Raw genomic sequence first — 230,686 nt, 5'->3', positions numbered from 1 at the left:
GAGCGCCACCAGGGACAGTACCGCCGGGAACATCTGAAAAATCAGCATGCCTTTCAACAGGCTGGCGCGGCCTTTAAAGCGCATACGGGCAAAGGCATAGGCGCAGGTGGTGGACAGCGCCACAATGCCCAGTGCGCTGATCGCGGCAATTTTCACGGAGTTCCAGAGCCACAACAGCACCGGAAAGGGCGGCGGCGTAACGGAACCGTCGGCGTGCTGGACGCTGAACCCCAGCGCCAGCCGCCAGTGCTCCCAGGAGATCTGATCGGGGATCAGGCTGCCGGTGGCAAAGTTACCGACGCGCAGCGAGATGGCCACGACCATCAGCAGCGGAAAGACGATTGCCGCGATAAACGTCAGCAGCAGCAGATGCGTCAGAAGCAGACGCAACCGTTGCGATTTGGGTTGCACCATAGCCATAACGTCTCCTTAATCAAATTTCATTCGCACAGCTTTCAGATTCAGCACCGCCAGAGCGCCAACCAACAGGAAAATCAGCGTCGCAATCGCGGCCGCCAGACCAAAATCCTGCCCGCCGCCGCCTTCAAACGCGATGCGCCATGTGTAGTTCACCAGCAGGTCGGTGTAACCGGCCGGTGTGGTCGTGCCGAGTCGGTCAGGTGCGCCATTGGTCAGCAACTGAACCAGTACAAAGTTATTAAAGTTAAAGGCAAAACTGGCAATCATCAGCGGCGTTAACGGCTTCAGCAGCAGCGGCACCGTAATTAAAAAGAAATTTTGCAGCGGGCCCGCACCGTCCATCGCAGAGGCTTCATACAAATCCTCTGGGATCGCTTTCAGCAGTCCCATGCACAGGATCATCATGTAGGGGTAACCCAGCCAGGTATTCACAATGATCAACATCGTGCGGGCCAGCGTGGGATCGCTAAACCATGCCGGTTTGATCCCAAACAGCGTACTGAGCAGCACATTGATTTCGCCGAAGCTCTGATTAAACAGCCCTTTGAAAATCAGGATGGAGATAAACGCGGGCACGGCATATGGCAGAATCAGCAGGACGCGATAAATCGCTTTGCCTTTCAGCGCCTCCCATTGCACCAGACAGGCCAGCACCATGCCGACAGCGACCGTCAACACCACCGTCAGTAAGGAAAAGATCATCGTCCAGCCGAAAATCGCCAGGAAGGGCTTTTGAATCCCCTCATCGGTAAACACCCGCACAAAGTTTTTCCAGCCCGCGCTTACGGTGAAGCCGGGACTTAACTGTTCATTTCCCCATTGCCCCTGCGCAGTGATCGCCTGGTAGAACCCCGTTTCCGGGTTTGCCCGATAGCGAAGGCCGCTTTGCTGATTTTTCAGCGTGTCACGATCCACCACCTGATACAGCGGACGTGTGCCGGAAAACTGACGCAGCGAACTCATCACCAGTTCACGACCATCCGGCATTTCAGCGCGGATCTTCCCCAGGGCCTGGCGATGCGTCGTAATGACACGGAGCGACGCGCGCGTTCCTTCTGGAATCGGCCCACTGACCATCTTCAGGTTTCCGACCGCCGCAAAGGAAAAGGGCGAGGAAACCCAAGACTGATTATCTGCGCTGTTCGTCAGGACCAGCTGCCAGCGATCGTTTATCGCAAACAGCGAAAAATTCAGACCTGCGCCGTCCTGATAGTGTCGGCTGAGTAAGACCTGCTCCGCCCGTTCCTGACTCAGCTGATGGGTGCTGCTGTAGTTGGTGAAAGCAATGCCCACCGTGCAGGCCAGGGGAAACAACACAAACAGTGTCATTCCGGCCAGGCCCGGATAAACATAGCGCCAGGCGTAAGCCCGGCGCTGGCTGTAAATCCCGATCCCCAGTCCGCTGATCACCAGCGTGAGCAGGGCGAACAGGTATTCCCCCTGTGCGTACATCAGCACTAACAGGTAGCCGACCAGCAGGCAGCACATGCCCACCACCAGACCTTTCAACAACGCACGATGCCGTCCCGCTTGCGGTTTTTCTGACATGACCCGATTTCCTCAACGGCAAGAGGCGGACCCGTTTTACCGGCCCGCTTTATAAGGTTTATTTATTCAGACGTGACTGCGCATCCTTCAGCGCGGCATCGACGGTTTGCCGACCGCTGAGGGCGTTAAGCGTGGCGGTGCGCATGGAGTACCAGAAGGCCGCCATCTGCGGAATATTGGGCATAATCTCGCCGTTTTGCGCATTGTTCATGGTAGCGGCGATACGGGTGTCTTTTTCCAGTTTTTGCTGGAAAGACTTCAGCGCCACCGCGCCCAGGGGTTTGTCTTTGTTGACGGTTTCCAGACCCGCATCCGTCAGCAGGTAGTTTTCCAGAAATTCTTTTGCCAGCTCTTTATTGGGGCTGGCCGCATTGATGCCGGCGCTCAGCACGCCAACGAAAGGTTTAGACGGTTTACCGTTTAACGTCGGCAATGCCGCAACGCCGTAGTGAATACCGCTTTTATCAATATTGCTCCAGGCCCAGGGGCCGTTAATCGTCATGGCCGTCTGGCCTTTATTAAAGGCGGCTTCAGCAATGGAATAGTCGGTATCCGCATTCAGGACCTTTGCCTTGACCTGATCGACCAGAAACTGCAAACCGGCTTTCGCCCCGGCACTGTCGACGCCCGTGTTGTTGACATCGTAATGGCCCGCGTTTCCTTGATAGGCATAAGCGCCACCGGCGGCCAGCAGAGGCCAGGTGAAATAGGGTTCCTGCAGATTAAACATGATGGCGCTTTTGCCTTTTGCGCGCAGTTGCTTATCCAGCGCGGCCATCTCTTCCCATGTTTTCGGCGGCGTTGGCAACAGATCTTTGTTATAAATCAGCGACAGTGATTCCACCGAGACCGGATAGCCGATCAATTTGCCATTGTAGCGAACCGCATCCCAGGTGAAGGGGAAGATCGTTTGCTGAAAGGTCGCGTCCGGCGTGACTTCGGCTAATAAACCCGACTGGGCATAGCCGCCAAAGCGATCGTGCGCCCAGAAAATAATATCCGGGCCATCACCTGTTGCGGCAACCTGGGGGAATTTTTCTTCCATCTTATCCGGATGTTCGACGGTGACGTGGATACCGGTTTCCTGCTCAAACTTTTTCCCCACCTCGGCCAGGCCGTTATAGCCTTTGTCACCGTTGATCCAGATGACCAGTTTGCCTTCTTCAATTTTTGCCATGGCTGAGGCCGAGAACAGCACAGCCGCAAGGGCTGACAGAGCCAAAATCTTTGCGCCGGTTTTCATCTTTAACACTCCATCCTGTTAGCGGAAACACATCTGTTGCCTGCGCCACATTGTGGGTGTTCTGTCGGGCTTCTCATCCTCCTGCGGTCTACGCCTGCGCCAGCCGGGCCGTGATCGCCGTAGCAAAATAAGCGCGTTATCACGGTACAGCTCACACAATGGCCCCCACCAGACTGCGTTATCCATCACAAAAAACGGCGCGATGGCACGCAGTCCGTCAAGGTCGCCATGTTCTCCTCCTCCCGGCTCCTCCCCCAGCAAAAGCGCGTTTGCGGAGGATGTGACGGGGTAAGGCTCTGCGCATAGTAAACGCCAGAATTTTCCGCTGCCGTGCAGGCCGCATTCGTGAGTGAGAGGAAAGCACTATGGCAAGCGTCGTATTACGCAATGTCACCAAAGCCTGGGGCGACACGGTGGTGTCGAAGAACATTAACCTGGAGATGGCTGAAGGGGAGTTCGTGGTCTTTGTCGGGCCGTCGGGGTGCGGCAAATCCACACTGTTACGCATGATCGCCGGGCTGGAAACCATCACCAGTGGAGAATTGTTGATCGGCGATCGGCGAATGAATGATGTCCCACCCGCTGAACGCGGGATCGGGATGGTGTTTCAGTCCTATGCGCTTTATCCCCATCTCTCTGTCGCTGAAAACATGTCTTTCGGCCTGAAGCTTGCGGGCGTGAAGAAAACGGACATTGAACAGCGCGTGACGCAGGTCGCCGAAGTGCTGCAACTGGCACATCTGCTTGACCGCCGCCCCAAAGCGCTCTCCGGCGGGCAACGTCAACGTGTGGCCATTGGCCGCACTCTGGTGGCAGAGCCGCGCGTCTTTTTGCTGGATGAACCGCTCTCTAATCTGGATGCCGCGCTGCGGGTGCAGATGCGCATCGAGATCGCCCGTCTGCATAAGCGCCTCGGACGCACGATGATTTATGTCACCCACGATCAAATCGAAGCGATGACGCTGGCCGACAAGATCGTCGTGCTGGACGCCGGACGCGTCGCACAGGTTGGCCGACCGTTGGAGCTGTATCACTATCCGGCCAACCGCTTTGTCGCAGGGTTTATCGGCTCGCCCAAAATGAACTTTCTGCCCGTCAAGGTCACGGCGACCGCCATTGAGCAGGTGCAGGTGCGCCTGCCCAACAACCAGCTGGTATGGCTGCCGGTCGACAGCACCGGTGTGCAGGTCGGCAGCAACATGTCTCTGGGCATCCGTCCCGAACACCTTCTCTCCAGCGAGATCGCCGACGTTACGCTGGAAGGTGAAGTCCAGGTTGTCGAGCAACTGGGACATGAAACGCAGATCCACATCCAAATCCCCGCCATCCGTCAAAACCTGGTGTACCGCCAGGAGGACGTGGTGTTGGTAAAAGAGGGCACCACGATGGGTATTGGCTTGCCGCCCGAGCGTTGTCACCTGTTCCGCGAGGACGGAAGCGCGTGCCGCAGGCTGCATCAGGAACCCGGTGTTGAGCCCGCCAAATACAAAAAGCAATAACCTCAGGAGATCGAAAATGTTAACTCTGCGCAAGCTTTCCCTCGCCGTGGCCGTGGCGACAGGCACGCTGTCTGCGCCGCTTATGGCGGTGGATTTTTCCGGTTATGCGCGCTCCGGCATCGGCTGGACCGGTAGCGGCGGCGAGCAGCAATGCTTTCAGGCAACCGGTGCACAAAGTAAATACCGCCTCGGCAACGAATGCGAAACCTACGCGGAACTGAAGCTGGGTCAGGAAGTGTGGAAAGAGGGCGATAAGAGCTTCTATTTTGACACCAACGTGGCGTACTCGGTTTCTCAGCAAAATGACTGGGAATCCACCTCACCGGCGTTTCGTGAGGCCAATGTCAAAGGCAAGAACCTGATTGATGCGCTGCCGGGTTCTACGATCTGGGCCGGTAAGCGTTTTTATCAACGCCACGATGTACACATGATCGACTTCTACTACTGGGATATTTCGGGACCGGGGGCGGGCCTGGAAGATGTCGATCTGGGATTTGGAAAGCTTTCTTTTGCGGCAACCCGTTCCTCAGAAGCAGGCGGTTCGTATACCTTCTCCAGCGATCGAATCCGCAATTACGCCACCAGCACAGCTGACGATGTCTTTGACGTGCGGCTGGCCGGACTGGAAACCAACCCCAATGGCGTGCTTGAGCTGGGCGTGGACTATGGTCGTGCCAATGCCCGTGACGGTTATCGCCTGGACGAGGGCGCCTCAAAAGATGGCTGGCTGTTCACCGCAGAACATACCCAGAGCATGCTGAAGGGCTACAACAAGTTTGTGCTCCAGTACGCCACGGACGCGCTGACGTCACAGGGCAAAGGGTTAGCGCAGGGCAGCAATATCAATAACAACGGCCGGCTGTACCGGATCCTGGATCACGGCGCGATCTCGCTGGCAGAGCGCTGGGACATGATGTACGTCGCGATGTACCAGAACACCGACCTCGATAACAACCGGGGCAACGAGTGGTACACCGTGGGCGTGCGGCCAATGTACAAATGGACACCGATCATGAGCACCCTGCTGGAAGTCGGCTATGACAACGTGAAGTCTCAGGAGGTCGGCGAGCGCAATGGCCAGTACAAAATCACGCTTGCCCAGCAATGGCAGGCAGGTGACAGCATCTGGTCGCGCCCGGCGCTGCGTCTGTTTGCGACCTATGCCAAATGGGACGAGAAGTGGGGCTACAGCAAAGATGCGGCGGGCGATCTCACTACGCTGGCCGCACGTGACAGCAGTGGCAACGGCCTGTTCACCAACAGTCGTGGCAACAATGACGAGTGGACCTTTGGCGCCCAGATGGAAATCTGGTGGTAAGGCGATCCCCGGTTAACGTTCTCTAACCGCATTCTTTTTTTCTGGTAGCGGCTGCTATTGCCTGGCGGTGCCGCTGCCGGTTCTGCGAGGTTCACAATGAAAATGCATAAAGTCGGATTAGCGCTGAGCCTGAGCGCAATGCTGCTGGCAGGGCACAGCGCCACTGTCCGCGCCGAAATCAATCTGATGCCGCAGGATGTCTCTGCCGCACCACACTTTTCACAAACGAGTCTGCAAAGCCTGACCTGGCAGCCGCTGGATACTTCACGCGCTCAGGTGACAGTGCTTGATGGCAGCCATTCACGCTGGAATGTCCCGGGGATGACGGGCCCGGTCGCGGCTTACAGCCTGCCTGCGACGCTGGGAGAGCTGACCATTACCCTGAGCAGCGAGGTGCAGAATAACCAGGTATTTGCCCCCAATGTGCTTGTCCTGGATGAACATCTCCGTCCGGCCGCCTGGTTTCCGAGCCGCTGGTTTACCTATCAGCAACCCGGCGTAATGGCCGCTGACCGGCTTGAAGGCGTAATGAAACTGACGCCCGTGCCGGGGCAGCAGAAAATCTATCTGTTAGTGTTCACCACAGAAAAGGATCTGACACAAACCACTACGCTGTTGGATCCGGCAAAAGCCTATGCCAGGGGAACCGGCCACGCGGTGCCGGATATTCCCGATCCCGTTGCCCGCCATAGCCTCTCGGGCAGGCTAAAAATCAACGTCAGCACCAGTTCCGCCTCCTCGATACTGGTCGGGCCGCTGTTTGGCGCTTCCCGTTCAACGCCCGTGACGGTCGGACAAACACAACCTGCCGTGCAGGCCGCGCAACCCACTGCTGCGCCTGACACAAAATCGCAGCCCCTTGTCACCGATACCGAAAGCTATTTTAACCAGAGCATCAGGCAGGCAGTGGCCCAGGGCAATATTGATAAAGCGCTTAAACTGCTCGACGAAGCAGAGCGGCTCGGTTCACCTTCCGCACGAAAAACATTTATCAGCAGTGTTAAAGGCAAGGAGTAATCACTCCGCAGTGCTGATTTGCTCCACCTGGTGCGCTGAGGCGCACCTTTTTTTGTCAGTCAGAGAAGTAAATACGAATGTCGGCCGGAAAATTGAACGACTATTCGAAATGATGACATGTTAAGCCATGCTGAAATACTCTCGATGGGTTGTCTTTTTCTGAGGCGGGCCTGCAACTTTCACAATAACTTTGAAGACCTTGAGGATTATTTATCGTTTCACGCGCGGGTGTGGTTCCAAAGTGATTAGGCGTCTGAAAGTAAATATGCTGCCGTCCGTGTGTCACAGAGCATTTCGGGCAACTTTTATATTCAACGTTGTTTTTGACTTTGGGAAGCCCCCTGTTTAAAGCAATACCGCAACACGCACAGCAACCGATCATCGCACCCTCTCAATATATTAATAAATCTGATTAATATCTTTGCCAGTGTGCAAGTTTCGGTCCAAAGGTAAATTGAACCCGGCCACAGAAATGACATATACGAAGCGTAGCCAACACCCAAATTCATTTAGCAGTCCATATCGGCATTGTATTTTGGTTGATATGGACCGCATTATTTTCTTATCCGCGCTTCTGCGTCATGGTCGCCAGCAGCCCGTTAATCCGCGCATCGGCAAACATCGCCTCCAGCGGCAGGCTGAGCTTACGTCGCCAGTTCGGATAGGTCTCCACCGTGCCGGGTACATTGACCGGAGAAGCCATATCCAGCCAGTCTTCGGGCTGCAAGCCCAGCAGGGCGCTGTTGCAGTCAGCCAGATAGCAATGAAGCGCGGTATTCAACACCAGACTCATGCGCGGGCTGTTGGCCTGCACCAGTGCGCCGTTCTTCAGATAACCCTGGCGCTGCAGGCTCTGCAACAGCGCCGCGCGGGCTGTCCTGCGCTGGCGATGGAGCCCGGCCAGCACCGCGTTGTCAGGATAGAGTCCCAACTGGCTGCCGAGCGTCAGATCGTCGTGTTGCCACCAGCCGCGCAGCGTTGGCATATCATGGGTGGTGGCTACCGCCATGGCCTGCGCAGGCCATGCGGCAGGCGGACGAAAGGCGCGTTCAGCGGTTCGTTCAAAGTAGAGCACTTTGTAGGAGTAAACGCCGGCATCACGCAGTTTCGCCACGATGGTATCCGGTACTGTACCCAGATCTTCTCCGATCACCATGCAGCGGTGACGCTGGCTTTCCAGCGCCAGAATGGCCAGCAAATCGTCGACAGGATAGGTCACATAGGCACCTTCCGCTGCCGTTTCACCCGCCGGAATCCACCACAGACGCAGTAACGCCATCACATGGTCAATACGCAGTGCGCCACAGTCACGCATATTCGCACGCAGCAGGGTTATCCAGGGTTCGTATGCCCGGTCATACAATTCCCCGGGATGCAGCGGCGGTAATCCCCAGTTCTGGCCCAGCGGTCCCAGAATATCCGGCGGCGCGCCCACGCTGGCCGCCAGGCAATACAAGGCGCGCTGGCTCCAGGTTTCAGCCCCATTCGCGGCCACGCCGACGGCGAGATCGCGATAAAGCCCCAGCGTCATCTGTAGCCGCTGGCTGTCCTGCCAGCACGCCGCAAATTGTCGGGCGGCAAGCCATTGTAACCACTGATAAAAACGGATCTCATCGCCGTGTTCGATGCGAAAGGCGTGCACGGCGGCGCTGTCCGGCTGTTGATACGCAGCGGGCCAGGTATCCCAGCCGTGACAGGTTGGATCCTGACCCACAAACCAGGCCTGTAAGGCATCGAAAATGCCCTGATGCAGCAGGCTTTCACCGCCCTGAAGGATAAACACCTCGAATGCGACGGCCTCACTGTCCTCTTTATCACACTGCAAAAACTGCGCCCACGCAAACCGCAGTGCGGTGAGCTTGAGCGACGCGACAGCGGGATAATCCACCCACTGTGCCGCGCGGGCGCGCTGGAGAACGTCCTGTGTTTCTGCCGTGAGCCACCAGGCCTGTGCGGCGGCGCTCAGCGTAAAATCAGCCACATCGGGCACGCTGATATACAACACATTCAGCCAGCGCCGGGAAGAGGGACTGTAAGGACTGGCCTGATCGGGCAGCGCGGGGAACAGCGCATGTAACGGATTCAGGCCGATAAAGGCGCCGCCTCGCTGACCGGTCTCGTTCACCAGTTGCCGCAGATCGGCAAAGTCGCCCATGCCCCAGTTGCCCGCTGAGCGCAACGAATAGAGCTGCACACAGGTTCCCCAGCGCCTGCGCCCCTTAAGCAACGCCTCCGGCGCATAGCAACGTGACGGTGTCACAATTATCTGGCAGATAACCCGTTGCGTGCCTTGCGTCAGGCGCAATTGATGGTAGCCGTCAGGCAGTTCCGGTAAGCACAACGGTTTATCCGGCTCACATTGCCCCGACCAGTGCTGCCCGTATTCGCTCGTTAACTGCCAGCGCGTGGGACCGGTCAGCACAGGCGTTAACACTATCGGTTTACCCTGCGCGATAACCCATGCGGGGGGCAATGGTGTGGATGGGGCCGACTCGCGCGCCATCGCCGTCAGCAAACGCTGACGCGTGAGGGCAGAAACCGTCTGCACCGTTCCATGCGCATCCACATATTCCGTTGCTATGCGGCCCGTCTCCTGAGGGGGGTGAAAAGGCGTCATTGTAATTATCCTTTACGCTGCCAGATGCGCTGCTGGTAATGGCGAATCGCACGGTCCGCGCTGAACATTCCGCAGCGGGCGGTATTCAGGATGGCTGCGCGCGTCCACGCCTGCTTATCGGCCCATAAGGCTTCGGCACGTTGCTGAGCATTCAGATAGTGACGGAAGTCAGCCAGCACCCGCCAGGGATCGCCGTTCTCAGGACCGAGACTGTTTAACAGCAGGTCAAACGCGTGCGTATCGCCCGCGCTAAAGGTGCCGTTTTCCAGCGCCTGTAAGGCCTGATCGAGTTGGACGTCGTTGGTGCGCCACTGAACAGGATCGTAATGCCCGGCCTTCAGCGCCTGCACCTGCTCCACGGTGTAGCCAAAGATAAAGATATTGTCTTCACCGACCTGTTCGGCAATTTCGACGTTGGCACCATCGAGCGTACCTATCGTAAGCGCACCGTTCAGGGCCAGCTTCATATTGCCGGTGCCGGACGCTTCTTTGCCCGCCGTTGATATCTGCTCTGACAGGTCCGCGGCAGGGATCAGCCGTTCAGCAACAGAAACGTTATAGTCCGGAATAAACACCACTTTCAGGCGATCGGCCACGCGCGGGTCGTGATTTATGACCTCAGCAACCTGATTAATGGCGTAAATGATGTTTTTGGCCAGCGCATAACCGGGTGCCGCTTTGGCCCCGAAGATCACCACGCGCGGACACAGGTTCGCCTGTGGATCGCGATACAGCATCTGCCAGAGGGCGATGATATGCAGCAGCGTCAGATGCTGCCGTTTGTATTCATGCAGTCGCTTGATTTGCACATCGAACATCGCCGCGGGATTAACGACAATGTCGGTCCGCTCAGCAATCCACGCGGCCAAATCCTGCTTGTTTTGCTGCTTGATCTGCTGATAGTCGGCACAAAAACCGGCATCATCCACCCAGTTTTCCAGAGAGGCGAGCGCGTCCAGATCGTTTATCCACGGCCGCTTCAGCGTGTGGCTTATCAGGCGAGCAAGGCGGGGATTGCACTGGTTGATCCAGCGGCGTGGCGTAATGCCGTTAGTGACGTTATGAAACTTATCAGGCCATAGTGCGACGTATTCCGGGAACAGCTCTTCTTTGACGAGTCGGGAGTGCAGCGCGGCGACGCCATTTACGGCAAAGCAACTCATTACACACAGGTTAGCCATGCGGAGTTGCTTATGATGTACGATAGCCAGTCGGGCCCAGACCGCGTCATCGCCCGGCCAGCGTGCATCCACTTCTGCCTTTAGCTGGGTATTGAGGCGGTGGATGATCAGCATATGGCGCGGCAGCAGGGCGCGGACGATGCCGGTATCCCAGCACTCCAGCGCTTCAGGCAACAAAGTATGGTTGGTATAGGCAAATGTGCGCTGGGTGAGGGTCCAGACGCTGTCCCAGCTGAATTGGTGCTCATCGATCAGCAGCCGCATCAGTTCGGGGATCGCCAGCGTGGGATGCGTGTCGTTTAGCTGAATCACTTCGTAATCGGCCAGGCTGTCGAGCGAACGGCCCGCCTGCAGGTGGCGGCGAAGGATATCAGTCAGCGAACAGGCGCACTGAAAATACTGCTGCATCAGGCGGAGTTTTTTGCCGGCCTGATGATGGTCGTTAGGGTAAAGGACTTTCGTCAGCTTCGCCGCATCCATGCCCTGTTTTTCAGCCCGCATAAACGCCCCGTTGTTGAAGGTTTGCAGGTCAAATGGCTGCGCATGCGTGGCCTGCCACAGCCACAGCCGCAGCGGCTGCGTCACCCCGTTTTCAAAGCCGACCACCGGCAGATCCCAGGCTTCGCCCTTGAGGTAAAACGCGGGCTGCCAGCGGATTGTGCCGTTTTCGTTGCTGACTCTGCCGCCTAAGCCCACCTGGACATCCCGCCGGGCATTGTACGTAAACCAGGGATAACGCTCGCGCTGCCAGTCGTCGGGTTGTTCATCCTGCGCGCCGTCGACAAAACGCTGACGAAACAGACCGTACTGGTAATTGAGGCCATAGCCGGTAGCGGGCTGACCGACAGTGGCCATCGCGTCCAGAAAGCAGGCTGCCAGACGCCCTAAGCCGCCATTACCCAGCGCCGGATCGCGCTCGTTTTCCAGTACGTCACTGAGTGACACATCCCATTGCGATAAGGCGGCAGTGACGGCGTTATACCAGCCCAGGTTGAGGAGGTTATTGCCGGTCAGTCGTCCGGTCAGAAACTCCATCGACAGATAATTGACATGGCGTTGATCGCCGGAAGCGGGCCGGGCAGGGAGCGCGCGCAGCATTTCAGCCAGCGCACCACTCAGTGCGTGCCACCACTGATGCGGCGTCATCTCGTGTGCCTCTTGCAGGCCAAACTGTTGCCACTGGCGCGCCAGCGCAGCGTTAAAAAGCGATTGATCAAAGGGATGCTGTGTCATAGCCGAAAATCCTGTTTTAAGGAGAAAAGGGAATAACCCACAGTGTGCTTTTGCGTTTCGGCGCGCGCCTCCTCCCGGCAGAATTTCGCGCAGGCGGAGCCGCAGGGTGGAGAGCCTGAGGGAAGTCCGAAAGTTTTACTTAAGTGTGATTAGATTCGCTTTTGTGAAGATTCACTTAAGCGTCTGCTTGCTTTATCCGAAGGGATAGCTGAACGTGTGAAGAATAATTACGAAGCGTAAAAAAATGATGCGCCGAAGCAAATGGAGAAGCGTGCGTCTATGTTAATTCCCTCAAAACTCAGCCGTCCTGTCCGGCATGAAACCACGGTGAAACGCGAGCGACTGATACGAAAATTATCCGCCGCCGGTAACTATCGCCTGGTGCTGGTGACGAGCCCCGCTGGCTACGGTAAAACCACCTTGATCTCCCACTGGGCAGCCGATAAAGCCGAGCTGGGCTGGTATTCCCTGGATGAAAGCGACAACCAGACGGAGCGCTTTGCGGATTATCTGGTGGCGGCCCTGCAGCAGGCCACGCAGGGATGCTGCCGCCGTAGTGAAGTGCTGGCGCAGAAGCGGCAGTACGTCAACCTTAACGCACTCTTTACCCAACTCTTTAACGATTTGCAGGAATGGCATAAGCCGCTGTGGCTGATCATTGATGATTACCATCACATCACCAATCCGGCGATTCATGATGCCATGCGCTTCTTTCTACGCCATCAACCTGAAAACGTCACGCTGGTCGTACTCTCGCGTAATCTGCCGCAGTTAGGCATTGCCAATCTGCGCGTGCGCGAACAGCTGCTGGAAATCAGCAGCCAGCAACTGGCCTTTACCCATCAGGAAGCGCAGGCGTTTTTTGCTGCCCGGCTGCCCGCACCGCTGGCGTCCGACGAAACCGGGCGCCTGTGCGATGACGTCGCAGGCTGGGCAACGGCTCTGCAGCTGATCGCCCTGTCGGCCCGGCAGGGCGCAGGCGCGGCGCAGCATTCGGCCCGACGTCTGTCGGGTATTAATGCCAGTCACTTAAACGACTATCTGGTCGAGGAAGTGCTGGATAACGTGACGTTGCCCACCCGCCATTTCCTGTTAAAAAGCGCGCTGCTACGTTCGCTAAATGCGGCGCTGATCGCCGAAGTCACCGGTGAGGAGAACGGCCAACGCTGGCTGGAGGAGATCGAGCGCCAGGGGCTGTTTCTGCAACGCATGGATGATTCCGGTCAGTGGTTCAGCTATCACCCGTTATTTGGCAGCTTCCTGCAACAGCGCTGCCAGTGGGAGCTGGCTGCAGAGCTTCCCGCCCTGCATCGTGCGGCGGCAACCAGCTGGATGGCGCAGGGCTTTCCGGGTGAAGCCATTCATCATGCGCGCGCCTCAGGCGATGCTGAGATGCTGCGGGACGTGCTCATTGAGCACGCCTGGTCTCTGTTTAACCAGAGCGAGCTGCCGTTACTGGAATCGTCGTTGAAAGCACTGCCCTGGAGTATGCTGCTGGCGCATCCCAACCTGGTGTTATTGCAGGCCTGGCTGATGCAGAGCCAGCACCGCTTCACAGAGGTGAACAGCCTGTTGGCCCGGTTTGAGCAGGAGAGCCGTTGCGAAATCGATGCGGTCCTGCGCGGCGAGTTTAACGCACTGCTGGCGCAGGTGGCGATCAATGACGGTAATGCGGATGAGGCCGAGCGTCTGGCGATGCTGGCGCTGGACGCGCTGCCTGAAAGCCGCCACTACAGCCGGATTGTCGCGACCTCGGTGCACGGCGAAATTCTGCATTGTAAAGGCGAACTCAGTAACTCGCTGGCGCTGATGCGCCAGACGGAGCATATGGCTCGCCGGGAAGATGCCTGGCACTATGTGCTGTGGAGCCTGATTCAGCAAAGCGAGATTCTGTTTGCCCAGGGCTTTCTGCAAACCGCGTATGAAACCCAGGAGCGGGCCTTCGCGCTGGTAAAGGCACAGCATTTGTCTCACTTCCCGTTGCATGAGTTTCTGCTGCGCATCCGCGCCCAACTGTTATGGGCCTGGGGACGGCTGGATGAGGCGGAGCAGGCCGCGCGCGACGGCATGAAAGTATTACAGGGTTTTCAGCCGCAGCAGCAGATCCAGTGCCTGGGCTTACTGGTGCAGAGCGCCATCGCCCGTGGCAACCTTGATAACGCGCGCACCTTATTAAATCGCCTGGAGAACCTGCTGAACAACGGCCGCTGGCATCATGACTGGCTGGCCAATGCAGATAAAGTGCGGGTACTGTACTGGCAGATGACCGGCGATTTGCAAAGCGCGCGTGACTGGCTGCGTCAGACGCCAAAACCGGTCAGTGCCAGTAACCATTTTTTACAGGGCCAGTGGCGTAACGTGGCGCGGGCGCAGATTCTGCTGGGGCAGTACACTGAGGCCGAGGTGATTCTGGACGAGCTGAATGACAACGCCCGGGCGTTGCAGCTAATGAGCGATCTCAACCGCAATTTGCTGTTGCTGAATCAGATCTACTGGGAAACGGATCAGCGCGCAAAGGCACAGCAGGCTTTACTCAGTGCGCTCAATCTGGCACGCAGCACCGGCTTTATCAGCCATTTCGTTGTGCAGGGTGAAACTATGGCGCAGCAGCTCCGTCAGCTGTTACAGCTGAATACACTTGATGAGCTGGATCACCATCGGGCGCGGCGCATCCTGAACGAGATCAACAAATATCACCGCCACAAGTTTGCGCATTTTGATGAAGGCTTTGTCAGCCGGTTGCTGAACCATCCGGACGTACCGGAGCTGATCCGCACCAGCCCACTGACGCAACGTGAATGGCAGGTACTGGGATTAATCTATTCCGGCTACAGCAACGAGCAGATCGCGGCCGAGCTGGATGTGGCCGCCACCACCATCAAAACCCATATCCGCAACCTGTATCAAAAACTGGGCATCACCCATCGGGCGGAAGCGATGACGCAGGCGCAGTCGATGCTGAAAATGATGGGGTACGTGTAAGAAAAGCAACAGGCAGCCGGGTGCTGCCTGGACGTTTTACGCTTTTTTGTTTCGCGTGTCAGGCATCAGTAAGGTCACAAAGCCAAGCAGCGGTAAAAAGCCACAGGCGTTGTATACCGTGGTAATACCGTACCAGTCCGCAAATTTCCCCAGTGCGGCCGCGGCGATACCGCCAATCCCAAACATCGTGCCAAACATGATCCCGGCCACCATGCCCGTGCGACCCGGCAGCACCTCCTGGGCATAGACGACCAGCGCGGCAAACGCCGATGAAAACACCAGGCCAATGCAAACGGTTAACACCGCGGTCCAGAACAGGTTGGCGTGCGGCATCAGGAGCGAGAAGGGAATGACGCCCAGGAAAGAGATCCAGACCACCGCCTTACGTCCGATACGATCGCCCACCGGGCCGCCAACCAGCGTCCCAATCGCCACCGCGGCCAGAAAGGTAAACAGGTAAATCTGGGCTTCCGGCACCGGTAACTGGAAGCGCTCGACCAGATAAAAAATGTAGTAGTTGCTGATCGAGGCGATATAGGTGAATTTAGCCAGTAACAGCACGCCCACAACGGACAGCGCCAGCTTCACATCGCGCGACGACAGGGCGCGCAGTGACCGCTGGTTGTGCTTTTTCATGTGGGCATGACCGTGCTTCACCGTCCAGCGGCTGATACCTGACAGAATGATGACCGCAAACAGCGCGATCAGCATCAGCCAGCCCACCGCCAGCTGTCCGTGCGGGATGATCAGCATCGCGGCGACCAGCGGCGCAAAAGCGGTACCGACATAGCCGCCGACCTGGAAGGTGGACTGTGCCGTCCCAAATTGCCCGCCCGAAGCCATCCGTGCCACACGCGACGCTTCCGGATGAAACGTGGCTGAACCTACGCCGATAAGCGCCGATGCCATCAACACCACTGAGAAATGCGGCGCGATGGCCAGCAGCCCGATGCCGATGAGTGTCGCAACCATACCAGACGGCAGTAGCCAGGGCTTGGGATGTTTGTCGGTATAAAGACCAATCCACGGCTGCAGCAGCGAGGCGGTCATCTGATAAATCAGCGTGATCAAGCCAATCTGGGCGTAGCTGAGCGCGAAGTTGGTTTTCAGCAGCGGATAAATGGACGGCAGCATGGCCTGGATAAAGTCATTACAGCAGTGGGAAAAGGCCACTGCGCCCAGTATCGACATCACAATTTTCTGACTGTCATCAACGTTGGCGGCCAGTCCGGGCTGACTGGTTTTCACTTCACTTGAGTATTGAGACATGCGCATTTCCGTGTGGGAGGACTTTACGTTTATTGACGTATATTACGCCACGCAGCGAATGCGGTGCTGACAAAAGTGCTATTTTGGGCTGAATAGTAAAATATTTGTTAATGATTTGCGTCAGAGGGCTTTGATCAGACACACAGAAGCGGGCTTATCGACATAAGCGCCGTAAGGTGCGGTTTCCTGAAAATGGCAACGATGATAAAACGCCACTGCGCGGGTATTCACCCGGCGCGTTGAGCACCGCAGCGCGCGATAGCCGCGCGCGCGGGCAATCTGCTCAAGCGCAGCCAACACGGCCGCGCCCGTACCGGGGATATCGCGGGTGGAAAACATGCGCTTCAGTTCGGCTGTCTCAGGAGAGACATGCACCAGCGCCCCACAGCCAATTGCCTTGCCCTGGCTGTCACGGGCCAGCACCCAGGTCGCCGCCTCAGGCGCGCTGAAGTGCTGTGTCCCCGCATCGCCAGTAAGGGCAGACAGTTCCGCTGACAGCCGGGCCGTTAAGACCTGTAACGCCGGGGTTGCCGCCTCGACAACCGCCACGGTTATCACGGCTGTTGCCCCCAGCGGCTGCGCAGGTAATTCACTGCTGGCTGCGTTTGTGGCTGATTCAGGTAATCTTCCCGGAACAAAATCGTGCCGCTGACCTGCGGCAGGGAGGCGTTAAGGTCAAGCTGCCGTTTCAGTTCCGGCACGCCGCCCTGAATCGTCCATTCCGGCTCGTTTTTGGCGGGCACCCCGACTTTGTATAAGGCGATACCGATGTACAGACGCGTTTTAGTCGGCTTAACAACGTTAGCCCACCAGTTCGCCAGCACATCGTAACGGGCGGCGCTGCGTGAGAAGGGCCAGTAAATCTGGGGCGCAATATAATCCAGTAAGCCGTCCTGTACCCAGCGGCGTGTATCCGCATAGGACTCATCGTAGGCCGCCGCGCCGCGCGTATCCGAGCCGGCAGCATCGTGCGAACGGTTACGCCAGACGCCCGCCGGGCTGACGCCAAACTCCACCTGCGGCTTGAGCTGCTTGATCGTGTGAGAAACCTGCTCGATCAACAACTGTGTATTATGCCTGCGCCAGTCTGCCTTCGAGGCAAAGCCCTGGCCGTATCGAATAAACGTCTGACTGTCGTTCAGGGGCGAGCCGGGCGACTCGGCGTAGAAGTAATCATCAAACTGCACGCCATCGATATCGTAGTGTTTTACAACTTCAGCCACGATGCTGGTTATCCAGTCACGCACATCCGGAATGCCGGGATCAAGCACGTAACGATCCCCCGACGTGCGAATCCAGTCACGATGCAGAACAAAGACGCTGGCAGGCTGCTGTGACAGGGTGCGGTTCAGCTCGGCGACCGTTGAGGGTTTGGTATTCACGGAAACGCGGTAGGGATTAAACCAGGCATGCACGCGCATACCGCGCTTATGGGCTTCATCCAGCATAAACTGCAGCGGATCAAAGCCTGGGTTCTGACCTGTTTCGCCTGTCATCATGTCTGACCAGGGCAGGATCTTCGATGCCCACAGTGCGGTGCCATCCGGTTTGACCTGAAAGAACACCGTATTGATTCCCAGGCTTTTCAGCTTGTCGAGTTTATCGGTCAGCGCACGCTTTTGCTGACTGACGCGCAGCGCCTCATCGCGGATATTCACCGAGGCGATCGGTGGCCAGTCGAGACGGGAAACCGTCGTCAGCCAGACGCCGCGTACAGGCACATTCTCCCGCACCGGTTGGCTGGTTACCGGCGGTTTACTGACGGTCGGAAAGGGCGTGACCAGCGATTTTGGCGGTTCCGACGAACAGCTGGCTAATAACAAAGCCGAGGCGGCGAACAGGCCGGCTCGGCGTCCCGTACGGGCGCGATAAACGTCGCGAAAAGTGGCGATGATAAACTCCGTGTCGCGTAGTCCTTAACTGGAACAGTATTCTGATCCTATTTGGCGTAAAGTCAATCAACCCGGCCTGTCTATACTTATCACCTGATGACAGGAGGCAGACGATGCACACTTTTAAAGGAAATAAACAGGCGCTTCCGGTGCGCTACTGCAGGCAGTGCCATAAACCCATGACCTGGCGTAAAAAGTGGGCAAAATGCTGGGATCAGGTACTATACTGCTCTGAACGTTGCAGGCGACAGCGTCGAAATACCGCTGGCGGAGCATAACATTTTCGCGCGCCGCCTGGCTTTGCCGCCTCGGTGAAACATTTAGCAAAAGTTAACCTGAATTTTACACGACTGTTCTCACGCGCCGTTGCGATTACTGTACCAGGCTTAATAAAAACAAAAACAGTCAGTCTGGAGCAGCAATGAAAGAGCAAAACAGGACGGAAGGTGTGAAACCCTATGATGGCGCAGCGGGCGGCTGGGGTGCCCTGAAAGCGGTAGCAGGGGCGATTCGTGGTCAGATGGCCGTGAAACAGGACGTGATTGCCTTATTTAAAGTTAACCAGCCTGAAGGCTTTGACTGTCCCGGCTGTGCCTGGCCCGATCCCAAACACACGTCCTCCTTTGAGTTCTGTGAAAACGGCGCGAAAGCGGTGTCATGGGAAGCCACCAGTAAACGCACGACACCTGAGTTTTTCGCGGCCCATCCGGTCAGCGAATTGTGGCAGCGCAGCGCTTACGAGCTTGAAGGCGAAGGCAGGCTGACGCATCCAATGAAATACGATCCGGTAACGGATACCTATCAGCCCATCGAGTGGCAAACCGCCTTCAATGAAATTGGTGAGCGGCTGCGCAGTTATCACAATCCCGACAGCGTGGAATTTTATACCTCGGGACGTGCTTCCAACGAGGCCGCCTTTCTGTGGCAGCTGTTTGCCCGCGAATTTGGCACCAATAACTTCCCCGACTGTTCCAATATGTGCCACGAGCCAACCAGCGTCGGCTTACCTGAATCGATTGGCATCGGCAAAGGCACGGTAGAGCTGGATGATTTTGACCATTGCGATCTGGTGATCTGTATCGGTCATAACCCCGGTACAAACCATCCGCGCATGCTGGCCACGTTGCAGGAGGTGTCGAAACGCGGTGCGAAAATCGTCGCGATCAATCCGTTGCGCGAACGGGGACTTGAGCGTTTTACCGCCCCGCAAAATCCGGTACAGATGGTGACGCTGAGCTCAACGGAACTGGCGTCAACCTATTACAAAATCCGGGTTGGCGGTGATGCGGCCATGCTTAAAGGCGTGATGAAGTGCCTGATGGCGATGGATGAAGAGGCCAAAACCCGCGGCAATCCTGGCGTGTTTGACGCCGCGTTTATCGCTGAACATACGCAGGGCCTGGATGCCTTAAAAGCCGACCTTGAGGCGACGGACTGGTCGCATATTCTTAACGTTTCGGGTATGTCACGCGAACAGATTGAGCATATCGCCCAGCTTTACGCTAATGCTGAACGCACAATCATTTGCTATGGCATGGGAATTACTCAGCATCAGTACGGCACGCAGAACGTGCAACAAATTGCGAATCTGCTGCTGTTACGCGGCAATATGGGCAAGAAGGGCGCGGGCATTTGTCCGTTACGCGGTCACTCGAATGTGCAGGGCGATCGTACCGTTGGCATCACCGAAGTTCCCTCCGAAAGCCTGCTGAAGCGTATCGAAGCGGTCTTTGGTTTCACGCCACCGACAAAACACGGACACAGTGCCGTTAAGGCCGTTCAGGCCATTCGCGATGGTGAGATAAACGCGCTGCTGTGCCTGGGCGGTAATCTGGCCGAAGCCATGTCGGATCCACAGCAAACCTTTGCTGCGATGCGCAAGCTGGATATGGTGGTGCACATGGCCACCAAACTGAACCGCTCGCATTTGTTGCTGGCAAAACACAGCTATCTGTTCCCGGTGCTTGGCCGCACCGAGATTGACCAGCAACAGTCTGGCGCACAGAGCGTGACGGTTGAAGATTCCATGTCGATGGTGCACGCCTCACGCGGCACGCTCGATCCGGCGTCGCCTCATCTGAAATCCGAACCCGCGCTCATCGCGGGCCTGGCCAAAGCCACGTTGCCGGACACGGTCGTGGACTGGGACACGTTGACAGGCGACTACAGCCTGATTCGTGACGCCATCGAAGCGGTGATTCCGGGTTTTGACAACTTCAACGAACGTATTCAGCAGCCGGGCGGGTTCCGTTTACCGAATGGCGCGTCTGAACGTGTCTGGCATACGCCATCGGGCAAAGCACAATTCCTGGTGATGGAGGGCATCAATGAAGATCCGCGCTCGTTGAAATGTCATGATCTCGTTCTGACGACACTGCGCAGTCACGATCAGTACAACACCACGCTCTACGGGCTGGATGACCGCTATCGCGGCGTTTCAGGCCGCCGCGACATTCTGTTTATCAGTGAAAACGAGGCGGAGAAAAAGGGCGTTCGCATGGGCGATCAGGTTAACATCATTGCGCTGGACCCGGACGGCAATCCTACTCATCGCCGTCTCGATAATCTGACTATCGCAGTGCATGATATGGCCGAAGGTTCGGTTGCGGCCTATTACCCTGAAGCTAACGTGTTGATTCCCTTAGACAGTTACGACACAAAAAGCGGTATTCCCTCCTATAAAAGCACACCGGTGAGGATGGAGCTGGCCCGCGCCGACGTGCCGGTTGAGGCGTCCGCAACGCGCCGTTAAACGTCCGTCCAGCTAAACCAATCCTGAACGAAGCGCCATCTGAGTGGAAATCCGCCCTCAGATGGCTATACAATCGCCGCGAATTTTACGCAAGAGGCAACCTACATTGGACACAAGTCCCGAACGATTACACCAGGCTTCTGCAGTAAGATAGTTTTGGCTGTCTTAACTGCACGTTAAGATGGCGGCTGTATCAACATCCTTCCCTGACGTGATGCGCTTTGCATCAACGCCCGCTGTGATCCATTTTATTCATCTTTGTTTTTCCGTACTGCGCCTGCTGCGCGGCGGAGAGAGGTTTATCATGGACTGGAAAATCTTTTTACTGCGCGTATCGGCCGCGCTGATTCTGGGTGCGCTCATCGGTAGCGAACGTCAGCTGCGTCAACGCATGACCGGTTTACGTACTAACGCGCTGGTCAGCACCGGCGCCTGTCTGTTCGTTCTGATGACGCAGTGTGTTCCCGGCATTGCCACCGACGCAACTCGCGTTGCCGCCTATGTGGTTTCCGGTATCGGCTTCCTGGGTGGCGGTGTGATTATGCGCGACGGATTAAACGTTCGCGGCCTGAATACCGCCGCCACCTTGTGGTGTACCGCGGCCGTCGGCGTCCTGTGCAGCATGGGGTTGTTACTCGAAGCCGCGATAGGTTGCATGGTGATTCTCTGTGCCAACATTCTGTTGCGTGAACTGGCGCTGGGCATTAATCGCCAGTCCATCGTGTCGGCCGACGAGGCAGTACAACATTACAAAGTGCAGATCGTCTGTCTTGCGCAGGATGAAGTTCAGGTGCGCAGTTTGATGCTGCATAGCCTGGGCAACAGCGGCCTGCGCCTGCAATCGCTCCACAGTGAAGATTTGGATCCGCCACATCGCATGGAAGTGAATGCCGAAGTGATGGGCCAACCCAGCATGACCGGACAGCTGGAAAGTCTTGTAAGCCGCATCAGTCTGGAGAAAGGGGTCAGTTCGGTGCGCTGGCAGGTATGCGGTCTGGATTCGAGCGAAAACGGATAGCACAAAAAACAGGCGCCGCTACGTGAATTCTGATAAAAGAGCAGGGGATTTATGCGTCAGATTTCGCGTAGCGTTGTTATTTTATTCGCGAAAATCCGTTTCCAGGTGCGCTTTTTTACGCTATATAAAGAGAGCCTGCCGTTTGAGTGTAAGGTTAAGTAAAGCAGAGCGTAGATATTTCTATAAGCGATTGAATGGGTTATAAAAGCCCTTAGCGTTGCTCACCTTGTTATCTTTACTGTGCGGATTATTCGATGAAGCGTAAAACCTCATTCTTTTTTCTTTCCGGCCTTATGCTCCTGCTTTCTGGTTGCAGTCATCATCATTCAGATGAACCCGAGGACACCGCCGCCGCTGACGCATCGCAAAACCCGGATTTGATTCCTATCGTCGCGGCGTTGCATGACCAAATGCACACCTGGCATGATACGCCGTACCAATGGGGCGGCACACAGCTGTCTGGCGTGGATTGCTCGGGCTACGTCTGGCGAACCTTGCACGATCGTTTCAATCTGCCAATGGACCGCGTCACCACAGCCGATCTGCTGCATATGGGCGTTCGTGTCACACCGGAACATCTGCAACCAGGCGATCTGGTGTTTTTCCGCATTGGTGGCGGCATGCACGTAGGCTTCTACGATACGGATAATCAGTTTATTCACGCGTCGGCCAGCAAGGGCGTGATTCGCTCATCACTGAACAACCCATACTGGAAATCGGTTTATTACCAGGCGCGTCGTCTGACGCGAGAATACGGGGCGCAGGTAACACTGAACAGAGCCAGCTAAACGTGAATTATGCCAGGCAACGCTACGTGAAATCTGCCAATCCAGCACAGGGATAAGCGCCAGTTTTTTACGTAGCGTTGTTGTGATTTGTGGGTACAGAAGCGGACAAAAAGAAGCGGTGAGGCAGGAAAGGCGTAAACGGGCTGACTGAGTGCGTAACCGGACATCCTATTTAACATAATATACATTATGCGTACTTTTATACATCAGGCTCCGATATGGGGTGTTCTGCGTCTTTTCCGGTTTTGCACCATTTTCTCTGCTTTTTCGCTTTGTCTTCGCTTCGCCTGTTTATGTGCTCTCATATCTCGTCTTCAGGCCACATCAAAATCTGATGCCGTGCGCGTTACCAGTGATAACCGAGTCACCACTGCAACTCATGTCTATCACCCGAAACGCGCATCAGCCGTTCTTGATGACAACTCACCTGATGTTGAGAAAACATCTTACAGGCAGTGAATACCGAAAAGCGGCGACGTGATGTTTTGCCTGGTTCCATCGCTGAGGCTGATCAGCCACGAACTGACGTCTGCAACCTGAACTGACGCGGCTACGTAAAAATTAGCGTACTGAGGTACCGAAATCCCCACAACATTCACCCATATCGATTAATACGAAACGCTGTCTGATATCGGTACCCACAGATCTATGATGCCTGATGAAGGATATTAAAAGCCAACCCAGGGCCCGGCCCCGAATTTAGCAGTTTGCAAGGTGCTCACGTTGACTATTAACTTCCCCATTGGCCTTCCAGGCAATGAATATTTAAGGATGTTTGAAAATTTGCGTCACATAAAACTGCGCGGATAATTGCGAGACGGGTTGCGGCAAAAGCGGATCAAAAAACAGACCATCGTGGTAAGCAATCCAGTGACGTGTCCCGGTTTTAACGTTATTCCAGCGACCATGAAAGATACCACAATCCGTCGGTACGCTGGCCCCGTTGTGTCTTTTATACGATACGTTCTCTAATCCCTTATAACCCAGAAATCTTTTCATTTGCGCGAGATTGACACGTTTCTTCTTGTCGCAGAAGCCATTTTCCATAGCAATTGACAACATCTCATCATAACTTTTTTGATGTAATCGGGCCATAACCGCGATACCACATCCTTCGTCGTCTGATGGCTGTTTAATATGCAAATACGTCATTTTAGGTTCTCCTTAACGCAATAGCTGATGTGAATTAACTAATATCGGCTTCTAAAGACGTTTCTTGAAAAAAATAACGATGCCGCGGTGTAATCACAACGCGCGTTATCAAAATATGGCGTGCCTCGAAAAAAGACCGCCCTTTTCTTTTTTATTCTGCGTTTAATGAGCCTGGAGAGTGATGGTCGGTCTCAATTAACGTTACCTGACAAAGCAAGTGCCTGTTTAAGGCCGATGCACGCTGTTCTCAAATATCGCCAGGTTTTCCTTCGCTTCCGCGTACTGATAAGACGTCAGTTCAATCTGATTTCCGTCAGGATCGGAAAAATAAACGGACATCGACACCTGATGATCGCTGACTGTATAAGGTATGGATTGCGCGACCAGGATGCGTAATAACTGACAGAAACACGTGGCATCCAGGCTAAATGCCACGGTGTTACCCGGCGGCTGATGGGTTCTTAAAAACAGCGATATTACGGCAGCATTATTTTTCAGCACCAGTGGACCGCCCTGCGTAAACCAAAACAGCAACGATTCATCGCGTGAAAAACCCAGCACCCGTTTATACCAGTGTTCTGCTTTCTTCAGGTCATGCACATAAATATGGACGTGGTCGATCTTGAGTAAGTTCACTTTCACCTCTTTGGTCAGGCGTAAAGAGAACCAGCATTAAACAGATTATGCCGTGATGCAAAAGCACGCGCACATAATAGCCTGCTATTTAACATAAATCAGAATTGCAAAAAAAACGAGGCGAATTAATCAGAGCCGGTCAGAATGCATTCAGGTATATTGCAGAGGCAATAGGCTCATAATATTGGCGGGATAAACCGTTTCGGTTGTTTCACTGAGTGCTTTGACGGTCCACCAGCGCGAACTGGCAATGACTGATTTCTCATTTTCACTCCAGCCCAGTGTGTTAATTTCGTTCCCTGCGGCAGTAACAATAAAGAACCGCTCATGTGCCTGCACGATCTCGCCCGAAGGCAGCGTCATGGCAAAGCATCGCTCACCGACAGACGGACCCACATCGGCACGGTGAATGCCAGTTTCTTCATACAGTTCCCTGACCGCCGCCTGCTCAAAAGATTCGCCCTGCTCTACGCCGCCGCCGGGCGTTGCCCAGTATGCGCTGCCCGCCAGCGCATCCTGCGAATGCACAAAACGAAACAGCAACACCTCATGGGAAGCATTCAGGATCAGTAACCGGGCCGAGCGGCGCGTGCGCATATTCTCTTCCTTTTATTGGGGGCGTGCTCACGGATAAAGATTTTTCAACGGGGCCGCAAAAAATCCTGCCAGCGGCGCGTCAGATAGTTATGTTCATCCATCACGGCGTTCCAGACGGCAATGTGGCTCATCCGTTGCTCGTAACTTCCGCCATCGCGCACTTCCCCCTGGGGAATCAGCGGTGCGCCCCAGGCATCCAGCAGCACTTCGCGTGCGGGTTGACCACCGTACCAGAAATCCCATTCCGCTGCCGACAGATGCGTCCGGCTGCGTTCCGCGTTAGAAATGTAATAACCCTGCCGCGCCATGACCGCACCGGGCCAGCCAGACTGCCACCAGTTAAGGTAGTCGTAGGCCGCCTCTTTGATTTTGCCGGTCGCACAGCGTGAAAGCGACATGCCGCCGTACCACGCACGGTAGCCTTCACGTGGTCGCGCCATTTTATAGCCGCGCTGATGGAAATGATGACGAAAATAGATGGGTGCCCAGAGACTTTGTACTTCAACCTGCTGATTGGCAATCAGGTCGCATGCCTCATCCTGCGATGCCCAGAAGGCCGCAAAATGGCCGTTACGGTGAAGGCGCGCCAGCTGTTGTGTTAACAGGTCGATCTCATCAAGCGTCAGATTACCTATATTCGCAAAGCGTGCCAGCCCGGCCCCCTGCATGGCCAGCGCCGCATCAATACCGCCCATGGCCGCATCTTCCTGTAGCGCCACCTGCCCCGTCAGCGAAGGATGTACCAGCCAGCCCCAGCTCTCTTCCTGCTGTTGCAGCACCGCAGGCAGCCGGTCTGCATGATAGGCAAAACTGTCCACGTTATGGGTAAGCGGCAACATGCTGATATGGTCACTCGCGTGGCTGCCTAAATGCATATCGCGCTGAACATACAGTCGCTCCGAAGGTACACTGCCATCGGCTAACGGCAGATCGGGACCTAGCCTGCCGGTTTTGGCCAGCGGCGTAATCTCGTCCCAGTATTTCAGTCGCTTGATTTCCAGCGGCTGGATTGCCCGGGCAGGCCAGACAAAATCGATATTGTGAAACCACTGATCGTAAAGGTCATAACTTTCCGGATGCATGACCGCAATGCGCTGGGCATCTTCCACGCTGTGCAGCAGATACTCGATGCGAATGCCCAGATCGCTTTCCGCACGGACACGCAACATTTCAAGCAGCGTGACCGAGGTGCCCAGTACGCGCAATGTCAGTTGATCGTTAACTTTCGCCGCAGCGTTCATTGTTTTACTTATCCTTTACCGCCTGCTGAAAACGGCTGAATCCCTGTTTCAGTCGCTCGGGATCCAGTCCGCGCAGAATAAACACCAGTTTTGAGGTATCGACATCGCCGGGCCAGTCATTCAGGTGAACGGGCGGATGTAACGTATGCTGTACGCCATGAATCACCACGGGTGAGCTGCTGCCGCTGAAACGTAAGATGCCTTTCATTCTCAATACAGACTGACCATGGCTATGTAACAGCATTGACAACCAGATAGCAAACGCGGGCCAGTTCAGGGCGTTCTCTAAGGTGATCACGCAGGTTTGCGTAAGCGGATGCGGATTCTCGTCATGGGATGCAAGACGATAACCGGACGCACCGGCTGCGCCAAGCCAGCGAAACCGCTGTTGCCCACTGCCTTTTGCCAGGCGCAGGCCAAATAAGGGGTCCGGATCGGCCAGCGCCTGCACGGTGTCACTCAGTTCCGCCATAGGGTTCAGCCCGGCAATCCAGGCCTGAAGCGCCACACGTTCGGTCTGTCCGATACGGTCGCATTTGCTGAGCAACAGCTTATCCGCCGCGCTGACCTGGGCTATCCATTCCGGTTGATGCATCGACTGCTGCCGGGCATGCTCGGCATCGACCAGCGTCACCAGCGTGCCCTGACTGAAGTGATGTTTAAGCTGGGGATCATGCAGCAATGTTGACAGGATGGGCGCAGGATCGGCAAGGCCGGTGGTTTCCAGAATGACCTGGCTGAACGGCGGCAGCATGCCGCGCACGCGCCGTTCATAGAGATCCAGTAACGCCGTTTTCAGTTCGCCGCGAATCTGGCAACAGACGCAGCCGCTGGGCAGCAGCACCGTATCGGGCGCGACTTCATTCAGCAGATGATGGTCGATGCCCACCTCACCAAATTCATTAACCAGCAATGCAACGTCGTTCAGATCTTGCTGCGCCAGCCAGCCTTTCAGCAGCGTGGTTTTGCCGCTTCCCAGGAAACCGCTCAGGATATGCAGCGGCAGTTTTTGATCGTGCAGCATAGCCGCTCCTCTTGTATGCCTTACAGCGCCGCCAGCCAGGCTTCATCCAGTGGATCAAGCGGGCGTTTGGTGATCTTCTCGACCTCTTTCCACAACAGGTCCAGTGAATTCACCATCACCTGCTGACCGGTTGGGCTGGAGAGCACCCAACTGGCATGAAACTCAGTCAGCGTGAGCCGCCAGGGTTTAAGCGTTCGGTTGAGCAGCGCCAGCTGCTTTAACCGCAACTGGCGCTGGGGCAGATCGTTTTGTAGCGCATCGCTCCATTGCGGACCGCTGTCCAGTAAACCACAAACGCCACACATATCTGCTTCTCCTCAGGGCATGACATCGCCGGAATTAGGGCCAAGCGTCTGGCCAACAAACAGGTTACCGCCGGGCTCACTTGCCAGCAGTAACGCTACCGGCGCGACCTCTTCCGCCCGGCCAAAACGTCCCAGCGGCAGTTCGGCTGCCTTGGCCGTTTTCCATGCCTGATTGATGCCATCGATAAGCGGCGTTTCAATCGGACCGGGCGCGATGGCGTTCACCAGCACATTATCTGCGGACACCTCCAGCCCCAGCGAGCGGGTAAAGCCTAATACGCCGGCTTTGGCCGCCGCATAATGGCTGAGTTCGGCACCACCTTTGATACCGAGCTGCGACGCGATGTTGATCACCCTGCCCCAGCGCTGCGCCAGCATGGACGGCAACGCCCGTTGCGTCGCCAGGAAGACACTACGTAAATCCACAGCCATCATCTCTTCCCACATGGGTAGCGTGATATCGGTACAGCGCGCCTGGGTCAGCATTCCGGCGTTATTCACCAGAATATCGATTCCGTCGAACTGCGCCAGGCAGGCATCCACGCCCGCCGTGGCACCTTCCACCTCGCCGACATCGGCCACAATGCCAAAACACGGCACGCCAGACTGGCGACACTGATCAACCACAGTCTTGAGCTTTGTACTGTCGCGGTCAGTGAGTATCAGATGGGCACCTTCGCGGGCGAACAGCATTGCGATGGCCGCCCCGATGCCGCTGGCCGCGCCGCTGATTACACAACGTTTCATCCTGAGTTGCATGGGTTCTCCTTAATCCGGCCAGCGAACGGTGAGTCCACCGTCGACAATCAGACTCTGTCCGGTGAGGTAACTGCTCTCGTCACTGGTGAGAAACGCGATGACTTTCGCCACTTCCTCGGCGCGTCCGACGCGGCCCAGCGGAATCGCCTTCGCCGCCTTCGCCAGCCCTTCCGGGCCAAGCGAATTATCCTTATCCAGCGACTGCGGCGTTTCAATCAGCCCGGGGATGATGGCATTACATCGCACCCCGCGCGGCGCGAGTTCGACGGCCAGCGAGCGGCAAATGCCGGGCACCGCCGCCTTCGCGGCGGCATAGTGCGCATGCGCCTGCCAGCCATATACACCGCCCGCAATCGACGACACCGCAACCAGGCTGGCCCCCGACTGAAGGTGGGCGGCAGCGGCACGGAACAGGCGCATCACGCCGGTCAGATCGACATTGAGCATCTCATCCCAGCGTGCGTCGCTCATCTCCTCAATCTCTGCCCGACGCAGAATGCCCGCATTGGCGACGACCGCGTCAAGCCGTCCAAAGTGCTGTACGCCTTGCGCAATAAACGCGTCCACCGAGTCGGTGGATCCGACGTTAAGCGGCAGCCAGAGCGCGTCACCGCCCGCCGCTTCAATCTGCGCGGCCGCGACGGCCGGATCGTGGGGATCCTGCGGATAATAGCCCGCTATCACCCGCACGCCTCTCTGGGCATACAGCGTTGCCAGCGCCAGTCCAATCCCACTTGCGGCTCCGCTGATCGCGGCAACCGGGGCTGTGTTTGCATTCTGCATAGGGTTTCCTTAGGCCTGAGGTTGAGTGGAGGCGGCGGCGATGTGCGTATTCAGTTGCGTGACCGGCCGGGCGAACAGAATAATGATGCCCGAGACAAAGCACGGAACCGCACCAAACCACAGTGCCGCCTCCTGCCAGTGTCCACCCTGACTCAGCACTGAGGTAGTGCCGACACCGGCCACAATTGCGCCCACCGGCCCCATCGCCATAATTAATGCGCCCGCAGTAGCACGAATGGCGGTCGGGAAACTTTCACTGATAAAGAACAGCGCGGCCGCATACGGACCAATCAGGAAAAACAGACCGACGCTGTACAGGGCCACGATGATGGCAAAGTTGTCCGGGCAGAACAGCATCGCGGCAAAGGCGATACCGCCCAGCATCCAGCCGGCCGCGATGGTGTTGCGACGACCGATGCGGTCACCGAGCCAGCCGTGTGCCAGATAGCCGCAATAGCCCACCAGGTTAGACAGAATCAGGATCAATAAAGAGTTATTGAACGAGACCGCGTGGGTTTTGGTAATTACCGTGGTGCCCAGCACGCTGAAGATCTGAATGGCGAACCAGTTCAGCAAAATGGCAACACCCAGTACCAAGGTTGAGCGCAACGCCGTGCCGTGAAATGCCGAGGCAAAACCTGACTTCGGCTGATCTTCATACGGAACCTGATAGTCGGCCGCGACCTGGCGTGCATCTTTCTCTTTACCCTGCTCCCGCAGCGTTTTGATTTTCTTCTGTACTTCAAACTGAGGCGTTTCTTTCAGCTTCAGCGCCAGCAGCGCGATCACCAGCGACGGAAAGGCTGCGAAGATAAAGCTGCCCTGCCAGCCGATAATCGGCAGCAGAATCGCGGTCAGCGCCGAGGCCACCAGCGCACCGACCGGCCATCCGCCCTGCACCAGGCTGTAGACAAATCCCTTCCGTTTGTTGAGTTTGGGATCGTCCAGCGCAGTATAGAGTTCTGATAAATAGGTGGCGTTAACCGTTTGCTCTGCATAACCCAGACCGGCAACGGAGCGAATGGCGGTCAATGCGCCCTTACCCCATAATCCCCCTATTGCGGTCAGCAGCGAACACAGGGCCGCGCCTCCCACGGTAATAACGATGCCCATGCGCCGTCCCAGGCGATCCACCAGCGGGCCAATGGCCAGAGCGATCACTGCCCCACCAAACGCGACCCAGGTAGCAATTTCAGACTGTTCGACTTCGCTCCAGCCAAAATGACCGCCGATCTCCGGCAGCAAGGTGCCGAAAAGGATGAAGTCATAGACGGCGAAGATCCAGGCGAAGAAGGCGATCCATGTAGCGAATTTGACATCCCTGGTGGTTAACTGCTGGGGCTGCCAGCCGTTAACGGATTTTTTTTTGTAGATGCTCATGTCGTGATCACTCTGCAAGAGAAAAAGGCTTAACGCGGTTGGCGCGCTAAGAAGTCGTCGGCAATTTCGTCGAAAGTGACGAAACGCACGCCCTGGTGACTCTGGATGTACTTAATCAGGCGCTCCAGCATCAGCAGCACCTGCGGACGGCCTGATACGTCGGGATGAATCGTCATGGTAAAGACGGCATAGTCGTTTTCGCGATATACCCAGTCGAACTGATCGCGCCAGATCTCCTCCAGATGGCGCGGATTGACAAAACCGTGGCTGTTCGGTGACTTCTTGATAAACATCATGGGTGGCAGATCATCCAGATACCAGTTAGCGGGGATCTCTACCAGGTCGGTCTCTTCGCCGCGCATTAGCGGCTTCATCCAGGTGTCCGGATGCTGGCTGTAGTCAATTTTGGTCCAGCTGTCGCCTACGCGAACGTAGTAAGGATGAAAGTCGTTGTGCATCAGGCTGTGATCGTATTTGATGCCTTTTTTCAGCAGCAGCTCATTAGTCACATTGCTGAATTCCCACCAGGGCGCGACGTAACCGGTTGGACGTTTACCCGCAAGCTGCGTCACCAGTTCAATACTGCGATCCAGCACCGCCTCTTCCTGCGCGGGCGTCATGGCAATCGGGTTTTCATGGCTGTAGCCATGCACGCCAATCTCGTGGCCGGCGTCAACCACCGCTTTCATCTGCGCCGGGAAGGTTTCGATTGAGTGGCCGGGAATAAACCAGGTGGTGCGCAGATTATGTTCAGCAAACATTTTCAGCAAACGCGGTGCGCCCACTTCTCCGGCGAACAGCCCGCGTGAGATATCGTCAGGGGAATCTTCCCCGCCGTAAGAGCCGAGCCAGCCGGCAACAGCATCCACATCCACACCAAATGCACATAAGATTTCTTTCGCCATCTTTTCTTCCTCTGGAGCGTTAAGCGCAGACCGAATCGTCTGCGGTAAAAAGACCTGCCAGTCGGCTGGCAGCGTGAAGAAGCCGGCGATCTTCGCCAGCCGGTAGAGAGAAAAGCAGACTGGTATGCAACCCACGGTCATCGGTACCGCTCGGCAGGGCGATGCCCGGCATATCCAGCAGACTGCCCGGCATGGTCAGGCGCAGCGTGGCCACGTTGGTCTGGGCGAACAGCGCGCTGTCCTGCATCAGCGGACCGAGTTCCGGTGCGGTATGGGCCACCGTGGGGGTGATCAGTATTGCGCCCGCCAGCTCCGCCGCCAGGGCCTGTTGCCACTGCTGACGTTGGGTCAGAAAGGTATCGAGCACGGCCGGGTCCTGCTCGCTGGCGGCAAGCAGACGTTCGCGCACTCTGGCATCCATGCGTTCTGCGTCAGGTGAGGCTAATAAGAGGCGATGCAGCAACCAGGCTTCGCGCCCACCCGGCCAGCCTTTTTCAGCGATCCAGTCAAGCGCCTGCGTAAACGCGGTAAGCGGCTGGCGGTCAATGGCAAAGCCGGCCGCGTCGAGGCGATCCAGCATTCTCAGGCCGTTATCGCGAACGGCGGGCTGGCATGTCATGAGGAGCGCGTCGTCAACCCGGAAACGGGGTTCAGGAAAGGCGGTGGTATCCGGACCGCACAGGATGTCATCAAGAGCGATAGCATCCCGGACGCTGCGGCATAACGGGCCGAGTGTATCCAGCGAGCGGGCCAGCGGAAAAACGGCGTCCATGGCATAACGGCCACGGCTGGCGCGGTAGCCCGTAATGCCGCTGAATGCGGCCGGAATACGAATGGATCCGCCGGTATCGGTGCCAAACGCGATACAGGCCAGGCCTTCCGCGATTGCCCTGCCAGCCCCGCTGGACGATCCGCCCGGCGCGTGCAGGCTGCCCGCTGATGACCGGATAACCGGTGTACCAAACGCGGGATTCAGGCCGAGTCCGGAAAACGCAAATTCGCTGAGATTGGTTTTGCCGATCGTGACCATGCCCGCCGCCGCGCACCGGGCAACGACGGGTGCATCCTGTCGGGCGGGCGAAACGTGTTGCCGGGTGGCCGAACCGGCGGTGGTCTGGCAGTCCTGAAGGTCGAACAGGTCTTTCCAGGCCACCGGAATTCCATCCAGTGGACTCAACGGCTGGCCTTGCCGCCAACGCTGCATTGAGGCTTCGGCCTCTTCACGGGCGCGCGCCGGGGTGAGCGAAATAAACACCGAAGGTACATTTTCTGCGGCGGTCAGGCAGGCCTCAGTAAACGCCAGGGGGGAAAGGCGGTGCTGTGCATAAAGCGCACTGATTCCCAGCGCATCGATCTGACCCTGAATGTATAACTGACGGACGGTTTCTGGCTGCACACGCTTACCTTTAAATGTATATTGCAATTTAATGTACATTTGAAGATAGCAATAACGATGCCAGGAAAAGGACTGTTAAGTTACATATTTGTGATCTTATCGATCATTAAATAATTTAAATCAGCAATAACAAAAGCTTAAATCGGGAGCGGTGACGGACATTTGTGCAGGCTGAGTAAAATCCTGTCTTTGTATTAAATGTACTAATTTATTTATGATCCATTTTAGAGCGCTGTGCACTAACGCAGTGCTGTGCGTGGGCAGCCGTCGTTATTTCCTCAGATGTGATAATCTGGCGGGCAGGATGGGAGCGGAAAAAGACAATGCGAAACATAATGAATGGAGCAGACATGGATGACGCCGGTTCTGCGCGTTATGAAATCATCCGCCAGGTGCTGCTTAACGTGCTGCAGCAAAACGCTGTTCCTAAAGGCCTGGTGTTGCTGGAAGGTCCGTTAGCACAGCTGTTCGGCACCAGCCGCGTGCCGGTCAGGCGGGCGTTAAGTATGCTGCATGAAGAAGGCTGGATTGCCCGCTTTGAAGGCCGGGGCTTTATCGTGGCCCGCGACGATGAGGACGTCGAACCCGTGCGCATTGCCCTGACGCGCGAACTGTTGGGGCTGGCGCATCATGAGGAACTGGTCGACACCCGCAGTACGGGTGAAAAAGTGCTGGAGCACCTCCAGGGTGTGCTGTCGACCGCGATGATCTTTGGTTGCTATCAGGTTGATGAGCAGGACGCGGCACACTATTACACCACCAGCCGGGGCGTGATTCGTGAGAGCTTAATGCGCCTGCGTGATAAAGGCCTGGTGGAAAAAGAACCCTATTCCCAGTGGCTTACCGGTCCGTTAACGGCGCGCGAGCTGGGCGACCATTTTGAAATCCGGGCCAATCTTGAACCCGCAGCGCTGCGTAAAGCAGGCGAACGGCTGGACGTAGACTGGCTGAAATCGCGGCTGGATAACGCGAAAAAATCGCAGGGTAAGCAGTTAACGGCCATTGAACTGGAAACCCTGGAAGAAGATCTGCACATTCGCTGCCTGGAGCCTGCCGGTAACAAGCTGATGATGCAGATACTGCGACAACACCAGTCGCCCTTTATCGTCACGCGCATTTTCTATGACCTGCTGCGTATCCCTGTCGACAGTGCCATGCTGGATGAACACTGCCTGGTCTATGAATTTTTGCTGAATCGGAACTGGGAACTGGCGGCCGCCTGCATGAAGGATCATCTGGAGCGCGCGCAGGTTCGCACGTTGCAGCGGCTGAAAGTGTTATCTGTGCTGCCTGTTCCGTCCTTTCCGGATTTTATGGCACGGCGCTAGCCGCTTATAAAGGTGACACTTTCACGTAAAAAGCGACGTATTCTCCTTCTGTCACACTAGCCCGTCACCGGTTCCCTCTTCAGCGCTGAACGCGTCATGTCGGACATGCTGACTCAGCCTCTTTACCGACGCGCGTAAAACGCTTGAAAAACAGTCACCGGTGCGCTGACCGCCAGCGGCTGAAGCGGAAAACCGGTCGCCAGGCGGGAAGGATGAAACTCGCCCTGAATATGCTGATACAAGTGCGACGCACGTTCTGCTCTGAGGCTACCGTCCCAGCGCAAAAACTGTCCCCAGAGCGGCATATTACGGTAGCGGTCCGTGACCGGCATGGCCGAACGCAGGTACGCGGGCGGAAACAGCCGACGATAGCGGTGATGATGGTAGAGCCACGACAGCCCACGAAGGGTTTTTACCGCGGGCGTGAGAGTCACTATCTGCGCCATTAAACCGCACAATTCGCGCTGACGCGCGGCGACCTCGCTGTCACACAGGGGCGAAACCGTTCCGTCAGTGGGCTCAAAATGAATACGTGCGGACCGATCCGTTTCCAGACTGAATGAGAAACAGCCCGAACGACCCACCACATCGGGCGGGGCAACAGGCGGCCGGGATTGCCAGACAGCCAGCGTATACTCAGCATCTTTATCGGGGTTGTGCCGCAGGCCGCGAATATAGTCTGACCAGACGGGAAGCTTACGATCGAACCGCCGCCCGCACCCCAGACGAATAAAAATGTTCGTGTAATCCATAATCGCGTTGGCCAGCAGCATGCCTGTGCCTGACGCCACCCAGGTCGCGAAAGAGAGTTGTATCCTGAAGAATTCTGCGGTGAGCTTCATGCCTGGCGGCCTTCTCCTGACGAGCATATGCGCATTTTACCATCCCTTACGGCGACGCGCCGCGGGCAAAGCGCGCCGTTCAACGCGTCTGCACCGCCGTCGCTTCAATCTCTAACAGGACACCATAATGCAGTCCGGAAACCGGCACCACAGCGCGGGCGGGTTTCCAGCTCCCCAGCCACTGCGCGTAAAGCGCATTGAAATCATCCCATAATGCGATGTCAGCCAGATAGACTCTGACCATCACCAGTTGCGATCGGGTAAGGTTCTCCTGGCGCAGGCAGGTATCCAGACTGGCAAAGACCTGCAGGACCTGATCGGCAAAGGGCGCGGCGCTGAGCATCTCCCCTGCGGGCGTGGCCGGTAACAGACCCGAAATAAACATCATTCCTGCCCCCAGACAATAGTGGGAGTAATGACCGGGATGCGGCTGGTCATTGATATCACGCGCCTGCAATTGCTGAAGCATATTTTCTCCTTACATCATGCCGGGTTGTTTCAGGGCGCTGCCATCGCGGAAACGGCTGTAACGGAACGCCGTGGGGTCCACGATGGGATCATCACCGGTCACCAGATCGGCCGTCAGGCGGCCGGCACCGGGGCCGATGCCAAAGCCATGCCCACTGTAGCCCGCCGACAGAACCAGACCGGGAAGCTGTGGCACGGTGGAGATGACCGGTATATCGTCAGGCATACAGTCGATGACGCCACCCCAGGCCTGCGTGACTCGCAGCCCGGCCAGCGCAGGATACTCACGGCCGATGGCCATCAGCCCCTTTTCCACCACGCCGTCCGACACCGTCGGGTCCAGAATGCGGATTTTTTCAAAGGGGGACGGGCGCTCCATTGACCAGCGCGCCAGCGACTCCGGTCCCTGTAAAAAGGAGGTCAGGCGAATTTTGGTTTCCAGATTGAGCCGACGTGCTTTGTATAACGGGAAGAACTGACGGGCATATTTCAGCCCCTGAATGCCGGGCTCAAGACGACCTGTGCCGGACAGTGCGATGGTATAACCGCCGTCCGAGCGTGGCCGACAGGCAAACGCATCCGTATAGAAAGGCCGGGTAATCACCTGTTCGACGGGATAAGTACGAAACGCACTGCCGATGACATTACCTGCAGGTAAATCGATGCCGTGCCGGCGACAAAACAGCGATGTCCAGGCACCTGCGGCGCAGACCACGCGCGAGGTTTTAATCAGACCTCTTTCCGTGATCACCCCGCTCACCTGACCTGCCGAAATATCCAGCCCGCGCACCGCACAGCGCTGAAACAGAAAGGCGCCTTTTTTCACCACCGCCTCCATCAGGCCTGGCGCGGCGAGTGCGGGATCGGCATAACCGTCATCGGGTGAATGCACGCCGCCTTTCCACGCTGTGCGGCTACCGGGCGTCATGGCTTTTGCCTCTGCGGCATTGAGAATCTGGCTACGAATGCCGTATTGCTTCGCCATTTTCCCCCAGTTATCCCAGTTGCGGATGTCCTTTTCCGCGCACGTTGCATAGACCAGCCCGGTGGCGCGGAATCCCACGTCCATGCCGATTTCCTTGCTCAGTTCATGCCAGCGTTGCAGCGCATGCAGGATCAGCGGGATCTCCCGTTCATCCCGGTTAAGCTGGCGGCACCAGCCCCAGTTACGGCTTGACTGTTCAGCCCCGACCAGGCCCTTTTCGATCACCGCCACCCGATAGCCTTTTTGGGTGAGCGCCCAGCAGGTTGCCGCGCCGACAATGCCTGCCCCAATAATCACTACATCCACCGAGTCGGGAAAATGCGTACTGTCCTGAACCAGCCTGAGCGGTGCGGGCATAATATCTGCTCTCCAGCGAAAGGTTAAAAATCGATTAATACACTTTTATAGCGCTGACAGGCCTCAAAGGCCTGGCGGCCCAGATCTTTACCAAAGCCGGATCCCTGAAAACCGCCGGTAGGGATAATGAAATCCCAGGTGCGGCGATAGCGGTTAACCCACACCGTTCCGCTGTCCAGCGCGCGCATTAAGCGCATCGCCCGTGGCATGTTCAACGTGTGGACGCCCGCGCACAGGCCAAAGACCGCATGCTGCGCCAGCGCCAGGGCTTCTTCCTCATCGGTAAAGGTCTGAATGGTCAGCACCGGTCCAAAAATCTCTTCGTGCAACGCCACGTTATCCGGGCCGACGTTCTCCAGCAGTGTGGGCTGCCAGAACCAGCCTTCTTTCGTATTGTCGTAGCGTTTTCCACCCACCAGCACCCGCGCCCCCTGAGCGACGGACTGTGCAATAATCGTGGCCACTTTTTCACCCTGGCGTGCGTCAATCAGCGGACAATACCGTGTTGACGCGTGCCAGGTCATGCCGGGCACGGGTTTCTGACAGCGTGCAATCAGCTTTTCTGTAACACGTTCAGCAATGCCTTTCTGAATAATCAAACGTGTTCCGGACACGCAGGCCTGACCGGCATTCACCGTGAATCCCAGAAAGAGGCGCTCGGCAATCTCGTCGGCGTCGCCGGCGTCATCAAAGACCAGCTGCGGGCTTTTGCCGCCCAGCTCCAGCGTGACCGGTTTAGTGCCGTGCAGGGCCGCCTGGCTCATAATCGCCGCACCGGTGGCAGTGGAGCCGGTAAAGGAGACCTTGCGCACCAGCGGATGCGCTACCAGCGCATTACCGGTGACCTTGCCGCTGCCCTGGATCACATTCAGCACACCGGATGGGATCCCCGCCTGCACCGCCAGTTCGGCCAGACGGGCCGTTGAAAACGGCGTCAGTTCAGACGGCTTCAGCACCACCGCGTTGCCTGCCGCCAGAGCCGGGCCGCATTTCCAGGAAGCCATCGACAGGGGAAAATTCCACGGCGTGATTGCGCCGATCACCCCATAGGGCTCAGGCACCAGCATGCCCAGGCTACTGTGCTGCGTTGGAAACACGTCACCGCTGTATTTGTCCGCGCATTCGGCATAAAAACGCAGGGCCGCCGCGGTAAAGGGCACTTCGATATTGCGTGCATCGGTGACGGGTCGGGTCGATCCGACGGCTTCCAGCTGCGCCAGGTATTCACTGTCTTTTTCGATTAAGTCTGCCCAGCGCGAGAGGGCTGCACCCCGATCTCGTGGCGAACAACCCGACCAGCCGCTGCTGATGCGCCGTGCTTCGGCCACGGTCACGGCATCGTCGACGGTACGGGCATCCGCCTCATGGATCTCTGCATAATGCTGACCGTCAGAAGGCCGTTTAATGCCCATAGCCTGACCGCTGGCGGATACAAATTGTCCGTCGATAAAGTGTCCGCTGGACAGGTGAACGTCATCGGGATTGAAATCAGTCATACGTGCCTCTTGAAAAAAGAAAGGAGCGGGACATCACCAGCCGGTGACGCGATGCCAGACTTCGTGTTCCCCGCTCTGGCTGTCCATTACCTGATACCGGGTGTGCATTCCGGCAGTGGCGCAGGCGTGATTGGGCAAAATCCGCAGCCGGGTCCCGAGCGAGAAATCCGTGACCTGGTGACCGCTGTCGGGCGGAATGGCGATAATGCCGTGTTCCTGATTGGTGGACGACAGCAGGAGTCCGGTGGATCGCCCTTCGCTGTCACATACCAGACCGTAGGCAAAGTCGGTTTTTTGCGAGGCGGTGCCACGGTCGCGCGACATCGCCATCCAGCCTGCATCGACAAACAGCCAGCCTTTTTCAGCGTTGTGGCCAATTACCGTGGTGACAACAGAAAGCGCGATATCGTCGGCGGTGCAGACGCCGAGGTTGGTCATAAACAGATCGAAAGTGGAAAACACCCCGGCGCGCACTTCCGTTACCCCGTCTAAATCCCTTACGGCATGGGCCGTGGGCGTTGATCCCACGCTCACTACCGGACAGGTCACGCCAGCCGCGCGAAGGCGCTTAGCCGCTTTGATGGCGGCCTGGCACTCCGCCCGTGCCGCCTGTGCAATCTCGTCCTGCGTACGACAGTGATACGATTCCCCCGCGTGAGTTAACACTCCTTCGACATGCATTCCGTTCTGCTGCAAATACGCGCCAATGTCGGTCAGGGCGCTGTCGTCCGGTTTTATGCCGCCCCGATGACCATCGCAGTCAATCTCGATAAACACGCTAAAGGCCACCTGATGCTGCTGCCCGTATGCAGATACGGCCTGCGCCTGTGTCAGACTGTCGAGCAGAAGATGCACTTGGGCACCTGGACGCAGACAGGCCGCGATGCGCGGCAGCTTGTCCGGCGCAATCCCCACGGCATAAAGGATATTGCGGTAACCTGCGGCAGCAAACGCCTCGGCTTCAGCCAGTGTGGACACCGTGGCCGGTGAAGCCCGGTCACGCAGTAGCCAGGGGGCCGACTGTACCGTGCGTAGCGTTTTCAGATGGGGGCGAATCTGACAGTGCAGGCTATCAATATGATCGTAGAGCCTGCGGATATTCCGCCTGAACTTCACTTTGTCCAGCAGCAGATACGGCGTTGTCAGTGAGGGATCGTTAAGCATCATTGTCTGTCCTGAGGGGTTTACTGGATGCTCTCATCAATGCATTTAGTTTAAAATGCAGACACACCCAATTAATGATTAGGTTTGAACCTAATGATCAACAGTGACGATCTGCGGTTTTTTCAGGTGATCTCCGCCAGCGCGACCCTGGCCGCCGCCGCCCGCTATCTGGATATCACACCACCGTCCGTGACCCAGCGGCTGCAGCACATTGAACAAAAAATGGGCATTAAGCTTATTTTGCGTCCGGCAAAACGGATCATTCTGACCGACGAAGGTGAAGCGTTATTAGCACGCGCGCGGCTGATTTTGCATGAGCTGGACCAGCTACAGGATGTGATTGACCAGACCCGAAACCGGATAAGCGGCACGTTGCGGGTACTGGCTCCGCTGGGCTTTGGCTCGGAATATATCGCGCCCTTGCTCTCCGATTATGTTGACCAGCATCCCGATCTCAGCGTGGATCTGATGCTGTCAGACAATCCGAACTGGATGCAGGCCGATAAATGGGACGTGGCGATCTATATTGGCAACCTGCGGGACTCGTCGTTGTACAGCACCCGAATTGCACCTAACCGCCGCGTGCTGTGCGCTTCGCCGGATTATCTGCAGCGCCACGGTGTGCCCACGCATCCCGCTGAACTCACGCAGCACCACTGTCTGGTTATCCGTGAAAATGCTGAGGACGTGACTCGTTGGGTGTTTGCGCATCAGCATGACCCGGTCACCGTCAAAATTACGCCCCGTCTGGCAAGTAACGATGGTCGGGTGATTAAACGCTGGGCGCTGCAAGGCAAAGGGATTATGGTGCGCTCGATCTGGGACATCAGCAGTGAAATTAAACAGGGGCGACTGGTCCCACTCCTGCCTGAATTTATGCTGCCGCCCGCCGACATTGCCGCGCTGACCAGCATGCCAGAAATCAAACGCCTGCCCCGTACTCAGGGCTTTATCACGTTACTGAAAACCACCTTTAGCGCGCCGCCGTGGATGCAGAACGAACAGTAAGCCACAGGTCTTGTTGGGGGGACAGGCGTGCTTCGCGGTCCACAGGGCTTATCAGTCGCTCACGCCAGCTGTTGCGAACGGCATGAGGTCTGAAGCACACAGGAAACGGGTTGAGTGTGCTTGAATCGCTTTGTGTTAGTGACGGTATCGCCTGGCCGGACAGCCCGTGAAAATTGTGCTTAAACGGCCAGGCGTGCTTGACCGTACCCGTGCGCCCGCAGCGGATAAATCTTCGTAAAAAAAATTATTTTTTTCTGCATCCAGTGACGCCCCTGCTCTCGTATCTCTCTTTGCAAGACACTTACCCACTCTCTCTTATGAGGATTTACGATGAAAAAGTTCTTCGCTGTTGCCGTAGTTTCAAGCGCATTCCTGTTTACTGCCGCCTCATTTGCCGCAATGGAGTCGGGCTCCGTGATGGTCGGTGGCGCTGCGATGTACCCTCAGAAAAATATCGTTGAGAATGCGGTGAATTCGAAAGATCACACCACGCTGGTGGCGGCGGTGAAGGCGGCCGGTCTGGTTGACACACTACAGGGTAAAGGGCCGTTTACCGTCTTTGCCCCAACCAATGCCGCGTTCGCGAAACTGCCCGCCGGTACCGTCGATAATCTGCTTAAGCCGGAAAACAAAGCGCAGTTGACCAGCGTCCTGACCTACCATGTTGTGGCAGGCAAATACGACATGAAAGCGCTGGAGAACAAGATTAAGCAAGGCGGCGGTCATGCTGAACTGAAAACCGTTAACGGCCAGCCGTTGTGGATTATGAATAATGGCCCACACAATATTCAGCTGAAAGATGCACAGGGTAACGTGGCCAATATCAGTACGTATGACGTCAACCAGAAAAACGGCGTGATAGATGTGATTGATACCGTATTAATGCCGAAGTAATTCTCTATACTCAAACGGAAAATCACATCATTCAGGATGATTATGGACAAGGTGCGGGCAGTGGAGCAGGTAACCCTGATGCAGGCGATCGTGAAAGGCGATCGCCTGGCGTTCGAAAAACTGTATCGGCAAACCTCGCCGCACCTTTTTGCCATTGCCTTACGGATGTTACGCCATCGCCCCTGGGCGGAAGAAGTGCTGCATGACTGCTTTCTCACCATCTGGAGCAAAGCGGAGACCTATGATCCAGCGCTGAGCGCGCCGATGACCTGGATGACGCAGATCGTTCGTCATCGTTGTATTGACTGGTTACGTAGCGGACAGGCGCGCATGGCCAGTACAGAAGAACCGCATGATGATGCCCTGCTGGTCGTCGATACCGACGAACCGGACAGCAGGCCCGATGATGCCCAGGCTGCGCGCCTGCGTCGCTGTATGGAAAACCTTAGCAGCGAGCAACGGCAGAGCGTTACGCTGGCCTATTATCAGGGCATGTCACACAGCGATATTGCTCACTGGCTACAGCAGCCGGTAGGTTCGGTGAAAAGCTGGATCCGCCGTGCCATGGCCCACCTTCGGGAATGTGTCGGACTATGAACAGACAACAACGTGACGATGCACTCTCTGCCGAGTACGCCATTGGTACGCTGCGTGGCCCCGCCCGGTTACGCTTTCAGACGCGCCTGCTGACCGAGCCAGATCTGGCCGAACAGGTTGCCAAATGGCAAACGTTACTCGCTGGGCTGGACAGTCAACTGATACACGAAATCCCGCCGGATCGGGTCTGGAAGAAAATTGCCCTGAATCTGCCCGAAAAACCCTCTGCCCGCCCTGCCCGACGCGCCGCACTGGGCTGGATGGTAGCGGCGGCCATTGCGGTCCTTGCCCTTTTTTCCTGGCGCATGTTTTACGTGCCAGAGTTTACCCCGCTTACCGTCATGAGTGACGCTCAGCAACACAGCCAATGGGTGGTCAGCGCCGACCACGATTTAACCCAGCTACGGGTGACGCCATTGCAGCCGGTAACGGCTGACAGCCACACCAGCCTGCAGTTATGGCTGATTCCAACAGGCAGTCGTCCCATTTCGCTGGGGTTACTTAACACTGAACAGGCCACCCAACTGACACTGAAACGGCAAGATTCCCTGAAAAACGCGGTGGTCGCCATCAGCCGGGAGCCGCGGGGCGGCTCACCGACGGGGCAACCCACCGGGCCCGTACTTTACAGTGGTAAAATATAGGCCCGACATGCAGTGGCAGTCCTGTCACTGCGTGTCACCGACATATCAGAAATGTTGCCAGTTTGCGTCCTGATTTGATGCCGATGCGCTCGCCATCGCGAAGGCGGGTTTGAGCGGCGCCACCGTGCGCGCCTGTACAGCGGGAGCCTCGGTCAGCACGAAGGCGGCAACAAGATCATTCAGTGCGCCTGCCTGATCCATCAGCGAGCGCGATGCTGATGACGCTTCCTGCACCAGCGCGGCGTTCTGTTGCGTAACGTCATCCATCTGATGCACAGCCTGATGGACCTGACTGATGCCCAGCGACTGCTCCTGAGACGCAATGGCAATCTCATCAACCAGATCGGTGACCTGGCGAATTGCATCATTCATGCGCCCCATATTTTCCCCGACCTGCTCTGCCTGGCTGACGCCCGTTTCCACATAACGCATCGACGATTCGATCAGATCTTTAATCTCCCGTGCGGAGGCCGACGAGCGTTGGGCAAGATTACGCACTTCACCGGCCACCACGGCAAAGCCACGCCCCTGCTCGCCGGCACGGGCGGCCTCAACGGCGGCATTGAGTGCCAGGATATTGGTCTGAAACGCCACACCTTCAATCAGCGCGATGATGGCGGTGATTTTCTCCGAACTCTGTTTTATGTCGGTCATGGTGCCTAACATGGTGTGCACTTTGTCAGAGCTGTCACTGGATATCTCACGCGCGTTTTTAGACAACTGGCTGGCAAGACGGGTATTTTCAGCCGTCTGACGAACCGTTTCGCTCAGTTCAGACATGCTGGCCGCCGTTTCCTCAAGCGACGCGGCCTGCTGTTCGGTTCGTGAGGAGAGATCTTCGTTACCGGCTGAAATTTGCGACGAGGCCGTGCTGACCGAGTGGGCGGACCGTTCGACGGCAGACAAAGACTGCGCCACATTCTCCACCAAAGCATTAAATGCTTTTGCCGTTAACCCGATTTCATCTTTACGTGCGTCATCGGCACGCAGCGTTAAATCAAGCCGCTCGCTGGCGTGCTCCATGGTTGTGCGCATACCATTCAGATGGCGACGAATGCTTAATATAGTACGAACAGATAACGCGCCCAATATCAGGATAATGGCGCTGGAACCGGCGATTAAGGCCCATAAGGTTTGATGATAAACGCGGTTATTCTCTTTTTGAAAAGCCGCGCCCACCTGCACATTAAACTGCAGTTGGTTCTGATAACTTTCAATGAGATCACGGATAGACTGCCCCACACCGTCCGGGCCTTGCAAGGCGGAAAGAGAATGAGCGTCATCATGCGAACGCGAGTATTCAAGGAAGGCAGGTAAGCGCGTCTGGATCTGTTTAATCAGTGCCAGCGCATGTTCACTTAACTGCTTATCCTGATCGTTGGTAATTTCATTTTTTAAATAGAACAGGGTCAGGCCTTTCAGCGTATCCATCTTCGCAGCGATTTCTTTTTCGAACTCAACCTGCTTAGCCGAATCTTTGGCACTCTGGTGGCGATAAAGCGATACGTTAACCCGATTACTGCCGTTGACCATTTTATCAAGGTCTACAATTGAAGGTAGCGTGTTGTCTTGCACGTACTGAAAACGCGACTGAAAGCCTGCTAACACCATGATGACGATCACTACCATCGCGACCATAGCGGCGGAGAGTAGAGAAAACGTCAGGAAAAGTCGCTGTGTAATAGTCATATTAAAACCCCGAATATTAAGACGGTAATTCTGTAAGTAATGCTGAATAACGCCAGCAATAAATATATCGACGCTTCAGGCATTAGCATTAATGTTAGATGGTGCTGTGTCGCAAAGATATCAGGACAAAACGTTTATTTTCATAAAAACAGATTAGCCCGCTGAATGAGAGTTTGACTATTAAAGGCAGAAAGGAAAATTAAAAAGAAGAAGTGATAATGATTAAAAATAAACAAAAATTATTTTAAGCCATCGTTTATCCAACCTTATTTAAAACGACACACGACATTAATCAGTAAAAGTTGGCTAAAGACAGCGCAAAATCGTCTTCACCCCCTGTCCACGACACCGTATTTGTCTTTTATTTTTTGAAATTAATTAGCCTTAAAAAATCGCTGACAGCATTAATCATAAATAAGGACTATTAAAAAATATTTTTTTAAAACGGCAGAGGCTGCGTGGTGTTTCCTGTACGGGCTGATTACACTTTGAGGAACTGTTCTGAGCGTGCACGGACGCGTCCGCATGCTGTTACGAGGGAGGCAGCGTTGAGATGAGACCTTATCCGCGTGTGTTGACCTGGCAGGCGAATCACGCGTCAGGGGGAAACGGTAGCGGTAAAGGGTCAGCGTCAGGCCTCACTGCCGGATAAATCGACAGTTGTATAAAAATGCCGTAAAAATAAAGCGCAAAGCTGTAAAAATGCAGTACATAACATCACCAGCTACTCCCTAATTCACAGCAAAACGCGTAATGTCATGCTCAGCGTCAACCGGTGTAACTGTCGGTTTGAGGCTTGTGATGACGTGAAATACAACAGGACATTAAATGGCCCAGTCTGAAAAGCAATCCCTTCCAGCCGGTATGCTGGCAGCAGCAGGGATCGTATTTGGTGATATCGGTACCAGCCCGCTTTATACCTTAAAAGAGTGTCTTTCTATCCTTCCTTCTGGCGCGGTCACCGAAGAAGCCGTGATGGGCTTTCTGTCGCTGATCTTCTGGGGGCTGATGCTGATTGTGACGGTAAAATATGTCATGTTCATCATGCGCGCCGATCACGATGGCGAAGGGGGAATACTGACCTTAATGTCGCTGGCCCGGCAAAATGTTGGCGCCACGCTCAGCCGCGTCATTGTGCTTGCCGGTTTGACGGGCGGCGCCTTTTTTTACGGCGACGGCATTATCACGCCGGCCATCTCAGTGCTGTCTGCCGTTGAGGGGATCGAGGTTGTTGCACCCGCGCTGGATCGCTATATCGTGCCGCTGGCTGTGGTGATTCTGACCCTGTTATTTGTGATTCAAAAACACGGCACTGAACGGGTCAGCCGCGTCTTTGGGCCGATTATGCTGGTGTGGTTTATCACCCTGGCGATACTGGGCGTGCACGGAATTCTGATGAATCCCCATGTTCTTCATGCGCTCAACCCGGCATTTGCGCTGACATTTTTGCTGAATCATGAAGCTCTCTCTTTCGCAGCTTTGGGCATGGTGGTGCTGGCGGTGACCGGTGCGGAGGCCCTGTATGCTGACATGGGACATTTGGGGAAAACCCCCATCAGGCTGGCGTGGCTGATCATTGCCCTGCCTGCTCTGGTGCTGAACTATTTCGGTCAGGGGGCGCTGGTGCTGGCCAGTCCTGCCGCGATACAAAACCCGTTTTATATCCTGGCCCCGGTCTGGGCGCAGATTCCGTTAATCATCCTGTCGACGCTGGCCACCGTTATTGCGGCTCAGGCGATCATTAGTGGGGTTTATACCCTGACACATCAGGCAATTCGTCAGGGCTTTTTGCCGCCGATGCGCGTCATTTTCACCTCGGCAACCGAATCGGGACAAATCTACATTCCGGTAGTGAACTGGTTACTTTTCGGTGCGGTGACCGTCGTCATCCTGGCCTTCCGTCAGTCCTCGGCCCTCTCTTCGGCGTACGGCATCGTGGTGACCGGCACCATGGTTCTGACAGCCTGCCTGGCCGGTATCGTCGCCTTTAAAAACTGGAAATGGCCGCTGCCCGTGGCGCTGGTTTTCCTGCTCTGTATGTTGGCGATCGACGTTCCGTTGTTTATTTCCAACCTGATGAAACTGCTGTCGGGCGGCTGGGTCCCCGTGTTGCTGGCGATGACGATGCTGATGCTGATGCTGATCTGGAGCGGAGAGCGTTCAAGACTCATTCGTCGTCTGACTGACGATCCCGTCAGGTTAAAAGCCCTGATTAGCTCGCTGGAGGCTTCGCCTCCGATGCGGGTTGGCGGTACGGCAATTTTTCTGACCCGCAAAGCGTATGAAATTCCGCAGGCGCTGCTGCATAACCTGAAACACAACCGGGTGCTGCATGAGCGGACGGTTCTTCTGCATATCAAAACGGTTGACCTGCCGCGTGTTCATAACCAGAAGCGCATCGCGCTACGTCAGCTTTCGCCGTCCTTCTGGCAGGTGACGGCCGAATACGGCTGGCATGAACGGCCTTCCATGAAAGATGTGTTGCACCTGTGCGGGCTGGAAGGATTTGGCTGTACGTTAAATGAGGCGTCGTTTTTCACCTCTCACGACACGCTGGTGATGAAGAAACGACGCGGTCTGGCACATGCCCGTGGTGCCATCTTCCATTTCTTCCAGCGCAATGCGTTACGTGCCCATGAACAGTTTATGATCCCGCCAAACCGTGTCATTGAGCTGGGTGGGCAAAAAGAGTTTTGATTGACGTACCCGGGCAGCCTCTTCATCTGACGCTGCCCGGGTTATTCCTTCCTCAGCCTCTACGCGCCGTGGTGACGGGTCAGTACGTCTGGCCGGAAGCGGCTCAGCCAGTCCTGAGCAAAGCGCGCATAATCCGCATACGCACCGCCCTGGGCAGCCAGTTGCTGGAAAACATTAAGCTGTTCGGGTGGACGGCGATGCTGCCCAAGCTTCAGCGTGCCGCTGATGTGGCTAATCTCTATCCTGACACCGGTGATGCCCTGCATCAGTTTTTGTTGATAATCATCGGGAAGCCGTTGTTTATCCTGCCTCAGGCCCGGTTGAAACGCGGCTAACATTCTGTCCAGCGACTGGCCCAGTTCCGCCTGCGTCATCAGCCTGCTGATGCCTTTCACGCTGACGGCGGCATAGTTCCAGGTTGGAACGGCAGGTGACGCCAGATAGTAATCCGTACTGATAAAGGCATGCGGACCCAGAACGCTCAGCAGGCACGGCTGCTGCGCCAGCGCAACCCGTTGCGGATTATTGCGTGCCAGATGTGTTTCAAGAACGTTTTCACCGTTGAAGCAAAACGGAATATGGCTGATTTGCAGATCGCTGCTCACCAGCGTTCCAAACATGTGCTGCGTGAGAAAATGTCTGCACTCTTCCGGCGTCATGCTGGTGTCTTTTACGTTAAGCATTCACAATATCCTGGCTGAATTCCCTTTCGTCTTTATGCCATTAACCCCTCACCTCTGTCACGCTGCGAAACGTGACAGGATGAAAAAGGAGCAAGCGATGTCAGAAATCACTTCAGGACAGTGCCACTGTGGTGCGGTTGCGTTTACTGTTGAACTGCTGGATGGACTGAATACGGCCCGACGCTGTAACTGTTCATTTTGCCGGATGCGCGGTGCCGTGGTGGTGTTTGCCCCTGCTTCGGGGCTGACGATCCACAAAGGGAAAGCGGCGCTGAGTGAATACCGCTTTAATTCCGGACAGGCGGTGCATTATTTCTGCTCGGTTTGTGGTATTTACACCTTCCACCAGAGCCGCTCTAATCCCGAACAGTTCGGGGTTAACGCGGCGTGCCTGACAGGCGTTTCCCCTTTTGATTTCGCCTCCGTTCCCGTGACGGATGGCATGAACCATCCCAAAGATGGGGGCAAAGGCGGCGTGGCGGGACATCTGATTTACCAGCCGGAAACGTCATGATCCCTTCAGGTCAGCGAACGGACCTGTTCGAGCATCAGCAATGAATGGCAGAAAATCGCATCGGCCACCACCAGAGAAACCTCTTCTGGCAGGCTGTCACGTACCCGGATCATCGCAGCCGGTAAAGCAGACACAAAGCCATTCAGGATAGCGTGCATCTGCTCCTCACTGAACCGCACGCTGCGGGCACTGGCCAGAAAGTGTGAGGGCGCGATCTGCGTGATGCGATGCAGCTTGCCCGCCGGGCCAGTGACACCAAGGGGTAACTGGATGTCATCGCGGTCCATTTTGCGCTGAGAGCGCGCGGGCCAGGCGGAGACCAGACACCGAAACGGTGCCAGCCGAAAACTCCCCTCGCGCTCGATGAACAATCTGATATGTCGGGCATCCAGACTGGTGATGCCTGTTAACCACTGAAATACCAGGCAACGCATTATCGCTTCGCGATCGGTAAGCGCGCTGCGCGATCCCATCAGTAATCCCATCAGTGCCTCAAGGCCCGGACCGCCCGATTGTTCATGACTGCATGCGGGCGGGAATCCCAGCGCCTGGCACAGGTTTTCGGTGGGAAGGCGGTAGCACTGCGTCCGGTCCGCATTCCAGCGACGGTCGTCACGCGTGATGCACAATTGCCAGCCCCCGCCTTCCTGGCGAAGCGGCCTGGCATCCGGTACAGGCAGGCCCAGTTCACGCGCCAGCGCAAGACACAGAAAGGCGTTGTCGCTGTCGGCATGTGCGCTGGCCATATCGGACATTATGGATTCGTCATCCAGCTCAACGGGCTGCTGGTTTACCGGCAGCATGATAAGTGCACCCGGTAACCGGTATCCCACTTTTTGCAACACGGCGAAAACCCCACAGGATTTTGTCTGGAAAGCTTGGTTCTTTTCCTTTTCTGTCAATGGGATAGGGCTTAGCAGGTTTTCGAAGAAATAGCTCACCCTGACTGAGTGGTGGGCGGCACGTTGCAGCGGCAGTGACAGTGAGAGAGGCCGGGTGAGCGGATGCTGAAGCCAGCTGGCAGCGTACTGGAAGCTCAGCGTCCCGTCATGATGCTGCATTAACGTTCCGACCCGCTCACCGTTCATCCAGGCGATGAGTTTTGCCATTACCAGGCATCCTCCGCTGGCGTGGTCGGGGGCGTTTTGATCTGCAGCGCCAGAGCAATATCCAGCGCCTGCAAAATTTTAAACAGCGTTTCCAGTGAGGTAGACTCAGGATAATTTTCAAAATGAGACAGCGTTGCCTGTTTCAGGCCCACGCGTTTGGCCAGGTCGGTTTGGGTCCAGCCCTGCTGCTGACGCAGGCGTTTCAGCTGATTAGCTAACTGCCGGGGACTATAAATCATCTTGCGCGCTCCATCATTCATCAGAATTTATCCCTTGGAGGGGATATTTATAGCGTAGATGCCCCTTTTGATAACGGCAATATTATCCCTTACAGGGGATATAAGGACAAAAATGCGCAGGCCCGTTAACACCACTTTTTCGCTGACCGTGACTCACACGCTGAGTGAGCAGGACAAGCAGGATCTCTTTACCGGGCTGCGTGCCTGGAATCATCAGTTTATTGACACGGCGTTATGGGGACCGCTGTCGGTCATGTGTCGTCACGATCAGGGGCCGTTACAAGGCGGGCTGGCTGGCAGCATTAAAGGCCGCTGGCTGTGTATTGATTACCTGTGGGTCAGTGAAGCCCAACGTGGTGCGGGCCTGGGCGGTGAGCTGATTCGTGCTGCGGAACAGGCGGCTGTGGCCAGAGGCTGCCACAGCGCACAAGTGGATACCTTTAGCTTTCAGGCCCTGCCCTTTTACCAGAAACAGGGCTATGTCCTGAAAATGTCGCTGCCGGATTTTCCCGAAGCCGGTATGCAGCGTCATTACCTGACGAAAACGTTGTGCGAGCACACCTAAACTCGCCTGCCCATCCGCTTAATGGGCAGGCGAAGGCCTCAGTCGGCAACGTTGACCGAGCAGGTGCTTAACATCCGCCAGTGTGTCGGCAGCACACGCGTTTCTCCCGTTACCGTTACGGTGCTGACGCCATGAATATCACGGCACGAGGAACCTGTCTGCAACTCGAACTCACCCGGTTCGACAATACGTTTACCATCGCCACGGGTAAAGTTGAGCATATCGACAGGAAGCGTAAAGCACAGTTCAGCTGACGCGCCTGGCGCCAGCGTGACGCGCTGAAACGCTTTCAGTTCCTGAAGCGGGCGTACCCGGCTGGCGATTCGGTCACGAACATAGAGCTGGACCACTTCACTGCCCTGCCGTTCCCCCCGATTGGTCACGGTGATCCGCAGGCGGATCTCGCCATCGATCGCGACCTGATCCTGTTCAGGCTGAGGCGCGCCCCAGTCGAACGTCGTCCAGCCCAGACCGAAGCCAAACGGATAGCGTGCGCCAAAATGAAACGCGATGGGCGTTCCACCGCTTTTCAGTTTGTGGTTGTAATAGAACGGCATCGCGCCGACGTTTTTCGGGATACTGACCACCAGTCGCCCCTGCGGTTCTGCCCGCCCCGTCAGCACATCGGCAATCGCCCAGCCGCCTTCCTGGCCCGGCGCCCAGGCGAGCATAAAGGCCGCGACGCGCTCCTCCAGTCCTTGCAGGTTGTAAGGTCGCCCACCCGTCATCACCACAATCAGGGGCTTACCTGTGGCGGCCAGCGCCTCCAGCAGCGGCTGCTGAACGCCGGGCAGAGTCAGGCTGTCGCTATCCGATCCTTCGCCTACGGTGCCGCTTTGAAACAGCCCCGCCAGATCCCCCACGCAGGCAATCACGACATCGCTTTGTCGGGCAACCTCAACCGCCTCGTCAATCAACCCGGTATCCTGAGACACCGGCGACTGCTGCATTGGTTTCGCCCCGCTGTCACCCGGGAAAACCGGCGCACCGGCGGTGCGGGTTTCAATGATATGGCACCCTTTGGCATAGCGGACCTGCTGCTCACCCAGATAGTGTTGCAGTGCGGCCAGCGGCGTGGTGACCTGTGATGTTTCTTCCAGCATATCGCTGATGATCAGGTGAACCGGAAAACTGTAGCCGCTCAGCAAAGCCAGCGGATCGTCAGCGCAGGGCCCGACTACCGCCACGCGCGCGCCGGTTTTCAGCGGCAGAATCCCGTTATTTTCCAGCAGCGTAATTGACTGTGTGGCGACCGTACGCGCTACCTGACGGGTTTCCTCGTGCTGAAGACAAATGTCCGCTTCACGGATGTACGGATCGTCGAATAACCCCAGGCGAAATTTTTCTGTCAGGATACGGCTGACAATACGGTCAATCGTTTCCATCGACAGCAGTTGACGGGATACCGCCTCGGCCAGATGACGCGCGCAGTCATCCTTAGGCAGTTCGACATCCAGACCGGCATTAAACGCCAGTGCCGCCGACTCCGCCGCATCCTGCGAAATGCCGTGATGCTGATGTAGCAAACTGACGCCGCCATAGTCCGCCACGATAAGGCCATCGAATCCCCACTGCTCCCGAAGCACGTCGGTCAGTAAAAAACGATCGCTGTGGCTGGGTTGATTATCGATGTCATGGTAAGCGGGCATGACCGAGCCGGCATTAGCCAGCTTTACGGCCATTTCGAACGGCAGCAGGAACGTGTCGTTCAGTTCGCAAAAACCGAGATGGACAGGCGCATGATTGCGCGCACCTTCGCTAAATGAATGGCCTGCATAGTGTTTGAGCGTAGCCAGCAGATCGCGCCGCTCGCCCTGTAAACCTTCGACATAGGCCGTTGCCATCACGCCCACCAGCCAGGGATCTTCTCCAAAGGTTTCTTCCGTTCTGCCCCAGCGGACATCCCGTGACACATCCAGTACCGGAGCCAGCCCCTGCTTACAGCCAACGGAACGCGCTTCGGCACCGATATGCTGTGCCGCCCGTTTCACCAGCCCGACATCCCAGGTAGAACCGTAGTTAAGCGACGACGGAAAGAGCGTAGCGCCTTTGCAGAGTAAACCCACGAGGCACTCCTCATGAAACAGGGCCGGGATGCCAAGGCGCGAGCCTTCAACCAGGTCGCGTTGTAAACGGTTCGCGGCACGCACGCCAGTGACGGCATCAACAATGTGCGTGCCCAAAGGACGGGTAATCTGACCGACGCCGTGCGTTAACCGCGCCTTCAGGATGGTGTGTTCGCTGACGCCCGTGAAGTCATCGCTCAAATCGCTTCGCGGCTGATGATTGCCCTGTTCATCCAGGATGAGCCAGTAGGCGTGCATCTGGGCGAACTTCTCTTCGGCCGTCATGCGCGACAACAGATCGTCTACGCGTACGTCAATGGGCTGATGAGGATCCTTATACATCTCGGTCATGTTTCTCTCCTTTCGCTGAGATCAAATTGTGTTTTCAGCATCGTGTCGGGCTTCTGCGGCGCGTTTTGCCGCCAGCGCTTCGGCAATCGCATTGACTCGCGGGCTGTTAAGTTGGTAGAAAAAAAGCAGAAGCAGCATGGCGATAAACAGCACGCCGGGGATGATGTTATGCATCAGGTTGATGGTGGTAATGACCTGGGGTGACTGTGCAGCGACGCCGGGTTGGTAGTGCACCAGACCGAGGATCCAGCCCACGACGGCACCGCCCATGGCCAGGCCAAATTTGATGGCAAATAAGGCGGTTGAGAAAACCAGGCCGTCGAGACGTCTGCCGCTGCGATGTTCTTCATAATCCACGACGTCAGAAAACATATTCCATTGAACAGGCGTGGTCAGATTCTGAACAAAGCCAAAAACAATATTTAACCCAATGATTAACCAGACCTGGGACGGTGGAATTAAATAAATGACCGTCAGAAAGAAAACAAAACTGACAAGACAGACCTGATAAGCACGAATGCGGTCGAATTTTCCTAATATACGTTCTGATAAAAATGCACCGCATAATGCGGCTATCATGCCCGTCACAATAAAAGTAAAGACCAGGTCAGGTCGCCGTAAGACATAATTCATGTAATACAGGGTCGATGAGCCGCGCGTCACGACGGCGGTCAGGAGCAGGATGTTAAAAATAATAATGATGCGCCACTGATTGTTTTTAGCGAGCAGCTTGAGATCCGACCACATTGACCCCGCTGTATCGTTGTGGGGTAAATAACGCTCACGCGTCATAAAGAAGCAGCAGTAGATTAACACCACGCCCAGAAATCCCATCAGGCCCATGGCGTAAAGGTAACCCTTTGCCTTGTCTCCCTGCCCCAGCAATTCGACCAGCGGCAGGCCGATCACCGTGACCACCAGTCCGCCGATAAACGCACAGGCAAACCGCCAGGATTGCAGCGAATGGCGCTCGCGTGGATCCAGGGTCAAGGCTCCGGGCATCGCGCAGTAAGGCACATTGACAGCAGAATAAATAAAACTGAGAATTGCATAGGTGACGCAGGCATAGACAATTTTGGCGGTCGGGCCGGCATCCGGCACGTAAAAGGTGATCAGGCAACTGACGCCGAACGGAATCGCGAACCACATGAGCCACGGGCGAAAACGGCCATGACGGGTTCGGGTACGATCGACCAGTGCCCCAATACAGGGATCGACAAACGCATCGGCCAGGCGCACCACTAAAAACATGGTGCCCATAATCGCGGCCGGTAAGCCGAACACATCCGTGTAAAAATAGGCCAGAAATAAGGTGGCGGTTTGCCATACCATCGAACTGGCGGCATCACCGATGCCGTAACCCAGTTTTTCTTTCGTTTTAAGCTCAGAGGATATAGTCATTATAATTCGCCTTATAATTCGGTAATTACCTGTCTTAATCAGCTATCCCTGGCCCACGCGCAGGCAGGCCCGGCTCAAGTATTAGTAAACTGCGCCAGGTCAACAATTACCGAAATTAACAGCCAAATTATGTTTTTTAGTTTTTTCTGTGGTTTGTGATACAGGACATATTGATTACTCTCTAATATAAAATTTTGCGCGAACCGGGGATGAAAAATAGCGATGCGCATCTGGCATTAATCTGTTAAATGCCCCTTTAGCACAAACCGACTGGGAAAATATGCATTTTTGAAATAGTATTGTTTAGTTACTATTTGTATTGTGTTCTGCCGCGTTATGACAAATAATATCCCTTCAGGGACAGTTTTACCGCTTGAGACGCTTTATCCTGCCCATTGACAGACAGAAAACGACGCCATTCGCTCGAATAATGGTTAATTAACTGAACGTCATAGTGAAAAACTTGTAAAATCAGTGCAGGATAACCGCGAGGGCCGCAGTAACTTTTAAGAGGAAATGGAATGCTTGAACTGTTTGACGTCAGTTACGAAGAACTGCAAACCACCCGTTCAGAAGAACTTTATAAACTTCGCAAGAAAACATTTAGCGATCGTCTGGGATGGGAAGTCATTTGCAGTCAGGGAATGGAGTCCGATGAATTTGATGGGCCAGGTACACGTTATATTCTGGGAATCTGCGAAGGACAATTAGTGTGCAGCGTACGTTTTACCAGCCTCGATCGTCCCAACATGATCACGCACACTTTTCAGCACTGCTTCAGTGATGTCACCCTGCCCGCCTATGGTACCGAATCCAGCCGTTTTTTTGTCGACAAAGCCCGCGCACGTGCGCTGTTAGGTGAGCACTACCCTATCAGCCAGGTCCTGTTTTTAGCGATGGTGAACTGGGCGCAAAATAATGCCTACGGCAATATCTATACGATTGTCAGCCGCGCGATGTTGAAAATTCTCACTCGCTCTGGCTGGCAAATCAAAGTCATTAAAGAGGCTTTCCTGACCGAAAAGGAACGTATCTATTTGCTGACGCTGCCAGCAGGTCAGGATGACAAGCAGCAACTCGGTGGTGATGTGGTGTCACGTACGGGCTGTCCGCCCGTCGCAGTCACTACCTGGCCGCTGACGCTGCCGGTCTGATAAGATCCAGTTCTACACCCAGTCTGATAGCCTGTCGGGCGTTACTGACGCCCAGTTTCACGACCACATTCTTGATGTGAAACTTCACGGTACTCACAGAAATGCCCGTAATAGCGGCTATCTCAGCATAGGTTTTGCCCATACTCGCCCAGTACAACACCTCATTTTCACGCGAGGAAAATATCGTTTTGTCCGCGCTCTGATTTAACGCCGGGGCTCGCTCGCCTTCGGTACCGGCCAGGCGGTACATCTGCTCGTTAAAATCAATCAGCAGCATCTGCATCGTGCCCTGTTCGGCAGCAAGGCGTTGCTCCAGCGCAGCCTGATCGTTGCCTTTAATGATCACGGACAACAGAGCAAGGTTGTTCATGTGGTCGTGCAGGACATAGGTAAAGCCGTTAACGATGTTGTATTGCTTGGATAAAGAAAAAATTTTGGTGAACCGCAGGTCGGACATCAGCGTAATATTCTCATCCCAGGCAAACGGTGAGGTGCGTTTAAAAGCCGTGAGAATAACCGGATCGGTCAGCTGAAAGTTGTTAGCGCGGTATAACCTAATCCATTCGTCAGGATAACTGGAAATAATCAGAACATTTGAAGGATTTTTTTTGCTCACAACAGTGTAAGCGTAATCCGGACTACCCAGCGGAGATAACTTTCTCTGTATGTAAGTCTGAAGCGTATCCGTTATTGTTTGATTTTCAAGGAAAAAAGAAAACATTCAGGCTCCATGCTGCTTCTTTTACTTAACGTGGACTTAACCTGCACTATAGTACAGGTAAGATGATACTTAAGAGTAACTTACAATGAATCATTCAGAGGTTACAATGGCTTCAGTTGTTTAGCGGTAAAAAAAAACCTGACCTGTACGGCCAGGTCGCTAAAACAGCCAACACCAGGGAAAACGTCCGGCCAGACGTCACAAAATATAAAGTGATGCTGGCCGGGACACTCATAGTAACATCTTTGAAACATTTGTACAAACATTCACGGTTACTCAATCTGCAGCAATTCTCCCCCTTAATGACTGTTAATACAATCTCTTATTTTCTCCCGTAATAACTGCTAGTTTCTCAGCCACTTAGGCGCTATTCCCCTTTCGTGCACGCCCTCTCTGTTTCCTGTCAGACTGGTCTGCGCCCCTGAATGCGGCGCCGCTGGCCCTATATTCCACTGTTTCCGCTGCGCTTATCGGTAAATTCAGGGGATTAAAAACGTCTTTTTGCCGTTTTTTAACTGCCTGAGCGCAAATAATAAGCATTTGAATGTGACAAAAATCACATCTGTGCCAGGCTTAAGTTCTCTGACACGACTGTTTAAGGAGCTTACGCATGACAACGTCAAATAAGGCTATTCTCGATCCCGATCGTTTCCCGAAGCCGCCGTTCAGACAGCAGCCGCAGCAGGCACCCGGCCTGGCGAGCGAAATGGACCCGCCTCCCGACCACGGTGAAACCAGCTATCGTGGTCACGGTCGTCTGACTGGCCGTAAAGCCCTGATCACAGGGGGAGATTCCGGTATCGGTCGCGCTGTGGCCATCGCCTATGCGCGTGAAGGTGCCGATGTGGCAATTAACTATTTGCCAGAAGAAGAGTCCGATGCGGCTGAAGTGATTAAACTGATTGAAGCCGAAGGCCGTAAAGCCGTCGCCATTCCCGGCGATCTGCGCTCTGAAGCCTTTTGCCAGAAACTGGTGAATGAAGCCGCCGACCAACTGGGCGGACTGGATATTCTGGTCAATAATGCCGGACGCCAGCAGTTTAATGAATCCATTCGTACGCTGAGCACCGAAGATTTTGATGCCACCTTTAAAACGAATGTTTACGCGCCCTTCTGGTTAACAAAAGCGGCGCTGGCTCACCTGCCGCGCGGTGCAGCGATTATTAATACCTCATCTGTGCAGGCGTTTAAACCCAGCGATATCCTGCTGGATTATGCGCAGACCAAAGCCTGTAATGTAGCCTTTACCAAAGCGCTGGCAAAACAGTTGGGGCCGGAAGGCATCCGCGTGAATGCCGTTGCGCCAGGTCCGTACTGGACACCGCTGCAGCCCAGTGGCGGCCAGCCGCAGGAAAAAGTGGAACAGTTTGGTGCTGATGCGCCGCTGGGCCGTCCCGGTCAACCGGTTGAAATCGCACCGCTCTATGTCACTCTGGCTTCCGATGAGTGCAGTTTCGCCTCCGGTCAGGTGTGGTGTTCAGACGGCGGTACAGGCACAGTGTAACGCATCGATCTCCGTCGATATGATGGCCGCCCTGTGCGGCCATTTTTAGTTCAGTCCGACGCCAGCATAGCCATGATGGCAACCGCCGCGTTGATACGCTCCGGATTGGGATAGTTTTTATTGGCCAGCAGGATTACCCCGCTGTTTTGTTGCGGGACGAACGCGATATAGGCACCAAAGCCCTTTGTGGAGCCGGTTTTATGCACCCAACTGGCGCGATCCATGGGTTGAGCCGGGCTCAGAATGGTCGCGGGCTGTGTGGACAGCGCGGCCTGAGTGTCACTGGCGGCAACAATCGTCTGGCTGTCAATGGGCCAGGGGTAAATTTCCCACCCCAGCCCCTGATACAGTTCACCTGCGCGCAGGTAACGAGACTGCGCGGTCAGAATGCCATTGCGCAATGCCGTATTCCCGGACGACAATCCATTGGGATTCGCATTGGCCTGCATAAAAGCCATCATGTCGCGCGCGGTGGACTTCACGCCGCTGGTCTCTGCTGACAGCATACCCGGCGAGACGCGTACCGGTTTACCGTCCTGATAACCCCAGGCGTAATCAAACATCATCGACGGGGGCACCGTATAAAAGGTGCGTGTCAGCCGCAACGGCGTGATAACGTCCTTTTGCATCGCCTCCTCAAATTCCCCCTTCACCATCAAATAGCCCAGCAGACCAATACTGACATGAGAATAGTGACGCTGTGTACCCGGCGCGGCGTCCGGTTGCCACTGCTGCGCGTAAGCCAGTAGTTCATCCTGACTGGTTACCTCATCGGGCAGATGTAACGGCAGTCTGCCTGCGCTGTAGGTGGCAAGATGGACCATCCGTCGGCTTTGCCACTGCGGGCCGTTTAACGCGGGCCAGTAGCGGGAGACCGGATCGTTCAGACGCAGCGCACCGTTACGAATCAGCACGCCCGCCAGCACGCCCGTGAATGTCTTACTGACGGACCCCAGTTCGAACAGCGTATTTTCTGTTACCCGCCGGTCGCTCGCGGTATCGGCCACACCAAAGTTAATGTACTGAGGGCGACCTTTATACAGCACGCCGACCGACATGCCGGGAATGCCCTGCTGCGCCATCAGCGGATCAATCACGCTTTTCACCCGTTCGGCGATGGTCTGAGACGACAAGTCAGCCGCCTGGGCGCTGGCGGTAAACGCAATCAGTAATGCAGTGAGAAAAGATTTCATCAGTACTCATTCAGGTGACAGGTTATTGACACTGTGCCGCACAGGATTGCACACAGAGCTGTGCCTGAGTACTGCAGTCACTTGAGTTTCGCGTATTACAATGAGATTGCTCAACATAACAGCGAGTCTGACAGCTGGAGAGATCACATTTCGCCGCGACGGGCGTGAGTTGCGGCAACGGTGTGCGAGGGGGAAACGTGTGAGCAGGCTGCGCCAGGGCGCTGCTGCCCATGAAGCAGGTCAGCAGCAGAGCATACAAGTTTTTCATAACCGATCTCCAGAGATATGCGTCAGACAAGTATGATGACTCTGACGCATAACGTCTGGTAAATCTTGCTAAATTGAGAGCGCGGGCGGATGTTCCACGGCCTGGACCACGCCACGGCGATAAATATCGTTCAGTCTGGCGCAATACTGACGCGGATCGTGCTGCTGCTTGATGCGCAGAATCGCGCCCTCGCCTTTTTCCGTTAACTGCTGTGGCTGCGCAAGAATGTCCAGCAGGGTTGTCTTAATGCCGTCTATTAATGCCCGACGTAGCCGGTGTTTCTCGGCTTCGCTGTTGACCTGATATTCGCGGTCATCGTTGAGTTCGCCATCAATCAGCCAACCGGCGGTGGGCGGATTAATTTCAGGCAACGCACGAACGTTACTGGTCAATACCGGACAGCCGCTGGCCTGCATTTCCAGTACGGAAAACCCGTAGGTTTCCTGCCAGGTCGGCAGCAACCCCACATCGCTTTGCTGGAACAACTGCATCAGTTCACGATTATCCTTGCGGGAATGGTGCGTGAAGCAGGCATGGCGCGTGATGCGATCTTCAATGTCCCGATAAAACGCGTCGTTATCCTGGAAAGCGCGATGGGCAACATTATGACGTTTCGTCAGCTCACCAATCAACTGAACGTCGAGTTGGCCAGCATCAATCTGTCCCGTTTCAATCAGCTCACTGATGGCCAGCACGACTTCTGCGCCGCCTTTACGGTAAAACTCGTTGCCAACGAACACCAGGCGGAGTTTATCGCTTTGCCGTGGGCGCTTCTGTTGCGTAAACAGGGTTTGCGGTGGATGCATCACCAACGTTTTTGCGCGAATTTTCGCGGCGACATCGGGTTTAAACAGCTTCATCTGAATATGTAAGGTGGCATCGGAAATGGCGATCAGGCCAAAACAGTTATCCTTGAGCAAATACGGAATCAGTTGTTTGAGTTCAGGATTATCCTGCTTGGCGACGCCCGCTACAGGTAGAACACGCGGCAACTCAGTCTCGAAGGTCGCGACCCAGTTCATGGGCGTGATGGCGACTTCATTAAACAGATGCAGGATATCGGGCTTCTCCCCTATTGCGAAGGGCACGGGGACAAACACAAAGCGTTTATTCTTCTTGAGTAAACGTGTACGCAGCGGATTGAGGAAATAAAACAGATTGCGCTTTTTCAGGTTGATGTAGTGATTGTCCGGATTCACCAGGATATTGCGCTGCTCCGGATAGTGCGTATTGCTGATGCCAATTTTCATGAAAGATTCCGAAGTCGTTGTCGTAGGGCGTGATCTATATCACGCTCTGAATTGCATGTTTCATAGGCAACATCTTAAAAGCGCGTGATTTATGTGGTTTACAGAATATTCCTGCACTGGCGCGGTGCGGCCTTTTGCACGGTTTGCGTGCAGGCTGGAAAGATTATTCCTCAATATCAGCGAGTTGCGCCCTGTTCATACGGGTTGCCGCCTTTTCATCGCCTGGAACAAAAATTGCAAGATATGACGCAATGCAAAGGAGAGAACATATGAAAGCGATCGTTATCGGTGGCGGAATGGGCGGCATGACGGCGGCCCTCGCGCTGGAGCAACAGGGTTTTCAGACGGAAGTCTATGAGGCGGTAAAAACCATTCGGCCCGTCGGCGCTGCGATTTCGGTCTGGCCAAATGGCGTGAAATGCCTGAATTCGCTGGGCCTGAAAGACAAAGTCCGCGCGCTGGGCGGTAATATGGCCTTTATGGCCTATAAGGATGCATTGTCGGGTGAAACCCTGACACGGTTCAGTTTATCGCCGCTGGTGCAGCAGGTAGGTGAATTCCCCTATCCGATTGCCCGCGCCGAGTTGCAGGCCATGCTACTGGATGCATACGGCCGCGACAGAGTGCATTTTGGTAAACGTATCGTGCAGGTGGAACAGCACGCCACGGGCGTTGTCGCCACCTTCGAAGACAACAGCCAGGCTGAAGGCGATTTTCTGGTCGCGGCAGACGGCACGCACTCTGTTGTGCGGGACTATGTGCTGGGGGAAAAGCTGCCACGCCGTTACGCGGGCTATGTGAACTGGAACGGTCTGGTGAACATTGATGAGTCCATCGCGCCTGCGGACCAGTGGACAACCTTTGTAGGGGATGGCAAGCGCGTATCGTTAATGCCGGTAAGCGGAAACCGCTTTTACTTTTTCTTTGATGTCCCGCTGCCTGCGGGGCTGGAACAGGACCGCACTACCGCACGTGACGATTTGCGCCGCTATTTCAGCGGCTGGGCAGCCCCGGTGCAAAAACTGATTGCGGCCATTGATGTGGACACCACCAACCGGGTTGAAATTCACGATATCGAGCCGTTTCAGCGCTTCGTGAAAGGCCGGGTGGTGCTGCTTGGCGATGCCGCGCACAGCACCACGCCGGATATTGGTCAGGGCGGCTGTGCCGCGATGGAAGATGCCATTGTACTGGCTTCAGCCCTGGCTGCGCATTCGCTTGGCATCGAAGATGCGCTGCTGCGTTATCAGGCGCGCCGCGTTGACCGTGTCAAAGACCTGGTTCTGAAAGCGCGCAAGCGTTGTGATATCACGCATGCAAAAGATCCGGTGATGACGTCGGAGTGGTATCAGTCATTAAGAAATGAAACCGGCGAGCGCGTACTGGCGGGCTTGTGCGAGACCATTGAAGGCGGTCCGCTGGGGTAAAAAAAACAAAGGGCGGATTCTCCGCCCTTTGTTGCTCAGTCGGCCAGGCCGCGATTTTTTAACATCGGCTCAAGCTTCGGTTCGCCCCCGCGCCAGGCTTCATATAACGCTTTGAGATCACTGCTGTTGCCGCGAGACAGGATTTGCTGGCGGAAAATATCGCCATTTTTGCGCGTCAGCCCGCCGTTTTCGACGAACCACTGGTAGCCGTCATCCGCCAGCATCTGCGTCCAGATATAAGCGTAATAACCCGCGGCATAGCCACCGCCCCAGATGTGCTGGAAATAGCTGGAGCGATAGCGCGGCGGGACGGCCGCCATATCGAGATCATCACTGCGCAGCGCCTGTTGCTCGAATCCGTCAACAGACTGTACCGGCTGACCGCCATCCAGGCTGTGCCAGTGTAGGTCCAGCAACGCGGCGGCCAGCAGCTCGCTCATCTCGTAGCCTTTATTAAACTTGCCCGCCCTGATGATTTTTTCATGCAGCTCGGCGGGCATAGGCTCACCCGTCTGGTGATGGCGGGCATAATGACGAAACACCTGTGGCTCGCTGGCCCAGTGCTCGTTGATTTGTGAAGGGAATTCAACAAAATCACGTGGCGTTGCTGTGCCGGACAGGCTGGGATAACGCTGGCTGGCAAACAGGCCGTGCAACGTATGCCCGAACTCATGAAACAGGGTTATCACCTCATCCCAGCTCAGGAGCGCGGGTTCCCCCTCCGCGGGTTGCGTGTAGTTGCAGACGTTGTAAATCACGGGTTTGCTGTCGAGGAGCGTGGACTGATTAACAAAGTTGCTCATCCAGGCGCCACCGCCTTTACTGTCGCGTTTGAAGAAGTCCGTGTAAAACAGCGCAAGCCCACTCCCGTCAGCATCGAAAATTTCGTACACCTGTACATCCGGATGGTAAACCGGCAGATCGTGACGTTGCGCGAACGTAATACCATAAAGCTGCGTGGCCGCCCAGAAAACGCCCTGTTCCAGTACCGTGTTGAGCTCAAAATAGGGCTTGATCTGATTCTCATCTAAATCGTACTGCGCCCGCCTGACCTGCTCGGCGTAGAAATTCCAGTCCCAGGCGCTGAGGGTAAAATCCCCCTGCTGCTTGTCGATCGTTTGCTGAATCGCCGCGGCTTCGCGTTCGGCCCTTGCCCGGGCGGCAGGCACAATATTACGCATAAACGCCAGAGCGGCCTCGGGCGTTTTGGCCATCTGATCCTGCAGTTGCCAGGTCGCAAAACTGGCGAATCCTAACAACCTCGCCTGTTCGGCACGCACCTGTGACAGCCGAAGCACTAACTGTCGGGTATCGTTATCATCGTTTTTCTCACTGCGCGTCAGGGCCGCATAAAACAGGGCCTGGCGCGTTGCGCGCACCGTCAGCGATTGCAGCGCGGGCTGTTGCGTCGTGTTTTGCAGCACCAACAGCCACGCGTTTTCCAGACCGCGCGCCTTCGCGGCGGCCCTGGCGACGGCCAGATCGGACGCGCTCAGACCGGCTAACTGTTGCACATCCTCGACGACCAGACCGCCGGCCTTCGTGGCCGCCAGCAGCTTATTCGTGAACTGGGTACTGAGCCGCGCCGCCTCCTGATTCAGGGTTTTCAGTTGCTGTTTCTGCGCTTCGGGCAGATTGGCACCGGCAAGCTGAAAGCGCTGCCAGAGAATTTCTACCAGACGTCTGGATTCGGCATCCAGTTGGTTTCGTTGCACATAGACCTGATCGATGCGTGAAAACAGCGGACGATTCAGCATGATCTCATCATTAAGCGCGGTCAGTTGGGGCGTAATCTCTTCATCGATCTGTTGTAAATAGGGGCTGGTATTCGCCGAGGTCATGGCATTAAACACCAGGCTTACCCGGGTCAGCAGCTGGCCACTTTTCTCCAGCGCTTCACAGGTATTCTGGAACGTCGGGGCATCAGCGGATGTCGCAATAGCCAGGACTTCCTGACGTTTCTCTTCGATACCGGCCTGCAGCGCGGGCAAAAAGTCCGTTTCCTGAATCTGGTCAAACGGTGGCGTGTGATAAGGCAGACTGCTGACGCTAAAGAAAGGGTTTTGACGGGCGTTCATAGGCGCTCCTGATAGTCTACACAGTGTTTCATAGTGGCAGGTCGCCTCGGGCAGAACAACCTATCCGCGTTGTTGCTGGTACACCGCAATAATCTCACCCGCAATCGCCACGGCGATTTCGGCGGGCAGTTTCCCTTTTACATCGGGTAAGCCCACCGGGCAGCGCAGGCGCGCCAGCCGGACGTCGTCGATGCCTTTGCCGGCCAGACGATAGCGAAAGCGCTGGCTTTTTGTCTGCGAGCCAATGACGCCAGCGTAGTGGAAATCTCCCCGTTTGAGAATGGCTTCACAGAGCGTCAGATCCAACGGATGGTGGTGCGTCATCACGATATAATAGCTGCCAGCGGGTGCCTCAGCCACTGCGTCCAGCGGATCGTCAGGCTGCTGGATGCGCACCCCGGGCGGCACGGATAAAAAAATATTTTCCCGGCTGTCAATCCAGTTAATGTGACAGGGTAACGTTGCCAGCACATTCACCAGCGCCTGACCCACATGGCCCGCGCCAAATACCAGGATTTCCGGCTGTGCCTGCAACAGGGGTTCGAATAACATGGTGGTCATGCCGCCGCAGCACTGGCCCAGCCGTGCCCCCAGACTGAAATCCTCTGTGTGCGGGCTGGCCTGCCCGCTTTCCAGCAGTGCGCGGGCCTGCGCGATACACTGAAATTCCAGATGTCCGCCGCCAATTGTTAAAAAGGTTTCCTTCGCCGTCACCACCATTTTAGCGCCGCCGTCCCGGGGCACCGAGCCACGATCGCGCAGCACAGTGACCAGTACGCAAGGCTGGCGCGTTTCACGGAGATGGTGCAGGATGCTTATCCAGTCATGGAAAATCATCCGCGCCTCCCGGCCATACGCTGTACGCCCCAGAATACCCGCTCCGGCGTAGCAGGCGCGTCCAGCCCCGGATGTTGGCGATAGTCCGCGAGACTGGCGACCGCATCCTGTAATGCGCACCAGGCGGCGATCCCCAGCATAAAAGGCGGCTCGCCCACTGCCTTGGAATGGAATACCGTATCCTGCGGATTCTTACGGTTTTCGACCAGTGTGACGCGCATATCGGCGGGCACATCGCTTATTGCCGGAATTTTGTAGCTGGCCGGACCGTTCGTCATCAACTGGCCTTTGTCATTCCAGACCAGTTCCTCACAGGTCAGCCAGCCCAGCCCCTGCACGAAGCCGCCCTCGACCTGACCGATGTCAATGGCTGGATTCAGTGAGGCCCCGACATCATGCAGAATATCCGCCCGTAATAACCGGTATTCGCCCGTCAGCGTATCCACAATCACTTCGCAACAGGCGGCCCCGTAAGCGAAATAGTAAAACGGTTCGCCCCGACCAGCCTGACGATCGTAGTGGATGCCAGGCACGCGATAATATCCCGTCGCGGAGAGCGGCACCTGATTCAGCCAGGCAAGTTGGGCGACCTGAGCGAACGTGTAATAGTGATCGCCTGCGCGCACCACGCCGTTGTTGAAACTTACCGCCTCGGGGAGACAGTTATGCAGCGAACACAGCATAGTGCGCATGCGTTCACGCAGGATTTCCGCCGCATTTTGCGCCGCTTTGCCGTTCAGATCCGTACCACTGGAAGCCGCGGTCGGCGATGTATTGGGCACTTTGCCGGTGTCTGTGGCGGTGATCTGGATCTTATCGATATCGATTTGCAGCACCTGCGCGACAATCTGCGCCACTTTGGTATTGAGCCCCTGGCCCATTTCCGTTCCGCCGTGGTTGAGTTGTACTGTGCCATCGGTGTAGATCAGAATCAGCGCACCGGCCTGGTTGAGAAAACTTGAGGTGAAAGAAATCCCAAACTTCACCGGCGTCAGCGCAAGACCGCGTTTTAGCAGCGGACTGCTGGCGTTAAAGGCCGCGATAGCTTCCCGCCGCGCGTGGTAATCACTGCTGATTTCCAGCTGTTCCGTGATCTCATCCAGCAGATTATCTTTCACCTGCTGGTGGTAATGCGTGATATTGCGCTCGTGTTTACCGTAGTAGTTCCGTTTACGCAGCGTCAGCGGATCGATTCCGCGCTCGCGGGCGATATGGTCCATAATCTGCTCTATCGCCACCATGCCCTGCGGGCCGCCAAACCCGCGAAACGCAGTATTGGACGCGGTATTGGTGCGGCAGCGGTAACCGGTAATCCGCGCATCGCCGAGGTAGTACGCGTTATCGGCATGAAACATTGCCCGATCCACAATCGATCCGCTGAGATCCAGTGAGTAACCACAGTTACCTGCCAGATCGATTTTCACGCCACACAAGCGGCCGTCATCCTCAACCCCCACGTCGTAGCGCACAAAAAACGGATGCCGTTTGCCGGTAATACGCATGTCATCACGCCGCGCGAGGCGCATTTTCACGGCGCGCCCGGTCAGCCTGGCGGCGACAGCACACAGGCAGGCAACACCGGCGGCCTGGGTTTCCTTGCCGCCAAATCCGCCGCCCATACGCCGCATATCAATCGTGACCTTGTTCATGGTGATGCCCATGACTTCGGCCACCAGCTTTTGAATTTCAGTGGGGTTCTGCGTCGAACAAAAGACCTGCAATGCGTTGTCTTCGCCGGGAATCACCAGGGCGGTTTGCGTTTCCAGATAGAAATGCTCTTGTCCGCCAATGTGGAACGCCCCCTGAACCCGATGCGGCGCGCGCGCCAGTGCCGCCTCAACGTCACCGCGCTGATGAATATGGGGTTCCTGCACGAAGCTGCCCTGCTTCAGCGCGTCTTCGACATCCAGCAGCGCCGGAAGACTGGCGTACTCAATCATCGCCGCGTTAGCGCCCTGACGCGCCGCTTCGGGCGTTTCGGCCAGTACGGCAATCACAATCTGGCCCACATAGTGGACGATATCCTGTGCCAGAAGCGGATCGCCTGGCTGTAGGGGCCCGATATCATTGACGCCGGGCACATCCTGCCAGGTCAGTACGCGTACTACGCCCGGAACCGCGTAACAGGGTTGCAGATCGACACGTGTAATACGCGCATGCGCGTGGTCGCTCAGACGCGGACAAAGGTGCAGTAAGCCCGGCTGTTCTGCTTTATCATCAATATATTGCGCTTCACCGGAGACGTGTTTTTCCGCGCTTTCGTGTTTTTGACTACGTCCTACGCCCGTGGTCATATCGCTGGCGAACAGGACGGGTAACGCAGAATCAGGCAATGCCGGACGATTATGAGACATAGCGGCTTACCTCTGTGATGGCGAGTCCGTTTGAACGGTAAACATAACGACGCAACAGGTTACAGGCGACCTGCAGACGGTAATCTGCGCTGGCCCGGAAATCGCTCAGCGGCTGAAACGTCGCTTCCAGCGCCTGACAGGCTCTCGCCAGCGTTTCCGGCGATAAAGCGGCACCACACAGCGCCTGTTCACAGGCGACCGCACGAAGCGGCGTTGCCGCCATACCGCCGAATGCAATATGCGCACGCGTGACGATGCCGTTATCGGTATGAATATTAAAGGCGGCAAACACCGCTGAAATGTCATCATCCAACCGTTTTGAGACTTTCCAGGCCACGAAATCCGGTGACACTGTCACTTTAGGAATCAGAATGGTGTGAATAAACTCCCCTGGCCTTAGCACTGTCTGTCGGTAGCCCGTGAAAAAGCCATCGAGCGGCACGGTGCGTTGCGTGTCGCCGTGCTGCAGCAGTAGCGATGCATTAAGCGCCAGCAGCGTAGGCGAGGCATCACCAATCGGCGAAGCGTTCGCAAGGTTGCCGCCCAGCGTGCCGAGTTGACGAATTTGTAGCGAGGCAAAGCGCGTCAGCATTCCGGCAAAACCCGGAATGCGCGTCGCCATAAAATCGGCAATGTGCTCCAGCGACGCAGCGGCACCCAGTTGATAGTGTTTATCGTCCTCGCCGCAGGCTTTCAGTGCGTCAACCTGCCCCAGGGCAATCATTTTGGGGAGATGCTGGTCGCGCTGGGTAATCAGCAGGCTGAGATCGGTGCCGCCCGCCAGCAATGCGGCATCAGGATGGGCGATACAGCATTCGGCAAGCTGCTGCACGGTTTTCGGGATAAAACAGGTGCGACCGTTCTTTTCCAGCGTCTGGATAGCCTCGTGTGTCAGGTTCATCAGCTGTTCAGTCACCTGCTGTGCCTGACGATCAAAGCTGTCGGGCTGAACATCGCTCAGGCTTTGCTCGGCAGCCGCCATGATGGAACGGTAACCGGTACAGCGGCACAGGTTACCCGCCAGCGCATGTTCGGCCTGCTGACGATTCCACTCAGGCTGGTTTTTTTGCAGACTAAACAGCGACATGACAAAACCCGGCGTACAGAATCCACACTGCGAGCCATGGCAGTCCACCATCGCCTGCTGTACCGGATGCAGGCTTTTTCCCTGGCGTAAATCCTCAACCGTAATGAGTTGCTTACCCTGTAGCCCACTGACCAGCATCAGGCAACTGTTCACGGTCTGATAGGTGAGCTTCCCGTCTACGACACTGCCCAATGTGACGCTACACGCGCCGCAGTCGCCGGAGGCACAGCCCTCTTTGGTGCCGCAGCGACGCTGATGCGTACGCAAATACGACAGGACCGTCAGATTGGGATCGAGCTGCTCTTCTGTCACGGGACGGTCATTAAGCAGGAACTGAATCATGCGGCGTTCTCCTTTGCAGCGGATTGCCAGACGGGGCGACCGTTAACCCAGGTTTGTACGATATTTCTGTCATCGCCGAGCGTCATCAGCACAAACAGTTTTTCCCAGATATCTTTACTGTTTGCCATGCGTAACCTCTGCAAGGCGGACACGGCGGGATCGAGCACCACAAAGTCCGCTTCTTTGCCCGGGGCGAAGTTACCGATGTGTTTGTCGAGATCCAGCGCATGGGCGCCGCCCAGTGTGGCGTGATAAAACGCTTCTGCGGCGCTCAGTTTGTACTGCTGCAGTTGCCCCACTTTGTAGGCTTCTCCCAGCGTTTGCAGCATATTGAAGGTGGTGCCGGCGCCTACATCGGTGCCGATGCCCACGTTAACGCCCTGCTGCCAGCTCCGCTGGATATTGAACAGGCCGCTGCCCAGAAACAGATTTGAGGTGGGGCAAAATGCTATGGCGGAGTTCGTATCATGCAGGCACTGCCACTCCTGTGTTTCCAGATGCAGACAGTGCGCGAATACGCTGCGGCGCCCGGTCAGCTGATACTGATGATACACATCCAGATAACCGTTATGGTCAGGAAAAAGCTGCTTCACCCAGGCCACTTCGTGGGGGTTTTCGCTAAGGTGCGTATGAACCCAGACATCCGGGTGACGCTGGCGAAGCGCCTGAACTTTCTCCAGCAGCGCCGGAGAAGAGGTCGGAGCGAAACGCGGCGTCAGCGCATAATTAAGGCGGCCGCGCTCGTGCCAGCGCGCAATCAGCGCCTCCGTCTGGGCATAGCTCTCTTCTGGCGTTTCTGTCAGGTAGTCCGGGGCATTGCGATCCATCATCACTTTGCCTGCGATAATACGCATATTAAGCGCCTCGGCTGCGCTGAACAGCGCGTCTACCGACTGAGGGTGCACCGTGCCGAAAATCAACGCGCTGGTCGTGCCGTTCGCCAGTAACTGCTGCAGGAAAAATGCCGACATCTGCGCAGCATGATCCGGGCAGTGATACTGCGCTTCCACGGGAAAAGTGTACTGATTCAGCCACTCCAGCAGTTGCTCGCCAAAGGCACCGATCATTTCCGTTTGCGGATAATGAATATGGCAATCGACAAAGCCCGGGATGATCAGCTTACCGCGCAGGTCAATCATGCCGCCTGCATTCAGGCTGTCTGTGCTCTCCTGCCAGGGACGCAGATCGACAACACGCCCTTCACGCAGCGTCAGCACGCCATCGTCCAGATAGCGTGCCTGCGCCAGTATCGATTCGGGATCGTGTGCCACTGCGGCAAAATCGAAGAAGCTGGCGCGAATCGCCGCGTCCGTATATGTCAGCATAATGTTTCCTCTGCCGGGCGGGGTAAATGTCGCCCTGTGCCTTAACCCTGGTCTCTGTCTGAACATTTTGCAAGAGTCATGCCAGCCTTGCTTATAAAATAAAAACTTATATATCAGCAACTTAATCAAAAATATTCGTTGCGCAACGAAAAAACGTCTTAATACACGACGCAAACGGTTGCCATTCTTTCGCAATCGGTTGCCTGGATGATGATGGCCAAAATGCGCCCTGCCGGCCTGGCGCGTTTGCACAATAACGGGGCGGGCTGCACGAAAACGGCGCAGACCGTGGGCGACCGTGCACGTAAAATTCAGCGGACATCGCCAAAAATGCCGTGTTAAGGTGAAAGGAACACCATGAAACGGAATAAGGGAAACACGATGATTATTTTTGTTACGGGGGCAACGGCAGGGTTTGGTCAAAGCATTACCCGCCGGTTCATCGAAACAGGACACAAAGTGATCGCAAGCGGCCGTCGCGCAGAACGTCTGAAAGCGCTGAAAGACGCGTTGGGCGACAACCTGTATACGGTGCAACTGGATGTGCGCAACCGGGCCGCCATTGAAGAGGCAATTGCACACCTCCCTGCAGAATGGCGCGACATTGATGTGCTGGTCAATAACGCGGGTCTGGCATTAGGCATTGAACCGGCGCACCGGGCAGATGTGAATGACTGGGAAAATATGATCGACACCAACACGAAGGGGCTGGTGTATATGACGCGCGCCGTCTTGCCTGCGATGGTTGAGCGTAACGTCGGTCATATCATTAATATCGGGTCGATTGCCGGAAGCTGGCCCTATGCGGGCGGTAACGTGTATGGGGCCACCAAGGCCTTTGTCCGTCAGTTCAGCCTGAACCTGCGCACCGATTTGCACGGCACCGCCCTGCGCGTAACGGATATTGAGCCAGGCCTGGTTGGCGGCACCGAATTCTCTAACGTGCGCTTTAAAGGCGACGATGACAAGGCTGATAAGGTTTATGAGGGCGCGACGGCACTGACGCCGGAAGATGTGACTGAAGCGGTTTACTGGGTGGCAACCCTGCCTAAACACGTCAACATCAACACCCTGGAAATGATGCCCGTCAGCCAGACGCTGGCAGGCCTTAAAGTGCATAAACCCTGATTAAGAGGCCAGCCCTCGGGCTGGCTTTTTACGCTTTGCCCCAGCCCAGCACGATAATCAACATGCCGCTGAACGCAATCAGCGCACCACTCCAGTCCCAGATACTCAGCTTCACCCCGTCTACGATGCGCAACCAGACCAGCGCCGTGAGAACATAAACGCCGCCGTAAGCCGCGTATACGCGCCCACTTGCCGCCGGATGGAGCGTCAGCAGCCAGACAAACAGCGCGAGACTCAGTGCGGCAGGCACTAACAGCCAGGCCGACGCGCCCTTTTTCAGCCACAGCCAGGGCAAAAAACAGCCTGTGATCTCTGCCAGGGCGGTAATAAAAAACAGTAATGCAGTCTTGATCAGCACGTTAATCTCTCAGGCAGGTAAACGACATGCACACTGCTGGTGAGCATCTGAGCGGCAATGGTATACTATTGCGCACAGGCTGCAAAAGTTTACCCACAGGTAAGCCCGTGTTAACTGAAGGATATTACGATGAAAAAATTGCTTCCGGTTCTGATGGTGGCCCTGCTTTCTGTTACGGCATTTGGCGTGAGTGCAAACACCGATCGCCTGATAATTGAAAATGGCAGTAGCGCGCTGAATAATGAAGCGGCCCGTCAGAGTAAAGAGCAGTGGAATGACACGCACATGCTGCGCAATAAAGTGAACCGCCGGGTGGAAAAAGAGTTTGATAAAGCGGACCGCGCGTTTGATACCCGCGACAAGTGTGAGCAGAGCGCTAACCTGAACGCCTACTGGGAACCCAACACGTTGCGCTGTCTGGATCGCCGCACCGGTCGTCCGGTACTGCCGTAATTTTCAGCTATAGTAATGACTGACGCATGACAAAAGGAAAAGGTTATGAAGATGAAGCATGCATTACTGACAGTGACGTTTTTGGCATTCCCGCTGCTGGCGCAGGCCTCCTGTGAATCCGTAAAAGCGGATATCAGCCAGAAAATTATCCAGAACGGTGTGCCCGAATCAGGCTTTAGTCTGGATGTGGTGCCCAACGATCAGGCCGACCAGGCGGGCGGACAGGTTGTCGGTCATTGCGATAACGACACACAGAAAATCGTTTATAAAAAGCTGGGTCGCGATGACGGGGCGGCGGTCCCTGACAGCGCGGGTAGCTCGCAGGACACCTCAACGCAGTAACGCTCAGGGCGACATTGTCGCCCTTCTCTTTTTTTCGTTTTCTCTCCTGTTCCCGTCCGAATCGCACCCTGACGACTAAACGGTCCGGTATCAGTCGGCCTTTTGCGGCTGCTGACGCGGCATTTTTCCGGCGACCCACATCGCCGATAACGCGATAACCAACGCCACGATAAACACCCAGTGCAGTGAGGCAGCAATCGCCTGTAACAGGTGCTGCAGCTCATCCGGGGCCAACTGGTCGCGGGTTGTCTGCGACATAATTTGCTGCACCGGATCCTCTGCATGTGGCAACCGCCACTGCAGGTTGAGGTTTAGCACGGCGCCCATCACCGCCGTTCCCAGCGCGGAGCCAATCATACGGCTGAACATTACCGACGCCGTGCAAATACCGCGAATGCCATATTCGGCATGATTCTGCACAGACACCAGAAACGTCGTGCTGGTCATCCCCATGCCGGTGCCGATGAGGAATGAGGTGAAGCCCGCCTGCAGTAGCGAACTTTCTCTGTGTAACAGCAGCAGTAAGGCGCTGCCTGCAATTAACAATATTGCGCCCAGCTGGGCGGTAAAACGATAGGAAGTGAACAGCATCAGGCGGCCACTGACCGTACTGGCCAGCGGCCAGCCGATGGACATCATCGCCAGCGCGGTGCCGGCCTGAAGTGGCGAACCGCCCGTGACGCCCTGTATCCATGTCGGTAAAAACGCGCTGACGCCCATCATGGTCGCCCCAATCACCAGGTTGCCTATATTGCCGGCAATAATCAGCTTACTCTGCCAGAGACGCATCGGAAACAGGGGCGCCTGTGCCTGCTGTTCATGGCGGGTTAACTGCCAGCCGGCCAGCCCGCCCACAAGTAAAAACAACAGGAGCCAGTAGCCCAGTTGTTCTGCCTGTAACAGGGCAATCAGTACGGCGCTGATGCACAGCGTCAGCCAGCCACTGCCAATCAGATTCAGTGACGGGGCCGGCTGTTTCTGTGGATGTGTTGGCAGCAGGATGGCCAGCAACAGCATACTGATGATGCCAATCGGGACATTGACCCAGAAAATCACCGACCAGTTGAAGTGCTGGACCAGCCACGCGCCCGAGAGCGGCCCGACAATCGCCGCCACGCCCCAGACGCTGGACAGCCAGCCCTGCACGCTGGCCCGCTCACGGGGGGAATAGATATCGGCAACAATCGTGGACGTCAGCGGCATGATGGCCCCCGCGCCCAGGCCCTGAAAGGCGCGGAACACGATGAGCCAAAACATGCTGTGCGCAAAGCCGCATAACACCGACCCTGCCAAAAAAAGCGTGATGCCCAGAAACAGCATCCTCTTTCTGCCCCACAGATCCGCCAGGCGCCCATAAAGCGGTACGCTTATGGCCTGCGTCAGCAGGTAAACCGAAAATACCCAGCCAAACTGCGCAAAGCCCCCCAGCTCGGCGACAATTGTTGGCATCGCGGTGGCCACAATAGTGACTTCGATGGCAGCCATAAACATGGCGAGCATGCAGGCGAAAAGAATCCAGTTGCGGCGCAGCGGCGCGGAAGTGCTGTTGATCATGATGCTCCCTTTTTGCGTTCCCTAAGGCTAGCGCAAATCTGCGCGTCCAGGAATCAATTCAGTGCTTTTGTGACGTTGTCACCTAAATTGGGGCGAATCAGGTAGTTTCGCTGTTAAACCAGTTGTAGTAAGGGTTGCGGCGATTTTGCCCCCATGCTATCTCCATGATTTTACCGATAAAAGCTGGCGCGCTTCGCTTGACGTTGCTATAGGTTTAAAACTGCGTTGACTGTGATTAACGAAATTACGCAGAAATTCGCAAACGTTTTACACGTTTAACAATCGGCATGGTTTTGGACGCGGCGGCCCTTTTTGTGGCGTCTGTCATGTCGGTTCAGGGTTTGATAACAACAGATTGGTCTACAGGGAGAATCCGTATGCATAACGCTTCGCTGGCCAAACGTGCCGGTCTGGCGCTGCTTGCTGTGATAGCAGTGTTGGGCGCACTGGTTTGGGGGCTGGGCTGGGATACACTGGTCGCCCGCCGCGTTGATCTCATCTATCTTGGCCAACAGCACCTGTTTTTAGTGTTCTGGTCAATGCTGTTTGCCCTGCTGGTCGGTATTCCCAGTGGGATCCTGCTAAGCCGTCCCTTTGCCCGTCGCTGGGCAGAATATGTCATGCAAATCTTTAACGTGGGCAACACGTTGCCGCCGCTGGCCGTACTGGCGCTGGCCATGGTGGTGATCGGCATTGGCGATAAGCCGGCGCTGTTTGCCCTGTTCCTGGCCTCGCTGCTCCCCATTGTCCGCAACACCTATGCCGGACTGAGCGCCGTTCCGCCCTCACTGATTGAAGCCGCTAACGGTATCGGCATGACAAAATGGCAACGCCTGCGTCAGGTTGAGCTGCCGAATGCGCTGCCGGTCATTCTGGCAGGCGTGCGCATTGCGACAGCCATTAACGTTGGCACCGCCCCGCTGGCCTTCCTGATTGGTGCCAGCAGCTTTGGCGAGCTGATTTTTCCGGGGATTTACCTCAATGACTTCCCGGTCCTGATTCTGGGCGCGGTGGCAACGGCGTTAGTGGCCCTGATACTGGATATGTTGCTGGCGACGTTAGGCCGTTATCTGAGTCCGCACGCTGCGGCATAAAACAGGAGTTGATGATGCTTACGCGTTGGATTAAGCACTGTACGCTGGCCCTGACGGCGACGCTGGCGCTCAGCCAGAGCGTTCAGGCTGCCGCCCCGCTGGTGCTGGCGACGAAAAGTTTTACGGAACAACACATTCTTTCTGCCATGACCGTGATGTGGCTGCAAAAGAAAGGGTTTCAGGTTATCCCAAAACGCAACATTGCCACGACAATCAGTCGAAATGCCATGATTAACAAGCAAATCGACATGACGTGGGAATATACCGGTACCTCACTGATTATTTTCAACCATATCAACAAGCCCATGTCCTCACAGGAAGCTTACCAGACCGTTAAAAATCTGGATGGCAGGCTGGGGCTGATCTGGCTTAATCCAGCCCCGATGAACAACACCTATGCTTTTGCCATGCAGCGGACGCGGGCGGATAAAGAAGGTATTTCTACCCTGTCGCAACTGGTGGCCAAAATTGATCAGGTGCGCAAAACCGACCCGAAACATAACTGGCGACTGGGGCTGGATCTGGAGTTCTATGGCCGTTCGGATGGGATGAAGCCGCTGCAGAAGACCTACAACCTCACGCTGGACAGACCGCAAATTCGTCAGATGGACCCGGGGCTGGTGTACAACGCGATCCGCGACGGTTTTGTTGATGCGGGCTTGATTTACACCACGGATGGGCGCGTAAAAGGATTCGATCTCAAGGTGCTGCAAGATGATAAGCACTTCTTCCCCAGCTACAACGTGACGCCGGTCGTACGCAAAGATGTGCTGGAGAGCCATCCCGGTCTTGAGGCGGCGCTGAATCAGCTTTCACCGCTGATTACGGATGAGGCCATCACCGAGATGAACAAGCGCGTGGATATCGATCATCAGTCACCGGAACAGGTGGCGCGCGATTTCCTTCAATACAAAAACATGCTGTAAGGAGGCATCGTGGATACCCTTCATTACATCATTGATAACTGGAATAACCTGCTCACGCTGACCTGGCAGCATACCTGGCTGGTGCTGGTCGCTGTGGGCTGCGCCATTCTGGCCGGCGTGCCGCTGGGCATTTTAATTGTCCGCATTAAATGGCTGGCCACGCCGGTACTGGGCATCGCCACCATCGTGTTGACCATTCCGACCATCGCCCTGTTTGGTCTGATGATCCCGCTGTTTTCGCTGATCGGTCAGGGAATCGGTGCGGTGCCTGCCATCACGGCGGTGTTCCTGTATTCCCTGCTGCCGATTGTACGTAATACCCATACCGCGCTGGAAAACCTGCCGGATGGCTTGCGTGAGGCCGGTCGGGGCATTGGGATGACGTTCTGGCAGCGTCTGCGCTGGGTTGAGATCCCCATGGCCCTGCCCGTCATTTTTGGCGGTATCCGCACCGCCGTCGTGATGAATGTCGGCGTTATGGCCATCGCGGCGGTGATCGGTGCGGGCGGACTTGGCCTGCTCCTGCTTGATGGCATCAGCGGAAGTGACGTGCGCATGCTGATTGCCGGCGCACTGATGATTTGCCTGCTGGCAATTGTTCTTGACTGGCTGCTGCACCGTTTGCAGCTGGCGCTGACTCCTAAGGGAATTCGATAATGATAAAACTTGAAAATCTGACGAAAACCTTCAGCCAGAAAAATGGCACGCTGATGAAAGCGGTGGACAATGTAAGTCTTGAGGTGCCGGCGGGCGAAATGTGCGTACTGCTGGGCCCTTCTGGCTGTGGGAAAACGACCACACTGAAAATGATTAACCGCCTGATTCCGGCCACCAGCGGACGTATTCTCATCAACGGTGAGGACACCAGCACCCAGGACACGACCACGCTGCGCCGCAATATTGGCTACGTTATTCAGCAAATTGGTTTGTTTCCTAACATGACGATTGAGGAAAACATTACCGTCGTGCCGCGCATGCTGGGCTGGGACAAAAAACAGTGCCGCGAGCGGGCCACCGAATTAATGAGCATGGTGGCACTGGATCCCACGAAATTTCTGCATCGCTATCCGCGTGAAATGTCGGGCGGGCAACAGCAGCGTATTGGCGTTATTCGCGCGCTGGCGGCGGATCCGCCGGTTTTGCTGATGGATGAACCTTTTGGTGCGGTGGACCCGATTAACCGTGAAGTCATCCAGAATGAGTTCCTGGATATGCAGCGTCAGTTAAAGAAAACGGTCATGCTGGTCAGCCACGATATTGACGAGGCGCTGAAACTTGGCGATCGCATCGCCGTATTTGGCCAGGGCAAAATCGTGCAGTGCGCCAGCCCGGACGAATTACTGGCGACGCCAGCGAATGATTTTGTCGGGTCGTTTGTCGGTCAGGACCGCACTCTGAAACGTCTGCTGCTGGTGCAGGCGGGTGATGTGACCGATCAGCAACCGACCATCACGGTAAAACGTTCGACGCCACTGATGGATGCGTTCAGCACTATGGACGATAACGATATGCGTTCCATTACCGTCGTGGACGACGATGGTAAACCGCTCGGATTTGTTAAACGTCGCGAGGCGCGTAGCGCCAGCGGTCGCTGTGAGGATATCCTGCACACCTTCCGGGTAACCGGCAAAGCCGAGGAGAACCTGCGCGTGGTGCTGTCAAAGCTGTATGAACACAACACGGTGTGGATGCCGATTGTGGATGAAGAAGGCCGTTACAGCGGGGAAATTTCGCAGGATTATATCGCGGACTACCTCAGTTCCGGCCGTACGCGTCGCCGTCTGAATCCCTGAAAAATCAGGGCCGCACCCCGGTTGCGGCCCTTTTCCATCGAGCGGGTTTCGTGTTTCGCATCCTGTGTCACTGTCTTTCTTATTAGCGTGTGTTTTCAGATGAAGGGCGTCAGGCTATTTTCGCCTTTGCAACCGGCAGCTTGTCGGCATCGAGCAGGGAGATATCCAGGTAGCGGGACACATCACGCTGCTCAACACGCGGCAAATAGGGCAACTCACCCAACAGCGGCGCAGGAAGCTTGTCACGCAGGACTGAAATGATCTCCGCATAGTGCGCCAGCCCCGGATTGATCCGGTTTGCCACCCAGCCTGCCAGCGGTAAGCCATCACCCAGAATAGCCTCAGCCGTCAGCAACGCATGGCTGATGCAGCCCGTTTTAATCCCCACGACCAGGATCACCGGCAACTGTTGTTCCACCACCCAGGCCGATAACGGCTGGGCATCATTCATCAGGCTGCGCCAGCCTCCTGTGCCCTCAACCACGACGCGATCGGCCAGTTGATGCAGGTTCTTTAACCCCTGACTGATTCGCGCATAGTTAACCTCACAAGGCGGATAACCCCCGATTTCTTCTTTTTCGAAAATAACGGGATTCACAGCCTGATAAGGCAACGTCATGGACGAGGCGCTTTGTAAAAACAACGCATCTTTATTTCTCAGGCCCTCTTCCGTTTTGACACCACAACGGGCAACAGGCTTGTAGCCTGCGGCACTGAAACCGGCCTGAATAAAACTCTGTAACAGGGCGCGCGACACAACGGTTTTTCCCACTTCGGTATCTGTTCCCGCAATAAATAGCGTTTTCACTCGACGTCTCCTTCACCAGCGGTTTCGACTCATCGGCGATGAGTCTTTCGTGCGAACAGACATTCTAAGGAAGGAAAAGCACAGGCAGATTGCGTTAGCGCAAGGTTAGTGTTGCTTAACCTTGTAGTAACTTCACTAACAGGTAACCGCTATAGAGCGAATCTTTAATGAGCGCCGCCGCACCGAGTGTGCCAGGCTCAGTAAACTCAGTAGGTGCAAGCTGAATGCCTGCGCTGTAAGCCGGTAACGACTGCTGATGAATGGTGTTTTGTACCGCCGGGAACAGGATGTCCGCCGCCTGATTTAGCGGTGAACCGATAAGAATATGTTGAGGATTGAAGATATTTACCATCATGCCAAGCAGCCTGCCCACATGATGCCCTACCGTGGCGATGGCATCGCGGGCCAGCCTATCACCCGCCTGGGCCGCCTCACAGACCGCCTCCAGCGTTAAGGTTTGATGATGTAACAGGCTGTCGGGCTGTCCCGGCAGACGCTGAGCAACAAGGGCCAGCAGACTGCCGGTACTGGCCACCGTTTCCAGGCAGCCATGATTCCCGCAGTAACATTGCTGACCATAGGGATCGACCTGCGTATGGCCCACTTCGACCAGCGCACGTCCGCTTTTGTGCAGTAACTGTCCGTCCGTGATCACGCCCGCCCCCACGGTTTCATCAATGACAATCTGAATGACATCCTGCGCACCGCGCGATGCGCCAAACAGGGATTCTGCCAATGTCCAGGCCGAGATATCATGCTGGATAAACACCGGCAGGCCGGTTCGGGCCGCCAGGGTGCTGCCCAGTGGCATATCATGGCAGGTATAACCGGGTAACCGGTGCACCACGCCTGATGCGACGTTGATCAGCCCCGGCAACGTGATAGCAATGGCGGTCAGCCTTTCCAGCCGCTTTTGATGGCGGATAAAAAACGCATCAACATGGTCGGTCAGTGTGGTCAGTAAGGATTGGGTGGGATCATCCGGGAGGGGCAAATGGTCTTCAACCAGCGCCCTGCTGCTCAAATCGCGAAGCGTCAGGGTTAATGTGCCACGGTGCAGGCGAAGGGCCAGGTAGTGCCAGGCCTCCGTGTCCAGAATTAACCCGATAGCGGGACGACCACGCGCGCCCGGATCCTGGAATTCGGTTTCCTGAACCAAATGGGCATCCAGCATTTCCCGGACAATTTTGGTAATACTGGCTGGGGCTAACTGGGCGCGCCTGGACAATTCAATGCGCGAGACGGGGCCATGCTGATCAATTAATCGGTAAACGACGCCAGCATTGATTTGTTTAATTTGGTCAATATGGCCAGGTTGGCTGTCCGAACTCACACCCTGCTCCGGTTATTTTCGCGCTTCTAAATAAATATCCGCTATGGTGCGGCAGATTCACCTTTTGCGGCAAATATTTGCTTAGATATGTGATTTATCACACATAATTTTTCCGCCTTTAGCGAGAGTGTTCGTTTTCCCGCCGCAACAGCGCCATCATATGGGCCATCTGCGCGCTCATTTCCCGTTGCGCAGACCAGACCAGCCACATTTCCGAAAGTGCATCCGGTTCCTCAAGCGGCAGCCAGACGACATTCGTCAGGCGGGCATGGCTGAACGATGCCGGTAAAATAGACACGCCTAAACCGGTCGCGACCAGACCGAGAATTGTCATCGCCTCGCCCACTTCCTGAGTGATATAGGGTTTGATCTGATAGCGTTGCAGTAAATCGAGTATTTCGCTGTAAAGCGCCGTTCCCACCTGCGGATCGAAAAAGACAAAAGGCTCACTGGCCAGCGCCTGTAAAGAAATCTTCCCGGCGGACGCCAGCGGATGGGCTTTGTGCACCACCGCGCATAGCGGCTCCTGTAACAGGAGTTGATGATGCAGATCCGCAGGCAGCGGCGTGTTGCGCATCACACCCAAATCGAGTTTCCCTTCATGGAGCGGCGTCAGCTGCTGCCGGGTATTGATTTCCTGCATCTGAACATGAACATCAGGCCAGCGCTGGCGAAACAGGTAGAGCGCATCCGAGACGACACCAATAAAAGCGGCAGAGGAGGTAAAGCCAATGCGCAGTTCCCCTTCTTCTCCCCGATGTAGTCGTGCCGCACGCTGGGTCGCCTGCTCAACCTGCAACAGAATGGCGCGCGCATCCTGCAAAAATTGTTGCCCGGCCGGCGTGAGCTGCACGCTGCGGTTGGTGCGGTTAAACAGCTGCGCCCCGGTTTCTGCCTCAAGGTGCATGATTTGCTGACTGAGCGGCGGCTGAGAAATATGCAGCCGCTGCGCCGCGCGGCCAAAATGCAGCTCTTCTGCAACGGCAATAAAATAACGCAGGTGACGCAGCTCGATATTCATAGGTTAAAAATATTATTTGAGATTATTAATATATTAGACAACCTAATCCGCTTTTCCTAGCCTTACGTTATTCGTTGTTTTTACTCATAAGGATTACTGTGAATCGCTCTTCATCGGCTGTCGCCCTGGACAGAAATGTGGCGCAGCAGCCTGCATCACCTTCTCAGGCGTGGATCGTGCGCGGCACTCCGCCCTTTATGCGCGTGACACTGGCGCTGTTTTCGGCCGGGCTGGCCACCTTTGCCCTGCTGTATTGTGTGCAGCCGCTGCTGCCGGTCCTCTCTGCACAGTTTGGCGTGTCACCGGCCGCCAGCAGTATTTCCCTTTCAGTCTCCACCGCGACACTGGCGCTGGGCTTACTGATTACCGGCCCCTTGTCCGATGCTGTCGGTCGCAAATCTGTCATGGTCACCGCGCTGATGCTGGCTTCCGTCTGCACGCTGATTTCGGCCACCATGACAAGCTGGCACGGCATTCTGCTGATGCGGGCGCTTATTGGCCTGTCGCTCAGCGGTGTAGCGGCCGTCGGGATGACTTATCTCAGTGAAGAAATCCATCCCAGCGTAGTCGCCTTTTCGATGGGGCTGTATATCAGCGGAAATTCGATTGGCGGGATGAGCGGTCGCCTGATCAGCGGCGTATTAACCGACTTTTTCTCCTGGCGCGTCGCCATTGCCGCCATTGGCTGTTTTGCCCTGGCGGCCGCCCTGATGTTCTGGAAAATTTTGCCCGCCTCGCGGCATTTTCACCCGACATCCCTGCGCCCCCGCCATCTGGCCATTAACTTTCGCCTGCACTGGCGCGACGCGGGCCTGCCCTTGCTGTTCGCGGAAGGCTTACTGCTGATGGGGGCGTTCGTCACCCTGTTTAACTATATCGGCTATCGGCTGCTGGGTGCGCCGTGGCATTTAAGCCAGGCCGTGGTGGGACTGCTGTCCGTGGTTTACCTGACCGGTTCGTGGAGTTCGCCCAAAGCCGGCGCGTTAACCAGTCGATATGGCCGGGGGCCGGTGATGCTGGGCGCAACGCTTATCATGCTTACGGGCCTGCTCCTGACCGCCTTTCATGCCTTGGTTCTGATCTTTATTGGGATGATGCTGTTCAGTGCTGGCTTTTTCGCCGCACACTCCGTGGCCAGCGGCTGGATTGGGCCACGCGCGCGTCGCGCAAAAGGTCAGGCGTCTTCACTGTATCTGTTCAGTTATTATGTGGGGTCCAGCGTGGCGGGTACGGCAGGGGGCTTTTTCTGGCATCAGTTTGGCTGGCCGGGCATAACCGTGTTTATCTCTACCCTGCTGCTGCTGGCTCTGGCGGTCGCGTGGCGGCTGCATCAACGCAAACTCTAGCAAAACTTAACAAATTTTCCGGGCACAATGCGGCCCGGAAAATCCGCTGTACAAGAATTGTCCGTATTATCAGTATCATTGCTAACTACCGGTGTTTCCCCGCTATAATCGGTTTAATCCCAAAGATTAATGCCATCTTTGAATTCACTGTTAGGGGAGACCTCATGGCGCATTACTATTACGTCAATAAACAATCCGGTTACAACGATAACCACGTGGTACACGCCAAAGGCTGTCGCTACCTTCCGGGTCTGGAAGACCGACTGTTTCTGGGCACGTTTTACTCTGCAACAGCGGCTATACAGCAGGCCCGAAAATATTATGCCAGCGCATTAGGCTGCGACGACTGTTGCCCGGTTATGTCTGCTCAAACCCCACCCCTGCATGACAGCGTTGGACTGAAGCACGGTATCGATTTCTGATCACAGCGCATGCCTTTGCGATCCCATTCAGCCGCGTTTTTCCCGAGGATGGCGGAATATCGCCGCCATCTGCCCTGCCAGCCCGCCGTTCAGTTGCTGCCGACCTGCCCCTGTAGCCGTCCCGCTTTAAGTCGCCAATTCGTTAAGCATTTTGCCTTTTTTCCGTTATCTTAGAGGCCTTACTCTTCATACAGGGATTTAACATGCGTGATAAATATGCGGCGTCTCAAATTGCCCTTCACTGGCTGACCGTGCTGCTGCTGATTATTGTCTATGCCACGATGGAGCTGCGCGGTTATGTGGAACGGGGCTCCTGGCAGCGCTTTGTGATGACCGTGACACACTTTAGCGCGGGCGCAACCATTCTGGTGGTGATGCTCTCACGGTTACTGCTGAAAATTCGCCATCGCAGCCCCGCGATTACGCCCCCCGTACCGCGCTGGCAAACGGGCCTGGCACACCTGACGCACACGTTGATTTATGCCTTATTTATCAGCCTGCCGGTGCTGGGTATCGCCTCACGTTACCTGAAGGGCCGTGAGTGGTTATTATTCGGCATTCCCATGCCGGTCGCTGCGGAACCTGATTTCGATCTCTCTGATACGCTCGTCGACTGGCACGAAACCCTGGCGCCACTGGGCTACTGGCTCATCGGCTTACATGTCGCTGCAGCCCTGTTCCATCACTATGCGCTGAAGGACAATACGCTGCTGCGTATGATGCCGGGACGCGGGACGCGCCAGCCCTGATTCCCTGACGCTGCACATCGGGCTAAAAAAATCACCATAATCTGCGCCAGGTGGTTCCACCCGGCGCTTGATTCCTACACAATAGCCACTAAATTGTGACGCAGGTCACTTTCGTGGGATGATCGTTGTCATCCTCTTTTGACGCACAGACAGATTTAACTTCTCATGCCTTTAACAACTGTTTCCCGTAAAACGGCCTGGCTACGCGTGGTGCTGCTGGCCATCGCCGCTTTTGTTTTCAATACCACTGAGTTCGTACCGGTGGGTTTACTGTCGGATATTGCTGCCGGGTTTTCGATGAAAACCGCTGAAGTGGGCATTATGCTGACGATTTATGCCTGGGTGGTGGCGCTGCTGTCCCTGCCGTTAATGCTGCTGACGCGTAATGTTGAACGGCGGTTACTGCTCACAGTACTGTTTAGCCTCTTTGTAGCCAGCCATGTTCTTTCGACATTCGCCTGGAGCTTCAGTTCGTTAATCGTTTCCCGCATTGGCATTGCGCTGTCACATGCGGTGTTCTGGTCCATTACCGCCTCACTGGCCATTCGTGTGGCGCCTGCCGGTAAAAAAACGCAGGCGCTCAGTATGCTGGCAACCGGTACGGCACTGGCCATGGTGCTGGGGGTGCCCATTGGTCGCGTTGTGGGGCAGGCGCTGGGTTGGCGCACCACCTTTGGCGTGATCGGGCTGTCAGCGTTGATCCTGATGATTATGCTGGCGCGCGTCTTGCCGCGTCTGCCCAGTGAACACACCGGTTCATTGAGCAGCGTACCGCTGTTGTTCCGCCGCCCGGCCCTGGCAGGCATGTACCTGCTGGTTACACTCATTGTGACCGCGCACTATACGGCTTACAGCTATATTGAACCCTTTATGCAACTGGTGGCGAATGCCAGCGAAAGTTTTACCACCCTGCTGCTGTTACTGTTTGGTTCTGCCGGCATTATTGGCAGTCTGCTGTTCAGTTCGCTGGGTAAACGCTTTCCCTCAGCGTTGCTGATCAGCGCCATCGCCCTGGTCACCTTATGCATGGGGCTGTTAATTTTTGCCGCCGTGCGTCCTGGCGCGATTATCACCCTCTGCGTCGTCTGGGGAATGGCGATGATGATGATTGGCCTGGCGATGCAAATCCGTGTCCTGTCACTGGCACCCGATGCCACCGACGTGGCGATGTCGCTGATGTCCGGCATTTACAACATCGGCATCGGTGCGGGCGCGTTACTGGGCAGTCAGGTGAGCGTATATATGAGCCTGTCTGACATCGGTAACGTGGGAGCGATGATCGGCCTGGTCGCGCTGATGTGGTGCGTGTATATTTTCCGGCGCTACCCACAGTTACGCTCTAATGGTTAACTGAAGCAGGCTTCTGCGTCTCGCAGAAGCCTGCGGATGCGTCTTCGTCTGCTATCATGCGCTGCGGCACTGAACGGTCAGACGACCTGTTCCGGCGCCCGAAGGTGCAGCGCGTCAGAAAGGTGCTAAACACACCGGATAACCGCTTATATTGTCAGAGGATGCCCTTCTACCTGACTCATCCATTACATCCGTTAACCTCGAAAAAGGATCAACGTTCATGACGAGAAAGTGGTTAACGCTGTACCTGTCGCGTAGCGTCAGCCGGGTGATGTTGCAGGATCTCCAGGCCATCTTACCTGCTGAGGCGGTGAAAATTTTCACGAATGATTTAGACGACGTTCGCTACGCTACAGTAGAATGCGTGCAGGCAGAAACGACCTGCGCCTTGATTGCCTCGGCGATCATCGTCTGGCGTCAACTGGGGCATATTCATCTGCTGCTGTATACGCAAGGTGAAGTGCAGCGTCAGATCACGGACGCCACGCAGTTTGAATTATTTACTTTGCTGAAGAACAACCGTGCCGCCTTGCGGCTGGCCTGACGTGGCGTAACCTCACAGGATAATTATGAGAATTGGTCTGCTGTTCCCCATCGCTATCATCGTGGCAGGTATTGGCTTTCTCGCCTGGTTCATCGGCAGCGGCCTGGCGATGCCTGGTTCCTGAGATCAGCGTAGCTGGCTGTCTTTACTTCCACGCCGGTTGTAGAGACTGCTCTCTTTTTTCTGCTTATCGATCTTTTCCTGACAGGAAACGCAATAACGCACACCCTTGAGTGCCTGACGGCGGGCTTCGGGAATCGGCTCGCCGCACAGTTCGCATTCTGTGGCACTTTCCCCCTGTCCCAGTGACTGACGCACACGTTCGATACCGTCATTAACGGTGCTGTCGATTTGCTCCTGTACTGCCCCTTCTGCTGCCCAGCCGTTTGCCATTTTTGTGCTCCACTTCATTACCTGTACAGGTTAACTGTACAACATATCAGGGATTTTGCAGGCAAACCGACTCACCTCCCTGTGAAGCCGGTGACGGACATTACGGCTTAATATCGACCTGATAAAAGATATGTTTGCCGAAGGGATCCACTTCGTAACCGGTCACCGATTTGCGGATCGGTTCGAAAATGGTGGAATGGGCAATCATTACGGCCGGCATCTGGTCGTGCATGATTTGCTGCGCCTGCAGATACATGACCGTACGTTTGGCTTGATCGGGTTCGGCACGGGCGGCGGTAATCAGCTTTTCAAAGGGCTGATAGCACCATTTTGATGAGTTCGATCCCCCTTTCGCCGACGTGCAGCTGTAAAGTGGACCAAAGAAGTTATCCGGATCCCCGGTTGCCGTCGTCCAGCCCATCAGGGCCGCCTGATGCTCACCGCTGCGCACACGTTTCAGGTATTCGCCCCATTCGTAACTGACAATATTGGCTTTGATGCCCACTTTTGCCCAGTCTGCCTGGATCATCTCCGCCATTCTGCGTGCGTTGGGATTATAGGGACGCTGTACCGGCATCGCCCAGAGCGCAATTTCCGTCCCTGGTTTCACGCCTGCCTGTTGCAATAACGCTTTCGCTTTTTCCGGGTCGTAATCGTAATCCTTCAGGTCTTTGTCGGCACTCCAGACGCCGGGGGGCAGAATGTTTTTCGCCACCACGCCAGTGCCTTTAAAAATCGCCTCGATAATAGCAGGCTTGTTGATCGCCATGGCCAGCGCCTGGCGAACCTGCACATTATCGGTCGGGGCTTTGGTGGTGTTAAAGGCCAGGAAACCGGTATTCAGTCCCGCGGCCTGTTTCAGCGTGATGTCCGGATTTTGTTTCATTTTTTCGAGATCGGCAGGATTCGGGAACGGCATGACCTGGCACTCATTTTTTTCCAGTTTGGCGTAGCGCACTGCCGCGTCTGGCGTGATGCTGAAAATCAGCCGATCCAGTCTGGCCTTGCCCTGCCAGTAGTCCGGAAACGCCTTATACAGAATGCGTGAGTCTTTTTGATACTGAACCAACTGGAAAGGCCCTGTTCCGATGGGATCGCTATCCACTTTTTCCGGTGTGCCAGCTTTCAGCATCTTGTCTGCATATTCTGCCGAGTGAATGGAGGCGAAATACCAGGCCAGATCGGCCAGAAATGGCGCTTCCGGGTGCGCCAGCGTAAAGCGCACGGTGTGATCGTCAACGCGGTCAATGTGGGTGATTAACGTGGCCAGTTCAAGACTGTCGAAGTTGGAATAGTGCCCGCCCGAGACGTTGTGATAGGGATGGTTGCTGTCCATCTGGCGCATAAAAGAGAAGATGACGTCATCCGCATTAAAATCACGACTGGGCGTAAACAGCTTATTGCTCTGAAATTTAACGTTATGCCGCAGATGGAACGTATAGACTTTGCCGTCGGGACTGATCTCCCAGCGTTCTGCAAGGCCTGGGATTAATTCTGTGGTGCCGGTTTTAAAATCAACCAGGCGGTTAAACACCGGCACGGCACTGGCATCCACGCTGGTTCCCGAGGTGTAAAGTTGCGGATTAAAGTTCTCCGGTGAGCCTTCTGAGCAGTAGACCAGCGTCGTCGCGTTAACACTTCCTGCCAATGCGATACCGGCCGTCAGCAATCCCAGGGTTGTAAACCTGTTTCTCATTATTATCCTCGCTTTATGTTGACTTCTATATATCAGACTCTCTAAATAAACGGTGCAAACAGTGGATTGATAGCATGAATCTTCACCATAGCGAACCCCGCATGTAGTCAACTAATAAGGATTAGTGATGACCGACAAACTTCAGACGCAGTTGATCACGCGTTTTTTCCGTTATCTGGCGGTGAGCAGTCAGAGTGATGCAAAGTCCAGCACCTTACCGAGCACCCCGAATCAACATGCGATGGCGGCGCTGCTGGCGGATGAATTGCGCGAACTGGGGCTTGAACAGGTCGTCGTTGATGAACAGGCGACGGTAACGGCAGTTAAACCGGGCAACTGCCCTGACGCGCCACGCATTGGGTTTATTACGCACATTGATACGGTTGACGTCGGTCTGTCACCTGATATTCACCCGCAGATCCTGACCTGGCAGGGCGAAGATCTGTGCCTTAATCCCGAACAGAACATCTGGCTGCGCCGGGATGCGCATCCTGAAATTGCCCCTTATATGGGCCAGGACATTATTTTCAGCGACGGGACCAGCGTGCTGGGCGCCGATAACAAAGCGGCGGTTAGCGTTGTTATGACGTTAATGGAAAACCTGCAGGGTCAGCACGGTGATGTAGTCGTCGCGTTTGTCCCCGATGAAGAGATTGGCCTGCGCGGTGCCAAAGCGCTGGATCTTAACACCCGCTTTAATGTGGACTTTGCCTGGACCATCGACTGTTGTGAACTGGGTGAAGTGGTCTATGAAAACTTCAATGGCGCGGCGGCAGAGCTGCGTTTCACCGGGGTTCCCGCCCATCCGATGTCCGGTAAAGGTGTGCTGGTCAACCCGCTGCTGATGGCCCACGACTTTATCAGTCACTTCGACAGGCAGGCGACGCCCGAACACACGGAAGGCCGTGAAGGCTATATCTGGTTCAATGAAATGCAGGCCAATGCCAGTGTTGCGACGCTGAAAGCATCAATTCGCGATTTCGATCTGGCGAGCTTTGCCGCGCGCAAAGAACAATTGCAGCATGTTGCCAGCCTGATTGCTGAACGCTATCCCACCGGACAGGTCGAGATAACGATTCACGATATTTACAGCAATATCAGCAATGCCATGGGCGACGACCGCCGGGCGCTGGATCTGATTTTTGCTGCCATGCGCGATCTGGACATTACACCCAAAGTGATTTCCATGCGCGGCGGTACCGATGGCGCGGCCTTATCTGCCCGCGGTATTTTCACCCCTAACTTTTTCACAGGCGCGCACAATTTCCATTCACGTTTCGAATTCCTGCCGGTGAAGTCGTTCGTTAAGTCGTATCAGGTCGCGGAGAAACTGTGTTATCTGGCGGCGCAATCGGGGGGTACGGCAAAGACAGGCAGTTGAAACATCACCGCCTTCATGATGAAGGCGGTAGTCATATTGATTAGAAGGTGACCCAGTCGCCGTTGTCCGCCGTGGCGGCTTTTGGACGCAGTACAGGAGACGGTGCTGTTGCAGGGCCTGCAGACGCCGCTGGCGGCCTTCTGTCCTGTGTCAGCGCTACCGGCGCATCGCTCGATAACCGGAACTGTGCAACAGAAGCCTGAAGCGCTTCCGTCTGCAGCGCCAGCGCGCTGGCGGCGGCAGAAACCTCTTCAACCAGAGCCGCGTTTTGCTGCGTCACACTGTCCATTTCCGTCACGGCCGTACCAACCTGAGAAATGCCCTTGCTCTGCTCTTCCGAGGCGGCGGCGATCTGCTTCATAATTGCATCCACATCCTGGACGGATTTTAAAATGCCGCTCATCGTGCCGCCGGTGGTACCCACCAGTTCCGCGCCCTTTTCCACGCGCTGCACAGAATCGGCAATCAGCCCGGCGATTTCTTTCGCCGCACCGGCGCTGCGCTGTGCCAGATTGCGCACTTCACTGGCGACGACGGCAAAGCCTCGCCCTTGCTCACCGGCACGCGCGGCTTCTACGGCCGCATTCAGTGCCAGAATGTTGGTCTGAAACGCAATACCGTTAATGACGTTGGTGATCTCAGCGATTTTCTTCGAGCTGTCGGAAATGCCGTTCATGGTGGTCACAACTTCATCCACCAGGTTGCCGCCCTGCTTCGCCGTCAGCGTTGCCGCTTCGGTCAGTGCACTGGCCTGACGGGCATTTTCCGCGTTAAATTTCACGGTCGCGGTCAGCTGTTCCATACTGGCGGCGGTTTGCTCCAGCGCGGCAGCCTGCTCTTCCGTACGGGAGGACAGATCGTTATTACCAATAGAGATTTCGGCGGCACCGCGCGAGATATTCTCTGTGCCGCTGCGAATGGCACTGACCGCATCACGCAGGCTGTCCTGCATCGCACTGAGCAGCGGAACCAGTTTACCAACGCAGTTACGGCCCATATCCTGCACGGGTTTACTGAGATCCCCTTTGGCGATTACGGCAAAATGCTCGCGAATTTTCTCCAGCGGTTTGACCAACATTGTGACCAGATAACGATCGGTAAACAGCAGAATCAGCAGACCAATCACCACGGTGGCTGAAATCATCGTTTTAGTCACGGCGGTCAGACGATCCACTTCAACACGGGTTTGTCCCAGTTTCTTGTTCGCCACGTTGTTAAACGCTTCGGTGCTGGCACCGAAGGCGCGGCTGAGCGCAGGTGTGACGTCATTCGCCTGTTGACGATAGGCATCCAGCGAATCCTGACGGGCACGCTGCAACTGCACGGTGACGCCCTGATCCAGCAGTTGCTGCCATTTATCAATGACCTCATTCGTCACGGCCGCGTCCATGGGTCCGGGTGACAGCTGTTTAAACAGCGCCAGTTGATGACGCATGTTATCTAACGCCTGCTGTACCGGAGCAAAGGCGGTGTCATCCTGGGCGACACCGGCGGCCTTTTTCTCCATCACACGCGACAAACGCGTAATCATACGAAAATACTGGTCGTTACCCTGACTTAACGCGGTCATCTGCTCAACGATATGGCGATCCACATCATTGCCATCACTGAGGGAGTTAAGCGAATGAATGCTGAACAGCCCAATGCCGCTCCACAACAGACTAAACAGTCCCAGAATGGTCAACATAACCGTGCGAATAGTGAAATTTTTAAGCATACCCATACAGAAATCCCTTGAACGTTAATCCGTAAAACCGGACACAGGAGATTTATCGGCAGCTCGCGGGAAAATGTAACGGTCTTGTTATTTTTTTTCATCCACCCGCACAGATAATGTGCGGATGGAAATGTGCAGGCCGGTGTAGGTCTGGCGCGCACCGCGCTGGTTCACCCTTTACAGTCGCACCAGGCGGGACATCATCAAACGGAACAAAGCGAGGCGGCGGCGCATAAAACCCGGTAACAGTTTAAGGGCCGCTTGACCTTGCCATCCCAGTGACATTGTCACGTCATGCTTTTTGCGCCACGCGGGCCAGCGTTGTTTGCCATCAATCATCGTCGTGTGCGGGGTTACATCACGTGCGAAGCGAAACCAGTAATCGCAAACCTGTTGAGAAAAAGCATGGTCTGCGGCGGTAAAGGTGCGATCGTCGTCGGCAGGCGGCATCATCGCCAGCGTATTCATCACGTAAGGGATTTCATGATCATGCCAGGTGCCCTGCGGGTAGAGATCGCGCGATCGTTCTGAAACGTAGTCGAACCAGTAGCGCCAGCCCGGCATGCCCGCTTTCTCCTGCGCACGCATGATCAGCCAGGGCACAATGCTAAACGTCATATCCCGCGCGACAGCCCGCCCCAGCAGCGCATCATCCCCGGTACGGTAAATCCAGCGCAGTAACCGATAATGAAAATGGTTATTACGCCGTAGCTGTCCCACCACGGCGGCAGCCTCCACGCCAAACCAGACCAGTACGCTCGCTTCATCGCTGTTACTGCCCGCCATCAGCGGCAGGCGGTGCTGTTTTCCCGCCATCAATGTTTTCAGGACCGGCTCGGGCAGCACCGTATCACCGGCAATGGCCACCGGACCGAGGCCCAGCGAGCTGTCCAGCGGCCAGAAGGCGTCCGCAGGCAGCTCACGCAGCTGCGCCATGCTGGCATCCGCCGGTAAACCCAGCGTGGTCGCCACCATAACGCCTTTTTCACGTGCCGCGTCGCGGGTGACGTCTGGCAGGCTATAGGCACTTTGCACGATCCCTTTGTGGAACAACCCCCGGGACAGCGGTGAGCAGCAAAGCGAAAGCACACTGCGGGCGCCCGACGATTCGCCAAACAGCGTCACGTTGCTGGCATTCCCGCCAAACGCGGCGATATGCTGCTGTACCCATCGTAATGCCGCGATCTGATCAAGCAGCGCGAAATTGTTGATATGGCCCGTGTCAGCCTGCTCTTTTTCCAGTGCGGGATGAGCAAAAAAACCCAGATGTCCCAAACGGTAATTAAGGGTCACCACCACCGCACCCCGCGAGGCTAAGGGTTTTCCACTATAGGGTGCCAGCCCACCTGAACCGATCGTAAAGCCACCGCCGTGAAGCCAGACCATGACCGGGAGTGGAACCTCTGGCTGCAGCTCTGGCGTCCAGACGTTGAGGTACAGGCAGTCTTCACTGAATACACCAGGATCGCCTCCGCCAATCGCCAGGCAGTAGTCACGATTCTGCCAACTCGCTGCAGAAAAGTGCTGTGCATTGCGTACACCGTGCCAGGGCTTAACCGGTTGTGGCGCGCGCCAGCGATACGCGCCGACAGGCGGTGCCGCATACGGAATGCCCTTGAATACAAAGATCCCGTCATCAAGGGTGCCCTGCAGTTCTCCGTCAGTCAGCGCGATTTTCAGGCCGTCATTTTTCATGCAGTGTTCCTTGTTAGCGTGCCTTTTCATTATTTCAGGCAATCTGATGTTGTCCAGTTCTGACGCGTTGTTAAGCAAAACGTTAAATGCGCTGAAAAATCGCCCGAAGGCGTCGCCGTGATTGACCCCTGTCATGAAAATGTTTTTAGTGGAGAGCGTAACGAAAACGCCTTTGAGGAACTGACAATGTTTAGCGGTATCAATCAGGTTTTTGTGCGCATGACCGATCATCCCGATCTCGGCAAACTGTTGCTACGTCTGACTCTGGGGGGATTATTGCTGTTTCATGGTGAGTTTAAGCTCGTGCATGGCGTGGGCTGGATTGCCCATTTGCTGCGACAACACGGTCTGCCGGGCTTTATCGCCTGGGGTGCCTGGATGGGGGAAATGATTGCGCCGCTGATGCTGATCGCAGGCTTCATGACCCGGCCAGCGGCGTTTATCATTGCCGTGAATATGGTTGTCGCCACGCTGCTGGTCAAAACCGGCGCAGTATGGCATCGCACCGATGTCGGTGCCTGGGCACTGGAAACGGAAGCACTTTACCTGTTCGGCGCTCTGGTGGTGATGTTTCTGGGGGCGGGAAGATTTACGCTGGTCCGTGATACGCGCCTGCAGTAAAGGAAAAACGGGGCGGTTCCGCCCCGTTCATATTATAAGGTGATGCCGCAGCGCTGTAAGGACGCCCGCTGCCGCTCCGCATACAGCACCATTTCATCCTGCACGGGGCAGCCCAGTGCGGTTTCAAAGCTGCTCCGGCTTGCCTGTCCCGCCGAACGTGTCGGCGTTTTGTCCCCGAGATTAGATTGAAAAATCCCTGCCGCACTGACAGGCAGAAAATCTTCATAAATAACAGGGTCCGCCAGAATCCGCCCCTGCTCAATCAGACTTACCAGTGATTCCCCACGCTGCGGCGGTTCCGCTCGCCCTTTTTCGCTGAGCCGATAAGTAAACCAGGCTAAGCCGGCTTCACGTAATGCGTTTTCATCATCCGGGAAAGCCGCAAAGGTCGCCGTGAGCTGCTGCTGGTGCTGCTGATTATCCGCACCGCTTCCGGCTTCGCTGAGCAGACGATCGTAAAGCGCGCGGCCCTGCGGCGTTAAGGCCGCACCGCGCTGCTCGATCTCACCGAAGCGCGCCGTGTGCGTGCCCTGAAAACCATCCGTGAAAATGACGGGTTCTTCCAGTGCCTTGAAGCTGGTCTGACGTAACAAAACAGGCACCTTGCGCCGGGGCGGACCTTCGATCACCGTTTTGGGATCAATGCCATACGTCGGCATCAGCGCCTGAACACGATCAATATCCAGCGTGCGTGGCGTAAGATGATTGATATGGCAGGCCGGAAAACACACCACATCCGCGATCAACCGATGTTGTTGGTTCAGCGCCTGATAGGTGCGGCTCTCCACAAGGCTGTGTGAATGCCAGCGGAAGGTTTCCAGCGCTTCGTTGATAAACGCCTGCGCCTGGGGCGCCGTCAGTCCGCCCTGCTGTTGATGCAGCGCGATGAGGTTTCGGCATTCCGGCGTGAAAATATCGCGCGAGGCTAATATCCGTGCGGCTTCATCCCGAAGCGCCGGGTCGGCAATCAGCTCCAGCCGTAACAGCGAGGTAAAAATACGAAAAGGATTGCGCTGCAGCGCTTCATCATCAATGGGGCGAAACGCGGTGGAGTGCACCGGTACGCCCGCCTGCGACAGATCATAATAGCCCACCGGAAACATGCCCATGACGGCAAACATCTGGCGCAGCATGGCAAGCTCGTCCGCGCTACCGACGCGAATGGCCCCGTGGCGCTCCAGACTGAGGCGGCTGAGTTCATCGGCCTCGGTCAGCCGTTGCTCTAGCACGCTATCAGCCGCAAGCGTTGCCTCATTAACCGCTTTCACCAACTGCATCAGCGTCCCGTAGAGCGGCACTTCCTGCTGATACATGTCCGACATGGCCTGGGAGAAGCCCGTGCGAATCGTATCCGCACTGATAAAGTTATCCATATTTACCACCTGACAGCATGAGCGTTGCAGCTACTGTAATCCAACGCGCTGCGGTCAGCGGAAAATATCATGAATTTGTGATCGGCTTAAAACCGTAGCGATTTTTCACCACCAGCATCACGGTGGTCAGCAGTGCCGGTATGGCGAGCAGCAAGAAAATAACGCTGAACGACCAGCCGAGTGACAACATTTCAGCCCCGACAAAGGCACTGAGGATGGCACCGATTCGGCCCACCCCGTGCATCCAGCTGGAACCGGTTGCGCGGGCATGGGTAGGATAGTAGCTGGCGGAAAGCGCATTCATGCCGGTATTCGCTCCGTTAAAACAAAAACCGCTGCAAAAGGCAATGGCGCTCATGATAACGACCTTCGGCGGTGAAAAACCCAGCGCGACAATAGCGATACCGCCGCAGAAGTAGATCACAGCCAGCGACAGACTGGCATTGAAGCGATCCATCAGCCAACCGGCAAACAGCGATCCCAGCGTGCCGCCTGCCTGGTACATCGCGGTGATTATCGCCGCTTCCGTCACGGACATTCCCTGTGTATTGACCAGGGATGGCAGCCAGCTGCCGATCAGATACACCAGGAACAGCCCCATAAAATAGCCGCCCCAGAGCATCAGGCTGCCGATGCGGTAGCGAGGAGAAATGACCGTTGCGATGGCGCTGTGTTCAGCAGGTGATTTTTCCGCTTCGGTCGCATGGAAATGCGTATCCGGGCTCGTACTGCCGGGAATAATACGTTCAAGAATGGCGCGAATGTGCTGCGCGGGCGCACCGCGACTAATCAGGAAACGTACCGATTCAGGAAGCTGACGGATCAGGACCGGCAGGACCAGCAAAGGAAGAATGCCGCCCAGCAACAGAACGGAATGCCAGTCGTAACGCGGTAACAACCATGACGCAGCAAAGCCGCCGCTGGCGGCCCCAAAGGTAAAGCCACAAAACACCACGGTGATAATGAATGAACGGCGGCGCTCCGGCGCATATTCAGCCACCAGCGTACTGACGTTGGGCATGGCCGCTCCCAGCCCCAGCCCGGTCAAAAAACGGAACAGGATCATCTGTTCGATACTATGGGAAAATGCGGTCACCAGCGTCCACAGACCAAAAAACAGGACGCTGAAAATGATCATTAACCGGCGGCCAAAGCGGTCGGCCAGCGGCCCGGCGACCATCGCCCCCAGCGCCAGACCAATCAGCGCTGCACTGATCACGACACCCAACTGATGAGTACTGACGTGCCAGGCGGTTTTCAGCGTCGGCGCGATAAAGCCCATCAGGGCAATATCCATACCATCAAGCGCAACCACGATAAAACAGAGTACAATTAACCGAATTTGGCCACCACTCAGAGTACCCTGATTAATTAACTGGCGAACATCTACCGCCTCGACACTGCTCACGGGTAAACTCCTCAACGGCTGACTTAAACAACTATCAGATTTGGTAAAAAAAACGGCACTTATGATAGCTGATCGTTAATGATAAAACGCATGAAATTTCCGGCCGAAGCAGAAGCAATGCGGTAAGTTGATGTTTTTTCAGCAACCGTGAAAAACGTTGTGTCAGGCAAAAAAACAACGCCTTCATTAATAATCAACCACTTAAAACGCTCCGCTGCAAAAAGTACACATTGTTAATAAAAATTTGCAGCAAAGTTAACAAAATCCAGCTTAAATAGTTGCCTGTCACCTGGCAATGTCATTAAGTTGGGTAAATGGAAAAAAATATCCTTTTCAATCAGCGCATTCGCTTGCGCCATTTACATGCCTTTGTTGCCGTCGCGCAGCAGGGAACCCTGGGGCGTGCAGCCGAGACCTTAAGTCTCAGTCAACCTGCGCTTTCTAAAACCCTCAACGAACTTGAAGAACTCACCGGCGTCCGCCTGTTCGAACGCGGTCGGCTGGGCGCACAACTGACCACCATGGGAGAACAGTTTCTTATCCATGCGGTAAAAGTGTTAGAAGCGCTGAATCATGCCGGCCAGAGTTTTAATGAACAGATCAACGAGCGTCCGGTAGTCATTCGCCTTGGTGCCTTAACCACGGCGGCGATGGGCATGTTGCCACAGATTCTTGACCGTTTTCATCAACTGCGTCCCAACACGACCATTCAGGTTGCCACCTTACATAATAATGTGTTGCTGGCGGGGCTGAGAGCGGGCGAATTTGATCTGGGCATCGGCCGAATGGCGGATAAAGAGATGATGACCGGCCTGACCTATGAACTGCTGTTTCTGGAGTCATTAAAGCTGGTCGTCAGACCGGAGCATCCGCTTTTAAGTGACAACGTCACGCTTTCACGTGCCATGCAGTGGCCTGTTGTGATTTCCCCGGAAGGCACCGCGCCGCGCCGCCTGGCACAGCAGATGCTGGATGAGCAAGGGTGCTGTCTGCCGCCCCATTGCGTCGAAACGTCTTCAACGTCGCTGGCCCGTCAGCTGGCGCTGCGCTATGACTACATCTGGTTTGTGCCTTCCGGGGCCGTCAAAGAAGATCTTAGCCACAATGCCCTGATATCGTTGCCCATCACCTCTCCCGGCCCGGGTGAACCCGTAGGGATAATCACGCGCACCGGTAACACCTTAAGCCTGAGCGCCGAAGTGTTGATGAGTACCATTCGTAAGTTTCACAGCTAGCGGCTGCGTTTAGCATGGCGCTCCCAGTTTTCCTGACGCGCTTTTTCCGTTTTGCGTAGACCGACATAGAGCGCACCGGAGCCGCCATGCTGCTTCTGTGCGACACAAAAGGTCTGGACGTCGTCAAATTCACGCAACCAGCGGTCAAGATAGCTGCGCACAATGTTGGCATGAGAGTCATTGTCCCGGCCTTTGCCGTGAATAATCAGCAGGTTTCTGTATCCGGCTTTACGGACATCCTGCATGAAGGTAAACAAATTTTGACGGCAGGTTTCAACAGGCTGGCGTAGCAGATTCAGGCTGGCATCCAGCGCATATTGCCCCTTGCGTAATTTATCCAGCACGCCCTGCTGGATGCCTTCAGCTTTAAACTCAAGTTGCTGCTCAAGAGGAATGATGTCCAGGTAACCGCGGGTTAAAAAGTTTTCGTCTTCAGGTTCTGGTGACCGAGGCGGCACTTTTTTGCTGGCGGCGCTGTGATTCCAGCGCGTATTTTCTGCATCTTTGAGTGGCGTAACGTCATTCATCGCGTCACGAAACAGATTGTCATCGTCAAGGTTCATGGCTCGCCCCTGGTAAATGATATGACGCAAAATTGACTTGAAACCAAATAGTAGCAAAATCGGTAAAGCCTGCGCTAATCCCGTTTTTATCGTCCCTTCTGGCCTTTCAGATTAAGATAAATTCTGTATGAGATCAAAAATCCGTAAAGATTTGTTTACGATCTTAATAAGATGACATCAAAAAACCCTGTCATAACAGCCTTTAGCAGTATTGCGGAAACCACACTTTTTGTATGCCTAAAAACTGCTCGGATGAGTTCCCTTACACCGAGAAAATGGTAAAATTGACCCCAGTCAATTATCGTCGAGCAAACTACTATGTTCCCTGAAAAACGTATTCAGTCAGGCGGTTGTGCGATTCACTGCCAGGATTGCAGCATCAGTCAGCTATGCATCCCTTTCACCCTTAATGAACATGAGCTGGATCAGCTTGATAATATTATTGAGCGAAAAAAACCCATTCAAAAAGGCCATACGCTGTTCAAAGCGGGTGATGAGCTGAAGTCGCTCTACGCAATCCGTTCCGGCACCATTAAAAGCTATACCATCACCGAGCAGGGAGATGAACAAATCACCGGTTTTCACCTGGCCGGCGATCTGGTGGGATTTGATGCCATTATGAACGCCAGTCATCCCAGCTTCGCCCAGGCGCTGGAAACGGCGATGGTCTGCGAAATTCCTTTCGATACGCTGGATGACCTGTCCGGCAAAATGCCTGCCCTGCGTCAGCAGATGATGCGCCTGATGAGCGGTGAAATTAAAGGCGACCAGGACATGATTTTGCTGCTGTCCAAGAAAAACGCGGAAGAGCGCCTGGCCGCCTTCGTCTGGAACTTATCCCGCCGCTATGGCCAGCGCGGCTTCTCACAGCGTGAGTTCCGTTTGACGATGACGCGCGGCGATATCGGGAATTATCTGGGTTTAACCGTTGAAACCATTAGCCGACTGCTGGGGCGTTTCCAGAAATCGGGTATGCTGGCCGTAAAAGGCAAATATATCACCATTGAGAACCACGCGATGCTGGAAGCGCTGGCCGGTCAGAGCCACCAGGCGGCGTAATCCTCAGGCCGGGTTAACAAATCTTATTTTGTTGATCCGGCTACATCTTTTCACTTTCTTAGTGCACTTAACATAGGCTATCTTTAAACCAGTCGCGTCGGTCTAAGGAGAGTAGCCTATGTCCCAGTATCAAAACATTCTGGTCGCCATTGATCCTCAGCAGGATGACCAGCCCGCGCTGCGACGTGCGGTCTATCTCAACCAGCTTATCGGCGGCAAAATCAAAGCATTTCTGCCCATCTACGACTTTTCATACGAAATGACCACCCTGCTGTCACCAGATGAACGCACCGCGATGCGTCAGGGTGTGATCAGCCAGCGCTCGGAATGGATTCGTGAACAGGCGCAGGCTTATCTGGATGCTGGTGTGGATATAGACATTAAAGTCATCTGGCACAATCGGCCCTATGAAGCAATCATCCAGGAAGTGCTGGCGCATCAACATGATTTAGTGCTGAAAATGGCGCACCAGCACGACCGGCTGGAAGCGGTTATTTTTACACCGACAGACTGGCACCTGTTACGTAAGTGCCCTTGCCCGGTGTGGATGGTTAAGGATCAACCCTGGCCCGAAGGCGGTAAAGCGCTGGTGGCGGTCAATCTGGCCAGCGAAGAACCGCACCACGATGCGCTTAATCAGAAACTCATTCGCGAAACCGTTAAACTGGCCGAAAGCGTCAATCATACCGAAGTGCATCTGGTGGGCGCCTATCCGATTACGCCAATCAACATTGCTATCGAACTGCCCGACTTTGATCCCAGCGTCTACAACGATGCCATTCGCGGCCAGCATCTGGTAGCCATGAAGGCCCTGCGACAAAAATTCTCCATCAGTGAAGAGTTTACCCACGTTGAAAAAGGCCTGCCGGAAGAAGTGATCCCGGAATTGTCCGCCCACCTTGGCGCGGGCATTGTGGTGTTAGGGACGATTGGACGGACCGGACTGTCGGCAGCTTTCCTGGGGAATACGGCTGAGCAGGTGATTGATCACCTGCGCTGTGACCTGCTGGCGATTAAGCCGGATGATTTTGTCTCACCCATTACGCTTGACGACGAAGACGAGCACGATTAACGCGGCCTTCAGTAAAAAGGGCGACGGTTATCGTCGCCCTTTTCTTTTACAGCGCTTTCAGAATACTTTCTACGCTGGCTTTGGCATCCCCGAACAGCATGTGAGTATTTTCTTTAAAGAACAGCGGATTTTGCACACCGGCATAGCCCGTATTCATTGAGCGTTTGAACACAATAACGTTTTGCGCTTTCCACACTTCCAGCACCGGCATACCGGCAATCGGGCTGCCCGGATCATCCTGCGCCGCAGGATTAACCGTGTCGTTGGCCCCGATAACCAGTACCGTATCGGTATCGCTAAAATCATCGTTGATTTCGTCCATTTCCAGCACCACGTCATAAGGCACTTTCGCCTCTGCCAGCAGAACGTTCATATGGCCAGGCAAACGGCCGGCGACCGGATGAATACCAAAACGCACGTTGATGCCGCGGGCGCGGAGTTTTTCCGTGATTTCCGCTACCGGATACTGTGCCTGTGCAACGGCCATACCGTAGCCGGGCGTAATGATCACGGAACGGGAAGATCGGAGCATCTCTGCCGTTTCTTCTGCGCTGATTTCACGATGTTCGCCGGTCTCATCACTTGTCGTTGAAGCTGTGCCATCGCTGCCAAATCCACCGGCAATAACGCTGATAAACGAGCGATTCATGGCCTTACACATTATGTAAGAGAGAATTGCCCCCGAGGAACCTACCAGCGCACCGGTCACGATAAGCAGATCGTTACTGAGCATAAACCCTGCCGCTGCGGCCGCCCAACCGGAATAAGAGTTGAGCATCGAAACAACGACCGGCATGTCTGCACCACCGATGGAGGCCACCAGGTGCCAGCCAAACGCCAACGCAATGATAAGCATGATCACCAGCGCAAACACCTGCGCACCGCGACTTTGCGTGTTAACAAACCACAGTAGCAGTAAAAACGAGACGACCAGCGCCAGCAGATTCAGCTTATGCCGCTGAGGCAGCATTAAGGGCCGCGACGAGATTTTGCCACACAATTTGCCAAAGGCGACCAGCGAGCCCGTAAAGGTGACTGCACCGATAAAGATGCCGATAAAGACTTCGCTGAGATGGATGTTTTCAATAACCGCCGGCAAGCCAGGAGCATGATCGATATAGCTGTTAATGCCTACCAGTACGGCGGCCAGGCCGACGAAGCTGTGCAGTATCGCCACCAGCTCGGGCATTTCGGTCATTTCTACCCGTTTCGCCAGCCGAATACCGATGGCACCGCCAATAACCATCGCCAGCAAAATCCAGACAACATGACTGCTGTCGGGACCAAATACAGACGCGATCAGCGCAATCGCCATGCCGCTGATACCAAATATATTGCCCTGTCTTGAGGTCTCATGTTTTGAAAGACCCGCCAGACTCATAATGAACAGAATTGCAGCAACGATATAGGCTGCCGTCACTAATCCGCCAGACATAGCTTACCCCTTACGAAACATTTTCAGCATACGCTGCGTGACGGTGAAGCCACCGAAGATATTGATGCTGGCGATCAATACGGCAATAAAAGAAAGAAAACTCACCCAGCCGCCGTGCCCCATTTGCAATATTGCCCCTACCACAATAATGCCCGAAATCGCATTGGTGACTGACATGAGCGGCGTATGCAGCGCATGACTCACATTCCAGACCACGTAGTAGCCCACCACACAGGCCAGCGCAAAGACGGTGAAATGTGACAGGAATTCACTGGGGGCAACATTCGCGAGGCAGGCGAAGAGCACGACAGCGCCTGCCAGCAGCCCATATTTACGCCGGGGGGAAACGGGTGCCGCCGGGCTTTTCGTTTGCGCCGGTGCAGCGGCAGCCGCGGTCTTCGGCGCGGCGGAGACCTGAACTGGCGGCGCAGGCCAGGTGATCTCGCCGTCTCGAATCACCGTGACACTGCGGATGACGACGTCATCAAAGTCAATGACGATCTCGCCATTCTTCTCTTTACAAAGCAATTTCATCAGGTTGACGAGATTGCTGCCGTAGAGCTGAGATGATTGCGTCGGTAACCGGCTGGGCAGATCCGTATACCCGATAATTTTTACGCCGTTGTCCGTTACAGTGACCCGATCGGCGACGGTAAGCGCACAGTTGCCGCCGGTTTGTGCCGCCAGGTCAACAATGACGCTGCCAGGCTTCATGCTGGCCACCATTTCCCTGGTGATCAACGTCGGCGCAGGTTTACCCGGAATCAGCGCCGTGGTGACAATAATATCCACCTCCTGGGCCTGCTGAGCGAAAAGCGCCATTTCTGCTTTAATAAAAGCATCCGACATGACTCTGGCGTAACCATCACCACTGCCCGCCTCTTCTTTGAAATCCAGTTCAAGGAACTCTGCGCCCATACTTTGCACTTGTTCCTTCACTTCCGGACGCGTGTCAAAGGCGCGAACAACCGCGCCCAGGCTGCCTGCGGCACCGATTGCCGCCAGACCCGCCACGCCCGCACCAATCACCATCACTTTGGCAGGCGGGACTTTCCCGGCAGCGGTGATCTGACCGGTGAAAAAGCGACCAAATTCGTGTGCCGCCTCCACGATGGCCCGATAACCTGCAATATTGGCCATTGAGCTCAGCGCATCCAGCGACTGCGCACGGGAAATACGGGGCACGGCGTCCATCGCCATAACGGTGACCTTACGCGCAGCCAGTTTATCCAGCAGTTCAGGGTGCTGAGCAGGCCAGATAAAACTGACCAGCGTGCTGCCCTCGCGCATCAGTGCAATGTCGTCTTCACCGGGTGCATTCACTTTCAGCACAATATCGGCTTGCCAGACCTGCTGGCGATCGGTCAGCGTGGCGCCGGCGTTGACATAGCTGTCATCATCAAAACTGGCAGGCTTACCCGCACCCTGTTCAATCGTGACGCTAAAACCCAGCCTGATGAGTTGTTCAACGGTTTTCGGCGTGGCAGCCACGCGCGACTCATTGGCTGACCGCTCTTTGGGTATTCCAATTAACATAGTGTTCCCTTTCATCGATTAAAGGATGATGACCCTTGTGGTACAGACTGCTCTGACGTCATCCGCGTTCAGGCGGTGTGAATAAATGCAAGGCCATAATCGTGTCTAAACCTACTGAAAATGTTACAGGTGATCTACTGCACAGACGCACCAATGTCACATTCGCGGTAATATCCAGTTTTGGCCTCGTTATGCCGCATAACGTCACTGTCTGATCGCATCACTGGCAGATAATTAACTAACTAAGCGCCCTTCGATACGAATATTCCTTTCGGAAAAACCTAAATTTAACAACGCATTAACGGTTTTGATAAAGCTACGAACGTTTATTTCATCTGCCTGTCTTAAGCGTAAGGTAAAATACCGAGTCGTGACGCCGGGATAAAAAAAACCGGATCACAACGAGAGAGAAATCGCAAAAATTGGCTGCGACAGCGTGTTTATAACATGTAATAATCAGCAGCTATTCTGTTATACATCAAGAGTCCAGCACGTTTTCGTACTCATTTTGCGTAAGGCGAAGGATCATTTTTATGAAGCTGAAGAACACTATTCTGGCATCTACATTGTTATCTCTGCTGGCGGGAAATGCGTTTGCCGCTAAAGAGCTGACGCCAGAACAAGCGGCCGCGTTGAAGCCATTCGAACGTATTAATATCACCGGTCGTTTTAATGCAATTGGCGATGCGGCGGATGCCGTCTCCAAACGTGCTGATGAACTGAATGCAGATTCGTATTACATTCAAGGTATTAACGACAGCAACGGTAACAGTGGTAACTGGCGCGTAACCGCGGATCTGTATAAGGCGAATGCGCCTAAAGCGAGTCAGGAAACCGACTACCGGATGTTTAATGGCCTGAAAGAGCTGCCGAAAGCGGAAGCCTATCGCCTTGAACCTTTTGATACCGTGACGGTGACCGGCTTTTTCCCCAGCCAGCCCGATGTGAACGAGGCAATTTCTAAAGCCGCGAAAGAAAAAGGCGCTGCGTCCTTCTTTATTGTGCGTCAGGTTGATGCCAATACCGGTGGCAACCAGTTCATTACCGCTTACATCTATAAGGCGGATGCAAAACAGCGCGCCGTGCAGAGCCCGGATAGCATTCCGGCTGATTCTCAGGCAGGTAAAGCCGCGCTGGCCGCAGGCGGTGCTGAGGCGAAAAAAGTCGAGATTCCGGGCGTTGCCTCCTCTGAAACCCCAAGCAATGCCGTGGGCCGCTTCTTTGAAACGCAGAGTTCAACCGGTAAACGCTATTCTGTGACGCTGCCAGACGGCCGGGAAATCCAGGAGCTGAACGCAGTCACCGCGGCACAGATGCAGCCGTTTGATACGGTCACCTTCAGCGGCCATTTCGGCACACCAACCGAAGTTTCGCAGGAAGCCGCCAAACGTGCGGCTGGCAAAGGTGCGAAGTTCTACCACATCACACGCCAGTGGCAGAACCAGAGCGGGGGTAACCTCACCGTGACCGCCGATCTGTTCAAATAAGCAATTAAGGGCGGCGCAAGCCGCCCAACTGTTTGCATAATCCCTGCGCAATTTTGCATAGTCACGCATTGCCATCCTTCACCGCACTCCGTAAAATCCTCCGCCTGTTTTTCAGCGTATTACACGCGATTTACGCAACACAACACCGATATAATAGGGTGTTTATGCTGGTCACCCAGCCACTTATGCTCGCAGGAAGAATGTTTTGGAGAAAAAATTAGGCCTCAGTGCCCTGACCGCGCTGGTACTCAGCTCCATGCTGGGTGCGGGTGTTTTCAGCTTGCCACAAAATATGGCGGCGGTCGCAGGTCCGGCCGCGTTGCTGACTGGCTGGCTGATCACCGGCGCAGGGATTATTTTCCTGTCGCTGGCGATGCTGCTGCTGACGCGACTCAAACCCGATCTGGATGGCGGTATCTTTACCTACGCCCGCGCTGGATTCGGTGAGTTGACGGGATTTTGTTCCGCCTGGGGTTACTGGCTGTGTGCGGTTATCGCCAACGTGTCCTATCTGGTTATTGTTTTCTCTGCCCTGAGTTTCTTCACCGATACGCCAGACAGGGTTATTTTTGGTAACGGGAATACCTGGCAGGCGATGCTGGGCGCATCCGTAGTGCTGTGGCTGGTTCACTGGCTGGTATTGCGGGGCGTTCAGACCGCCGCCAGCATTAACCTGCTGGCGACACTGGGCAAACTGGTGCCGCTGCTGCTGTTTGTGGTGCTGGCCGTCATGGCCTTCAATTATGACCGCTTCCATTTTGATTTTTCCGGGCTGAGCCTCGGCGTTCCGTTATGGCAACAGGTCAAACAGACCATGTTAATCACGCTGTGGGTGTTTATCGGCGTGGAAGGTGCTGTAGTGGTCTCGTCGCGAGCTCGCCATAAAAAGGATGTCGGACGGGCAACGCTGCTGGCCGTGCTGGCCGCCCTGCTGGTTTATCTGCTGGTCACCCTGCTGTCGTTAGGGATCGTGCCGCGCGCGGCGCTGGCCGAAATGCGTAACCCTTCAATGGCGGGCCTGATGACGCAACTGACGGGAAGCTGGGGTAACGCAATCATTGTCGTGGGCTTGATTATTTCTGTCTGCGGTGCCTATCTGAGCTGGACCATTATGGCGGCAGAAGTGCCGTTTATTGCCGCGCAGCAAGGTGCCTTCCCCCGCAGTATTGCCCGCCAGAACGTCCGTAATGCGCCAGCCGCCTCACTGTGGCTGACAAACGGTAGTGTGCAGGTTTGCCTGATCCTGATCGCCCTGACCGGTGCGGATTACAACATGCTGTTGACCATTGCCTCAGAAATGATTCTGGTGCCCTATTTGCTGGTGGGATTGTATTTGATCAAGGTGGTCAAAGGACAACATAAACCCTGGGCGCTCGTGACAGGCATCGGTGCCAGCGTGTACGGCATCTGGTTGCTGTATGCCTCCGGTCCACTGCATCTGTTTATGTCTGTCGTGCTCTATGCGCCGGGCATTTTGCTGTTTATGTTCGCACGTCGGGGCGGACATGCGGTGGCGCTGCGGCCCGTTGAGCGGGTTGCCATGGTCTGTATTATGGTGGCAACCCTGCCTGCGATGTGGGCCCTACTGACTTAGTGAGACTGACCGAGAACCACGCACAGCAGGTCATCCTGCTGTGTCAGCGTCACGGGCTTACGGTACTCTTCATGAATCGCCTCCAGCTGTTTCTCTGACAGCGGATACGGAAGCTGGATATCCACGCGGGCAATGTGCTGCTGCTCGGCTAACGTAATCAGGCGGGCGATGTTGATTTCGTCGCTGACCTGGGTTGATATGATTTGCAAGGCTAATTCTTTCAGGTGATCTTCACTTGCCTGTAAACTGTGCGCAGATTTGCGTGTCACCATGCCGAATATGGGCAGTACGCCATAGATGGCATCCACAAAGCTCCAACGTTTTTTGCAGGATGCCGACAGGAAATCACTGTAGTTAAAGCGGATGCGATCACGGTATACCGCTGATGCCAGCTCTTTATCAAACACTTTGGCTCCTCAAGGTGATCACAATGAATCCGGAACTCATATTAAACGCAGGGTTAATGATTGCATATTTTGCGGATTATATACCAGTTACTCAAGGATATTTCGTGTGATTGGATAGAGCTCTGCGCCAGGAAAAGTTATGCTTTATCCCTCCTTTTTACGTTAGTGTGAATTATGCATAAAATTGTTTACGTAGAAGATGAACCGGAGGTCGGTTCGCTCATTGCCGCCTACCTGGGACGCCATGATATTGAGGTGATTGTTGAGACGCGCGGCGATCGGGCTGAAGCCACCATTGCCGAACAGCAACCCGACCTGGTCATGCTCGACATCATGCTGCCCGGCAAAGATGGCATGTCAATCTGCCGTGACTTACGGGCAAACTGGCAGGGGCCGATCGTGCTGCTGACCTCCCTTGACAGCGATATGAACCATATCCTCGCGCTGGAGATGGGCGCGCAGGACTATATTCTGAAAACGGCTCCCCCAGCCGTTCTGCTGGCGCGATTGCGTCTGCACCTGCGTCAGTCACAACAGGTGCAAAGTGAAGAAGCCCCTGCGCCGACGAAAAATACACGCATGTTGCGCTTTGGCTCACTGACCATCGATGCCCTGAATCGCCAGGTCGTGCTGTTTGAAGAAAATATCGCCCTGTCCACGGCGGATTTTGATCTGCTTTGGGTGCTGGCCAGCCATGCCGGACAAATTCTTAACCGTGATGCCTTGCTGAAAACCTTACGCGGCGTCAGTTACGATGGCATGGATCGCAGTATTGATGTTGCCATCTCGCGTTTGCGTAAAAAACTGCACGACAGCGCAACAGAGCCATTCCGTATCAAAACCATCCGCAACAAAGGCTATTTGTTTGCGCCGCAGGCCTGGGACACGCGTTCGGTATGAAAAAACTTTTTATTCAGTTCTACCTGCTGCTGTTTGTCTGTTTTCTGGTGATGTCGCTGATGGTCGGGCTGGTCTATAAATTTACCGCCGAACGCGCAGGCCGCCAGTCCATGAACGACTTGATGGCCAGCTCGCTCTACCTGATTCGCAGTGAACTGCGTGAAATCCCGCCGCGCGACTGGAATAAGACGATCAAAAGTCTGGATCTCGGTTTGTCATTTGAGCTGCATATTGAGCCCATGAGCCGGTTCGAACTGGATGAAAATGAGTTACGCCGTCTGCGTGCGGGCGAAATCGTTGCGCTGGACGACAAATACACCTTCCTGCAACACATTCCGCGCAGTCATTATGTCCTGACCGTCGGACCTATACCTTACCTTTTTTATCTGCATCAAATGCGCCTGCTGGATATGGCACTGGTCGTATTTATTGGCATGTCGCTTGGGCTGCCGGTATTTATCTGGCTGCGTCCGCACTGGAAAGAGATGCTGCGACTGGAACATGCCGCTCAGCGTTTTGGTCAGGGGCAACTGGACGTGCGTACTCATTTCGACAGCACCTCCAGCCTGTTTCGCGTTGGCGTCGCATTTAACCAAATGGCTGAGAATATCAATACGCTCGTCGCCAGCAAGAAACAGCTTATTGATGGTATCGCTCACGAGTTGCGTACACCGCTTGTGCGGCTGCGCTATCGTCTGGAGATGAGCGATAACCTGAGCGAAGCCGAATCTGCGGCGCTGAATCGTGATGTGAGTCAGCTGGAAAGCCTGATTGAAGAGCTGCTGACCTATGCCCGTCTGGATCGTCCACGCGTCGACCTTAATTTGCAGTCGCTGGATCTGGCCAGCTGGTTGCGTGAACGCATGGAAGACTTCCAGGCCATCAACCCGGATACGCAGATTGAGCTGGACTTACCCCAGCGGGAAAATTACGGCGTTTCAGACACCCGGCTTATGGAGCGCGTGCTGGACAACCTTGTCAATAATGCGCTGCGCTATGCAAACCAGCGCCTGCGGGTCAGCTTATGGTTTGACGGCGCAGTCGGTAATTTGCAGGTCGACGATGACGGTCCGGGGATCCCCCATGAAGAACGTGAACGTGTATTTGAACCCTTTGTCCGGCTCGATCCGAGTCGCGACCGCGCAACGGGCGGCTGTGGACTTGGCCTGGCCATCGTTCACTCCATCGCCCATGCGCTCAGCGGCCGGGTTTCCGTTGAAACCAGCCCGCTTGGCGGTGCCAGCCTGCGTTTTAGCTGGCCGCTCGATCTCCCCTTTCGGGAACTTCCACGACGTTAACGCATTCAGGAGCTTTGTGTGACTTCAGCCTATCAACACCTTTGTAAGACCTTCCAGCGCCTGTCGCGTTTCAGTCATCTCAGCGCCATCGCCGGATGGGACATGCAAACCATGATGCCCGCCGGTGGCAGCGCCGCACGGGGCGAAGCGCTGGCGGAAATGAGTGTGCTGCAACATCAGATTCTGACGGATAAACGCATTGGTGACTGGCTGGATCAGGCAGAACAGCAATCGCTGAATGATGTTGAACGCGCCAATCTGGGCGAAATGCGCCGCGCTTATGTTCAGGCAACATTACTGCCTGCTGAACTGGTCGAAGCCAAATCCATTGCGGGATCGCGCTGTGAGCATGCCTGGCGTACACAGCGTCCGGCAAACGACTGGCAGGGTTTTGCGACCAATTTGAAAGAGGTCGTACGCTTAAGCCGTCAGGAAGCTGAACTGCGTGCGCAAGCGAACGGCTGCTCCCGCTATGACGCGCTGCTTGACGTGTTTGAACCGGGCATGACCAGCGCCACGCTGGATCATACCTTCGGGCAGTTAAAAACCTGGCTTCCACACTTGTTGCAGCAGGTCGTCGAAAAACAGGCTCAGCAGCCGGTGATCACGCCCCAGGGACCGTTCCCGATAGCCTCACAGCGCGAACTGGGTTTACGCGTGATGGCCGAGCTGGGGTTTGATTTTAACCATGGCCGCCTGGACATTAGCGCGCACCCTTTCTGCGGCGGCGTGCCCGAAGATGTGCGTATTACCACCCGCTACAATCAGGATGAGTTTCTGAGCGCCATGATGGGCGTCATTCATGAGACTGGCCACGCGCGCTACGAACAGAATTTGCCTGAGCAATGGCGCGGTCAGCCGGTTGCGCTGGCGCGATCCACGGCCATCCATGAGTCACAAAGTCTGTTTATGGAAATGCAACTGGGACGCAGCGCACCTTTCCTGCAGCGTATCCTGCCGCAAATCATCAGTCAGCTCGGTGACCAGCCCGCCCTTCAGGCAGATAACTTTGTCCGGCTGACGCAGCAGGTTAAACCGGGCCTGATTCGGGTGGATGCGGACGAACTGAGCTATCCGGCGCACGTCATTCTGCGCTACGAGATCGAACGCGCGCTGATTGAAGGCGAGATTGAGGTTGAAGACATTCCGGCGCTGTGGGATGAAAAGATGCAACAATCCCTGGGTCTGGATACGCGCGGCAACTACCGCGATGGCTGCATGCAGGATATTCACTGGACCGATGGCGCCTTCGGCTATTTCCCGACATACACACTCGGGGCGATGTACGCTGCGCAGCTGTTCCAGGCGTTACAAAACGCAATTCCGCAATCCGCCGAGCTGATACAGCATGGCGACCTGCAGCCGGTATTTGACTGGCTGCAGCAGAATATCTGGCAACATGGCAGCCGTTTCACCACCGAACAGTTGATTGTCAATGCTACTGGCGAAGCGCTCAACCCAGACTATTTCCGCAAACATCTTGAGCAACGTTACCTGAACAGTTAAGGTAGCAGGCGGCCTGAGGGCCGCCTTTTCCTCCCGTACATCCCCTTTGTACAATCGGTTACACAGCGATACCAATCACCCACGGACGCGCCAGTTTTATTTTCATATAGTCTTCTCACCGGCCCCGCAGTGGGCTACACATGAAAAAATAGTCCGAGGATTTTGCAATGAAAAAATTATTTGCACTGGTAATCGCCGCTGCTATGGGTCTGTCTTCAGTTGCTTTCGCTGCTGAGACAACTGCCGCTCCTGCAACTGCTGCTCCAGCGGCTGCGACCACCACCGCTGCACCTGCTAAAGCTGAGCACAAAGCTGCTGTCCATAAGAAGCATCATAAAGCTGCACAGAAAGCGCAGGCTGCTAAGAAACACCACAAAAAAGCTGCCCAGAAAGCACAGGCCGCTAAGAAGAAAGTAGCGAAGAAAGACACTGCACAGAAAGCGCAGGCTGCTAAGAAACACACCAAAAAGCCAGCTCAGAAAGCCCAGGCTGCTAAAAAACACCACAAAAAAGCTGCCCAGAAAGCTCAGGCCGCTAAAAAGCACCACAAAAAAGCAGCCCAGAAAGCTCAGGCCGCTAAAAAACACACCAAAAAGCCAGCTCAGAAAGCCCAGGCAGCTAAAAAGCACCACAAAAAAGCCGCTAAAAAATAAGGTCGCCCTTTAGGGTCCGAGTAAGCGTTAATAATTAAAAACACCCGGTTCTGCCGGGTGTTTCTTTACTGGAGTGGCTAATATGGTCCGTCGCTATCGCTTCGAAATTATTCTGATTGTGATGATCTTATGTGGCGTTATCGCGGCCAGTTTTTTTATTTAGTCGCTGTAGCGTACTGATTCACTGAAAAAACTCCCTTTTTCACGCCTCACTGACTATAGTTATGTCACTTTAGTAATAACAAAAACGTTTTCTTTTTCTCGCTATTGAGAGTTCTATGCGCCTGGCTACCCTGTTAATCGTTGGACTTTTCAGTTTCACCGCGTTTGTTCATGCTGATGATAATGATGATTCACCGACACCCGCCGAAATTAAAATGTTGTTTTTTGGCAAAGATCATCGCCAGGCCATTACCGATGTCAGCGCGGCCCCCTGGGATGCGATAGGACAACTGGAAACCGAGAGCGGTAATCTGTGCACCGCCACGTTAATTTCTCCCCATCTTGCCCTGACGGCGGGCCACTGTTTACTGACACCTCCAGGTAAATTTGATAAACCCGTAGCGCTACGTTTTATGTCTACCAAAAAAGGCTGGCGCTACGAAATTCATGACATCGATGCGCGCGTTGAACCGTCGCTGGTGCATAAGCTGAAAGCGGATGGCGAAGGCTGGATCGTCCCCAGCAATGCAGCGCCGTTCGATTACGGTTTGATTATTTTGCGCAATCCCCCTTCTGCCATTACGCCGATTCCGCTGTTTGAAGGTTCGCGTAGTGACTTAACCGAAGCGCTGAAAGCGGCGGGCCGCAAGGTGACCCAGGCAGGTTATCCCGCCGATCATCTCGACAGCCTGTATTCACACAGCGACTGCCTGATTACCGGCTGGGCGCAACGGGCGGTTTTATCGCATCAGTGCGATACCTTGCCTGGCGACAGCGGTTCTCCGCTCCTGCTGAAAGGCGATAAGGGCTGGCAACTGATAGCGGTGCAGAGTTCTGCCCCGGCGGCGAAAGACCGTTATCTGGCTGACAACCGCGCGATTGCCGTGACGTCATTTAAAGACCGGCTGGAAGCGCTGGCGCAGTAGCTCTCACCGTTACACAAAAAAGCCCGCATTCTTAAATGCGGGCTTTTTTATTCTTACAAGACCCTGTTTGCCGCCGTCAGGCGGTGATCTGCTCCATCGCCTGCATGATGCGCTTATCTGAAATGGGATAAGGCGTGCCAAGCTGCTGTGCGAACAGACTGATGCGGAGTTCTTCCAGCATCCAGCGAATATGCAGCACATCCTCATCATCCTGACGCTGCGGCGGCAGTTTGTTGCGCCAGGCCTGCCAGGCCTGTTCAACAGCCTGAACCCGGAGCATACGGGCGCGGTCGCTGTGGGGATCAACCGGCAATTTTTCCAGCCGACGCTCAATACCGTGCAGGTAACGTAAGGTATCTGCCAGATGCCGCCAGCCATTTTGGGTCACAAATCCCCGGTACACCAGCCCATTCATCTGCGCCTTAATATCGGCCAGCGCCAGTGCCAGTGTCATATCAACCCGACCTTTAAGGCGCTTATTGATATTGAAGACCGCCGTCAGAATCTGCTCAACCTGCTTTGCTATCTCCACCACGGTATCATTCAGCTCGGCGCGGACCTTCTCGCGCAGCGCATCGAAGGCCGCCTGTTCCCAGGCCGGTCCACCCGCCTCGGCAATAAGCTTATCGATACCGCAGGCAATACAGTCATCGATCAGCTCCATCACTTTGCCATAGGGATTAAAATAGAGGCCCAGCTTGGCTTTATTCGGCAATTTTTCGTGCAGATATTTCACCGGCGACGGAATATTCAGCAACAGCAACCGACGCTGACCGCGCCACATCATTTTCTGCTGCTCATGCTCACTGTCGAATAACCGGATGGCCACACTGTCTTTCTCATCGACCAGCGCGGGCCAGGCTTTTACCTGGTAGTTGCCGCGTTTTTGCTCGTAGCTGCGAGGCAAATCGCCAAAGCTCCAGAGGTGTAAACCGCGCTGTTCCAGACCATCATCCGCCACGTTGGACAGCGTTTCCTGCACCTTGCCTTTAAGCAGCACTTTCAGCGCCGCGAGATCTTTACCTTCCTGCAGCTTACGGTTGTGTTCGTCTACCACCCGGAAGGTCATTTTCAGATGATCGGGCACCTGTTCCCATTGCCAGTCGTCCCGCTCCAGCGTCACGCCCGTCATCCGGCGGAACTCGCGCGACAGGGCATCAAGCAGCGGCATTTCCATTGCGGTCACGCGGCCTAAAAACGCCTCGGCATAGTTTGGCGCGGGCACCAGATGACGACGCAGCGGCTTCGGTAACGATTTAATCAGCGCAATAATCAGTTCACGCCGTACACCGGGAATCTGCCACTCAAAGCCGGCTTCATCGACCTGGTTCAGCAGCGGAAGCGGAATATGGACCGTCACGCCATCGGCATCCGCACCGGGTTCAAACTGATAACTCAACCTGAGTTTGAGATTGCCCTGATGCCAGACATTGGGATAGTCGAGCTGGCTGACCGTATCGGCGCCCGCTTTGATCAGCATCTGCTTATCAAAATTGAGCAGTTCCGGGGTGGTTTTGCTGACCTGTTTCCACCAGCTGTCAAAGTGGCGTGCGGAAACCACCTCTTTCCCTACACGTTGGTCGTAAAAGGCAAACAAGGTTTCGTCATCCACCAGAATGTCGCGGCGACGCGATTTATGTTCCAGGTCTTCCACTTCACTGCGCAGCTTCTGATTAGCACGGAAAAAAGCGTGGCGCGTTTGCCAGTCGCCTTCCACCAGCGCGTGGCGAATAAACAATTCGCGACTCAGCGTAGGATCGATCGCGCCATAGTTGACCTTGCGCGCGGCCACAATCGGCAAGCCGTACAAGGTGACTTTCTCACTGGCCATGACGGCGCCCTGCGATTTCTCCCAGTGCGGTTCACTGTAGCTACGTTTGATCAGATGCTGTGCCAGCGGTTCTATCCATTCCGGATCGATACGCGCGGCAATACGGCCCCAGAGTCGGCTGGTTTCCACCAGCTCCGCCACCATTGTCCACTTGGGCGGTTTTTTGAATAAACCTGAGCCCGGAAAAATGGCAAAGCGCGCATTGCGTGCACCGGTAAACTCCTGCTTTTCCGCATCTTTCTGGCCGATATGCGACAGTAAACCGGTCAGTAACGCACAGTGGATCTCGCGATACTCCGCCGGTTCGCTGTTCACCGGAATACCAAGCTCACGGACCACCTGACGCAGTTGGGTATAGATATCCTGCCATTCCCGTACGCGCAGGTAGTTAAGGAAATCGGCTTTACACTGGCGACGGAAGACATTGCCGGACAGCGCTTTTTGCTGCTCGCCCAGGTAGTTCCACAGGTTAACAAAGGCCATAAAATCAGACTCTTTGTCAGCAAAACGCCGGTGTTTTTCATCGGAGGCCTGCTTCTTCTCTGCAAGGCGTTCGCGCGGATCCTGTATCGACAAACCTGCCGCGATAATCATCACTTCGCGCACACAGCCGTACTGCCGGGCAGCCAGCACCATGCGTGCCAGGCGCGGATCCACCGGCAGTTGCGCCAGCTGGCGGCCAGAGCCGGTGAGTTTATAATGGCCTTCTTCGCTCAGGGTCAGCGCGCCCAGCTCCTCCAGCAATCTGACGCCGTCCTGGATATGGCGTTTATCCGGCGCTTCCACAAACGGGAACGCCGCAATATCGCCCAGTCCCAGCGCGGTCATCTGCAGAATGACTGAGGCCAGATTGGTGCGCAGAATTTCGGGATCGGTAAAGGCCGGACGGCTCAGGAAATCCGCTTCAGAATACAACCGGATACAGATCCCTTCCGATACGCGGCCGCAACGTCCTTTACGCTGATTCGCGGAAGCCTGAGAAATGGGCTCTATCGGCAGACGCTGAACTTTGGTGCGGTAGCTGTAGCGGCTGATGCGCGCCGTGCCCGGATCGATGACGTACTTGATGCCCGGCACGGTGAGCGAGGTTTCGGCAACGTTCGTCGCCAGCACGATACGTCGCCCGCTGTGTGACTGAAATACCCGATTTTGCTCACTGTTCGACAGACGCGCATACAGCGGCAGCACTTCGGTATGCGGCAAATCGCGCTTCATCAGCGCATCGGCGGTATCGCGAATCTCCCGCTCGCCGCTCATGAAGATCAGAATATCGCCCCGGCCCTCCTGGCTCAGCTCATCAACCGCATCAAATATCGCCTGAAGCTGATCGCGTTCCTCATCGTCCGCCTCTTCGACGACCGGACGATAACGGACTTCCACCGGATAAGTCCGGCCCGATACTTCAATGACCGGCGCGTTGTTAAAGTGGCGGGAGAAGCGCTGCGGATCGATAGTCGCCGAGGTGATAATGACTTTAAGATCCGGACGGCGCGGCAGCAGCTCACGCAAATAGCCCAGCAGGAAGTCGATATTCAGGCTGCGTTCGTGCGCTTCATCGATGATGATGGTGTCATACTGCATCAACAGGCGATCCTGCTGGATCTCCGCCAGCAGAATCCCGTCGGTCATCAGCTTAATCTGCGTGGTTTCACCGACCTGATCATTAAAGCGCACTTTGTAGCCGACGCAGCCGCCCAGCGACGTTTCCAGCTCTTCGGCAATGCGGTTCGCGACGGTGCGCGCCGCAAGACGACGAGGTTGCGTATGGCCAATTAAACCGGTGATACCGCGTCCCAGCGCCAGGCAAATTTTGGGCAACTGGGTGGTTTTTCCCGAGCCGGTTTCACCTGCCACGATCACGACCTGATGAGCGCGAATCGCATCCGCGATATCCTGCTGTTTCTGACTGACCGGAAGATTATCCGGGAACGTGATGCGCGGTGTGGCGGCAATACGCTGGGCCACGCGCTGTTCAGCCGCGAGAATATCCTGCTCCAGTTCGGCGGCAATACCGTGTTGGGCATCAGGATTTTTCACTTTTCTGGCACCGTGCAACCGGCGTTGCAGCCGCTGCCGGTCGCGCAGCATCAGGGCATCAAGCCGCGACCAAAGCGGCGTTAAGGGAGATGAAACCGGAGAAGACATAGTAATGACGTACCTTACTCAGGCGGTGTGGACTCAGCGTACAGTGCTAAGATAACCCGCTGATTAACGATAATAATTGCGCCTATCATAGCACATTCCCGTTTGCCGCGCGGACCTCGCGCATGACGGGTTGTTCAATTAATTCGAATATAGCTCTCGAAATATTGCGCTTTCCCGCTCCGTTCAATGTTTGTAAAGTGTAAGCCATTGAGCGGGAAGCCTTCCGCGTAACAGACAGGAAACTACGATGAGCAAAGTATTAGTTCTGAAATCAAGCATTCTTGCAGGCTATTCACAATCTGGTCAGCTGGCTGACTTCTATGCTGAGCAGGCAAAGGCCAAAGGCGATCAGGTGACCCTGCGTGACCTGGCAGAAAACCCGGTACCGGTGCTGGATGGTGAGTTAGTGGGCGCGCTGCGTCCTTCCGATGCGCCGCTGTCTCCGCGTCAGCAGGAAGCCTTGTCACTGTCTGATGCGCTGATTGCAGAGCTGCAGGCACATGATGTGGTGGTGATTGCTGCCCCAATGTACAACTTCAACATTCCGACGCAGTTGAAGAACTATTTCGACCTGATCGCCCGTGCTGGCGTGACCTTCCGTTATACCGAAGCCGGCCCGGAAGGCCTTGTCAAAGGCAAGCGCGCCGTGATTCTGTCCAGCCGTGGTGGCATTCACAAAGATACCGCTTCTGACCTGCTGACTCCTTACGTCAAGCTGTTCCTGGGCTTTATCGGTATCACTGATGTCGAGTTTGTGTTTGCCGAAGGCATTGCCTATGGCCCGGAAGTCGCGACAAAAGCCACCGCCGAAGCAAAAGACGCGATCAAACACATCGTTGCGGCCTGATTCGCCGATCTTATCTGGAAACCGGGCTGAGCCCGGTTTTTTTATGCCTGCCGTACAACGTTGTCGCCCGGCTATTTCCTGAGCCACTGTCCGTTGATGCCACGTACATATTCCCCCGCTGCGGCACGGTTTACCAGCTTCTGTCCGGCGATTCTGGCCACCTCATCCGTTGTCAGGTTGTTCTGCTCTGCCAGACGTTGATACTGTGCAGCACGACCGTCATTAATGCGTTTAACCAGTGCCAGCGTGTCGCTGTCATCTGCGCGCGGCGCAATATATCCTGACAGTGTTTCTCCCACCCGGCCTGACTGACGGGCTTCATCCAGCGTCAATGCCCAGGCGGGCAGGCTCATCGTAAGGGCCAGTAAGCATGTGATACCGATGCGTTTCATGCGGGCTCTCCTCAAAACAGGTCGCTCTGATTTTTCAGTAACGCTTCCACATCCTTGTCCACTTTAATGTGGATCTCATGCTCGATTTTCACATTCATGTTGATGGTAATCGGATCTTTTGGCGCGGCAACTTCGATGCGCGGTACACAGCCCGTCAGCGGGAGTCCGGCTATCAGCAGCAGTAAGGCCCTGAGGCTCATGGTGAGGGTTCCTTTTTCGACGGCAGAGTGGCATTTTCCTCCACCCAGGATTGCAAATTATCGCCAAAGCGCAGGCTGCGCCACAATTGGAAAAGGTTTTCCTGATGACGATAGTTTAAATTTACGGTCTGGTTGCGGTTGCTGAAACGGCTGGTGCCCTGCACCTGCGCGACCATGGTCAGTTCGCCCAGATTATCCAGATTCAGCGTGGCCCAGGAACGCGAAATCTCCATATAGCGCAGCCAGTCCATCGCGGCGCCTGCCGCAATGTTATTTTGGGTGATGGCATCGGCCATGTCTTTATCCATCCGGAAGGTCAGCGGCCCGCTGTTGGCAATCCAGCCATTTTCGATGATCCAGCGCGCATTCGTGATCCACAGCGGTAATTCGCCATTCACCCTGCCCGACATCGCGAACTGCCTGGGTTTAATCGCGCTGACGAGTTTACTCAGGCTGATATCCCGAAGCGACACGCGCGCCGGGCTGTGCTGTGGCATCCGCAGAGACGGCATCGTAATTTTCCCGCCCAGCAGATCCATGCTGACATCCTGCAACCAGAGCGGATCGTTTTCCCGCCATGGCCAGGCGCCTTGTAAGTCAGCCTGAATATTCTGCATGGCAAACTGATTCTTGATTTCTGCGATGCGCAATGAAACTGGTCCACGTAAGCCAAAATGCCACTGTTGGTTTTGCAGACGGAATGGCAGCGAGAAATCGATGCCGTTAATCTGGCTGTCTGGCGTCCAGACGCTGCCGTTTTTCACCGTCCAGTGTCCGCCCGCGTGAAAACCCTGCTGAGCGGCGGCAGAAAACGCCACCTGAGCGCGCAGTTCGCCCGCGCGAATTTTCATTTTCAGATCGGGGCTGAGCAACGGCTGAAAAACCGTCAGCGACTGCGTGGGCCACCAGGCCTGACCGCGCAGGCGCTCGCCATCCCAGCGCCCGTTAACCCGTACCGGGCCGACCTTGCCGGCTTTCAGTTCGCCGCCCCAGACAAAATGACCGGGATCGCGCCCGCGGGCGGCAAAATCCAGCGTTGAGTGAGCCAGCCAGCCCCCGTAGCTGAAGTGCGTCTGACCGGCCTGCATCTGAAATTTTCCGTCAAAGGAAGGCTTGTCCGCCTCTCGCTGCCAGTTCACCGGGGCAGTCAGGATTAAACGCGGCTTTTCCACCCGCACGCTGCCGTATTGCATCTGGTTAAAACCGGTCGACAAGGTATCAAGATGGATAAGCGTGCCGCGCCAGCCACCGGTTCCCCTGACATCCCATTTCGCCTGTAACGGATGCATCTCGCCTTCTCCCCAGTAGCGCCAGCGCCATTCACCCGTATCCGGCCAGAAGTCACGGGCCCCGCCGTCCAGATGCAGGGTGAAGCGGCCAAAGCTGGGATCGTGCGCGCGCAGAATGGCCTGCAGGCGTCCAGAAATGCCCCGGGACGATAAGCGCACCCCCGCCAGCGGCCAGCGCGCTTCATCCACGTTCAGCGTTGAAAGTAAACGCCCGCGCAGGCGCAACAGTGCGTTGGGTTTAACAATCAGTTCGGGATTCAGTAATGATTCGGTCAGTTGCCCAGGAATACTGCCGAACAGCTGCATGGCAGCAAATTTACTGTCGCCGGTCAGTTGTAACGGCAGCTGGCTTTGCGTCAGGCTGAGATGACCGGGACCTATGCCCAGAACGACATTGCCTTTGCCGCCCCGCCCCTGCGTCAGCAGGTTAAGGCGGCCAGTGACCGTTGTGGCATCCAGCCCGGCCTGCCAGTTATCCAGCGTCAGCGTCACAAAGCCCGACAAGGGTTGCGCCGTGAGTGGCCAGTAATATTCACCCTTCTCAATAGTGATGCGGTCACGGCTGGCCTGCCACGGAAGACGCAGCAAGGGACGGGCAGCATCCGCTGTGGTGATGTTCAGCAGGCCGCTTTCATGCTGCCAGCTCAGTGCCGCTTTTAGCGGTTGCGGAAACCCGTCCAGGGCCAGCACGCCCGCGATCTCGCCGTTAACCGGCAGGCCGTTAGCGTATTGCGGCAGTTCAAAATGACCTTTGAGGCTGAGCGGCTCGGGAAGCGCCGGATGGGTGATCGTCAGTTGTCTGACCATCAGCTGCTGACCTTCCAGCGTGGCCTCAAGCTGTAAATTATCGCCCCGGTAATGCAGCTGCTGGCTGGCTTTATTGAGGGTCAAATCCAGGCCACCGGCATAGTCCTGCCAGGGCGAGATCGTCAGCTTATCAATGTGAATATCTGCGCCCGGCAGCATGGCCTGCCACTCTGCCAGCGTTTTCGGTGCGGTTGAGGCGGTTTGTGATTCGGGCAGCTGTTGCAGGCATTCGCTTTGCAACGTGACCTGTTGTGCGTTGAGCGTCCAGCGCGACTGTTGCCGGCCCAGCGCCGCGTTTTTGACGCTCGCCAGGCGACAGTCACCGGCTAAATAATGAAGAGATGGGAAAATGAGTTGCCCGTCATGCCAGCGTGGGCTGTTTTCCAGTTCGACGCGCGTGCCTGCAGGTAGCCAGAGGCCCACCAGACGCGGCAGCCACTGTGTAAGAGTCAGCAGTAATCCCAGCAGCAATAAAATCAGCGCCAGAATCGCGGCCAGGCGTCGACGGAAACTCCGTGGCATGAAAACAAGACTCCTTTTTTTTCAATATCCTGGGCGTAATGATGGCACGTAACACGCCGAAGGTGAAGGTTTGACCGGTAAGGTTAAAGAGGTGTCAGCAAAAAGTAAGAGAAAACGTTATCCTTGTTGCATCCCTTTTCCAGGAGCACCACGATGAAAATCGCCGTATACAGTACTAAACACTACGACCAGAAATATTTTGAACAGGTCAATAAACAGTATGGTTTCGATCTGGTCTTTTATGATTTTTTGCTGAGCGAAAGCACGGCCAAGACCGCCGTAGACTGTGATGCGGTTTGCCTTTTTGTGAATGACGACGGTAGCCGCCCGGTGCTGGAGGAACTGGCGGAATTGGGGGTGAAATTTATCGCCCTGCGCTGCGCCGGATTTAATAATGTCGATCTGAAAGCCGCGGCTGAACTGGGTCTGGAAGTGGTTCGCGTGCCCGCCTATTCCCCGGAAGCCGTCGCTGAACATGCCGTCGGCCTGATGATGACATTGAATCGCCGTATTCATCGCGCCTATCAACGCACCCGCGATGCGAATTTTTCGCTGGACGGCCTGACCGGTTTTAATATGCATAACAAAACCGCCGGCATTATTGGCACCGGCAAAATAGGCATAGCCACCCTGCGCATCTTAAAAGGATTTGGCATGCGTTTACTGGCCTTCGATCCCTATCCTTCGGAACAGGCGTTATCGCTGGGCGCGGAATATGTCGATCTGAAAACCCTGTTTGCCGAGTCGCATGTGATTACACTGCATTGCCCGTTAACGCCGGAAAACCATCATCTGCTTAATGCTAACGCGTTTGCGCAGATGCGCGATGGCGTCATGATTATTAATACCAGTCGGGGTGGGTTAATTGATTCTCAGGCCGCCATTGATGCACTTAAGCAGCAAAAAATTGGCGCGTTAGGCATGGATGTTTATGAGAATGAGCGGGATTTGTTCTTTGAAGATAAATCGAATGATGTCATTCAGGATGATATTTTCCGCCGCCTGTCAGCCTGCCACAACGTGCTGTTCACAGGCCATCAGGCTTTTTTGACCGCTGAAGCTCTGACTGCGATTTCAGAAACCACGCTGGAAAACCTCAGCCAGCTTCATCGTGGCGAAGACTGTCCGAACCGGGTGACGGCCTGATAACGCAGGCCGGTCACAGCCGGCCTCCGCGTTTAGCGGGCGCAGTTACCGCCGAGCAATGCCTGCTCGCTGCAGCGGCGTCCGTTGACTAACTGACACATGCCGATGCGCGAGCCGTCCAGTTGATTTGAAAACGCCAGCGTTCCCCCTGCATTGGCACAACTGGCCTCCGCCATTGCAGACATAACCACACGTGGCTGAACGTGGGCGGCGGTAGCTTGTTGTGGCGGCTCGTTGTCATCGCTGTTACTGCTGCAGGCAGACAATAACAACGCGGCAGCAGCCAGCAGAAAAGTCGCGGCTTTCATCAATCAGACTCCGGGAAGGTGAGTTAAAGGCTAAGCAAGAATATGTCAGCCCTGACACGCGGTCGAGAGAAGAAATAGCTTTTTACAAAAAATATCCTGACCTATTACAAGCAGAATTATCCTGTTATCACATAGTCACGTGGCGGAATATAGTTTAACCATGATGTCGAGCGGAGAAAAAGAATGTTAATGGATATGCTGATTCGTATCGCGCTGGCGGGCATTCTGGGCGGTCTGATTGGCCTGGAACGTCAGATGCGTGCCAAAGAAGCCGGATTACGTACTCATATTCTGGTCGGGATTGGCAGTGCGATGTTTATGCTGGTGTCTAAATATGGCTTTGCCGACATGTTGATGAAGGATCACGTTGCACTCGATCCCAGCCGCGTCGCGGCACAGGTTGTCAGCGGCATGGGTTTTCTGGGTGCCGGAACGATTCTGATCCAGAAACAGGTGGTTAAAGGCCTGACGACGGCAGCCGGGCTTTGGGTTACCGCCGCAATCGGCCTGGTCATCGGGAGCGGCATGTATGAAATCGGCATTTACGGCACCGTGCTGGCTCTGGTGGTGCTCGAGGTTTTCCGCCGTTTGAGTCATTTACTGATTGGTAAACACCATACGTTAATTGTTTATCTCAAGGCGAAAAGCGTGCCGCTGGTGCTGTTGGTCATGCAACGCGAAGGCATCCGCTATGGCAATATTTCGGTCATTAACCGGGACGAGGAAAGCGGTTTATGTGAATTAAGCGTTCAGGTTACCCTCTCCCGGAAATCCAGCGATGCGCATCTGTATGACAAAATCATGGAAGTAAAGGGCGTGCAGTCGCTGGAGATGATGTAGGACATGGATGCTGCGTTGTGCCGCTTCCGCACGATAAAAGCGTAGATGCACGTTCTTGTCGGGCGGGATAAATCCCACCCGACAGTAGACATATCCTTACCCTCACCATGAAATCTTCATTTCTGCTTTCATTGCGGCTTATTGTCGGCGTGAATAACGCCTTTATCTGACCGTGTTTATTCTCTGCTTTTCATCTTATCTCTCTTGCCAGTGCAGTTGGCAAAAATAAGACGGAAGGCAAAATATCGTGGTCAGTCACCATCAGGTTTATGCTTAACGATAATTGATATTGGAAATTGCACGCGTAATCCGTACCATACGCGGCATACTTTGCCTGCTGACAATCTTCGGCGGGTGATAACCTGTCATAAAAGCAAATCAGGGGGCACGGCAACAGGCTCAAATGTGCCCCTTTGATTATTGAGAAGCGACGTAATGCTGCAAAATCAAGAAATTAACAAGAAAGAACAATACAACCTCAACAAGCTCCAGAAGCGTTTACGTCGTCACGTAGGCGAGGCCATTGCCGATTTTAATATGATCGAAGAAGGCGACCGCATCATGGTTTGCCTGTCTGGTGGTAAAGACAGCTATACCATGCTGGAGATCCTGCGTAGCCTGCAGAAGAGCGCGCCGGTGAGTTTCAGTCTGGTGGCAGTCAATCTTGATCAGAAGCAACCCGGTTTTCCGGGGCATATCCTGCCGGAATATCTTGAGGCGCAAGGTGTTGAGTACAAAATTGTCGAGGAAGACACCTACTCTATCGTTAAAGAGAAGATTCCAGAGGGCAAAACCACCTGCTCGCTGTGCTCGCGTCTGCGTCGTGGCATCTTGTACCGCACAGCCACAGAGCTGGGCTGTACCAAAATTGCGCTGGGCCACCATCGCGATGACATCCTGCAAACGCTGTTTTTGAATATGTTCTACGGCGGCAAGATGAAAGGCATGCCACCGAAGCTGATGAGCGATGACGGGAAACACATTGTCATTCGTCCACTGGCCTACTGCCGCGAGAAAGATATCATTCGTTTCTCCGAAGCGCGTCAGTTCCCGATTATCCCGTGTAACCTGTGTGGTTCGCAGCCTAACCTGCAGCGTCAGGTGGTGGCAGATATGCTGCGCGACTGGGATAAACGCTATCCGGGCCGGATTGAAACCATGTTCAGCGCGATGCAGAACGTCGTGCCGTCACACATGGCCGACGTGAATCTGTTTGATTTCAAAGGCATTCAGCACGGGGATTCGGTGGTGGATGGCGGCGATCTCGCTTTCGATCGCGAAACCCTGCCGGTGAATCCGGTTGGCTGGCGCAGCGATGAAGACGATGCACCCGATGTCAGTGAACGCCTTGATGTTTTAGAGATTAAATAACGCTGCTGAATACATTAAAGGTAAAGGGCATGCGCGTAAACGCATGCCCTTTTTTTATACGTTGCGGTGAGGCGGCGGGTCCATTATCGGCGGAAACTCCGGATCCGGTGGCGGATCGGGTTGCGGCTGAGGAATGGGGGGCGGATCGGTTGGAATCGGCTCGCTGTTATGTATCGCCTTCATACCGTGCTCCTCTGTAGCGAATGAACATTAAGCTTAGGAAAGATTAGGCCTTTCAGCCAGCAGGTAAAAAAAAAGCCGGCAACAAGGCCGGCGTAGGTCGAATCAACTGTACTATGCAGTTATTCAAAAAAAGGAAGTAAGACAATATGGAGCGCAACGCCCATCGCTTGACGTTGCATTCACCTGCGGGAGAGAGTTTGCGTCAGTTGCCTCCGGCAGGTATTGATGTCGATCAGCTTTACTTCTGTTAAGCCCTCTGTCACTAAGGCAATTCACAGGCTTTGTCTGTCAAAGCCAACGCCGCTTACGTAAATACCCCGCCACGCCTAACGCCAGTATGACCAGTAAAATACAGAACACGCTGAAGCCGTAGCGCCATCCGCCGCCGGGAATGCCGCCCAGGTTGACACCAAACAGCCCGGTTAAAAAGGTAGCGGGCAGAAAAATCATCGCCATCAGCGACATTGTATAGGTGCGGCGATTCATGGATTCGGCCATTACCGAGGCGACTTCATCGGCCAGCACGGCCGTTCTGGCTACGCCCGCGTCCAGATCGTCCAGGCCGCGCCCCAGCCGGTCGGCAATCTCCTGCATGCGGCGGCGCTCACTGTCGTCCATCCAGGGCAGTTTCTCACTGGCGAGCCGGGCAAAAACATCACGCTGTGGAGCCATGTAACGGCGCATCACAATCAGCTGTTTGCGCAGCAGGCCCAGTTCACCCCGCGGGGGAATGCGTTGGTCCAGTAAGGCATCTTCGAGCTCAATGATTTTGTCATGCAGATCTTCGATAAATTCGCTGGTGTGACCGGTTAACGCATCGCAGACCTCGACCAGCCAGCTGCCACAGTTGACCGGGCCGTTACCGTTTTCGAGATCGGTCAGCACTTCATCCACGGCAAATACTTTACGTCGCCGGGTGGACACAATGAGCTGATCGTTAATAAACACCCGCATTGCCACTAACTGGTCAGGGCGCGCATCGCTGTTATGGTTCACGCTGCGCAGGACAATCATAAAACCATCCCCCAACCGGGACACGCGAGGCCGCATGCTTTCACCGGCCAGCGCATCACGCACGGCATCCGGGATCTGAGGCGTGGATTGCAGCCATTCAGCACTGCGGGGATGAGTATAATTGAGATGCAGCCAGCAGGGATGCTCATCGTGCAGCACCTGGGTTTCATCAATCGGTATCATGCCGCCCTTTCCATCCAACTGGCAGGAAATGATGGCATCTGTTACCTGAAGCGATTTTCCTTTCACACCGTCCACACCGTTACCCCGCTATCAAAATCAATACGATACAGTCTAGCGTGGCGGTGTTGAGTTGCAATCCTGAGCCTGTGTACAAAGATGTCAGAAGGCGGCCCGTGGCAGACCGCTTTAGATCAGTGTTTCTCAATCCACAGTTCACGGCTGTAGGCGACGTCTTCCGGGTTGGTGATCGGATAGCCTTTCACCCACGGCTTGATCAGGCGACCATTGGTGTACTGGTAAATGGGCGCGATGGGGGCCTGTTCCGCAATGATTTGTTCGGCCCGGTTGTAATCTGCATTGCGGGCCTGGTCACTGGTTTCCATGCTCGCCTTGGCGATCACGGCATCATATTCGGCATTTTTGAAGCGCGGGATATTACTGCTGTTGCCGGATGTCAGCAGAGTTAAAAAGGTCGACGGCTCATTGTAGTCCCCCACCCAGGAGGCGCGGATGACGTCAAAGCGTCCAGAGTTACGGCTGTCGATATAGGTTTTCCACTCCTGATTTTCCAGCTTCACGTCCACGCCAAGATTCTTCTTCCACATGGATGCAACCGCAATGGCAATCTTCTGGTGGCTTTCAGACGTATTATACAGCAGCGTCAGCTTCAGGGGTTTCGTCGGCCCGTATCCTGCCGCCGCCAGCAACGCTCTGGCCTGCGCGTCCATCTCTTGTTGATTATGCTGTTGCTGCAAGGCAGGCAGCGGTTTAAATCCGGCGGTCACATCTGGTGTAAAGTGCCAGGCCGGTTTTTCACCCGTGCCCAAGACGTTGTCCGCGATAACCTGGCGATCGATACTCCATGACAGCGCTTTGCGTACGCGCGCATCGGCCGTAGGGCCCTGCTGCGTATTAAACGCGTAATAGTAGGTTCCGAGTTGATCCGGCGTATAAACCTGCCCCGGCAGCGTCTTTTTCAGCAGGGCATACATGTTTTTAGGAAACGATTCGGTAATGTCCACATCGCCCGCGCGGTAGCGCTTGGTGGCGCTGGATTCTTCGTTGATGGGCAAAAAGGTCACTTTAGTTAACACGGAGTGCGCGTTATCCCAGTAGCGGGGATTACGCACCAGTACGATTTTTTCGTTAACCACTCGGCTGTCAAGTTGGTAAGCGCCGTTTCCGACCAGCTTGCCGGGCTGTGTCCACTGATCGCCCTCTTTCTCAATCACGCGTTGCGGGACGGGATAGAAAGCCACATTAGACACCATGGCCGGAAACCAGGGCACCGGGCGCGAGAGCGTCACTTTCAGGCGGTGTTTATCCAGCACGGTGACGCCCAGTTTGTCCGGTGTTGTCGTCCCTTTAGTGATAGCGTCCGCCTCACTTAAACCACTGAGCGCGACAAAAGAGGCCTGAGACGAACTGGTTTTAGGATCCACTACGCGCTGCCAGCTGTAGACAAAATCCTGTGCAGTGACGGGCTCGCCATCAGACCAGCGTGCATTATTGCGCAGGGTGAAAATCCAGACTTTGTTATCACTGCTGCTCCAGCTTTGTGCCACACCCGGCACAATTTTCCCGTGAGCATCCTGGCTGGTGAGCCCTTCGTAGAGATCGCGCATCACCTGGATTTCGGGCAGTCCCACGGCTTTAGCCGGGTCAAGTGACGCAGGCTCATCTTTGATGTGACGGACGATCTCTTGTTTTGCGGCGAGCTGCGCGCCTGCGGGCACCTCTGCGGCAAAAACGGGTAAGGTGGCGCTAAGCAGACTCAGGGCGGTTAGCGTTGGAGAAAAGCGAATAATCATGTTCACCCCTTTACGATAAAGAAGTGCTGCATCAGCGTCTCACTGAGTCAGCCTGTTACTGGCCACTTTATCGCAAATTGCTGATTGATAAATAGCTATTTTCCCCCGGCGGCTTTTCCGCTACTTTTAAGGAAACCCTCTGGAGAATGTCACTATGCCGTCAATGCATCCCCGCTCACAGCGCGGAAAACTGGCTATTTCCTGGCAGCAATACGGGCGTTCCGTTCTGGGTGCCCCGCTGCTCTGGTTTCCCGCCAATCAGACTGACAGCAACAGTGGACTGATTCTGGCTGGCACGCACGGTGATGAAAACGCCGCGATTGCGGCCCTTTCTGCGGCGCTGCGCACCCTGCCTGACGGCCTGCGCCGTCATCACGTTGTTCTGGCGGTCAATCCCGATGGCTGCCAGCTGGGGCTGCGGGCGAATGCTAATGGCGTTGACCTGAACCGTAACTTCCCGGCGGCTAACTGGCAGTCAGGTGAAACGGTGTACCGCTGGAACAGCGCGGCAGACGCGCGGGATGTGACGCTTTCGACAGGGGCACATCCCGCCTCAGAGCCGGAAACCCAGGCGTTATGCAGCCTGATTCATCAGCTAAAACCGGCCTGGGTGGTTTCCTGGCATGAGCCGCTGGCCTGTATCGACGATCCGCATCACGCCGAGGTCGGTGCCTGGCTGGCCGCGCAGACGGGTTTGCCGCGCGTCAGCAGCGTGGGCTATGCCACGCCCGGCTCCTTTGGCAGTTGGTGTCACGACCTGAGTCTGCCGTGCGTGACCGCAGAGATGCCCGTCATTGCGGTAGATGAGGCGACGGAAACGTGGCTGGAGGTGATGGTTAATCTGCTACGCTGGCAGCCGTGATTAATGCCCCGTTCTGTACCTTCAGGGCGGGCTCGACATCAACAGCCAGCCAGGTGGCACCATCCAAATCGGCAAAGCGCACCATAGGTACCAGCGGCAAGGCGGCGCGAATCGCCCGGGACGTACAGATCATGCAGCCCAACATCAGCGTAAAGCCCTGATCGCGCGCAGCCTGTGCCAGCGCCAGCGCTTCCGTCAGCCCACCGGCTTTATCAAGTTTGATATTCACCATGTCGTAGCGCCCATGCAGCGCGGGCAGGCTTTCCCGCGTGTGGCAACTTTCATCGGCACAGATGGGTAAAGGGTGAATAAAATTTGCCAGCGCCTCGTCTTCTCCAGCCGGTAACGGCTGTTCCAGCATAGCGATTTCCAGATCGGCTAACAGCTGGCAGCGTGCCGCCAGCCCTTCGGCGTGCCATGACTCATTCGCATCCACGATTAACGTGGCGTCGGGCACAGCCGCACGGATCGCCATCAGGCGCTCGGTGATAAAGTTGTTGTCCATTTTAATTTTGAGCAGCGTTGCGCCATGCTGCCACAGTGCCTGGGCACTGCTGGCCATCGCCTCTGGTGTATCAATGCTGACCGTTTGTGCGGTGACCACTGACGCGATCGGTGCAATGCCGACGACCTGTTCCAGCGTGCGGTGCTGCTGCCGGGCGGCCAGATCCCACAGCGCGCAGTCAATGGCGTTCCGGGCGGCCCCTGCGGGCAACAGCGTTTGCAGTGCCTCGCGGGTCAGGCCCTGCTGAAGCTGGGGCATCACCGTCGCGATGTGCTCCAGCACCAGCGCTTCGCTTTCGCCATAGCGCGTATAAGGCGTGGCTTCTCCCGTGCCTTTTACTCCGTTTTCTTCAATTTCCACCACCACGACTTTGGCTTCAGTGCGGTTGCCGCGCGCGATGACAAACGGCGTATGCAACGGCCAGGCTTCGGGATAACATTTTACCGTCCTCATTAGCGCTCCTTGTTATCAGCGATTCATCACTGTCATTTAAATTCAGGCAACAATTACACTCGTAAACCCTTAAAATTTATGTCATAAACAAAGGCTATATCTGTACTGATGCCCTATTTTTTTGTCAGATAACATCATTAGAAGGAATTCGTATGTCTCAGACTGTTCACTTTCAGGGCAACCCGGTAGCGGTTGCTGGCCAGTTTCCGCAGCCCGGCGATAGCGCTAAACCTTTTACGCTGGTGGCCAAAAACCTCGCGAATGTCTCACTCTCTGAGTATGCAGGAAAACGCAAGATTCTGAATATTTTTCCCAGCGTCGATACTGGCGTGTGTGCGTCTTCGGTACGTAAATTTAACCAACTGGCGGGCGAACTGAATAATACCGTGGTGTTATGCATTTCAGCCGATCTGCCGTTTGCTCAGTCGCGCTTCTGCGGCGCAGATAACCTGAATAACGTGGTCACGCTGTCCACGCTGCGCGGTGGCGAGTTCAAACAGGATTACGGGGTGGAAATTGCTGACGGTGCCCTGCAGGGCCTGACCGCGCGTGCCGTCATCGTGCTGGATGAGCATGACAACGTGCTGTACAGCCAGCTGGTGAATGAGATCACCACCGAGCCGGATTATGATGCTGCGCTTGCCGCACTGAAATAAGACGGGACACAGCGGATAAGCGCCCGCTTATCCGCTGTGTTGTTATTCGCCGTCGCTGTCCCCGCGTTTCTGCCCTAACCCGTATTCCCGCAACTTATTGGCAATCGCCGTGTGCGAAACGCCAAGCCGTTTTGCCAGTTTTCGCGTACTGGGATAAGAAAGATACAAACGCGTGAGGATGGAACGTTCAAAGCGGCTGGTAATCTGATCCAGCGTCCCTTCCATCGCCTCTTCTCCCAGCGATACATCAAGCGCCTGTTCCGGCAGTACGATGTCCTGAGGGCGCAATTCGTGGCCTTCTAGCTGGGTCAGCGCCCGATACAGCGCGTTTTTCAACTGGCGCACATTGCCCGGCCAGTTGTAACGCACCAGAAACGCGTTGAGCTGCGAAGAAAGGCGTGGTTGGGGAATCCCCTGTTCATCGGCAAAACGCGCCACAAACATTTCCGTCAGCGGCATGATGTCCTGCACACGCTCGCGCAGCGGCGGCAGGTTAAGCGTCAGGACGTTAAGGCGATAGAACAAGTCTTCCCGGAACTCGCCACGCTGCACCAGTTCGAATAAATTCTTCTGCGTGGCGCAAATGACGCGCACGTTGACATGCACTTCATGCTCTTCCCCGACGCGACGGAAGGTGCCGTCATTCAGGAAGCGCAGCAGCTTGGTCTGCATCGTGGGCGACATTTCGCCAATTTCATCCAGCAGCACCGAGCCGCCATTGGCCTGTTCGAAAAAGCCCTTTTTGCCTTCCAGCGCATTGGGATACGCGCCCGCCGCGTGACCAAACAGCTCACTTTCCGCCACATCATCGGGAAGTGAAGCGCAGTTAAGTGCCAGAAACGGCATTTTTCCACGCGCACTGCGTAAATGGCAGGCACGGGCCAGCATATCTTTACCCGTGCCGGTATCACCAATAATCAGTAATGGCGCATCATGCATTGCCAGTTTACGTGCCTGCTCCACCACCTGACGCATTTTGGGCGTCACGGCGACGATATGATCGAACTCCGTTTCGTCCGTCACCACCAGGTTTTGTAACTGGCGCCCCATCCTGGCGGTGGACTTCAGCATTACCATCGCACCTACCAGCTGATCCTGCTGTTCGCTGTCGGCAGACAGATAGATGGGATGGGCTTCCATCAGAAAATCGCGCCCTTCAATGACCACATGCTGCGCCTGCGCCTGGACACGTTCGCTTTCCAGCCAGCGGCCAAAATTAAAACCGTTGATCAGGTGGTCGGCATTCACATTGCGGATCTTGTTCTCATCCAGATTAAACAGGTTTTGCGCGGCCGGATTGGCCAGTTCTACCTTGCTTCTGAGATCAACAGAAAAAACCGGCTCGGGCATGGCAACCAGCAAGGCGCTCAGTACCCGATGCTCCCGCTCTGAAGGCATATAGGGCACCGTGCGAACATCCGTTACGCCCGGCGTGCGACGGATTTCTGCCATCAGGTTACTGAACTGCTCAAACTCAAGCGTGGAGAAATTAAGATAGATGCGGCCTGATGAGGCCACTTCGATGCCGCGAAGATCGATTCCGCGCGCCACCAAAAGATCCAGTAATTCGCGCGCCAGGCCGATTCGGTCCTGACAAAACACTTCTAAACGCATTGCGTGGGCCTTATCCGTTTATTATCCGGCGATAATACGCTAAACCCCTACGCCGCAGAAAGGGGGCTGTCAGGAAAAGTTGACAGCCTTTATGCAAGCGCGTTTTTTTTAAACGGCAGGCTGCGGCGATGGCGGGAGAGCCCTGACGGTGACATTCGCTCAACGTTGTCAGGAGATAAAGCACAGAAGGCACAGCATCTGCACTCACGTTTCAGTGCACAACCGTTACTGGCGTTTCTCTCCGCCCCTCTGCAGCGCTTCTTTTATCTGGCCTATCAATTCACGACGGTAGTCGCCCAGGCGGGGTTTGTCGTTTTCCAGCCAGGGTAACGGCCGACACAGCTCCATGGCTTTAATGCCAAGACGCGCGGTCAGCAGGCCTGCGCCAATGCCCTGCGCGGCACGGGCGGACAGGCGCGCCGCGATATCCTGCGACATCCAGTCCATGCCCACTTCACGCACCAGCTCAGACGCGCCGGCAAATGCCATATTCAGCAGCACCAGCCGGAACAGGCGCAGTCGGCTGAAGTAGCCCAGTTCAATACCGTAAATAGCGGCAATACGGTTGACCAGCCTGATATTGCGCCAGGCAATAAAGGCCATATCGACCAGCGCCAACGGACTCACCGCAATCATCAGGGCGGATTCTGCGGCATGACGACTGATTTCCCGCCGGGCCTGGCGATCGAGCACCGGCTGCACCAGTTGGGCATACAACCGCACGGTTTCACCGTCATTATGGGTTTCATGGAGCGAAGCATGCCAGCGTTGTAACGCAGGATGCGCCTGATCGAGTTCGGCCTGGCGAGCCAGTTTTTCGCAAAAATCCCGCCCTTTACCCACGCTGTGGCTGTTAAGCAGTTCCCGACCCAGATCGCGCTCTTCTGCACGCTGACGCAGCTGATACAGTCGTCGCCACTCGCGGGTTAACGCGCCGACACCCGCGGCCACGATCAGTCCCCCGGCCATCCCGCTGCCCAGCGCAAACCAGTCGTGCGCCAGCCAGACGTTGTGGCTCCACTGCACGCCCTGCGCCACGATGCTGATCCCAAACAGGCCCAGCCCGGCACCGACCATGTTGCGCCACAAACTGCGTTTGGGTTTCAGAGCCGCTTCGACGGCGCGCTCCCCTGCGCTTTCCTCTTCCACCACCGTCTCGCTTTCTGCAACGGCTAAAAACGCGTCCCGGGCTTCCGCGTCGAAGGTTTGCGCCGGACGCAACACGTCATTCGGCTTGTCGTTCAGCGGCGTGGCAAAATCAATACGCGGCTTTAACGGATCGCTCATCGCAATTTATCTCCCAGTAAAAACTCCAGTGCCGCATCCATGCGGATGTGCGGCAGAGGACGATCGATATCCAGTTGCTGTGGGCGAAACTGCTCAAACTGAAAACCCTGTTGTTGCCAGAACGCCGCCCCCGGCAGGCGCGGGGGAACTTCACCCGGATAGACCGTCAGTGCCTCGCCATCCGCTAAGCGGTGCCCGCGCAACGCGGGGATTTTTTCACCCTGATGATCAACCTGTCCACTCTGGGTCGCCTGTACCGAAGCCAGACCAATACAGTCCATGCTGATACCTTCAAACGCGGCATTTTGCCAGGCATCCTGCACCAGTTGCTGTAACAGGGACACCATATTGCCGTGCTGGTCGTGAGTAATGTGATCGGCTTTGGTGGCGGCGAACAGCAGCTTATCGATCACCGGCGAAAAGAGACGGCGAAACAGCGTGCGCTGACCGTAGTGAAAACTCTGCATAAGCTGCGTGAGGGCTAACCGCATATCGTTAAAGGCCTGCGGGCCGCTGTTGAGCGGTTGCAGGCAGTCCACCAGCACAATCTGGCGGTCAAAGCGCACAAAATGGTTTTTATAGAATCCTTTAACAACATGCTGGCAGTAGTAATGAAACCGCTGTTGCAGCATGGCGAAATTGCTGCCTTTGTCCGCCTGCGCCAGTTTCGCCGCCTGGGCATCGTCAGCGGTAGGCCACGGAAAAAACTGTAGTGCGGGCGCGCCCGCCATATCGCCGGGCAGCACGAAGCGGCCTGGCTGGATAAAGTGTAATCCTTCGGCTTTGCAGCGATGCAGGTAGTCAGTCCAGGCCTCGGCAATGTCGGCTAAACGGTTCTCGTCAGCCGGTGCCAGCGGATCGAGGCGCTGACACAGGTCGCGCCAGGGTTGCGCCCACAGGGCGCGATCGCCCTGCAACAAGCCGTTCATCTGGCGTGACCAGGTCAGGTAATCCTGTGCCAGCATTGGCAGATCAAGCAACCATTCGCCGGGGTAATCAACGATTTCAAGATAGAGCGTGGCGGTCTCTTTCAGATGACGCAGCAGTGAGTCATGCGGACGGTAACGTAACGCCAGGCGCATTTCGCTGACGCCACGCGTGGGCGTGGGCCAGGCAGGCGGTGAACCGTAAAGCTGCGCCAGCCCTTCGTCATAGGTGAAACGGGCCGTGCCCATGTCACGTTGCGGCACGCGTTTCACCCCTAACAGGCGTTCATCACGCACAACGGAAAACAGCGGCAAACGAGCGCCGCTGTGGACAGAAAGAAGTTGGTTGACCAGCGAGGTGATAAAAGCTGTTTTACCACTGCGGCTGAGACCGGTGACCGCCAGGCGAAGGTGGCGGTCGACGCCGCGATTCATTAATGCTATCAGTTCAGTTTGCAGTCTTTTCATCGTTTTCCCTGATGAAGCGCGACGCTACCCGGTTCATCACGCGTTTCAATAGCGGCTCAAGCGCCAGGCCAAGCAAAATGCGCAGTGGACGGCGCGCGACCGATTTGACGGCCCAGCCGGTCACACCGGCAGGCCCGTAAGTAACAGCATTGATAATGATGAATCTGGCGGCTGACTTCAATGCAGGTGTGGCACGATGGCGAAACGTTGCTGCGCGCGAAACGGTCATGAATACCTCCCGGTCATCAGCAGACGGGCCGGTCTGGCCCGTAGCAGACGATAATTAAATCTGACGGAAACGACTGCGCACACTAAACGTTTCAGAGGTGACGTAACGTTCTATATCGCGAACATTACGCTCATCCTGTTGCAGTGCGGTTTCCAGTTGGTCAAGCAGTTCGCTGGCTGTGGGCTGAGCTTCACCGTTGTCCACGCCAGCAGGTTTTACGTCCAGCACAAAACCCAGCGCAAAGTAGGCGATCACGGTAAACACAAACAGCCCAAAGAACAGCGATAACACCACAATGATACGCAGCAGCCGCACCGGCACATCCAGATACTCAGCCAGCCCGGCACAGACGCCCATCAGCTTTCCTTCGTCAGGCTTACGCCATAATTTACGGCCTCTTATCATGGCTGCCTCCAGTTAGGATGTTCTGCATCCAGGATCGCTTCTAACGCATCAATGCGTTCGCGCATGCGCTGAGCATCCCGGGTCACCTGTTGCAGACGCTGCATCTGACTCTGTGACAGCTCCGCTCCGCCGCTGCGCTTGTTACTGTAGTGTAACCACAGCCAGACGGGGGCCACGAACAGCACAAATATTGTAAGAGGTATCGCCAAAAATAGTGCGCTCATTGACTCTCCTTAATCCTTTCCTACTGTCAGCGGCGGTTTATTCGCTGCGGTTCATTTTGGCTTTCAGCGCATTCAGTTGCTGACTGATTTCGTCATCGGCTTTCAGCTCAGTAAACTGCTGATCCAGGGTTTTAGGTTTACCAAAACCGTGGCTCTCCGCTTCCGCTTCCATATGATCGATTCGGCGTTCAAACGATTCGAAACGCGCCATGGCTTCATCAATTTTACCACTGTCCAGCTGACGGCGGACATCACGGGATGACGAGGCGGCCTGATGGCGCAGCGTCAACGCCTGCTGGCGCGCGCGGGTTTCGCTCAGTTTTTTCTCCAGCTCAGCAATCTCACCTTTCATGCGCGTCAGCGTTTCGTCAACCTGTTCGACTTCGCGTTTGAGCGAGGCGATCAGATCGGTCAGCTTCTGTTTTTCGATAAGCGCAGAACGGGCCAGATCTTCTTTATCTTTGCGAATCGCCAGTTCTGCTTTTTCCTGCCATTCAGCCTGCTGCAGCTCAGCCTGCTCGATACGGCGTGACAGCTGTTTCTTTTCGGCCAGCGCACGGGCTGACGTCGAACGCACCTCGACCAGCGTATCTTCCATCTCCTGAATCATCAGGCGCACCAGTTTCTGCGGATCCTCTGCGCGTTCCAGCAGTGAATTGATGTTGGCATTAACGATGTCAGCGAAACGAGAAAAAATACCCATAATGATGCTCCTCTTGATGGTCATAGTTTTAGCTTGCTGGTGAGGACTAATTCAAGATGCGTGCCAATTTTTATCTTATTGATTTTAATTACGATAATAAGCTGGCAGTTTTTTTTGCCTGACCTAATATAGTTAAATTGATTAATCAGTGGCGAAATTCATCATGTCTGTGAACAACGACAATTTGCTGGGCGAATCAAATAACTTTCTGGAAGTGCTGGAGCAGGTGTCAAAGCTCGCGCCGCTGGAGAAGCCTGTGCTGGTGGTGGGCGAACGCGGGACAGGTAAGGAGCTGATTGCCAGCCGTCTGCACTACCTTTCTGACCGCTGGCAGGGCCCTTTTGTCTCTCTTAACTGTGCGGCGCTGAACGAGAATCTGCTTGATTCTGAGCTTTTTGGCCATGAGGCAGGTGCCTTTACCGGTGCGCAAAAACGTCATCTGGGCCGCTTTGAGCGCGCGGATGGCGGCACCTTGTTTCTTGATGAACTGGCGACAGCCCCCATGCTGGTTCAGGAAAAACTGTTGCGGGTAATTGAATACGGCCAACTGGAACGCGTGGGCGGAAACCACGTTTTTCAGGTTAATGTGCGCCTGATCTGCGCCACCAATGAAGATTTACCCGCGCTGGCCGAAGCCGGTAAGTTTCGGGCCGATCTGCTGGATCGCCTGGCCTTTGATGTGGTGCAGTTGCCGCCGCTTCGGGAGCGCCGCAGCGACATTCTGGTCATGGCTGATCATTTTGCCATTCAGATGTGTCGGGAGCTCAAACTGCCGTTGTTTCCCGGCTTTACGCCCCGCGCACAGCAAACCTTGCTTGAGCATCACTGGCCGGGCAACGTGCGCGAGCTGAAAAACGTGGTCGAACGATCCGTCTATCGCCATAACACCAGCGATACCGCGCTGGATGAAATCATCATTAACCCGTTTGCCCGCCGCAGTGAAGCCGCAGACAGGGCCGCCTCCTTGCCTGCTACCGAGTCGCCAACCGCCCTGCCTTCACTTCCGCTTGATCTGCGCCAGTGGCAGAACCAGCAGGAACGTGACGTGGTGGAAATCAGCCTGCAACAGGCAAAGTATAATCAGCGCCGCGCGGCCAGCTTACTGGGCGTCACCTATCATCAACTCCGTGCCATCATGAAAAAACACGGTATTCAGGCGCGCGACGGACAACATTAGCGGGCTTTTATATACGTACAGAAGCTGACAACGTGCCGGAGCATGCTGTAATGCATTCAGGCGGGTAAAAAAAGGGCCCGCCGAAGCGGGCAACTGGAAGCAATGTGAGCAATGTCGTGCTCTTCTTCGGTAGAGCCCCGTCGAAGTGCAACTGAATAATAATCATTCCTGTTTGCATCTGTAAAGTGTTATTGAGAATTTTTCTCATCTCCACACCAACGCTGCGCCTTTTTGCGCGGGTCGTTTACACCTGCTGTACGAATCGTCGGCAATCGATGACGCAGAGTTGGGACCACGCGCGCTTTGCGATACACTTTGCCCAATGCCCGAGAATCGTTGAGTTCTATGTTAAAACTAATGCCTTCGCTGTTGCTGAGTCTCAGCGTGTTGAGCGCGCCTGTGTGGTCCGCGCCCGCACCTGCCACAGATATTCGTCAAAGCGGCTTTGTCTATTGCGTCAACGGGACGCTAAATACGTTTAACCCGCAGATGGCCAGTAGTGGTTTAACGGTGGACACACTGGCGGCGCAGCTCTATGACCGCCTGCTTGATGTCGATCCTTATACCTATCGTTTACAGGCTGACCTGGCCGACAGCTGGGAGGTGCGTGATAACGGCGCGACCTATCGCTTTCACTTGCGTCACGGTGTGCAGTTTCAGCACACCTCAAACTTTACGCCTACCCGCACGATGAATGCCGACGATGTGGTCTTTAGCTTTGCGCGCATGTTTGACCGTAAACATCCCTGGCATGACGTTAATGGCGGCTATTATCCCTATTTCGACAGCCTGCAGTTCGCTGACGCCGTGCAGAGCGTGAAAAAGATCGATAACTATACGGTCGAAATTCGCCTGAACAGCCCTGATGCGTCGTTTCTCTGGCACATGGCAACCCACTATGCGCCCATCCTCTCGAAGGAATACGCAGACAGCCTGGACAAAACAGGTCATCAGGAAACGCTGGATCGGTTACCTGTGGGCACCGGCCCGTTTCAGCTGAGTGAATACCGCAGTGGGCAATATATTCGCCTGGCCCGCAATCCCTACTACTGGAAAGGCGTACCGCGCCTGCAACAGGTGGTGATTGATCTTGGCGCGGGCGGCACCGGCCGGTTATCGAAACTGCTGACCGGTGAGTGCGATGTGCTGGCCTATCCTGCCGCCAGCCAGATTTCCATTCTGCGCGACGATCCCCGGCTACGTATGACGTTGCGGCCCGGTATGAACATCGCCTATCTGGCCTTCAACACGCGAAAACCCCCGCTCGACAGACCGGAAGTGCGTCACGCGCTGGCGCTGGCCATTAATAATGAACGCCTGATGGAGTCGATTTATTACGGCACGGCAGAAACTGCGGCCTCGATTTTGCCGCGTGCCTCCTGGGCTTACGATACGGATGCCAGCATCACCGCCTACGATCCGAAAAAGGCCAGGGCTGCGCTGGAAGCGGCGGGCGTGACCGATCTTCACCTGCGTCTGGTGGTGCCTGCCGCCTCGCAGTCCTGGAACCCCGCGCCGTTGAAAACGGCAGAGCTGATTCAGGCCGATCTGGCACAAATTGGCGTTAACGTCACTATCGTGCCGGTTGAAGGCCGTTTTCAGGAAGCACAGTTGATGGCGATGAACCACGAGCTGACCCTGGCAGGCTGGGCAACCGACAGTAACGATCCTGACAGTTTCTTTCGTCCCCTGCTGAGCTGCGCGGCGATTGCCTCACAGACCAACTATGCGCACTGGTGCTCGCCTGCGTTTGACAGCACGCTGAAAAATGCTCTGCTGTCGCAACAGTTGTCCGGACGCATTGAGAGCTATGATAAAGCCCAGCAAATTTTAGCTCAGGAACTGCCCGTCCTGCCGCTGGCTTCATCCTTGCGCCTGCAAGCCTACCGGCATGATATTAAAGGCCTGGTACTGAGTCCGTTTGGTAACGCTTCCTTTGCTGGCGTTTATCGTGATGAGCGGGAGGATCGATAAGTGATCATTTATATTTTGCGTCGGCTGGTGTTACTGGTGATTACGCTGTTTTTTCTCTCGCTGGTGAGTTTCAGCCTGAGCTACTTCACACCGAATGCCCCGCTCGAAGGCGCCTCACTGTTCGATGCCTGGTGGTTTTGGTTTAAAGGCATGCTGCAACTGGATTTTGGCGTATCCAGCACCAATGGTCAGGAAATTGGCCTGCAACTGCGCGAGGTCTTTCCGGCCACCATGGAGCTGTGCCTGATGGCCTTTACGCTTGCCTTAATCGTCGGCATTCCGCTGGGGATTTGTGCGGGTGCCCTGCGTCATAAATGGCAGGACAAAGTTATCAGCGCGTTTGCCTTGCTGGGATTTTCGATCCCGGTCTTCTGGCTCGCCCTGCTGTTTACCCTGTTTTTCTCGTTAACGCTGGGCTGGCTGCCGGTTTCGGGTCGCTATGATCTGCTCTATCCGGTCCAGAACATAACCGGTTTTGCTTTAATCGATGCCTGGCTCAGCCCTTCACCGTGGCGGCATGAAATGATGATCAGCGTGCTGATGCACCTGATTTTACCGGTGACCGTGCTGGCGATGGCCCCGACCACTGAGATTGTGCGTTTACTGCGCATCAGCACCAGCGATGTCGTCGATAAAAACTATGTTAAAGCTGCGGCGACCCGCGGGCTCTCGCGCTTTACCGTTATTCGCCGTCATGTGCTGCATAACGCCCTTCCGCCTGTCATTCCGCGCCTGGGTTTACAGTTCTCCAGCATGTTAACGCTGGCGATGATTACGGAGATGGTTTTTAACTGGCCTGGCCTGGGGCGCTGGCTGATTAACGCCATCCGTCAGCAGGACTATGCGGCCATCTCAGCAGGCGTAATGGTGACCGGTGGACTGGTTATTGTGGTGAATGTGCTCGCTGACATCGTTGGCGCGGCGCTGAATCCGCTGAAACATAAGGAATGGTATGCCGTCCGATAACATCTACGCCGAAAAACGCCTGCCCAGTGCGTTTCGCCAGAGCTGGCACCATTTTTATGGCGATATGCCGGCGATGATTGGCCTGTACGGCTTTGGCGCGCTGCTGCTACTGTGTCTGTTCGGCCATTTTCTGGCCCCTTACAACATCGACCAGCAATTTCTGGGTTATCAACTGCTACCGCCCTCCTGGTCGCGCTACGGTGAGGTTTCCTTTTTTCTCGGGACGGACGATCTGGGGCGTGATTTACTGAGCCGCCTGCTGAACGGCGTGGCCCCCACGGTTGGATCGGCCATTCTCGTCACGCTGTTTGCCACCTTCTGGGCGCTGGTACTGGGGATTGTGGCGGGCATGACGCACGGTGTGCGTTCTGCGGTGCTGAATCATGTCCTGGATACGCTGCTGTCCATTCCCTCACTCTTGCTGGCCATTATCGTAGTGGCGTTTCTGGGGCCGCGCCTGGAGCACGCATTACTGGCCGTGTGGCTGGCGCTGATGCCGCGCCTGGTGCGCGAAATCTACAGCGCCGTTCATGACGAACTGGAAAAAGAGTATGTGATTGCGGCTCGCCTGGATGGTGCGACCAGCATCAATATTTTGTGGCACGCCATTTTGCCTAACGTTTTGCCTATGCTGATCAGTGAAATTACGCGCGCGCTGTCGATGGCTATTCTCGATATCGCCGCACTGGGTTTTCTTGACCTCGGCGCGCAGTTGCCCTCGCCTGAGTGGGGCGCGATGCTGGGTGATTCGCTGGAGCTGGTGTATGTTGCGCCCTGGACTGTCATGCTTCCCGGTGCCGCGCTGATGGTCAGCGTGTTAATGGTTAATCTGCTCGGTGACGGCATTCGTCGGGCCGTCGAGGCAGGAGTGGAATAATGCCGTTACTGGATATTCGTAATCTGACGATTGAATTTATGACCGCTGACGGGCCGGTCAAAGCGGTAGACCGCATCAATTTATCACTGACTGAAGGCGAAATTCGCGGTCTGGTGGGTGAGTCGGGCTCGGGCAAAAGTCTGGTTGCCAAGGCGATTTGTGGCGTGACCAACGACAACTGGCGCGTCACCGCAGACCGTATGGTCTTTGATGACGTGGATTTGCTGCGTTTGTCGCCGCGTGAGCGTCGCCGCATCGTAGGTCACAATGTGTCGATGATTTTCCAGGAACCGCAGTCCTGTCTTGATCCCTCGGAAAGTGTCGGCCGTCAGTTGATGCAGGCGATTCCGCGCTGGACGTACAAAGGACCGTGGATGAAGCGCTTTTGGTTCTGGCGAAAAAACCGCGCCATTGAGCTGCTGCACCGCGTCGGTATTAAAGATCACAAAGACATCATGCGCAGCTTTCCCTACGAACTCACCGAGGGCGAGTGTCAGAAAGTGATGATTGCCATCGCACTGGCGAATCAGCCGCGCCTGCTGATTGCCGACGAGCCGACCAACGCCATGGAGCCGACGACGCAGGCGCAGATCTTTCGCCTGTTGAGCCGTCTGAATCAGAACAACAATACCACGATTCTGCTGATCAGCCATGACCTGCGTACCCTGAGTCACTGGGCTGACAGGATCAACGTTATGTACTGCGGACAAACCGTGGAAACGGCGCAGAGTGAAGACCTGATGACCACGCCGCACCATCCGTATACCCAGGCGCTGATTCGTGCGATGCCAGACTTTGGCCGACCGCTTCCTCACAAGAGCCGCCTGAATACCTTATCCGGCGCGATTCCATCGCTCGAAAGCCTGCCCATTGGCTGCCGTCTTGGGCCGCGCTGCCCGTATGCACAGCGAAAATGTGTGGAAACGCCACGGCTGACGGGCTCCCGTTCGCATCTCTATGCCTGCCATTTTCCGCTCAACGTGGAGGGCCAATAGCATGGAAACGCTACTGGAAGTGCGCAATCTGAGCAAAACGTTTCGTTATCGCACCGGTCTGTTTCGCCGTCAGCATGTCGAGGCGGTGAAGTCCGTGAGCTTCACGCTACGGGAGAAGCAGACGCTGGCGATCATCGGCGAAAATGGCTCCGGCAAATCAACGCTGGCAAAAATGCTCAGCGGCACTGTTGCCCCAACTGAGGGGGAAATCATTATTGACGATCATGCGCTGAGCTTTGGGGATTATGGCTACCGTAGCCAGCGCATCCGTATGATTTTTCAGGATCCTTCTACGTCGCTTAATCCCCGGCAGCGCGTCAGTCAGATTCTGGAGCTGCCGCTGCGCCTGAATACCGATCTTGACGCCGAGGCGCGCGAGAAACGCATCATTGGCACGCTGCGTCAGGTGGGATTACTGCGCGACCATGCCGGTTATTATCCGCATATGCTGGCACCAGGCCAAAAACAGCGTCTGGGCCTGGCGCGGGCATTAATTCTGCAACCCAAAGTGATTATTGCTGATGAAGCGCTAGCCTCACTGGATATGACCATGCGCTCACAGCTGGTCAACCTGATGCTGGAGCTGCAGGAAAAACACGGCATTGCCTACATCTACGTGACGCAACATTTAGGGATGATGAAGCATATCAGCGACAAAGTGTTGGTCATGCATCAGGGCGAAGTCGTGGAACGCGGCGGGACGGCCGACGTGCTGGCTTCTCCGCTGCATGATCTGACCAAACGTCTGATCAACAGCCATTTCGGCGAAGCGTTAACGGCCGAAGCGTGGCGACGCGAGCGTTGATTTTTCGGGGTTTTGTGGAAAACTGTGCGCAGTTTTCCTGATTTAAGGCAGACGTGCTAGAATCCGCACGTCGATTAACGTCGGTCGTCTATTATTTAAACAACGCGACCGCCAACTACCATGACCATAAGGATTACAGCTATGGGTTTTCTTTCCGGTAAGCGCATTCTGATTACTGGTGTTGCCAGTAAACTTTCCATCGCCTACGGTATTGCACAGGCGATGCACAAACAGGGCGCAGAACTGGCTTTCACCTACCAAAACGACAAACTGAAAGGTCGTGTGGAAGAGTTCGCCAAAGATTTGGGTTCTGACATCGTACTGCCATGTGATGTTGCAGAAGATGAAAGCATCCAGTCCCTGTTCGCTGAGCTGGCAAAAACCTGGCCGAAATTTGACGGTTTCGTTCACTCAATTGGTTTTGCCCCAGGCGACCAGCTGGATGGCGATTACGTGAATGCCGTAACCCGCGAAGGTTTCAAAATTGCGCACGACATCAGTGCCTACAGCTTTGTTGCCATGGCTAAAGAGTGCCGTGCGATGCTGAATCCCAACTCAGCGCTGCTGACGCTGTCCTACCTGGGTGCAGAGCGCGCTATCCCTAACTACAACGTAATGGGCCTGGCAAAAGCGTCTCTGGAAGCAAACGTACGTTACATGGCCAATGCCATGGGACCAGAAGGCGTGCGTGTGAACGCCGTTTCTGCCGGTCCAATCCGTACGCTGGCGGCTTCAGGCATCAAAGATTTCCGTAAGATGCTGGCTCACTGTGAAGCGGTAACCCCGATTCGCCGTACCGTGACCATCGAAGACGTGGGTAACTCTGCGGCCTTCCTGTGTTCCGATCTGGCGGGTGGTATCACCGGCGAGATCGTTCACGTTGACGGCGGTTTCAGCATCGCCGCCATGAACGAACTGGAACTGAAATAAGTTTCCTCATGGGCGAGCGCTGCTCGCCCTGTCCTTCCCCGCCCGCGCCCTCGTTATTCCTTATTGCTATTAATTATCACTGATCGGTCTTTTGCCGTGCCCTGCCCGTGGGCGAGGATAAGTCAGCCCTGCGGCCTGCGACCGGTTCACTGACTCTGTCCCGCATGTGCCGCATCAGATTTTGCAAAAGGACTGATGATGCAACAACGCCGCTATACTGGCCAGGATCACTGGTTTTACGAGAGCCAGACCTGTCCGCGTACCGTTCCGGCTGCCCCGCTTTTTCCTGAAGCAGCGCATATCGACGATCGGTTCTTGTTGGGGTTAGCGCAGGAAACCTCTTCTGTTCAGCCGTTATTGCAGGCCGGACAACCCGCCATTCAGATTGCTCATGAGATTGTTGACCTGCTCTTTCCCGACCAGGTTGACGTTACGCTGACCCATACGCTGACGCTTTACGATCGGTTAAGCAGCGCGCTGACCGTGGCGCAGGTTACGGGCATTCAGCGGCTCTGCAATCACTACTCTGCAAGACTCAATCCTCTGCCTGGCCCTGACTCGTCGCGCGAGAGCAATAACCGCCTGACACAAATTACCCAGTACGCCCGACTGCTGGCCATGCAACCCACTCTGATTACTGCCGACAGTGTGCGCGCCCTTCACGCCGCAGGTCTGAGCGAAGCCGATATTGTCACGCTTAATCAGTTGGTCGGCTTTGTCTGTTACCAGGCACGCCTGATCGCCGGTATTCATGCTCTGCTGAACATGCCGGTACGCTGGATCCCCGGCATGTCACCTGCACCGGATGCGCCAGCCACCGATGCCCCCGGCGTCTGGCAGCCAGTCCTGAAACCGCTTGAGCCCCGCTATGCCAGCGAGGCGCAGCATAAGGCCGTGGCGCAATGCCAGACATCTTCTGCGCCAGAGGACGCCCTCTGGTTGCTGGCGCACGCACCGGCGTTATTAGAGCATTGGTACAGGTTGAATCATCAGGAGGAGACGGTCTTCACCGCCCGGGTTGAGGCTACAGCGGCCAGCCTGCTGGGAAATCGCTGGCGTCCACCTTCGTTAACGCCCTGTAGCGGCCAGGCTGGCGCCTTTGATAATGCTAACCTGACCGACGCTGACCGGGCGGTCAGCGCGTTAACCGCCCTGCTGACCCGCCAGCCAGAACGTTTTTGCGCCGCCGATCTCCAGCCATTGCAAGAATCCGGCTGGTCCGTTGCCGATCAGTTCGCGCTTATCCAGGCCATCGCGCGGGCAAACTGGAACAGCCGTTTATTTTATGCCTGTGGTGAGGCGCGCTAAAGATCCAGATGACTGCGCGCTTCGTCATAGAAGTGCTGTGCCAGCGGCGTTGCCCGACCCGGTTCAGCGACCACCAGGGCCGCCTGGCGCGCCATCTTTGGCATGATGACAGGTCGCTGTTCCAGTCCGTGTAAAGACGCGGGCAGCAGATGACCGCGTGGCGAAACCAGTACGCCCAACCCGACCTGCGTACACTGCAGCAGTTGCATAATGGAGGCGCTTTCTACCACCACGCGCGGCATCAGCGACATCTCCCGCAGCGCCATATCCAGATAGCGACGAAAATAGCGCGTGGGTTCAGCCAGACACAGCGGCTGACGGGCCAGCGTTGGCAGATCCAGGCTTTCAACCTCGCCTAAGTGCTGAAAATGTCCGGGATGAAACACCGCTTCAACGCCACGGTCCGCCAGCAACGCGGCCTGAAAATGCAGTTCACGCAGCGTCGCCATTTCAAAAAAACCAATCCCGACATCGACCGTATGACTGTTCAGCGCCTCCAGCAGCTGGTCGGCGCTCAGGACGGCAATACGGTAATCGAGTTGTGGATAGCGCACCTGAACCGCTTTGAGCAGCTGGGCCAGCGACACGCTGCACTGCGGTACCACACCCAGCCGCAATGTGCCGTTAACGCCGTGTTTCAGTGACTCGACTTCCAGCTTCAGCCCCTGATAAACGGAGACGATTTCCCGCGCCCAGGCCAGCACCCGATCCCCTTCTGGCGTGAATCCGGCAAAGTTATTGCTGCGGTTGATCAGGGATAACCCCAGTTCGCGTTCCAGATTTTTTAACCGCATTGATAAGGTAGGCTGGCTGACAAAACTCGCCTCAGCGGCACGGCCAAAATGGCGTTCGCGTTCGAGGTTGCAGAGGTAGATGAGTTGCTTAATGTCGATTTTTTGTGCCCGCCATAACGTCGCTCAGTTGAACGTCTATTATGTGCCGAGGGTGCAACAGAATGCCAGTCAGTGTGCGTTCAGGATTCCGGTACAGGCAGAGTGCAGTAATACAGCCCGAGTGTCCGGCTGACAGGAGATACTTTTGGGGGCGAGACGAAAGGCGTAATGGGCGCGCAACAGGCCGGACTCTTTCAGGTCAGGCTGGCAGAATTATTATTTTTTATGGTGTTTTCCCTGGTGTTGCCCGTTGTTACTTCGTTGGATAAGGCCAGGCGTGATCAATGCCCGTTGACGACAGTACGCCCGTCGCCAGTAAATAGATCACGACAAGTGTGAAAACAATAATTGCCGATATTTCAACGACTTTAACTAACCTGTTTTTCGCCATAAATAACCCCCTGTTAATTGCGTGTATTGCACTTTCCACCTCTTACCATAGAGTGTTACCGGTAAAATTCAAGCGCAGATCACAAAATGAAACATAAAGCATTGCTTATATTTTTGTGTTAATCGTGAACGTGAGGGGAACGGATAAAAACGGAGCTTAGAACGGAACGGAATGCCGTAATATGTCAGACAGGGAGGGCGCACCTGCTGCGCCCAATGAGGCCGCCGTCAGCCGACGCCAAGCATCGACTTCACTTCCTGCGCAATCTTTTCGACCTGAGGACCGTAAATCACCTGAACATCCTGCTCACTGACGCGATTCACGCCATTCGCGCCCGTACTCATCAGGGTGTGATCCACCACCTCTTTCATATCTTTTACCCGCACCCGTAAGCGCGTAAAGCAGCAATCGATGTCCTCTATATTGGCAGCCCCACCCAATCCACTGATAATGACCTGAGTGCGTTCACTGCCATCAACGACCTGCGGTTTTTCCTCCTCGGTTTCCCGTCCCGGTGTTTCGACATTCATGCGGGTAATGACAAAACGGAACCCGTAGTAATAGATCGGTGCGTAGATCACGCCAAGCACCAGCGTCCACCACCAGTGGGTTTTACTGCCACCCAGCACACCGAAGACCACCAGGTCGATAATGCCGCCCTGCACGTTGCCAATCATCAGATGCAGCATTGACATCAACATAAATGAAAGGCCGGTCAAAAACGCATGCAACACATAGAGCACGGGCGACACAAAAATAAAGCAGAACTCCAGAGGTTCGGTGATCCCGGTGGTAAAGGAGGTCAGCGCGCCGGCCAGCACCAGCGCTTTCACGCGTTGTTTATGCTCCGGACGTGCGGTGTGATAGATCGCCAGTGCTGCAGCAGGCAGCCCAAACATCATCACCGGTATTTTTCCCTGCGCCAGGAACTGGGTAGCCGTTCGCAGCGTGGCATCCCGGATGAGGCCAGGATGTGTCAGCGAGGCATTGAAAATATTCAATGCGCCGACAATGGTCTGTCCGTCCACAACCGCCATACCGCCAATCGGCGTAAAGCGGACCGTTTCATTGAGAATGTGGTGCAGCCCGGTGGGAATCAGCAGGCGTTCAGCCGCCCCCAGCAGAAATGCACCGTACTGACCACTGTGGCCAATCATCTGTCCCACCCAGGCGATGCCCTCTCCGAGGGTTGGCCAGATCAGCGCCAGCAATACACCCACCAGCGGCAGAACCACGACGGTGACAATGGGCACAAAACGTCGGCCGCCAAAGAAGCTGATCGCTGTAGGAAGTTGCTGCGTATAAAAACGATTGTGCAACATTACGGTGAGCAGGCCGGCCACCACGCCGCCCAGCACGCTCATGTTGTAGGTAAAAATCCCCAGCATCTGGATATATTCCGCCGAGGTCATCATGGCGGTCGTTTGATCCAGTCCCGCCTGTTGCAGCGCCTGAGGCGTCGTGGTGGCCGCCGTTATGCCTTTTGCGGCCAGCGTCGCATTAATCCCCACGTTCATGGCGATATAGCCAATCACCGCCGCAAAGGCGGCGGTCGGTTTCTCGGCTTTTGCCAGACCAATCGCACTGGCGACGGCAAAGAACAGGGGCAGATTGGCAAACAGCGCTCCTGCGACTTTGCGAATAAAACCGATAATGAGCTGGGCCACCTGCATTTGCGCAAAGGCTTCCCCCGTCACTGCGGGGTTCTGCATGGCCGCGGCCAGCCCCAGAAAAATACCGGCTGCCGCGATCACCGAAATGGGCATCATCAACGCCTTGCCAAATGCATGAATCTGGCTGGTCAGGTGTTTCATGGTTTCGCGCCTTTTTGTGTCATAAACAGCAAGTATTAGCGCGATGTGCCGATAACACCTGATACGGAGAAGTTATGAAAGGGTAAAATATGAACAGCATCACAGTTGTTGTGCCGTCACGATAAACGCGACCTATCGCACCATTAAGTCAATCAATTAGACAAGCTATGTCGTCGAACGCACACTAATCTTCACTATCAGGATATATCCTTGCAACATTCGTCCAACAAAAAAATAAGCCTGCACCTATGATGAAATTTAAGCGCCAAATTAAACCATACCGCGCCGCCGCGGGTGGCTGGGGTTCACTGGAAGCCACGACACGTTTTGTTTTCGACAGTAAAGCTGCCCTGAAAAACCTGCGCAATCTCATGCGTATGAACAAGGCGCGTGGCTTTGACTGCCCGGGCTGCGCCTGGGGCGATGACAATAAAAGTACTTTCAGCTTTTGTGAAAACGGAGCGAAAGCGGTAACCTGGGAAGCGACACGCCGCGTTGTGGATGCCGACTTCTTTGCGAAACACAGCGTGACCACGCTCTATGCTCAAAGCGATTACTTTCTGGAGTATCAGGGCCGCCTGACGCATCCCCTGCGCTACAACCGTGAAACCGATCACTACGAGCCCATCAGTTGGGATGACGCCTATGCGCTTATCGCGCAGCACATCAAAGCGATGGACAATCCAGACCAGATGGAGCTTTACACCTCAGGTCGCGCCAGTAATGAAGCGTCATGGCTTTATCAGCTGTTTGGCCGCATGCTGGGCACCAATAACTTCCCTGACTGCTCGAACATGTGTCACGAAGCCAGCGGTGCGGGACTGAAGCGCAGCATTGGCGTGGGTAAAGGCACGATTCGTCTGGATGATTTTGACCACGCGGATGCGATTTTTGTTTTTGGACAGAACCCGGGCACTAACCATCCACGCATGTTGCACAGCCTGCGTCACGCTGCCGATCACGGTGCAAAAATTGTGACCTTCAATACGCTGCGCGAACGCGGTCTGGAACGGTTCGCCGATCCGCAGAAGCCGCTGGAAATTGTGACCTCGAAAGCCGGTACCATCAGCTCGGCCTATTATCAGCCGCACCTGGGTGGCGATATGGCCGCGGTTCGCGGCATGGTTAAAGCCCTGCTGGAAACGCATCGCGCGCGCATTGCGGCAGGCGAAAGCGGCCTGTTCGATCAGGCGTTCCTGAATGCCAAAACGCACGGCGTTGAAGCCTACTTTGACGCCGTGGATAACACCGACTGGATGCAGATTGTGGCGCAATCCGGCCTGACTGAAGCGCAGATCCGTGAAGCGGCCGCGATTTACCAGAGCGCCGATCGGGTCATCTGTACCTGGGCGATGGGTATCACTCAGCACAAACATTCCGTCGATACCGTGCGCGAAATTACTAACCTGCAGCTGCTGTTTGGCCAGTTAGGTAAAAAAGGTGCGGGTCTGTGCCCTGTTCGTGGTCACAGTAATGTGCAGGGTAACCGCACCATGGGCATTGATGAGAAACCGGCAAAACCGTTCCTGGATGCGCTGGGTCAGCACTTCAATTTTGAGCCACCGCGTGCGGCAGGTCATAACACCGTTGAAGCACTGAATGCCATGCTGCGTGACGAAATCAAAGTGCTTATCGCGCTGGGTGGCAACCTGGCGGCGGCGGCACCGGATTCACCGCGCACCGAAGAAGCGCTGTCACGTTGTGGCCTGACCGTACATATCAGTACCAAACTGAACCGCAGCCATCTGGTTCCCGGTCATGAGGGCCTGATTCTGCCTACGCTGGGCCGCACCGAGCGCGATTTGCAGGCGACGGGCAATCAGTATATTACCGTGGAAGATTCCTTCAGCATGGTGCACGCGTCTGAAGGCGTGGGTATTCCGCTGGCGGATACACAACGTTCAGAAACGTCGATTGTCGCCAGCATTGCGCATGCGGTACTGGGCGATGAAAAGGTGAAGTGGCTGGATCTGGCGGCGGACTACAACCTGATTCGCGATCACATCGCAGCCACGATTCCTGGCTTTGCCGACTTTAACAGCAAATGCGATCAGCCTGGTGGGTTCTATCTGGGTAATGCCGCCGCCGAACTGCGCTTCAACACGCCGACCGGTAAGGCCGAGTTCAGCCCTGCCGCGCTGCCTGACTCGCTGTTTCCGCAGTTGGATCAGGAGGTGCCCTTCACGCTGCAAACCCTGCGTTCGCACGATCAGTACAACACGACGATTTATGGCCTTGATGACCGCTATCGCGGCGTTTACGGTCAGCGTGAAGTCGTCTTTATCAACCCGGACGATATGGCGGCATTAGGCTTCAGCGAAGGCCAGAATGTTGACATTGAAACCCTGTGGAATGATGGCGTAACACGGCGCGTGAGCGGCTTTAAGCTGGTGCCTTACAACATCCCGCGTGGCAACCTGGCGGCCTATTATCCAGAAACCAACCCGCTGGTTCCGCTGAACAGCTACGGTGATATTAGCGGTACGCCAACCTCGAAATCGGTGCCGGTTAAGCTGGAATTGTCGCAGGCAACGGTCACCCAACGCATTGCCTGATTCAGGCTTTGCTCCAGGCAAAAAGCCGGTTCGTCCGGCTTTTTGCCTTGCCGCGGGACCGCGATTCGCGTAAAACTGTCAGCCGCTATTAGGCCACGAAACGTAAAAATCATGTTCCAGGATAATCCGCTGCTTGCGCAGCTTAAAGAGAAGCTCCATTCACAAACGCCGCGTGCAGAAGGCGTTGTAAAAGGCACCGAAAAGGGATTCGGCTTTCTGGAAGTCGATGCACAAAAAAGTTATTTCATCCCGCCCCCGCAGATGAAGAAAGTGATGCACGGCGACCGTATTATTGCCGTCATCCACACCGATAAAGATCGTGAAAGCGCAGAACCAGAAACGCTGGTCGAGCCTTTCCTGAGCCGTTTTGTAGGCCGTGTGCAGAAAAAAGACGATCGTCTTTCTATCGTGCCCGATCATCCCCTGCTGAAAGAGGCCATTCAGTGCCGTCCGGTACGTGGGCTGACCCACGATTTCCAACAGGGCGACTGGGCCGTCGCGGAAATGCGACGTCATCCGTTAAAGGGTGACCGCGGCTTTTATGCTGAACTGACCGAATTTATTGTCAGCGCAGACGACCACCTTGCGCCGTGGTGGGTGACACTGTCACGTCACAATCTGGAGCGCCAGGCACCTGAAATGGGTTTTGGCGAGATGCTGGACGAAAACCTGCAGCGTGAAGACCTGACCGCGCTGGATTTCGTGACCATCGACAGCGCCAGCACAGAAGATATGGACGATGCGCTCTATGTTGAGGCGCTGGAAGACAATGCCCTGCGCCTGACGGTCGCCATTGCCGATCCGACCGCTTACGTGGCTGAAGGCAGCGAGCTGGATAAGCTGGCCGCGCAACGTGCGTTCACCAACTACCTGCCGGGCTTTAATATTCCGATGCTGCCGCGCGAGCTTTCCGATGATGTCTGCTCCCTGCGCCCTGATGTGCGTCGCCCGGTACTGGCCTGTCGCGTCACCGTGGCGCAGGATGGCAGCCTGTCTGATGTGCACTTCTTCGCGGCCTGGATCGAATCGAAAGCCAAACTGGTTTACGACGAGGTTTCTGACTGGCTGGAAAACAGCGGCGAGTGGCAGCCGCAGAATGACGCGATTGCGAATCAGATCCGCCTGCTGCATCAATTGTGCCTGTCTCGCGGCGAATGGCGCCAGGCCCATGCGCTGGTGTTTAAAGATCGCCCGGATTACCGCTTCCTGTTGGGCGAGAAAGGCGAAGTGCTGGATATCGTCGCTGAACCGCGTCGCATTGCCAACCGAATCGTTGAAGAAGCCATGATTCTGGCCAACATCTGTGCGGCCGAGGTGCTGCGCGATAAGCTGGGCTTTGGGATCTATAACGTCCATGCAGGCTTCGATACTGCCAACGCCGAGCAGGCCGCCGCCGTGCTGGCGACACATGGGATTACGGCAGATCCTTCAGCGATTACCACGCTGGACGGTTTCCGCGTGCTGCGCCGGGAGCTGGATGCCCAGCCGACCCAGTTCCTGGACAGCCGTATTCGTCGTTTCCAGACGTATGCGGAAATCACCACCGAACCTGGCCCGCACTTCGGTCTGGGCCTGGAAGCCTATGCGACCTGGACCTCACCGATTCGTAAATTTGGCGACATGATCAACCATCGCCTGCTGAAAGCCATCGTGCGTGGTGAGTCGATCGCCCGGCCCGATGACGCTGTCACGGTCACCATGAGCGAGCGCCGCCGTCTTAACCGCATGGCCGAGCGTGACGTGGGCGACTGGCTTTATGCCCGTTACCTGTCACCTTTTGCGGCGACAGATCGTAAATTCAGCGCGGAAATTATCGATATTTCCCGTGGTGGCATGCGCGTGCGTTTGCTGGAGAATGGCGCAGTGGCGTTTATCCCTGCTCCGTTCCTGCACTCCGTTCGTGACGAACTGGTATGCAGCCAGGAAAGCGGCACAGTGCAGATCAAAGGTGAAGTGGTTTACCGCGTGACCGATGTGATCGACGTGACCATCGCCGAAGTGCGTATGGAAACCCGCAGCGTCGTCGCTCGCCCCGCAGCCTGAGTATTATCCAGCGGGACAGGATAGCCTGTCCCGCTCATTCCTGACGTACCGCTTCCGCACACGCTAAATTTGCACTGCGCTTCACAGTTCTCTCCTTATTAACTTTCACTTACATTCCATTACATTAACGTTAGCTCGTTGTATTCGATCGCCTTCCATTCGGTCTCTACAAGGAGTGAGTTATGAAGAACGTCAAAACCGGCGTGATCTGGTTAGCGGTGGCGTTAACTGGCGCGGGCGCGTTCGCGATGCTGGCGCTTAATCGCGGCGAACACGTCAACGCAGTCTGGCTGGTGGTTGCCGCAGTCGCCTGTTACAGCATTGCCTATCGTTTTTACAGCCTCTTTATCGCCCGCAACATTTTCGAACTCGACGATCGTCGCCTGACGCCTGCTGAACGTCTCAGCGACGGTCTGGACTACGTCCCCACCAACAAATGGGTGCTGTTTGGTCACCATTTTGCCGCTATCGCCGGTGCGGGCCCGTTGGTCGGTCCGATTCTGGCCGCGCAGATGGGCTTTTTACCTGGCACGATCTGGATTCTGGTCGGCGTGATGCTGGCCGGTGCGGTTCAGGATTTCCTGGTGCTGTTTATCTCGACCCGACGCGATGGCCGTTCACTGGGCGAAATGGCCCGTCAGGAGCTGGGCGCCTTCGCTGGCGTTATCACTATGCTGGGTGCGCTGGGCGTGATGATTATTATCCTTTCCGCGCTGGCGCTGGTGGTGGTGAAGGCACTGGCGAACAGCCCCTGGGGCCTTTTTACCATTGCCGCAACGATCCCTATCGCGCTGTTTATGGGCATCTACATGCGCTTTCTGCGCCCCGGTAAAATTGCTGAAGTCTCACTGATTGGTTTTGTGCTGATGATGGCGGCCATTATTTACGGTGGCGATGTCGCACAACATCCCTACTGGGGGCCGTTCTTTACCCTGAAAGGCACGTCACTGACCTGGGTGCTGGTCATTTATGGTTTTATCGCATCGGTATTACCGGTGTGGCTGCTGTTAGCACCGAGGGACTACCTCTCGACCTTTCTGAAAATTGGCGTCATCGTTGGTCTGGCTGTAGGTATTGTGTTCGCCATGCCAGAGATGAAGATGCCCGCCGTGACCCGCTTCATTGACGGCACCGGCCCGGTCTTCTCAGGGGCTCTGTTCCCGTTCCTGTTTATCACTATTGCCTGCGGGGCGATTTCCGGCTTTCATGCACTGGTTTCCAGCGGAACCACGCCAAAACTCGTGGAGCGGGAAAGCCACATTCGCTTTATTGGCTACGGCGCGATGTTGATGGAGTCGTTTGTCGCCATAATGGCGCTGATTTGCGCCTCAGTGCTGGACCCCGGCGTGTATTTTGCAATGAATGCCCCGGCGGCGCTGATTGGCACCACCGTTGAAAATGCCGCCCAGGTGATCAACGGCTGGGGCTTTGTCGTTACACCGGAGATGTTAAGTGGAATTGCACGGGATGTAGGGGAAGCCTCAATTCTGTCCCGTGCTGGCGGCGCACCGACGTTCGCCGTCGGTATGGCCCATATCATTACCGAGGTGGTTAACAGTCGCGCCATGATGGCCTTCTGGTATCACTTTGCCATTCTGTTTGAAGCCCTGTTTATTCTGACTGCCGTCGATGCCGGTACGCGTGCCTGTCGGTTTATGGTGCAGGACCTGGTGGGCACCGTGGTGCCGTCGATGGCCAATAACCGCTCCTGGCTGGGTAACCTTGCGGGTACGACCGTTGCGGTGGCAGGCTGGGGATTCTTTGTGTATCAGGGCGTGATTGATCCGCTGGGCGGCATCAATACGCTATGGCCATTGTTTGGCATCGGTAACCAGATGCTGGCCTCCATGGCGCTGATTCTGGGCACCGTGGTGCTGTTTAAAATGAAGAAGCAGCGTTATGCGTGGGTGACCATTCTGCCAACGATCTGGCTGTTTATTACCTCAATGACCGCGGGATGGCAGAAGATTTTCCACGAAAAACCGTCCATCGGCTTTCTGGCGCAGGCCAATAAATTCCGTAAAGGTCTGGATGAAGGCGTGATTATCGCACCGGCGAAAACCGTCGCCGATATGCACACCATCGTTTTCAGCAACCAGATTAACGCGGCCCTGTGCGGGTTCTTTATGCTGGTCGCCGTTACCATGCTCATTGCGGCTTTTTTTGTGATTCGTCGCGCCCTGCGCAGTGAGGTGCCTACCACGCATGAGTCCGCGACCACGCTGCGGAAGGAGGTTAGCCATGTCTGACAGCATTCATCGTGTAACACGGCCAACAGGGACGTGGCAAATTGTGCGCTGCGAATTACGCTATGCTCCCGTCCGCCCTGGCTTTCGCTGGCGGGCATTCTGGCAGGGGCTACAGCAAAGCTTTCGTCTGATGGTGGGCGTTCAGGATTACCAAAAATACCTGCAGCACATGCGGCGGCGGCATCCAGACCTGCCGCCGATGAGCGAGCGTGACTTTCATCGTTATTGTCTGGACGCCCGCTTTCCCAGTCAGGCTGGAAAACTGGGTAAATGTCCGTGCTGAACCGCCTGCCGGCCCCGCTTCGGCGGGGTTTTTTGTTCCTGTTTTTTCTGGAAAGTAAAATAAATACACTTTCATCTTGTGCTGACATCAGTAGATGAATACTGTTGCTAAAATAATGAGATAACGTCAGCTATGGACTTCCCGGAGGGAGTGATCATGACCGATGAACAAGGGCAATCATTGTTGTATACCTTGTTTGGTACAACCAGCCCTCATTGGCGGTTAAGCGCGGACAGCGATGCGCTGCTTTTTGCCTTAGATGAATCATCGAATACGAGTGTTGCTGTGCCGCTGACGCCTGGCCAGTGCAGTTTACTGCGAGCTATGCCAGTGATTACTTCCAGTATCAACCTGACGTTAACAATCCATGGTGAGCAGGTGGCCATGCATTTTGTCGGTCGGCGCATCAATCAGTCTGTCTGGGCCGGTACCGCATCCGCCTGGGGCGATACATCGGCGGTCGCACGCGATCTGACGCTGGGGCTGTCCTTTGCGGAACAGGTGGTTTCAGAGGCCAATTCCGTTATCGTCATTCTTGACCAGCGGGGCAATATTCAGCGCTTTAACCGACTCAGCGAAGAGTACACCGGCCTGTATGAGCAGGATGTGATTGGCCGGAATGTTTTTCAGCTGTTTATGACCAAGCAGGAGGCGGCAGCGTCACGTCGCAACATTGCGGGCTTCTTCCGTGATGGTAACTCTTATGAAGTCGAACGCTGGATCAAAACGATGAAGGGACAGCGACTCTTTCTGTTTCGTAATAAGTTTGTTCACAGCGGCAGCGGAAAAAATGAAATTTTCCTCATCTGTTCCGGAACGGATATTACCGAAGAACGTCGCGCTCAGGAGCGACTGCGTGTCATGGCCAATACGGATGGTATTACCGGCCTGCCCAACCGTCACGCGATACATCAGCAAATCAGTCAGGCGCTGGAGCGGGCGGAAGGCAGTGAAACCGGTGTGGTCTATCTGGACCTGGATAATTTCAAAAAAGTGAATGACGCTTATGGCCATATGTTTGGCGATCAACTGCTGCAGGCGGTGTCGCTGGCTATTCTGAGTTGTCTGAGTAAGAACCAGACGCTGGGACGCCTTGGCGGTGATGAGTTTGTGGTGCTGGCCGAACAGACCAGCCAGGCGGCGCTGGAAGCGATGGCGACGCGCATTCTGGATCGGTTACGTCAGCCCTTCCGCATTGGCCTTATCGAAGTTTACAGCGGCTGCTCCATCGGCATTGCCATCGCGCCGCTGCATGGGGAAGATCGTGAATGCCTGATCCGCAATGCCGATACGGCGATGTATCACGCCAAAGAGAACAATCGCGGTAAATATTGCGTCTTTGCTGAAGAGATGAACCGGCGGGTATTTGAATATCTGTGGCTTGATACCAATCTTCGTAAAGCGCTGGAGCAGGACCATTTACTGGTGCACTACCAACCCAAAGTGGACACGGACGGGAAAGTTCGCAGTGCCGAAGCGTTGGTGCGCTGGCATTCACCCGAGCGCGGACTGGTCTCGCCTGCTGACTTTATCCCCTATGCTGAAGATTCAGGACTGATTGTGCCGCTGGGGCGCTGGGTGATGCTCAATGTGTTGAAACAGATTATCGCGTGGCGCCAGCAGGATATTCATCTGCGCGTGGCCGTCAACGTCTCCGCGCGCCAGTTGATGGATCAGTCGATCTACAGCGATCTGAAGCAGGCGCTGACTGACGCCGGTTTAACGGAAAGCCCGATCGATATCGAACTCACGGAGAGCTGTCTGATTGAGAACGAAGCGGAAGCGCTGAAGTTAATGCACAAGTTCCAGGAGCTGGGTGCCCAGGTCCATCTGGATGATTTTGGTACCGGTTATTCCTCGTTATCACAGCTGGCACGAGTGCCTATTAACGCCATTAAGCTGGATCAAAGTTTTATCCGCAATGTGAATAAACGCCCTGTCTCCCAGTCGCTGGTGCGCGCGATTGTTGCGGTTGCCAAGGCGCTGGATTTACAGGTTATTGCCGAAGGCATAGAAACCGCCGATGAAGAGGCCTTCGTGCTGAAGAATGGCGTCGATGGTCGACAAGGCTATTTCTACGCAAAACCAATGCCCGCCGAACAGTTTGGGCATTGGCTGGCTCAGCATCCTGCCCGCAAGTAAACGCTTAAGTCCCTAACCCGCTTTACGCAGTGATGCGGTGTGGCGGTTTTGTAACTGGACTAAACGCTCCATATAGGCGATATCTTTTGCTTCAAGCGAAAAGGCGTAATCGACCCAGTCTTCCGTGATGTCCATTAACTCGGCGCGGGAAAGCTGCAATACGCGCTGGCGCGCCTTCAGCATAGCGCGCACTCCATTGAGTTTGGGCCGCAAGGTATCAATGAACGTCCGGGTGGCACGGTAGCTGTCGCCTGGCTGAAACACTTTGTCAACCAGTCCCCGCGTTTCGTACCACTCTGCGCTGTGGGATTCGCCTTCGATGATCAGCTCCTCCGCCAGCTTCATGCCCGAACGCCGGGCGACTAATGAATAGCCGCCCATACCCGGAAACAGGTTAAACGCAATCTCCGGAAAACCCATACGGGCGTTGTTTTGCGCCAGGATAAAGTGATGCGCCAGCGCTGCCTCAAAACCGCCGCCCAGTGCACTGCCCTCAATCATTGCCAGCGTCACGGCTCCGGTGTCAAAGCCACGCGCGGCAGAATGAATGCAGTCAACACAGGCGCGTGCATAGGCACGCAACGCTTCCCGGCGATTATTACGGATACACTCCACAAAGAAGCGCAAATCACCACCGGCATTAAACATTTGTGGCACTAACGAGCCGGTGACCCAGAAGTCGATGGGTAAGCCAGAACGCTGGGCCGCGTAACTGAGATTCATGATCTCTTCAATCAGTTCATGATTAAAGCTGGGGCGCGGTTGGGCGCGTAACATCATCCACATGGTACGTCTCCCTTCTTCGTAATAAGCCACTAACTGCGTGGTTTGTCCGGCTTCGGAAAACAGTCTGCATGTGGGTTGGTTAATCACGGTCATTGTCTCATCCTCTGTTATTTTGATGCGCTAATTGCGCCACATCAGCCTAATCCAGAGTGAGGCCAGACCAAATGAGAGATTGATTTACAAGATAAATTCCAGAGTGATCCCTGATGCACGACATTTAATTGATTAGTATGATTTCTTGATAGCACGCGACTCGCTGGCAGAACAGCGCCAACCGATAACGGGCACTGAAGAGACTTTCACGCCACGTAAGCCGTGCATAACGCGCAAATCAGGACGCAGACCAGGCTGCGCCCTCAACCTTATTTCTGGCCGTACCAGGCATTTTCACCATGCTTGCGCAAGTAATGCAGATCGAGCAGGGTTTGCTGGATGGGGGGAAGACCGGCCGTCAGCTGCTGACTGAACAATCCCATATACGCCACCTCTTCCAGCACCACCGCGCTGTGCACCGCCGCATGGGCATCTTTGCCCCACGCGAAGGGGCCATGTGAATTCACCAGCACGGCGGGAATCGCAGTGGGAGAAAGGCCACGCTGCGCAAAGGTTTCAATAATCACTTCACCCGTATTCCACTCGTATTGCTGTTGAATCTCCTCGTCACGCATGGCGCGGGTACAGGGAATTTCACCGTAGAAGTCGTCCGCGTGTGTGGTTCCCCAGGCCGGAATGGCACGACCGGCCTGCGCCCAGATGGTGGCGTGGCGTGAGTGCGTATGGACAATTCCACCTACTTCGGGCCAGGCCAGATAAAGCGCCCGGTGCGTAGCCGTGTCAGAGGAAGGACGTTTTGTGCCTTCGATAACCTCTCCGCTCGCCAGATCCACCACTACCATGTCATCCACTTTCATTACATCGTAACTGACGCCGGAAGGCTTAATCACCAGCAAACCCTGCTCACGATCGAGGGCGCTGACATTGCCCCAGGTGAAGGTAACAAGGTTATGTTTAGGAAGATCGAGATTGGCTTCCAGAACCTGTTGTTTCAGATGTTCCAGCATTTTTTTCTCCTGCTGAATAAGGTCTTAACATTTTGCGGAGCAGGCAGAAAAAACGTTATGGAGCAAATGGCTAAAAAGCAGCGGAAAATAGCTGTGAATGGAAAATTGTGCTGAGAATTAAGAATTATCCCTCTTCGGAAAACCTTCAAAATGAATAGAATTCTGTCAGGCGTCGGGCAGGTCCACCTGCTACTGGTGCTTTTCAGCCGCTACAAACAGATCGTCCATGGTGTCCGCGTTTTTATACTAAAAGGATGCGGTAATAATGCGGCACAGGCGGCCTGAAAAAATTTCAAAGCTATACTTAGTGTGTTGCCTCTGCAAACACAATAAAGGAGAAGTTTATGACAATTACAATGAAAAAATTGACCGTTGCGGTTTTAGCGACCACCCTGGTTGTGGCGTTAAGCGGCTGTTCTAACTGGTCTAAGCGTGACCGCAATACTGCGATTGGTGCAGGTGCGGGTGCCATTGGTGGTTCAGTACTGACCAACGGCAGCGCGCTGGGTACAGTCGGCGGCGCAGCAGTAGGTGGCATTATCGGTCATCAGATTCACTAAGAACCGCAATTAAAACAATTAACGGCTACGCAGCGCATCTACACCATAAGCCGGGCTACACAAGTCGCCCGGTTTTTTATTTAACCGCCCGCCAGTTTTACTTTCATACCTTTGACTTCCAGCAGGCTTTTAAGTAAATCACGTTTGTCGCCCTGAATTTCAATTACACCGTCTTTCACCGATCCGCCACAACCGCATTTCTTTTTTAGCTCGGCAGCCAGAAGATTCAGTGCAACATCATCCATGTCCACGCCAGTTATCAGGCAAACGCCCTTGCCTTTCCGGCCGCTGGTCTGGCGCTGGATACGGACAATGCCGTCCCCTTTAGGACGTTCCACTTTCTGTTCGGGTTGCACAATGCGGCCTGAATCTGTGGAATATACAAGTGGGTTGTCACGACTCATTTTACCGCCTCCAGATCATTGATTATGGCTTTAAGCGTCGCCGCCGGGTTAGCAGACTGTGTAACCGGGCGGCCAATGACCATATAATCCACCCCGGCGAGCTTCGCCTGCTGCGGCGTCATTACGCGACGCTGATCGCCGGCGTCGCTGCCTGCTGGCCGGATGCCTGGCGTGACCAGCGTGAAGTCCCTGCCAATGACCTGTTTAAATCGAGTGGCTTCGTGGGCGGAACAAACCACACCATCCAGGCCACATTCGTGGGTCAGCTTTGCCAGGCGCTCGGCCTGCTCTGCCGGCGAAAGCGTGATACCCAGACCCAGCAAGTCATCTGCATTCATACTGGTCAGGACGGTGACGGCAATCAGTAACGGCGCTTGCTGCCCAAAAGGCACTAACGCTTCCCGGGCGGCGTTCATCATACGCGCACCGCCGCTGGCGTGCACATTCACCATCCAGACACCAAGATCGGCGGCGGCGGCGACAGCATGGGCCGTTGTATTGGGAATATCATGGAATTTCAGGTCGAGGAAGATTTCAAAGCCGCGTTGTTGCAGCGTTTTGACCAACTGAGGGCCAAATAAGGTGAACATTTCTTTGCCCACTTTCAGGCGACAGCTACCTGGCTCTATCTGATCAACAAAATGCAGCGCGCTGTTTAAATCGTGGTAATCAAGCGCCACTAACACGGGTGAAGTCGGGGATAAGGCCATGCTATTTCCTCTGCGGTAGGCACCTGCTGGCGCGTTAGACAAACGGCACGCATTCTACCTGCCCGCATTTCCCATCACAATCCCTGTTATCCTGCGAGGCGATATTCGCACGGTGCTGATGCAGGCTGGTGAACAGGTTCTTTATAGTATGTTGTAACTAAATTAGACACCAGAAAGACTGGCAACAGTGCGCATCACGTGCGCAGTTATTGCCCGTCGAGTCCCCGAATCGGTTTGACCGATGACCAGGTGCGGCAGGAAGGACAATGCCAGTAGAGCGCATGGGCAGTAAACCCACATTTCTGGCAACGGTAGCGCGGCTTGGTCCGGATTTGTTCGCCGACCAGGTCGCGCAGGACCATCAAACTCTCTTTGGCGCGACCGTCTTCCGCCTCATGCAGGTGAAACTCCATCAGGCGATGAAACACGCGCATATTGGGATGACGCTGTAACTGATGATTAATGTAATTTTGTGCGGCTTCCGCGCCCTGCTCTTGCTCCAGAATCGCGGAAAGATAAAGTTCTGCGGCGGCGCCGGTATTTTCTTCCACGCAGCGTTTGAGAAAGGCGGCCCAGGCGTCGGGCTGATTAAGTCGCTGAAAACAGGTCTCCAGCATCGGCAGCGTTTCACTGACCAGTTCTTTGTCCTGATCCAGTACACGTTGCAGATGCTCAACCGCTTTGCCGTACTCCCCTTTCTCCATCAGAATACGTCCCATCATAATGGAGACTCGCGCGCTCTGGCGATCTGCCGCCTCGCCCTTTTTCAACAGCGTCATTGCGCGGTCAAGATCGTCGCTGCTCATCGCCTGCAAAGCCAGTTCACAGTAGAAATGCGCGATCTCGCCCTTCTGTTTGTCTTTGCCTAATTTCACCAGGCGCTCAGCGACCTCAATCGCCTGAAGCCAGTCGCTGGTCGCCTGATGAATAAGCAATAACTGCTGCAGGGCACCAATGCGGAAATCCGTTTCATCGGTGAGCTGTTTAAACATGTCTTCTGCGCGGTCATAAAGCCCCGCGGCCATGTAATCGCGCCCCAGTTGCTGGATAGCTAATAAACGCTGCTCATAGCTCAGAGAGGCACTTTCCATTAACGACTGATGGATTCGAATCGCACGGTCGACTTCACCGCGGGAGCGGAACAGGTTTCCCAGCGTAAGATGCGCCTCAACGGTGCCGCTGTCTTCCTTCAGCATATCAAGGAACAGATCGACCGCTTTATCCTGTTGGTTAGACAGCAGAAAGTTAACGCCCGCCACGTATTCGCGTGACAAGCGGTTGGATTCCTGTTGCTTGTCCTGCTGCGCACTACGGCGTCCCATGTACCAGCCATAGGCCGCCGCAACAGGCAGTAACAGAAACAGCAGTTCTAACATGGAATCTTATTCCTGCACGGTTGGCGGCAACGGTTTACCACCTGTGCCAGGCGCATTCTGATCAACCTGAGCCTGCAGACGTTTAATTTTACGTTGGGCGTTCGCCAGCGAGACGCGAACACGCAGCCAGAACAGCCCACAGATGACCCAGCCCAGCAGGAAGCCCACGCCGAACAACGTTGCCAGTAAAGTGGAGATACGGAAATCGCCCTGCGCCAGCAGATAGTTAAAGGTGATAACCTGGTCGTTGTGTGCGCCAAGGGTCACAGAAATGATAAAAATGACCAAAACCACTAAAAAAATCAGCAAATATTTCACAGTGCATCCTGTTGTGAGGTTGTCGAATCAAAGTATGCCAAAATTACGGCAGAAATACTGCTCCTTGCAGCATCAGGCGAAGCACTTTTGCGCGGTTCAGTCGCAAGATATGAGGCTGAACGGCGCAATTACAATCCCTGGTCGCGTTCTGCCACTTCCTTTTGCTCGTCGGGGGGCAACGTCAGCGGTCCACAAAAGCGCTGGGCAAGCCAGGTGGCGATGACCACCAAAAACCAGGACAGCACGGTGGCAACGGCAAGATCGCGCGGCCAGTGCATACCCAGTAACAAGCGGCTTCCCATAACGCCCACCGCCCAAACGCCGACCAGCACTATCGTTTTATAATGCCGGCGCGGCCATAGCAGGCCAATGACCAGTAATGCCCAGCTCGCCGCGAACAAGGTATGACCTGACGGGAAGGCGAACCCTGTTTCAAACGCCCAGTGCTTTTTCAGCCAGACCGGAATATGCGATTCATCCGCAATCAGTGCGGTAACGCGTTCACCACGCTGGGTGCGGTTTAACTGATAGAAGGTTTTGTCATCCAGACCGTGCGTTTTCTCCAGCCATACCACATAAGGTCGGGGTTCCTGCACCCGCTCTTTAATGAATGATTTGGTATACTGGCCCGCCAGAATCGTGACATTCATGATCAGCAACAGCAGCAATGCCGGTTTAAGCCGAAAGCGAAGACACCATAATACCCAGGCACTTAACACCAGGCTGGTCAGTATGCCCCATGGCCGGGTCACCGTTTCTGTCATCCAGAACAGGACTCTCAGAAACGTGTTACTTTCCTCGGGTTGCCATTGCCAGCCGGACAGCCACACGGCTAATGGCATCATCAGCAGTAACACCATCCCTGCTGTGGTACGTTGCAAAATTTTAACCATCCCTTTTCCCTTTTTGCTGATGAAAAGCCGTCATACCGGTAAAACTTTAGCTTAAAAAAGAATAACATAACCTTTACGGATTAGATAATCGTGCTTTATCACAACAATCGTTTACACAGATTAACAGCCAACCTCGCGGTTGTGGCACAATATTGCACGTTTGTCGGGCCACATCGGCCTGTGCACTATCATGATGATAGTGCATCCTCTGATGGTTCTGGAGAGTCACATGCAGCTTAAACGGGTGGCAGAAGCCAAACTGCCAACGCCATGGGGAGATTTCCTGATGGTAGGTTTTGAAGAACTGGCAACCGGTCACGACCACGTTGCTCTGGTCTTTGGCGATATCAATGATAACGAACCGGTCCTGGCGCGCGTTCATTCGGAATGTCTTACCGGTGATGCGCTGTTCAGCCTGCGTTGCGATTGCGGCTTTCAACTTGAAGCTGCGCTGAATGCCATTGCCGAAGAAGGACGTGGTGTATTGCTTTATCACCGCCAGGAAGGCCGCAATATCGGTCTGCTGAATAAAATTCGCGCTTACGCTTTGCAGGACAAAGGGTATGACACGGTTGAAGCTAACCATCAGCTCGGTTTTGCCGCTGATGAGCGTGACTTCACGCTCTGCGCAGATATGTTTAAGCTCCTTGGGGTGAACGAGGTTCGCCTGCTTACAAATAATCCGCGGAAGGTTGAAATCCTGAGCGAAGCCGGTATTAACATCGTTGAACGTGTGCCGTTGGTGGTGGGACGGAATCCCAAAAATGCGCACTATCTCGATACCAAAGCCGAAAAAATGGGCCATCTGTTGCCGAAGCAGTGAATAAAAAAGCCGGGTTTCCCCGGCTTTTTCGTATCAGTTGAGCATATTTCGAATCACATAATGCAGAATACCGTCGTTGCGGTAATAGGTCAGCTCATTACCGGTATCAATGCGACAGCGGGTATCCAGCTTCTCTTTGCTGCCATCGGCACGCGTGATTGTCACTGGCACGGTGCAGCCCGGCGTGAGTTGTGACAGGTTCTCAACGTCAACCGACTCATCCCCTTTCAGTCCTAATGTTTTACGCGTTACGCCCTGCGGGAATTCCAGCGGTAAGATCCCCATACCGATCAGGTTAGAGCGGTGGATACGTTCGAACGATTCGGCGATCACCACGCGAACGCCCTGCAGACGCGGTCCCTTCGCTGCCCAGTCACGACTCGAACCTGACCCGTACTCTTTACCGGCAATGACGGCCAGCGGCACGCCTTCGGCCTGATATTTCATCGCGGCATCGTAAATGGCCAGTTGTTCACCACTCGGATAATGTTTGGTATAGCCACCCTCAACGCCCGGCACCATTTCATTGCGTATACGAATGTTGGCAAAGGTTCCGCGCATCATGACTTCGTGGTTACCACGACGCGAGCCATAGGAGTTGAAGTCATTGCGCTCGACACCATGCGCCAACAGATAGCGCCCTGCCGGGCTTTCTGCTTTGATGCTACCTGCCGGTGAAATATGGTCTGTTGTGACCGAATCCCCCAGAATAGCCAGCAAACGCGCGCCACGAATGTCTTCGACCGGTTTGGGCGTTTTTTCCATGTCATCAAAGAACGGTGACAGACGGATATAGGTTGATCCTTCGTCCCAGTCATAGGTCGCGGCTTCGCTGACTTTGATGGCCTGCCATTCGGGCGTACCGTCAAAGACTTCCGCATACTCTTTGTGGTACATATCGCTGGTAACCTGCTGTACCGCTGTCGCGATTTCTTCAGGCGAAGGCCAGATACCTTTCAAAAAGACCGGCTTGCCATCCCGATCCTGTCCGAGCGGATCAGTTTGCAGGTTGATCTTCATATTCCCCGCGAGCGCATAGGCCACCACCAGCGGCGGTGAAGCCAGCCAGTTGGTTTTAATCAGCGGATGAATACGGCCTTCGAAATTACGGTTACCCGACAGCACGGCCCCCACAGTGAGGTCGCCCTCTTTAATCGCCGATTCGATCGCATCCGGCAGCGGGCCGGAGTTACCGATACAGGTTGTACAGCCATAGCCGACCAGATTAAAGCCCAGTTTATCGAGGAACGGCGTCAGTTGTGCGACGGCCAGATAGTCGGAAACCACTTTAGAGCCCGGAGCAAGAGATGCCTTGACCCACGGCTGGCGTTTCAGGCCCCGCTCTACCGCCTTTTTCGCCAGTAAACCTGCGGCCATCAGGACACTTGGGTTTGAGGTGTTTGTACACGAGGTAATCGCCGCAATGGCCACCGCGCCGTCGGTCAGGGTATGGGAAAGTCCGGTATCGCTGTCCGTGTAGGTGACTTCTTTATGAGGTTTCTGCGCGTGGTTGACTTCCAGTTCATTGCTGGCGTCGAACGCCGCCGGGACATCGCCCAGGGACACGCGATCCTGTGGGCGTTTTGGTCCGGCCAGACTTGATTCAACATCATTCATGTCCAGCGCAAGACTGCTGGTGAAGACAGGTTCATCGCCCGCATTACGCCACATTCCCTGGCGTTTAGCATAATGTTCTACCAGCGCAACCTGTTCGGCATCGCGTCCGGTTAAGGTCATATAGCTCAGTGTCACTTCATCGACAGGGAAGAAACCGCAGGTGGCGCCGTATTCCGGTGCCATATTGGCGATGGTTGCGCGATCCGCCAGCGGCAGATCGGCCAGGCCATCACCATAGAATTCCACAAATTTGCCCACCACGCCGTGCTTACGCAACATTTGCGTCACCGTTAGCACCAGATCGGTCGCGGTAATGCCCGGCCGCAGTTTGCCAGTGAGTTTGAAGCCCACGACATCCGGGATCAGCATAGACACCGGTTGCCCCAGCATCGCCGCTTCGGCTTCAATCCCGCCGACGCCCCATCCCAGCACGCCAAGCGCATTGATCATCGTGGTATGAGAATCCGTCCCGACTAAGGTGTCCGGCCAGGCATAGGTTTCGCCGTTTATCTGCTGCTGCCAGATTGCTTTCCCCAGGTATTCAAGGTTTACCTGGTGACAGATCCCGGTCCCCGGTGGCACCACCCGGAACTGGTCAAAGGCTTTCTGGCCCCAGCGCAGGAAGACGTAACGCTCATGGTTGCGTTCCATCTCCAGCCGCACGTTCTCTTCAAAGGCATCGTCGTCGCCAAAATGGTCAACGGTGACGGAGTGGTCAATGACCAGATCGACCGGGGACAGTGGGTTGACTTTATTCACGTCTCCGCCCAGTCGGTTCACCGCTTCGCGCATCGCGGCTAAATCAACAACGGCGGGTACGCCGGTGAAATCCTGCATTAAAACACGGGCCGGGCGGTAAGCAATTTCCCTGTCGGCGTGGCCGGTTTTTTGCCAGTCAACCAGCGCCTGGATATCTTCCTCAGTGACTGAGTCGCCATCCTGCCAGCGCAACAGGTTTTCTAACAGCACTTTGAGGGATTTAGGCAACCGATCAATGTTACCGAGATGTTGTGAAGCGCGAGGTAGACTGAAGATGTGATAGTTGTGATTATCTACCTGCAGTGTTTCCTGACTCTGCTCGCGTAGGGATGACGACATAGCTCCTCCTTTATAATACATGGTCTTTAAACCTCAGAGACAACAAGGTTTAGTATAAAGATAGACCACTTTTTTGTTAACGTTTTGATTACAACACAGATTGCTACAATCGGACGCAAACAAAAATGCCCCGCAATGTTGCGAGGCATTATTGAGAAAGAGACACGTTTAAATTATAGCGCTGCCCAGAGCGCTGCCATCCACACGGTAAATGAGAACGCATAAGCACTAAACCAGGTCATTTTAATCATATTCATAGCAATACTCCTGCGTAGAAAGGGCAATAAAAGCCGTACTCGCATCCTGATAAGGGATGACATCATTTATGCAACGTGTGAAGAGCGCTTAATTAAGTAAGTCAGAAAGACAGAAGAAATGTCGAAAGAAAAACGCGATGTAAAATTATTTTGTTTTCGGGTCCAGAAAGGACTCGATGAAATTACGCTGATGCTCGTTCAGATCCCAACTTTCGGGGATAGTCACTTTTTCCGCCTTTGCAACCGGCTCTTTCGCTTTATAGCCAGAGAGACGATGCTGACGAGTCGTCATGGTGTGCTTATGGCAGAGTGCGTTTGCCCACATGGCTTAACCCCAGATGCGCCAAATCATTAATGCTACAACCACCCAGAACAGCGCTGAGGCAGCGAACACAGTTAACCAGGCATTGCGACGAGTGTTACCTGTACGCTTAACCTTGGTGCTTTTAGCCGGGAAGCCCGGATCAACAGTCAGTCTCGTAGCCATAGTTTTTGATAATCACTCTCAATAAAACGATTGATAACATCGATTAAGATTTAGGAGGAATCCTAAACCCGTTAAGGCCAAAAATCCAGTCATTTTTATTGCACAAAACGATTAACGCAATTTATCAAAACTGTAAAATTACTTAAGTAACGATTAATGACTTATTACCCATACTATTAAAATCCGCCTGACAAAAATTTGAGTTAATTTAACTTCAGATCCAGTCATTACTAAAGACCGTGTTAACTGACCCCTAAATAAAAGCTTCTCCATCAAGCGTTAACTGGAGTATGGGAATAATCCTGGCAGCCCGCAAAGAAATCGCGTCAAAAATGTGTCGTATTTCGCATTTAAGATACAGCAAGCTTTAAACATGTGATCGACGTTACATTTACAAAAAGATAATGAAACTTCTCAATATAAACATGGCGCTAACATTCTTGCATAAAAAAGGCTGCACTAAGCAGCCTGAGAATACGCGACGACAGATAACCGTTACTTAAACGGCAGCTTGATATCTTTAAACATGGCCTCAATGTCCTCGTTGGAACGCAACGCCACTGCCGTATCCACAACATCGCGCGTCAGATGGGGGGCGAAGCGCTGGATGAAGTCATACATATAACTGCGCAGGAAGGTGCTGCGGCGGAAACCAATCTTCGTCGTACTGTTGGTGAAGATTTCAGAGGCTTCAATTCTGACGAGGTCAGGATCAGCAACGGGATCCACCGCCATACTCGCAATCACCCCTACGCCCAGCCCCAGGCGAACATATGTTTTAATGACGTCGGCATCCGTTGCGGTAAAGACGATACGTGGCGTCAACCCCGCGCGCATAAAGGCGGTATCCAGCTCGGAGCGTCCGGTGAAGCCGAAGGTATAGGTTACCAGCGGAAAATCGGCCAGCTCCTCTATCGTCACCTGCCCTTTTCCCGCCAGCGGATGGTCTGGCGTGACCACGATAGCGCGGTTCCAGTGATAGCACGGTAGCATAATGAGATCGTCGTAGAGGTGGAGCGCTTCCGTGGCAATTGCAAAGTCTGCGTTGCCTTTAGAAACCGCCTCGGCAATCTGCGTTGGTGAACCCTGATGCATATGCAGCGAGACACGTGGATAACGTTCGATAAAGCCCTTAATCACGCCGGGCAGCGCATAGCGCGCCTGAGTGTGCGTAGTAGCAACATATAACGAGCCTTTATCCGGCCAGGTATGTTCACCTGCGACAGATTTAATGGCATCCACTTTGGAAAGCACTTCGCGCGCGATGCGAATGATTTCTTCACCGGCGGGCGTAACCTGCGTCAGGTGCTTACCGCTGCGGGCGAAAATCTGCACCCCAAGCTCATCCTCCAGCATACGGACCTGCTTACTGATGCCCGGCTGCGAAGTGTAAAGCCCTTCTGCTGTCGATGAAACATTCAGGTTGTGGTTCACGACTTCTACGATATAGCGCAACTGCTGTAATTTCATATCTGTTGTTATCCTGGTCGGTTACAGAGTCGCATCCCCGGGTGGCGTACTGTCGCCCAGGCGGGTGAAAGGTGCTGAGCAGAAAGAAGGGATCGGAAATGCTATAACCACTATAGCATTTTAAGTATCAATGTAGAACGGAATGATATAAGGCGGGGAAAAAAGGCCAGCAATGCTGGCCTTACAGGGTTACTTTTTCGCTTCCTGCCACTTGCCGTCAATGTAAAACGCTGACCAGCCTGTCGCTTTGCCGTCTTTTTCAGACGCCACATACTGCTGTTTCGTTTTACGGCTAAAGCGCACCAGCGTCTTGTTGCCTTCCGGATCGGTTGCTGGCGCTTCGGCCAGATATTTCAACTTCTCAGGTAAACGGTCGTGGAAACGCTGCAGCTCTTCCACCAACGGTGCGCGGGTTTCACGCGATTTGGGGAAGGTATTGGCGGCCAGGAACACACCGGCAGCACCGTCACGCAACACAAAATACGCATCCGATTTTTCACACGGCAGTTCGGGCAGCGGCACGGGATCTTCTTTCGGCGGGGCGACATCGCCATTACGCAAAATCTTACGGGTGTTCTTACAGTCATCATTGGTACAGGCCATGTACTTACCGAAACGCCCCATTTTCAGGTGCATTTCAGAACCACATTTTTCGCACTCGACGACCGGACCATCGTAGCCCTTGATACGAAACTCCCCTTCTTCGATTTCATAACCATCGCACTCAGGGTTGTTACCGCAAACGTGCAGCTTGCGTCCGTTATCAATCAGATAGCTGTCCATCGCTGTGCCACATTTCTGGCAACGACGACGGGCACGCAGCGCGTTGGTTTCGGCATCGTCCCCTTCCAGAATATTCAGAACTTCATTTTCCGGAATCAGGTTGATGGTTTGCTTGCAACGCTCTTTCGGCGGTAACGCATAGCCTGAACACCCCAGGAAAACACCGGTGCTGGCTGTCCGAATCCCCATTTTACGGCCGCAGGTTGGGCAGTCGATGGAGGTCAGGACCATCTGATTCGGCTGCATTCCGCCTTCTTCCGGATCTTTCTCAGCCTGTTCCAGTTGCTGGCTGAAATCGGAGAAGAAGCGATCCAGAACCGCCTTCCACTCCGCCTGATTGTTGGCGACCTGGTCGAGGCTGTTTTCCATGTGAGCGGTAAAGTCGTAATTCATCAGCTCGCGGAAGTTCTCTTCCAGACGATCGGTGACAATTTCGCCCATTTTTTCAGCGTAAAAGCGGCGGTTTTCCACCCTGACGTAGCCACGATCCTGGATAGTGGAAATGATGGCCGCATAGGTCGAAGGACGGCCGATACCGCGTTTTTCCAGCTCACGGACCAGTGAAGCTTCACTAAAGCGAGCCGGTGGCTTGGTAAAGTGCTGGCTGGGTAACAGGTCCTGCAGGCTCAGCTCATCGCCAACGTTAACCGGTGGTAAAGTACGATCCTCATCATTCTTACGCAGCGCAGGCATGACTTTGGTCCAGCCGTCAAAGCGCAGCGTACGCCCTTTGGCCTTCAGTTTGTAATCCCCTGCCGTGACTGTCAGCGTGGTCGAATCGTACTGTGCCGGTGTCATCTGACAGGCGACAAACTGACGCCAGATAAGCTGATACAGTTTCTGCGCATCCGCTTCCATATCTTTGAGCTGCTCGGCCAGCACTTCCACATCTGATGGACGGATGGCTTCATGCGCTTCCTGCGAATTCTCTTTGCTGGCGAAGGTATTCGCCGCATCGGGCAGGTACTTTTTACCAAAATGGCCTTCAATGTAGCCGCGCACCATCGAAACCGCATCCTGGCTCAGGTTCGTGGAATCGGTACGCATATAGGTGATATGGCCCGCTTCATAAAGGCGCTGCGCCATCATCATGGTCTTTTTCACGCCAAAGCCCAGCCGGGTACTCGCCGCCTGCTGCAACGTGGAGGTAATAAACGGCGCGCCGGGTTTGCTGCTGGTTGGCTTGTCTTCACGGTCCGTGACCGCAAAGCGCGCTTTTTCCAGCAGAGCCAGCGCGGCGTGCGTCTGGTCGTGATTGACCGGACGGAACGGTTTATCGCCCGCATGAGTGACGTCCATCGTCAGCTCATCGCCCTTCGGCGTGGTCAGGTTAGCGCTCAGTTCCCAGTACTCTTCGGGCACAAAAGCTTTGATTTCACGCTCACGCTCAACCACTAACCGGACAGCAACAGACTGCACGCGACCGGCAGACAGGCCTCGCGCGATTTTTTTCCATAATAACGGGGAGACCATGTACCCCACGACACGGTCCATAAAGCGGCGTGCCTGCTGTGCATTGACGCGGTCAATGTTGAGTTCGCCCGGCGTTTCAAACGCCTGGCGAATCGCATTTTTGGTGATCTCATTGAACACCACGCGGCTAAAGCGCTTATCGTCACCCCCGATCACTTCCCGCAGGTGCCACGCAATGGCTTCCCCTTCGCGGTCAAGGTCGGTTGCGAGATAGATATGGTCGGCGTTCTCGGCTAAAGCTTTGAGTTCCGCTACCACTTTCTCTTTATTGGGCAGGATTTGATAATCCGCTTCCCAGCCGTGATAGGGATCAACGCCCATACGACTGACCAGCGCGGCTTTCTCATCCTTCTTAACTTTTTTGGCTTTCTTATCTGTCGGGGTTTCAGCACTTTTTTTGGCGGTTGAACCACTGGTCGGCAGATCCCGGATATGGCCCACGCTGGATTTCACCACGTAGCCACTGCCGAGGTATTTATTGATTGTTTTAGCCTTTGCCGGGGACTCAACAATAACGAGTGCTTTACCCATATTTACCTTTACCTAATGAATACATCCTGCTCAACGGGAGAGGATTGGACGCCCTGAAAACCCATCGGGTTCAATATTGCTACGCCTGTTTGGTATTTCAAGACGTGGGGCTCAATCTCTGGTCAGTCGATTCTTTACAGTGCAACTTTATGATAAAAATCGCTTTTTCTGCCTGACTTAATCGCACTTCCCGGTGCAATATCCCTGGAATCTGAAACGCCCACACTGTACCTGATAAAATCTGTTACGCAACTTAATTAGCATCTGGTGTGAGGAAAGCCCTTTTTTTACCCCTGCCCACGATTTGTCGAACAGTGCAGTACGGAAGTAATATAGAAAGAATTATCAGACTGTCAAAAAGGCACAGACATATGCAGAGTCTGACTGAGGGAGTGTCGTCCCATACACTGTTAGATATCGCTAACGCGATGCTCAGGGAACATGATGATTTTATCGCCGGTATTGAAGCTACTGCCGTCAGCCAGCAGGGCGGCGTGCTGGTGTTTAAAGGGCCGTACTTTTTGGACGCGGAAGGCCTGCCGACCGCAAAAACCACGGCGGTGTTCAACCTGTTCAAACACCTGGCCGTTCTGCTGTCACCCCGTTATCACCTGGTATAAAAAACCCGGCCTGAGCCGGGTCGATGCATCACAAAAACCGTTTGTCGCTGCGCTGCCACCATTTGAGCATAATGCGCTCAAGCACCTGCCCTGCGCTTTGCGACAGGCGATCGATTTTTGAACGACGTCGTACATACGTCACGCCCAGTACCGTGAATTTCGCCATATTCGCGATAATGAGATCGTCACTGGTCGAAATGCGATCGATCAGGCCCAGTCCAAGCGCCTGCCGGCCATACCAGTGCTCGCCGGTTGCCACCCGGTCAATGTCGAGGGAAGGACGCATTTCATGAACAAACTGTTTAAACAACAGGTGGGTTTCGTTCAAATCCTGCTGAAATTTTTCACGTCCTTCTTCGGTGTTTTCACCAAACAGCGTCAGCGTACGTTTGTACTGACCCGCCGTGTGTAACTCAACGTCAATGTCATTACGTTTCAACAGACGGTTGAAGTTAGGGATTTGCGCGACAACCCCGATGGAACCGATGACGGCAAAAGGCGCGGCCACGATGGTATTGGCCACACAGGCCATCATATAGCCGCCGCTCGCCGCCACTTTGTCCACGGCCGCTGTCAGGTTCAACCCGGCATCACGCAGGCGCTGCAATTGTGACGCCGCCAGGCCATAACCGTGAACCATGCCGCCCGGGCTTTCCAGACGCAGTAATACTTCATCGCCCGGCTGGGCAACCGCCAGAATGGCTGAAATTTCTTCGCGTAGCGATTTCACTTCACTGGCATCGATGCTGCCATTGAAATTAAGCACGTACAACGTGGGTTTAACGGTGTCGACATTGCCCTGCTTCGCGTCGCGCTTCTCTGCTTTCGCCTTCTGTTTTTCGGCCTTTTTATGGTTTTTTAACCACAGTTTTTGCGCCTGCGGTTTCATTTTCTCAAGCTGCAACGCCTCTTTCATCTTGTTGTAATCGTCATCTAACCGCGTTAATCGCAGTTGTCCGCCCGGGTGACGTTTACGCTGAGCGGCATGTACAACAATCATGACGATGGCAGCAATGGCAACGACCACCGTCACCGCTTTTGCTAAAAACAATCCATAACTCAAAAGAAGATCCATCGTGTCGCCTTATTAAACAGAGGATTACTGACAAACGCCTAGTTTAACGGGTTTATGCTACTGCGTCGCCTGAAATGCCAGCATCTGGCACAGATTGTCCCTATTGCTAATTGCGTCGTGCCCTGAATTAGGGCATAAAGCGAAAAACCCAGACGTTGCGGGAGGTTCCCAACATGCATTATCAACCGAAAGATGATCTACTTGCCCATCGCATTATCCTGGTGACGGGTGCCTCTGACGGCATTGGACGCGAAGCGGCCCTGACCTACGCCCGCTTCGGCGCGGAGGTGATTTTACTGGGGCGCAGCGCTGAAAAGCTGCAGCAGACAGAAGCGTTGATAAACCAACTGAACAAGCGCCCTGCCCATTCGGTGGTATTGGATCTTTCAGACGCCACGCCGGCACGCTGTGCGCAGCTAGCGCAGGAACTGGCGCAAACATTCTCCCGTCTGGATGGTGTGTTACATAACGCCAGTATCTTAGGTGAGATTGTTCCGCTGGCCGACCTGGATCCGCAAATCTGGCAACAGGTCATGAAAATTAATGTTGATGCCACGTTTTACCTCACCCAGGCGCTATTGCCGTTGCTGCTCAAATCCGAAAGCGGCTCGCTGGTATTCACGACGTCAAGTGTGGGCCGTACCGGGCGCGCGGGTTGGGGTGCCTACGCGGTATCAAAGTTCGCCACAGAAGGCATGATGCAGGTGCTGGCCGACGAGTATAAAAATCAGGCATTGCGGGTTAACTGTATTAATCCTGGTGGTACGCGTACGAAAATGCGCGCCAGTGCGTTTCCTCAGGAAGACGCCGGTAAACTCAAAACGCCTGCCGATATCATGCCTCTTTACCTCTATTTAATGGGCGATGACAGCCGCCGTAAAACCGGTATGAGCTTCGATGCGCAGCCAGGCAGAAAACCCGGGGCCGCAGAGTAATGACCAGCGATCGTCATCAACAGCGGCAACAGCGTCTGAAAGAACAGGTGGATGCCCGCATTGCTGCCGCTCAGCAAGTCAGAGGCATTTTGATGGTGTTTACCGGAAACGGTAAAGGTAAAACCACCGCTGCGTTTGGCACGGCTCTACGCGCCTGCGGGCATGGCAAACGTGCCGCGGCCATTCAGTTCATTAAGGGAGAATGGCCCAACGGCGAACGCAACCTTCTGGCCCGGCACGGGGTGGAGTTTCAGGTAATGGCCACGGGTTTCACCTGGGAAACGCAAAATCGCCAGACCGATACAGCGGCCTGCCTGGCCGTCTGGGAACATGCCAGACGCATGCTGTCGGATGACACGCTTGATTTAGTGATTCTGGATGAGATCACCTACATGATCAGTATGGATTATCTGCCACTCGACGAGCTGGTAACCGCTCTGCAAGGCCGTCCTGCCCACCAGAGCGTCATCCTTACGGGTCGGGGTTGCCATCGCACCTTACTGGATATGGCTGACACCGTGACGGAAATGCGTCCGGTGAAACATGCCTTTGACCCCGGTATCCAGGCACAGCAGGGAATAGACTGGTAGCCTTTACCGTAGGCTGGCTGCCCTTATGCATCCGGCCTGCTTATCTTACGCAGTGCCCCCTCTGTACTTCCTTTTCCCTGTTTATCGGCCTGCATGCCCGCTTATTGTCATTGCAGCCTGGCACAGCTGGTCCTCAGGGCTTTTCCCGCTTTTATTTTCCATTCATGTTAATTTTGCGAAACGTTTTACGCGCCTTTTCCAGAAACCCTGCCTGAAAACCGGCGTCATCCGCCGCCGCCATGATTGATCTCAATCACATATTTTTACCGTTGAGAGACGTAAAACCGATCGGGATCACTCTTCAATGTTAAATAAATGATAAAAAATATTTAGCTTTAATATCATCCCATTGCGCGTGGTTAATCAAATCAACAGGTTAATCATTACCGTGCTAATCGATTCCATAATTAAATGTTCTTTCTGATAACAATTGAATAACTTTTGCCAATAAGAGGGCTCTTATTTTGCTGACCATACTGGGCTTTACGATGGTGGTTTGTTTCATGTATCTGATCATGACCAAACGCATGTCAGCGCTAATCGCGCTCATTCTTATCCCGACGCTTTTTGCGCTTATCGGCGGGTTTTATCACGGACTTGGGGAAATGATGCTGAACGGGGTCAAAACGCTGGCTCCGACGGGTGTGATGCTGACGTTTTCTATTCTCTATTTCGGCCTGATGATCGATGCCGGACTGTTTGATCCGCTGGTGCGTTTCATCCTGAAAATTGTGCGTGGCGACCCGCTTAAAGTGCTGGTCGGTACCGCTGTATTAACCTTGCTGGTCTCGCTGGATGGCGACAGTTCCACCACCTATATGATTGCCATTGCCGCGTTTCTTCCCCTCTACCGGAAACTGGGCATGAATGTGCTGGCAATGACCTGCCTGGTTAACCTGGCCAGCGGCATCATGAACCTGTCGCCGTGGGGAGGCCCCACAGCCCGCGCGGCGGCCGCGCTGCGCATTGATGCGCTGGATATATTCATTCCCATGCTACCGGCTATCCTTATCGCCTGTGTTGCTCTTGTCGGTCTGGCCTTCGTGTTTGGGCTACAGGAACGTAAACGTCTGGGCGTCATGCGCATCAGCGACGACCATCTGAATAATATCGAACTGGGCTTGGGTGATGCAGACGAATGCGCAGCAAATCGCCGGCCCAAAATGTTCTGGCCAAACTTTATTCTGACCACGGTACTGCTGGTGCTTCTGGTGGTGGGTGCCATGCCCATCCAGATTCTGTTTATGCTGGCTTTTGCAATTGCCGTCATGCTTAATTACCCCTCGCTTGAAGAGCAAAAAGCCCGTATCGGTTCACACGCCAGTAATGTGCTGGCAGTGACTGCCTTGATTTTTGCGGCAGGTATTTTTACCGGCATACTGTCAGGTACCGGCATGGTGGACGCCATGGCGAAAAGTCTGCTGGCCTTTATTCCGCACAGTTTCGGACCTTATCTTGCGCTATTTACCGCCCTGATCAGTCTGCCGTTTACCTTTTTTATGTCCAACGATGCTTTCTACTTTGGCATTCTGCCTGTCATCGCGCAGACGGCCGCCAGCTATGGCATTTCAGCAGAAGAAATTGCCCGAGCCTCCATTGTGGGCCAACCCTTCCATCTGCTGAGTCCACTGGTGCCGTCGGTCTATCTGTTAGTCGGTCTGGCCAAAGTGGATATCGGTGACCATCAACGTTTTGCCATAAAATGGGGGATTTTGATTAGCCTGGTGCTGATGGCGGGCGGCTTAGTAACCGGCGCGTTTCCCCTCTTCCACCGGTAAGATGTCCGGGAGCGTCAGCCAGAAAGTAAAAAGCCGCAACAGAAGATGTTGCGGCTTTTTTATAGCCTTATATCAACCCGGCAGGCACTCAGGTTGCGTTGCGTTTGCTACTGGCATTACGACGAGCGGGTCTGCCACTGGCCTGGCTGTGACGTTTCACGGCCCGACGAATCTGATTGGCTTTTGTACGACGGCGATCTTTCTCAACCGCCAGTTTGGTGACAGTTTCGTCATCCATTCCTACCAGATTGCGCAGATAATTGACCGCTGGCAGATCCAGTTCCATCCAGCCACCGCGTGGTACACCTTTTGGCAAGGTGATGTCGCCATAGCGGACACGCATCAGGCGGCTGACCTGTACACCCACGGCTTCCCATAAACGGCGAACTTCACGGTTGCGTCCTTCAGTCAGGGTGACGTTGTACCACTGGTTGATGCCTTCTCCACCCGCAAAACGCAATGTTTTGAACGCTGCCGGACCATCTTCCAGTTGCACACCTTTACTGAGCTGACGAATTTTGTCATCGTCAACCTGGCCAAACACGCGCACCGCGTATTCACGTTCCACTTCCCGGCTGGGATGCATCAGGCGGTTAGCCAGTTCACCATCCGTTGTAAAAAGCATGAGTCCACAGGTGTTCACGTCAAGGCGGCCAACGGCAATCCAGCGTGAACCGCGCAGGCGCGGCAGACGATCGAAGACCGTAGGCCGCCCTTCAGGATCGCTGCGTGTGCAGAGTTCACCTTCAGGTTTGTAATACGCCAGCACACGGCACACTTCTGTTGCAGATTCAGCAATCGATACCAGATGGCCATCAATACGGATTTTCAGGGCTTTATTGTTTTCGATGCGATCGCCGAGTGTGGCAAGCTTACCGTCAACGCTCACGCGTCCGGCCGCAATCATCGCTTCAATTTCACGACGCGAACCGTGACCGGCACGCGCTAAGACTTTTTGTAACTTCTCGCTCATGGAGCTACCTCATTGTCGCCTTCCCAGGCGTCGGATGGATTAGGTAATTAAACCTTTAAAATCAATAGGTTATATTTTCCTGTTGGCCCCATTATACAGCATGTCTGAGGCATTGTAACCCGTAATGTGCCGCCCGGAAGCGGCGTACGGGGCATGGCTGCTGACCCGTGACTTACGACACCTGTCCCAGGCGTGACGATCCCTACGCGCTCACGCCAGGTCCGGTTAAGATCTGGTTGAATTAGATGGCTGCGTTGTGTCCTGGTGATCGCGCGAGAAGATCATTATAAACACACACGTTTATTTAGGGTAATTAAGTCAAATGACACAATCGTAGCAGGGGAGGATATTATCTGAATGTCACATTTGGTTACTTCATTTTAATTAATGTTACTTATCGCAGCTATTGGCTTTATTTCCGTCTTTACTCGCTTTTATAAATCATTTCCTGCCAAAACCGGTAGCGCGTTAATGATTAAGTCTCCAGGTATCTGGCCTGATACTTTTCATTAACGGCTCACACTCAGTCGGCGCGCTAAACAGTTTTATTTTTGTGGCTGTTTACAAAAAATAAAAACAAAACACCGCTACTTAAGTCAAATAAAATCATTGTGGGCCCCGGCAGCCCTCTGTTAGCCCGCCTCGCATCTTCAATGCACCCTGTTTACTGTATTATCAACAGGTTGCGTCGGGAAAAGCTATACAACATAAAATCACTGTACAATTTTATTCATCAGCCGATAATGAAAGAATAATAAGGTGGTCATCACCCTGTTTTTTATCATTAAGTCCGCAATGACTTTTTTTTCTACCCTCGTAAAGTTAAAAAAAATTGGACTATTGCAATCTCTTGCCGATAACACATTATGCGACCGGACAGTGAGCAGATTTTAATCCGTACGGTGTCAGTTATTTCTGACCCAGGCATTAAATTGCAGCACGCTAAAGGGTTGTTATTAATCTTAATACTGGCGCATCGGGAAACGCTGCGTTAATACGGCTCACGATGAGCTTTAATTTGCATGTCCTTAATCTTCACCAGGGATTTTACTGGCATGCTTAAGCGAAGACACCACCATGAAAAAACGTTTTGTAAGTTCAGCGTTGATTGCGTTGGCGCTGAGCGGTTGTTCCGTGGGCCATACCGAGTACAGCCGAACGGCAATGCAGCACGTGGATATGAGCGTGACAGGCATTCCGACGATTCTGGGTTTAGGCACGCTGGGCACCACTATTCCGTTGACGCCTGAATACAGCCTGACTGCCGCGCATGTGGCAAAATTTGCCGTGCAGCGCGTGAAGTCTTATCACCCTTACTGCGACCTTGCGATTATTTATCACAAGAATCCGCCTGATACGCTGGCTCACTTCCGCAGCACCGATATTGGCGATCACGTAAAGATGTACGGTTACAGCTATATTTCGGCGCTACCTGTTGAATCAAAAGGTGTGAATCTCGCACGCACCGCCATTCGTAACCTCTGGAATAAAAGTCCGTGCATCGCGATGGCTTCCAATGCTGGCGTGGTTCAGGGGATGTCTGGCGGTGGGGTCTTCAATAGTGACGATACCATCGGCGGCGTGATCGTCGGGTATTCCGATTCAATTAAAAATGGCCGTAGCGGGAAAGTGATACTGAAAGATGTGTCACTCTATATCCCTTACGGCCAGTTTAAAAACTGGTTACAGGCGACGATTCCTGACACCCGTAAAACCTGACTGGCTTACATAAAAGGCGTTGTGTCGCCAGCGCCTTCACGGACAATTTCAGGGGCATCACTGGTCAAATCAATCACGGTGGTAGGCTGCTGTCCCAGCGTGCCGCCGTCAATGATTAAGTCCACCAGCTTACCAATACTGTGCTGAATGTCTTCCGGATCAGATTCAGTGAAATCATTGCCTGGCAGAATCAATGATGTCGACATCATCGGTTCATTAAGCGCTTCCAGTAACGCCAGGGCCACTGGATTCGACGGGACACGTAAACCAATGGTTTTACGTTTCTCGTTCATCAGACGGCGCGGGACTTCTTTCGTCGCCTTCAGAATAAACGTGTAATTGCCCGGCGTGTTATTTTTAATCAGGCGGAACGCGCTGTTGCCCACCTGTGAATACACCGACAACTCAGACAAATCGCGGCACATCAGTGTGAAATTATGATGGCCATCGAGTTGTCGTATACGGCAAATGCGCTCCATCGCCCCTTTTTCTTCCAGACGACATCCCAGGGCATAGCCTGAATCGGTCGGATAAACAATCACGCCACCTTTGTTCAGGTACTCCACAGCCTGGTTAATCAGACGCGGTTGCGGATTATCCGGATGAATATGAAACAGTTGACTCATAAAAACCTCTTGTCACCTTTCCGTGCATTCAGCAGCCGGAGCCAGTGCGGGAAAGCGTTCCCAGACGGGTTCTACGGCTGCGGGTAACCACAGTTTGCGGCCTAACTCAATCCACGGGCAGGGTTGATGAAAATCAGAACCTTGCGATGCGGCCAGATCGTTATCCCGGGCGTACCCGGCTAACGTGGTACGCTCATCGGGTGCCTGCTGACATTGTGCCACCTCGATAGCATCACCCCCCGCAGCGCGAAAATACGCGATCAGGCGTTTCAGCCATTTTGCCGACAATCCGTAGCGTCCCGGATGAGCCAGCACCGCACAGCCACCAGAATGGTGAATGGCATCAATGGCTTGATTAATTGTACACCATTGCGGCGGCACGTAGCCGGTTTTGCCTCGGGCCAGATAATTTTTGAATACCTGCGCCATAGTGCTCGCTTTGCCAACCTCAACCAGATAGCGGGCAAAATGTCCCCGCGTGATCATCCCCCCTTCGGCTAAACGCAGGGCGCCCGCCAGTGCATCGGGAATCTGGGCTTTTTCAAGTCGCTCAGCAATGCGTTGGGCGCGTTCCAGTCGGGTCGTATACTGACCAGCAAGGAACTGCGTCATGACGGGATGATGAATATCGATATTTAATCCAACAATATGGATCTCATGATTTTCCCACAGCGTGGAAATCTCGACGCCGGCTATGACATTGACTGGCAACGAAGCACGTAATGCGGCCTGCTGTGCCTCGGCGACGCCCGCCACGGTATCATGATCGGTAATGGCCAGCACACCTACGCGCATTTCAACCGCACGCTCGACCAGCGCCTGCGGGGATAGCAATCCATCGGAAGCCCGTGTATGACTATGTAGATCGTAAAGCGGAAAACGGGCGATATCGCTCAAAACAACTCCTGCTGGCGATGGAACAGGTCAGCATGATAACGATTTTATGGGTCACTGAAAAAGTGTATTGACATTTTTGTCACGAACCAGTTAACTAGTACACAAGTTCACCGCAGACGGGTATGTGTTTATGAAAATGGTTATTACGCTTTTCACTGGTTGGTGGCGCAATGTTTCCCGGTCGGGCGGCGTTGTCGTGCACACTTAGCGTAAACCTGTGCAGATACCTGAGCCCGCCAACAAGCGGGCTTTTTTTTGGACGACATTCAGAGAAATCATCATGCTCAATGCAAAACCTACAGTGAAGTTAATTACCGGTAACGCCCCTTATCGGGAAGATCCCGCCGCGGTTTTTCATCAGTTATGCGGCGCGCGCCCGTCAACGCTGCTGCTTGAATCTGCGGATATCGACAGCAAGGAAAATTTAAAAAGTCTGATGATCATCGACAGTGCCCTGCGTATCAGCGCGCTGGGTAACTGCGTCACTGTGCAAGCCCTGTCTGATAATGGTCGGGCGCTGCTGCCGCTGCTGGACGAGGCGCTTCCCGCCGAAATCAAAAATGAATCGCGCCCTGATGGCCGGGTGTTAACATTTACGACAACTCACGATCAGCAAGATGAAGACTCTCGCTTACGCGCCCTGTCGGTGTTTGATGCCCTGCGTGTGATTCCGCAGTTAGTGAACTCGCCCGCCGATGAGCGCGAAGCCGTGTTCGTTGGCGGCCTGTTTGCCTATGATCTGGTCGCGGGTTTTGAGGACCTGCCGACGCTCAGCAGTGAGCAGCGCTGCCCTGACTACTGTTTCTATCTGGCGGAAACCCTGCTGGTGCTCGATCACCAGGCACACAGTGCCCGCCTGCAGGCCAGCCTGTTCTGTCCGTCCACCCACGAATTCCAGCGTCTGCAAAGCCGTATTGAGCAGTTACACGGACAAATGCTGCAACCTGCACCTGCGTTGCCCGTCAAGCCGGTCGAAACGATGACGCTGACCACCAGCCAGAGCGATGAGGAATACTGTAATGTGGTGAGGAAGATGCAGGATGCTATTCGTATTGGTGAGATCTTCCAGGTCGTGCCATCACGTCGCTTCTCACTGCCCTGCCCGTCGCCGCTGGCCGCTTACGATACGTTAAAACGCAGTAATCCCAGCCCGTATATGTTCTTTATGCAGGATCAGGATTTTTCGCTCTTTGGCGCCTCGCCGGAAAGCTCGCTCAAGTACGACGCCGCCTCACGACAGATCGAAATTTACCCGATTGCCGGAACGCGTCCACGCGGTCGACATGCGGATGGCTCGCTGGACCGCGATCTGGACAGCCGTATCGAACTTGAAATGCGCACCGATCATAAAGAGCTGGCCGAGCACCTGATGCTGGTCGATCTCGCACGCAATGACCTGGCGCGCATTTGTCGTCCCGGAAGCCGCTACGTTGCGGATCTGACCAAGGTTGATCGTTATTCCTTTGTTATGCACCTGGTCTCCCGCGTGGTGGGGACATTGCGTGAGGATCTGGATGTGCTACATGCCTACCGCGCCTGCATGAATATGGGCACGCTGAGCGGCGCGCCTAAAGTTCGCGCCATGCAACTGATCGCTGAAGCCGAAGGCACCCGACGCGGTATTTACGGCGGCGCTGTCGGCTATTTCACCGCCAACGGTGATTTGGATACCTGTATTGTCATCCGCTCAGCCTACGTGGAAGACGGCGTGGCCACTGTACAGGCCGGCGCGGGCGTGGTGCTCGACTCTAACCCACAGGCCGAGGCCGATGAAAGCCGCAATAAAGCCCGCGCGGTGCTGCGCGCTATCGCCACTGCTCATCACTGCAAGGAGATCTTCTGATGGCTGACATCCTGCTGCTGGATAACATCGACTCATTTACCTACAACCTTGTCGATCAACTGCGCACCTTTGGGCACAACGTGGTGATTTACCGCAACAACGTACCGGCCGCTTTGCTGACTGAACGTTTGCAGAGCATGGACAATCCTGTCCTGATGCTGTCACCCGGCCCTGGCGCGCCGAAAGACGCGGGCTGTATGCCCGAACTGCTGCGTGCGCTACGCGGAAAGTTACCGATTATCGGGATCTGCCTGGGCCATCAGGCGATTGTGGAAGCGTATGGCGGCCATGTCGGTCAGGCCGGTGAAATTTTGCATGGCAAAGCGTCATCCATTATCCATGACGGCGAGGCGATGTTTGCCGGACTGAGTAATCCTCTTCCCGTTGCCCGTTACCACTCACTGGTGGGCAGCAATACACCAGACGAATTAACGGTCAATGCCAGCTACAACGGCATGGTGATGGCCGTCCGTCATGAACACGATCGGGTTTGCGGATTCCAGTTCCATCCTGAATCCATTTTAACCACTCAGGGCGCACGTCTGCTTGAACAGACACTTGCCTGGGCGCTGGCGAAGTAACAGGGAGAACGCAATGCAACCGATTCTGGAAAAACTTTACCAGTCGCATAGTCTGACGCAGGCAGAAAGCCACCAGCTGTTCAGCGCCATTATTACCGGCCAGCTTGAACCTACCCAACTGGCGGCGGCGTTGGTTGCGATGAAAGTCCGGGGCGAGAACCCGGAGGAAATCGCCGGGGCAGCCTGTGCCTTACTTGAAGATGCCAAACCGTTTCCGCGTCCGGATTATGCGTTCGCCGATATTGTGGGCACCGGCGGGGATGGCAGTAACAGCATTAATATTTCAACCGCCAGCGCCTTTGTCGCCGCTACCTGTGGTCTGAAGGTGGCAAAACATGGCAATCGCAGCGTATCCAGCAAATCGGGGTCATCCGACCTGCTGGCCGCTTTCGGGATTAACCTGGATATGCCCGCTGAGCTGGCGCGGCGCGCACTGGACGATCTGAATGTCTGCTTCCTGTTCGCACCGCAGTACCACACGGGCTTTCGCCATGCTATGCCGGTGCGTCAGCAGTTGAAGACCCGCACGTTGTTTAACGTTCTGGGGCCACTGATCAACCCTGCGCGCCCACCGTTAGCCGTTATTGGCGTGTACAGTCCTGAGCTGGTCTTGCCGATTGCTCAGACGCTGAAAGTATTAGGCTACCAGCGTGCAGCCGTGGTACATGGCGGCGGCATGGATGAGGTTGCCCTGCACGATGTGACACAGGTGGCCGAGCTGCGCGAAGGGGAAATCACCCGCTATCAGTTAAGTCCGGAGGATTTTGGTTTCGGATTCCATCCTAAAGACGCGCTGGCAGGCGGCACGCCCGAAGAAAACCGTGACATTCTGACACGTTTACTCCAGGGTAATGGCGAGCAGGCCCATGAGGAGGCGGTTGCCGTGAATGTGGCCATGCTCCTGAAAGTGTTTGGTAATGAAGATCTCCGTGAAAATGCACAGCGTGCACTTAACGCCATCCGTAGCGGTCAGGCTTATGAGCGCGTGGTGGCTCTGGCATCAAGAGGATAATCATGCAGGGTACAGTGTTAGATAAAATCGTGAAAGACAAAGCCGTCTGGGTTGAAGCGCGTAAGCAGCAGCAACCGCTGGAAAGCTTCCAGCCGCGCATTGTTCCTTCCAGCCGTAGCTTTTATGACGCACTGCAGGGCACCCGCACTGCCTTTATTCTGGAATGCAAAAAGGCTTCGCCTTCAAAAGGGCTGATCCGCGATGATTTCGATCCCGAAATGATCGCCGGGGTGTATCGCCATTATGCTTCTGCCGTTTCGGTATTAACCGACGAAAAATATTTCCAGGGCGACTTTGCCTTTTTGCCCGTCGTCAGTGCTGCGATTACGCAGCCGGTGCTGTGTAAAGACTTTATCATCGACCCTTATCAAATTTATCTGGCGCGTTTTTATCAGGCTGACGCCATCCTGCTGATGCTGTCGGTCGTGGATGATGAGCAGTATCGTCAGCTTTCCGCCATCGCACACAGCCTGCAGATGGGCGTTTTGACTGAAGTCAGCAATGAGCAGGAGCTGGAACGCGCGATTGCGCTGGAAGCCAAAGTGGTCGGCATTAATAACCGCGACCTGCGCGATCTGTCGATTGATCTCAACCGGACGCGTCAGCTTGCGCCGCGCCTGGGGCAAGGTGTGACCGTTATCAGCGAATCGGGCATCAACAATTACCGCGATGTGCGTGAACTGAGTCATTTTGCAAATGGCTTCCTGATTGGTTCGGCATTGATGGAAGAAGAGGATCTTCATGCTGCGGTGCGACGTGTCACCCTGGGCAGCAACAAGGTATGCGGACTGACGCGCCCTGAAGATGCCTGCGCGGCCTGTGATGCCGGCGCTATTTACGGCGGAATTATTTTTGCCGAGGGCTCGCCGCGTCAGGTGGATACCGAGAAAGCACGTGCCGTGATAGCCGGTGCCCCGCTTAACTATGTGGGTGTGTTCCGCAATGCGGCAATAAGTGACATTGTCACTAAAGTGGAATCATTGCAGCTGGCTGCTGTGCAGTTGCATGGCGATGAAGACCACGCTTATGTGGCTGCGCTTTATCAGGCACTGCCTGAACAGGTACAAATCTGGAAAGCGCTCAGCATCAGCGACGCGTTGCCAGAACGTAACTGGCCGCATATTGACCGTTACGTTTTCGATAATGGTCAGGGCGGTTCGGGCCAGACCTTTGACTGGTCGCTGCTACACGGGCAGGACCTGAAGAATGTTCTGCTGGCCGGTGGGCTGAGCGCGGATAACTGTGTGGAAGCCGCACAGTTGGGTTGTGCAGGACTCGATTTTAATTCCGGTGTAGAAAGCGCGCCAGGCATCAAAGATGCCAGCAAAATTGCGGCGGTGTTCCGAACGCTTCGCGCCTACTGACTGGACTGGCCCGCCTGAAGGCGGGCACACAAAAGGATAGATCCATGACTTTACTTAATCCCTATTTCGGCGAGTTTGGCGGCATGTACGTGCCACAAATTCTGATGCCTGCGCTGAAGCAGCTTGAAGAAGCCTTTGTCAGCGCCCAAAAAGACCCTGAGTTTCAGGCTGAATTTACCGACCTGTTGAAAAACTATGCCGGCCGCCCGACAGCCTTAACCCTGTGCGGTAACCTGACCAAAGGCACTCAAACCCGCCTTTACCTGAAACGTGAAGATCTGCTGCACGGCGGCGCGCACAAAACGAACCAGGTACTGGGACAAGCGTTGCTGGCTAAACGGATGGGCAAAAACGAGATTATAGCGGAAACCGGAGCCGGTCAGCATGGTGTGGCTTCAGCCCTGGCCTGTGCGCTGCTGGGCATGAAATGCCGCATCTACATGGGCGCCAAGGATGTTGAGCGTCAGTCACCTAACGTCTTTCGTATGCGCCTGATGGGTGCCGAAGTGATTCCGGTTCACAGCGGTTCCGCCACCCTGAAAGATGCCTGTAACGAGGCGCTGCGTGACTGGTCGGGCAGCTATGAAACCGCCCACTATATGCTGGGCACCGCGGCCGGCCCGCACCCCTTCCCGACCATCGTGCGTGAGTTCCAGCGCATGATCGGTGAAGAGACGAAAAAACAGATTCTGGAAAAAGAAGGACGTCTGCCCGACGCCGTCATCGCCTGCGTCGGCGGCGGCTCCAATGCGATTGGCATGTTTGCCGATTTCATCGAGGAAGAGAGCGTCAAACTGATTGGCGTTGAGCCAGCGGGCCACGGTATCGAAACCGGTGAGCACGGCGCACCGCTGAAACACGGCCGGGTCGGCATCTACTTTGGGATGAAAGCCCCGATGATGCAGACCAGCGAAGGGCAAATCGAAGAGTCCTACTCGATTTCTGCCGGCCTCGATTTCCCGTCAGTCGGCCCTCAGCACGCCCATCTGAACAGCATCGGCCGCGCGGACTATGTTTCCGTCACCGACAATGAAGCGCTGGCAGCCTTTAAAACGCTGTGTCGTGCGGAAGGCATTATCCCTGCGCTTGAATCCGCCCATGCGCTGGCCCATGCGTTAAAAATGGCGAAGGCGGAGCCGGAGAAAGAGCAGCTGATTGTGGTGAACCTTTCTGGTCGGGGTGATAAAGATATCTTCACCGTTCACGATATTCTGACTGCGCAGGGAGAAATTTGATGGAACGTTATGATCGACTGTTTACGCGTCTGGCGGCGAAGAAAGAAGGTGCGCTGGTTCCCTTCGTAACTCTGGGTGACCCGTCACCTGCCCTGTCATTACGCATTATCGATGCGCTGGTAGAAGGCGGAGCTGACGCACTTGAACTGGGAATTCCCTTTTCTGATCCTTTAGCAGATGGTCCTACTATTCAAAGTGCAACACTGCGTGCCTTCGCTGGCGGAACGACGACGGCACAGTGTTTTGAAATGCTCGCGGCGATTCGTCAAAAATATCCCGAACTCCCGATAGGTTTACTGATGTATGCCAATCTGGTGTTCAGCAATGGTATTGATGACTTTTATGCGCGTTGTGCCAAAGCGGGGGTCGACTCTGTCCTCGTGGCTGATGTGCCCGTAGAGGAATCGGCACCGTTCCGTCAGGCGGCTATGCGTCACGGTATTGCGCCCATTTTCATCTGCCCACCTAACGCCAGCGATGAACTTCTGCGCGAAATCGCTTCTCACGGTCGCGGTTACACCTATCTGTTATCACGAGCGGGCGTCACGGGTACTGAAAAGCGGGCCAGCCTGCCACTTGATCATCTGATAACCCGCCTGAAGGAATACCATGCAGCCCCGCCGCTACAGGGCTTTGGCATTTCCGAACCTTCCCAGGTAAAAGACTCTCTCGTGGCAGGCACAGCCGGTGCAATTTCAGGTTCCGCTGTTGTGAAAATTATTGAAAAGCATCACGCCGAGCCAGAGGTCATGCTGGACGCATTGAGAACATTTATCCACGATCTCAAAGCCGCCACCCGCTAACAGCCTTCACCTTATGCCTTACCGCCCGGTAAGGCATGATTTCGCTGTTTTTTTTCGCTGTCCGTTTGCCCATTTCGGATTTTCTGCACCACAATTAACAGGCGCCGTTATGGTAACGACGTATCCTATTTGTGACAGGGAGAGAAGCAATGAAATGGTTTAAAGTGCTGGCAAGTGCCATGGTCGCGGCTGTTGTTGCATTAACACTCAGCGCCTGTGCGCCAACGCCAACGAAAGAAGGCACCGGCGGTTACATTGATGACACCGTGATTACCACCAAAGTGAAAGCCGAATTGTTAAAAGATGAGTCGCTGAAATCAACCGAAATCAACGTTGAAACCTTTAAAGGTAAAGTGCAGCTCAGCGGCTTTGTCAGCTCACCACAAATGGCTAACCGTGCCGTTCAGGTGACCCGAAGCGTTGCTGGGGTAAGATCCGTCGTAAATAACATGCAAATTAAATAACGCCGTTTTAAACCCAAAAGGGCCACGCATTGCGTGGCCCTTTTTTCTTCAGAAGCGATAACCTGCGCCAAAGAAGAATACCCAGGGGTCAACACGCATATGAATATTTTGCTGCTGATCGCCCGCTTTAAATTTCACGTTCGTATCAATATCCATGTACCACAATGATGCATTCAGCAGCCAGTCACGGTTAATCTGATAATCCAGCCCTACCTGACCGGCAATGCCCCACGAGTCTTTCACACTGAGATCACTTAATCCCGCATCACGACCGGTCTGATTAAACTTTGCATCGTAAAACGTCGTGTAGTTAATGCCGACGCCGACATAGGGTCGCGCTTTGCTTTGGCTGTCAAAGAAGTAGTACTGTGCCATCAGCGTGGGCGGCAATTGCCGGACCGTCGCCAGCGTGCCCGTTGGGCCAAGGCCAACTTTATGGCGGAACGGTGTGGCGGCCAGTAGCTCGACGCCAATATTGTCTGTCGCCATATAGGTGAACGTTAAACCCAGTTGGGTATCATTACTGGCACTGAATCCGCCCATACCCAGTACGTTATCCGAGCCTTCGTTAGGTCGAACGGTGGCGCTACCTGCGCGAATAAAAAAATCACCTGCCTGGTGGGCCAGTGCCAGTTGAGGTAACGCAAGCGCCAGCAGCATGGCGCATTTAGCCAGTTTCATAGTCACTCCTGTGAGAAAGTAAGGTGCCTGCACTGAATCATTTTTTTGTGCGCACAGGTTTAGCGCGATTTTTTTATAAATGCATCTAAATCAAGACGGAAAAATGATTTAAAAAACAATGGATTGACTCAGATCAATTTTATGCCCGTATCCCGGACACAAATAGTGCTTGCCGAAAAAATGGAGCGGCATTACTTTGCTCATCTCCCCCTGTGATTTTGGTTCGATGCCTTAGAGGTGGCGGGCGATCAAATGAGTGAAACTACAAACCCCTGTATTAGCTGTGGTGCCTGCTGTGCCCACTTCCGCGTCTCGTTTTACTGGGCTGAAGCCGACGATGCGGGCGGCCCCGTTCCCACAGAATTAACGGAACCTTTAAGTCTGATGATGCGAAATATGCGTGGGACGAACGATCGTTCGCCGCGCTGTATTGCGCTTGAAGGGGAAATCGGCCACTGCGTGTCGTGCAGTATTTATGAGAACCGCCCCTCGCCCTGCCGGGAGTTTGCTATGTCCGGCGAAAACGGGATCGGGAATGAAGGCTGCGATCGGGCCCGGGCACGCTATGGCCTTCCCGCACTGTTTCACCCATCTTTACCTGTTATGACAGAAAGTTATCCGGTTGCGGGTGCCAGCGAGCCGCCAGAACATGTACAATCGACGGGTTAATTAACCCGGTTCTTTCAAGGAGTGTACATGTCTATCACGGCAAGCTCGTTATACCGTGACACAGGAAATTTTTTTCGTCATCAACTGATTACCCTGGTGCTGATGTCACTGTTGACCGCGTTTGTCACAGTGATGCTTTTACATGCGTTCACACCGGGTGACGATCAAATGGCGATCCTGCAGCAAGGCGATATCAGCAGTGCCTCGCTGTTTGAAATGGTGCAGAGCATGTCGCCCGAACAGCAGCAGGTTCTGCTGCGTGCGTCTGCTGCGGGTACTTTTGCAGGCCTTGTCGGCAATACGCTGCTGTTGGGCGGTATGCTGTGCCTGATTCCGCTGGTATCGTCTGGCCAGCGCGTGAGCGCGCTGCGTGCCATTGGTACAGCCGCGCCTTTATTACCGAAACTGCTGCTGCTGACCTTTTTGATCACCCTGGTCGCCCAACTGGGTTTTATGGTTCTGGTGGTGCCTGGCGTGCTGCTTACCATCGTGCTCTCGTTGTCGCCAATCATTCTGGCAAATGAAAAACTGGGCGTTATCGCCGCCATGCGCGCCAGCATGCGCATGGCCTGGAAAAACGTCAGACTGATTGCGCCAGCCATTATTCTGTGGCTGCTGGCAAAACTGGCAGTGATGTTTTTCTTTACCTCGTTAGTGGTGCTGCCGATGAACGTGTCGACGGTGATTTTCACCGCTATCGGGAATCTGATTTCAACCCTGTTAGTAATTTACCTGTACCGGCTTTATATGCTGTTACGTTGATTGTCCGTGCGCCTTCGGGCGCACTGGCCGGGAATACCGCCTTAACTGGAATGACTATGAAGCAGTTACTCGACTTTCTTCCCCTTGTGGTTTTCTTTATTTTTTATAAGTTGTACGACATCTTCGTCGCCTCAGGAGCCCTGGTTGTCGCGACCGGCCTGGCGCTGGTGGCAAGCTGGGTGCTCTATCGCAAGCTTGAAAAAATGACCATTTTTACGTTTGTGCTGGTGGCGGTGTTTGGCACGCTCACCCTGGTTTTCCATAATGATGAATTTATTAAATGGAAAGTCACGGTGATCTACAGCCTGTTTGCGCTGGCGTTACTGTTCAGCCAGTGGTTTATGAAACAGCCGTTAATTCAGACCATGTTGGGAAAAGAGCTGGAGTTACCCAACACCGTATGGCGCAATCTGAATATTGCCTGGGCCCTCTTCTTTTTATTGTGTGGTCTGGCGAATATCTATGTGGCATTTTGGTTACCTCAGTCAGTCTGGGTTAACTTTAAAGTGTTTGGGCTGACCGGCCTGACGCTACTCTTTACCTTACTGAGTGGGCTCTATATCTGGCGTAAAATGCCGCAACAACAGCAAAAATAAACCTGCTGCCCGTCTGTGCGGGCAGACTTTCTTTCATTCATTACATAAGAAAACAACACAATGGACGAAAAACATAAATTGCCCCAGGGCGAAATGGTCATGCGGACGCTCGCGATGCCTGCGGATACTAACGCAAACGGCGACATCTTCGGTGGCTGGTTAATGTCGCAAATGGATATGGGCGGTGCCATTCTGGCAAAAGAAATCGCCGAGGGCCGTGTCGTCACCGTCAGAGTGGATGGCATGACCTTTTTAAAACCCGTCGCGGTCGGCGATGTTGTCAGTTGCTACGCAAAGTGCATTCGCACGGGCAACAGCTCAATGACGATCAATGTGCAGGTATGGATTAAGAAAGTGTCGTCTGAGCCTATTGGTCAGACCTATTGCGCAACCGAAGCGGTCTTTATTTATGTTGCGGTGGATAATGAAGGCCATCCCCGTCAACTGCCTGCGGGACGGGACAATCAGTCAGCCCCTGCCTGAGTGCGGTTCAGCCTGACATCGCAGACAGGCTGAATCTGAACCGGACCCGGGTGGGTCCGGGCCCGCTTAGCCGACTTCACATTGCTGAAACGCCTCACAAGCCTTATTCAAGGCTGGCCCCGCCGTTAATTTTAAACACAATATTCATCGTCAGACCGGTACCGGGCTTACCGCTCTGATAGCGCCACGAACGCATGGCCTGTTTGACGCTGCGCTCAAACATGTTGCGCGGTTCCGCAGACAGAATATCGATGTTGTCGACCCGTCCGTCACTGTCCACATCAAATTTCACTCTGACACGGCCTTCTACTCGCAGGGCCGCCGCGCGTGGTGGATAGGCTGGCTTGCTGATATTCAGCGCTTTTGGGCCGGTTGAGGCGGTCTGCGCAGGCGTCGCTGACGGTGTGGTTTTCGGCGCTGTCGCAGGCTTAGTCTGTGTTGCAGGCGCATCCTGCTTAAAGGGGTTGGCCTGGGGCTTCGCTTCCTCACGCGGTTTTACTTCGCGTTTTGACTGTGTATGTTTGGGCTGGTGCCGCGGTCTGGGTTTTGGCTCAGGTTTGGGTTCCGGTTTGGGAATCGGCACTGGCTCAGCTTTAGGCGGTTCCGGAGCAGGTTTCGGCTCGGCAACAGGCTCGGGGGCTGGCTGGGGTTCCGGTTGCGGTGTCGGTTGCGTGATTGCGGGTTCAGGCTGAACCTCGGGCGCGACCATTGTCACACTGATTGGCTGGGATGCTTTGGGCAGTTCTCTGGTTTGATGAAAAGACGCATAGAGAATACCGGCAATGACTGCACCATGGAGCACAACGGACAACATCATGGCGACAGGCGTGCGTTTCGGTAAGGGCATAGTCAGCGTGGTCATAACAATCGCAGTTATCAAATGAAGCCCTGATTTTAAATGCAAATAGCAATCAGTTTCAATAATCACCTTATTGCCGGGCGAAAAAAGCCCCTTTAGCCCATTATGCTCAGCACGTTATTGACGCAAGGTTTCGTTTGCACTCTACTTAACTATCCCTTACCGTGTTGCAAAATTTATAGAGTCAATGGGAGCGCCCTAGTGCTTTACGTCATTTATGCTGAAGATAACGCCGATTCTCTGGAAAAACGCAACGCGGTGCGCCCCGCTCACCTTGCGCGTCTGAAGCTGCTGCATGAAGAAGGCCGTTTGATCGTTGCAGGCCCCATGCCTGCGGTTGACAGTAACGATCCTGGCGTAGCCGGTTTTACCGGCTCCACGGTGATTGCAGAGTTTCCGTCACTGGAAACGGCCCAGGCCTGGGCAGCGGACGATCCCTATATTGCGGCCGGTGTTTACAAACACGTCAGCGTCAAGCCGTTTAAGCGGGTTTTCTGAGCCCGGCGGCAACACTGACGCTTCTACAGAGATAGTCTGAATGCATGCCATTATCATGGCCCTGCTGCTGGTCATCACCCTGCTTGTGGGTGGCGCGTTGTATCTGTGGCGAAAGCACGGCTGGCGAAACAAAAAACACCTGATCGTCATGCTGATTGTACTGGCGGCAGCCGTCCAGTTGGTTAACGTCAACTTATTGATGACCGGACAGTAATTTAACAGCCGCTTCGCGCGGCTGCGTCATCAGAGATTTTGTGTGATAAACAGAATGGAACGACGTTGCTGTTGCGCCAGTTGATGGCGAATCCCATGGATGCGTTTATAGCGGCGTGACTGCCCTTCCAGCCAGCGCGAACGTCGACGCTGCACCTGACGCAACATTCTCCAGCGGGCCACTTCGTTTCTGCTTCGTCTCATAACTTCCTCTCTGACATCTGACTCACGCGCACGCATTATAGAGATCTCTGCGCTAATGCCAAATCGGATCTCGCATTGACATACCACGATGATTAAGGGTTTCACTCCCTACCATCTCCACGTAAACTTCTCAGATTCAAGCGCGAACAGGATGTCCACTTAATGACGACGTTTTATACGCTTATCAGTTGGTTATTGGTATTTGGTTACTGGTTATTGATTGCAGGTATTACCCTGCGCATTCTGATGAAGCGACGAGCCGTAACCTCGGCAATGGCATGGCTGCTGATTATTTTTATTCTGCCACTGGTTGGCATTATTGCTTATCTGTCGTTTGGTGAATTGCATCTGGGTAAACGCCGGGCTGAACGCGCGCGAACGATGTGGCCCTCTACCGCCCGCTGGCTGAATGATCTTAAAAAGCGTACCGAAATCTTTGCCACCGATTACAGCGATGTCGCGCAGGCGTTATTTCAGTTGTGCAACAACCGTCAGGGCATCGCAGGGGTAAAAGGGAATCAGTTACAGCTGTTGACCAGTTCGGACGATGTAATGAAAGCCCTCATCAGGGATATTCAGCTGGCCCGGCACAATATTGAGATGGTGTTTTATATCTGGAATCCGGGCGGACTGGCGGATGAAGTCGCCGAATCCCTGATGGCCGCGTCGCGGCGCGGTGTTCACTGCCGCCTTATGCTGGATTCCGCAGGGAGCGTCGCCTTCTTCCGCAGCCCGTGGGTCGGGATGATGCGTAATGCGGGTATTGATGTGGTTGAGGCGCTACAGGTCAGCCTGCTGCGTGTCTTTCTGCGTCGTATGGATTTACGTCAGCATCGCAAAATGGTGTTGATTGACAACTATATCGCCTATACCGGCAGCATGAATCTGGTGGACCCGCGCTTTTTTAAACAGGACGCGGGCGTGGGTCAGTGGGTCGATCTGATGGCGCGTATGGAAGGGCCGGTATCAACCGCCATGGGGATCGTTTACAGCTGTGACTGGGAAATTGAGACCGGCAAGCGTATTCTGCCCCCACCGCCCGACCGCAATATTATGCCGTTCGAACAGGAAAGTGGTCATACCGTTCAGGTGATCGCTTCCGGTCCCGGTTTCCCCGAGGATTTAATTCATCAGGCGTTGCTTACGGCGGTCTACTCTGCCCGCGAACAGCTGATCATGACCACGCCTTATCTGGTGCCCAGTGACGATCTGCTGCATGCCATCTGCACGGCTGCGCTACGTGGTGTCAATGTGAGTCTGGTGGTTCCCCGGCACAACGACTCTCTGCTGGTAAGCTGGGCCAGCCGTTCGTTTTTTAGTGAGCTGCTTGAGGCCGGCGTTAAGATCTACCAGTTTGAAGATGGCCTGCTGCATACCAAGAGCGTGCTGGTCGATGGTCAGTTGAGTTTAGTGGGGACCGTGAATCTCGATATGCGCAGCTTATGGCTGAATTTCGAAATTACACTCGCCGTCGATGATGCCGGATTTGGCAGCGATTTGGCCTGCGTCCAGGACGACTATATTGCCCGTTCGCGCCTGCTTGACGCCAGACGGTGGGCAAAACGTGCCTGGTGGAAGCGGATTGTCGAACGACTGTTTTACTTCTTTAGTCCTTTACTGTAAAACGAGCGAAATTACGAACTGCCCTCAGATAAACGGGACCGAAAATGGATCTGAACAACCGCCTGACAGAAGACGAAACGCTGGAACAGGCCTACGACATTTTTCTTGAACTGGCAGGTGACAACCTTGACCCTGCAGACATTATTCTTTTCAATCTGCAGTTTGAAGAGCGTGGCGGCGCAGAACTGTTTGATCCGGGCGAAGACTGGCAGGAGCACGTGGACTTCGATTTGAACCCCGACTTTTTCTCTGAAGTGGTCATTGGTCTGGGCGAAGCAGACGGCGAACCTATTACCGATGTGTTTGCGCGCGTACTGCTGTGTCGGGAAAAAGATCATAAGCTGTGCCATATTTTGTGGCGTGAGTAGTCCTCACCTCGTAACGAAAACGCCGGGCAACAGCCCGGCGTTTTGGTTTAAAGCGGATCCACCTTCAGGCAGGACACCGCATGGCGGAAGCTGCCTTCGAGCAGCGGCCGCGTTTTGGCGCATTCCGGTCCGGCAATCGGGCAGCGGGTGCGGAAAACGCACCCGGATGGCGGATTGATCGGCGACGGTAACTCCCCTTCCAGCAACTGAATCTGCTTATTTTTTTCCAGATCCGGATCGGGAATCGGTACGGCTGACATCAGCGCTTTGGTATAAGGATGCTGCGGATGGGTATACACCTCATCGTAGGTGCCCAGCTCCACCGCGTGGCCCAGATACATCACCAGTACGCGATCCGAGATGTGCTTCACCACCGCCAGGTCGTGGGCGATAAAGATCAGCGACAGCCCCATTTCTCGCTGCAGTTGCTGTAGCAGGTTGACCACCTGCGCCTGAATGGACACATCCAGTGCAGAGACCGGTTCATCACAGATGATCAGTTTAGGCTCAAGAATCAATGCACGCGCAATGCCGATACGCTGACACTGACCGCCTGAAAACTCGTGCGGATACCGGTTAATCAGGTTAGGCAACAAGCCCACTTTCATCATCATCGTTTTGACGCGATCTTTGATGTCCTGGCGAGAAAGCTCAGGGTGATAGGTACGTAAGGGCTCGGCGATAATATCGCCGATGGTCATACGCGGGTTAAGCGAGGCCAGCGGATCCTGAAATATCATCTGGATATCGCTACGCGCCTTACGCCACTCTTCCTCACTCTGCCCCAGCAGGTTACGGCCAAGCCAGGTGACACGGCCTTCCGTGGCTTTTACTAACCCGATAATCGCTCGTGCCAGCGTGGATTTACCGCAGCCGGATTCGCCCACCACACCCAGCGTTTCCCCTTCGTACAGGCGCAGACTGACACCATCCACGGCCTTCAGCGTTTTTGGCGGCTGCCAGAACCACTGCTTGTCATCCTTGATGTCGAAATGAACTTTCAGATCGGCAATTTCGAGTAGGACTTTTTTTTCTGCCAGGCTCATACGAGTTCCTCCACCGGCTTAAAGCAGGCGCGCAAGCGCCCTTCTGCAAACGGTAACAGCGGCGGTGCTTTGGAACAGATATCCATGGCATGCGGACAGCGCGGCTGGAACGGACAACCCTGCGGCAGACGCAGCAGGTTTGGTGGATTACCCGGAATGGTGGTCAGGCTTTCACCTTCTGCATCCAGTCTTGGCACCGCATTCAGGAGACCAATCGAGTAGGGGTGAGCCGGCTGATAAAACACATCGCGCGCGCGACCGTATTCCATGGTGCGGCCTGCATACATCACCAGCACTTTATCGCAGATCCCGGCCACCACGCCCAGATCGTGGGTAATCATGATGATCGCCGTATTGAACTCGCGCTTCAGCTCATTCAGCAGCGTCATAATCTGCGCCTGCACCGTAACATCCAGTGCGGTCGTCGGTTCATCCGCAATCAGCAGCTTAGGCCGGCACAGGAGCGCCATCGCGATCATCACGCGCTGACGCATCCCGCCCGAAAACTCATGTGGGTACATCTTCATGCGTTTGCGGGCTTCGGGCATTTTTACCGCGTCCAGCATTTTCACCGACTCTTCAAAGGCCTGAGCGCTGCTCATGCCTTTGTGCAGTTTCAGCACTTCCATTAACTGTTCGCCGACCCGCATATACGGATTCAGTGATGTCATGGGATCCTGAAAAATCATCGCGATTTGTTCAGCGCGCAGCCGGTTTAACTGTTTTTCCGGCAGATTAAGAATCTCTTTACCGTTGAACAACGCAGAGCCGCCAATGCGGCCATTGCTGGCCAGCAGGCCCATCAGCGCAAACGCGGTTTGCGATTTACCCGAGCCTGACTCACCGACAATGCCCAGGGTTTCCCCGGCACGCAGTGAGAAATTGAGATCGTTCACGGCGGTGACATCACCGTCATGGGTGCCGAACGTAACACGTAAGTCTTTCACTTCAAGCAACAGGTCGCTTCCCGCGCGTGCAGCCTGAGCAGGCTGAAATTCATGAATAGTCATCGGGAAACTCCTTAACGATCTTTGGGGTCGAGGGCATCACGCAGGCCATCGCCAATAAAGTTAAAACAGAACAGCGTGACCACCAGGAAAATGGCCGGGAACAGCAACAGCCACGGCGAAACTTCCATGGAGTTAGCCCCATCGCTCAACAGCGCCCCCCAGCTACTCAGCGGCTCCTGGGTGCCCAGGCCGAGAAAGCTCAGGAATGATTCGAACAGAATCATGCTGGGTACCAGCAGCGAGGCGTAAACCACCACCACGCCCAGCACGTTAGGCACGATATGGCGCGTCACGATTTTCCAGGTCGAAACGCCGCCGACATGCGCCGCTTCAATAAACTCTTTGCGCTTCAGGCTCAGAGTTTGTCCACGCACGATACGCGCCATGTCCAGCCACGACACCATACCGATAGCAGCAAAAATCAGCAGGATGTTACGGCCAAAGAAGGTGACCAACAGAATGACGAAAAACATAAACGGGAAGGAGTTAAGGATTTCCAGAATACGCATCATCACGGAGTCGATTTTTCCACCAAGGTAACCGGCAATGGAACCGTAGAGCGTTCCCACCACCACGGCGATCAACGCAGCGGCAATGCCCACCATTAACGAAATACGACCACCAATGGCGACGCGCACCAGCAGATCACGCCCCGACGAGTCGGTGCCAAACCAGTGTCCGGACGTGGTATCTGGCGGCGATGACATCATTCCCCAGTCGGTATCGAAATAGGAGAACGGTGACAACATAGGCGCGAAAATTACAAACAGCGTGATTAACATCAGCACCATCAGGCTGATTAACGCGGCCCGGTTATGAATAAAACGGCGACGGGCATCCTGCCACAGGCTACGCCCTTCGACTTCCAGTTTTTCACTGAATGCATCAAGAGCTTCGCTATTTTTCTTACTTAACATCATGGCGAACTCCAGAATCAGTAGCGAATTTTCGGGTCGATAACGGCATAGAGCACATCGACGATCGCGTTAAACAGAATGGTCAACAGCCCCACCAGAATCGTCAGGCTCAGTACCAGCGAGTAGTCACGGTTAAGCGCGCCGTTGACAAACAGCTGACCGATACCGGGCAGTCCGTAAATAGATTCAATCACCATAGAGCCAGTAATAATGCCCACAAATGCCGGTCCCATATAGGAAATAACCGGCAACAGTGCTGGCTTGAGCGCGTGACGTAAAACGATACGACGTAACGGCAACCCTTTGGCTCGCGCGGTACGGATAAAGTTGGAATGCATCACCTCAATCATCGAGCCACGAGTGATACGCGCGATACTGGCAATGTAAGCCAGGGATAACGCCACCATCGGCAGCAGCATATAGTTCCACTGTCCACCGTTCCAGCCGCCACCCGGCAGCCATTTCAGCGTAATGGCGAAAATCAGGACTAACAGCGGGGCAACCACAAAACTCGGTATGACCACGCCGGTCATTGCCACCCCCATGACGACGTAATCCCAAAGGGTGTTTTGCTTCAGCGCGGCGATAACCCCTGCCGTCACGCCCAGTACTACGGCCAGGATAAAGGCAGCCAGCCCCAGTTTGGCCGACACCGGAAAGGCATGACCAACCAGGTAGTTTACCGAATAGTCTTTATATTTAAACGAGGGGCCAAAGTCGCCATGGGCCAGTTGAATCAGGTAATCAACATATTGCTTGCCAATGGGATCGTTGAGGTGATATTTCGCCTCGATATTCGCCATCACCTCTGGCGACAGCGTACGCTCACCCGTGAACGGACTGCCGGGGGCCAGTCGCATCATAAAGAAGGAGATAGTAATAAGGACGAAAAGCGTCGGGATGGCTTCAAGTAACCGACGCAAAATGAATTTTAACATTGCCGTACCTACCAGGCTGGTGCTTCACATTGCATTAAAAAATACAGGCGGCGCTCATGGCGCCGCCGCTGTTCTTGGTGTTCTGTTAGTGCTTAATGATGTACAGGTTTCTGTCTGCGACGTTATCCAGCGGATCTTTACCGGTATAACCACCGACATACGGTTTCACCAGACGGGTGTTCACGTAGTAGTACAATGGCACGATGGCAGAGTCTTTATCCAGCTGCTGCTCAGCTTTTTCATAGTCAGCCGACCGGGCTTTATCATCGGTCGTGGCCAGGGCATCTTTCATCAGCTTGTCGAAGGCCGGGCTCTTGTAGTGCGCGGTGTTGTTACTGCTGTCAGACAGCATGGTATTCAGGAACGACGTCGGTTCGTTATAGTCTGCACACCAGCCTGCACGTGCAACGTCGAAGTTGCCCTGATGACGCGTATCCAGGAAGGTTTTCCACTCCTGGTTCTCCAGCTTCACTTTCACACCCAGATTTTTGGCCCAAATCGACGAGGCGGCAATGGCCAGTTTTTTATGCAGATCGGAGGTGTTGTACAGGAGCGTAAACGTTAACGGTTTGTCTGCCGTGTAACCGGCTTCAGCCAGCAGCTTTTTGGCTTCAGCATTACGTTTTTCCTGTGACCAGGTAAACCACTCTGGCTTCACCAGTTCCATACCATCTGTTGCAGGTGGCGTGTAGCTGTAGGCTGGCTTCTGGCCCTGCGCCAGCACTTTATCCACGATAATGTCGCGGTCGATACCCAGTTTCAATGCGGCACGTACGCGCGGATCGGTGAAAGGCGCTTTCTGATTATTAATTTCGTAATAGTAGGTGCACAGATAAGGGTCAACATGCAGCTCTTTACCGTTGTCACGCTGTAATTTTTTGAACAGCTCAATCGGCAGATTGTTATAGGTCATGTCACTGCCGTTATCAGAGAAGTAACGGTTAACATCACTGACTTCTGACGAAATAGGCAGGAAGGTGACTTTGTTCAGCACGGTATGCGCGTTATCCCAGTAATTAGGGTTGCGCACAACGGTAATACGTTCGTTAATGACGTGAGATTCCAGCTTAAAGGCACCATTGCTGACGATATTTTCAGGCTGGGTCCACTTATCACCGAATTTCTCAATAACCGCTTTGTTTACCGGCGACATTGAGGAGTGAATCAGTAATTTATAGAAATACGGAACCGGCTCGCTCAGGGTCACTTGCAGCGTATGATCGTCAAGCGCCTTCACGCCCAAATCTGTTGGCGGTTTCTTACCGGCGATAATATCGTCAACGTTGGCCAGGTGACCGTATTGCAGATAGCTGGCATAAGGAGACGCGGTTTTCGGATCGGCCAGACGCTGCCAGCTGTAAACGAAATCCTGAGCAGTCACCGGCTCACCGTTTGACCATTTGGCATTTTTGCGCAGATGGAAGGTCCAGACTTTAAAGTCTTTATTATCCCAGCTCTCTGCCACGCCAGGAATCGGATGGCCGTTGGTATCGCTGATCACCAGTCCTTCAAACAGGTCACGGCTGACGTTCGATTCCGGTACGCCTTCAATTTTGTGCGGATCCAGTGACTGAACCTCGCTACCGTTTCCTTTTACCAGCTCCTGCTTCGCGGCCAGCTCAACCCCGGCAGGGACCGTGGCGGCGATAACGCTGTTGGCTGTGAGCGCACTCATCGCTGCAAAGACGCTGGCAGCAATCAGGGTTTTCTTCGTGATGTTGTTCATTCTTAACTCCAGTTTTTTTATTTTCACCGAGGGTGTTTGCGACCTCAGTGTTCCCCGTATTCGGGCCCCGGTGTTTTCACCTGGGGAGCATTGACCCTGTAGCGTGGTCAGCACGGTAACGCCCTTCCCGGCTGTGCCGCCGGATAAGCGCGTTATCAGTGTTGTTTAATGAAATAATATTTCAGATCTGTCATGTCCTGCGGATCGTGGCCGGTGAACCCGCCAACCCAGGGTTTAACCAGCCTCACGCTGACGCGGTAGTAAACTGGCACAATTGCCGAGTCTTTGTCGAGTTGTGTTTCAGCCTGCTGATACAATGCCGCGCGGTCAGCATCCTTTGTGACGCTTAGCGTGTCTGCCATCAGCCGATCAAAGGCCGCACTACGATAAAACGCGGTATTGGTCGACGACGGACTCAGGAACATATTCAGGAAAGTAGAGGGCTCGTTATAATCCGCGCACCATGTGGCCCGCACCACGTCATACTGTGCCTGATGACGCGTTTCCAGCAGCGTTTTCCATTCCTGATTTTGTAAGGTGACCTGCGCCCCGAGGTTGCGCTGCCACATTGACGCTGCAGCAATCGCCTGGGTTTTATTTTGATCGGAGGTGTTATAGAGCAGCGTAAAACGCAAAGGATTTTTACTGTCGAAACCCGCTTCCGCCAGCAGTTTCTTTGCCGCCTCATTGCGCTGCGACTGGGACCAGGTCATCCATTCCGGTGTGGCTAACGCGGCCCCATTGGTATAGGGCGGTGTAAAACTGTAAGCCGGAATCTGGCCCTGCCCCATAATCTTTTTGGCGATAATGTCGCGGTCCAGCGTCATCTTTATAGCCGCGCGCACGCGCGCATCAGTAAAAGGCGGCTTTTTGTTGTTGATTTCATAATAAAACGTACACAACAAGGGGCTGACTTTGACTTCGTCGCCGATGTCCTTACGCAGCTTCGCGAACATATTGGGCGGGATGGCGCTGTTGGTCATATCCAGGCCACCGCTGCGATAGCGGTTAATGTCGCTGTTCTCAGAACTGATCGGCAGAAATGTCCCCTGCTCAATCACGGTTTGCGCGTTGTTCCAGTAAAGCGGATTGCGCTTCAGGACAATTTTTTCGTTGACGACCCAGTCACTTAAGGTATAAGCACCATTACCAACATAATGCCCGGGTTGAGTCCACGCCTCGCCCCATTTCTGGATAGCGGGTGCATACACGGGTTTCATAGCCGTATGCGCCAGCATGGCAATCAGATAGGGAACGGGCTCTGTTAAAGTGACCTGTAAATGGTGATCGTCAATCGCTTTTACGCCCAGTTGGTCTGGTGCCGCTTTACCCGCAATAATCTCGTCGGCATTGGCAATATGCGCCGCCTGCAGATAACTGGTGTAAGGAGATGCAGTTTTCGGATCGGCCAGGCGTCGCCAGCTGTAAACAAAATCGTTAGCCGTTACCGGTTCGCCGTTGCTCCATTTTGCATCGTTGCGCAGCGTGAAGGTCCAGATTTTTCCTTGCTGATTTTCCCAGCTCTCAGCCACACCGGGGACAACCTTACCGTTATTATCTGTATTAACCAGCCCGTCCAGCAGATTCAGGATAATATTGGATTCCGGCACACCTTCCGTCTTATGCGGGTCAAGTGAGGCCACTTCGGAGCCATTGTTAATGACAATTTGCTGCTGTGGCGATAAGGTCACGCCGGCGGGTACGCTGGCCGCACAGACGGGTAAAGCAGTCATCACACCTAGTGCCAGACAAGACCAATATTGCTGAGCGTTCATTTACCACACCTTGTTGACCTGCCCGTTTTTATTCTGCAATCCCGTCTGCATCAAGAAAAAAATCTTGCTATTTCGACCTTCGGGAAAACATGCTCAATGCGCCGAAAATTAGCAGAAGCTGAATGACGGCGCCAAAACTAAATAGTTAAAATGTTATCTGTTTCTCTTTTATCATGAGATTTTTCCCAGTGGAAGTGTTAATTTTTAGCCTAAAAATACATTAACCTACTGAATTATAAAAATATTCATAGATTTGATGCTATTCTAACCAGAATATTACATTCACCGATTTTGACTGCGTTGTTGTAGCGTCATTCTTTCCCGATGTGCCATTTAAAAAGGCATTAATGGGCCTTTACCAGCATTAATCATGCCAACATGCATCGTCAAAGCAGAATATAAGGTGAGATTGATGACAGGAAGGCCAGGCGCGTACTATCGGGACGCGCACTGAGTATTAGGGAAAGTGATAACCCGGAGGGGATATACAGCGGTGCAAATAATTGCCCGTTTAGAGTGCAATATTGTGTCGTATTGCACTCTTTTGATGCCTGTCTTTTTATGCTTGTTAAAATAAGTGGGTATTCAGCTTACCAGCCCTGGAAAAATCGCTTTAATGCCTGTTACCACAAATTCGATGCCCAGCGCCATTAACAGCAGCCCCATGATACGGGTGATGACGTTGATGCCCGTTTGCCCCAGTACTCTGACCATAATAGGGGCGGCACGAAACAGTAACCAACAACTGAAGGCAAAAATGGCCACTGCCACGGTAAATCCCAGCAGATTTAACCAACTGTGATAGCGCGTACTCCAGACGATAGTTGAGCTGATTGCGCCGGGCCCGGCCATCAGCGGTAAAGCCAGCGGAACAACGCCAATACTTTCGCGAATCGCGGTTTCTGTTTTTTCCTGCTTGTTTTGTTTATCTTCGCCCAGCTTTCCGCTGATCATCGACATCGCTATCGTGACAACCAGAATGCCCCCGGCAATACGGAAAGAATCAATTGAGATGCCAAACACATGCAGAATGGCATCCCCTAAAAACAGCGACGTCCAGAGAATAATGGCCACAGCAAGGTTTGCGGTGAGATTCGTTTTATTACGTTCTGCCACGCCCTGATAACGCGTCATGCTGATAAACACCGGAATGATGCCAATGGGATTCACCAGTGCAAACAGGCCTACGAAAAACTTGATATAGCCAGAAAGATCTAACAGCGCAGGATTCACGGTTCACTCCACATCCCAGATGAAAAACGCGCCTAATGTAAGGTAAAAACGCCGCGCACGCCAGTTGAAGCGAGAGTTATTTATTCTGTTAATTTACTTACAGTTTAGGGCGTTAAACCAGCCATTCCACAATGGCTGGCAGATGTTACTTTTGTTACCGCTTTTAACCTCATCGCCCTCCCCCTCATGAACCGCAGGCTGAAAGGTGTCAGCTGTGGTTTAAATTGATTTGGATCATCATTGCTGTCCCCTAAACCCGATACTCTTTTGTTGTCAGCCACGATACCACCGGAGAAAAAGAATTCTTTTAGTAAACAACTGAAAAACCGCACTTTCATGCTCCGTGATTGAGCGGTTTTTACCCTGGCTATACTTTCCGTTCAGGCTTGTTTCCTAAAAAAGTTTAACTTCCTCAGGAGATCACAATGGCCGTTACTAATGTCGCTGAACTCAATGCACTGGTTGAACGGGTAAAAAAAGCCCAGCAAGCTTTCGCCAGTTTTTCTCAACAACAAGTCGATGCTATTTTCCGCGCAGCCGCACTGGCCGCTGCTGATGCCCGTATTCCCTTAGCGAAGATGGCGGTCGCAGAATCGGGCATGGGCATTGTCGAAGACAAAGTCATCAAAAATCATTTTGCGTCCGAATATATTTATAACGCCTATAAGGATGATAAAACCTGCGGCGTACTGGAAACCGATGATACCTTTGGCACCATTACGATTGCCGAACCCATCGGCCTGATTTGTGGGATCGTCCCGACCACCAACCCCACCTCTACCGCCATCTTCAAAGCTCTGATCAGCCTTAAAACCCGCAACGGTATTATCTTCTCGCCGCATCCTCGCGCCAAAGATGCCACCAATAAAGCCGCCGATATTGTGCTGCAGGCCGCGATTGCTGCTGGCGCCCCTAAAGACATTATCGGCTGGATCGATGCGCCCTCTGTTGAGCTGTCGAATCAGCTGATGCACCACCCGGACATCAATCTGATTCTTGCCACAGGTGGACCGGGCATGGTGAAAGCCGCTTACAGTTCCGGCAAACCGGCTATTGGTGTCGGTGCCGGGAATACACCTGTCGTGATTGATGAAACGGCAGATGTTAAACGCGCGGTGGCGTCCATACTGATGTCGAAAACGTTTGATAACGGCGTGATTTGTGCCTCAGAGCAGTCCGTTATTGTTGTCGATGCAATCTACGATGCCGTTCGGGCACGTTTCGCCAGTCATGGTGGCTACCTGCTGCAGGGCCATGAACTTCAGGCGGTTCAGAATATTATCCTGAAAAATGGCGGCCTCAACGCCGCGATTGTGGGCCAGCCCGCAGTAAAAATTGCTGAGATGGCGGGCATTACGGTACCAACCGATACCAAAATTCTGATTGGTGAAGTTGAACGGGTCGACGAATCCGAACCTTTTGCCCATGAAAAACTGTCGCCAACGCTGGCGATGTACCGGGCTAAAGATTACGAAGACGCCGTCAGTAAAGCGGAAAAACTGGTCGCCATGGGCGGCATTGGCCACACCTCCTGCCTGTACACGGATCAGGATAACCAGTCCGCACGTGTCCACTATTTTGGCGACAAAATGAAAACGGCCCGTATCCTGATTAATACCCCCGCTTCTCAGGGTGGGATTGGCGATTTATATAACTTCAAACTCGCGCCTTCGTTGACGCTGGGTTGTGGCTCCTGGGGAGGTAACTCAATTTCCGAAAACGTCGGACCTAAGCATCTGATCAATAAGAAAACCGTCGCCAAGCGAGCTGAAAATATGTTGTGGCATAAACTTCCGAAATCTATCTATTTCCGTCGTGGGTCATTGCCTGTCGCCTTAGAAGAGGTCGCTACCGACGGCGCGAAACGTGCATTTGTTGTGACTGACCGCTTCCTGTTCAATAACGGCTATGCCGACCAGGTTACCCGCGTCCTGAAATCCCACGGTATTGAAACGGAAGTGTTCTTCGAGGTCGAAGCAGACCCAACACTGAGCATTGTTCGCAAAGGCGCAGAGCAAATGCATAGCTTTAAACCCGATGTGATCATTGCGCTGGGCGGCGGCTCGCCAATGGATGCGGCGAAAATCATGTGGGTGATGTATGAGCATCCCGAAACCCACTTTGAAGAGCTGGCATTGCGCTTTATGGATATTCGTAAACGTATCTATAAGTTCCCGAAAATGGGCGTCAAAGCCCGCATGGTAGCCATCACCACTACCTCCGGCACCGGTTCAGAAGTGACCCCGTTTGCGGTGGTCACGGATGATGCCACCGGTCAAAAATATCCGCTGGCAGATTATGCACTGACCCCGGATATGGCCATTGTGGATGCGAACCTCGTAATGGATATGCCGCGTTCACTCTGCGCCTTTGGCGGTCTGGATGCGGTTACCCATGCACTGGAAGCCTATGTTTCCGTTCTGGCGAATGAGTATTCTGATGGTCAGGCACTGCAGGCGCTTAAGTTGCTGAAAGAGAACCTGCCCGCCAGTTATGCCGAAGGCGCCAAAAATCCGGTTGCGCGTGAACGTGTGCACAATGCCGCCACCATCGCCGGTATTGCCTTTGCCAACGCCTTCCTCGGCGTATGTCACTCGATGGCCCATAAACTGGGTTCCGAGTTCCATATTCCCCACGGACTGGCTAACTCGCTGCTGATTTCCAACGTCATTCGTTATAACGCAAATGACAACCCGACCAAACAGACTGCATTCAGTCAGTATGATCGTCCACAGGCGCGTCGTCGCTATGCGGAAATCGCCGATCATCTTGGTTTGACCGCCACAGGCGATCGTACTGCCCAGAAAATTGAGAAACTGCTGGTCTGGCTGGATGAAATTAAAACGGAACTGGGTATTCCCGCCTCGATTCGTGAAGCTGGCGTGCAGGAAGCGGATTTTCTGGCGAAAGTGGACAAACTGGCTGAGGATGCGTTCGACGATCAGTGTACCGGTGCTAACCCACGTTATCCGTTAATTGCTGAACTGAAACAGATCATGCTGGACAGTTACTACGGCCGCAAATTTGTTGAGCCTTATGCCCAGGTTGAACAGCCCCTGAATCAACCTATCAGCGATATCAAAGCCGCTAAAAAGGTTAAAAAAGCCTAATCAGGAACAAGCCCGTTAGTGCGGGTGCGCCATCCCCCTTGTGGCTCGGTCACAAGGGGGTTTTTTATGGCTGTTGAGGATAAGCAGGCTGTTTGCCCGCTGTCAGTGAATGTGAAATAGTGCAATCGCTATCACACACGAACAGACCGACTCCCAGGTCGCCATAAAGATAAAGAGACGAATGAGGTTCACCAGGAAAGATTTTTGCGACTGCGTGAACCTGAGGTGAGGAACAGGATTACGCGACTGGCGTTTGCGCGCCGTGGATAGCCTGCAAACAGCCCTGCTCAATCGCTTTTTTATAGTGCTTACGGCACACCGAGATATAGCGCTCATTGCCGCCAATCACCACCTGCTCCCCTTCCCGGAAGGGTTTGCCTTCGCTGTCGAGACGCAGCACCATGCCCGCTTTACGTCCGCAATGACATACGGTTTTAAGCTCCACCAGTTTATCGGCCCAGGCCAGCAGATACTGGCTACCGGTAAACAATTCTCCCAGAAAGTCGGTTCTTAACCCATAACACAGCACCGGAATATCCAGATTATCCACCACGTCAGACAAGGCCTTCACCTGTTCCCGTGTCAGAAACTGACTTTCATCCACTAACACACAGTGTACGGGCTGGCGCGCATGCTCTTGTGCAATTTCCACATCCAGCTGGCTTTCGGCATTATAAAGAACGGCCGGTGATGACAAGCCAATGCGTGAACTGACTTTACCGGTACCAAAGCGATTATCAATCTCAGCGGTATAAACCAGGGTCCGCATACCGCGCTCCTGATAATTATAGGAAGACTGCAAAAGCGCGGTTGATTTACCCGCGTTCATTGCCGAATAGTAGAAATAGAGTTGAGCCATTGGCACGGTATCCCAGTGTGGATGAAACAAAATAAGTGCGATTTTACCATATCTGACCGGCAATGCCGTGTTGATTTTCAGCCCGTTACGTTCAGACGAGAGCCAGCGTCGGGTATTGCCTGTCCTGCAACGGCAGCGCATTATTTTTGACTATATGAATATTAAAGACAGTATAGCGTTAAGCTTTATTTTCATTGAACCGTGTCAGGGCTTTATAGGTTGCCGGTTAAACATCAACGTTTCATTGGTCCTTACATCGCGCTTTATCTGGCGGAATTTATAATTTAATAAATTCACCTTTGAACTTTTAAAGCTAAAAATTAATTTAATGTTGAAGTTATTTCCCCCCACCACTACTATTAGCGGGCAGAACAACTCTCCTATTCATTATTCAGAGATCAGGACAATGAGCGAAGCACTAAAAAATCTTAATAATATCCGCACGCTGCGTGCCCAGGCCAGAGAGTGTTCTTTGGAAACACTGGAAGAAATGCTGGAAAAGTTTGAAGTCGTAGTAAATGAACGCCGCGATGAAGCGTCACATTCTAAAGCAGAAACGGAAGAGCGTGCGCGTAAACTTGAGCAATATCGCGATATGCTTTTAGCGGATGGAATCGATCCCAATGAGTTATTCAACGCATTGTCAGAGTCCAAAACGTCTGGCAAAGCCAAACGTGCTGCCCGCCCTGCCAAATATCAGTTTGTTGATGAAAACGGGGAGACCAAAACCTGGACCGGTCAGGGACGTACACCAGCAGCAATCAAAAAAGCCATGGAACAACATGGTAAGCAGTTAGACGACTTTTTGCTGTAAATCCTGGCGTGCTTTAGGCTTTGCTGGCTTCATTTTAGCGACCTGATTACCAATACCAGAAAAAAAAGGAAGCGGTCGCTTCCTTTTTGTTTTTATACCGAATAAAAGTTTCGGTACCAGTCTACAAAACGTCTGACACCTTCATCCACGCCTGTTTGCGGTTTAAAGCCGACAGCGTTAAATAAATCGCTGGTATCTGCGCTGGTAGCTAACACGTCGCCCGGTTGCATTGGCATCAGATTTTTATTTGCCGTTACACCTAATGCTTTTTCAATCGCTTCAATATAGCGAATCAGGCTCATCGGCTGACTATTGCCTAAATTGTAAATACGATACGGCGCTGAACTCGACGCAGCAGACCCGCTCTCTACCGTCCAATTTTCATCCGGCTGCGGAATACAATCCTGCAGACGAATAATGGCCTCGACTACATCATCGATATAGGTGAAATCGCGTTGCATTTTACCCTGGTTATAGACGTCAATCGCCTCACCCGCAATCATGGCCCGGGTAAATTTAAACAAGGCCATATCGGGGCGTCCCCACGGACCGTATACAGTGAAGAAACGTAAACCGGTGGTGGGTAACTGATACAGATGCGAATAGGTGTGCGACATCAGCTCATTGGCTTTTTTGGTCGCGGCATACAATGACACTGGATGATCGACACTGTCTTCCGTAGAGAACGGCAGCTTACTGTTCAGTCCATAAACTGAGCTGGACGACGCATAGAGCAGATGTTCAACACGATGATGACGGCACCCTTCTAGAATATTCAGATGCCCAATAACATTGGCATCCACATACGCATGCGGGTTTTCAAGGGAATAGCGCACACCAGCCTGAGCGGCCAGGTGGATAACGCGCTGAAATTTGTGCTGTTCGAAAAGTGCTGCAATGGCCTGACGGTCGGCCAAATCGGTTTTAACAAACGTAAAAGATGGGTTGTCGCCAATCAAATCAAGACGGGCTTGTTTGAGGCTGACATCATAATAGTCATTCAGGTTGTCAATACCGACAACCTGGTGACCGGCGGCCAACAGGCGTTGGCTCACATGGAAGCCAATAAAGCCTGCTGCGCCGGTTACCAGAAAATTCATAAATCCCTCACTAATTAATTGGCCTGAATAGAAGCTCCGCGGCCAATAGCGTAATAAATAAAGCCGCGCTTGCTGAGACGTTCGGGATCATACAGGTTGCGCCCATCAAAAATCACGGGTTGTTTCAGTGCTTTTTTGATTGTGTCAAAGTCAGGGGCGCGGAAATTTTGCCACTCGGTGCAAATGACAAGACCGTCTGCACCCTGTAGCGCTGATTCTTTGGTCCCCATCAGCTTTAAATCATCACGGTGACCATAAATGCGTTGTGCTTCATCCATCGCTTCCGGATCGAAAGCCTGTACAGAAGCACCTGCTTCCCACAGCGCTTCCATCAATACACGGCTCGATGCTTCACGCATATCGTCGGTATTCGGTTTGAACGACAGTCCCCACAGCGCAAACGTCTTACCTTTCAGATCGTCACCAAAATGACGTTTGATAAAGGCAGGCAGCTTAGTTTTCTGGCTGTCATTGACGTCTTCTACAGCTTTTAACAGACGAGGTGTATAACCAATGGATTCCGCCGTACGAATGAGCGCCTGCACATCTTTCGGGAAACAGGAACCGCCATAGCCGCAGCCAGGGTAGATAAAGTGATAGCCGATACGTGAGTCAGAACCAATCCCCTGGCGCACTTTTTCGATATCCGCACCTAAACGTTCCGCGAGATTGGAAATTTCATTCATAAAGCTGATTTTGGTCGCCAGCATGCAGTTGGCAGCGTATTTCGTCAGCTCTGCACTGCGAATATCCATCAGGATCATACGATCGTGGTTGCGGTTGAAGGGTTCATAGAGCTCACGCAACAGTTCCACGACAGCATCATTATCCGTGCCGACAACGATGCGCTCGGGACGCATACAGTCAGCAACCGCCGCCCCTTCTTTCAGGAACTCGGGGTTGGATACCACATCAAAGCTGATATTGGCATCACGCGCCTGCAGGGTTTCCGTCATGACCGCACGGACTCTGTCAGCCGTTCCAACCGGTACGGTAGATTTATCGATGACCACTTTATGATCGGTCATATGCTGAGCAATGGTGCGTGCCACGGCAGTAACATATTTCAGATCGGCCGAACCATCTTCATCAGGCGGCGTCCCTACGGCGATAAACTGCATCACGCCGTGGTTAACGCCCAGTGCAGCGTCGGTGCTGAACTTCAGGCGACCGGATTCATAGTTAGACTTAACCAGCGGCGTCAGGCCCGGTTCAAAAATAGGAATCTGACCTTTTTTAAGGTTCTCAACCTTTTTTTCATCGACATCAATACAGAGAACGTCATGTCCGACTTCGGCCAACACCGCAGCCTGAACCAGACCGACATAGCCGATACCAAATACAGTGACTTTCATTACGCTATCCTGTGTTGTAAATTTTTAATCGCTAATGGTTTTGTTGAGCCACTCAGAGAACTCTTTGCCCAGCACCGGGTGGCGAACACCATACTCGACGAAAGCCTGCATGTATCCCAGTTTATTACCGCAGTCATGGCTGACCCCTTTCAGGTGGTAAGCTTCAACGGTCTCTTTTTCCATCAGCATAGCGATAGAGTCAGTCAGCTGAACTTCACCGCCTGCACCCGGAGGCGTTTTTGCCAGCAGTGGCCAGATATCTGCGGACAGAACATAACGCCCCACCACAGCCAGATTAGAAGGCGCTTCAGACGCTTTCGGTTTCTCAACCACACCGACCATCGGTGCGCTGTCGCCCGGGTTCAGTTCTGCGCCCTTGCAGTCAACAACACCATAAGCGGTTACATCACTGACAGGCTCAACCATGATCTGACTGCGGCCAGACTCTTCATAACGGCTCAGCATTTCCGCCAGGTTATCTTTGGTTGGGTTTGACTCATATTCGTCGATGATCACATCAGGCAGGATGACGGCAACAGGCTCATCACCGACCAGCGGGTGCGCACACATTACCGCGTGGCCCAGGCCTTTAGCGATGCCCTGACGGACCTGCATGATGGTCACGTGTGGAGGACAGATGGACTGAATTTCATCCAGCAGCTGACGCTTAACGCGCTTTTCCAGCATAGACTCCAGTTCGAAACTGGTATCAAAATGGTTCTCAATAGCGTTTTTAGACGAGTGGGTTACCAGCACAATCTCATTAATACCCGCAGCAATACACTCGTTAACGACATACTGAATTAACGGCTTATCAACCAGCGGTAACATTTCTTTTGGAATCGCTTTCGTCGCAGGAAGCATACGCGTACCCAAACCTGCTACCGGGATTACCGCTTTTTTAACTTTGGTTTTATAGGCAGACATCAAAATACCTCTCTCATAGGCCGTTCAAGTTTTAATGCTTGATATGTCGGTTTAAATTCGGAAATGAGTATATCAGTTACTCGCGAACGGATTTATCCTGGAAGGCATCTATCCGTAGAATTTAAGACTATTACCCAAGTGTAAAGCTAACTTCTGGTACTGTCTTGCGGATAATTATAAAGTAACATCCATTGTTTATTTTTCAGACGATAACATCAGTCGAATACGGCCTCCAGCGCCCCAAATATGGCACTGCCAGTCGTCCGCACGCTGGCTGATCTGGTTAATATGCGTACTGCCCATAGTGCCAAGCGGAACGCCATTACTGAGTTGAATTTGATGGGCCTGAACATGTAATGTGGCATTCAGGCCAGCAGAAACCAGCACCAGGTTTTTTAATCCGCGATGGTAGTACCCAACTAACAGAGGGAACTGTCCGGTTAAATTCGCCTGCCGTAGCAGCAGATTAACCTGTCTGAGTAAACTGCTTAACTCAGGTAATCGCTGTTTCTGTCCTGATAACTGTTCTTGTAATAATCCGTTAAACAGGGCGCGCAATAATAAAGCCGCCAGCACGCCATTGTCGCCCGCACGGGTGACATCGAGACAATAAAAAGCCAAATCTTTGTCAGATAACGCCGCAATATCCAGCACCAGCCCGGGCTGCTCTGCCATGGTTAACTGGCGATAATTTACCCGACAATGGGCAATGCGCTGCTGGACCGGGGGCTGCAATTCTTTCAGTAATTTTGCCGCAGCGGAAGGATCGCGCACCAATGCATCCCAGTCCTGAAACAGCTGTTCATCTTCCTCGACTTTCGAGGTAAACATCGACGGATAGAGGCATTCGTATACCGCTTCACGGAAACGTTCAAAATTCTTCAGGGGTTTTAGCAACACATCCTGTACGCCCAGACGTAAAACCTGCGCGATGTCGGACATATTTTCGGTTGCGGAAATTATCAGAATGGGCAGTGTATTGCCGTGGCTGCGCAGATGTTCGACAAACTGAATTCCGTTCATGCGCGGCATTTCCAGGTCACAAATCACCAGTTCGACGGCATGTTTATCCAGTTGCTCAATAGCTTCCAGACCATCTTCAGCCTCAACAGTGACGGCTCCCATTGATGTTAAAAACTGGTTTAAAAGCGAACGGAAAACGGCCTCATCTTCGACAATGAGTATCTTTTTGCCGATCAGTGGTTTTTCCATTCCATCCCCCTGCGTACCCGATAAATCAATAGTGGTTCATAAAACGCAGTTGCGCCTTTCAGAATAGACCGAAGTAACATCTGTGCGTGAACAACCAGATTATCTTCTACGGACCAGCGGTAATAATTCATCCATTTGTTTCTCAACGGCAACCTTCCCAGCCGCAATTGCTTCTTCTGCACGATGAAAATCCAACGTGGATATTTGTGGACAAAATGGCTGGATAAGCACATCAGGCGGATCGCCTGCCATCCGGTTTCGCTTCAGGCGATTTTCCAGCACCTGGATGGACGTGGCCATGATCTCCATGGCGCCCGGCATTTGCGAGGCCCGGCGCTGCGTAAAATTGACCAGACGCTGTCGCAGTTTCCCACGCCAGTCGAGATTGAGCGCCACAGCCGCCGCATGTTCTTCTGAACTCTGCGGCGTCAGCGCCATCGCATTCTGCGGCATCAGATGCGCGTCGTGCTGAAGATCGACAGCAATCACGACATCCGCCCCCAGCGCGCGCGTCAGGGAGATCGGTACCGGATTCACCACCGCACCATCCACCAGCCAATATCCATTGTAGCCGACGGGCGGTAATAAACCTGGCATACTGCAGGACGCGCGTACCGCCTGATGTAATTCACCCTCGGTCAGCCACAGCTCGCGACCGGTACTTAAATTGGTTGCCACCACACCAAACGGCTTTCCGCACGATTCAATCGCGTCGTGCGTAATGAGTTGCCGGACATGGTTGAATACCCGTTCTCCGCGTAACAGTCCGCCTCGCTGCCAGGACAGATCCATCAGACGGATGACATCCCAGTAGCTAAACGCACTCACCCACTTTTTCATGTGCGGGAGACGATGATTGACGTAAGCTGCGCCCACCAGTGCACCGATGGAACAGCCTGCCACGACATCAATGTTGATACCTGCGCTCTCCAACGCTTCGATAACGCCAATATGCGCCCATCCTTTGGCGGCACCGGAACCCAGAGCCAATCCAATTTTTTGCTTTCTCATCTTACTCGGGTCCTGGCGTCAATACATGGCATCACACGCGTGGGTCGGATAAAGTAAACGATATCATTAACAATCACTGTTATTAACAGGAGAATGTGTGTCCGAATCTTGCCCATGCTGTAGCGGCAAGCAGTATAGCCTATGTTGTCAGCCCTTTGTTAAAGGAACAGAAATTCCCTTATCAGCTGAACAACTTATGCGCTCCCGCTACTGCGCTTATGTCAAACAAGACGTCGATTACCTCGTGGCCACCTGGCATCCCACCAGCCGCGTTCCGGCGCTGGCTGACTTAGTGACTGAAAGTTTCGCGGGTACTGAATGGCTCAGCCTGAACATCACACGTTGTGATGAGGGGCGCCACAAAGACGAATCTTTCGTCACTTTTTTTGCACGTTTTGCTGAAAACGGTGTTAATCGGGCGATGTACGAGCGTTCACGCTTTCTTCGCGAGGACAGTCGCTGGTACTATGTCGACGGAATGACGCCCGCCATCGGGCGCAACGATCGCTGTCCATGTGGCGCCGACAAAAAATACAAAAAATGTTGCGGTTAAGGCAGTTGCCTGCGTAACGGTTTTACCCTTAATGCTTTGACAGGACTCTGATTGAGATGCAAGCGCAAACCATGCAAAGAAAAGTTTTACGAACCATTTGTCCCGATGCAAAAGGTCTGATCGCCAAAATCACCAATATTTGTTACAAGCACGAACTGAATATCGTGCAAAACAATGAGTTTGTTGATCATCGCACCGGGCGTTTTTTCATGCGCACAGAGCTGGAAGGGATTTTTAACGACAATACTTTACTGGCCGATCTCGACAGCGCCCTTCCTCAGGGCTCGGTACGTGAACTGCACAGCGCAGGCCGTCGCCGCGTCGTTATTCTGGTCACCAAAGAAGCCCACTGCCTGGGCGACCTGCTGATGAAGAGCGCGTTTGGCGGGCTGGATATGGAAATAGCCGCCGTCATCGGTAACCACGAAACGCTGCGCTCGCTGGTCGAGCGTTTTGATATTCCGTTTGTGTTGGTCAGTCATGAAGGGCTTTCGCGGGAAGAGCATGATAATAAGATGGCGGACGAAATTGATCGTTACCAGCCAGATTATGTCGTGCTTGCCAAATATATGCGCGTGCTGACGCCGGGCTTCGTCCAGCGCTACCCGAATCAGATCATCAATATTCATCACTCGTTCCTGCCTGCCTTTATCGGCGCACGCCCTTATCACCAGGCTTATGAACGCGGCGTTAAAATCATTGGTGCGACGGCGCACTACGTTAATGACAACCTGGATGAAGGTCCAATCATTATGCAGGACGTCATCAACGTCGATCACAGCTATACAGCAGAAGAGATGATGCGTGCCGGACGTGATGTAGAAAAGAATGTGCTGAGCCGCGCGTTAGATAAAGTGCTGGGTCAGCGTGTGTTTGTTTACGGCAACCGCACGATTATTCTTTAACCGCCACGGGCGCTGGACTGGCTGACATTCCAGCGCTACGCGTAAAAAGTGGGCAAACGGTTCGTGATTTGCCTGAGTCCGCTTTACAGTCTGAATCCATTTGGTATGATGCGCCCCGCTTCAGAGCACAACAATTCAGTCCCTGGTGGGATTCCCGAGCGGCCAAAGGGAGCAGACTGTAAATCTGCCGTCACAGACTTCGAAGGTTCGAATCCTTCTCCCACCACCATCTGAATCTGCTGCCTGAGCCTACAAATCATCCCCGGTGGGATTCCCGAGCGGCCAAAGGGAGCAGACTGTAAATCTGCCGTCACAGACTTCGAAGGTTCGAATCCTTCTCCCACCACCATCTCGCATTTAGCAACTTCATTCCGACATGCAACTCAGTCAGCCTGTTCTGTGCGAAAAGGGATAAGAACCTTTGTTCAGCGTTCGTGGCGGGCATCGCCTGAGTAAACGCGTCTGGAAACCACTCTGGTTTTCTGTTCCCGCTGACCGTGTGTCGTGCTCTCTCGCCCGTGCTGTCCACCACTCGCTGAAATTGCCCTGCTCTGTCATGACATTTCCGGCAAAAATCGCTACCATCCTGCCTATCATTCGCTGAAGGTTATCTCATGAAATTTATTTCATTCAATATTAACGGCTTGCGGGCACGTCCCCATCAACTCGAAGCACTGGTCGAGAAGCATCAGCCTGACGTCATTGGTCTGCAGGAAACGAAAGTCCATGATGATATGTTCCCGCTCGAGGATGTGGCTAAGCTGGGCTACAACGTGTTTTATCACGGTCAGAAAGGCCATTACGGTGTGGCACTGTTGACCAAGGTTCAGCCGGTCTCCGTGCGTCGGGGGTTTCCGGGCGATGGCGAGGATGCGCAGCGTCGCCTGATCATGGCTGAAATCCCCAGCCCGATTGGCGATATTACCGTGATAAATGGCTATTTTCCGCAGGGCGAGAGCCGCGACCACCCGACAAAGTTTCCGGCCAAAGAAAAATTTTACCGCGATCTGCAAAGCTATCTGAGCGAGAGTCTTACGGCGGATAAGCCCGTGCTGATCATGGGCGATATGAATATCAGCAGCACCGACCTGGATATTGGGATTGGCGAAGACAGCCGTAAACGCTGGCTGCGTACCGGTAAGTGTTCTTTCCTGCCCGAAGAGCGGGAATGGATGGACAGGCTGTTGAGCTGGGGGTTGGTCGATACCTGGCGTGCGCATAATCCCGATACCTGTGACCGTTTTTCCTGGTTCGATTACCGTTCTAAAGGGTTCGATGACAATCGCGGTCTGCGCATTGACCTGCTGCTGGCCAGCACCGGGCTGGCCTCGCACTGCATTGAGAGCGGTATTGACTACGATATTCGTGGCATGGAAAAACCCTCTGACCATGCCCCGGTCTGGTCAACCTTCCGCTTCTGATAGCGCTGATGCGTGGTGCGCCCGCCCACCACGCGTTTTCTATTTCACTATTTTCCAGATCAGGTTGTTCGTCCCCAGCGATTTTTCGTCACGCGCGCACTGTAACAGGACGCCTTCTGATTTCACGACTGCGCCCTCGGTATAATTGCGGTTTTCGAAAATACAGCACTGCATACAGTTCTGCTGATTATTTTGTCCCTGAGTCCAGGCTTCCCGCGGCATATCAACAATCACATCCGTATTGGTTCCGCCTGTAGACGGATGATAATTCGCCTGGGCCGGCCCACAGACAATCAGTGCGGCCAGCATGAGCAGTGCAGTTTTACGCATTATTCGGTTTCCTTAGTTTTACGCCGTGCTTTGCGCTGCGGACGTTTTTGTCCGGTGGACGGTAACCCACGAAACGCCTGTCCCGACGGTTGCTGCCGTGCCTGATGAATAAGCCCACTCAGCGTGTGCACCAGCGGTTGCATAAACTCATCATAACGGCAGGCCTTTTCACTAATCCGTGTCAGTGTCGATTCCCACTGGGCGGTCATGTCCGGCCGGGCTGCCAGATCCGGTAACGAATGGATCAACGCCTTACCCGTGTCGGTAGAATGAATATAGCGCCCTTTCTTCTGTAAAAATGACCGGCGGAACAATAATTCTATGATCCCCGCGCGCGTGGCTTCCGTTCCTAAACCATCGGTCGCACGAAGCACTTTCTTTAATTCTTTATCCTGAACAAAACGCGCGATACCGGTCATGGCTGACAGAAGCGTGGCATCCGTAAAATGGCGAGGTGGCTGCGTTTGCTTGGCCAGCACCTCGCCGTGCTCACACAGCAGGACGTCCCCTTCCGCCACGACCGGCAGCGGCATGCCGTCATTTTCTTCATCACGCTCTTTACTGCCCAGCAAAGCACGCCAGCCCGCCTCAGCCAGAAAGCGGGCCTTCGCCACGAATTTACCGCCCGCAATATCCAGTTCAATAGTGCATTTACGAAACATCGCATCCGGGCAGAACTGCATCAGATACTGACGCGCGATCAGGCCATAAACCTGCTGTTCATTGTCATTCAGCCTGACAGCGCTGGCGCGTGCTGTGGGAATAATGGCATGGTGCGCATCCACTTTTTTGTCGTCCCAACAGCGGTTTTTACGATCGGCATCAAACTCCGCAGGCGGCGTCAGATCGGGCTGGTGAACCTGAATGGCATTCAGCACTGCGTGACGACCAGCAAAATGCTCATCGGGCAAATAGCGACTGTCGGAACGGGGATAGGTAATCAGTTTGTGGGTTTCATACAACCGCTGACAAATATCCAGCACCGACTGCGCGCTCAGGCCAAAGCGTTTTGCCGCCTCAATCTGCAGTGCCGAGAGCGAAAACGGGAGTGGCGCAGTGTCGCTTTCGCGCTTATCACTGTATGCGGTGACACGCGCAGGCTGACCGGTAATGCGGGCAACCACATGCTCTGCAAGACTCCGCTTGAGTAAGCGCCCTTCTTCATCCTGCCAGGGCTCACAGGCTTCACTGGGGACCCAGTTGGCGACAAAGCGGATGTCATCTGGCGTCACGATATGCGCTTTAACTTCAAAATAGTCTTTCGGCACAAAGTTTTCGATCTCTTCGTCGCGGCGCACCACCAGCCCCAGCACGGGCGTTTGCACCCGCCCCACCGACAATACGCCATCGTAACCGGCATTACGGCCCATTAACGTCCAGGCGCGGGTCATGTTGATGCCATACAGCCAGTCCGCCCGGGCGCGAGCCAGGGCGGAAACACACAGGGGGATAAACTCACGGTTTTCACGCAGGCGACTGACTGCGCGTTCGACCGCCTGAGGATTGAGATCGTTGATCAGGCAGCGCTGCACCTTACTGCGTTTCTCGGCGGGCAGTTGCAGGTAATCCAGCACTTCGTCCACTAACAGTTGCCCTTCCCGATCCGGGTCACCGGCGTGAACCACTTCGTCCGCCTGCGCCAGCAACCCCTCAACCACTTTAAGCTGCTTAGCGACAGAGGGCCGCGGCTGCAGGCGCCACTTTTCAGGAATAATGGGCAGATCGGCCAGTGACCAGCGTGCATAACGGCCGTCATAAGCATCGGGCTGCGCCTGCTCAAGTAAATGCCCTACGCACCAGGTGACGACCTGATCATTGCCACAGGCAATGAATCCCTCACCGCGGCGGTGCGGTTTAGGTAACACATCGGCAATGGCCCGTCCGAGGCTGGGTTTCTCTGCTATAAACAAACGCATTAAATCGGGTAATCCTTAACGTCAGCGAACAACAATGATGGCAGCGCCTGCCCCGTGCACGACGACAGTGCAGGATCACGGCCTGGCGCCATCGGATGCAGGCAGCCGGTTTCCCCGGACACAGCACGCGGCGCTGCCAGTGAAGACAGCGCTATAGTAGCCTGGCGGCACGCTGCTGATAAGCGTGCCGGATTTGCGAGGAAACGCTTCGCTCATTACGTGCGCAGTTTACCGCGCATCGCGTGATTCAGACAGGTTCAGAAATAGCGGACGAAGGGTGCCGTGTCGGGATGAACCACGGTGGTGCTGGACTTAAGCTGCGGCGTGCCCAGATAAAGAAAGCCCACAATCGCGTCCTGCTCACGGCAGCCGAACGCCTCACGCACCTGCGGATCGTCGGTCCAGACGCCGCTCCGCCAGATGCCATTAAAGCCCTGGGCGACAGCAGCCATCTGCATCGCCATCACGGCACAGCTGGCAGAGGCGATTTGTTCCCAGCGCGGCACCTTGTGATTGATCTCGCAGTGCGCCACGACGGTGATGATCATGGGCGCACGGAACGGCGCCTGACTGGCTTTATTGATGGCTTTCTCATCCATCTGGTTGTCCCGCGCCGCTTTTTCCAGTAGCTGACTCAGGCGATCGCGGCCTTCATTTTCAACAATAATAAATCGCCAGGGTTGCAGGCCGCCGTGATCGGGTGCGCGCATGCCCGCGCGCAGGATGTTATCCAGCGCTTCACCGCTGGGGGCCGGTTCCGCCAGACGCGAGGCCGAACGACGATTAACCAGTAATTCTAGTGCGTCCATGTTTTTCTCCTGACAGTAAAAGCACGGGTAATCCTGGCACAAGTGGATTTTTTGTAACAGTCCAGGGTGATTTCCTGCTGACTTTTGTTTCGCTGCTCTTTAGGATGAGGTCGTTAACGGAGACCTGGCCCGCCTGGTGGCTATTTCCGGCTATATCAAAATGGAGAATGTGATGCGCACACTGTGGCGAATAATTGCGGGTCTGTTCCGCTGGACCTGGCGAGTGTTGAATTTTATCAGGGAATGTATTCTCAACCTGTTTCTGGTTTTCTTAATTATTGTCTGTGTGGGGATCTGGCTTCAGATCAGCGGCTCAGGCAGCCGTTCCTCCGCCCCGGTACAGCAAGGTGCGCTAAAAGTGGATTTGACCGGTGTGCTGGTCGACAAACCCTCCGTCAGCAACCGTCTGAGCAAAATTGGTCGTCAGTTATTAGGCACCAGTAGCGATCGTCTGCAGGAAAACTCCCTGTTTGATGTAGTGGATGCTATTCGTCAGGCCAAAGGTGACAGCAATATTAAAGGTCTGGTTTTAGACCTGCGTGATTTTGCTGGCGGCGATCAGCCTTCTCTGCAATACGTAGGTAAAGCGTTACGCGAGTTCCGCGACAGCGGTAAGCCTGTTTACGCCTTAGGCGACAGCTATAGCCAGGCGCAGTACTACCTTGCCAGCTATGCGACGAAAATCTATCTGTCGCCACAGGGCACCGTTGATTTGCACGGCTTTGCCACCAACGGTCTCTACTACAAAACGTTGCTCGACAAGCTGAAAGTCAATTCACACGTTTTCCGCGTGGGCACCTATAAATCAGCCGTTGAGCCCTTCCTGCGTGACGATATGTCGCCAGCGGCGCGTGACGCAGATAGCCGCTGGATTGGCCAGCTCTGGCAAAATTACCTGAATACCGTGTCTGCTAACCGCCAGATTACGCCTGAGCAGTTGTTCCCTGGCGCTGCCGCTATTATCGCAGGTCTGCAGGCCGTTAAGGGCGATACCGGAAAATATGCGCTGGATAACAAACTGGTCGATGTGCTGGGCTCACGCGCTGACGCGGACCAGGCGCTTATCCAGGCATTTGGCTTCGATAAGCAAAACAACGATTACCGTAACGTCAGCATTTATGATTACAACGTTAAACAGGATGCCAGCCAGCAAAAAGGCAACATTGCCGTGATCCTTGCCAGCGGTGCCATCATTGATGGTGATGAAACGCCGGGTAATGTGGGCGGCGATACGACAGCGGCGCAGATTCGCGATGCCCGACTGGATCCCAAAATCAAGGCCATTATTTTGCGGGTGAACAGCCCGGGCGGCAGCGTTACGGCGTCCGAAGCGATTCGTTCGGAACTGGCCGCAGCGAAAGCGGCAGGCAAACCGATTGTGGTCTCCATGGGCGGTATGGCAGCCTCGGGCGGCTACTGGATCTCGACGCCAGCCAGCTACATTATTGCCAGCCCCAGCACGCTGACCGGCTCTATCGGCATCTTTGGCGTGATTAACACGCTGGAGAACAGCCTGGCCTCGATTGGTGTGCATACCGATGGCGTCGCGACCTCACCCCTGGCAGACGTCGCAAGCACCAAAGCGCTGCCTGAGGAAGTGCAGCAACTGATGCAGTTGACCATTGAAAACGGCTACCACAACTTCGTGGGACTGGTGGCGACATCGCGCCATAAAACACCGGAACAGATCGATGCCATCGCGCAGGGGCACGTCTGGACGGGCAGCGATGCCAAAGCCAATGGTCTGGTCGATGCGCTGGGCGATTTTGACGATGCGGTGAAAAAAGCGGCTGAGCTGGCGAAGGTTTCCCAGCCAGAGCTTGACTGGTATCAGGAAGATCCCGGCTTCCTTGACGTGATGCTGAATCAGATGAACGCGTCTGTTCAGGCCGTGCTGCCTGACACGATGAAAGCCTGGCTGCCTGCGCCCATGTACGATGTGATGAGCGCGATGAAGAATCAGCCCGGCCTGTTTGACCATCTGAACGATCCGCAAAACCGCTATGCCTTCTGCCTGAACTGCGGCGAAGTGCGATAAACCTCTCAGCCCGACTGCTTGTCGGGCTGCTTTTCCCTGCTGTTCCCCTTATACTGCCCGTTTTACGGCAAGTCTGAGTTTACCTATGCAAAAGAAAAATATTTACGTTGCCTACACGGGCGGTACCATCGGTATGCAACGTTCTGCTCAAGGTTATATTCCGGTTTCTGGTCATCTGCAGCAGGAACTGGCGAAGATGCCTGAGTTCCATCGCCCGGAAATGCCTGACTTCACGATTCATGAGTATCAGCCTCTGATTGACTCTTCTGACATGACCCCGCAGGACTGGCAGTCGATCGCCGAAGATATCCGGCTGAACTATGATCGCTATGATGGTTTTGTCATTCTGCACGGCACGGATACCATGGCATTTACCGCCTCTGCCCTGTCGTTTATGCTCGAAAATCTGGCTAAGCCGGTCATCGTTACGGGCTCACAGATTCCGTTAGCCGAACTGCGTTCCGATGGCCAACAAAACCTGCTTAATTCCCTTTACGTCGCTGCGAATTATCCCATCAACGAGGTGACGCTGTTTTTCAACAACACACTCTATCGCGGTAACCGTACCACTAAAGCGCACGCGGACGGTTTCAACGCCTTTGCGTCCCCCAACCTGTCAGCCTTGCTGGAAGCCGGGATTCATATCCGTCGTCTTAATACGCCGCCTGCACCTCAGGGCAAAGGCGAGCTGATTGTTCATACCATTACCCCGCAACCTATTGGCGTGGTGACAATTTATCCGGGCATCTCTGCAGATGTCGTGCGTAACTTTTTACGTCAGCCGGTTAAGGCGCTGATTTTACGCTCGTACGGTGTCGGTAACGCGCCGCAAAACGCCGAGTTTCTGTCTGAACTTCAGCAGGCCAGCGAACGCGGCATTGTGGTCGTCAACCTGACCCAGTGTATTTCTGGCAAGGTCAATATGGGTGGTTACGCCACCGGGAATGCTCTGGAGCACGCTGGCGTCATCAGCGGCTTTGATCTGACGGTTGAAGCGGCGCTGACGAAACTTCACTATCTGTTGAGCCAGGATCTGTCCAGCGATCAGATCCGCGCCAAAATGCAGCAGAACCTGCGTGGCGAACTGACAGACGACTAAGATGGAGTCAACGGCAATGAAACGGGCATTAATCATTATCGACATCCAGAACGACTTCTGCCCCGGCGGCCCAATGGCCGTCAAAGAAGGCGATCATACGGTCGAGGTTGCTAACCGCTACGCCCGTGCTTTTCATGAGAATGGTGAGTGCGTCGTAGCCCTGCAGGACTGGCATCCAGCCGATCACGGTAGTTTTGCTTCCGTATCCGGCGAACCTGTCTATACCCTCGGTGAACTCAACGGCCTGCCACAGATCTGGTGGCCGGATCATGGCGTGCAGCATTCTGCGGGGGCTGATTTTCATCCCGGACTTGATCGCAGCCTGTTCGACGCGGTTTTCCACAAAGGGCAAGATCAGGACGTAGACAGCTACAGCGCCTTTTTTGACAACGGACACCGACGCAAGACAGAACTGGACAGTTGGTTACGCGCACGCGATATCACGCATCTGGTCATGCTGGGCCTGGCAACGGATTACTGCGTGAAGTATAGCGTGCTGGATGCACTTGAACTGGGTTATCAGGTCGAGGTCGTGGCGGCAGGCTGCCGTGGCGTTAATCTCAACCCAGAAGACAGCGACATCGCGCTGGCGCAGATGGCGGCTCAGGGCGCCGTCATTATCTGAAAAAGGGCTGGCTATACGCCAGCCCTTTTTGCTCTTCCATACCATGCCCGCCTGCGCGTGGCTGACTGGCGACTTACCGCGCCATTAATGCAGATGAATGCGCGTGACGTCCGGTTCGATACCAAACTCTTCTTTTAACTGCTTTTTCGATTTGGTCACCATTTCGCCATTTTTTCCGATGGTCATATGCTGTGGCGCATCATTATTGCGCGCCTGCCACATCATAACCAACTGCAGGCTGTTATCACGCTGTTGCTGCGTCAGCGCCACTCCATCCGGCCATTTTCCGGTTTCAACGGCCGTCATCAGGCGTTCATAAATTTCGGGTGTCATAGCCTCAAGCATGGCTTCAAGTTGCTGTTTCATTGTTAGCCCTTAATCTCGTCGCCTTGTGGACTGGTGAAGTTCAGCGAGGCTGAGTTCACACAGTAACGCTCACCGGTCGGCTGCGGCCCATCAGGGAAAACATGGCCGAGATGAGAATCACAGTTGCCGCAACGGATTTCAATACGCTGCATACCGTGCGAGTTATCTTCCAGATAACGAATAGCCTCATCGCTGACGGGCTCATAGAAACTCGGCCAGCCACAGCCTGAATCGTATTTCGTCTCTGAAAGAAACAAGGGCGCGTTGCACACCAGGCAGTGATAAATCCCTTCCTGCTTGTTATGCAGCAGCGCACCGCTGTACGGCGGCTCCGTGCCACGCTGTTGCGTGACATAGCGCTGCATCTCAGTTAACTGGGCGATTTTTGCGTCGGGTGCGGTTTCTTTAGGCATTTGAGCAATTCCGGGATGTCATTCTGAAAAAATCGACTAGTATTCTAACAAATGATCAACATTAGTCGGGTCTTTTTTTGTGCTCTGCCCTTCGGTCCGTCTCTTACAAGGTGGATTTGTGATTTTGATCACCTTTTCTCTGGCATATCCTTATATATTCGGCGAAGGTTTCAACAGAGCACGATGTTCGCGGAAGCGCGCAAGCGGTTGCGCGTCAAATAATTCCTGTTCGGTGGATTGACCTGTCGCAACAATTGACACGATTCCGCTTGACGCCTGGTAAGGTTTTTGTAATTTTACAGCCAACCTTTTATTCACTAACAACTAGCTGGTGGAATATATGACTATCAAAGTAGGTATCAACGGTTTTGGCCGTATCGGTCGCATCGTTTTCCGTGCTGCTCAACAGCGCTCTGACATCGAAATCGTTGCTATCAACGACCTGCTGGACGCTGACTACATGGCGTACATGCTGAAGTACGACTCTACTCACGGCCGTTTTGACGGCACCGTTGAAGTACAGGACGGCGCTCTGGTTGTTAACGGTAAGAAAATCCGTGTTACCGCTGAGAAAGATCCGGCTAACCTGAAGTGGGGCGAAGTGGGCGTTGACGTCGTTGCTGAAGCAACCGGTATCTTCCTGACCGACGAAACCGCACGTAAGCACATCACTGCTGGCGCGAAAAAAGTGGTTCTGACCGGTCCATCTAAAGATGACACCCCAATGTTTGTTCGTGGTGCTAACTTTGACAAATACCAGGGCCAGGACATCGTTTCTAACGCCTCTTGTACCACTAACTGCCTGGCACCGCTGGCAAAAGTCATCAACGATAAATTTGGTATCGTTGAAGGCCTGATGACCACCGTACACGCCACTACCGCAACGCAGAAAACCGTTGATGGCCCTTCTCACAAAGACTGGCGCGGTGGTCGTGGTGCATCACAGAACATCATCCCGTCTTCTACCGGCGCCGCTAAAGCGGTAGGTAAAGTGCTGCCAGAACTGAACGGCAAACTGACCGGTATGGCATTCCGCGTACCTACGCCTAACGTTTCTGTTGTTGACCTGACCGTTCGTCTGGAAAAAGCTGCGTCTTACAAAGAAATTTGTGCCGCTATCAAAGCCGCGGCTGAAGGCGAGATGAAAGACGTGCTGGGCTACGTTGAAGATGACGTGGTTTCTACCGACTTCAACGGCGAAGTTCTGACCTCAGTATTCGATGCCAAAGCCGGTATCGCGCTGAATGACAACTTCGTTAAACTGGTTTCCTGGTACGATAACGAAACCGGTTATTCAAACAAAGTTCTCGACCTGATTGCGCTGGTTGCTGCTAAATAAGGTAGCCAGACACGAGACAATAAGGGTGACTTCGGTCACCCTTTTTTTTGATCCCTTCACTATGGAGTCAGGCATGCAAGACAAACTCTTTTCCCTTCCCGTGGTTAAACAAATCACGCCTTATCTGTCGCAACGTCAGGTGGGTGAACTCCCGGTTATCATTGTCAGCCATCCGCGTGTACGGGCGGCCGTGACCTTACAGGGCGCGCATCTGATTGCCTGGCAACCGAGCGGTGAGAAGCCCGTCATCTGGCTGAGCGATAAGAGCCCTTTCCTGCCTGGTAAGGCGATTCGCGGCGGTGTACCGATTTGCTGGCCCTGGTTTGGACCGGCAGGAGAGCCTGCCCATGGCTTTGCCCGAAATCAGTCATGGACGCTCTCTGCGCATGATGAAAACGAAGACGGCGTGCTGCTGACATTTGTGCTGGAAAGTACCCCACAAACGCTGAAGCTGTGGCCGCATGACTTTACCCTTATTGCCCGCTTCCGTCTGGGCCAGCATTGCGAAATTGAGCTGGAAGCCTACGGTGATTATGAATCGACAGCCGCGCTACACAGCTATTTTAACGTGGCGGACAGTGCGAGCGTTGAGGTCACCGGACTGGGTGAACATTACATCGACAAGGTCCAAGATAACCAGCCGGGTCAGAGCGAGGGTAAACAGCGCTTTACCGAGCGCGTGGATCGTATCTTCACTGCGCCAAAAGACTGTTCAGTTATCAACGATCTGGCTGGAAAACGGCAAATTGAAGTGTACCACCATCATCATAGTGACGTTGTCACGTGGAATCCCGGTGTGGCGCTGTCGTGTAGCATGGCGGACATGCCAAATGAGGGTTATAAAACGATGGTGTGTGTTGAAACTGCGCGCATCAGCAAACCGTTGCGCAGTGCAGGCGATAAGCCTGCCCGACTGGCGACGACAATACGTTTGAAAAATAAGGCCTGAAGCGCGTTCAGACCACATCCAACGGCAGTTTGTGTTGTGGCGGCGGAAAAACCCTGTCGAGTCTGAGACAGTCCTCCTCGCTCAGGGTAATGTCCAGCGCAGCCGCATTTTCACGAACATGTACCCGCGAACTGGCTTTAGGGATGGCAAGAACATTGCCATCCCTAATCGCCCAGGCCAGAAGAAGCTGTGCCACGGTGATGCCTTTTTGGCGGGCAATTGCGTTCAGTGCGGGGTCGGTAAACAGCTGACTGCGTAACCGACCGGCCTGTGCCAGGGGGCAATACGCCATGACCGGCATCGCGCGCTGGCGACAGAGCGGTAGCAAATCGTATTCAATACCGCGGGAACCCAGATGATATAGCACCTGATTGGTCGCACAATTTTCGCCACCCGTTTCGGCCCACAGGGCGTCCATGTCCTCGCTGTCGAAGTTTGAAACACCCCACGCACGAATTTTGCCCTGCTGCTGCAAGGTCTGCATCGCGCTAATGGTTTCGTCGAGTGGCACACAGCCGCGCCAGTGCAAAAGATACAAATCAATTCGATCCGTTTGCAGACGACGCAGGCTGGCCTCGCAGGCGGCGATGGCATTCTGTTTCCCGGCATTCCATGGATAAACTTTCGATACCAGCAGGGCCTCATCGCGCCGTCCCTTCAGGGCATCGCCTACCACTTCTTCGGCGCCACCCTCTGCATACATTTCAGCGGTATCCACCAGCCGCAAACCGGCATCCAGCCCTGTCTGAAGCGCGCTGATTTCCTGTTGCCGGCTGGCGGGATCCTCCCCCATATACCAGGTGCCAAGACCGATTGCCGGAATCTGACGCTGACCTGCAATATCGATATATTTTGTCATCGGGTTCTCCTGCACTGAATGGGGGCATATGCACCCTGAGAGCGCACAGCCTGCACTCCCGGGGTGCGCCGCATCAGAAGGTATAGCTGACGCCTGTCCAGACCGTAAACTGTCCGCTTTTATCAATCATTGGACTGTCTTTGATTTCGCTGGCAAAGCGGGTGTAACGCCCTGAAAGACTGGCATTCCACTGCGGGGTAATGCTGTAGCTGGCGTTCATTTCCACATAAGGCGACCAGCTGTCATCCGGATGATAACGACGAATTCCGGTCCGATCGCTTTCGTTACCCGATACGCCATAGTAGTAGCGGTTTTGATTCGCGCTGTTCCACAATGCACCAATTCCCGGCGTAAAGGTAAAGTCGCCAAAGCTGAAACGGTAAAGATAGGTCAAATCCCAGACGATACCGTTGCTGTTGTTAAGCACATCGCCTAACAATGAGGTCCGTATAATGCCCCAGTCATCCGTGTGCCGGTAAGTCACCCCGCCCATCAACGTCATTCGGCGCTTATCCAGCCCCTTCATATCCCCCAGATCGTTGTCATCCGGGTCGTATTTCTGCGGCGAACCCAACAGCGACAGAGAGAGCTGATCCTGTGGGTCTTTCCACACGTAATAGCCACCCTGCAGCGTGTTAAACCAGAATTTTTCCCCTTCGTAATTGATGATGGGAACAGGCAAATAGCGGTCCTGTCCACCACGATAAGGTGACTGCGCATAAATCACTGATGCACCGAGCGATAAGGGTGCGGCTTGTACTGACTGGCCCAGAAAATAACAAGGGATAAGTGCAATAAGCACGTTAAGTTTGAATTGGTTCACAATTTATTCATTCCATAAATATAACAATCACACATAGAGTCTAACGCTTTTTACAGACTGAATTAACCTTATATCAAAATCATCTACCGCGTTTGCCGCAGAATGTGGCATAACCGGGTTGAAGGCATCACAGAACGGGGGTTAACTGAGGAAAAACGTTTCGCAACAAAATGATTTTGTTATTGATATGTGGCTCACTAATCAAAAATCTATGATGAAATTTCCTGAATGCCTTCTACAGTTAAACTTAATACCCGAGTTTTTGTACTTACCAAGTAACCATAAAAGTTGTGCATCCCGATAAGAACGATCAGGTTGGCATAAGGGTTGCTGTAGTAAACAGATTAATATCTTCCGGGAGCTGTACGAGCACTGATTATTGCTCCTTTACCTGTGCTAAAAACGAAAGGACGGGCATCGCTATGAATATATTCGATCACTATCGTCAGCGTTATGAAGCTGCCAAGGACGAAGAGTTCACACTGCAGGAATTTCTGACTATCTGTAAACAGGATCGCAGTGCATACGCCAACGCAGCAGAGCGACTCTTAATGGCTATTGGTGAGCCAGTAATGGTCGACACTGCCCAGGAGCCACGCCTTTCCAGAATCTTTTCTAACCGGGTTATGGGACGTTACCCAGCGTTCGAAGAGTTTTACGGTATGGAGGAAGCGATTGAGCAGATCGTGTCCTATTTGAAACACGCAGCGCAAGGCCTTGAAGAGAAGAAGCAGATTCTCTATTTACTGGGTCCGGTGGGTGGCGGTAAGTCCTCCCTGGCTGAGCGCCTGAAATCCCTGATGCAACGCGTCCCTATCTACGTGCTCAGCGCCGACGGCGAACGCAGTCCGGTCAACGACCATCCGCTGTGCCTGTTCAACCCGCAGGAAGACGCTAACATTCTGGAAAAAGAGTACGGCGTACCGCGTCGCTACCTTGGCACCATTATGTCGCCCTGGGCCGCCAAACGTCTGCATGACTTTGGCGGGGATATTACACGCTTTAAAGTCGTTAAAGTCTGGCCATCGATTCTTGAGCAGTTAGCCATCGCCAAGACAGAGCCGGGCGATGAGAACAATCAGGATATCTCTGCGTTGGTCGGTAAGGTCGACATTCGCAAACTTGAAAACCACGCGCAAAACGATCCTGATGCCTACGGTTACTCTGGCGCACTGTGCCGGGCCAACCAGGGCATCATGGAATTCGTTGAGATGTTTAAAGCGCCGATCAAGGTTCTGCACCCCCTGCTTACTGCCACGCAGGAAGGAAACTACAACGGTACGGAAGGGATTTCAGCCCTGCCGTTTAACGGCATCATCCTGGCGCACTCAAACGAATCCGAATGGGTAACCTTCCGCAACAATAAAAACAACGAGGCTTTCCTCGACCGTGTTTACATCGTCAAAGTGCCTTACTGCCTGCGCGTGTCTGAGGAAATTAAGATTTATGAAAAGCTGCTGAATCACAGTGAGCTGTCCACTGCGCCTTGTGCACCTGGCACGCTTGAGACGCTGGCGCGCTTCTCTATCCTGTCGCGTCTGAAAGATCCCGATAACTCGAGCATCTACTCCAAAATGCGCGTGTACGATGGTGAAAGCCTGAAGGATACCGACCCGAAAGCGAAATCCTGGCAGGAGTACCACGATTATGCGGGCGTGGACGAAGGCATGAATGGCCTGTCAACGCGTTTCGCCTTTAAAATCCTGTCACGCGTATTTAACTTCGACCATGCTGAAGTTGCCGCCAACCCGGTGCACCTTTTCTATGTGCTGGAACAGCAGATTGAACGTGAGCAGTTCCCACAGGATCAGGCGGAAAAATACCTTGAGCATCTTAAAGGCTATTTAATTCCTAAATATGCGGAGTTTATTGGCAAAGAGATTCAAACGGCTTATCTGGAATCCTATTCCGAATATGGTCAGAATATTTTCGACCGTTATGTAACCTATGCGGATTTCTGGATTCAGGATCAGGAGTATCGCGATCCGGATACCGGACAATTATTTGACCGTGAATCGCTGAATGCCGAGCTGGAGAAAATTGAGAAGCCTGCCGGGATTAGTAACCCTAAAGATTTCCGTAATGAAATTGTCAATTTTGTGCTGCGTGCAAGAGCGCATAATAATGGCAGAAATCCCAACTGGACCAGCTATGAAAAACTCCGTACGGTCATTGAGAAAAAGATGTTCTCCAATACCGAAGAGCTGTTGCCGGTTATCTCGTTCAACACCAAAACCTCTACGGATGAGCAGAAGAAACACGACGATTTTGTCGATCGCATGATGGAAAAAGGCTATACCCGCAAACAGGTTCGCCTGCTGTGTGAATGGTATCTGCGCGTGCGTAAATCGTCCTGATCAAAGTCTGTAAGCAAACCGGTGCGGGACAGCACCGGTCATATTAAGGTCGGGCCAGCCCGGCCTGCTTGCAATGTAGTTTGGGGGAACATCATGGCCTATTTTATCGATCGCCGACTGAACGGTAAAAACAAGAGTGCGGTTAATCGCCAGCGCTTCTTACGTCGTTACAAGTCGCAGATTAAGCAGTCGATTTCCGAGGCCATTAACAAACGCTCGGTAACCGACGTCAGCAGTGGCGAATCCGTCTCTATTCCCGTAGATGATATCAATGAACCCATTTTTCATCAGGGGCGGGGTGGACAACGCCATCGCGTTCATCCAGGCAATGATCACTTCGTGCAAAATGACCGTGTTGAACGCCCACAAGGCGGGGGCGGTAGCGGTTCAGGTCAGGGAAATGCCAGTCAGGATGGTGAAGGTGAGGATGAATTTGTTTTTCAAATTTCCAAAGATGAATATCTGGATCTGCTGTTTGAGGATCTGGCGCTGCCCAATCTGCGGAAAAATCAGCACCGCCAGTTGAATGAGTACAAAACGCACCGTGCCGGATTTACCTCGAATGGCGTTCCCGCCAACATCAGCGTGGTCCGTTCTTTACAAAATTCCCTGGCCCGACGTACTGCGATGACGGCAGGTAAGCGCCGCCAGCTCCATGAGCTTGAGGATGCCCTCAGCGAAGTAGAAAAGTCAGAGCCCGCTCAGTTACTCGAAGAGGAACGCCTGCGCAAGGAGATTGCCGAACTGCGCGCGCGCATTGACAGAGTGCCCTTTATTGACACCTTTGACCTGCGCTATAAAAACTTCGAGAAGCGGCCCGAGCCTTCCAGTCAGGCGGTCATGTTTTGCCTGATGGATGTCTCCGGCTCGATGGATCAGGCGACGAAAGATATGGCAAAACGCTTTTATATTTTGCTCTATCTGTTCCTCAGCCGGACTTATAAAAACGTCGAGGTGGTCTACATACGCCATCATACTCAGGCCAAAGAGGTCGATGAGCAGGAGTTTTTCTATTCGCAGGAAACCGGCGGCACCATCGTCTCCAGCGCACTGAAACTGATGGATGAGGTTGTGAAGGAGCGCTACGATCCGGCGCAATGGAATATCTACGCCGCGCAGGCGTCGGATGGCGACAACTGGGCAGATGATTCACCGCTCTGCCACGAGATTCTGGCAAAAA

Annotated in this window: 206 protein-coding genes, 2 tRNA genes, 1 pseudogene and 1 other annotated feature (2 of these 210 cut by a window edge); of the genes and pseudogenes, 98 read left to right on the top strand and 111 right to left on the bottom strand. The window is 54.4% G+C overall.

The features are described 5' to 3' along the window. The 3 genes in view from malG to malE are tightly spaced (at most 58 nt apart) and all read right to left on the bottom strand, a layout consistent with a single transcriptional unit that may run on beyond the window. On the bottom strand, positions 1-420 hold the start of the coding sequence (malG, locus tag RAC60_RS01805; protein WP_162285723.1) for a maltose ABC transporter permease MalG. It extends 471 nt beyond the left edge of the window; only the first 420 of its 891 coding nucleotides appear in the window; it begins with the start codon at positions 418-420; the stop codon falls past the left edge of the window. 9 nt (positions 421-429) lie between these two features. Next, entirely contained in the window at positions 430-1,968 is a 1,539-nt protein-coding gene (gene malF, locus RAC60_RS01800; RefSeq protein ID WP_263757984.1) for a maltose ABC transporter permease MalF, read from the bottom strand. A gap of 58 nt (positions 1,969-2,026) precedes the next feature. After that, positions 2,027-3,211, bottom strand: a complete 1,185-nt coding sequence (malE, locus tag RAC60_RS01795; RefSeq protein ID WP_324028433.1) for a maltose/maltodextrin ABC transporter substrate-binding protein MalE — start codon at positions 3,209-3,211, stop codon at positions 2,027-2,029. A 365-nt stretch (positions 3,212-3,576) separates the two neighbouring features. On the opposite strand from malE, the gene malK reads away from it, so the two are divergent. The 3 genes from malK (at position 3,577) to malM (ending at position 7,045) form a co-directional block, all read left to right on the top strand. Next, positions 3,577-4,710, top strand: a complete 1,134-nt coding sequence (gene malK / locus RAC60_RS01790; RefSeq protein ID WP_375092482.1) for a maltose/maltodextrin ABC transporter ATP-binding protein MalK — start codon at positions 3,577-3,579, stop codon at positions 4,708-4,710. A gap of 16 nt (positions 4,711-4,726) precedes the next feature. Next, the gene (locus RAC60_RS01785; RefSeq protein ID WP_039340341.1) at positions 4,727-6,028 is read left to right on the top strand and encodes a maltoporin; all 1,302 of its coding nucleotides are present in this window, start codon (positions 4,727-4,729) and stop codon (positions 6,026-6,028) included. Between the two features lie 96 nt (positions 6,029-6,124). Next, positions 6,125-7,045 carry a maltose operon protein MalM gene (gene malM, locus RAC60_RS01780; RefSeq protein ID WP_039340339.1) on the top strand — a complete coding sequence of 307 codons (921 nt, stop codon included), beginning with the start codon at positions 6,125-6,127 and terminating at the stop codon, positions 7,043-7,045. A 562-nt stretch (positions 7,046-7,607) separates the two neighbouring features. Here the strand turns inward: malM and malQ are convergent. Together malQ and malP are read right to left on the bottom strand one after the other, a co-directional pair. Next, on the bottom strand, positions 7,608-9,662 hold the full coding sequence (gene malQ, locus RAC60_RS01775; protein ID WP_324028432.1) for a 4-alpha-glucanotransferase: 2,055 nt from the start codon (positions 9,660-9,662) through the stop codon (positions 7,608-7,610). A gap of 5 nt (positions 9,663-9,667) precedes the next feature. Continuing rightward, positions 9,668-12,076, bottom strand: a complete 2,409-nt coding sequence (gene malP, locus RAC60_RS01770; RefSeq protein WP_375092481.1) for a maltodextrin phosphorylase — start codon at positions 12,074-12,076, stop codon at positions 9,668-9,670. 279 nt (positions 12,077-12,355) lie between these two features. On the opposite strand from malP, the gene malT reads away from it, so the two are divergent. Then, positions 12,356-15,058 (top strand): HTH-type transcriptional regulator MalT, encoded by a 2,703-nt coding sequence (gene malT / locus RAC60_RS01765; protein ID WP_375092480.1) that lies wholly within the window; start codon positions 12,356-12,358, stop codon positions 15,056-15,058. A 36-nt stretch (positions 15,059-15,094) separates the two neighbouring features. On the opposite strand, the gene RAC60_RS01760 is transcribed toward malT, so the two are convergent. The 3 genes from RAC60_RS01760 to RAC60_RS01750 all read right to left on the bottom strand — a co-directional run bounded on the left by RAC60_RS01760 (position 15,095) and on the right by RAC60_RS01750 (position 18,219). Beyond that, complete coding sequence (locus RAC60_RS01760; protein ID WP_058701896.1) at positions 15,095-16,327, bottom strand: MFS transporter; 1,233 nt, start codon at positions 16,325-16,327, stop codon at positions 15,095-15,097. 120 nt (positions 16,328-16,447) lie between these two features. Beyond that, positions 16,448-16,885 (bottom strand): GNAT family N-acetyltransferase, encoded by a 438-nt coding sequence (locus RAC60_RS01755; protein ID WP_033741672.1) that lies wholly within the window; start codon positions 16,883-16,885, stop codon positions 16,448-16,450. Next, positions 16,882-18,219 (bottom strand): glycoside hydrolase family 10 protein, encoded by a 1,338-nt coding sequence (locus tag RAC60_RS01750; RefSeq protein WP_110267494.1) that lies wholly within the window; start codon positions 18,217-18,219, stop codon positions 16,882-16,884. The genes RAC60_RS01755 and RAC60_RS01750 overlap by 4 nt, the downstream gene beginning before the upstream one ends. 113 nt (positions 18,220-18,332) lie before the next feature. Between RAC60_RS01750 and RAC60_RS01745 the strand changes: the two genes are divergently transcribed. The 4 genes from RAC60_RS01745 to RAC60_RS01730 all read left to right on the top strand — a co-directional run bounded on the left by RAC60_RS01745 (position 18,333) and on the right by RAC60_RS01730 (position 22,777). Beyond that, the gene (locus RAC60_RS01745) at positions 18,333-18,497 is read left to right on the top strand and encodes a DUF2256 domain-containing protein (RefSeq protein ID WP_072209558.1); all 165 of its coding nucleotides are present in this window, start codon (positions 18,333-18,335) and stop codon (positions 18,495-18,497) included. Between the two features lie 143 nt (positions 18,498-18,640). Next, complete coding sequence (locus tag RAC60_RS01740; protein ID WP_058701895.1) at positions 18,641-20,971, top strand: FdhF/YdeP family oxidoreductase; 2,331 nt, start codon at positions 18,641-18,643, stop codon at positions 20,969-20,971. 304 nt (positions 20,972-21,275) lie between these two features. Beyond that, the gene (locus RAC60_RS01735) at positions 21,276-21,989 is read left to right on the top strand and encodes an MgtC/SapB family protein (RefSeq protein ID WP_006119157.1); all 714 of its coding nucleotides are present in this window, start codon (positions 21,276-21,278) and stop codon (positions 21,987-21,989) included. Between the two features lie 254 nt (positions 21,990-22,243). Continuing rightward, complete coding sequence (locus tag RAC60_RS01730; protein WP_006119158.1) at positions 22,244-22,777, top strand: C40 family peptidase; 534 nt, start codon at positions 22,244-22,246, stop codon at positions 22,775-22,777. 765 nt (positions 22,778-23,542) lie between these two features. Here RAC60_RS01730 and RAC60_RS01725 read toward each other — a convergent pair. The 11 genes from RAC60_RS01725 to RAC60_RS01675 form a co-directional block, all read right to left on the bottom strand. Further along, positions 23,543-23,929: a hypothetical protein gene (locus RAC60_RS01725; protein ID WP_058701894.1), complete on the bottom strand. Its 387-nt coding sequence runs from the start codon at positions 23,927-23,929 to the stop codon at positions 23,543-23,545. Between the two features lie 225 nt (positions 23,930-24,154). Further along, positions 24,155-24,565, bottom strand: coding sequence for a VOC family protein (locus tag RAC60_RS01720; protein ID WP_375092479.1), 411 nt, complete (start codon positions 24,563-24,565; stop codon positions 24,155-24,157). A 150-nt stretch (positions 24,566-24,715) separates the two neighbouring features. Continuing rightward, positions 24,716-25,162: an NUDIX hydrolase gene (locus tag RAC60_RS01715; protein WP_033741683.1), complete on the bottom strand. Its 447-nt coding sequence runs from the start codon at positions 25,160-25,162 to the stop codon at positions 24,716-24,718. Between the two features lie 44 nt (positions 25,163-25,206). Further along, a complete protein-coding gene (locus RAC60_RS01710; RefSeq protein WP_058708140.1) occupies positions 25,207-26,403 on the bottom strand; it encodes a PotD/PotF family extracellular solute-binding protein in 1,197 nt (398 codons plus the stop codon). A 4-nt stretch (positions 26,404-26,407) separates the two neighbouring features. Beyond that, positions 26,408-27,427: a GTP-binding protein gene (locus tag RAC60_RS01705; RefSeq protein ID WP_185199428.1), complete on the bottom strand. Its 1,020-nt coding sequence runs from the start codon at positions 27,425-27,427 to the stop codon at positions 26,408-26,410. A 20-nt stretch (positions 27,428-27,447) separates the two neighbouring features. Then, positions 27,448-27,732, bottom strand: a complete 285-nt coding sequence (locus RAC60_RS01700; RefSeq protein WP_006119159.1) for a hypothetical protein — start codon at positions 27,730-27,732, stop codon at positions 27,448-27,450. A gap of 12 nt (positions 27,733-27,744) precedes the next feature. Continuing rightward, positions 27,745-28,491, bottom strand: coding sequence for an SDR family NAD(P)-dependent oxidoreductase (locus RAC60_RS01695; RefSeq protein ID WP_039340323.1), 747 nt, complete (start codon positions 28,489-28,491; stop codon positions 27,745-27,747). A gap of 9 nt (positions 28,492-28,500) precedes the next feature. Then, the gene (locus tag RAC60_RS01690) at positions 28,501-29,274 is read right to left on the bottom strand and encodes an SDR family NAD(P)-dependent oxidoreductase (protein WP_006119161.1); all 774 of its coding nucleotides are present in this window, start codon (positions 29,272-29,274) and stop codon (positions 28,501-28,503) included. A gap of 9 nt (positions 29,275-29,283) precedes the next feature. Further along, positions 29,284-30,654 (bottom strand): MFS transporter, encoded by a 1,371-nt coding sequence (locus RAC60_RS01685; RefSeq protein ID WP_375092478.1) that lies wholly within the window; start codon positions 30,652-30,654, stop codon positions 29,284-29,286. A 29-nt stretch (positions 30,655-30,683) separates the two neighbouring features. Then, a complete protein-coding gene (locus RAC60_RS01680) occupies positions 30,684-31,559 on the bottom strand; it encodes a polysaccharide deacetylase (protein WP_033741691.1) in 876 nt (291 codons plus the stop codon). Positions 31,560-31,578: 19 nt separating this feature from the next. Beyond that, positions 31,579-32,955 (bottom strand): amidase family protein, encoded by a 1,377-nt coding sequence (locus RAC60_RS01675; RefSeq protein ID WP_185199427.1) that lies wholly within the window; start codon positions 32,953-32,955, stop codon positions 31,579-31,581. A 284-nt stretch (positions 32,956-33,239) separates the two neighbouring features. Here RAC60_RS01675 and RAC60_RS01670 point away from each other — a divergent pair, with 284 nt between their 5' ends. Further along, on the top strand, positions 33,240-34,283 hold the full coding sequence (locus RAC60_RS01670; RefSeq protein ID WP_205950190.1) for a GntR family transcriptional regulator: 1,044 nt from the start codon (positions 33,240-33,242) through the stop codon (positions 34,281-34,283). Positions 34,284-34,405: 122 nt separating this feature from the next. On the opposite strand, the gene RAC60_RS01665 is transcribed toward RAC60_RS01670, so the two are convergent. From RAC60_RS01665 to RAC60_RS01645, 5 genes are all read right to left on the bottom strand, one after another. Next, on the bottom strand, positions 34,406-35,125 hold the full coding sequence (locus tag RAC60_RS01665; RefSeq protein WP_375092477.1) for a hypothetical protein: 720 nt from the start codon (positions 35,123-35,125) through the stop codon (positions 34,406-34,408). Positions 35,126-35,204: 79 nt separating this feature from the next. Continuing rightward, positions 35,205-35,594: a RidA family protein gene (locus RAC60_RS01660; RefSeq protein ID WP_205950192.1), complete on the bottom strand. Its 390-nt coding sequence runs from the start codon at positions 35,592-35,594 to the stop codon at positions 35,205-35,207. A 9-nt stretch (positions 35,595-35,603) separates the two neighbouring features. Further along, positions 35,604-36,935, bottom strand: a complete 1,332-nt coding sequence (locus RAC60_RS01655) for an FAD-binding oxidoreductase (protein ID WP_205950193.1) — start codon at positions 36,933-36,935, stop codon at positions 35,604-35,606. 23 nt (positions 36,936-36,958) lie between these two features. Further along, positions 36,959-38,431 (bottom strand): aldehyde dehydrogenase family protein, encoded by a 1,473-nt coding sequence (locus tag RAC60_RS01650; RefSeq protein WP_375092476.1) that lies wholly within the window; start codon positions 38,429-38,431, stop codon positions 36,959-36,961. 33 nt (positions 38,432-38,464) lie between these two features. Beyond that, complete coding sequence (locus tag RAC60_RS01645; protein ID WP_058702017.1) at positions 38,465-39,595, bottom strand: alanine racemase; 1,131 nt, start codon at positions 39,593-39,595, stop codon at positions 38,465-38,467. A 93-nt stretch (positions 39,596-39,688) separates the two neighbouring features. Between RAC60_RS01645 and RAC60_RS01640 the strand changes: the two genes are divergently transcribed. The 4 genes from RAC60_RS01640 to RAC60_RS01625 all read left to right on the top strand — a co-directional run bounded on the left by RAC60_RS01640 (position 39,689) and on the right by RAC60_RS01625 (position 42,738). Then, the gene (locus tag RAC60_RS01640; protein ID WP_006119169.1) at positions 39,689-40,603 is read left to right on the top strand and encodes a LysR substrate-binding domain-containing protein; all 915 of its coding nucleotides are present in this window, start codon (positions 39,689-39,691) and stop codon (positions 40,601-40,603) included. 330 nt (positions 40,604-40,933) lie between these two features. Beyond that, positions 40,934-41,497 (top strand): fasciclin domain-containing protein, encoded by a 564-nt coding sequence (locus tag RAC60_RS01635; RefSeq protein ID WP_006119170.1) that lies wholly within the window; start codon positions 40,934-40,936, stop codon positions 41,495-41,497. A 42-nt stretch (positions 41,498-41,539) separates the two neighbouring features. Next, on the top strand, positions 41,540-42,094 hold the full coding sequence (locus tag RAC60_RS01630) for an RNA polymerase sigma factor (protein ID WP_033741702.1): 555 nt from the start codon (positions 41,540-41,542) through the stop codon (positions 42,092-42,094). Then, positions 42,091-42,738, top strand: coding sequence for an anti-sigma factor domain-containing protein (locus tag RAC60_RS01625; RefSeq protein WP_058701884.1), 648 nt, complete (start codon positions 42,091-42,093; stop codon positions 42,736-42,738). The genes RAC60_RS01630 and RAC60_RS01625 overlap by 4 nt, the downstream gene beginning before the upstream one ends. Before the next feature lie 45 nt (positions 42,739-42,783). On the opposite strand, the gene RAC60_RS01620 is transcribed toward RAC60_RS01625, so the two are convergent. Continuing rightward, positions 42,784-44,427: a methyl-accepting chemotaxis protein gene (locus RAC60_RS01620; RefSeq protein ID WP_039340314.1), complete on the bottom strand. Its 1,644-nt coding sequence runs from the start codon at positions 44,425-44,427 to the stop codon at positions 42,784-42,786. A gap of 828 nt (positions 44,428-45,255) precedes the next feature. Here RAC60_RS01620 and kup point away from each other — a divergent pair. Then, the gene (gene kup, locus RAC60_RS01615; RefSeq protein ID WP_058701883.1) at positions 45,256-47,124 is read left to right on the top strand and encodes a low affinity potassium transporter Kup; all 1,869 of its coding nucleotides are present in this window, start codon (positions 45,256-45,258) and stop codon (positions 47,122-47,124) included. Between the two features lie 59 nt (positions 47,125-47,183). Here kup and RAC60_RS01610 read toward each other — a convergent pair whose 3' ends face one another. Continuing rightward, entirely contained in the window at positions 47,184-47,807 is a 624-nt protein-coding gene (locus tag RAC60_RS01610) for an FMN-binding negative transcriptional regulator (RefSeq protein WP_054633744.1), read from the bottom strand. A gap of 97 nt (positions 47,808-47,904) precedes the next feature. On the opposite strand from RAC60_RS01610, the gene RAC60_RS01605 reads away from it, so the two are divergent. Then, positions 47,905-48,321 (top strand): GFA family protein, encoded by a 417-nt coding sequence (locus RAC60_RS01605; protein WP_054633743.1) that lies wholly within the window; start codon positions 47,905-47,907, stop codon positions 48,319-48,321. A 5-nt stretch (positions 48,322-48,326) separates the two neighbouring features. Here the strand turns inward: RAC60_RS01605 and RAC60_RS01600 are convergent, their stop codons facing one another. Beyond that, positions 48,327-49,430: a HipA domain-containing protein gene (locus RAC60_RS01600; protein WP_375092475.1), complete on the bottom strand. Its 1,104-nt coding sequence runs from the start codon at positions 49,428-49,430 to the stop codon at positions 48,327-48,329. Continuing rightward, the gene (gene hipB / locus RAC60_RS01595; RefSeq protein ID WP_033741710.1) at positions 49,430-49,669 is read right to left on the bottom strand and encodes a type II toxin-antitoxin system antitoxin HipB; all 240 of its coding nucleotides are present in this window, start codon (positions 49,667-49,669) and stop codon (positions 49,430-49,432) included. The genes RAC60_RS01600 and hipB overlap by 1 nt, the downstream gene beginning before the upstream one ends. Positions 49,670-49,781: 112 nt before the next feature. Here hipB and RAC60_RS01590 point away from each other — a divergent pair, with 112 nt between their 5' ends. Further along, a complete protein-coding gene (locus RAC60_RS01590; protein ID WP_375092474.1) occupies positions 49,782-50,234 on the top strand; it encodes a GNAT family N-acetyltransferase in 453 nt (150 codons plus the stop codon). Positions 50,235-50,272: 38 nt separating this feature from the next. On the opposite strand, the gene RAC60_RS01585 is transcribed toward RAC60_RS01590, so the two are convergent. Further along, the gene (locus RAC60_RS01585; RefSeq protein ID WP_058701880.1) at positions 50,273-52,651 is read right to left on the bottom strand and encodes a glycoside hydrolase family 3 N-terminal domain-containing protein; all 2,379 of its coding nucleotides are present in this window, start codon (positions 52,649-52,651) and stop codon (positions 50,273-50,275) included. Positions 52,652-52,672: 21 nt separating this feature from the next. Further along, positions 52,673-54,052 carry an MFS transporter gene (locus tag RAC60_RS01580; RefSeq protein WP_054633740.1) on the bottom strand — a complete coding sequence of 460 codons (1,380 nt, stop codon included), beginning with the start codon at positions 54,050-54,052 and terminating at the stop codon, positions 52,673-52,675. Positions 54,053-54,573: 521 nt separating this feature from the next. Here RAC60_RS01580 and RAC60_RS01575 point away from each other — a divergent pair. Next, positions 54,574-55,206: an acyl-homoserine-lactone synthase gene (locus RAC60_RS01575; protein ID WP_006119202.1), complete on the top strand. Its 633-nt coding sequence runs from the start codon at positions 54,574-54,576 to the stop codon at positions 55,204-55,206. Here RAC60_RS01575 and RAC60_RS01570 read toward each other — a convergent pair. After that, entirely contained in the window at positions 55,178-55,927 is a 750-nt protein-coding gene (locus RAC60_RS01570; protein WP_039340302.1) for a LuxR family transcriptional regulator, read from the bottom strand. The genes RAC60_RS01575 and RAC60_RS01570 overlap by 29 nt on opposite strands. A gap of 610 nt (positions 55,928-56,537) precedes the next feature. On the opposite strand from RAC60_RS01570, the gene RAC60_RS01565 reads away from it, so the two are divergent. Beyond that, positions 56,538-57,431: an SDR family oxidoreductase gene (locus RAC60_RS01565; protein ID WP_262959093.1), complete on the top strand. Its 894-nt coding sequence runs from the start codon at positions 56,538-56,540 to the stop codon at positions 57,429-57,431. Positions 57,432-57,481: 50 nt separating this feature from the next. Here RAC60_RS01565 and ampC read toward each other — a convergent pair whose 3' ends face one another. Beyond that, positions 57,482-58,624: a class C beta-lactamase gene (gene ampC / locus RAC60_RS01560; protein ID WP_375092473.1), complete on the bottom strand. Its 1,143-nt coding sequence runs from the start codon at positions 58,622-58,624 to the stop codon at positions 57,482-57,484. 336 nt (positions 58,625-58,960) lie between these two features. After that, entirely contained in the window at positions 58,961-60,142 is a 1,182-nt protein-coding gene (locus tag RAC60_RS01555) for a glycosyltransferase family 4 protein (RefSeq protein WP_006119208.1), read from the bottom strand. A 269-nt stretch (positions 60,143-60,411) separates the two neighbouring features. On the opposite strand from RAC60_RS01555, the gene hpxO reads away from it, so the two are divergent. Beyond that, the gene (gene hpxO / locus RAC60_RS01550; RefSeq protein ID WP_039340296.1) at positions 60,412-61,569 is read left to right on the top strand and encodes an FAD-dependent urate hydroxylase HpxO; all 1,158 of its coding nucleotides are present in this window, start codon (positions 60,412-60,414) and stop codon (positions 61,567-61,569) included. A 35-nt stretch (positions 61,570-61,604) separates the two neighbouring features. Here the strand turns inward: hpxO and dcp are convergent, their stop codons facing one another. Genes dcp through guaD form a run of 5 tightly spaced genes read right to left on the bottom strand, consistent with a single transcriptional unit; the run spans position 61,605 to position 69,592 of the window. Beyond that, positions 61,605-63,647, bottom strand: coding sequence for a peptidyl-dipeptidase Dcp (gene dcp / locus RAC60_RS01545; RefSeq protein ID WP_375092472.1), 2,043 nt, complete (start codon positions 63,645-63,647; stop codon positions 61,605-61,607). 60 nt (positions 63,648-63,707) lie between these two features. Next, positions 63,708-64,484 carry a xanthine dehydrogenase accessory protein XdhC gene (xdhC, locus tag RAC60_RS01540; RefSeq protein WP_375092471.1) on the bottom strand — a complete coding sequence of 259 codons (777 nt, stop codon included), beginning with the start codon at positions 64,482-64,484 and terminating at the stop codon, positions 63,708-63,710. Then, a complete protein-coding gene (xdhB, locus tag RAC60_RS01535; RefSeq protein ID WP_375092470.1) occupies positions 64,481-66,838 on the bottom strand; it encodes a xanthine dehydrogenase molybdopterin binding subunit in 2,358 nt (785 codons plus the stop codon). The genes xdhC and xdhB overlap by 4 nt, the downstream gene beginning before the upstream one ends. Then, a complete protein-coding gene (gene xdhA, locus RAC60_RS01530; protein WP_185199414.1) occupies positions 66,828-68,267 on the bottom strand; it encodes a xanthine dehydrogenase small subunit in 1,440 nt (479 codons plus the stop codon). The genes xdhB and xdhA overlap by 11 nt, the downstream gene beginning before the upstream one ends. Beyond that, complete coding sequence (gene guaD / locus RAC60_RS01525) at positions 68,264-69,592, bottom strand: guanine deaminase (protein ID WP_110267476.1); 1,329 nt, start codon at positions 69,590-69,592, stop codon at positions 68,264-68,266. Before guaD ends, xdhA begins: the two co-directional genes overlap by 4 nt. Before the next feature lie 381 nt (positions 69,593-69,973). Here guaD and ydfG point away from each other — a divergent pair, with 381 nt between their 5' ends. After that, a complete protein-coding gene (gene ydfG, locus RAC60_RS01520) occupies positions 69,974-70,720 on the top strand; it encodes a bifunctional NADP-dependent 3-hydroxy acid dehydrogenase/3-hydroxypropionate dehydrogenase YdfG (RefSeq protein WP_033742210.1) in 747 nt (248 codons plus the stop codon). A 28-nt stretch (positions 70,721-70,748) separates the two neighbouring features. Here ydfG and RAC60_RS01515 read toward each other — a convergent pair whose 3' ends face one another. Beyond that, entirely contained in the window at positions 70,749-71,075 is a 327-nt protein-coding gene (locus RAC60_RS01515; protein WP_058702016.1) for a YnfA family protein, read from the bottom strand. A gap of 132 nt (positions 71,076-71,207) precedes the next feature. Here RAC60_RS01515 and RAC60_RS01510 point away from each other — a divergent pair, with 132 nt between their 5' ends. Further along, positions 71,208-71,531, top strand: a complete 324-nt coding sequence (locus RAC60_RS01510) for a DUF1283 family protein (RefSeq protein WP_006119218.1) — start codon at positions 71,208-71,210, stop codon at positions 71,529-71,531. Positions 71,532-71,576: 45 nt separating this feature from the next. After that, on the top strand, positions 71,577-71,873 hold the full coding sequence (locus RAC60_RS01505; protein ID WP_033741733.1) for a DUF1161 domain-containing protein: 297 nt from the start codon (positions 71,577-71,579) through the stop codon (positions 71,871-71,873). Positions 71,874-71,963: 90 nt separating this feature from the next. Here the strand turns inward: RAC60_RS01505 and RAC60_RS01500 are convergent, their stop codons facing one another. After that, positions 71,964-73,427: an MDR family MFS transporter gene (locus RAC60_RS01500; protein WP_375092469.1), complete on the bottom strand. Its 1,464-nt coding sequence runs from the start codon at positions 73,425-73,427 to the stop codon at positions 71,964-71,966. Positions 73,428-73,804: 377 nt separating this feature from the next. Here RAC60_RS01500 and RAC60_RS01495 point away from each other — a divergent pair, with 377 nt between their 5' ends. Genes RAC60_RS01495 through osmV form a run of 4 tightly spaced genes read left to right on the top strand, consistent with a single transcriptional unit; the run spans position 73,805 to position 77,240 of the window. Further along, positions 73,805-74,521, top strand: coding sequence for an ABC transporter permease (locus RAC60_RS01495; protein WP_006119222.1), 717 nt, complete (start codon positions 73,805-73,807; stop codon positions 74,519-74,521). A gap of 14 nt (positions 74,522-74,535) precedes the next feature. Further along, on the top strand, positions 74,536-75,447 hold the full coding sequence (locus tag RAC60_RS01490; RefSeq protein ID WP_375092669.1) for a glycine betaine ABC transporter substrate-binding protein: 912 nt from the start codon (positions 74,536-74,538) through the stop codon (positions 75,445-75,447). 9 nt (positions 75,448-75,456) lie between these two features. Beyond that, a complete protein-coding gene (gene osmW / locus RAC60_RS01485) occupies positions 75,457-76,104 on the top strand; it encodes an osmoprotectant ABC transporter permease OsmW (protein WP_006119224.1) in 648 nt (215 codons plus the stop codon). Next, complete coding sequence (gene osmV / locus RAC60_RS01480; RefSeq protein WP_039340279.1) at positions 76,104-77,240, top strand: osmoprotectant ABC transporter ATP-binding protein OsmV; 1,137 nt, start codon at positions 76,104-76,106, stop codon at positions 77,238-77,240. The genes osmW and osmV overlap by 1 nt, the downstream gene beginning before the upstream one ends. 109 nt (positions 77,241-77,349) lie before the next feature. On the opposite strand, the gene bioD is transcribed toward osmV, so the two are convergent. The 3 genes from bioD to RAC60_RS01465 form a co-directional block, all read right to left on the bottom strand. Further along, entirely contained in the window at positions 77,350-78,048 is a 699-nt protein-coding gene (bioD, locus tag RAC60_RS01475; protein ID WP_054633728.1) for a dethiobiotin synthase, read from the bottom strand. A 115-nt stretch (positions 78,049-78,163) separates the two neighbouring features. After that, positions 78,164-79,381, bottom strand: coding sequence for an ROK family transcriptional regulator (locus RAC60_RS01470; RefSeq protein WP_033741739.1), 1,218 nt, complete (start codon positions 79,379-79,381; stop codon positions 78,164-78,166). A 118-nt stretch (positions 79,382-79,499) separates the two neighbouring features. Next, complete coding sequence (locus tag RAC60_RS01465) at positions 79,500-80,402, bottom strand: LysR family transcriptional regulator (RefSeq protein ID WP_110267472.1); 903 nt, start codon at positions 80,400-80,402, stop codon at positions 79,500-79,502. Positions 80,403-80,500: 98 nt separating this feature from the next. On the opposite strand from RAC60_RS01465, the gene RAC60_RS01460 reads away from it, so the two are divergent. From RAC60_RS01460 to RAC60_RS01435, 6 genes are all read left to right on the top strand, one after another. Further along, positions 80,501-81,748: an MFS transporter gene (locus RAC60_RS01460; RefSeq protein ID WP_006119230.1), complete on the top strand. Its 1,248-nt coding sequence runs from the start codon at positions 80,501-80,503 to the stop codon at positions 81,746-81,748. Positions 81,749-81,912: 164 nt separating this feature from the next. After that, a complete protein-coding gene (locus tag RAC60_RS01455) occupies positions 81,913-82,170 on the top strand; it encodes a hypothetical protein (protein WP_033741742.1) in 258 nt (85 codons plus the stop codon). A 203-nt stretch (positions 82,171-82,373) separates the two neighbouring features. Next, the gene (gene cybB, locus RAC60_RS01450) at positions 82,374-82,919 is read left to right on the top strand and encodes a cytochrome b561 (protein ID WP_006119234.1); all 546 of its coding nucleotides are present in this window, start codon (positions 82,374-82,376) and stop codon (positions 82,917-82,919) included. A gap of 165 nt (positions 82,920-83,084) precedes the next feature. Beyond that, complete coding sequence (locus RAC60_RS01445; protein ID WP_375092468.1) at positions 83,085-84,269, top strand: sugar transporter; 1,185 nt, start codon at positions 83,085-83,087, stop codon at positions 84,267-84,269. A 220-nt stretch (positions 84,270-84,489) separates the two neighbouring features. Then, positions 84,490-84,813: a hypothetical protein gene (locus RAC60_RS01440; RefSeq protein WP_006119236.1), complete on the top strand. Its 324-nt coding sequence runs from the start codon at positions 84,490-84,492 to the stop codon at positions 84,811-84,813. Between the two features lie 25 nt (positions 84,814-84,838). After that, positions 84,839-84,937, top strand: a complete 99-nt coding sequence (locus RAC60_RS01435; RefSeq protein ID WP_015700245.1) for a YoaK family small membrane protein — start codon at positions 84,839-84,841, stop codon at positions 84,935-84,937. Positions 84,938-84,939: 2 nt separating this feature from the next. On the opposite strand, the gene RAC60_RS01430 is transcribed toward RAC60_RS01435, so the two are convergent. Continuing rightward, positions 84,940-85,206, bottom strand: a complete 267-nt coding sequence (locus tag RAC60_RS01430; protein WP_006119238.1) for a DksA/TraR family C4-type zinc finger protein — start codon at positions 85,204-85,206, stop codon at positions 84,940-84,942. 100 nt (positions 85,207-85,306) lie between these two features. Then, complete coding sequence (locus RAC60_RS01425; RefSeq protein WP_039340267.1) at positions 85,307-86,902, bottom strand: ABC transporter substrate-binding protein; 1,596 nt, start codon at positions 86,900-86,902, stop codon at positions 85,307-85,309. 127 nt (positions 86,903-87,029) lie between these two features. On the opposite strand from RAC60_RS01425, the gene pepT reads away from it, so the two are divergent. Next, on the top strand, positions 87,030-88,283 hold the full coding sequence (gene pepT, locus RAC60_RS01420; protein ID WP_375092467.1) for a peptidase T: 1,254 nt from the start codon (positions 87,030-87,032) through the stop codon (positions 88,281-88,283). A gap of 40 nt (positions 88,284-88,323) precedes the next feature. Here the strand turns inward: pepT and RAC60_RS01415 are convergent, their stop codons facing one another. Both RAC60_RS01415 and RAC60_RS01410 read right to left on the bottom strand, forming a co-directional pair. Continuing rightward, a complete protein-coding gene (locus RAC60_RS01415) occupies positions 88,324-90,006 on the bottom strand; it encodes a methyl-accepting chemotaxis protein (RefSeq protein WP_033741748.1) in 1,683 nt (560 codons plus the stop codon). A gap of 171 nt (positions 90,007-90,177) precedes the next feature. Beyond that, positions 90,178-91,695: a carboxylesterase/lipase family protein gene (locus tag RAC60_RS01410; RefSeq protein WP_375092466.1), complete on the bottom strand. Its 1,518-nt coding sequence runs from the start codon at positions 91,693-91,695 to the stop codon at positions 90,178-90,180. A 186-nt stretch (positions 91,696-91,881) separates the two neighbouring features. On the opposite strand from RAC60_RS01410, the gene RAC60_RS01405 reads away from it, so the two are divergent. Further along, on the top strand, positions 91,882-92,316 hold the full coding sequence (locus RAC60_RS01405; RefSeq protein WP_110267470.1) for a DoxX family protein: 435 nt from the start codon (positions 91,882-91,884) through the stop codon (positions 92,314-92,316). 32 nt (positions 92,317-92,348) lie between these two features. Here the strand turns inward: RAC60_RS01405 and RAC60_RS01400 are convergent, their stop codons facing one another. Together RAC60_RS01400 and RAC60_RS01395 are read right to left on the bottom strand one after the other, a co-directional pair. Then, entirely contained in the window at positions 92,349-93,689 is a 1,341-nt protein-coding gene (locus RAC60_RS01400) for a VOC family protein (RefSeq protein WP_185199406.1), read from the bottom strand. A gap of 67 nt (positions 93,690-93,756) precedes the next feature. Further along, entirely contained in the window at positions 93,757-95,097 is a 1,341-nt protein-coding gene (locus tag RAC60_RS01395) for an MFS transporter (RefSeq protein ID WP_375092465.1), read from the bottom strand. Positions 95,098-95,411: 314 nt separating this feature from the next. On the opposite strand from RAC60_RS01395, the gene RAC60_RS01390 reads away from it, so the two are divergent. After that, positions 95,412-96,332, top strand: a complete 921-nt coding sequence (locus tag RAC60_RS01390; RefSeq protein ID WP_033741756.1) for a LysR substrate-binding domain-containing protein — start codon at positions 95,412-95,414, stop codon at positions 96,330-96,332. Here RAC60_RS01390 and smrA read toward each other — a convergent pair. Then, positions 96,329-96,895, bottom strand: a complete 567-nt coding sequence (smrA, locus tag RAC60_RS01385; RefSeq protein WP_033741758.1) for a DNA endonuclease SmrA — start codon at positions 96,893-96,895, stop codon at positions 96,329-96,331. The genes RAC60_RS01390 and smrA overlap by 4 nt on opposite strands. 318 nt (positions 96,896-97,213) lie before the next feature. Here smrA and RAC60_RS01380 point away from each other — a divergent pair, with 318 nt between their 5' ends. Together RAC60_RS01380 and uspE are read left to right on the top strand one after the other, a co-directional pair. Then, positions 97,214-97,954, top strand: a complete 741-nt coding sequence (locus RAC60_RS01380) for an FNR family transcription factor (RefSeq protein ID WP_006119246.1) — start codon at positions 97,214-97,216, stop codon at positions 97,952-97,954. A 118-nt stretch (positions 97,955-98,072) separates the two neighbouring features. Continuing rightward, on the top strand, positions 98,073-99,026 hold the full coding sequence (gene uspE, locus RAC60_RS01375) for a universal stress protein UspE (RefSeq protein WP_006119247.1): 954 nt from the start codon (positions 98,073-98,075) through the stop codon (positions 99,024-99,026). 46 nt (positions 99,027-99,072) lie between these two features. Here the strand turns inward: uspE and pntB are convergent, their stop codons facing one another. Both pntB and pntA read right to left on the bottom strand, forming a co-directional pair. Next, a complete protein-coding gene (gene pntB, locus RAC60_RS01370; RefSeq protein WP_375092464.1) occupies positions 99,073-100,461 on the bottom strand; it encodes a Re/Si-specific NAD(P)(+) transhydrogenase subunit beta in 1,389 nt (462 codons plus the stop codon). A 3-nt stretch (positions 100,462-100,464) separates the two neighbouring features. Further along, the gene (gene pntA, locus RAC60_RS01365; RefSeq protein ID WP_205950217.1) at positions 100,465-101,997 is read right to left on the bottom strand and encodes a Re/Si-specific NAD(P)(+) transhydrogenase subunit alpha; all 1,533 of its coding nucleotides are present in this window, start codon (positions 101,995-101,997) and stop codon (positions 100,465-100,467) included. A gap of 533 nt (positions 101,998-102,530) precedes the next feature. On the opposite strand from pntA, the gene ydgH reads away from it, so the two are divergent. Both ydgH and RAC60_RS01355 read left to right on the top strand, forming a co-directional pair. Further along, positions 102,531-103,484 (top strand): DUF1471 family protein YdgH, encoded by a 954-nt coding sequence (gene ydgH, locus RAC60_RS01360; protein ID WP_006119253.1) that lies wholly within the window; start codon positions 102,531-102,533, stop codon positions 103,482-103,484. 205 nt (positions 103,485-103,689) lie between these two features. Continuing rightward, entirely contained in the window at positions 103,690-105,078 is a 1,389-nt protein-coding gene (locus RAC60_RS01355) for a basic amino acid/polyamine antiporter (RefSeq protein WP_033741762.1), read from the top strand. Here the strand turns inward: RAC60_RS01355 and RAC60_RS01350 are convergent. Then, positions 105,075-105,485: a hypothetical protein gene (locus RAC60_RS01350; protein WP_006119255.1), complete on the bottom strand. Its 411-nt coding sequence runs from the start codon at positions 105,483-105,485 to the stop codon at positions 105,075-105,077. The two genes, RAC60_RS01355 and RAC60_RS01350, sit on opposite strands and share 4 nt — an antisense overlap. Before the next feature lie 174 nt (positions 105,486-105,659). Between RAC60_RS01350 and rstA the strand changes: the two genes are divergently transcribed. The 5 genes from rstA (at position 105,660) to RAC60_RS01325 (ending at position 110,930) form a co-directional block, all read left to right on the top strand. After that, positions 105,660-106,385, top strand: a complete 726-nt coding sequence (gene rstA, locus RAC60_RS01345; protein WP_006119256.1) for a two-component system response regulator RstA — start codon at positions 105,660-105,662, stop codon at positions 106,383-106,385. Then, a complete protein-coding gene (gene rstB / locus RAC60_RS01340) occupies positions 106,382-107,683 on the top strand; it encodes a two-component system sensor histidine kinase RstB (RefSeq protein WP_006119257.1) in 1,302 nt (433 codons plus the stop codon). The genes rstA and rstB overlap by 4 nt, the downstream gene beginning before the upstream one ends. Positions 107,684-107,701: 18 nt before the next feature. Continuing rightward, entirely contained in the window at positions 107,702-109,189 is a 1,488-nt protein-coding gene (locus RAC60_RS01335; RefSeq protein ID WP_058701851.1) for a carboxypeptidase M32, read from the top strand. 167 nt (positions 109,190-109,356) lie between these two features. Continuing rightward, positions 109,357-109,842, top strand: a complete 486-nt coding sequence (gene asr / locus RAC60_RS01330; RefSeq protein WP_006119259.1) for an acid resistance repetitive basic protein Asr — start codon at positions 109,357-109,359, stop codon at positions 109,840-109,842. 278 nt (positions 109,843-110,120) lie between these two features. Further along, a complete protein-coding gene (locus RAC60_RS01325) occupies positions 110,121-110,930 on the top strand; it encodes a serine protease (RefSeq protein ID WP_006119261.1) in 810 nt (269 codons plus the stop codon). A gap of 76 nt (positions 110,931-111,006) precedes the next feature. Here RAC60_RS01325 and hrpA read toward each other — a convergent pair whose 3' ends face one another. Then, positions 111,007-114,906, bottom strand: a complete 3,900-nt coding sequence (hrpA, locus tag RAC60_RS01320; RefSeq protein WP_375092463.1) for an ATP-dependent RNA helicase HrpA — start codon at positions 114,904-114,906, stop codon at positions 111,007-111,009. 247 nt (positions 114,907-115,153) lie between these two features. On the opposite strand from hrpA, the gene azoR reads away from it, so the two are divergent. Continuing rightward, the gene (gene azoR / locus RAC60_RS01315; protein ID WP_375092462.1) at positions 115,154-115,753 is read left to right on the top strand and encodes an FMN-dependent NADH-azoreductase; all 600 of its coding nucleotides are present in this window, start codon (positions 115,154-115,156) and stop codon (positions 115,751-115,753) included. A gap of 71 nt (positions 115,754-115,824) precedes the next feature. On the opposite strand, the gene RAC60_RS01310 is transcribed toward azoR, so the two are convergent. The 3 genes from RAC60_RS01310 to RAC60_RS01300 are packed head-to-tail and all read right to left on the bottom strand — an operon-like array spanning position 115,825 to position 118,963. Beyond that, positions 115,825-116,145, bottom strand: a complete 321-nt coding sequence (locus tag RAC60_RS01310) for a YdbL family protein (protein ID WP_033741770.1) — start codon at positions 116,143-116,145, stop codon at positions 115,825-115,827. An 11-nt stretch (positions 116,146-116,156) separates the two neighbouring features. Next, complete coding sequence (locus RAC60_RS01305) at positions 116,157-116,345, bottom strand: YnbE family lipoprotein (protein WP_006119266.1); 189 nt, start codon at positions 116,343-116,345, stop codon at positions 116,157-116,159. After that, a complete protein-coding gene (locus RAC60_RS01300) occupies positions 116,342-118,963 on the bottom strand; it encodes a YdbH family protein (RefSeq protein WP_375092461.1) in 2,622 nt (873 codons plus the stop codon). Before RAC60_RS01300 ends, RAC60_RS01305 begins: the two co-directional genes overlap by 4 nt. Before the next feature lie 153 nt (positions 118,964-119,116). Here RAC60_RS01300 and RAC60_RS01295 point away from each other — a divergent pair, with 153 nt between their 5' ends. Continuing rightward, positions 119,117-120,109, top strand: coding sequence for a 2-hydroxyacid dehydrogenase (locus RAC60_RS01295; protein ID WP_039340236.1), 993 nt, complete (start codon positions 119,117-119,119; stop codon positions 120,107-120,109). 32 nt (positions 120,110-120,141) lie between these two features. Here RAC60_RS01295 and RAC60_RS01290 read toward each other — a convergent pair whose 3' ends face one another. Beyond that, positions 120,142-120,417, bottom strand: coding sequence for a DUF333 domain-containing protein (locus RAC60_RS01290; protein WP_162285770.1), 276 nt, complete (start codon positions 120,415-120,417; stop codon positions 120,142-120,144). Between the two features lie 183 nt (positions 120,418-120,600). Here RAC60_RS01290 and RAC60_RS01285 point away from each other — a divergent pair, with 183 nt between their 5' ends. Together RAC60_RS01285 and ttcA are read left to right on the top strand one after the other, a co-directional pair. Continuing rightward, positions 120,601-121,257 (top strand): MgtC/SapB family protein, encoded by a 657-nt coding sequence (locus tag RAC60_RS01285; RefSeq protein ID WP_006119272.1) that lies wholly within the window; start codon positions 120,601-120,603, stop codon positions 121,255-121,257. A 435-nt stretch (positions 121,258-121,692) separates the two neighbouring features. After that, entirely contained in the window at positions 121,693-122,628 is a 936-nt protein-coding gene (gene ttcA / locus RAC60_RS01280; protein WP_262959106.1) for a tRNA 2-thiocytidine(32) synthetase TtcA, read from the top strand. Between the two features lie 54 nt (positions 122,629-122,682). Here ttcA and RAC60_RS01275 read toward each other — a convergent pair whose 3' ends face one another. The 3 genes from RAC60_RS01275 to RAC60_RS01265 form a co-directional block, all read right to left on the bottom strand. After that, entirely contained in the window at positions 122,683-122,811 is a 129-nt protein-coding gene (locus tag RAC60_RS01275; RefSeq protein ID WP_255421282.1) for a hypothetical protein, read from the bottom strand. A gap of 288 nt (positions 122,812-123,099) precedes the next feature. Next, the gene (gene zntB, locus RAC60_RS01270) at positions 123,100-124,083 is read right to left on the bottom strand and encodes a zinc transporter ZntB (protein ID WP_006119281.1); all 984 of its coding nucleotides are present in this window, start codon (positions 124,081-124,083) and stop codon (positions 123,100-123,102) included. A 116-nt stretch (positions 124,084-124,199) separates the two neighbouring features. Next, complete coding sequence (locus RAC60_RS01265; protein WP_375092460.1) at positions 124,200-125,819, bottom strand: ABC transporter substrate-binding protein; 1,620 nt, start codon at positions 125,817-125,819, stop codon at positions 124,200-124,202. A gap of 154 nt (positions 125,820-125,973) precedes the next feature. Between RAC60_RS01265 and mpaA the strand changes: the two genes are divergently transcribed. Then, on the top strand, positions 125,974-126,681 hold the full coding sequence (mpaA, locus tag RAC60_RS01260; protein ID WP_039340227.1) for a murein tripeptide amidase MpaA: 708 nt from the start codon (positions 125,974-125,976) through the stop codon (positions 126,679-126,681). Here mpaA and ycjG read toward each other — a convergent pair. Further along, a complete protein-coding gene (ycjG, locus tag RAC60_RS01255) occupies positions 126,656-127,639 on the bottom strand; it encodes an L-Ala-D/L-Glu epimerase (RefSeq protein ID WP_375092459.1) in 984 nt (327 codons plus the stop codon). The two genes, mpaA and ycjG, sit on opposite strands and share 26 nt — an antisense overlap. A 152-nt stretch (positions 127,640-127,791) precedes the next feature. Between ycjG and tpx the strand changes: the two genes are divergently transcribed. Next, complete coding sequence (gene tpx / locus RAC60_RS01250) at positions 127,792-128,295, top strand: thiol peroxidase (protein ID WP_006119290.1); 504 nt, start codon at positions 127,792-127,794, stop codon at positions 128,293-128,295. Between the two features lie 42 nt (positions 128,296-128,337). On the opposite strand, the gene tyrR is transcribed toward tpx, so the two are convergent. From tyrR to pspA, 7 genes are all read right to left on the bottom strand, one after another. After that, on the bottom strand, positions 128,338-129,909 hold the full coding sequence (gene tyrR, locus RAC60_RS01245) for a transcriptional regulator TyrR (RefSeq protein WP_262959107.1): 1,572 nt from the start codon (positions 129,907-129,909) through the stop codon (positions 128,338-128,340). A 225-nt stretch (positions 129,910-130,134) separates the two neighbouring features. Next, entirely contained in the window at positions 130,135-131,196 is a 1,062-nt protein-coding gene (locus RAC60_RS01240) for a TIGR01620 family protein (RefSeq protein WP_375092458.1), read from the bottom strand. Beyond that, complete coding sequence (locus RAC60_RS01235; protein ID WP_205950224.1) at positions 131,193-132,590, bottom strand: YcjX family protein; 1,398 nt, start codon at positions 132,588-132,590, stop codon at positions 131,193-131,195. The genes RAC60_RS01240 and RAC60_RS01235 overlap by 4 nt, the downstream gene beginning before the upstream one ends. Continuing rightward, complete coding sequence (gene pspD, locus RAC60_RS01230) at positions 132,571-132,819, bottom strand: phage shock protein PspD (protein WP_006119296.1); 249 nt, start codon at positions 132,817-132,819, stop codon at positions 132,571-132,573. The genes RAC60_RS01235 and pspD overlap by 20 nt, the downstream gene beginning before the upstream one ends. Positions 132,820-132,873: 54 nt before the next feature. Continuing rightward, positions 132,874-133,224 carry an envelope stress response membrane protein PspC gene (gene pspC, locus RAC60_RS01225; RefSeq protein ID WP_039340218.1) on the bottom strand — a complete coding sequence of 117 codons (351 nt, stop codon included), beginning with the start codon at positions 133,222-133,224 and terminating at the stop codon, positions 132,874-132,876. Continuing rightward, positions 133,221-133,448, bottom strand: a complete 228-nt coding sequence (pspB, locus tag RAC60_RS01220; protein ID WP_006119299.1) for an envelope stress response membrane protein PspB — start codon at positions 133,446-133,448, stop codon at positions 133,221-133,223. The genes pspC and pspB overlap by 4 nt, the downstream gene beginning before the upstream one ends. Before the next feature lie 37 nt (positions 133,449-133,485). Further along, positions 133,486-134,151, bottom strand: a complete 666-nt coding sequence (gene pspA, locus RAC60_RS01215) for a phage shock protein PspA (RefSeq protein WP_006119300.1) — start codon at positions 134,149-134,151, stop codon at positions 133,486-133,488. Positions 134,152-134,314: 163 nt separating this feature from the next. Between pspA and pspF the strand changes: the two genes are divergently transcribed. The 8 genes from pspF to RAC60_RS01175 all read left to right on the top strand — a co-directional run bounded on the left by pspF (position 134,315) and on the right by RAC60_RS01175 (position 143,183). After that, positions 134,315-135,328, top strand: coding sequence for a phage shock protein operon transcriptional activator (gene pspF / locus RAC60_RS01210; protein WP_262959109.1), 1,014 nt, complete (start codon positions 134,315-134,317; stop codon positions 135,326-135,328). 345 nt (positions 135,329-135,673) lie between these two features. Next, on the top strand, positions 135,674-137,302 hold the full coding sequence (gene sapA, locus RAC60_RS01205; protein ID WP_262959110.1) for an ABC transporter substrate-binding protein SapA: 1,629 nt from the start codon (positions 135,674-135,676) through the stop codon (positions 137,300-137,302). Then, complete coding sequence (gene sapB, locus RAC60_RS01200; RefSeq protein WP_039340214.1) at positions 137,303-138,268, top strand: putrescine export ABC transporter permease SapB; 966 nt, start codon at positions 137,303-137,305, stop codon at positions 138,266-138,268. Beyond that, positions 138,255-139,145 carry a putrescine export ABC transporter permease SapC gene (sapC, locus tag RAC60_RS01195; RefSeq protein ID WP_164481992.1) on the top strand — a complete coding sequence of 297 codons (891 nt, stop codon included), beginning with the start codon at positions 138,255-138,257 and terminating at the stop codon, positions 139,143-139,145. The genes sapB and sapC overlap by 14 nt, the downstream gene beginning before the upstream one ends. Next, positions 139,145-140,140, top strand: a complete 996-nt coding sequence (sapD, locus tag RAC60_RS01190) for a putrescine export ABC transporter ATP-binding protein SapD (RefSeq protein ID WP_006119309.1) — start codon at positions 139,145-139,147, stop codon at positions 140,138-140,140. The genes sapC and sapD overlap by 1 nt, the downstream gene beginning before the upstream one ends. 1 nt (position 140,141) lies before the next feature. Next, positions 140,142-140,945 (top strand): putrescine export ABC transporter ATP-binding protein SapF, encoded by an 804-nt coding sequence (gene sapF, locus RAC60_RS01185; protein WP_039340210.1) that lies wholly within the window; start codon positions 140,142-140,144, stop codon positions 140,943-140,945. 141 nt (positions 140,946-141,086) lie between these two features. Next, complete coding sequence (fabI, locus tag RAC60_RS01180; protein ID WP_006119311.1) at positions 141,087-141,875, top strand: enoyl-ACP reductase FabI; 789 nt, start codon at positions 141,087-141,089, stop codon at positions 141,873-141,875. 198 nt (positions 141,876-142,073) lie between these two features. Then, positions 142,074-143,183 (top strand): oxidoreductase, encoded by a 1,110-nt coding sequence (locus RAC60_RS01175; protein ID WP_375092667.1) that lies wholly within the window; start codon positions 142,074-142,076, stop codon positions 143,181-143,183. On the opposite strand, the gene RAC60_RS01170 is transcribed toward RAC60_RS01175, so the two are convergent. The 3 genes from RAC60_RS01170 to RAC60_RS01160 all read right to left on the bottom strand — a co-directional run bounded on the left by RAC60_RS01170 (position 143,180) and on the right by RAC60_RS01160 (position 146,281). After that, positions 143,180-144,076, bottom strand: coding sequence for a LysR family transcriptional regulator (locus RAC60_RS01170; RefSeq protein ID WP_033741802.1), 897 nt, complete (start codon positions 144,074-144,076; stop codon positions 143,180-143,182). The genes RAC60_RS01175 and RAC60_RS01170 overlap by 4 nt on opposite strands. 253 nt (positions 144,077-144,329) lie before the next feature. Next, positions 144,330-144,467, bottom strand: a complete 138-nt coding sequence (locus tag RAC60_RS01165; protein WP_375092457.1) for a hypothetical protein — start codon at positions 144,465-144,467, stop codon at positions 144,330-144,332. Between the two features lie 227 nt (positions 144,468-144,694). After that, complete coding sequence (locus tag RAC60_RS01160) at positions 144,695-146,281, bottom strand: PTS transporter subunit EIIC (RefSeq protein WP_375092456.1); 1,587 nt, start codon at positions 146,279-146,281, stop codon at positions 144,695-144,697. Between the two features lie 251 nt (positions 146,282-146,532). On the opposite strand from RAC60_RS01160, the gene RAC60_RS01155 reads away from it, so the two are divergent. The 5 genes from RAC60_RS01155 to pdeR all read left to right on the top strand — a co-directional run bounded on the left by RAC60_RS01155 (position 146,533) and on the right by pdeR (position 155,553). Further along, entirely contained in the window at positions 146,533-148,836 is a 2,304-nt protein-coding gene (locus tag RAC60_RS01155) for an FdhF/YdeP family oxidoreductase (protein WP_039341548.1), read from the top strand. 111 nt (positions 148,837-148,947) lie between these two features. Next, a complete protein-coding gene (locus tag RAC60_RS01150) occupies positions 148,948-150,879 on the top strand; it encodes an exoribonuclease II (RefSeq protein WP_033741804.1) in 1,932 nt (643 codons plus the stop codon). Positions 150,880-151,061: 182 nt separating this feature from the next. Beyond that, positions 151,062-153,128: a carbon starvation CstA family protein gene (locus RAC60_RS01145; RefSeq protein WP_375092455.1), complete on the top strand. Its 2,067-nt coding sequence runs from the start codon at positions 151,062-151,064 to the stop codon at positions 153,126-153,128. Next, entirely contained in the window at positions 153,121-153,411 is a 291-nt protein-coding gene (locus RAC60_RS01140) for a YbdD/YjiX family protein (protein WP_375092454.1), read from the top strand. Before RAC60_RS01145 ends, RAC60_RS01140 begins: the two co-directional genes overlap by 8 nt. A 156-nt stretch (positions 153,412-153,567) precedes the next feature. Further along, the gene (pdeR, locus tag RAC60_RS01135; RefSeq protein ID WP_039340199.1) at positions 153,568-155,553 is read left to right on the top strand and encodes a cyclic di-GMP phosphodiesterase; all 1,986 of its coding nucleotides are present in this window, start codon (positions 153,568-153,570) and stop codon (positions 155,551-155,553) included. Between the two features lie 12 nt (positions 155,554-155,565). Here the strand turns inward: pdeR and RAC60_RS01130 are convergent, their stop codons facing one another. Together RAC60_RS01130 and araD are read right to left on the bottom strand one after the other, a co-directional pair. After that, a complete protein-coding gene (locus RAC60_RS01130) occupies positions 155,566-156,432 on the bottom strand; it encodes a crotonase/enoyl-CoA hydratase family protein (protein WP_033741810.1) in 867 nt (288 codons plus the stop codon). A 269-nt stretch (positions 156,433-156,701) separates the two neighbouring features. After that, entirely contained in the window at positions 156,702-157,400 is a 699-nt protein-coding gene (araD, locus tag RAC60_RS01125) for an L-ribulose-5-phosphate 4-epimerase (RefSeq protein WP_006119322.1), read from the bottom strand. A gap of 344 nt (positions 157,401-157,744) precedes the next feature. Between araD and osmB the strand changes: the two genes are divergently transcribed. After that, positions 157,745-157,960 carry an osmotically-inducible lipoprotein OsmB gene (gene osmB, locus RAC60_RS01120; protein WP_006119323.1) on the top strand — a complete coding sequence of 72 codons (216 nt, stop codon included), beginning with the start codon at positions 157,745-157,747 and terminating at the stop codon, positions 157,958-157,960. A gap of 80 nt (positions 157,961-158,040) precedes the next feature. Here osmB and yciH read toward each other — a convergent pair whose 3' ends face one another. The 5 genes from yciH to pgpB all read right to left on the bottom strand — a co-directional run bounded on the left by yciH (position 158,041) and on the right by pgpB (position 161,661). After that, positions 158,041-158,364: a stress response translation initiation inhibitor YciH gene (yciH, locus tag RAC60_RS01115; protein ID WP_375092453.1), complete on the bottom strand. Its 324-nt coding sequence runs from the start codon at positions 158,362-158,364 to the stop codon at positions 158,041-158,043. Further along, a complete protein-coding gene (gene pyrF, locus RAC60_RS01110) occupies positions 158,361-159,074 on the bottom strand; it encodes an orotidine-5'-phosphate decarboxylase (protein WP_058708089.1) in 714 nt (237 codons plus the stop codon). Before pyrF ends, yciH begins: the two co-directional genes overlap by 4 nt. 206 nt (positions 159,075-159,280) lie before the next feature. After that, positions 159,281-160,450 carry a lipopolysaccharide assembly protein LapB gene (gene lapB / locus RAC60_RS01105; protein WP_006119326.1) on the bottom strand — a complete coding sequence of 390 codons (1,170 nt, stop codon included), beginning with the start codon at positions 160,448-160,450 and terminating at the stop codon, positions 159,281-159,283. A gap of 6 nt (positions 160,451-160,456) precedes the next feature. Beyond that, the gene (locus RAC60_RS01100; RefSeq protein ID WP_033741817.1) at positions 160,457-160,768 is read right to left on the bottom strand and encodes a LapA family protein; all 312 of its coding nucleotides are present in this window, start codon (positions 160,766-160,768) and stop codon (positions 160,457-160,459) included. Positions 160,769-160,896: 128 nt separating this feature from the next. Continuing rightward, positions 160,897-161,661 carry a phosphatidylglycerophosphatase B gene (gene pgpB / locus RAC60_RS01095; protein ID WP_033741819.1) on the bottom strand — a complete coding sequence of 255 codons (765 nt, stop codon included), beginning with the start codon at positions 161,659-161,661 and terminating at the stop codon, positions 160,897-160,899. Between the two features lie 229 nt (positions 161,662-161,890). Here pgpB and ribA point away from each other — a divergent pair, with 229 nt between their 5' ends. Further along, complete coding sequence (gene ribA, locus RAC60_RS01090) at positions 161,891-162,484, top strand: GTP cyclohydrolase II (RefSeq protein WP_006119329.1); 594 nt, start codon at positions 161,891-161,893, stop codon at positions 162,482-162,484. Between the two features lie 33 nt (positions 162,485-162,517). On the opposite strand, the gene acnA is transcribed toward ribA, so the two are convergent. The 5 genes from acnA to topA form a co-directional block, all read right to left on the bottom strand. Then, entirely contained in the window at positions 162,518-165,199 is a 2,682-nt protein-coding gene (acnA, locus tag RAC60_RS01085; protein ID WP_375092452.1) for an aconitate hydratase AcnA, read from the bottom strand. 402 nt (positions 165,200-165,601) lie between these two features. Next, positions 165,602-165,748: a hypothetical protein gene (locus tag RAC60_RS01080; RefSeq protein WP_226374488.1), complete on the bottom strand. Its 147-nt coding sequence runs from the start codon at positions 165,746-165,748 to the stop codon at positions 165,602-165,604. Positions 165,749-165,784: 36 nt separating this feature from the next. After that, positions 165,785-165,943, bottom strand: a complete 159-nt coding sequence (locus RAC60_RS01075; RefSeq protein WP_006119333.1) for a YmiA family putative membrane protein — start codon at positions 165,941-165,943, stop codon at positions 165,785-165,787. Between the two features lie 495 nt (positions 165,944-166,438). After that, on the bottom strand, positions 166,439-167,413 hold the full coding sequence (gene cysB / locus RAC60_RS01070) for an HTH-type transcriptional regulator CysB (RefSeq protein WP_033741825.1): 975 nt from the start codon (positions 167,411-167,413) through the stop codon (positions 166,439-166,441). Between the two features lie 189 nt (positions 167,414-167,602). Further along, positions 167,603-170,200, bottom strand: coding sequence for a type I DNA topoisomerase (gene topA, locus RAC60_RS01065; protein WP_006119337.1), 2,598 nt, complete (start codon positions 170,198-170,200; stop codon positions 167,603-167,605). Between the two features lie 371 nt (positions 170,201-170,571). Between topA and RAC60_RS01060 the strand changes: the two genes are divergently transcribed. Further along, on the top strand, positions 170,572-170,820 hold the full coding sequence (locus tag RAC60_RS01060; RefSeq protein ID WP_367143963.1) for a DUF2498 family protein: 249 nt from the start codon (positions 170,572-170,574) through the stop codon (positions 170,818-170,820). A gap of 28 nt (positions 170,821-170,848) precedes the next feature. On the opposite strand, the gene sohB is transcribed toward RAC60_RS01060, so the two are convergent. Next, complete coding sequence (gene sohB / locus RAC60_RS01055; RefSeq protein WP_367143962.1) at positions 170,849-171,895, bottom strand: protease SohB; 1,047 nt, start codon at positions 171,893-171,895, stop codon at positions 170,849-170,851. A 173-nt stretch (positions 171,896-172,068) separates the two neighbouring features. Here sohB and RAC60_RS01050 point away from each other — a divergent pair, with 173 nt between their 5' ends. From RAC60_RS01050 to RAC60_RS01040, 3 genes are all read left to right on the top strand, one after another. Next, a complete protein-coding gene (locus RAC60_RS01050) occupies positions 172,069-172,830 on the top strand; it encodes a YciK family oxidoreductase (protein ID WP_006119341.1) in 762 nt (253 codons plus the stop codon). After that, complete coding sequence (gene cobO / locus RAC60_RS01045) at positions 172,830-173,420, top strand: cob(I)yrinic acid a,c-diamide adenosyltransferase (protein ID WP_375092451.1); 591 nt, start codon at positions 172,830-172,832, stop codon at positions 173,418-173,420. The genes RAC60_RS01050 and cobO overlap by 1 nt, the downstream gene beginning before the upstream one ends. A gap of 464 nt (positions 173,421-173,884) precedes the next feature. Continuing rightward, on the top strand, positions 173,885-175,198 hold the full coding sequence (locus tag RAC60_RS01040) for a CitMHS family transporter (RefSeq protein ID WP_006119344.1): 1,314 nt from the start codon (positions 173,885-173,887) through the stop codon (positions 175,196-175,198). A gap of 88 nt (positions 175,199-175,286) precedes the next feature. On the opposite strand, the gene rluB is transcribed toward RAC60_RS01040, so the two are convergent. Beyond that, the gene (rluB, locus tag RAC60_RS01035) at positions 175,287-176,171 is read right to left on the bottom strand and encodes a 23S rRNA pseudouridine(2605) synthase RluB (RefSeq protein WP_006119347.1); all 885 of its coding nucleotides are present in this window, start codon (positions 176,169-176,171) and stop codon (positions 175,287-175,289) included. A gap of 1,077 nt (positions 176,172-177,248) precedes the next feature. Between rluB and RAC60_RS01030 the strand changes: the two genes are divergently transcribed. After that, a complete protein-coding gene (locus tag RAC60_RS01030) occupies positions 177,249-177,890 on the top strand; it encodes a hypothetical protein (protein ID WP_006119348.1) in 642 nt (213 codons plus the stop codon). Between the two features lie 5 nt (positions 177,891-177,895). Here the strand turns inward: RAC60_RS01030 and RAC60_RS01025 are convergent, their stop codons facing one another. Then, complete coding sequence (locus RAC60_RS01025; RefSeq protein WP_039340183.1) at positions 177,896-178,516, bottom strand: L-threonylcarbamoyladenylate synthase; 621 nt, start codon at positions 178,514-178,516, stop codon at positions 177,896-177,898. Positions 178,517-178,528: 12 nt separating this feature from the next. Beyond that, on the bottom strand, positions 178,529-179,413 hold the full coding sequence (locus RAC60_RS01020) for a PHP domain-containing protein (protein ID WP_006119350.1): 885 nt from the start codon (positions 179,411-179,413) through the stop codon (positions 178,529-178,531). A 154-nt stretch (positions 179,414-179,567) separates the two neighbouring features. Then, positions 179,568-179,670: a sequence feature (Trp leader region), on the top strand. A gap of 23 nt (positions 179,671-179,693) precedes the next feature. Here RAC60_RS01020 and RAC60_RS01015 point away from each other — a divergent pair. The 6 genes and pseudogenes from RAC60_RS01015 (at position 179,694) to RAC60_RS00990 (ending at position 186,715) form a co-directional block, all read left to right on the top strand. Further along, on the top strand, positions 179,694-181,256 hold the full coding sequence (locus tag RAC60_RS01015; protein WP_054633693.1) for an anthranilate synthase component 1: 1,563 nt from the start codon (positions 179,694-179,696) through the stop codon (positions 181,254-181,256). Further along, a pseudogene (trpD, locus tag RAC60_RS01010) lies at positions 181,256-182,849 on the top strand (bifunctional anthranilate synthase glutamate amidotransferase component TrpG/anthranilate phosphoribosyltransferase TrpD). Before RAC60_RS01015 ends, trpD begins: the two are co-directional and overlap by 1 nt. A 2-nt stretch (positions 182,850-182,851) precedes the next feature. Next, positions 182,852-184,213, top strand: a complete 1,362-nt coding sequence (trpCF, locus tag RAC60_RS01005; RefSeq protein ID WP_039342988.1) for a bifunctional indole-3-glycerol-phosphate synthase TrpC/phosphoribosylanthranilate isomerase TrpF — start codon at positions 182,852-182,854, stop codon at positions 184,211-184,213. A 44-nt stretch (positions 184,214-184,257) separates the two neighbouring features. After that, the gene (trpB, locus tag RAC60_RS01000; protein WP_033741842.1) at positions 184,258-185,448 is read left to right on the top strand and encodes a tryptophan synthase subunit beta; all 1,191 of its coding nucleotides are present in this window, start codon (positions 184,258-184,260) and stop codon (positions 185,446-185,448) included. Beyond that, on the top strand, positions 185,448-186,251 hold the full coding sequence (trpA, locus tag RAC60_RS00995; protein ID WP_375092450.1) for a tryptophan synthase subunit alpha: 804 nt from the start codon (positions 185,448-185,450) through the stop codon (positions 186,249-186,251). Before trpB ends, trpA begins: the two co-directional genes overlap by 1 nt. Positions 186,252-186,400: 149 nt before the next feature. Then, on the top strand, positions 186,401-186,715 hold the full coding sequence (locus tag RAC60_RS00990) for a BON domain-containing protein (protein WP_006119359.1): 315 nt from the start codon (positions 186,401-186,403) through the stop codon (positions 186,713-186,715). A 48-nt stretch (positions 186,716-186,763) separates the two neighbouring features. Here RAC60_RS00990 and ompW read toward each other — a convergent pair whose 3' ends face one another. Beyond that, positions 186,764-187,396: an outer membrane protein OmpW gene (ompW, locus tag RAC60_RS00985; protein WP_205953220.1), complete on the bottom strand. Its 633-nt coding sequence runs from the start codon at positions 187,394-187,396 to the stop codon at positions 186,764-186,766. A gap of 252 nt (positions 187,397-187,648) precedes the next feature. Here ompW and RAC60_RS00980 point away from each other — a divergent pair, with 252 nt between their 5' ends. Genes RAC60_RS00980 through yciA form a run of 4 tightly spaced genes read left to right on the top strand, consistent with a single transcriptional unit; the run spans position 187,649 to position 189,906 of the window. Continuing rightward, positions 187,649-188,065: a YkgJ family cysteine cluster protein gene (locus tag RAC60_RS00980; RefSeq protein WP_033741845.1), complete on the top strand. Its 417-nt coding sequence runs from the start codon at positions 187,649-187,651 to the stop codon at positions 188,063-188,065. Positions 188,066-188,092: 27 nt separating this feature from the next. Next, the gene (locus RAC60_RS00975) at positions 188,093-188,827 is read left to right on the top strand and encodes a YciC family protein (RefSeq protein ID WP_058708082.1); all 735 of its coding nucleotides are present in this window, start codon (positions 188,093-188,095) and stop codon (positions 188,825-188,827) included. A 56-nt stretch (positions 188,828-188,883) separates the two neighbouring features. Beyond that, on the top strand, positions 188,884-189,423 hold the full coding sequence (locus RAC60_RS00970) for a septation protein A (protein WP_006119363.1): 540 nt from the start codon (positions 188,884-188,886) through the stop codon (positions 189,421-189,423). Positions 189,424-189,483: 60 nt separating this feature from the next. After that, complete coding sequence (gene yciA / locus RAC60_RS00965; protein WP_006119364.1) at positions 189,484-189,906, top strand: acyl-CoA thioester hydrolase YciA; 423 nt, start codon at positions 189,484-189,486, stop codon at positions 189,904-189,906. A gap of 103 nt (positions 189,907-190,009) precedes the next feature. On the opposite strand, the gene tonB is transcribed toward yciA, so the two are convergent. Beyond that, the gene (gene tonB / locus RAC60_RS00960; RefSeq protein ID WP_375092449.1) at positions 190,010-190,768 is read right to left on the bottom strand and encodes a TonB system transport protein TonB; all 759 of its coding nucleotides are present in this window, start codon (positions 190,766-190,768) and stop codon (positions 190,010-190,012) included. Positions 190,769-190,966: 198 nt separating this feature from the next. On the opposite strand from tonB, the gene RAC60_RS00955 reads away from it, so the two are divergent. Together RAC60_RS00955 and RAC60_RS00950 are read left to right on the top strand one after the other, a co-directional pair. Next, positions 190,967-191,263 carry a YciI family protein gene (locus RAC60_RS00955; protein ID WP_006119366.1) on the top strand — a complete coding sequence of 99 codons (297 nt, stop codon included), beginning with the start codon at positions 190,967-190,969 and terminating at the stop codon, positions 191,261-191,263. A 40-nt stretch (positions 191,264-191,303) separates the two neighbouring features. Then, complete coding sequence (locus RAC60_RS00950) at positions 191,304-191,477, top strand: hypothetical protein (protein WP_006119367.1); 174 nt, start codon at positions 191,304-191,306, stop codon at positions 191,475-191,477. 29 nt (positions 191,478-191,506) lie between these two features. Here RAC60_RS00950 and RAC60_RS00945 read toward each other — a convergent pair whose 3' ends face one another. Further along, on the bottom strand, positions 191,507-191,680 hold the full coding sequence (locus RAC60_RS00945; protein ID WP_006119368.1) for a YciY family protein: 174 nt from the start codon (positions 191,678-191,680) through the stop codon (positions 191,507-191,509). A 162-nt stretch (positions 191,681-191,842) separates the two neighbouring features. On the opposite strand from RAC60_RS00945, the gene cls reads away from it, so the two are divergent. Together cls and RAC60_RS00935 are read left to right on the top strand one after the other, a co-directional pair. Further along, positions 191,843-193,303: a cardiolipin synthase gene (cls, locus tag RAC60_RS00940; RefSeq protein ID WP_033741857.1), complete on the top strand. Its 1,461-nt coding sequence runs from the start codon at positions 191,843-191,845 to the stop codon at positions 193,301-193,303. A gap of 44 nt (positions 193,304-193,347) precedes the next feature. Then, positions 193,348-193,671 carry an HI1450 family dsDNA-mimic protein gene (locus RAC60_RS00935; RefSeq protein ID WP_006119371.1) on the top strand — a complete coding sequence of 108 codons (324 nt, stop codon included), beginning with the start codon at positions 193,348-193,350 and terminating at the stop codon, positions 193,669-193,671. 47 nt (positions 193,672-193,718) lie between these two features. Here the strand turns inward: RAC60_RS00935 and oppF are convergent, their stop codons facing one another. From oppF to RAC60_RS00900, 7 genes are all read right to left on the bottom strand, one after another. Beyond that, complete coding sequence (oppF, locus tag RAC60_RS00930; protein ID WP_039343011.1) at positions 193,719-194,717, bottom strand: murein tripeptide/oligopeptide ABC transporter ATP binding protein OppF; 999 nt, start codon at positions 194,715-194,717, stop codon at positions 193,719-193,721. Then, the gene (locus tag RAC60_RS00925) at positions 194,714-195,727 is read right to left on the bottom strand and encodes an ABC transporter ATP-binding protein (RefSeq protein ID WP_006119374.1); all 1,014 of its coding nucleotides are present in this window, start codon (positions 195,725-195,727) and stop codon (positions 194,714-194,716) included. Before RAC60_RS00925 ends, oppF begins: the two co-directional genes overlap by 4 nt. Before the next feature lie 11 nt (positions 195,728-195,738). Beyond that, positions 195,739-196,647, bottom strand: a complete 909-nt coding sequence (oppC, locus tag RAC60_RS00920) for an oligopeptide ABC transporter permease OppC (protein WP_006119376.1) — start codon at positions 196,645-196,647, stop codon at positions 195,739-195,741. Between the two features lie 14 nt (positions 196,648-196,661). Further along, positions 196,662-197,582, bottom strand: a complete 921-nt coding sequence (oppB, locus tag RAC60_RS00915) for an oligopeptide ABC transporter permease OppB (protein ID WP_006119378.1) — start codon at positions 197,580-197,582, stop codon at positions 196,662-196,664. An 85-nt stretch (positions 197,583-197,667) separates the two neighbouring features. Further along, positions 197,668-199,308 (bottom strand): oligopeptide ABC transporter substrate-binding protein OppA, encoded by a 1,641-nt coding sequence (gene oppA / locus RAC60_RS00910; RefSeq protein ID WP_375092448.1) that lies wholly within the window; start codon positions 199,306-199,308, stop codon positions 197,668-197,670. Positions 199,309-199,463: 155 nt separating this feature from the next. Beyond that, the gene (locus RAC60_RS00905; RefSeq protein ID WP_054687700.1) at positions 199,464-201,083 is read right to left on the bottom strand and encodes an ABC transporter substrate-binding protein; all 1,620 of its coding nucleotides are present in this window, start codon (positions 201,081-201,083) and stop codon (positions 199,464-199,466) included. Positions 201,084-201,668: 585 nt separating this feature from the next. Continuing rightward, positions 201,669-202,316 (bottom strand): YchE family NAAT transporter, encoded by a 648-nt coding sequence (locus RAC60_RS00900; RefSeq protein WP_006119393.1) that lies wholly within the window; start codon positions 202,314-202,316, stop codon positions 201,669-201,671. Positions 202,317-202,741: 425 nt separating this feature from the next. Between RAC60_RS00900 and adhE the strand changes: the two genes are divergently transcribed. After that, positions 202,742-205,426 carry a bifunctional acetaldehyde-CoA/alcohol dehydrogenase gene (adhE, locus tag RAC60_RS00895; protein WP_133745257.1) on the top strand — a complete coding sequence of 895 codons (2,685 nt, stop codon included), beginning with the start codon at positions 202,742-202,744 and terminating at the stop codon, positions 205,424-205,426. 238 nt (positions 205,427-205,664) lie between these two features. Here the strand turns inward: adhE and tdk are convergent, their stop codons facing one another. Then, positions 205,665-206,285, bottom strand: a complete 621-nt coding sequence (tdk, locus tag RAC60_RS00890; RefSeq protein WP_006119396.1) for a thymidine kinase — start codon at positions 206,283-206,285, stop codon at positions 205,665-205,667. Between the two features lie 406 nt (positions 206,286-206,691). Between tdk and hns the strand changes: the two genes are divergently transcribed. Further along, positions 206,692-207,099 carry a histone-like nucleoid-structuring protein H-NS gene (gene hns, locus RAC60_RS00885; RefSeq protein ID WP_033741865.1) on the top strand — a complete coding sequence of 136 codons (408 nt, stop codon included), beginning with the start codon at positions 206,692-206,694 and terminating at the stop codon, positions 207,097-207,099. 92 nt (positions 207,100-207,191) lie between these two features. Here the strand turns inward: hns and RAC60_RS00880 are convergent, their stop codons facing one another. The 5 genes from RAC60_RS00880 to rssA all read right to left on the bottom strand — a co-directional run bounded on the left by RAC60_RS00880 (position 207,192) and on the right by rssA (position 212,704). After that, positions 207,192-208,199 (bottom strand): NAD-dependent epimerase, encoded by a 1,008-nt coding sequence (locus tag RAC60_RS00880; protein ID WP_054687697.1) that lies wholly within the window; start codon positions 208,197-208,199, stop codon positions 207,192-207,194. A 14-nt stretch (positions 208,200-208,213) separates the two neighbouring features. Further along, positions 208,214-209,554: a UDP-glucose/GDP-mannose dehydrogenase family protein gene (locus tag RAC60_RS00875; RefSeq protein WP_054633686.1), complete on the bottom strand. Its 1,341-nt coding sequence runs from the start codon at positions 209,552-209,554 to the stop codon at positions 208,214-208,216. A gap of 24 nt (positions 209,555-209,578) precedes the next feature. Beyond that, positions 209,579-210,481 carry a UTP--glucose-1-phosphate uridylyltransferase GalU gene (gene galU / locus RAC60_RS00870; protein ID WP_054687696.1) on the bottom strand — a complete coding sequence of 301 codons (903 nt, stop codon included), beginning with the start codon at positions 210,479-210,481 and terminating at the stop codon, positions 209,579-209,581. A gap of 195 nt (positions 210,482-210,676) precedes the next feature. Further along, positions 210,677-211,693, bottom strand: a complete 1,017-nt coding sequence (rssB, locus tag RAC60_RS00865; protein WP_283786493.1) for a two-component system response regulator RssB — start codon at positions 211,691-211,693, stop codon at positions 210,677-210,679. A gap of 99 nt (positions 211,694-211,792) precedes the next feature. Further along, complete coding sequence (gene rssA / locus RAC60_RS00860; RefSeq protein WP_039343037.1) at positions 211,793-212,704, bottom strand: patatin-like phospholipase RssA; 912 nt, start codon at positions 212,702-212,704, stop codon at positions 211,793-211,795. A 97-nt stretch (positions 212,705-212,801) separates the two neighbouring features. Here rssA and RAC60_RS00855 point away from each other — a divergent pair, with 97 nt between their 5' ends. The 5 genes from RAC60_RS00855 to xthA all read left to right on the top strand — a co-directional run bounded on the left by RAC60_RS00855 (position 212,802) and on the right by xthA (position 215,583). Continuing rightward, positions 212,802-213,257, top strand: a complete 456-nt coding sequence (locus RAC60_RS00855) for a YchJ family protein (protein WP_006119404.1) — start codon at positions 212,802-212,804, stop codon at positions 213,255-213,257. Positions 213,258-213,313: 56 nt separating this feature from the next. After that, positions 213,314-214,162: a formyltetrahydrofolate deformylase gene (gene purU, locus RAC60_RS00850; RefSeq protein ID WP_006119405.1), complete on the top strand. Its 849-nt coding sequence runs from the start codon at positions 213,314-213,316 to the stop codon at positions 214,160-214,162. A gap of 144 nt (positions 214,163-214,306) precedes the next feature. Then, positions 214,307-214,391, top strand: a tRNA-Tyr gene (locus RAC60_RS00845). A gap of 35 nt (positions 214,392-214,426) precedes the next feature. Beyond that, positions 214,427-214,511 (top strand) — tRNA-Tyr (locus tag RAC60_RS00840). Between the two features lie 265 nt (positions 214,512-214,776). Then, positions 214,777-215,583, top strand: coding sequence for an exodeoxyribonuclease III (gene xthA, locus RAC60_RS00835; protein ID WP_054633684.1), 807 nt, complete (start codon positions 214,777-214,779; stop codon positions 215,581-215,583). Positions 215,584-215,622: 39 nt separating this feature from the next. Here xthA and RAC60_RS00830 read toward each other — a convergent pair whose 3' ends face one another. The 3 genes from RAC60_RS00830 to RAC60_RS00820 form a co-directional block, all read right to left on the bottom strand. After that, positions 215,623-215,913 (bottom strand): YnjH family protein, encoded by a 291-nt coding sequence (locus RAC60_RS00830; RefSeq protein ID WP_006119407.1) that lies wholly within the window; start codon positions 215,911-215,913, stop codon positions 215,623-215,625. Further along, the gene (locus RAC60_RS00825; RefSeq protein WP_375092447.1) at positions 215,913-217,829 is read right to left on the bottom strand and encodes a DNA topoisomerase III; all 1,917 of its coding nucleotides are present in this window, start codon (positions 217,827-217,829) and stop codon (positions 215,913-215,915) included. Before RAC60_RS00825 ends, RAC60_RS00830 begins: the two co-directional genes overlap by 1 nt. A 257-nt stretch (positions 217,830-218,086) precedes the next feature. Beyond that, on the bottom strand, positions 218,087-218,638 hold the full coding sequence (locus RAC60_RS00820) for an NAD(P)H nitroreductase (protein ID WP_006119410.1): 552 nt from the start codon (positions 218,636-218,638) through the stop codon (positions 218,087-218,089). 172 nt (positions 218,639-218,810) lie between these two features. Here RAC60_RS00820 and sppA point away from each other — a divergent pair, with 172 nt between their 5' ends. The 3 genes from sppA (at position 218,811) to pncA (ending at position 222,400) form a co-directional block, all read left to right on the top strand. Then, positions 218,811-220,676 carry a signal peptide peptidase SppA gene (sppA, locus tag RAC60_RS00815; RefSeq protein ID WP_039343039.1) on the top strand — a complete coding sequence of 622 codons (1,866 nt, stop codon included), beginning with the start codon at positions 218,811-218,813 and terminating at the stop codon, positions 220,674-220,676. 85 nt (positions 220,677-220,761) lie between these two features. Then, positions 220,762-221,775 carry an asparaginase gene (gene ansA, locus RAC60_RS00810; RefSeq protein WP_033741878.1) on the top strand — a complete coding sequence of 338 codons (1,014 nt, stop codon included), beginning with the start codon at positions 220,762-220,764 and terminating at the stop codon, positions 221,773-221,775. A gap of 16 nt (positions 221,776-221,791) precedes the next feature. After that, entirely contained in the window at positions 221,792-222,400 is a 609-nt protein-coding gene (pncA, locus tag RAC60_RS00805; RefSeq protein ID WP_006119415.1) for a bifunctional nicotinamidase/pyrazinamidase, read from the top strand. A gap of 84 nt (positions 222,401-222,484) precedes the next feature. On the opposite strand, the gene RAC60_RS00800 is transcribed toward pncA, so the two are convergent. Beyond that, positions 222,485-222,766 carry a YeaC family protein gene (locus RAC60_RS00800; RefSeq protein WP_375092446.1) on the bottom strand — a complete coding sequence of 94 codons (282 nt, stop codon included), beginning with the start codon at positions 222,764-222,766 and terminating at the stop codon, positions 222,485-222,487. Between the two features lie 2 nt (positions 222,767-222,768). After that, positions 222,769-223,179, bottom strand: a complete 411-nt coding sequence (gene msrB, locus RAC60_RS00795) for a peptide-methionine (R)-S-oxide reductase MsrB (protein WP_006119417.1) — start codon at positions 223,177-223,179, stop codon at positions 222,769-222,771. Positions 223,180-223,519: 340 nt separating this feature from the next. On the opposite strand from msrB, the gene gapA reads away from it, so the two are divergent. Continuing rightward, complete coding sequence (gene gapA, locus RAC60_RS00790) at positions 223,520-224,518, top strand: glyceraldehyde-3-phosphate dehydrogenase (protein ID WP_006119418.1); 999 nt, start codon at positions 223,520-223,522, stop codon at positions 224,516-224,518. 73 nt (positions 224,519-224,591) lie between these two features. After that, entirely contained in the window at positions 224,592-225,467 is an 876-nt protein-coding gene (locus tag RAC60_RS00785; protein ID WP_375092445.1) for a D-hexose-6-phosphate mutarotase, read from the top strand. A 7-nt stretch (positions 225,468-225,474) separates the two neighbouring features. On the opposite strand, the gene RAC60_RS00780 is transcribed toward RAC60_RS00785, so the two are convergent. Together RAC60_RS00780 and RAC60_RS00775 are read right to left on the bottom strand one after the other, a co-directional pair. Next, positions 225,475-226,326, bottom strand: coding sequence for an aldo/keto reductase (locus RAC60_RS00780; protein WP_375092444.1), 852 nt, complete (start codon positions 226,324-226,326; stop codon positions 225,475-225,477). 73 nt (positions 226,327-226,399) lie between these two features. Continuing rightward, entirely contained in the window at positions 226,400-227,149 is a 750-nt protein-coding gene (locus RAC60_RS00775; RefSeq protein ID WP_375092443.1) for a MipA/OmpV family protein, read from the bottom strand. Positions 227,150-227,571: 422 nt separating this feature from the next. Here RAC60_RS00775 and yeaG point away from each other — a divergent pair, with 422 nt between their 5' ends. Then, a complete protein-coding gene (gene yeaG / locus RAC60_RS00770; protein ID WP_006119423.1) occupies positions 227,572-229,506 on the top strand; it encodes a protein kinase YeaG in 1,935 nt (644 codons plus the stop codon). A 93-nt stretch (positions 229,507-229,599) separates the two neighbouring features. Continuing rightward, positions 229,600-230,686: the 5' portion of a YeaH/YhbH family protein gene (locus RAC60_RS00765; protein ID WP_006119424.1), read on the top strand. It continues 188 nt past the right edge of the window; only the first 1,087 of its 1,275 coding nucleotides appear in the window; its start codon is at positions 229,600-229,602; its stop codon lies beyond the right edge, outside the window.

The organism is Pantoea sp. BR_17, assembly GCF_041955125.1.
Lineage (GTDB): Bacteria > Pseudomonadota > Gammaproteobacteria > Enterobacterales > Enterobacteriaceae > Pantoea > Pantoea stewartii.
The sequence above is the reverse complement of the archived record's forward strand: the minus strand, read 5'-3'. Positions and strand labels throughout refer to the sequence as shown.

Excerpts from the sequence above, each read along its gene's own strand:
- RAC60_RS01465 (WP_110267472.1), bottom strand. The coding sequence starts at position 80,402 with ATGAATATCGAGCTGCGTCACCTGCGTTATTTTATTGCCGTTGCAGAA.
- pntA (WP_205950217.1), bottom strand. The coding sequence starts at position 101,997 with ATGTTAATTGGAATACCCAAAGAGCGGTCAGCCAATGAGTCGCGCGTG.
- RAC60_RS01155 (WP_039341548.1), top strand. The coding sequence starts at position 146,533 with ATGAAATTTAAGCGCCAAATTAAACCATACCGCGCCGCCGCGGGTGGC.
- purU (WP_006119405.1), top strand. The coding sequence starts at position 213,314 with ATGCAAGCGCAAACCATGCAAAGAAAAGTTTTACGAACCATTTGTCCC.
- RAC60_RS01075 (WP_006119333.1), bottom strand. The coding sequence starts at position 165,943 with ATGGCTACGAGACTGACTGTTGATCCGGGCTTCCCGGCTAAAAGCACC.
- uspE (WP_006119247.1), top strand. The coding sequence starts at position 98,073 with ATGTCCCAGTATCAAAACATTCTGGTCGCCATTGATCCTCAGCAGGAT.
- tpx (WP_006119290.1), top strand. The coding sequence starts at position 127,792 with ATGTCTCAGACTGTTCACTTTCAGGGCAACCCGGTAGCGGTTGCTGGC.
- RAC60_RS01310 (WP_033741770.1), bottom strand. The coding sequence starts at position 116,145 with ATGAAACGCATCGGTATCACATGCTTACTGGCCCTTACGATGAGCCTG.
- RAC60_RS01060 (WP_367143963.1), top strand. The coding sequence starts at position 170,572 with ATGCAGAGTCTGACTGAGGGAGTGTCGTCCCATACACTGTTAGATATC.
- ydgH (WP_006119253.1), top strand. The coding sequence starts at position 102,531 with ATGAAGCTGAAGAACACTATTCTGGCATCTACATTGTTATCTCTGCTG.
- RAC60_RS01680 (WP_033741691.1), bottom strand. The coding sequence starts at position 31,559 with ATGGCGAAAGAAATCTTATGTGCATTTGGTGTGGATGTGGATGCTGTT.
- pspC (WP_039340218.1), bottom strand. The coding sequence starts at position 133,224 with ATGATAAGAGGCCGTAAATTATGGCGTAAGCCTGACGAAGGAAAGCTG.
- trpCF (WP_039342988.1), top strand. The coding sequence starts at position 182,852 with ATGCAGGGTACAGTGTTAGATAAAATCGTGAAAGACAAAGCCGTCTGG.
- sppA (WP_039343039.1), top strand. The coding sequence starts at position 218,811 with ATGCGCACACTGTGGCGAATAATTGCGGGTCTGTTCCGCTGGACCTGG.
- pspD (WP_006119296.1), bottom strand. The coding sequence starts at position 132,819 with ATGACCGTTTCGCGCGCAGCAACGTTTCGCCATCGTGCCACACCTGCA.
- RAC60_RS00970 (WP_006119363.1), top strand. The coding sequence starts at position 188,884 with ATGAAGCAGTTACTCGACTTTCTTCCCCTTGTGGTTTTCTTTATTTTT.
- rluB (WP_006119347.1), bottom strand. The coding sequence starts at position 176,171 with ATGAGCGAGAAGTTACAAAAAGTCTTAGCGCGTGCCGGTCACGGTTCG.
- pspF (WP_262959109.1), top strand. The coding sequence starts at position 134,315 with ATGTCTGTGAACAACGACAATTTGCTGGGCGAATCAAATAACTTTCTG.
- msrB (WP_006119417.1), bottom strand. The coding sequence starts at position 223,179 with ATGCCTAAAGAAACCGCACCCGACGCAAAAATCGCCCAGTTAACTGAG.
- ansA (WP_033741878.1), top strand. The coding sequence starts at position 220,762 with ATGCAAAAGAAAAATATTTACGTTGCCTACACGGGCGGTACCATCGGT.
- RAC60_RS00825 (WP_375092447.1), bottom strand. The coding sequence starts at position 217,829 with ATGCGTTTGTTTATAGCAGAGAAACCCAGCCTCGGACGGGCCATTGCC.
- RAC60_RS01745 (WP_072209558.1), top strand. The coding sequence starts at position 18,333 with ATGCACACTTTTAAAGGAAATAAACAGGCGCTTCCGGTGCGCTACTGC.
- osmB (WP_006119323.1), top strand. The coding sequence starts at position 157,745 with ATGACAATTACAATGAAAAAATTGACCGTTGCGGTTTTAGCGACCACC.
- kup (WP_058701883.1), top strand. The coding sequence starts at position 45,256 with ATGGCCCAGTCTGAAAAGCAATCCCTTCCAGCCGGTATGCTGGCAGCA.
- RAC60_RS01415 (WP_033741748.1), bottom strand. The coding sequence starts at position 90,006 with ATGGGTATGCTTAAAAATTTCACTATTCGCACGGTTATGTTGACCATT.
- smrA (WP_033741758.1), bottom strand. The coding sequence starts at position 96,895 with ATGAACCTTGACGATGACAATCTGTTTCGTGACGCGATGAATGACGTT.
- RAC60_RS01295 (WP_039340236.1), top strand. The coding sequence starts at position 119,117 with ATGAAAATCGCCGTATACAGTACTAAACACTACGACCAGAAATATTTT.
- cybB (WP_006119234.1), top strand. The coding sequence starts at position 82,374 with ATGCGTGATAAATATGCGGCGTCTCAAATTGCCCTTCACTGGCTGACC.
- RAC60_RS01640 (WP_006119169.1), top strand. The coding sequence starts at position 39,689 with ATGATCAACAGTGACGATCTGCGGTTTTTTCAGGTGATCTCCGCCAGC.
- galU (WP_054687696.1), bottom strand. The coding sequence starts at position 210,481 with ATGTCTGCCTATAAAACCAAAGTTAAAAAAGCGGTAATCCCGGTAGCA.
- malM (WP_039340339.1), top strand. The coding sequence starts at position 6,125 with ATGAAAATGCATAAAGTCGGATTAGCGCTGAGCCTGAGCGCAATGCTG.
- RAC60_RS01650 (WP_375092476.1), bottom strand. The coding sequence starts at position 38,431 with ATGACTGATTTCAATCCCGATGACGTTCACCTGTCCAGCGGACACTTT.
- RAC60_RS01705 (WP_185199428.1), bottom strand. The coding sequence starts at position 27,427 with ATGCTGCACGATCAAAAACTGCCGCTGCATATCCTGAGCGGTTTCCTG.
- sapA (WP_262959110.1), top strand. The coding sequence starts at position 135,674 with ATGTTAAAACTAATGCCTTCGCTGTTGCTGAGTCTCAGCGTGTTGAGC.
- RAC60_RS00905 (WP_054687700.1), bottom strand. The coding sequence starts at position 201,083 with ATGAACGCTCAGCAATATTGGTCTTGTCTGGCACTAGGTGTGATGACT.
- fabI (WP_006119311.1), top strand. The coding sequence starts at position 141,087 with ATGGGTTTTCTTTCCGGTAAGCGCATTCTGATTACTGGTGTTGCCAGT.
- RAC60_RS01430 (WP_006119238.1), bottom strand. The coding sequence starts at position 85,206 with ATGGCAAACGGCTGGGCAGCAGAAGGGGCAGTACAGGAGCAAATCGAC.
- RAC60_RS00975 (WP_058708082.1), top strand. The coding sequence starts at position 188,093 with ATGTCTATCACGGCAAGCTCGTTATACCGTGACACAGGAAATTTTTTT.
- RAC60_RS01575 (WP_006119202.1), top strand. The coding sequence starts at position 54,574 with ATGCTTGAACTGTTTGACGTCAGTTACGAAGAACTGCAAACCACCCGT.
- topA (WP_006119337.1), bottom strand. The coding sequence starts at position 170,200 with ATGGGTAAAGCACTCGTTATTGTTGAGTCCCCGGCAAAGGCTAAAACA.
- cysB (WP_033741825.1), bottom strand. The coding sequence starts at position 167,413 with ATGAAATTACAGCAGTTGCGCTATATCGTAGAAGTCGTGAACCACAAC.
- RAC60_RS01050 (WP_006119341.1), top strand. The coding sequence starts at position 172,069 with ATGCATTATCAACCGAAAGATGATCTACTTGCCCATCGCATTATCCTG.
- asr (WP_006119259.1), top strand. The coding sequence starts at position 109,357 with ATGAAAAAATTATTTGCACTGGTAATCGCCGCTGCTATGGGTCTGTCT.
- araD (WP_006119322.1), bottom strand. The coding sequence starts at position 157,400 with ATGCTGGAACATCTGAAACAACAGGTTCTGGAAGCCAATCTCGATCTT.
- yciA (WP_006119364.1), top strand. The coding sequence starts at position 189,484 with ATGGACGAAAAACATAAATTGCCCCAGGGCGAAATGGTCATGCGGACG.
- trpA (WP_375092450.1), top strand. The coding sequence starts at position 185,448 with ATGGAACGTTATGATCGACTGTTTACGCGTCTGGCGGCGAAGAAAGAA.
- malP (WP_375092481.1), bottom strand. The coding sequence starts at position 12,076 with ATGACACAGCATCCCTTTGATCAATCGCTTTTTAACGCTGCGCTGGCG.
- RAC60_RS01455 (WP_033741742.1), top strand. The coding sequence starts at position 81,913 with ATGGCGCATTACTATTACGTCAATAAACAATCCGGTTACAACGATAAC.
- ompW (WP_205953220.1), bottom strand. The coding sequence starts at position 187,396 with ATGAAACTGGCTAAATGCGCCATGCTGCTGGCGCTTGCGTTACCTCAA.
- yeaG (WP_006119423.1), top strand. The coding sequence starts at position 227,572 with ATGAATATATTCGATCACTATCGTCAGCGTTATGAAGCTGCCAAGGAC.
- RAC60_RS01425 (WP_039340267.1), bottom strand. The coding sequence starts at position 86,902 with ATGAGAAACAGGTTTACAACCCTGGGATTGCTGACGGCCGGTATCGCA.
- RAC60_RS00875 (WP_054633686.1), bottom strand. The coding sequence starts at position 209,554 with ATGAAAGTCACTGTATTTGGTATCGGCTATGTCGGTCTGGTTCAGGCT.
- RAC60_RS00935 (WP_006119371.1), top strand. The coding sequence starts at position 193,348 with ATGGATCTGAACAACCGCCTGACAGAAGACGAAACGCTGGAACAGGCC.
- RAC60_RS01655 (WP_205950193.1), bottom strand. The coding sequence starts at position 36,935 with ATGCCCGCACCGCTCAGGCTGGTTCAGGACAGTACGCATTTTCCCGAC.
- RAC60_RS00925 (WP_006119374.1), bottom strand. The coding sequence starts at position 195,727 with ATGACTATTCATGAATTTCAGCCTGCTCAGGCTGCACGCGCGGGAAGC.
- RAC60_RS01625 (WP_058701884.1), top strand. The coding sequence starts at position 42,091 with ATGAACAGACAACAACGTGACGATGCACTCTCTGCCGAGTACGCCATT.
- RAC60_RS01380 (WP_006119246.1), top strand. The coding sequence starts at position 97,214 with ATGTTCCCTGAAAAACGTATTCAGTCAGGCGGTTGTGCGATTCACTGC.
- trpB (WP_033741842.1), top strand. The coding sequence starts at position 184,258 with ATGACTTTACTTAATCCCTATTTCGGCGAGTTTGGCGGCATGTACGTG.
- hpxO (WP_039340296.1), top strand. The coding sequence starts at position 60,412 with ATGAAAGCGATCGTTATCGGTGGCGGAATGGGCGGCATGACGGCGGCC.
- RAC60_RS01570 (WP_039340302.1), bottom strand. The coding sequence starts at position 55,927 with ATGTTTTCTTTTTTCCTTGAAAATCAAACAATAACGGATACGCTTCAG.
- RAC60_RS01725 (WP_058701894.1), bottom strand. The coding sequence starts at position 23,929 with ATGACGTATTTGCATATTAAACAGCCATCAGACGACGAAGGATGTGGT.
- RAC60_RS01565 (WP_262959093.1), top strand. The coding sequence starts at position 56,538 with ATGACAACGTCAAATAAGGCTATTCTCGATCCCGATCGTTTCCCGAAG.
- RAC60_RS01025 (WP_039340183.1), bottom strand. The coding sequence starts at position 178,516 with ATGAGTCAACTGTTTCATATTCATCCGGATAATCCGCAACCGCGTCTG.
- RAC60_RS00880 (WP_054687697.1), bottom strand. The coding sequence starts at position 208,199 with ATGAATTTTCTGGTAACCGGCGCAGCAGGCTTTATTGGCTTCCATGTG.
- gapA (WP_006119418.1), top strand. The coding sequence starts at position 223,520 with ATGACTATCAAAGTAGGTATCAACGGTTTTGGCCGTATCGGTCGCATC.
- RAC60_RS01265 (WP_375092460.1), bottom strand. The coding sequence starts at position 125,819 with ATGATTATTCGCTTTTCTCCAACGCTAACCGCCCTGAGTCTGCTTAGC.
- RAC60_RS01735 (WP_006119157.1), top strand. The coding sequence starts at position 21,276 with ATGGACTGGAAAATCTTTTTACTGCGCGTATCGGCCGCGCTGATTCTG.
- mpaA (WP_039340227.1), top strand. The coding sequence starts at position 125,974 with ATGCCGTCAATGCATCCCCGCTCACAGCGCGGAAAACTGGCTATTTCC.
- RAC60_RS00800 (WP_375092446.1), bottom strand. The coding sequence starts at position 222,766 with ATGAAACAGCAACTTGAAGCCATGCTTGAGGCTATGACACCCGAAATT.
- RAC60_RS01390 (WP_033741756.1), top strand. The coding sequence starts at position 95,412 with ATGGAAAAAAATATCCTTTTCAATCAGCGCATTCGCTTGCGCCATTTA.
- RAC60_RS01140 (WP_375092454.1), top strand. The coding sequence starts at position 153,121 with ATGTCTGACAGCATTCATCGTGTAACACGGCCAACAGGGACGTGGCAA.
- xdhA (WP_185199414.1), bottom strand. The coding sequence starts at position 68,267 with ATGATTCAGTTCCTGCTTAATGACCGTCCCGTGACAGAAGAGCAGCTC.
- rssA (WP_039343037.1), bottom strand. The coding sequence starts at position 212,704 with ATGAGAAAGCAAAAAATTGGATTGGCTCTGGGTTCCGGTGCCGCCAAA.
- pspA (WP_006119300.1), bottom strand. The coding sequence starts at position 134,151 with ATGGGTATTTTTTCTCGTTTCGCTGACATCGTTAATGCCAACATCAAT.
- pncA (WP_006119415.1), top strand. The coding sequence starts at position 221,792 with ATGAAACGGGCATTAATCATTATCGACATCCAGAACGACTTCTGCCCC.
- RAC60_RS01145 (WP_375092455.1), top strand. The coding sequence starts at position 151,062 with ATGAAGAACGTCAAAACCGGCGTGATCTGGTTAGCGGTGGCGTTAACT.
- RAC60_RS01490 (WP_375092669.1), top strand. The coding sequence starts at position 74,536 with ATGCTTACGCGTTGGATTAAGCACTGTACGCTGGCCCTGACGGCGACG.
- RAC60_RS01440 (WP_006119236.1), top strand. The coding sequence starts at position 84,490 with ATGACGAGAAAGTGGTTAACGCTGTACCTGTCGCGTAGCGTCAGCCGG.
- pspB (WP_006119299.1), bottom strand. The coding sequence starts at position 133,448 with ATGAGCGCACTATTTTTGGCGATACCTCTTACAATATTTGTGCTGTTC.
- RAC60_RS00980 (WP_033741845.1), top strand. The coding sequence starts at position 187,649 with ATGAGTGAAACTACAAACCCCTGTATTAGCTGTGGTGCCTGCTGTGCC.
- RAC60_RS01160 (WP_375092456.1), bottom strand. The coding sequence starts at position 146,281 with ATGAAACACCTGACCAGCCAGATTCATGCATTTGGCAAGGCGTTGATG.
- RAC60_RS01585 (WP_058701880.1), bottom strand. The coding sequence starts at position 52,651 with ATGACCGAGATGTATAAGGATCCTCATCAGCCCATTGACGTACGCGTA.
- RAC60_RS01600 (WP_375092475.1), bottom strand. The coding sequence starts at position 49,430 with ATGGCAAAACTCATCGCCTGGATGAACGGTGAGCGGGTCGGAACGTTA.
- RAC60_RS01695 (WP_039340323.1), bottom strand. The coding sequence starts at position 28,491 with ATGCAACTCAGGATGAAACGTTGTGTAATCAGCGGCGCGGCCAGCGGC.
- oppB (WP_006119378.1), bottom strand. The coding sequence starts at position 197,582 with ATGTTAAAATTCATTTTGCGTCGGTTACTTGAAGCCATCCCGACGCTT.
- pgpB (WP_033741819.1), bottom strand. The coding sequence starts at position 161,661 with ATGGTTAAAATTTTGCAACGTACCACAGCAGGGATGGTGTTACTGCTG.
- sapC (WP_164481992.1), top strand. The coding sequence starts at position 138,255 with ATGCCGTCCGATAACATCTACGCCGAAAAACGCCTGCCCAGTGCGTTT.
- pepT (WP_375092467.1), top strand. The coding sequence starts at position 87,030 with ATGACCGACAAACTTCAGACGCAGTTGATCACGCGTTTTTTCCGTTAT.
- oppC (WP_006119376.1), bottom strand. The coding sequence starts at position 196,647 with ATGATGTTAAGTAAGAAAAATAGCGAAGCTCTTGATGCATTCAGTGAA.
- malQ (WP_324028432.1), bottom strand. The coding sequence starts at position 9,662 with ATGACGCCTTTTCACCCCCCTCAGGAGACGGGCCGCATAGCAACGGAA.
- tonB (WP_375092449.1), bottom strand. The coding sequence starts at position 190,768 with ATGACCACGCTGACTATGCCCTTACCGAAACGCACGCCTGTCGCCATG.
- RAC60_RS00945 (WP_006119368.1), bottom strand. The coding sequence starts at position 191,680 with ATGAGACGAAGCAGAAACGAAGTGGCCCGCTGGAGAATGTTGCGTCAG.
- RAC60_RS01630 (WP_033741702.1), top strand. The coding sequence starts at position 41,540 with ATGGACAAGGTGCGGGCAGTGGAGCAGGTAACCCTGATGCAGGCGATC.
- xdhC (WP_375092471.1), bottom strand. The coding sequence starts at position 64,484 with ATGATTTTCCATGACTGGATAAGCATCCTGCACCATCTCCGTGAAACG.
- RAC60_RS01015 (WP_054633693.1), top strand. The coding sequence starts at position 179,694 with ATGCTCAATGCAAAACCTACAGTGAAGTTAATTACCGGTAACGCCCCT.
- RAC60_RS01165 (WP_375092457.1), bottom strand. The coding sequence starts at position 144,467 with ATGGCGAAAAACAGGTTAGTTAAAGTCGTTGAAATATCGGCAATTATT.
- RAC60_RS01690 (WP_006119161.1), bottom strand. The coding sequence starts at position 29,274 with ATGCAGAATGCAAACACAGCCCCGGTTGCCGCGATCAGCGGAGCCGCA.
- pdeR (WP_039340199.1), top strand. The coding sequence starts at position 153,568 with ATGACCGATGAACAAGGGCAATCATTGTTGTATACCTTGTTTGGTACA.
- RAC60_RS01610 (WP_054633744.1), bottom strand. The coding sequence starts at position 47,807 with ATGCTTAACGTAAAAGACACCAGCATGACGCCGGAAGAGTGCAGACAT.
- RAC60_RS01410 (WP_375092466.1), bottom strand. The coding sequence starts at position 91,695 with ATGAAAAATGACGGCCTGAAAATCGCGCTGACTGACGGAGAACTGCAG.
- oppA (WP_375092448.1), bottom strand. The coding sequence starts at position 199,308 with ATGAACAACATCACGAAGAAAACCCTGATTGCTGCCAGCGTCTTTGCA.
- RAC60_RS00830 (WP_006119407.1), bottom strand. The coding sequence starts at position 215,913 with ATGCGTAAAACTGCACTGCTCATGCTGGCCGCACTGATTGTCTGTGGG.
- RAC60_RS01505 (WP_033741733.1), top strand. The coding sequence starts at position 71,577 with ATGAAGATGAAGCATGCATTACTGACAGTGACGTTTTTGGCATTCCCG.
- cobO (WP_375092451.1), top strand. The coding sequence starts at position 172,830 with ATGACCAGCGATCGTCATCAACAGCGGCAACAGCGTCTGAAAGAACAG.
- xthA (WP_054633684.1), top strand. The coding sequence starts at position 214,777 with ATGAAATTTATTTCATTCAATATTAACGGCTTGCGGGCACGTCCCCAT.
- RAC60_RS01500 (WP_375092469.1), bottom strand. The coding sequence starts at position 73,427 with ATGATCAACAGCACTTCCGCGCCGCTGCGCCGCAACTGGATTCTTTTC.
- RAC60_RS01240 (WP_375092458.1), bottom strand. The coding sequence starts at position 131,196 with ATGAGCGATCCGTTAAAGCCGCGTATTGATTTTGCCACGCCGCTGAAC.
- RAC60_RS01325 (WP_006119261.1), top strand. The coding sequence starts at position 110,121 with ATGCGCCTGGCTACCCTGTTAATCGTTGGACTTTTCAGTTTCACCGCG.
- guaD (WP_110267476.1), bottom strand. The coding sequence starts at position 69,592 with ATGCTGACATATACGGACGCGGCGATTCGCGCCAGCTTCTTCGATTTT.
- RAC60_RS01620 (WP_039340314.1), bottom strand. The coding sequence starts at position 44,427 with ATGACTATTACACAGCGACTTTTCCTGACGTTTTCTCTACTCTCCGCC.
- sapF (WP_039340210.1), top strand. The coding sequence starts at position 140,142 with ATGGAAACGCTACTGGAAGTGCGCAATCTGAGCAAAACGTTTCGTTAT.
- dcp (WP_375092472.1), bottom strand. The coding sequence starts at position 63,647 with ATGAACGCCCGTCAAAACCCTTTCTTTAGCGTCAGCAGTCTGCCTTAT.
- xdhB (WP_375092470.1), bottom strand. The coding sequence starts at position 66,838 with ATGTCTCATAATCGTCCGGCATTGCCTGATTCTGCGTTACCCGTCCTG.
- tyrR (WP_262959107.1), bottom strand. The coding sequence starts at position 129,909 with ATGCGTTTAGAAGTGTTTTGTCAGGACCGAATCGGCCTGGCGCGCGAA.
- ycjG (WP_375092459.1), bottom strand. The coding sequence starts at position 127,639 with ATGAGGACGGTAAAATGTTATCCCGAAGCCTGGCCGTTGCATACGCCG.
- RAC60_RS01760 (WP_058701896.1), bottom strand. The coding sequence starts at position 16,327 with ATGTCTCAATACTCAAGTGAAGTGAAAACCAGTCAGCCCGGACTGGCC.
- RAC60_RS01685 (WP_375092478.1), bottom strand. The coding sequence starts at position 30,654 with ATGAGCATCTACAAAAAAAAATCCGTTAACGGCTGGCAGCCCCAGCAG.
- RAC60_RS01740 (WP_058701895.1), top strand. The coding sequence starts at position 18,641 with ATGAAAGAGCAAAACAGGACGGAAGGTGTGAAACCCTATGATGGCGCA.
- RAC60_RS01555 (WP_006119208.1), bottom strand. The coding sequence starts at position 60,142 with ATGAAAATTGGCATCAGCAATACGCACTATCCGGAGCAGCGCAATATC.
- malK (WP_375092482.1), top strand. The coding sequence starts at position 3,577 with ATGGCAAGCGTCGTATTACGCAATGTCACCAAAGCCTGGGGCGACACG.
- RAC60_RS01785 (WP_039340341.1), top strand. The coding sequence starts at position 4,727 with ATGTTAACTCTGCGCAAGCTTTCCCTCGCCGTGGCCGTGGCGACAGGC.
- RAC60_RS01290 (WP_162285770.1), bottom strand. The coding sequence starts at position 120,417 with ATGAAAGCCGCGACTTTTCTGCTGGCTGCTGCCGCGTTGTTATTGTCT.
- RAC60_RS01605 (WP_054633743.1), top strand. The coding sequence starts at position 47,905 with ATGTCAGAAATCACTTCAGGACAGTGCCACTGTGGTGCGGTTGCGTTT.
- RAC60_RS01645 (WP_058702017.1), bottom strand. The coding sequence starts at position 39,595 with ATGCTTAACGATCCCTCACTGACAACGCCGTATCTGCTGCTGGACAAA.
- RAC60_RS01130 (WP_033741810.1), bottom strand. The coding sequence starts at position 156,432 with ATGACCGTGATTAACCAACCCACATGCAGACTGTTTTCCGAAGCCGGA.
- hrpA (WP_375092463.1), bottom strand. The coding sequence starts at position 114,906 with ATGTCTTCTCCGGTTTCATCTCCCTTAACGCCGCTTTGGTCGCGGCTT.
- malE (WP_324028433.1), bottom strand. The coding sequence starts at position 3,211 with ATGAAAACCGGCGCAAAGATTTTGGCTCTGTCAGCCCTTGCGGCTGTG.
- hipB (WP_033741710.1), bottom strand. The coding sequence starts at position 49,669 with ATGATTTATAGTCCCCGGCAGTTAGCTAATCAGCTGAAACGCCTGCGT.
- rssB (WP_283786493.1), bottom strand. The coding sequence starts at position 211,693 with ATGGAAAAACCACTGATCGGCAAAAAGATACTCATTGTCGAAGATGAG.
- ydfG (WP_033742210.1), top strand. The coding sequence starts at position 69,974 with ATGATTATTTTTGTTACGGGGGCAACGGCAGGGTTTGGTCAAAGCATT.
- sohB (WP_367143962.1), bottom strand. The coding sequence starts at position 171,895 with ATGGATCTTCTTTTGAGTTATGGATTGTTTTTAGCAAAAGCGGTGACG.
- RAC60_RS00950 (WP_006119367.1), top strand. The coding sequence starts at position 191,304 with ATGCATGCCATTATCATGGCCCTGCTGCTGGTCATCACCCTGCTTGTG.
- RAC60_RS00785 (WP_375092445.1), top strand. The coding sequence starts at position 224,592 with ATGCAAGACAAACTCTTTTCCCTTCCCGTGGTTAAACAAATCACGCCT.
- rstB (WP_006119257.1), top strand. The coding sequence starts at position 106,382 with ATGAAAAAACTTTTTATTCAGTTCTACCTGCTGCTGTTTGTCTGTTTT.
- hns (WP_033741865.1), top strand. The coding sequence starts at position 206,692 with ATGAGCGAAGCACTAAAAAATCTTAATAATATCCGCACGCTGCGTGCC.
- RAC60_RS01175 (WP_375092667.1), top strand. The coding sequence starts at position 142,074 with ATGCAACAACGCCGCTATACTGGCCAGGATCACTGGTTTTACGAGAGC.
- RAC60_RS00780 (WP_375092444.1), bottom strand. The coding sequence starts at position 226,326 with ATGACAAAATATATCGATATTGCAGGTCAGCGTCAGATTCCGGCAATC.
- RAC60_RS01030 (WP_006119348.1), top strand. The coding sequence starts at position 177,249 with ATGAAAAAACGTTTTGTAAGTTCAGCGTTGATTGCGTTGGCGCTGAGC.
- osmV (WP_039340279.1), top strand. The coding sequence starts at position 76,104 with ATGATAAAACTTGAAAATCTGACGAAAACCTTCAGCCAGAAAAATGGC.
- RAC60_RS00990 (WP_006119359.1), top strand. The coding sequence starts at position 186,401 with ATGAAATGGTTTAAAGTGCTGGCAAGTGCCATGGTCGCGGCTGTTGTT.
- yciH (WP_375092453.1), bottom strand. The coding sequence starts at position 158,364 with ATGAGTCGTGACAACCCACTTGTATATTCCACAGATTCAGGCCGCATT.
- adhE (WP_133745257.1), top strand. The coding sequence starts at position 202,742 with ATGGCCGTTACTAATGTCGCTGAACTCAATGCACTGGTTGAACGGGTA.
- RAC60_RS01275 (WP_255421282.1), bottom strand. The coding sequence starts at position 122,811 with ATGAAGGCGATACATAACAGCGAGCCGATTCCAACCGATCCGCCCCCC.
- RAC60_RS01235 (WP_205950224.1), bottom strand. The coding sequence starts at position 132,590 with ATGAAAAGACTGCAAACTGAACTGATAGCATTAATGAATCGCGGCGTC.
- RAC60_RS01080 (WP_226374488.1), bottom strand. The coding sequence starts at position 165,748 with ATGACGACTCGTCAGCATCGTCTCTCTGGCTATAAAGCGAAAGAGCCG.
- tdk (WP_006119396.1), bottom strand. The coding sequence starts at position 206,285 with ATGGCTCAACTCTATTTCTACTATTCGGCAATGAACGCGGGTAAATCA.
- malT (WP_375092480.1), top strand. The coding sequence starts at position 12,356 with ATGTTAATTCCCTCAAAACTCAGCCGTCCTGTCCGGCATGAAACCACG.
- RAC60_RS01495 (WP_006119222.1), top strand. The coding sequence starts at position 73,805 with ATGCATAACGCTTCGCTGGCCAAACGTGCCGGTCTGGCGCTGCTTGCT.
- RAC60_RS01590 (WP_375092474.1), top strand. The coding sequence starts at position 49,782 with ATGCGCAGGCCCGTTAACACCACTTTTTCGCTGACCGTGACTCACACG.
- rstA (WP_006119256.1), top strand. The coding sequence starts at position 105,660 with ATGCATAAAATTGTTTACGTAGAAGATGAACCGGAGGTCGGTTCGCTC.
- malF (WP_263757984.1), bottom strand. The coding sequence starts at position 1,968 with ATGTCAGAAAAACCGCAAGCGGGACGGCATCGTGCGTTGTTGAAAGGT.
- RAC60_RS01710 (WP_058708140.1), bottom strand. The coding sequence starts at position 26,403 with ATGAACGCTGCGGCGAAAGTTAACGATCAACTGACATTGCGCGTACTG.
- RAC60_RS01300 (WP_375092461.1), bottom strand. The coding sequence starts at position 118,963 with ATGCCACGGAGTTTCCGTCGACGCCTGGCCGCGATTCTGGCGCTGATT.
- RAC60_RS01580 (WP_054633740.1), bottom strand. The coding sequence starts at position 54,052 with ATGACTATATCCTCTGAGCTTAAAACGAAAGAAAAACTGGGTTACGGC.
- oppF (WP_039343011.1), bottom strand. The coding sequence starts at position 194,717 with ATGAGCCTGGCAGAAAAAAAAGTCCTACTCGAAATTGCCGATCTGAAA.
- RAC60_RS01445 (WP_375092468.1), top strand. The coding sequence starts at position 83,085 with ATGCCTTTAACAACTGTTTCCCGTAAAACGGCCTGGCTACGCGTGGTG.
- RAC60_RS01285 (WP_006119272.1), top strand. The coding sequence starts at position 120,601 with ATGTTAATGGATATGCTGATTCGTATCGCGCTGGCGGGCATTCTGGGC.
- RAC60_RS01660 (WP_205950192.1), bottom strand. The coding sequence starts at position 35,594 with ATGCTTCAGCAATTGCAGGCGCGTGATATCAATGACCAGCCGCATCCC.
- RAC60_RS01435 (WP_015700245.1), top strand. The coding sequence starts at position 84,839 with ATGAGAATTGGTCTGCTGTTCCCCATCGCTATCATCGTGGCAGGTATT.
- ttcA (WP_262959106.1), top strand. The coding sequence starts at position 121,693 with ATGCTGCAAAATCAAGAAATTAACAAGAAAGAACAATACAACCTCAAC.
- sapD (WP_006119309.1), top strand. The coding sequence starts at position 139,145 with ATGCCGTTACTGGATATTCGTAATCTGACGATTGAATTTATGACCGCT.
- RAC60_RS01150 (WP_033741804.1), top strand. The coding sequence starts at position 148,948 with ATGTTCCAGGATAATCCGCTGCTTGCGCAGCTTAAAGAGAAGCTCCAT.
- pyrF (WP_058708089.1), bottom strand. The coding sequence starts at position 159,074 with ATGGCCTTATCCCCGACTTCACCCGTGTTAGTGGCGCTTGATTACCAC.
- RAC60_RS01405 (WP_110267470.1), top strand. The coding sequence starts at position 91,882 with ATGTTTAGCGGTATCAATCAGGTTTTTGTGCGCATGACCGATCATCCC.
- ribA (WP_006119329.1), top strand. The coding sequence starts at position 161,891 with ATGCAGCTTAAACGGGTGGCAGAAGCCAAACTGCCAACGCCATGGGGA.
- RAC60_RS01510 (WP_006119218.1), top strand. The coding sequence starts at position 71,208 with ATGAAAAAATTGCTTCCGGTTCTGATGGTGGCCCTGCTTTCTGTTACG.
- ampC (WP_375092473.1), bottom strand. The coding sequence starts at position 58,624 with ATGAAATCTTTTCTCACTGCATTACTGATTGCGTTTACCGCCAGCGCC.
- acnA (WP_375092452.1), bottom strand. The coding sequence starts at position 165,199 with ATGTCGTCATCCCTACGCGAGCAGAGTCAGGAAACACTGCAGGTAGAT.
- RAC60_RS01715 (WP_033741683.1), bottom strand. The coding sequence starts at position 25,162 with ATGCGCACGCGCCGCTCGGCCCGGTTACTGATCCTGAATGCTTCCCAT.
- RAC60_RS01700 (WP_006119159.1), bottom strand. The coding sequence starts at position 27,732 with ATGTGTGGCGTTTGTGGTTTACTGGACAGCGGTCCGCAATGGAGCGAT.
- RAC60_RS00820 (WP_006119410.1), bottom strand. The coding sequence starts at position 218,638 with ATGGACGCACTAGAATTACTGGTTAATCGTCGTTCGGCCTCGCGTCTG.
- RAC60_RS01730 (WP_006119158.1), top strand. The coding sequence starts at position 22,244 with ATGAAGCGTAAAACCTCATTCTTTTTTCTTTCCGGCCTTATGCTCCTG.
- azoR (WP_375092462.1), top strand. The coding sequence starts at position 115,154 with ATGAGCAAAGTATTAGTTCTGAAATCAAGCATTCTTGCAGGCTATTCA.
- cls (WP_033741857.1), top strand. The coding sequence starts at position 191,843 with ATGACGACGTTTTATACGCTTATCAGTTGGTTATTGGTATTTGGTTAC.
- lapB (WP_006119326.1), bottom strand. The coding sequence starts at position 160,450 with ATGTTAGAACTGCTGTTTCTGTTACTGCCTGTTGCGGCGGCCTATGGC.
- RAC60_RS01305 (WP_006119266.1), bottom strand. The coding sequence starts at position 116,345 with ATGAGCCTCAGGGCCTTACTGCTGCTGATAGCCGGACTCCCGCTGACG.
- RAC60_RS01400 (WP_185199406.1), bottom strand. The coding sequence starts at position 93,689 with ATGGATAACTTTATCAGTGCGGATACGATTCGCACGGGCTTCTCCCAG.
- RAC60_RS01665 (WP_375092477.1), bottom strand. The coding sequence starts at position 35,125 with ATGAAGCTCACCGCAGAATTCTTCAGGATACAACTCTCTTTCGCGACC.
- RAC60_RS01635 (WP_006119170.1), top strand. The coding sequence starts at position 40,934 with ATGAAAAAGTTCTTCGCTGTTGCCGTAGTTTCAAGCGCATTCCTGTTT.
- pntB (WP_375092464.1), bottom strand. The coding sequence starts at position 100,461 with ATGTCTGGCGGATTAGTGACGGCAGCCTATATCGTTGCTGCAATTCTG.